General features: G+C 57.4%; 194 protein-coding genes and 3 tRNA genes (1 of these 197 cut by a window edge). 148 read left to right on the forward strand and 49 right to left on the reverse strand.

Features of this window, described 5'->3' with window-relative positions; all coding sequences use genetic code 11:
* Positions 1-272: metal-dependent hydrolase (locus A0251_RS07990; protein ID WP_197461883.1), on the reverse strand; the 272-nt coding region annotated here is incomplete at its 3' end.
* 130 nt (positions 273-402) lie between these two features.
* Here A0251_RS07990 and A0251_RS07995 point away from each other — a divergent pair.
* Positions 403-804, forward strand: a complete 402-nt coding sequence (locus tag A0251_RS07995) for a hypothetical protein (RefSeq protein ID WP_156478267.1) — start codon at positions 403-405, stop codon at positions 802-804.
* Here A0251_RS07995 and A0251_RS08000 read toward each other — a convergent pair.
* Together A0251_RS08000 and A0251_RS08005 are read right to left on the reverse strand one after the other, a co-directional pair.
* Positions 782-2,341, reverse strand: coding sequence for an MFS transporter (locus A0251_RS08000; RefSeq protein ID WP_062816344.1), 1,560 nt, complete (start codon positions 2,339-2,341; stop codon positions 782-784). The genes A0251_RS07995 and A0251_RS08000 overlap by 23 nt on opposite strands.
* Positions 2,342-2,746: 405 nt before the next feature.
* On the reverse strand, positions 2,747-3,715 hold the full coding sequence (locus A0251_RS08005; RefSeq protein WP_307188432.1) for a triacylglycerol lipase: 969 nt from the start codon (positions 3,713-3,715) through the stop codon (positions 2,747-2,749).
* Positions 3,716-3,989: 274 nt separating this feature from the next.
* Between A0251_RS08005 and A0251_RS08010 the strand changes: the two genes are divergently transcribed.
* Together A0251_RS08010 and A0251_RS08015 are read left to right on the forward strand one after the other, a co-directional pair.
* Positions 3,990-4,682 carry a TetR/AcrR family transcriptional regulator gene (locus A0251_RS08010; RefSeq protein ID WP_062816345.1) on the forward strand — a complete coding sequence of 231 codons (693 nt, stop codon included), beginning with the start codon at positions 3,990-3,992 and terminating at the stop codon, positions 4,680-4,682.
* 23 nt (positions 4,683-4,705) lie between these two features.
* Positions 4,706-5,731, forward strand: a complete 1,026-nt coding sequence (locus tag A0251_RS08015) for a lipase secretion chaperone (protein WP_062816346.1) — start codon at positions 4,706-4,708, stop codon at positions 5,729-5,731.
* Between the two features lie 62 nt (positions 5,732-5,793).
* Here A0251_RS08015 and A0251_RS08020 read toward each other — a convergent pair whose 3' ends face one another.
* Positions 5,794-6,309: an outer membrane beta-barrel protein gene (locus A0251_RS08020; RefSeq protein WP_062816347.1), complete on the reverse strand. Its 516-nt coding sequence runs from the start codon at positions 6,307-6,309 to the stop codon at positions 5,794-5,796.
* 106 nt (positions 6,310-6,415) lie between these two features.
* Between A0251_RS08020 and A0251_RS08025 the strand changes: the two genes are divergently transcribed.
* The gene (locus tag A0251_RS08025; protein ID WP_062816348.1) at positions 6,416-7,045 is read left to right on the forward strand and encodes an HAD family hydrolase; all 630 of its coding nucleotides are present in this window, start codon (positions 6,416-6,418) and stop codon (positions 7,043-7,045) included.
* Here A0251_RS08025 and A0251_RS08030 read toward each other — a convergent pair.
* The gene (locus A0251_RS08030; protein ID WP_062816349.1) at positions 6,996-8,372 is read right to left on the reverse strand and encodes a sodium:alanine symporter family protein; all 1,377 of its coding nucleotides are present in this window, start codon (positions 8,370-8,372) and stop codon (positions 6,996-6,998) included. The genes A0251_RS08025 and A0251_RS08030 overlap by 50 nt on opposite strands.
* Positions 8,373-8,479: 107 nt before the next feature.
* Between A0251_RS08030 and A0251_RS08035 the strand changes: the two genes are divergently transcribed.
* From A0251_RS08035 to A0251_RS08080, 10 genes are all read left to right on the forward strand, one after another.
* Positions 8,480-9,382, forward strand: coding sequence for a TraB/GumN family protein (locus tag A0251_RS08035; RefSeq protein WP_062816350.1), 903 nt, complete (start codon positions 8,480-8,482; stop codon positions 9,380-9,382).
* Positions 9,383-9,799: 417 nt separating this feature from the next.
* Positions 9,800-11,023, forward strand: coding sequence for a zinc metallochaperone GTPase ZigA (gene zigA, locus A0251_RS08040; protein WP_062816590.1), 1,224 nt, complete (start codon positions 9,800-9,802; stop codon positions 11,021-11,023).
* Positions 11,020-11,649 (forward strand): DUF1826 domain-containing protein, encoded by a 630-nt coding sequence (locus tag A0251_RS08045; protein WP_231874190.1) that lies wholly within the window; start codon positions 11,020-11,022, stop codon positions 11,647-11,649. Before zigA ends, A0251_RS08045 begins: the two co-directional genes overlap by 4 nt.
* Positions 11,650-11,656: 7 nt before the next feature.
* Positions 11,657-12,115 (forward strand): transcriptional repressor, encoded by a 459-nt coding sequence (locus A0251_RS08050; protein ID WP_062816351.1) that lies wholly within the window; start codon positions 11,657-11,659, stop codon positions 12,113-12,115.
* 84 nt (positions 12,116-12,199) lie between these two features.
* Positions 12,200-12,610 carry a MerC domain-containing protein gene (locus A0251_RS08055; protein WP_062816352.1) on the forward strand — a complete coding sequence of 137 codons (411 nt, stop codon included), beginning with the start codon at positions 12,200-12,202 and terminating at the stop codon, positions 12,608-12,610.
* Positions 12,588-13,157: a DUF2796 domain-containing protein gene (locus tag A0251_RS08060; protein ID WP_062816353.1), complete on the forward strand. Its 570-nt coding sequence runs from the start codon at positions 12,588-12,590 to the stop codon at positions 13,155-13,157. The genes A0251_RS08055 and A0251_RS08060 overlap by 23 nt, the downstream gene beginning before the upstream one ends.
* 2 nt (positions 13,158-13,159) lie before the next feature.
* A complete protein-coding gene (locus A0251_RS08065; RefSeq protein WP_231874191.1) occupies positions 13,160-13,861 on the forward strand; it encodes an ABC transporter ATP-binding protein in 702 nt (233 codons plus the stop codon).
* Complete coding sequence (locus A0251_RS08070; protein WP_062816355.1) at positions 13,851-15,089, forward strand: ABC transporter permease; 1,239 nt, start codon at positions 13,851-13,853, stop codon at positions 15,087-15,089. The genes A0251_RS08065 and A0251_RS08070 overlap by 11 nt, the downstream gene beginning before the upstream one ends.
* A 1-nt stretch (position 15,090) precedes the next feature.
* Complete coding sequence (locus A0251_RS08075) at positions 15,091-15,624, forward strand: DUF3299 domain-containing protein (protein ID WP_062816356.1); 534 nt, start codon at positions 15,091-15,093, stop codon at positions 15,622-15,624.
* A gap of 306 nt (positions 15,625-15,930) precedes the next feature.
* The gene (locus tag A0251_RS08080) at positions 15,931-17,520 is read left to right on the forward strand and encodes an ABC-F family ATPase (RefSeq protein ID WP_062816357.1); all 1,590 of its coding nucleotides are present in this window, start codon (positions 15,931-15,933) and stop codon (positions 17,518-17,520) included.
* A 110-nt stretch (positions 17,521-17,630) separates the two neighbouring features.
* On the opposite strand, the gene A0251_RS08085 is transcribed toward A0251_RS08080, so the two are convergent.
* Positions 17,631-18,227, reverse strand: coding sequence for an N-acetyltransferase (locus A0251_RS08085; RefSeq protein ID WP_062816358.1), 597 nt, complete (start codon positions 18,225-18,227; stop codon positions 17,631-17,633).
* A 194-nt stretch (positions 18,228-18,421) separates the two neighbouring features.
* Here A0251_RS08085 and A0251_RS08090 point away from each other — a divergent pair, with 194 nt between their 5' ends.
* The 7 genes from A0251_RS08090 to A0251_RS08120 all read left to right on the forward strand — a co-directional run bounded on the left by A0251_RS08090 (position 18,422) and on the right by A0251_RS08120 (position 25,988).
* Positions 18,422-19,300, forward strand: a complete 879-nt coding sequence (locus A0251_RS08090; protein ID WP_062816359.1) for a branched-chain amino acid ABC transporter permease — start codon at positions 18,422-18,424, stop codon at positions 19,298-19,300.
* Positions 19,301-19,303: 3 nt separating this feature from the next.
* Positions 19,304-20,401: a branched-chain amino acid ABC transporter permease gene (locus A0251_RS08095; RefSeq protein ID WP_062816360.1), complete on the forward strand. Its 1,098-nt coding sequence runs from the start codon at positions 19,304-19,306 to the stop codon at positions 20,399-20,401.
* Entirely contained in the window at positions 20,398-21,168 is a 771-nt protein-coding gene (locus A0251_RS08100; protein WP_062816361.1) for an ABC transporter ATP-binding protein, read from the forward strand. Before A0251_RS08095 ends, A0251_RS08100 begins: the two co-directional genes overlap by 4 nt.
* Positions 21,165-21,968, forward strand: a complete 804-nt coding sequence (locus A0251_RS08105; protein WP_231874192.1) for an ABC transporter ATP-binding protein — start codon at positions 21,165-21,167, stop codon at positions 21,966-21,968. Before A0251_RS08100 ends, A0251_RS08105 begins: the two co-directional genes overlap by 4 nt.
* Complete coding sequence (locus A0251_RS08110) at positions 21,968-23,782, forward strand: long-chain fatty acid--CoA ligase (RefSeq protein WP_062816362.1); 1,815 nt, start codon at positions 21,968-21,970, stop codon at positions 23,780-23,782. Before A0251_RS08105 ends, A0251_RS08110 begins: the two co-directional genes overlap by 1 nt.
* A 54-nt stretch (positions 23,783-23,836) precedes the next feature.
* Positions 23,837-25,030: an ABC transporter substrate-binding protein gene (locus tag A0251_RS08115; protein WP_062816363.1), complete on the forward strand. Its 1,194-nt coding sequence runs from the start codon at positions 23,837-23,839 to the stop codon at positions 25,028-25,030.
* Positions 25,031-25,139: 109 nt separating this feature from the next.
* The gene (locus A0251_RS08120; RefSeq protein ID WP_062816364.1) at positions 25,140-25,988 is read left to right on the forward strand and encodes an ion transporter; all 849 of its coding nucleotides are present in this window, start codon (positions 25,140-25,142) and stop codon (positions 25,986-25,988) included.
* 126 nt (positions 25,989-26,114) lie between these two features.
* On the opposite strand, the gene A0251_RS08125 is transcribed toward A0251_RS08120, so the two are convergent.
* The gene (locus tag A0251_RS08125; protein ID WP_062816365.1) at positions 26,115-26,813 is read right to left on the reverse strand and encodes a pirin family protein; all 699 of its coding nucleotides are present in this window, start codon (positions 26,811-26,813) and stop codon (positions 26,115-26,117) included.
* A gap of 247 nt (positions 26,814-27,060) precedes the next feature.
* Here A0251_RS08125 and A0251_RS08130 point away from each other — a divergent pair, with 247 nt between their 5' ends.
* Positions 27,061-27,513, forward strand: coding sequence for an SRPBCC family protein (locus tag A0251_RS08130; protein WP_062816366.1), 453 nt, complete (start codon positions 27,061-27,063; stop codon positions 27,511-27,513).
* A 51-nt stretch (positions 27,514-27,564) separates the two neighbouring features.
* Here A0251_RS08130 and A0251_RS08135 read toward each other — a convergent pair whose 3' ends face one another.
* Both A0251_RS08135 and A0251_RS08140 read right to left on the reverse strand, forming a co-directional pair.
* Positions 27,565-29,157, reverse strand: coding sequence for a DUF2306 domain-containing protein (locus tag A0251_RS08135; protein WP_082810800.1), 1,593 nt, complete (start codon positions 29,155-29,157; stop codon positions 27,565-27,567).
* Positions 29,158-29,196: 39 nt separating this feature from the next.
* The gene (locus A0251_RS08140) at positions 29,197-29,841 is read right to left on the reverse strand and encodes a DUF4336 domain-containing protein (RefSeq protein ID WP_231874193.1); all 645 of its coding nucleotides are present in this window, start codon (positions 29,839-29,841) and stop codon (positions 29,197-29,199) included.
* A 76-nt stretch (positions 29,842-29,917) separates the two neighbouring features.
* On the opposite strand from A0251_RS08140, the gene A0251_RS08145 reads away from it, so the two are divergent.
* Both A0251_RS08145 and A0251_RS08150 read left to right on the forward strand, forming a co-directional pair.
* Positions 29,918-30,556 carry a TetR/AcrR family transcriptional regulator gene (locus A0251_RS08145; protein ID WP_156478268.1) on the forward strand — a complete coding sequence of 213 codons (639 nt, stop codon included), beginning with the start codon at positions 29,918-29,920 and terminating at the stop codon, positions 30,554-30,556.
* Between the two features lie 89 nt (positions 30,557-30,645).
* Positions 30,646-31,068 carry a hypothetical protein gene (locus tag A0251_RS08150; RefSeq protein ID WP_062816370.1) on the forward strand — a complete coding sequence of 141 codons (423 nt, stop codon included), beginning with the start codon at positions 30,646-30,648 and terminating at the stop codon, positions 31,066-31,068.
* Between the two features lie 80 nt (positions 31,069-31,148).
* Here A0251_RS08150 and A0251_RS08155 read toward each other — a convergent pair whose 3' ends face one another.
* Together A0251_RS08155 and A0251_RS08160 are read right to left on the reverse strand one after the other, a co-directional pair.
* On the reverse strand, positions 31,149-32,195 hold the full coding sequence (locus A0251_RS08155) for a lipase secretion chaperone (protein ID WP_062816371.1): 1,047 nt from the start codon (positions 32,193-32,195) through the stop codon (positions 31,149-31,151).
* A gap of 3 nt (positions 32,196-32,198) precedes the next feature.
* A complete protein-coding gene (locus A0251_RS08160) occupies positions 32,199-33,143 on the reverse strand; it encodes a triacylglycerol lipase (RefSeq protein WP_231874194.1) in 945 nt (314 codons plus the stop codon).
* Between the two features lie 232 nt (positions 33,144-33,375).
* Here A0251_RS08160 and A0251_RS08165 point away from each other — a divergent pair, with 232 nt between their 5' ends.
* Entirely contained in the window at positions 33,376-34,410 is a 1,035-nt protein-coding gene (locus A0251_RS08165; protein ID WP_062816373.1) for an AraC family transcriptional regulator, read from the forward strand.
* 105 nt (positions 34,411-34,515) lie between these two features.
* Positions 34,516-35,565, forward strand: a complete 1,050-nt coding sequence (locus tag A0251_RS08170) for an NAD-dependent epimerase/dehydratase family protein (protein ID WP_062816374.1) — start codon at positions 34,516-34,518, stop codon at positions 35,563-35,565.
* Positions 35,566-35,762: 197 nt separating this feature from the next.
* Here the strand turns inward: A0251_RS08170 and A0251_RS08175 are convergent, their stop codons facing one another.
* Both A0251_RS08175 and A0251_RS08180 read right to left on the reverse strand, forming a co-directional pair.
* Positions 35,763-36,962, reverse strand: coding sequence for an acyl-CoA desaturase (locus A0251_RS08175; protein WP_062816375.1), 1,200 nt, complete (start codon positions 36,960-36,962; stop codon positions 35,763-35,765).
* Between the two features lie 10 nt (positions 36,963-36,972).
* Positions 36,973-38,091 carry a ferredoxin reductase gene (locus A0251_RS08180; RefSeq protein ID WP_062816376.1) on the reverse strand — a complete coding sequence of 373 codons (1,119 nt, stop codon included), beginning with the start codon at positions 38,089-38,091 and terminating at the stop codon, positions 36,973-36,975.
* Positions 38,092-38,550: 459 nt separating this feature from the next.
* Between A0251_RS08180 and dbpA the strand changes: the two genes are divergently transcribed.
* The 3 genes from dbpA (at position 38,551) to A0251_RS08195 (ending at position 40,657) form a co-directional block, all read left to right on the forward strand.
* Positions 38,551-39,930 (forward strand): ATP-dependent RNA helicase DbpA, encoded by a 1,380-nt coding sequence (gene dbpA / locus A0251_RS08185; RefSeq protein WP_062816377.1) that lies wholly within the window; start codon positions 38,551-38,553, stop codon positions 39,928-39,930.
* 169 nt (positions 39,931-40,099) lie between these two features.
* The gene (locus tag A0251_RS08190; RefSeq protein WP_062816378.1) at positions 40,100-40,351 is read left to right on the forward strand and encodes a DUF1778 domain-containing protein; all 252 of its coding nucleotides are present in this window, start codon (positions 40,100-40,102) and stop codon (positions 40,349-40,351) included.
* Positions 40,352-40,657, forward strand: a complete 306-nt coding sequence (locus A0251_RS08195) for a type II toxin-antitoxin system RelE/ParE family toxin (RefSeq protein WP_062816379.1) — start codon at positions 40,352-40,354, stop codon at positions 40,655-40,657. It begins immediately after the preceding gene.
* 182 nt (positions 40,658-40,839) lie between these two features.
* On the opposite strand, the gene A0251_RS08200 is transcribed toward A0251_RS08195, so the two are convergent.
* Positions 40,840-41,259: a CBS domain-containing protein gene (locus tag A0251_RS08200; protein ID WP_062816380.1), complete on the reverse strand. Its 420-nt coding sequence runs from the start codon at positions 41,257-41,259 to the stop codon at positions 40,840-40,842.
* A 373-nt stretch (positions 41,260-41,632) separates the two neighbouring features.
* Between A0251_RS08200 and A0251_RS08205 the strand changes: the two genes are divergently transcribed.
* The gene (locus A0251_RS08205; RefSeq protein ID WP_062816381.1) at positions 41,633-42,286 is read left to right on the forward strand and encodes a glutathione S-transferase; all 654 of its coding nucleotides are present in this window, start codon (positions 41,633-41,635) and stop codon (positions 42,284-42,286) included.
* Between the two features lie 89 nt (positions 42,287-42,375).
* Here A0251_RS08205 and A0251_RS08210 read toward each other — a convergent pair whose 3' ends face one another.
* The 5 genes from A0251_RS08210 to fadB all read right to left on the reverse strand — a co-directional run bounded on the left by A0251_RS08210 (position 42,376) and on the right by fadB (position 52,912).
* Positions 42,376-43,059, reverse strand: a complete 684-nt coding sequence (locus tag A0251_RS08210; RefSeq protein ID WP_062816382.1) for a gamma-glutamyl-gamma-aminobutyrate hydrolase family protein — start codon at positions 43,057-43,059, stop codon at positions 42,376-42,378.
* Complete coding sequence (locus tag A0251_RS08215; RefSeq protein WP_062816383.1) at positions 43,038-44,012, reverse strand: amidoligase family protein; 975 nt, start codon at positions 44,010-44,012, stop codon at positions 43,038-43,040. The genes A0251_RS08210 and A0251_RS08215 overlap by 22 nt, the downstream gene beginning before the upstream one ends.
* Before the next feature lie 396 nt (positions 44,013-44,408).
* Complete coding sequence (locus A0251_RS08220; protein ID WP_062816384.1) at positions 44,409-49,034, reverse strand: peptidoglycan recognition family protein; 4,626 nt, start codon at positions 49,032-49,034, stop codon at positions 44,409-44,411.
* A 528-nt stretch (positions 49,035-49,562) separates the two neighbouring features.
* Positions 49,563-50,738 carry an acetyl-CoA C-acyltransferase FadA gene (gene fadA, locus A0251_RS08225; RefSeq protein ID WP_062816385.1) on the reverse strand — a complete coding sequence of 392 codons (1,176 nt, stop codon included), beginning with the start codon at positions 50,736-50,738 and terminating at the stop codon, positions 49,563-49,565.
* A gap of 26 nt (positions 50,739-50,764) precedes the next feature.
* Positions 50,765-52,912 (reverse strand): fatty acid oxidation complex subunit alpha FadB, encoded by a 2,148-nt coding sequence (fadB, locus tag A0251_RS08230; RefSeq protein ID WP_062816386.1) that lies wholly within the window; start codon positions 52,910-52,912, stop codon positions 50,765-50,767.
* Between the two features lie 386 nt (positions 52,913-53,298).
* Between fadB and recJ the strand changes: the two genes are divergently transcribed.
* The 7 genes from recJ (at position 53,299) to A0251_RS08265 (ending at position 61,465) form a co-directional block, all read left to right on the forward strand.
* The gene (recJ, locus tag A0251_RS08235; protein ID WP_062816387.1) at positions 53,299-55,023 is read left to right on the forward strand and encodes a single-stranded-DNA-specific exonuclease RecJ; all 1,725 of its coding nucleotides are present in this window, start codon (positions 53,299-53,301) and stop codon (positions 55,021-55,023) included.
* A gap of 346 nt (positions 55,024-55,369) precedes the next feature.
* Positions 55,370-55,654: a hypothetical protein gene (locus A0251_RS08240; protein WP_062816388.1), complete on the forward strand. Its 285-nt coding sequence runs from the start codon at positions 55,370-55,372 to the stop codon at positions 55,652-55,654.
* Positions 55,655-56,003: 349 nt separating this feature from the next.
* A protein-coding gene (gene prfB / locus A0251_RS08245) for a peptide chain release factor 2 (RefSeq protein ID WP_103916449.1) occupies positions 56,004-57,120 on the forward strand; the annotation gives its coding sequence in 2 pieces (ribosomal slippage) (positions 56,004-56,075 and positions 56,077-57,120; 1,116 coding nt in all).
* A gap of 96 nt (positions 57,121-57,216) precedes the next feature.
* Positions 57,217-58,719 carry a lysine--tRNA ligase gene (gene lysS, locus A0251_RS08250; RefSeq protein ID WP_062816389.1) on the forward strand — a complete coding sequence of 501 codons (1,503 nt, stop codon included), beginning with the start codon at positions 57,217-57,219 and terminating at the stop codon, positions 58,717-58,719.
* 112 nt (positions 58,720-58,831) lie between these two features.
* Positions 58,832-59,500: a TetR/AcrR family transcriptional regulator gene (locus A0251_RS08255; RefSeq protein WP_062816390.1), complete on the forward strand. Its 669-nt coding sequence runs from the start codon at positions 58,832-58,834 to the stop codon at positions 59,498-59,500.
* A complete protein-coding gene (gene ung / locus A0251_RS08260) occupies positions 59,493-60,185 on the forward strand; it encodes a uracil-DNA glycosylase (protein ID WP_062816391.1) in 693 nt (230 codons plus the stop codon). The genes A0251_RS08255 and ung overlap by 8 nt, the downstream gene beginning before the upstream one ends.
* A 167-nt stretch (positions 60,186-60,352) precedes the next feature.
* A complete protein-coding gene (locus A0251_RS08265; protein WP_231874195.1) occupies positions 60,353-61,465 on the forward strand; it encodes an enoyl-CoA hydratase/isomerase family protein in 1,113 nt (370 codons plus the stop codon).
* A 155-nt stretch (positions 61,466-61,620) separates the two neighbouring features.
* Here A0251_RS08265 and A0251_RS08270 read toward each other — a convergent pair whose 3' ends face one another.
* Positions 61,621-62,559, reverse strand: coding sequence for a folate-binding protein YgfZ (locus tag A0251_RS08270; protein ID WP_062816392.1), 939 nt, complete (start codon positions 62,557-62,559; stop codon positions 61,621-61,623).
* 214 nt (positions 62,560-62,773) lie between these two features.
* Between A0251_RS08270 and A0251_RS08280 the strand changes: the two genes are divergently transcribed.
* Positions 62,774-63,031: a succinate dehydrogenase assembly factor 2 gene (locus A0251_RS08280; RefSeq protein WP_062816394.1), complete on the forward strand. Its 258-nt coding sequence runs from the start codon at positions 62,774-62,776 to the stop codon at positions 63,029-63,031.
* Positions 62,997-63,392 (forward strand): hypothetical protein, encoded by a 396-nt coding sequence (locus tag A0251_RS08285; protein ID WP_231874196.1) that lies wholly within the window; start codon positions 62,997-62,999, stop codon positions 63,390-63,392. Before A0251_RS08280 ends, A0251_RS08285 begins: the two co-directional genes overlap by 35 nt.
* 141 nt (positions 63,393-63,533) lie before the next feature.
* On the opposite strand, the gene nadB is transcribed toward A0251_RS08285, so the two are convergent.
* Positions 63,534-65,135 (reverse strand): L-aspartate oxidase, encoded by a 1,602-nt coding sequence (gene nadB, locus A0251_RS08290; protein WP_062816395.1) that lies wholly within the window; start codon positions 65,133-65,135, stop codon positions 63,534-63,536.
* Positions 65,136-65,343: 208 nt separating this feature from the next.
* On the opposite strand from nadB, the gene rpoE reads away from it, so the two are divergent.
* The 13 genes from rpoE to pdxJ all read left to right on the forward strand — a co-directional run bounded on the left by rpoE (position 65,344) and on the right by pdxJ (position 76,080).
* Positions 65,344-65,928, forward strand: a complete 585-nt coding sequence (gene rpoE / locus A0251_RS08295) for an RNA polymerase sigma factor RpoE (protein ID WP_062816396.1) — start codon at positions 65,344-65,346, stop codon at positions 65,926-65,928.
* Between the two features lie 4 nt (positions 65,929-65,932).
* On the forward strand, positions 65,933-66,499 hold the full coding sequence (locus tag A0251_RS08300; protein WP_062816397.1) for a sigma-E factor negative regulatory protein: 567 nt from the start codon (positions 65,933-65,935) through the stop codon (positions 66,497-66,499).
* 3 nt (positions 66,500-66,502) lie between these two features.
* Positions 66,503-67,468: a MucB/RseB C-terminal domain-containing protein gene (locus tag A0251_RS08305; RefSeq protein WP_082810802.1), complete on the forward strand. Its 966-nt coding sequence runs from the start codon at positions 66,503-66,505 to the stop codon at positions 67,466-67,468.
* Positions 67,468-67,944: a SoxR reducing system RseC family protein gene (locus A0251_RS08310; protein ID WP_062816398.1), complete on the forward strand. Its 477-nt coding sequence runs from the start codon at positions 67,468-67,470 to the stop codon at positions 67,942-67,944. Before A0251_RS08305 ends, A0251_RS08310 begins: the two co-directional genes overlap by 1 nt.
* A 12-nt stretch (positions 67,945-67,956) precedes the next feature.
* Complete coding sequence (locus A0251_RS08315; RefSeq protein WP_062816399.1) at positions 67,957-69,405, forward strand: DegQ family serine endoprotease; 1,449 nt, start codon at positions 67,957-67,959, stop codon at positions 69,403-69,405.
* 271 nt (positions 69,406-69,676) lie between these two features.
* Positions 69,677-71,476, forward strand: coding sequence for a translation elongation factor 4 (lepA, locus tag A0251_RS08320; RefSeq protein WP_062816400.1), 1,800 nt, complete (start codon positions 69,677-69,679; stop codon positions 71,474-71,476).
* A complete protein-coding gene (lepB, locus tag A0251_RS08325; RefSeq protein WP_062816401.1) occupies positions 71,476-72,267 on the forward strand; it encodes a signal peptidase I in 792 nt (263 codons plus the stop codon). Before lepA ends, lepB begins: the two co-directional genes overlap by 1 nt.
* A 2-nt stretch (positions 72,268-72,269) precedes the next feature.
* Positions 72,270-72,650 (forward strand): DUF4845 domain-containing protein, encoded by a 381-nt coding sequence (locus A0251_RS08330; RefSeq protein ID WP_231874197.1) that lies wholly within the window; start codon positions 72,270-72,272, stop codon positions 72,648-72,650.
* Entirely contained in the window at positions 72,647-73,333 is a 687-nt protein-coding gene (gene rnc / locus A0251_RS08335) for a ribonuclease III (protein WP_063508150.1), read from the forward strand. The genes A0251_RS08330 and rnc overlap by 4 nt, the downstream gene beginning before the upstream one ends.
* Positions 73,326-74,234: a GTPase Era gene (gene era / locus A0251_RS08340; protein ID WP_062816403.1), complete on the forward strand. Its 909-nt coding sequence runs from the start codon at positions 73,326-73,328 to the stop codon at positions 74,232-74,234. Before rnc ends, era begins: the two co-directional genes overlap by 8 nt.
* Complete coding sequence (locus A0251_RS08345) at positions 74,218-74,505, forward strand: hypothetical protein (protein ID WP_062816404.1); 288 nt, start codon at positions 74,218-74,220, stop codon at positions 74,503-74,505. Before era ends, A0251_RS08345 begins: the two co-directional genes overlap by 17 nt.
* Positions 74,505-75,167 carry a DNA repair protein RecO gene (gene recO, locus A0251_RS08350; protein ID WP_062816405.1) on the forward strand — a complete coding sequence of 221 codons (663 nt, stop codon included), beginning with the start codon at positions 74,505-74,507 and terminating at the stop codon, positions 75,165-75,167. Before A0251_RS08345 ends, recO begins: the two co-directional genes overlap by 1 nt.
* A 178-nt stretch (positions 75,168-75,345) precedes the next feature.
* On the forward strand, positions 75,346-76,080 hold the full coding sequence (gene pdxJ / locus A0251_RS08355; RefSeq protein ID WP_062816406.1) for a pyridoxine 5'-phosphate synthase: 735 nt from the start codon (positions 75,346-75,348) through the stop codon (positions 76,078-76,080).
* Positions 76,081-76,495: 415 nt separating this feature from the next.
* Here the strand turns inward: pdxJ and A0251_RS08360 are convergent, their stop codons facing one another.
* Positions 76,496-79,204, reverse strand: a complete 2,709-nt coding sequence (locus A0251_RS08360; protein ID WP_062816407.1) for an ATP-binding protein — start codon at positions 79,202-79,204, stop codon at positions 76,496-76,498.
* A gap of 334 nt (positions 79,205-79,538) precedes the next feature.
* On the opposite strand from A0251_RS08360, the gene cysM reads away from it, so the two are divergent.
* From cysM to A0251_RS08620, 52 genes are all read left to right on the forward strand, one after another.
* A complete protein-coding gene (gene cysM / locus A0251_RS08365; protein WP_062816598.1) occupies positions 79,539-80,435 on the forward strand; it encodes a cysteine synthase CysM in 897 nt (298 codons plus the stop codon).
* 50 nt (positions 80,436-80,485) lie between these two features.
* Positions 80,486-81,256: a 3'-5' exonuclease gene (locus A0251_RS08370; RefSeq protein WP_062816408.1), complete on the forward strand. Its 771-nt coding sequence runs from the start codon at positions 80,486-80,488 to the stop codon at positions 81,254-81,256.
* A gap of 110 nt (positions 81,257-81,366) precedes the next feature.
* A complete protein-coding gene (gene rlmD, locus A0251_RS08375; protein ID WP_062816409.1) occupies positions 81,367-82,707 on the forward strand; it encodes a 23S rRNA (uracil(1939)-C(5))-methyltransferase RlmD in 1,341 nt (446 codons plus the stop codon).
* 84 nt (positions 82,708-82,791) lie between these two features.
* Positions 82,792-85,029, forward strand: coding sequence for a GTP diphosphokinase (gene relA / locus A0251_RS08380; protein ID WP_062816410.1), 2,238 nt, complete (start codon positions 82,792-82,794; stop codon positions 85,027-85,029).
* A gap of 205 nt (positions 85,030-85,234) precedes the next feature.
* On the forward strand, positions 85,235-86,017 hold the full coding sequence (mazG, locus tag A0251_RS08385) for a nucleoside triphosphate pyrophosphohydrolase (protein WP_062816411.1): 783 nt from the start codon (positions 85,235-85,237) through the stop codon (positions 86,015-86,017).
* Positions 86,018-86,317: 300 nt separating this feature from the next.
* On the forward strand, positions 86,318-87,460 hold the full coding sequence (locus A0251_RS08390) for an OprO/OprP family phosphate-selective porin (RefSeq protein ID WP_062816412.1): 1,143 nt from the start codon (positions 86,318-86,320) through the stop codon (positions 87,458-87,460).
* Between the two features lie 270 nt (positions 87,461-87,730).
* Complete coding sequence (locus A0251_RS08395; RefSeq protein WP_062816413.1) at positions 87,731-89,287, forward strand: cell wall metabolism sensor histidine kinase WalK; 1,557 nt, start codon at positions 87,731-87,733, stop codon at positions 89,285-89,287.
* The gene (locus A0251_RS08400; protein WP_062816414.1) at positions 89,284-89,958 is read left to right on the forward strand and encodes a response regulator transcription factor; all 675 of its coding nucleotides are present in this window, start codon (positions 89,284-89,286) and stop codon (positions 89,956-89,958) included. Before A0251_RS08395 ends, A0251_RS08400 begins: the two co-directional genes overlap by 4 nt.
* Before the next feature lie 80 nt (positions 89,959-90,038).
* Positions 90,039-90,557, forward strand: coding sequence for a hypothetical protein (locus A0251_RS08405; protein ID WP_062816415.1), 519 nt, complete (start codon positions 90,039-90,041; stop codon positions 90,555-90,557).
* 209 nt (positions 90,558-90,766) lie between these two features.
* Complete coding sequence (locus A0251_RS08410) at positions 90,767-91,210, forward strand: REP-associated tyrosine transposase (protein WP_062816416.1); 444 nt, start codon at positions 90,767-90,769, stop codon at positions 91,208-91,210.
* Between the two features lie 212 nt (positions 91,211-91,422).
* Positions 91,423-93,672, forward strand: coding sequence for a molybdopterin-dependent oxidoreductase (locus A0251_RS08415; protein WP_062816417.1), 2,250 nt, complete (start codon positions 91,423-91,425; stop codon positions 93,670-93,672).
* 322 nt (positions 93,673-93,994) lie between these two features.
* Positions 93,995-94,438, forward strand: coding sequence for an REP-associated tyrosine transposase (locus tag A0251_RS08420; RefSeq protein WP_062816418.1), 444 nt, complete (start codon positions 93,995-93,997; stop codon positions 94,436-94,438).
* A gap of 282 nt (positions 94,439-94,720) precedes the next feature.
* Positions 94,721-95,245, forward strand: coding sequence for a lipocalin family protein (locus A0251_RS08425; protein WP_062816419.1), 525 nt, complete (start codon positions 94,721-94,723; stop codon positions 95,243-95,245).
* A 251-nt stretch (positions 95,246-95,496) separates the two neighbouring features.
* On the forward strand, positions 95,497-96,132 hold the full coding sequence (locus A0251_RS08430; protein ID WP_062816420.1) for an SDR family oxidoreductase: 636 nt from the start codon (positions 95,497-95,499) through the stop codon (positions 96,130-96,132).
* 568 nt (positions 96,133-96,700) lie between these two features.
* Complete coding sequence (locus A0251_RS08435; protein WP_231874198.1) at positions 96,701-98,218, forward strand: capsule assembly Wzi family protein; 1,518 nt, start codon at positions 96,701-96,703, stop codon at positions 98,216-98,218.
* 24 nt (positions 98,219-98,242) lie between these two features.
* On the forward strand, positions 98,243-99,370 hold the full coding sequence (locus A0251_RS08440) for a polysaccharide export protein (protein WP_062816421.1): 1,128 nt from the start codon (positions 98,243-98,245) through the stop codon (positions 99,368-99,370).
* Positions 99,370-99,804, forward strand: a complete 435-nt coding sequence (locus A0251_RS08445; protein WP_231874199.1) for a low molecular weight protein-tyrosine-phosphatase — start codon at positions 99,370-99,372, stop codon at positions 99,802-99,804. The genes A0251_RS08440 and A0251_RS08445 overlap by 1 nt, the downstream gene beginning before the upstream one ends.
* A gap of 242 nt (positions 99,805-100,046) precedes the next feature.
* Entirely contained in the window at positions 100,047-102,257 is a 2,211-nt protein-coding gene (locus A0251_RS08450; RefSeq protein WP_062816422.1) for a polysaccharide biosynthesis tyrosine autokinase, read from the forward strand.
* 772 nt (positions 102,258-103,029) lie between these two features.
* Positions 103,030-104,304 (forward strand): Vi polysaccharide biosynthesis UDP-N-acetylglucosamine C-6 dehydrogenase TviB, encoded by a 1,275-nt coding sequence (gene tviB / locus A0251_RS08455; protein WP_062816423.1) that lies wholly within the window; start codon positions 103,030-103,032, stop codon positions 104,302-104,304.
* A 420-nt stretch (positions 104,305-104,724) separates the two neighbouring features.
* Positions 104,725-105,759 (forward strand): NAD-dependent epimerase/dehydratase family protein, encoded by a 1,035-nt coding sequence (locus A0251_RS08460; RefSeq protein ID WP_062816424.1) that lies wholly within the window; start codon positions 104,725-104,727, stop codon positions 105,757-105,759.
* A gap of 122 nt (positions 105,760-105,881) precedes the next feature.
* Complete coding sequence (locus A0251_RS08465; RefSeq protein WP_062816425.1) at positions 105,882-107,720, forward strand: ABC transporter ATP-binding protein; 1,839 nt, start codon at positions 105,882-105,884, stop codon at positions 107,718-107,720.
* Positions 107,721-107,744: 24 nt separating this feature from the next.
* Positions 107,745-108,602, forward strand: coding sequence for a sulfotransferase (locus tag A0251_RS08470; protein WP_062816426.1), 858 nt, complete (start codon positions 107,745-107,747; stop codon positions 108,600-108,602).
* Positions 108,603-108,629: 27 nt separating this feature from the next.
* Positions 108,630-109,730, forward strand: a complete 1,101-nt coding sequence (locus tag A0251_RS08475; RefSeq protein ID WP_082810804.1) for a glycosyltransferase — start codon at positions 108,630-108,632, stop codon at positions 109,728-109,730.
* Positions 109,727-110,578: a polysaccharide pyruvyl transferase family protein gene (locus A0251_RS08480; protein WP_062816428.1), complete on the forward strand. Its 852-nt coding sequence runs from the start codon at positions 109,727-109,729 to the stop codon at positions 110,576-110,578. The genes A0251_RS08475 and A0251_RS08480 overlap by 4 nt, the downstream gene beginning before the upstream one ends.
* Positions 110,547-111,566: a glycosyltransferase family A protein gene (locus tag A0251_RS17160; protein WP_156478269.1), complete on the forward strand. Its 1,020-nt coding sequence runs from the start codon at positions 110,547-110,549 to the stop codon at positions 111,564-111,566. Before A0251_RS08480 ends, A0251_RS17160 begins: the two co-directional genes overlap by 32 nt.
* A 230-nt stretch (positions 111,567-111,796) precedes the next feature.
* A complete protein-coding gene (locus tag A0251_RS17165) occupies positions 111,797-112,654 on the forward strand; it encodes a polysaccharide pyruvyl transferase family protein (RefSeq protein ID WP_082810806.1) in 858 nt (285 codons plus the stop codon).
* Positions 112,655-112,671: 17 nt separating this feature from the next.
* On the forward strand, positions 112,672-113,772 hold the full coding sequence (locus A0251_RS08495; RefSeq protein WP_062816431.1) for a glycosyltransferase: 1,101 nt from the start codon (positions 112,672-112,674) through the stop codon (positions 113,770-113,772).
* A 13-nt stretch (positions 113,773-113,785) separates the two neighbouring features.
* Entirely contained in the window at positions 113,786-114,676 is an 891-nt protein-coding gene (locus tag A0251_RS08500; protein WP_062816432.1) for a sulfotransferase, read from the forward strand.
* Positions 114,676-115,797 carry a glycosyltransferase gene (locus tag A0251_RS08505; RefSeq protein ID WP_062816433.1) on the forward strand — a complete coding sequence of 374 codons (1,122 nt, stop codon included), beginning with the start codon at positions 114,676-114,678 and terminating at the stop codon, positions 115,795-115,797. The genes A0251_RS08500 and A0251_RS08505 overlap by 1 nt, the downstream gene beginning before the upstream one ends.
* A complete protein-coding gene (locus tag A0251_RS08510) occupies positions 115,784-116,599 on the forward strand; it encodes a sulfotransferase family 2 domain-containing protein (RefSeq protein WP_062816434.1) in 816 nt (271 codons plus the stop codon). Before A0251_RS08505 ends, A0251_RS08510 begins: the two co-directional genes overlap by 14 nt.
* On the forward strand, positions 116,596-117,678 hold the full coding sequence (locus A0251_RS08515; protein WP_082810810.1) for a glycosyltransferase family 4 protein: 1,083 nt from the start codon (positions 116,596-116,598) through the stop codon (positions 117,676-117,678). The genes A0251_RS08510 and A0251_RS08515 overlap by 4 nt, the downstream gene beginning before the upstream one ends.
* Positions 117,675-118,673: a glycosyltransferase family 4 protein gene (locus A0251_RS08520; RefSeq protein ID WP_062816436.1), complete on the forward strand. Its 999-nt coding sequence runs from the start codon at positions 117,675-117,677 to the stop codon at positions 118,671-118,673. The genes A0251_RS08515 and A0251_RS08520 overlap by 4 nt, the downstream gene beginning before the upstream one ends.
* Before the next feature lie 27 nt (positions 118,674-118,700).
* A complete protein-coding gene (asnB, locus tag A0251_RS08525; RefSeq protein ID WP_062816437.1) occupies positions 118,701-120,680 on the forward strand; it encodes an asparagine synthase (glutamine-hydrolyzing) in 1,980 nt (659 codons plus the stop codon).
* A 25-nt stretch (positions 120,681-120,705) separates the two neighbouring features.
* Positions 120,706-121,746 carry an EpsG family protein gene (locus tag A0251_RS08530; protein WP_062816438.1) on the forward strand — a complete coding sequence of 347 codons (1,041 nt, stop codon included), beginning with the start codon at positions 120,706-120,708 and terminating at the stop codon, positions 121,744-121,746.
* An 18-nt stretch (positions 121,747-121,764) separates the two neighbouring features.
* Positions 121,765-122,868, forward strand: a complete 1,104-nt coding sequence (locus A0251_RS08535; protein ID WP_062816439.1) for a glycosyltransferase family 4 protein — start codon at positions 121,765-121,767, stop codon at positions 122,866-122,868.
* Between the two features lie 19 nt (positions 122,869-122,887).
* Positions 122,888-123,637 (forward strand): YdcF family protein, encoded by a 750-nt coding sequence (locus tag A0251_RS08540; RefSeq protein ID WP_062816440.1) that lies wholly within the window; start codon positions 122,888-122,890, stop codon positions 123,635-123,637.
* 396 nt (positions 123,638-124,033) lie between these two features.
* Complete coding sequence (gene wecA, locus A0251_RS08545; protein ID WP_062816441.1) at positions 124,034-125,119, forward strand: UDP-N-acetylglucosamine--undecaprenyl-phosphate N-acetylglucosaminephosphotransferase; 1,086 nt, start codon at positions 124,034-124,036, stop codon at positions 125,117-125,119.
* A gap of 1,314 nt (positions 125,120-126,433) precedes the next feature.
* On the forward strand, positions 126,434-127,861 hold the full coding sequence (locus A0251_RS08550) for an MBL fold metallo-hydrolase (protein WP_062816601.1): 1,428 nt from the start codon (positions 126,434-126,436) through the stop codon (positions 127,859-127,861).
* 319 nt (positions 127,862-128,180) lie between these two features.
* Positions 128,181-129,953, forward strand: a complete 1,773-nt coding sequence (locus tag A0251_RS08555; protein WP_062816442.1) for an SLC13 family permease — start codon at positions 128,181-128,183, stop codon at positions 129,951-129,953.
* A gap of 182 nt (positions 129,954-130,135) precedes the next feature.
* Positions 130,136-130,474, forward strand: a complete 339-nt coding sequence (locus tag A0251_RS08560) for a four helix bundle protein (protein WP_062816443.1) — start codon at positions 130,136-130,138, stop codon at positions 130,472-130,474.
* 92 nt (positions 130,475-130,566) lie between these two features.
* A complete protein-coding gene (cysC, locus tag A0251_RS08565; protein WP_062816444.1) occupies positions 130,567-131,178 on the forward strand; it encodes an adenylyl-sulfate kinase in 612 nt (203 codons plus the stop codon).
* A gap of 177 nt (positions 131,179-131,355) precedes the next feature.
* Entirely contained in the window at positions 131,356-132,789 is a 1,434-nt protein-coding gene (locus tag A0251_RS08570; protein WP_082810811.1) for an MBL fold metallo-hydrolase, read from the forward strand.
* A 51-nt stretch (positions 132,790-132,840) separates the two neighbouring features.
* Positions 132,841-133,761, forward strand: a complete 921-nt coding sequence (galU, locus tag A0251_RS08575; protein WP_231874201.1) for a UTP--glucose-1-phosphate uridylyltransferase GalU — start codon at positions 132,841-132,843, stop codon at positions 133,759-133,761.
* Positions 133,762-135,048, forward strand: a complete 1,287-nt coding sequence (locus A0251_RS08580; RefSeq protein ID WP_062816446.1) for a nucleotide sugar dehydrogenase — start codon at positions 133,762-133,764, stop codon at positions 135,046-135,048.
* The gene (gene pgi, locus A0251_RS08585; protein ID WP_231874203.1) at positions 135,048-136,697 is read left to right on the forward strand and encodes a glucose-6-phosphate isomerase; all 1,650 of its coding nucleotides are present in this window, start codon (positions 135,048-135,050) and stop codon (positions 136,695-136,697) included. Before A0251_RS08580 ends, pgi begins: the two co-directional genes overlap by 1 nt.
* 215 nt (positions 136,698-136,912) lie before the next feature.
* Complete coding sequence (locus A0251_RS08590; RefSeq protein WP_062816447.1) at positions 136,913-138,283, forward strand: phosphomannomutase/phosphoglucomutase; 1,371 nt, start codon at positions 136,913-136,915, stop codon at positions 138,281-138,283.
* 152 nt (positions 138,284-138,435) lie between these two features.
* Positions 138,436-139,458 (forward strand): UDP-glucose 4-epimerase GalE, encoded by a 1,023-nt coding sequence (gene galE, locus A0251_RS08595; protein WP_062816448.1) that lies wholly within the window; start codon positions 138,436-138,438, stop codon positions 139,456-139,458.
* 78 nt (positions 139,459-139,536) lie between these two features.
* Positions 139,537-140,961: a mannose-1-phosphate guanylyltransferase/mannose-6-phosphate isomerase gene (locus A0251_RS08600; RefSeq protein WP_197461887.1), complete on the forward strand. Its 1,425-nt coding sequence runs from the start codon at positions 139,537-139,539 to the stop codon at positions 140,959-140,961.
* A gap of 116 nt (positions 140,962-141,077) precedes the next feature.
* On the forward strand, positions 141,078-142,112 hold the full coding sequence (gene gmd / locus A0251_RS08605) for a GDP-mannose 4,6-dehydratase (protein ID WP_062816449.1): 1,035 nt from the start codon (positions 141,078-141,080) through the stop codon (positions 142,110-142,112).
* Positions 142,112-142,999 carry an NAD-dependent epimerase/dehydratase family protein gene (locus A0251_RS08610; protein ID WP_062816450.1) on the forward strand — a complete coding sequence of 296 codons (888 nt, stop codon included), beginning with the start codon at positions 142,112-142,114 and terminating at the stop codon, positions 142,997-142,999. The genes gmd and A0251_RS08610 overlap by 1 nt, the downstream gene beginning before the upstream one ends.
* A gap of 332 nt (positions 143,000-143,331) precedes the next feature.
* Positions 143,332-144,453, forward strand: a complete 1,122-nt coding sequence (locus A0251_RS08615) for a glycosyltransferase family 1 protein (protein ID WP_197461889.1) — start codon at positions 143,332-143,334, stop codon at positions 144,451-144,453.
* Positions 144,454-144,465: 12 nt separating this feature from the next.
* A complete protein-coding gene (locus tag A0251_RS08620) occupies positions 144,466-145,587 on the forward strand; it encodes a glycosyltransferase (RefSeq protein WP_062816452.1) in 1,122 nt (373 codons plus the stop codon).
* Between the two features lie 286 nt (positions 145,588-145,873).
* Here the strand turns inward: A0251_RS08620 and A0251_RS08625 are convergent.
* From A0251_RS08625 to A0251_RS08665, 7 genes are all read right to left on the reverse strand, one after another.
* Positions 145,874-146,982, reverse strand: a protein-coding gene (locus tag A0251_RS08625; RefSeq protein WP_231874204.1) for an IS3 family transposase whose coding sequence is annotated in 2 segments (ribosomal slippage) — positions 145,874-146,781 and positions 146,781-146,982 — 1,110 coding nt in all. Because the reading frame shifts where the segments join, the coding sequence is not laid out codon by codon here.
* Between the two features lie 17 nt (positions 146,983-146,999).
* Positions 147,000-148,153, reverse strand: a protein-coding gene (locus tag A0251_RS08635) for an IS3 family transposase (protein WP_152521826.1) whose coding sequence is annotated in 2 segments (ribosomal slippage) — positions 147,000-147,913 and positions 147,913-148,153 — 1,155 coding nt in all. Because the reading frame shifts where the segments join, the coding sequence is not laid out codon by codon here.
* Positions 148,154-148,486: 333 nt separating this feature from the next.
* The gene (locus A0251_RS08645) at positions 148,487-149,953 is read right to left on the reverse strand and encodes a lipopolysaccharide biosynthesis protein (RefSeq protein WP_062816455.1); all 1,467 of its coding nucleotides are present in this window, start codon (positions 149,951-149,953) and stop codon (positions 148,487-148,489) included.
* A gap of 6 nt (positions 149,954-149,959) precedes the next feature.
* Complete coding sequence (locus A0251_RS08650; protein WP_062816456.1) at positions 149,960-150,661, reverse strand: bifunctional 2-polyprenyl-6-hydroxyphenol methylase/3-demethylubiquinol 3-O-methyltransferase UbiG; 702 nt, start codon at positions 150,659-150,661, stop codon at positions 149,960-149,962.
* Positions 150,662-150,704: 43 nt separating this feature from the next.
* Positions 150,705-151,985 carry a sugar transferase gene (locus A0251_RS08655; RefSeq protein ID WP_062816457.1) on the reverse strand — a complete coding sequence of 427 codons (1,281 nt, stop codon included), beginning with the start codon at positions 151,983-151,985 and terminating at the stop codon, positions 150,705-150,707.
* 474 nt (positions 151,986-152,459) lie between these two features.
* Positions 152,460-152,535: transfer RNA gene (locus A0251_RS08660), tRNA-Asn, on the reverse strand.
* A gap of 68 nt (positions 152,536-152,603) precedes the next feature.
* Complete coding sequence (locus A0251_RS08665) at positions 152,604-153,794, reverse strand: pyridoxal phosphate-dependent aminotransferase (protein ID WP_062816458.1); 1,191 nt, start codon at positions 153,792-153,794, stop codon at positions 152,604-152,606.
* 231 nt (positions 153,795-154,025) lie between these two features.
* Here A0251_RS08665 and uvrB point away from each other — a divergent pair, with 231 nt between their 5' ends.
* On the forward strand, positions 154,026-156,053 hold the full coding sequence (gene uvrB, locus A0251_RS08670) for an excinuclease ABC subunit UvrB (protein WP_062816459.1): 2,028 nt from the start codon (positions 154,026-154,028) through the stop codon (positions 156,051-156,053).
* Between the two features lie 175 nt (positions 156,054-156,228).
* Here the strand turns inward: uvrB and cysZ are convergent, their stop codons facing one another.
* Positions 156,229-157,014 carry a sulfate transporter CysZ gene (gene cysZ / locus A0251_RS08675; RefSeq protein ID WP_062816460.1) on the reverse strand — a complete coding sequence of 262 codons (786 nt, stop codon included), beginning with the start codon at positions 157,012-157,014 and terminating at the stop codon, positions 156,229-156,231.
* Between the two features lie 573 nt (positions 157,015-157,587).
* On the opposite strand from cysZ, the gene smc reads away from it, so the two are divergent.
* The 5 genes from smc to A0251_RS08700 all read left to right on the forward strand — a co-directional run bounded on the left by smc (position 157,588) and on the right by A0251_RS08700 (position 166,113).
* A complete protein-coding gene (gene smc, locus A0251_RS08680) occupies positions 157,588-161,085 on the forward strand; it encodes a chromosome segregation protein SMC (RefSeq protein ID WP_062816461.1) in 3,498 nt (1,165 codons plus the stop codon).
* 58 nt (positions 161,086-161,143) lie between these two features.
* Entirely contained in the window at positions 161,144-162,088 is a 945-nt protein-coding gene (zipA, locus tag A0251_RS08685) for a cell division protein ZipA (RefSeq protein WP_062816462.1), read from the forward strand.
* A 271-nt stretch (positions 162,089-162,359) separates the two neighbouring features.
* Entirely contained in the window at positions 162,360-164,903 is a 2,544-nt protein-coding gene (ligA, locus tag A0251_RS08690; RefSeq protein WP_082810824.1) for an NAD-dependent DNA ligase LigA, read from the forward strand.
* Positions 164,900-165,481, forward strand: a complete 582-nt coding sequence (locus tag A0251_RS08695; RefSeq protein ID WP_062816463.1) for a transglycosylase SLT domain-containing protein — start codon at positions 164,900-164,902, stop codon at positions 165,479-165,481. Before ligA ends, A0251_RS08695 begins: the two co-directional genes overlap by 4 nt.
* 203 nt (positions 165,482-165,684) lie before the next feature.
* Complete coding sequence (locus A0251_RS08700; RefSeq protein ID WP_062816464.1) at positions 165,685-166,113, forward strand: hypothetical protein; 429 nt, start codon at positions 165,685-165,687, stop codon at positions 166,111-166,113.
* 156 nt (positions 166,114-166,269) lie between these two features.
* Here the strand turns inward: A0251_RS08700 and A0251_RS08705 are convergent, their stop codons facing one another.
* The 4 genes from A0251_RS08705 to A0251_RS08720 all read right to left on the reverse strand — a co-directional run bounded on the left by A0251_RS08705 (position 166,270) and on the right by A0251_RS08720 (position 169,783).
* Positions 166,270-166,509: a YheU family protein gene (locus tag A0251_RS08705; protein ID WP_062816465.1), complete on the reverse strand. Its 240-nt coding sequence runs from the start codon at positions 166,507-166,509 to the stop codon at positions 166,270-166,272.
* Between the two features lie 174 nt (positions 166,510-166,683).
* Complete coding sequence (locus tag A0251_RS08710; protein WP_062816466.1) at positions 166,684-167,076, reverse strand: MAPEG family protein; 393 nt, start codon at positions 167,074-167,076, stop codon at positions 166,684-166,686.
* Complete coding sequence (gene mnmC / locus A0251_RS08715; RefSeq protein WP_062816467.1) at positions 167,073-168,935, reverse strand: bifunctional tRNA (5-methylaminomethyl-2-thiouridine)(34)-methyltransferase MnmD/FAD-dependent 5-carboxymethylaminomethyl-2-thiouridine(34) oxidoreductase MnmC; 1,863 nt, start codon at positions 168,933-168,935, stop codon at positions 167,073-167,075. The genes A0251_RS08710 and mnmC overlap by 4 nt, the downstream gene beginning before the upstream one ends.
* 185 nt (positions 168,936-169,120) lie before the next feature.
* Complete coding sequence (locus A0251_RS08720; RefSeq protein ID WP_062816468.1) at positions 169,121-169,783, reverse strand: hypothetical protein; 663 nt, start codon at positions 169,781-169,783, stop codon at positions 169,121-169,123.
* Positions 169,784-169,878: 95 nt separating this feature from the next.
* On the opposite strand from A0251_RS08720, the gene A0251_RS08725 reads away from it, so the two are divergent.
* Complete coding sequence (locus A0251_RS08725; protein WP_062816469.1) at positions 169,879-172,437, forward strand: ATP-binding protein; 2,559 nt, start codon at positions 169,879-169,881, stop codon at positions 172,435-172,437.
* Here A0251_RS08725 and A0251_RS08730 read toward each other — a convergent pair.
* Positions 172,427-172,720 (reverse strand): hypothetical protein, encoded by a 294-nt coding sequence (locus tag A0251_RS08730; RefSeq protein ID WP_062816470.1) that lies wholly within the window; start codon positions 172,718-172,720, stop codon positions 172,427-172,429. The two genes, A0251_RS08725 and A0251_RS08730, sit on opposite strands and share 11 nt — an antisense overlap.
* Before the next feature lie 235 nt (positions 172,721-172,955).
* Here A0251_RS08730 and A0251_RS08735 point away from each other — a divergent pair, with 235 nt between their 5' ends.
* The 3 genes from A0251_RS08735 (at position 172,956) to cmoB (ending at position 175,277) form a co-directional block, all read left to right on the forward strand.
* Complete coding sequence (locus A0251_RS08735) at positions 172,956-173,402, forward strand: hypothetical protein (RefSeq protein ID WP_062816471.1); 447 nt, start codon at positions 172,956-172,958, stop codon at positions 173,400-173,402.
* A 175-nt stretch (positions 173,403-173,577) separates the two neighbouring features.
* Positions 173,578-174,309, forward strand: a complete 732-nt coding sequence (gene cmoA / locus A0251_RS08740; RefSeq protein ID WP_062816472.1) for a carboxy-S-adenosyl-L-methionine synthase CmoA — start codon at positions 173,578-173,580, stop codon at positions 174,307-174,309.
* Positions 174,309-175,277, forward strand: a complete 969-nt coding sequence (gene cmoB / locus A0251_RS08745; RefSeq protein WP_062816473.1) for a tRNA 5-methoxyuridine(34)/uridine 5-oxyacetic acid(34) synthase CmoB — start codon at positions 174,309-174,311, stop codon at positions 175,275-175,277. Before cmoA ends, cmoB begins: the two co-directional genes overlap by 1 nt.
* Positions 175,278-175,348: 71 nt before the next feature.
* Here cmoB and A0251_RS08750 read toward each other — a convergent pair whose 3' ends face one another.
* A complete protein-coding gene (locus A0251_RS08750) occupies positions 175,349-176,044 on the reverse strand; it encodes a diguanylate cyclase domain-containing protein (RefSeq protein ID WP_062816474.1) in 696 nt (231 codons plus the stop codon).
* A 217-nt stretch (positions 176,045-176,261) separates the two neighbouring features.
* On the opposite strand from A0251_RS08750, the gene A0251_RS08755 reads away from it, so the two are divergent.
* Positions 176,262-176,585, forward strand: a complete 324-nt coding sequence (locus A0251_RS08755; RefSeq protein WP_062816475.1) for a hypothetical protein — start codon at positions 176,262-176,264, stop codon at positions 176,583-176,585.
* A gap of 43 nt (positions 176,586-176,628) precedes the next feature.
* Here the strand turns inward: A0251_RS08755 and A0251_RS08760 are convergent, their stop codons facing one another.
* On the reverse strand, positions 176,629-177,384 hold the full coding sequence (locus A0251_RS08760) for a hypothetical protein (protein WP_062816476.1): 756 nt from the start codon (positions 177,382-177,384) through the stop codon (positions 176,629-176,631).
* Positions 177,385-177,916: 532 nt separating this feature from the next.
* Between A0251_RS08760 and A0251_RS08765 the strand changes: the two genes are divergently transcribed.
* The 3 genes from A0251_RS08765 to A0251_RS08775 all read left to right on the forward strand — a co-directional run bounded on the left by A0251_RS08765 (position 177,917) and on the right by A0251_RS08775 (position 180,079).
* Positions 177,917-179,137 carry a DUF445 domain-containing protein gene (locus tag A0251_RS08765; protein ID WP_062816477.1) on the forward strand — a complete coding sequence of 407 codons (1,221 nt, stop codon included), beginning with the start codon at positions 177,917-177,919 and terminating at the stop codon, positions 179,135-179,137.
* Positions 179,137-179,448 (forward strand): hypothetical protein, encoded by a 312-nt coding sequence (locus A0251_RS08770; protein WP_062816478.1) that lies wholly within the window; start codon positions 179,137-179,139, stop codon positions 179,446-179,448. Before A0251_RS08765 ends, A0251_RS08770 begins: the two co-directional genes overlap by 1 nt.
* Positions 179,449-179,617: 169 nt before the next feature.
* Positions 179,618-180,079, forward strand: coding sequence for a phasin family protein (locus A0251_RS08775; protein WP_062816479.1), 462 nt, complete (start codon positions 179,618-179,620; stop codon positions 180,077-180,079).
* A gap of 1,405 nt (positions 180,080-181,484) precedes the next feature.
* On the opposite strand, the gene A0251_RS08780 is transcribed toward A0251_RS08775, so the two are convergent.
* The 7 genes from A0251_RS08780 to A0251_RS08810 all read right to left on the reverse strand — a co-directional run bounded on the left by A0251_RS08780 (position 181,485) and on the right by A0251_RS08810 (position 192,354).
* On the reverse strand, positions 181,485-183,314 hold the full coding sequence (locus A0251_RS08780; RefSeq protein WP_062816480.1) for a long-chain-acyl-CoA synthetase: 1,830 nt from the start codon (positions 183,312-183,314) through the stop codon (positions 181,485-181,487).
* A gap of 299 nt (positions 183,315-183,613) precedes the next feature.
* The gene (locus A0251_RS08785; protein ID WP_062816481.1) at positions 183,614-185,569 is read right to left on the reverse strand and encodes an acetyl/propionyl/methylcrotonyl-CoA carboxylase subunit alpha; all 1,956 of its coding nucleotides are present in this window, start codon (positions 185,567-185,569) and stop codon (positions 183,614-183,616) included.
* 169 nt (positions 185,570-185,738) lie between these two features.
* A complete protein-coding gene (locus A0251_RS08790; RefSeq protein ID WP_062816482.1) occupies positions 185,739-186,545 on the reverse strand; it encodes an enoyl-CoA hydratase/isomerase family protein in 807 nt (268 codons plus the stop codon).
* 105 nt (positions 186,546-186,650) lie between these two features.
* Positions 186,651-187,808, reverse strand: a complete 1,158-nt coding sequence (locus tag A0251_RS08795; protein WP_062816483.1) for an acyl-CoA dehydrogenase family protein — start codon at positions 187,806-187,808, stop codon at positions 186,651-186,653.
* Between the two features lie 176 nt (positions 187,809-187,984).
* Positions 187,985-189,595, reverse strand: a complete 1,611-nt coding sequence (locus tag A0251_RS08800; RefSeq protein WP_062816484.1) for an acyl-CoA carboxylase subunit beta — start codon at positions 189,593-189,595, stop codon at positions 187,985-187,987.
* Positions 189,595-190,464 (reverse strand): SDR family oxidoreductase, encoded by an 870-nt coding sequence (locus A0251_RS08805; protein WP_062816485.1) that lies wholly within the window; start codon positions 190,462-190,464, stop codon positions 189,595-189,597. The genes A0251_RS08800 and A0251_RS08805 overlap by 1 nt, the downstream gene beginning before the upstream one ends.
* Positions 190,465-190,566: 102 nt before the next feature.
* The gene (locus A0251_RS08810) at positions 190,567-192,354 is read right to left on the reverse strand and encodes an acyclic terpene utilization AtuA family protein (RefSeq protein WP_062816486.1); all 1,788 of its coding nucleotides are present in this window, start codon (positions 192,352-192,354) and stop codon (positions 190,567-190,569) included.
* A gap of 186 nt (positions 192,355-192,540) precedes the next feature.
* Between A0251_RS08810 and A0251_RS08815 the strand changes: the two genes are divergently transcribed.
* The 15 genes from A0251_RS08815 to A0251_RS08885 all read left to right on the forward strand — a co-directional run bounded on the left by A0251_RS08815 (position 192,541) and on the right by A0251_RS08885 (position 212,313).
* Positions 192,541-193,131, forward strand: a complete 591-nt coding sequence (locus A0251_RS08815) for a TetR/AcrR family transcriptional regulator (RefSeq protein ID WP_062816487.1) — start codon at positions 192,541-192,543, stop codon at positions 193,129-193,131.
* Complete coding sequence (locus tag A0251_RS08820) at positions 193,128-193,319, forward strand: hypothetical protein (protein ID WP_062816488.1); 192 nt, start codon at positions 193,128-193,130, stop codon at positions 193,317-193,319. The genes A0251_RS08815 and A0251_RS08820 overlap by 4 nt, the downstream gene beginning before the upstream one ends.
* 155 nt (positions 193,320-193,474) lie before the next feature.
* Positions 193,475-193,550, forward strand: a tRNA-Val gene (locus A0251_RS08825).
* A 35-nt stretch (positions 193,551-193,585) separates the two neighbouring features.
* Positions 193,586-193,662 (forward strand) — tRNA-Asp (locus A0251_RS08830).
* A gap of 603 nt (positions 193,663-194,265) precedes the next feature.
* A complete protein-coding gene (locus tag A0251_RS08835) occupies positions 194,266-195,642 on the forward strand; it encodes a hypothetical protein (protein WP_062816489.1) in 1,377 nt (458 codons plus the stop codon).
* A 109-nt stretch (positions 195,643-195,751) separates the two neighbouring features.
* A complete protein-coding gene (locus A0251_RS08840; protein WP_062816490.1) occupies positions 195,752-196,825 on the forward strand; it encodes a cyclic nucleotide-binding domain-containing protein in 1,074 nt (357 codons plus the stop codon).
* A gap of 34 nt (positions 196,826-196,859) precedes the next feature.
* A complete protein-coding gene (locus A0251_RS08845) occupies positions 196,860-197,789 on the forward strand; it encodes an NAD(+) kinase (RefSeq protein WP_062816491.1) in 930 nt (309 codons plus the stop codon).
* A gap of 107 nt (positions 197,790-197,896) precedes the next feature.
* Positions 197,897-198,169 carry a YeaC family protein gene (locus A0251_RS08850; protein ID WP_062816492.1) on the forward strand — a complete coding sequence of 91 codons (273 nt, stop codon included), beginning with the start codon at positions 197,897-197,899 and terminating at the stop codon, positions 198,167-198,169.
* Positions 198,170-198,427: 258 nt separating this feature from the next.
* Positions 198,428-200,875, forward strand: a complete 2,448-nt coding sequence (locus A0251_RS08855; protein WP_062816493.1) for an Ig-like domain-containing protein — start codon at positions 198,428-198,430, stop codon at positions 200,873-200,875.
* Positions 200,876-200,980: 105 nt separating this feature from the next.
* On the forward strand, positions 200,981-203,593 hold the full coding sequence (pepN, locus tag A0251_RS08860) for an aminopeptidase N (protein ID WP_062816494.1): 2,613 nt from the start codon (positions 200,981-200,983) through the stop codon (positions 203,591-203,593).
* A gap of 330 nt (positions 203,594-203,923) precedes the next feature.
* Complete coding sequence (locus tag A0251_RS08865; protein ID WP_062816495.1) at positions 203,924-205,927, forward strand: DUF1302 domain-containing protein; 2,004 nt, start codon at positions 203,924-203,926, stop codon at positions 205,925-205,927.
* A gap of 45 nt (positions 205,928-205,972) precedes the next feature.
* Positions 205,973-207,379 (forward strand): DUF1329 domain-containing protein, encoded by a 1,407-nt coding sequence (locus A0251_RS08870; RefSeq protein ID WP_062816496.1) that lies wholly within the window; start codon positions 205,973-205,975, stop codon positions 207,377-207,379.
* 116 nt (positions 207,380-207,495) lie between these two features.
* On the forward strand, positions 207,496-208,587 hold the full coding sequence (locus A0251_RS08875; RefSeq protein ID WP_062816497.1) for a YCF48-related protein: 1,092 nt from the start codon (positions 207,496-207,498) through the stop codon (positions 208,585-208,587).
* Positions 208,588-208,597: 10 nt separating this feature from the next.
* Entirely contained in the window at positions 208,598-210,979 is a 2,382-nt protein-coding gene (locus A0251_RS08880; protein ID WP_062816498.1) for an RND family transporter, read from the forward strand.
* Positions 210,980-211,302: 323 nt separating this feature from the next.
* Positions 211,303-212,313, forward strand: coding sequence for a quinone-dependent dihydroorotate dehydrogenase (locus A0251_RS08885; RefSeq protein WP_062816499.1), 1,011 nt, complete (start codon positions 211,303-211,305; stop codon positions 212,311-212,313).
* Positions 212,314-212,404: 91 nt separating this feature from the next.
* Here A0251_RS08885 and rmf read toward each other — a convergent pair whose 3' ends face one another.
* Positions 212,405-212,611, reverse strand: a complete 207-nt coding sequence (gene rmf / locus A0251_RS08890; RefSeq protein WP_062816500.1) for a ribosome modulation factor — start codon at positions 212,609-212,611, stop codon at positions 212,405-212,407.
* Between the two features lie 252 nt (positions 212,612-212,863).
* Here rmf and rlmKL point away from each other — a divergent pair, with 252 nt between their 5' ends.
* The 3 genes from rlmKL to A0251_RS08905 are packed head-to-tail and all read left to right on the forward strand — an operon-like array spanning position 212,864 to position 215,549.
* A complete protein-coding gene (rlmKL, locus tag A0251_RS08895; protein WP_062816501.1) occupies positions 212,864-214,975 on the forward strand; it encodes a bifunctional 23S rRNA (guanine(2069)-N(7))-methyltransferase RlmK/23S rRNA (guanine(2445)-N(2))-methyltransferase RlmL in 2,112 nt (703 codons plus the stop codon).
* Positions 214,975-215,199 carry a glutaredoxin family protein gene (locus A0251_RS08900; protein ID WP_062816502.1) on the forward strand — a complete coding sequence of 75 codons (225 nt, stop codon included), beginning with the start codon at positions 214,975-214,977 and terminating at the stop codon, positions 215,197-215,199. The genes rlmKL and A0251_RS08900 overlap by 1 nt, the downstream gene beginning before the upstream one ends.
* 44 nt (positions 215,200-215,243) lie before the next feature.
* Positions 215,244-215,549 carry a DUF6482 family protein gene (locus A0251_RS08905; RefSeq protein WP_062816503.1) on the forward strand — a complete coding sequence of 102 codons (306 nt, stop codon included), beginning with the start codon at positions 215,244-215,246 and terminating at the stop codon, positions 215,547-215,549.
* Between the two features lie 98 nt (positions 215,550-215,647).
* On the opposite strand, the gene A0251_RS08910 is transcribed toward A0251_RS08905, so the two are convergent.
* The 3 genes from A0251_RS08910 to lexA are packed head-to-tail and all read right to left on the reverse strand — an operon-like array spanning position 215,648 to position 217,479.
* Positions 215,648-216,469 (reverse strand): TatD family hydrolase, encoded by an 822-nt coding sequence (locus A0251_RS08910; protein WP_062816504.1) that lies wholly within the window; start codon positions 216,467-216,469, stop codon positions 215,648-215,650.
* A complete protein-coding gene (locus tag A0251_RS08915; RefSeq protein ID WP_062816505.1) occupies positions 216,417-216,833 on the reverse strand; it encodes a DUF1499 domain-containing protein in 417 nt (138 codons plus the stop codon). Before A0251_RS08915 ends, A0251_RS08910 begins: the two co-directional genes overlap by 53 nt.
* 31 nt (positions 216,834-216,864) lie before the next feature.
* Complete coding sequence (lexA, locus tag A0251_RS08920; protein ID WP_062816506.1) at positions 216,865-217,479, reverse strand: transcriptional repressor LexA; 615 nt, start codon at positions 217,477-217,479, stop codon at positions 216,865-216,867.
* Positions 217,480-217,795: 316 nt separating this feature from the next.
* Between lexA and A0251_RS08925 the strand changes: the two genes are divergently transcribed.
* On the forward strand, positions 217,796-218,446 hold the full coding sequence (locus A0251_RS08925) for a cyclic nucleotide-binding domain-containing protein (RefSeq protein WP_062816507.1): 651 nt from the start codon (positions 217,796-217,798) through the stop codon (positions 218,444-218,446).
* Positions 218,447-218,598: 152 nt separating this feature from the next.
* Here the strand turns inward: A0251_RS08925 and A0251_RS08930 are convergent, their stop codons facing one another.
* A complete protein-coding gene (locus tag A0251_RS08930) occupies positions 218,599-219,045 on the reverse strand; it encodes a universal stress protein (RefSeq protein WP_062816508.1) in 447 nt (148 codons plus the stop codon).
* A 468-nt stretch (positions 219,046-219,513) separates the two neighbouring features.
* Here A0251_RS08930 and topA point away from each other — a divergent pair, with 468 nt between their 5' ends.
* The 11 genes from topA to A0251_RS08985 form a co-directional block, all read left to right on the forward strand.
* Positions 219,514-222,231 carry a type I DNA topoisomerase gene (topA, locus tag A0251_RS08935; RefSeq protein ID WP_062816509.1) on the forward strand — a complete coding sequence of 906 codons (2,718 nt, stop codon included), beginning with the start codon at positions 219,514-219,516 and terminating at the stop codon, positions 222,229-222,231.
* Positions 222,232-222,357: 126 nt separating this feature from the next.
* Positions 222,358-222,888 (forward strand): hypothetical protein, encoded by a 531-nt coding sequence (locus A0251_RS08940; RefSeq protein ID WP_062816510.1) that lies wholly within the window; start codon positions 222,358-222,360, stop codon positions 222,886-222,888.
* Positions 222,889-223,162: 274 nt separating this feature from the next.
* Positions 223,163-223,951, forward strand: a complete 789-nt coding sequence (locus tag A0251_RS08945; RefSeq protein ID WP_062816511.1) for an outer membrane lipoprotein-sorting protein — start codon at positions 223,163-223,165, stop codon at positions 223,949-223,951.
* Between the two features lie 2 nt (positions 223,952-223,953).
* The gene (locus A0251_RS08950; protein WP_062816512.1) at positions 223,954-225,237 is read left to right on the forward strand and encodes a hypothetical protein; all 1,284 of its coding nucleotides are present in this window, start codon (positions 223,954-223,956) and stop codon (positions 225,235-225,237) included.
* Between the two features lie 263 nt (positions 225,238-225,500).
* Positions 225,501-226,136, forward strand: coding sequence for a TetR/AcrR family transcriptional regulator (locus A0251_RS08955; RefSeq protein WP_062816513.1), 636 nt, complete (start codon positions 225,501-225,503; stop codon positions 226,134-226,136).
* Between the two features lie 295 nt (positions 226,137-226,431).
* Positions 226,432-226,902 (forward strand): L,D-transpeptidase, encoded by a 471-nt coding sequence (locus A0251_RS08960; RefSeq protein WP_062816514.1) that lies wholly within the window; start codon positions 226,432-226,434, stop codon positions 226,900-226,902.
* A gap of 21 nt (positions 226,903-226,923) precedes the next feature.
* Entirely contained in the window at positions 226,924-227,937 is a 1,014-nt protein-coding gene (gene nagZ / locus A0251_RS08965; protein WP_231874205.1) for a beta-N-acetylhexosaminidase, read from the forward strand.
* A gap of 8 nt (positions 227,938-227,945) precedes the next feature.
* Positions 227,946-229,103 (forward strand): mechanosensitive ion channel family protein, encoded by a 1,158-nt coding sequence (locus tag A0251_RS08970; protein WP_062816515.1) that lies wholly within the window; start codon positions 227,946-227,948, stop codon positions 229,101-229,103.
* The gene (locus A0251_RS08975; RefSeq protein ID WP_062816516.1) at positions 229,090-229,656 is read left to right on the forward strand and encodes a hypoxanthine-guanine phosphoribosyltransferase; all 567 of its coding nucleotides are present in this window, start codon (positions 229,090-229,092) and stop codon (positions 229,654-229,656) included. The genes A0251_RS08970 and A0251_RS08975 overlap by 14 nt, the downstream gene beginning before the upstream one ends.
* A 2-nt stretch (positions 229,657-229,658) precedes the next feature.
* The gene (locus A0251_RS08980) at positions 229,659-230,399 is read left to right on the forward strand and encodes an S-methyl-5'-thioinosine phosphorylase (protein ID WP_156478271.1); all 741 of its coding nucleotides are present in this window, start codon (positions 229,659-229,661) and stop codon (positions 230,397-230,399) included.
* Positions 230,400-230,447: 48 nt separating this feature from the next.
* Positions 230,448-230,686 carry the start of a CNNM domain-containing protein gene (locus A0251_RS08985; protein WP_062816518.1) on the forward strand. It continues 787 nt past the right edge of the window, so the window shows 239 of its 1,026 coding nt (coding positions 1-239); it begins with the start codon at positions 230,448-230,450; its stop codon lies beyond the right edge, outside the window.

Raw genomic sequence — 230,686 nt, forward strand, 5'->3', positions numbered from 1 at the left:
ACCATCTTCTGGTTGTAGTCTTCATGCTCGCGCCCGTGCATGGCCTCCTGGCCAATAAAGGCTCGCACGGCTTCCTGCAGTTCCGGGTCGTCAATGCGGTCGCGATACTTGCGCACGCTATTGATGAAGAAGCGCTCGCCTTCCGGGAAAAACAGCGAAAGCGTGTTGAAGAACTGGGTGACCGTGGGGCCCCAACTGTGCCAATTGAGTACCTTCTCATCCGGAACATGAAATTTGAGATTCCGGCGAATTGGCATGATATGCATTTTCATTGTTATACCACCTTTTCTCCAATGATCCTGTCATCCACTTAACGCCTGTTGGCCGAAAATTACAATTCCACTGTGACAGTCGATCACGGAATTGAAACAATGGGTTTTAGTTAGCTGATAGAGGTCGGCAATGACGGGAAAGTGGCGTCTATTGTTAAGCGCTGTTGTGTGCCTGGTGGCGATTGGCAGTGTTTTCCACTTTCTGGTGATGGAGCGCCATGGGGTACCGGACAGTGGTATCCGCGTGGTGGAGCAGGGTAATGACGAGGGCGGCCGCGACTGGGTGATTCGTCTCTACCAGAGTGACCGTCGTCACCATTGGCAAGTCAGCGGCAAGGGCTATGCCGTGGCAATTGACCGCCTGGGCAAGGACAGCTTCTCTCTCGATATCGCCTACGGCAGCAGTAGTGACGGGCGCCACAGGATTCGCCAGCAGGTGCGCTTGCACGAAGGCCCCACCCTGGTGGCGGCCTTCGGTGCAGGCCCGAGCGAGGCCGGTGACACCCGGGTTATTGTTGATCGGGTGAAGTAGGCGGTGCCGGCTCGGCGTTTGCGGCATCGTCCGGAGTGCGGTTGTGCAGCATCACGGCTACCAATACGGCGGTCATCGCCAGAATCCCTGCACCAATGGCGGAGTTGGTATGCAGTGCCAGGCTGAAGCCCTCCCGGGCGGCGGCCATCACCGGCGCGCCCAGCTCCGGGCCCAACTGCGCGGCGGCACCGATGGCCCCGCCCAGGGTATCCCCGGCAGCCAGTGACAGCTCCTCAGGCAATCCCGCAGGGAGCTGCTCCAGCATATGTTGCCGGTAAACGGCCGCGCCAATACTGCCGATCACGGCGATACCCAGCGCCATACCCAGTTCCGTGGCGGTTTCCGAGGTGGCCGACGCCGCACCGGCTTTGCGTGCCGGTGCGGCGCTGACCACCATGTCGGTGCCCAGGATCATCATCGGCATCACGCCCACGCCCATCACGGTCATTCCCACGATCAGCAAGGGAATCTGGGCGGGACTGTGCACCAGCAGCAGAATCAGCAAGCCGGCGGTTGCCATAATCAGCCCGGCGCTGACCAGCTGCCAGTGGGGCAGATAACGGGTCAGTCGGGGGATCAGTAAGGACGCTGCGGTCTGCACCAGGGCCGGCGGCAGCATCACCAGTCCGGCCTCCAGTGGCGACAGGTCAAGGACTCCCTGCAGGTACTGGAATACCATCAGCCAGGCGCCGGACAAGGCCAGGATGGTGAGCATCATGGCCGCCACCGAGGTGCTGAAGGTGCGGATGGCAAACAGCGACAGATCAAACATGGGCTCGGCCAGCCGCCGCTGACGACGGACAAAAAGCACGCCGATCGCGAGGCCCAGCGCAATGGACAGCAGCGGTATCAGTGATACTCCGTTGCGGGCCATATCTTTCAGACCGTAGATCACCGCCAGTACCATGGCCACCGACAGCAGGGCGCTGGTCCAGTCCTGGGCGCCGGCTTCCTCATCACGAAACTCCGGCAATAGCAGCGGTCCGCACACCAGCAGCAACAGCATCACCGGTACCCCCAGCAGGAACACCGAGCCCCACCAAAAGAACTCCAGCAGCGCACCACCCACCAGCGGGCCAATGGCGCTACCGACGATGAAACCGGTCATCCACACGGTAATTGCCACGGTGCGTTCCTGCTCCAGCTGAAACATGTTTCGCAGCAGCGACAGAGTCGAAGGCATCAGGGTGGCCCCGGCAATGCCGAGTAGCGCGCGGGTGGCAATCAGCATTTCCGCACTGGTGGCAAAGGCCGCCAGGGCTGACGCAACGCCAAAAGCGGTGGCGCCGGTCAGCAGCAGCCGACGACGACCAATGCGATCACCCAGTGTGCCCATGGTTACCAGAAAGCCGGCGATCATGAAGCCATAGATATCCAGGATCCACAGCAGCTCGGCGCTGGTGGGTTTCAGGTCGGCACTGAGGTGGGGGGCCGCCAGATGCAGCACGGTCATATCCAGTGCCAGTAATACGGTGGGTAGCATCAGCACCGTCAGTCCCAGCCACTCGCGACGGGTGGCGGCTTGGGGGGTGGGCATGGTGTCTTCCTCGCAACAGCGTGTATCAGGTTGTCGTTTCCGGTGCCTGCTTTTCGACAGGGGAGCGGTTGAAGAACCCTAAAGTCTCAACCTGACTTGAGGTCAAGCTGGCTGCGCAAAAAAACAGCCGACCAGTATCCTTCCTGGTTTTCGCAAAAGCCAGTGGCGGTTGCATGACAGTGTGATGCCTGCCCGGGAATAGCGGTGAGGATGACAGAACCTTGAATCTGAATGACCACCGATGCAGATCGCGTAGTGTGCACTGAGCCTACGTACTTGATATCGCATATGTCTGCAGACCCATCGCAGTATTTCTTCACTCTATCCGCGAAAAACCCAAGAAAAAGGGCGCCATAAAGGCGCCCCCAGAGAACAGCTCTCCCGCTGTGTTCTTGTTTGCCGGATTCAGAGCCCGCGGTTTTTCAGGCGGTTGGCATGTTGACGGAATACCGCGGTGGGATTGGTTTCGAAAGGACTGACCAGGCCGGCAATCTGATTCACCTCATCAAGGTGGTTCATGCGATAGTCATCCCGGATCACCAGGCCCAGATGGCTGGAGCAGCTGGAAACCAGACCGTCGTTCTTCTCGCCAAGGTAAAGCAGAGCAAGCAGGCCCATACCGGCATCGCTGATGTCCAGCACATTGGTCAGCGGCTTGGCGCCAGACCAGGAGTAGTAGCGTACGCCATTGTCAGCCATTTCCGGCGCATGGCCGCAGGCATCTTCCGGTAATCCTTCCGGGTAATGGCTGTTGAATTCCGTGCTGCCGGGTGTGGACAGGGAATAGAGAGCGGCCAGGGAATCCTGGTCGTAGCCCCCGCCGGAAATCAGATCCAGAAAACCGGTTGCTGCATTGACGATATTGCCAATCACATTCCCGGTCAGTGGCAGCGCTTCCTGCAAGCCGAGCAATACATCGGCCATGCGGGCCCCGGTGTGGGGGCCGGCAACGGCGGTGGCGGATGCCACATAGTCCGGATATACCGATGCCACATAACGCACCGTCGGGCCGCCATGGCTGTGACCGATCAGATTCACCTTGTCTGCGCCCGTGGCAGCCAGAATGGCTTCCACCTGACGGGCCAGCTGTTCGCCGCGCACTTCCGTACTGTTGGCGGCAGCGACCTGGGTGACATAGACCTTGGCGCCACTGCGGCGTAGTTCTTCGGGAATCCGGTACCAGTAGTTGTAGCCGGCGATGTCATCAAAGCCGAACAGCCCGTGGCTGAGCACGATGGGGTAACGGGTTTCGGTATAGGTGTCCTTGAACAGCCAATCGAACCAGCCGGCATGGGCAGGCAGACTGAGGGCGGACAACAGCAGACATAGGGGGAGGGTAAGTGCGCCCAGGGGCGCTCTTGAGGATCTCATCATTGGCATCACCTTGTTGTTTATTATTATCGGCGGTACTGCCAGGTCTTCGCCGAGCGCTCCCTGATCAGGAGTGAGACCACCATAAAGGAATCCCAATCATTAATTAACACCAATGTTAATACCTATTTGTTATAAAGGTGCAAAAATAATGGTTTAATTGTGCATAGGTTAGCAACAAGGTCCTGATTCCAGGCGTTTTAGCCACGGTCATGGTCGATGTCTGGCTAACCGGGCAAGCTGTAGTAAAGTAACACCGATATTAAGGGTGAGTTGTATGGAGCCTGCTGCAGGGCAGAAGAAACGGCGGGGAAGGCCTGCCGGAAAAACCGCGGATACCCGTGAGCGTATCATTGATGCGGCCCGCGAAGTCTACGGTGAGCACGGCACCTATGGGACAACGGTGGCATTGATACTCAAGCAGGCGCAGGTGTCACGGCCCACCTTTTATAAATACTTTTCTTCCGCCGTGGATGTGATTGATGAGGTTGTTCGCCAATGCAACCAGGAAGTGGAGCAGTTATTTGTCAGGATTTTCGAGCAACCCCAGAAAGAGTTTTATGACTACCTGCCCATGGCCCTGAGCGGGTATCTGAACTGGGGCCGCTCACAGGGATTGCTCATGGAAGCGCGATTTCGGGAATTGCATGATCGTTCCTCCCCGGTTTCGCGATATCGTGACGAGCACAATCGACGCATTGCTTCCACCCTGCACAGCAGCATGGTCAGGCACGGCCGAACCCCGCCGGATGATCTGGCGTTAACCTCCCTGGTGCAGGGCATCGAACACCTGGGGTATCAGTTTTGTATGCAGGCTGAGCATACCGAGATGCCCCGTTACATTGAGGTCATGGGGCGATTATGTATTGCCATGCTGGGTAATAGACACGACTGGCAAGAGATGATGGCATCACCTTTCTTCAGTCGCCTGCTGGGTCTGGAAGAGAATGAATCAGAGACAGGCTCCTAAAAACAACAATAAAGGAAGTGACCATGGAAAAACGCTACCTCTTTGGCGCACTGCTGCTGTTCTTGATGGCCGTATTATTGATCTGGGGTTTGCCGGGAGACCCTGAGAGCCACCGCACAGCGGAGCCGGCACGGGATACCGCCAGTACCTCCCTTTCTGAGCCTGAAATCGCCGGCCTGACTGACACGGAAGGCTATGATCATTTCCGTCAGCGGGCGCAGAGCGTGGGGCCGACACCGGCGTCGCTCCAGGGGACCCGTGTGGATGGCCAACTGTTGGTTAACGCCAATGGAGACCTGGTGATCAATCCTGCTGTCCGTCAGGTGTTTGACTATTTCCTGACGGCTGTGGGTGAAGAGCCCCTGGAAGATATTCAGGCACGTCTTGCCGGGTATTTGTCAGAACAACTTCCTCCCCAGGCTGCACGCCAGGCCTGGACGATTTACCAGCAGTACATGGCCTTGCGGGAAGCTATGGAGCAATTGCCGGAGCACGATGGCAGTGTCGCAGCCATGCGTCAGGCCATCACGCAGCGACACGATATGCAGCAGGCGTATCTGGGGCCGGAAGTGGCCGACGCTTTTTACGGGCTGGATATGACCTATGATCGCTACATGATTGAACAGCAGGCTGTGCGAGAGAATGACAATTTGACGCCGGTGGAACGGGACCAGCAACTGGCTGCCCTTGAACAGAATCTGCCCGCGGGCCTGCAACAGATGCTGAATGAAACCCGCGCTCCGATAAGGCTGCAACAGCGCACCCGGGAAATGCGCGAGCAGGGCGCCAGCGAAGCGGAGATTCGCGCATTACGGGAGCAGACTTTCGGTCCCCAGGCGGCAGAACGTTTCGAAGCCCTGGAGCAACAGCGTCAGGATTGGGAGCAGCGTTACCAGGCATATCGACAGGAGCGCCTGCAGCTGATCAACAGTGGGTTGTCACACACGGACCAACAGGTGGCGCTGGCCCGGTTGCAGCAACGACTTTTCGAAGAGAAAGAACTCGCCCGGGTACAGGCTCTGGACCGGATCAACAGCGAAGACCGTTAATCCGGCGACGGTTCGGGGCTGACCTAAAGACGAGCCCGGTGGGCTCGTCTGTAGCGGCCTGGTCAGAAATGATAGCGCAAACCTGCGCCGATCATATCGACGCCGATATCATTGTCGAAATGCACGAACTCGCCATACAGGTACAGTTTGTCGAGCAGGTCAACGGTGGCACCAACCCCGCCAAAAGCGTCTGTGGATGAGTCGTCATCGTCTCCGCCCGCATTGCGGATATCGAAATCAGTGTCTGCCACCCCGGCCTTGCCATACAGACCGACCGGGCCCAGCTCAAGACTCAACAACCCAGCCAAGGTAAAGGCGCCGCCTTCGATGCGGGTACCGTTGTCAGCCTCCTGTTCCCCGAAATCGTAGTAGCCGATTTCTGCACCAATCAACTCGATGGGGCGCCAACCAAGAAACAGGGCGCCGGTGGTGTCATCGTCATCGAACTTCACATCGTCGACGTTTTCGTCCACCGAGGCGTTATAGAGGCCGCCCCCGATATAAATCCCGCCGGCATTGGCGAGAGGTACCAATGTCAGCAGGGCCAGGCCGGTGAGTGCTTGTCCAAAGCGTTTCATAAGCATCACTCCTTAATCAATGTGACTGACAGTATTACCCAGATCTGGTGTGGGGGGTAGCGCCCCTTGTTGCCGGCTTCACAGCCTGGCGGGGTACACTGGTTGAATGAAAACACCTGACACTGACACCCTGACATCGATACAGGGACTGATCTTCGATCTGGATGGCACCCTGGTGGATTCCAGGCTGGACTTTACCGCCATCCGCCACGAACTGGCCTGTCCGGAAGGGGTGGGGGTGCTGGAATTTATTGCATCGCTTCCGAAAGAGGACCGGTCCCCGGCGGAAAAAATCGTTCTCCAGCATGAGCGCCGGGGCGCCGAACGGGCCCAATGGATGCCCGGTGCCCGGGAATGCCTTGAGTATTGCGAGCGGGCCAATCTGCCCACGGCGATCCTGACCCGGAACGCCCGGGAGGTGGCAGATCTGACCCTGACGCGTCTTGGCATCCGGGTGGATATGATGCTGGCCCGCGAGGATTGCGCCCCCAAGCCAGCGCCCGACGGCTTGTTGCAGATTGCGGATGCCTGGGGGCTGCCGCCTGCCAACCTGGTCTACGTGGGGGATTTCATTTATGACCTGCAGGCCGCCCGGCGGGCGGAGATGATCAGCTGTTTTTACGACCCTCAGGAAACTGGCAACTACCAGGCCGAGACGGACTGGCATCTTGCCAGCTTTGAACAGCTTACGGCGATGCTTGAGACGATTTCAGGTATTGCAGCGCCGCCCGATTGACTTTGGGAGCCAATAGCAGCGCAGAGGTCATGGTGGGGATGGCCATCAGGGCATACATGGAGTCCACCAGGCTCACCACCAGTTTCAGCGATGCCACTGAGCCCAGCACAACCAGTACCAGATACCACCAGATGTAATAGTGCTGGTATTTTGCACCGATCAGAAAGCCCAGACATTTGCTGCCGTAATACCAGAAAGTGAAAACGGTACTCAGACTGAGCAGGGAGACCAGTACCGCGAGAATCACGGCGCCGCCATGGGGGAACAGGTCCCCGAACGCGTTGGCAGTGAGGGTGACACCGTTACTTTCACCGCTTTGCCAGACGCCGCTGATGAGAATGACCAGAGCGGTGCAGGTACAGACAATCAGCGTATCAATCACCGGCCCTAACATGGCCACCATGCCCTCGCGGACGGGCTCCCTGGTCTGGGCGGCGCCGTGGGCCATGGCTTCGGTACCGATACCGGCTTCATTGGAAAAGGCCGCCCGGCGGATGCCGGTAATAATGACGCTGCCCACCACGCCACCGGCCACGGCATTGCCACTGAACGCATCCTGGAAAATCATGGCAAAGGCCGCCGGGATGTCACTGGCATGGCTGATCAGCACCACAGCGGTAAGCAGCAGATAACCGACCACCATGGTCGGCACCAGCAAGCCGGTGACCCGCCCCAGCCGTGGCAGTTTCCCCAGCGCCACCATCATTACCAGCAGTGCCAGCACCAGGCCCAGCAACAGATCGAAAGTGAAATGCGCATTGTCACTGGCCAGGCCCGCTGGAATCGCCAGGGTGTCGCGCAGCACCTGGACCAGTTGATTGATCTGGAAAATCGGCATGGTACCCAGCAGCCCGGCCACGGCGAAGAAGTACGCCATCGGCAGCCATTTTTTTCCCAGCCCCTCGCGCACCACATACATGGGGCCGCCTTGCCACTGGCCTTCACTGTCCTGGCCACGGAACATCACGGCCAGGGTGCAGGTATAGAACTTGGTGGCAATCCCGACCAGCGCACTGACCCACATCCAGAAGATGGCACCGGGGCCACCCATGGCGATGGCAATGGCCACGCCGGATACATTGCCCATGCCCAGCGTGCCGGAGAGGGCGGTGCTGAGAGCCTGGAAATGGGACAGCTGCCCGGGGTCATCGCGGTCCGGTTTGCGCCAGAGCAAACGTACGCTCTGTGGCAGGTAGCGGTAGGGCAGCAAGCGGGAATAGAGCAGAAAAAAGAGGCCGCCACCCACCAGCAGGATCACCAGCGGTGGTCCCCAGAGAAAGCCGACCAGCTGGCCCATGATCGTTTCGAGTTGTTTGATCGTATCCATGGTCCGTAACCCTAGCATGGCGTTTATGGCACGGTCAGGTCTGCAAAGGAGGCCGTCATCTTTCTTTTTCTCCGCAAGCTGACACACTGAAAGAAAAACAACGGGGCATGATGATGGGGTTATGGATTATTCGGCGGGTTGCTGTACTGGCGGTGTTGGTGTCTCTGGCACCCGGCCTCCAGGCGGATCCGGTCTGGGAAGTCAGCAAAGAGGGCAAGCGTATCTGGCTGGGGGCCACTGTGCATTTTCTGCGCCCGGCGGACCTGCCGCCACCAACGGCCATGCAGCAGGCATACAAGGACGCGGACCAGCTGTATCTGGAATCGAATCTGGCTGAGTCCGCCACGCCGGCCTTTTCCCGGCGACTGACGCAGATGATGATGCAGCCGGCTGGCCGCACCCTGAAAAAGGATCTGTCCGATCCCGTCTGGGGGCAATTGCAGGACTATGCCGCCCAGGCCAACTTTCCACTGGCCACTTACCAGAGCTTCAAGCCGGCCATGGTCGCCATGGCCATGACGGTCCATGAGTTGGGGCGTCAGGGCTTTGGCCGGGGTGTTGATGAATACTATTTCACCCGGGCGAGCGAGCAGGGCAAGTCAATGGGTTTTCTGGAATCCAGCGATACCCTGCTGTCATTCATGGCGCAATTGAATGAGGAGAGTGGCGACGCCCTGATCGAGTCTTCCCTGGAAGGTATCGAGCACATGGATGGCATGATGGAACAGGCGGTTAATGCCTGGCGGGAAGGCGATCTGGACGGCCTCTATCTTCTGCTGGGTGCGGATGAAATGGAGAGCGAATATCCCGGTATCTACCGGAATCTGATCATCGATCGTAATCGCCAGTGGTATCCGAAAATCCAGCAGGCCATGACGGAAGGCACGCCGAGCCTGGTGCTGGTAGGCGCACTGCATCTAGGCGGGCCGGACAGCCTGCTGGTGATGTTCGAGGATGCGGGCTACAAGGTGGAGCCTTTCAACGCCGGTCCAGAGCAGGGGAACCAGTAAGCTCGTTCAGAGCCCGGGCGAACCAGGTCCGGGTCTGTCGCCTGTGGGGCTTCTCCGTACAGAGCGATAAATTTCCGGGTCATGTAGTCATCGGGATTTTCCAGCGCCGCCAGGCGCTGGTGTATGAAGGCTTCTGTCAGAGCTAGTCCGCAAACCTCAGTAATGCAAAGTCGTCATTCGCCATAGCTGGCAGGAATCGGGAGTGCCATGGGCGTGATTTCCGTTGCTGTGATTGTGTATGCCAATTGTTATGTTATAACATAACTTAAAAGGGAGGCCATCATGTTGGACGTGCTCAGTGAAAAGGCCCTGCTGGCCATGCCCGAGGCGGATTACATGAATGCCACCCAGCAGCCTGCTTAACCCGGCTGGAGGCCAACGAAAGACATTATGCCCATTCACGAACCGGATGATTTCATGACTACCCAGCCAGCTGCCCCCGCGCGCCAGCTACCCGTCACTGTACTGTCGGGTTTTCTCGGCGCCGGCAAAACCACCGTTCTTAACCATATTCTCAATAACCGTGCCGGGCTCCGTGTGGCCGTGATTGTCAATGACATGAGCGAGATCAATATCGACGCGGCGCTGGTCAGCAATGAGGTGTCCCTGAATCGTGCCGAAGAAAAGCTGGTGGAAATGAGCAACGGCTGCATCTGCTGCACGCTTCGCGAAGACCTGTTGCTGGAAGTGACCCGGCTGTCCCGGGAGGGGCGTTTTGATTACCTGGTGATTGAATCCACCGGTATTTCCGAACCGCTACCGGTGGCGGAAACCTTTACCTTCGAAGACGAAAACGGCGACAGCCTGTCTACGGTGGCTCGGCTGGATACCATGGTCACCGTGGTAGATGCGGTGAATTTTCTGCGTGATTACCGCAGTGCCCGCACCCTTCAGGAAGAGGGCGAAAGCCTGGGCGAGGACGACCAGCGCAATGTGGTGGATCTGCTGGTGGAGCAGGTGGAATTCTGCGATGTGCTGCTGATCAGCAAAACCGACCTGGTCAGTGAGGCCGATCTGGAAACGCTCACCGCCACCCTGCGGTTGCTCAATCCGGAGGCTCGTATCATACCCATCAGGCACGGCATGGTGCCGCTGGATGCGGTGCTGGACACCGGCCTGTTCGATTTCGAAAAAGCCCAGCAGGCGCCGGGCTGGCTCAAGGAAATGCGCGGTGAGCACCTGCCGGAAACCGAGGAATACGGTATCAGCAGCTTCAGTTATGAGGCCCGCCGTCCTTTCCATCCGCAGCGGTTCTGGGACTTTCTGCAACAGCCCTGGCCCTACGGAACGCTGTTGCGCTCCAAGGGGTTTTTCTGGTTGGCCAGCCGCCCGCAATTTGCCGGCAACTGGAGCCAGGCCGGTGAGATCGCCCACCACGGACCTGCCGGCCTGTTCTGGAAAACCGTGCCGGACAAGCACTGGCCCACAGACCCGGACTATCGCGCCATGATCATGGAGAAATGGCAGGAGCCCTTTGGCGACATGCGCCAGGAGCTGGTTTTCATCGGCCACAACCTGCAGCCGGAGGCCACCCGGAAGGCCCTGGATGCCTGCCTGCTTACAGAAGAAGAAATGCTCGCGGGCAAGGAACTCTGGCAGCAACTGGAGGACCCGTTCCCGCAGTGGGAGATGGCAGGATGATCGAGGCAAGGACATTGCCTGCGGCCTATGCGGCCCCGGGTTTGAGCATGCGTGATGATGCCGCCGTTCTGGCCGATGTGATGATGGACCCGGTACAGGTGGCCGTCTGGGATCGGCGCAGCCCGATTGACCCGCAGCGGGTAACGCTGGCCTGCAGCAGGAAAATGGCCATAAAAAGCTGGCTGGATGCCAGCGACCTGACCGGTTCCATTGCCCGGTCGTTGCCCGGCGATGATTTCGCCCCATTGCGTGAGGACCTGGCGTTGCTGGCGGAGATGATGGCCTGTTTGTTCGGTACCACCGGCGTGGGCCTGCGCGTCACGGCCCTGGAGAAACCCATGTGCCCTCGCTTCCATGTGGACCGTATCCCGGTGCGCATGTTGTGCACCTATGGCGGCCCGGGTAGCCAGTGGTTGCCGGCACCTTCTGTGCCGGCCGGGCTGCTGGTGCCGGGCGTGGACCAGGAAGGGCGCTACGCCGCGGACAGCGTGCAGCAATTACAGGCCGGGCAGGTCGCCCTGTTCAAAGGCGACACCTGGCGGGATAATCCGGGCTCGGGTGTGGTCCACCGGTCCCCGCCCGTGTCTCCCGGTCAGCAACGCTTGCTGGTCACCCTGGACATATAGGATTCCCATGAGCCGCATTGACCGTATTCTTGCCAGCGCCGAACAGCATTGCCGCGATCAGGGTGTCCGTTGGACGCCCCAGCGTCGTCAGGTGCTGACGTTGTTGCTGGCTCAGTCCGGTCCGCAGAGTGCCTACCAGTTGCTGGACCAGTTCAAGGGCCAATATCAGAGCAACGCCCAGCCGCCGACCATCTACCGGGCGCTGGATTTTCTGGTGCAACAGGGGCTCGCTCATCGGCTCAGTTCCACCAACCAGTACCTGGCCTGTGATCACATCACCTGTCACCACGGACACCAGGGCACCGTGTTCCTGCTCTGTGACGAGTGTGGTGCCGTTCAGGAAACCCCCATGGCGGGGGCAGCCATCAGTGAGTTGCAGCAGAGTATCAACAGCCTGGGATTTGTGACTCAGCAGAATCCCCTGCTGGAAGTGCATGGCCGCTGCGCCAGCTGTATTGCGCATTAACCCTCGCGGATCGCGGGGATGGTTGGCGCCTTGCCTGCAAGGTGCCAACGATTCAAAAACCCGTTGAAGATTCTGGAGACAACCATGTCCCGCTTACGTCTGGACCAGGCGGCCATCGCCCTGTCCGGTTTGTGTATGATCCATTGTGTGGCCAGCGTAGCCGGGCTGTTTGCAATCGGTTTACTGTCCCTGTTTGGCGGCATGGGGGAGCTGTTTCATCAGGCACTGCTGGTCATTATTGTGCCGGTCAGTGTAGTGGCCATGGTGGTGGGCTATCGTCACCACCGCCGGCGTTGGGTGTTGCTGCCAGGTCTGATGGCCCTGATCGGGTTGTGTCTGATTGCGGTGTTCGAATCGGCGTTCCATGGCACCCTGTGGGAACCCCTGCTCACCACTCTGGTCGGAATCTGTCTGGTGACTGCGCATATTGGCAATATTCGCGCCTGCAAGAAATGTGACTGCGAGGGGCATCATGAAGAGATTCGCACTGCGTGAAACGGTGGTTGGGCTGTCACTGCTGGCCAGCCTTCCGGCGCTTGCCGCGGGAGTGCACCAGCATGGCCTGGCGGAAGCGGCCGTGGTGGTGGAAGGCGAGAGTCTGACGGTTAGTTTCCGCGCACCCTTGATGGATATTCTCGGCACTGAGCAGCCCCCCGCGGATGCCGCTGCCCGGGTCCGTTATGAGGACCGTCTGAAACAGGTGAGTGAACCGTTACCGTCCGAGGCGGCGGAGTGTCGGCTCAACCATGCCACCCGCAGCACTGTTGCGTCGCTGTTTCCTGACGTGGATGCTCACGACCACGACCACGACCACGACCACGACCACGACCACGACCACGACCACGACCACGACCACGACCATCATGTGGATGTGGAAGCGGAGTGGACCTTCCAGTGTCGGTCCCCGGGTGAGCTGACCCGGATTACCTTGCCGTTTCTGGACACCTTTTCCGGGCTGACCACGGAAGTGGTCCTGTTGTTGCCGCAAGGGCAGGGGGCCCTCCGCCTGGCGCCCGGCGACACCCGCATTCCCCTGGAGTAATCGTGGTACTGGAACTGGATAACCTGCGTTATCAGCACCCGGGGCAAGCCCGGCCTTTTATTCATATCGACCACTTTGCCCTGCAGCCCGGTGAGCGGGTACTGCTTCATGGTCCCAGTGGTTGTGGCAAAAGTACCCTGTTGTCGCTGGTCACCGGGATTCGCCCGGCCCGGCAGGGCCATATCCGGGTGGCCGGCAAACCGTTTTCCTCACTGTCACAGCGACGGCGGGATGCTTTCCGGGCGGACCATATTGGTGTCATCTTCCAGGCCTTCAACCTGTTGCCGTATCTGAGCGGGGTGGAGAACGTCTGCCTCAGTGCCGGCTTTTCCCGACGCCGTTGTGAGCGTGCAGGGGCGAGCAATCACCGCCAGCGCAGGGACGCCGCCCAGGACCTGCTCAACCGGCTGGGGCTGGATGCCGCCACCTCGGTACTACCGGCCTGGCAATTGTCGTTCGGGCAGCAACAACGGGTGGCCGCGGCCCGGGCCCTGTTCGGCAAGCCGGGTCTGATCATCGCGGACGAGCCCACGTCCGCGTTGGATACCGATAGCCGCGATACCCTGTTGACCCTGCTTTGCGAGCAATGCGAAGACGCGGGCAGTGCCTTGCTGATGGTCAGCCATGACAGTCAGGTGGCAGACCGTTTCCATCGCAGCGTGGCGTTTTCCGCACTGAACGGGGGAGGGCACCATGCTGCCTAGGATCATTCTTGCTTCGTTGCGTACCCGGAAAACCTCGGCAACACTGATTGTTGTGGCCATCGCGTTGAGTCTGGTGATGATCGTGGGCATCGAGCGTCTGCGTCACCAGGTGCGCGCCAACTTTGCCAGCACCGTGTCCGGTATCGATCTGATCGTCAGTGCCCGCGGCGGTCCCATGAATATCCTGCTGTACAGCGTGTTCCGGCTCAGCGATCCCACCGCCGGGATTCGCTGGCAAACCGTGCAGCATCTGGCGGATCATCCGGATGTGAAATGGTGGATTCCCATCGCCCTGGGGGATTCCCATCGTGGCTTTCCGGTGGTGGCCACCAACGACAGTTATCTGGCCCACTACCGCTATGGGCGGGACCGGGCCCTGTCGCTGGGAAGCGGCGAGTGGTTTGCCGGGGCGGATCAGGTGGTACTGGGCAGTGCCGTGGCCCAGCGTCTCGGTTACCGGCTCGGTGACGATATCGTGCTGGCCCATGGCGCCAGCGGCCCGGCCATTATCGAACACGACAACCACCCCTTTACCGTGGTGGGGGTGCTGGCAGCCACCGGCACGCCGGTGGATCAGAGTGTGCATATTTCCCTGGCCGGCATGGCCGCCATTCACAGCGGTGGCCAGTTTCGTTCCGGGTTGCCGCCGCTGCCGGGTCAGCAGGCCGATACCCCGGATTCCGTGAATGCGGTTATGCTGGGTCTGCAACGACGTACCGCCGTGCTCAGCCTGCAGCGGGAACTGTCCCGTTATAAAGCCGAGCCGCTCAGCGCCATCATTCCCGGTGTCCAGCTGCAGCGCCTGTGGCGCATGACAGCGGTGGGGGAAAATGCCCTGCGTGCCACGTCCCTGGCGGTTCTGTTGGTGGCGCTACTGGTGCTGGTGTCCACCATTCTGGCCGCCCTGGAAGGCCGCCGACACGAACTGGCGGTACTGCGTGCCGCCGGTGCCGGCCGGCTTGCTGTCTATGGCGTGATCGTAGGGGAAAGCCTGTTCCTCACTCTGATCGGCAGCCTGCTGGGTCTGACGCTGTTGTTTGTGGCACAGTGGGCGCTGGCTCCGCTGGCCCTGGCCGAATGGTCCCTGCGTCTGCCGGACAGCTTCCTGTCCCTGCGCGAATTGCCGACCCTGGCGGCCATCCTGCTGGCCGGTTCCCTGGCCGGCATGATTCCGGCGGAAAAGGCCTTCCGCAACAGTCTGGCCGATGGCCTGACCCCGAGGAACTGACATGCGTAGTCTGATTATCTGTCTCTGCCTGCTGGTCAGTCTGCCCGGCTGGGCAGCCCGAGAGCTGGAATGGGATGACCTGGTGCCCGCCGATTACGACGTCAATCAGGTCTACGAACAGCTCTTCAACAAGATCTATGGAGATAAGCCACCGGAAGACGTGGACGATGGCGATGCCCGTGGCGAGCAGATGATGGAAGCCATCGACAAGGCCTGGCGCGAAGCGCCCCTGAAGTCGGAATTGGACAATACGGTTGTGCGTCTGCCGGGCTATGGCGTGCCGCTGGATGGTGATGAGGAATACGTACGTGAATTTCTGCTGGTGCCGTACTTCGGCGCCTGTATCCACACCCCGCCGCCGCCCCGCAACCAGATCGTTCTGGTGAAGATGAAAGGGCAGGGCGTGCCCCTGGATCTGGTCTTTGAAGCCCTGTGGCTGGAAGGTACCCTCAAGGTGTCCAGCCAGGATACCGAATACGGCACCGCCGGCTACGTGCTGGAAGGCGAATCCGCCGAAATGTTCAGCGGCTACTAGCACCGTTCCTCCTTCTTCATCTCCCCGTAGGGTGCACTGAGCCTAAGGCGAACTGCACCATCATAGGATCCGACGTCCGGGGTGGTGGCTTTGGTGGATTACGCCTTCGGTTAATCCACCCTACGGTGTCTGATCCAATCCAGCTCTGGGTGGTGCAGTTCGCCTCAGGCTCAGTGCACCCTACACTCGCTTCTGGCTCTGTCCCGGAGGCGACCGCTGTGCGACAATGCGCGCGCCTCGCGCGCACTCTCGCCGTTGATATCTCTGATCAGCCGCGCTTTTCGCTTTTCCAACCGGATCAAAACATTGCTCACAACCGCCAACCTCACCATGCAGTTCGGTGCCAAGCCGCTGTTTGAAAACGTGTCCGTGAAATTCGGCAACGGCAACCGCTACGGCCTGATCGGCGCCAACGGCTGCGGTAAATCCACCCTGATGAAGATTCTCGGGGGAGATCTGGAGCCGTCCTCGGGCAATGTGTCCAAGGACCCGGACGAGCGCATCGGCAAGCTGCGCCAGGATCAGTTCGCCTACGAGAAATACTCGGTGGTGGACACCGTGATCATGGGCAACGAAGAGTTGTGGAAGATCAAGGAAGAGCGCGACGGCATCTACGCCAAGGCGGAAATGAGCGAGGAAGATGGCATTCGCGTCGGCGAGCTGGAGGCGGAATTCGCCGAGCTGGACGGCTACACCGCCGAATCCCGCGCCGGTGAGCTGCTGTTGGGCCTGGATATTCCGGTGGAGCAGCACTTTGGGCCCATGAGTGAGATTGCCCCCGGCTGGAAACTGCGCGTGCTGCTGGCCCAGGCCCTGTTCGCCGATCCGGACATCATGTTGCTGGACGAGCCCACCAACAACCTGGACATCAACACCATTCGCTGGCTGGAAGACGTGCTCAACCAGCGTCAGTGCACCATGATCATCATTTCCCACGATCGCCACTTCCTGAACAGTGTCTGCACCCATATGGCAGACCTGGATTACGGCGAAGTGCGCCTGTACCCGGGCAACTATGATGAATACATGACCGCGGCTACCCAGGCCCGCGAGCGTCTGCATGCGGACAATGCAAAAAAGAAACAGCAAATCGCCGAGTTGAAAACCTTTGTCAGCCGCTTCAGCGCCAACGCCTCCAAGTCCAAGCAGGCCACCAGCCGCGCCAAGCAGATCGACAAGATCAAGCTGGATGAGGTGAAACCCTCCAGTCGCCAGAACCCCTACATTATTTTCGAGCAGGACAAGAAGCTGTTCCGCAACGCGCTGGAAGTGAAGGGGCTGGCCAAATCCTTTGACGAAGCGCTGTTCTCCGGTCTCGACCTGCGCGTGGAAGTGGGCGAGCGCATCGCCATCATCGGTCCCAACGGCATTGGCAAATCCACCTTGCTGCGCTGCCTGGTGGGGGATCTGGCACCCACCGCCGGGGAAGTGAAATGGTCCGAGAACAGTGAACTGGGTTACTACGCCCAGGACCATGCCCACGACTTTGCCGACGATATGGACCTGTTCGCCTGGATGAACCAGTGGGGGCAGGAGAAGGACGACGAGCAGGTGATCCGTGGCACCCTGGGCCGCTTGCTGTTTTCCCAGAAAGATATCGGCAAATCCGTGAAAGTGATCTCCGGGGGAGAGCAGGGGCGCATGCTGTTCGGCAAGATCATGCTGCAACGGCCCAACATCCTGCTGCTGGATGAGCCCACCAACCACATGGACATGGAATCCATCGAGTCCCTGAACCTGGCCCTGGAAAACTACCCGGGAACGCTGCTGTTCGTCAGCCACGACCGGGAATTCGTGTCCTCCCTGGCCACCCGGATTATCGAAATCACTCCCACCGGTATCGTCGACTTCCACGGCAGCTATGACGATTACCTGAAAAGTCAGGGCGTGGGCTGAATCGACGTTTGTCTCTGTTGGAGCCTTGCTTGCAAGGCGAAGGCCCGTAATTCAGCAATGAGCCTGCTGATGTTTCTTCGCTTTGCGAGCAAAGCTCCAACAATGCTTTGCTAGCGGTTTCCCCGCACCATCGCCCAATGCCGCACCTGCGTTCCCGGCATCGGCGCCTCATGCACCACCTCGAACCCGAAACGCCGGTACAGCGATACATTGTCCGGGTTATGGGTGTCCAGATAGGCAGGGAACCCCTCCCGGTCCAACCGCTCCAGCGTTGGCTCCAGCAGCCTTGTGGCCAAGCCCCGGCCCTGATGCTGCGGATCAATCCCCAGTAATAACAGGTAGGCATGGGGCTTGCTCATCAGACCGTCGTGGACTTTCTGCATGGCGTCTCCAGCATCCAGTTGCCGTTTCACTGCCGCCGGCCCTTGACGCAACATGGGCAGAGCCCCAAAGCGCAGCATATCCATCACACTCCGATGCAGTGCGTCGGAGGGCAGCCACAGCGCAGCGCCGTCCAAGGAACCCGGTGGGGTACAGATTTCTCCCCGGTGCTGAGCATGGCGAGCCAGAAACAGGAAGGTATGGCGGGACTGGGCCAGCCGGCGCGAGTCATCCGGAAAGAAATAGCAAAACAGGGGGTCCCGGTAAAAAGCCAGACTGAGGACTCGGGCGATGGCATCAATGCGAAGGGGATCATTTACATTCATGAGCGGGTGGGGTTTGCTAAACGGCAGCCAAGCATACCGGAAGCGGCGAAAAATACAGGCATAACGGATAGCCCTCCGGCCTGTTCGGATCCTGTTACATTTTACATACTGGTGAGAATGTCGGACTTCCGCTAGGCTCGGGAACACTTGAATAAAAAAGCAACAGAATAATAACCCCCCGGGAGAGAGGGACCATGGATATACTCCAGCTGCTGGTCGGCGGGATTGCCAATGGCTGTATTTACGGGCTGTTGGCGCTGGGTTTTGTACTGATTTACAAGGCATCCGAAGCGGTCAACTTCGCCCAGGGCGACATGATGATGCTGGGAGCCTTTCTCGGCGTTACCTTCATCAATGCCAGCTACGCGGACCTGCCTTTTCTGGTAGGCATCACCCTGGCCGCCCTGATCCTCGGCCTGTTCGGCTACCTCCTTGATCGTTTCGTGCTGCGAGCCATCTTTGGCCAACCGCAATTTGCCATGGTGATTCTGACCATCGCCCTCGGATTTCTGATCCGCTTCGTGGCCGGGGTGATCTGGGGGCATGATCCCACCTCCCTGGAAACGCCCTTTATTGGCCGGGTCTGGACACTGGGGGAACTGATGATCCCGGTGGTGGACGCGGTGATCATCATTACCACGGTGGCGCTTACCTCCATTCTCTACTTCTTCTTTGCCCGTACCCGTCTTGGCGTGGCCATGCAGGCCAGCAGCCAGAACCAGATGGCGGCTTACTACATGGGCATTCCGGTGAAACGCATCAATGCCATTGTCTGGGCCCTGTCCGGGGTGGTGGCGGCCATTGCCGGGGTCATGTTTGCCGCCAAGGGGGCGGTGGAGCCTTCCGTGGGACTGCTGTTCGGTATCAAGGCGTTTGCGGCGGCGGTGATCGGCGGCCTGGGCTCTTTGCCCGGGGCGCTGCTGGGCGGCCTGCTGGTGGGCATCGTGGAACCCTTCGCCGGTCGCTATCTGCCGTCCGGCGTCGGCCAGATTGCCCCCTATGTGTTGATGTTGCTGGTGCTGATCCTGCGCCCCGGCGGCCTGTTCGCGCAGATCAGCCAGAAGAAGGTGTAGGCCATGAGCAACCGATTCAAAAGCCGTTACGACGACGATATCAATCTGTTTGAAGGGCGCTGGCACCTGGCCCAGTACGCTATCCTGATGGCGCTATTGTTGGCCGCGCCCTGGCTGCTGGGCACCTACTATCTGGGTGAGCTCACTGCCGTGCTGGTGTGGTCCCTGGCGGGGCTGGGCCTGATGCTGATCAGTGGCCATACCGGCCAGGTCAGCCTGGGGCATGCGGCCTTTATGGCCATTGGGGCCTTTACCAATCTGGCGTTGATGCTGCGCGGCTGGCACTTCCTGCCTGCCTTGCTGGCCAGTGCAGTCACCTCCGGAGTGATCGGTGCGATCATCTCCCGGCCGATCCTGCGTATGAGCGGCATCTATCTGGCCATCGCCACTCTCGCACTGAGCATCATTATCGAGGACGTGGCGATTATGGCCGAGCCGATTACCGGTGGGGTGGCCGGGGTGTTTGCCCCGCCGATTGCCATGTTCGGCATGGAGATCGACCGGTATGCCACCCCGGAAGCCTTCTACTATCTCTGCCTGGCGGTACTGGTGCTGGTCACCCTGGGGTATCTGAACCTGCTGCGCAGTGCCTCGGGCCGCTCTTTCCTGGCCGTGCGTGACAGTGAAGTGTCCGCCCGGGCCCTGGGGGTCAATGTGGCCCGTGCCAAGACCCTGTCTTTCAGCCTGTCCTGCGCTATCACCGGCCTGGCCGGGGCGCTCTATGCCCACCTGGCCCAGGCGGTGAACTATGAAAGCTTCCTGGTACTGATCTCCATCACCTTGCTGTTGCAGATCGTGATCGGCGGACTGGGCTCGGTGCACGGGGCCTTCTTCGGCGCCATTGTGGTGGTGTTGCTGCCACAATTGATCGCCATCGCCAGTGATTACCTGGATAACACCGCCGGCATCCAGATTGCGGCCTACCCGGGCCTGGATACGGCCCTGTTCGCCCTGCTGATTCTGCTTATGGTGATTTACGAACCGCGTGGCCTCTACGGCGTCTGGTTCAAGGTGCGCACCTGGTTGCAGCTGTTCCCGCTGTACCGCAAGGGCATGTTCCGTCGTACCCGTACCTACCTGAAAACGGAGCGCCAACGATGAGTCTGTTACAGGTAAAGGATCTCTCCATTTCCTTCGGCGGGGTGAAAGCGGTGGACGGTGTCAGTTTCACCGTGGAGCCCGGCGAAGTGTTCACCCTGGTTGGCCCCAACGGGGCAGGGAAATCCACCATCTTCAATCTGATCAGCCGTCTCTATGAACCGGGCGGCGGGCAGATCCTCTTTGACGGGCAGGACATTACTTCCCTGCCGGCGCATAAGGTGGCCGGGCTGGGTATCGCCCGCACTTTCCAGAATATTGAATTGTTCGATCACTCCTCGGTACTGCAGAACCTGTTGATCGGCCGTCATTGCCGGCGCAATACCCGCTGGTTCGAGGAGCTGTTGTTCCTGCCCAAGGTGCGGCGCAGTGAACGGGAGCATCGGCTGCTGGTGGAAGAGGTGATTGATTTCCTCGACCTGGCTCCCTACCGGGACAAGCTGATCGCCGGCCTGCCCTATGGGGTGCGCAAGGTGGTGGAAATTGCCCGGGCCCTGTCCAGCCAGCCGAAACTGATCCTGCTGGATGAACCGGCTTCCGGCCTCAGCGTGGAAGAAACCCAGAACATGGCCTGGTGGATCGAGGACATGCAGAAAGATCTGGGCCTGACCGTACTGATGGTAGAGCACGACATGAGCCTGGTATCGCGGGTATCCAACCGGGTGCTGGCGGTGTCGGAAGGCCGGCCGCTGGCCATGGGCTCGGCCGCCGACGTACAGGCAGACCCCAAGGTGATCGAAGCCTATCTGGGCACGGAGGCAACCTCATGAGTGCAGTACAGAAAGACGCCATGAATGATGCCCAGCCGCTGCTGCAGGTCAAAAATCTGGAAGCCTTCTACGGCCCGGTGATGGCCCTGCGCGGGGTATCCATCGATGTGTTCGAAGGCAAGGTGGTTGCCATCCTTGGCGCCAACGGCGCCGGCAAGACCACCCTGATGAAAACCATTTCCGGCGCCCTGGCGCCGCGCAAGGGCAGCATCAGCCTGGCTGGCGAAGCCATCGAGGGGCGCGAACCGGATGCCCTGGTCCGTCAGGGTATCGCCCACGTGCCGGAAGGCCGGGAAGTGTTTCCGTTTCTCACCGTGGAAGAGAATCTGGCCATGGGGGCTTACATCCGCCGCGACAAGGCGGGTATCCGCCAGGACATGGAGATGGTGTATGACTATTTCCCGATCCTGCTGGAGCGCCGCAACCAGCCCGCCGGCACCCTGTCTGGCGGTCAGCAGCAGATGCTGGCCATCGGTCGTGGGCTGATGTCGCGGCCGTCGCTGATGTTGCTGGATGAACCGTCCCTGGGGCTGTCGCCGCTGCTGGTGCAGGAAATCTTCGCCATCGTCCGTCGGCTGAATAAAGAGCAGGGCGTGACCCTGTTGCTGGTGGAGCAGAATGCCCAGGTGGCACTGAACACGGCGGACCATGGCTATGTGCTGGAAACCGGCCGCATCGTCATGGACGGCAGCGCCGAGGCGTTGCTCGCCAGCGACGACATTCGCGAGTTCTATCTGGGCCAGTCGGCGGGGGATGACCGACCGGAAAAACGCTGGAAACGAAAGAAGACCTGGCGCTGATGATGACAACAACCAACAACGCATCGACCCTTCTCCACGGTTGCGACACCGTGGTCAAACTGTGGCGCCAGCAATGCCTGGAGCGGGGAGCGCAAATTGCGCACCGGGAAAAGGACCTGGGCATCTGGCAGAGCTACAGCTGGCAGGACTATTACGAAAAGGCCCGTGCCATCGGCGTGGCGCTGCTGTCTCTCGGCCTGGAGCGGGGCCAGCCGGTTTCCATTCTCAGTGAAGACAACAAGGAATGGCTCTACTGCGATCTGGGTATCGCCGGGGCCGGTGGCATCAGCAATGGCGTCTATACCACCGACAGCGCCGAGCAGCTGGCCTACCTGGTCAATGACAGTGGCTCCGCCTTCCTGTTCGTGGAAAACGATGAACAGCTGGACAAATACCTGACCGTACGCGACCAGGTGCCCACCCTGAAAAAAGTGATCGTGTTCGATCGCAAGGGGCTGCGGGATTTCAGTGATCCCATGGTCATGTTCCTGGATGAACTCTACGCCCTGGGCGAGGGCATCGCCGATGCCGAAGCCCGGTTCAGCGCCAGCATCGCCGAGAGTCAGCCGGATGACATCCGCATGCTGATCTACACCTCCGGCACCACCGGTGCCCCCAAGGGCGCCATGATCAGCCACCGCAATGTGCTGTTCCAGCTGGCCGCCGGGGAGCAGGTACTGGAAGCCCATGAAGACGATGACCAGCTCTGCTTCCTCCCTCTGTGCCATATTCTGGAGCGGCTGGTATCGGTGGAAGTACCGATCTACAAAGGGTGTACCGTGAACTTTGCGGAGAGCCCGGAGACCGTGTTCGAGAACCTGCGCGAAGTGTCGCCCCATACCTTTGCCGCGGTGCCGCGTCTGTGGGAAAAGATCTACAGCTCCATGATGACCCTGCGAGACGAAGCCACCGGTTTTGGCCGCTGGTGTTTTGACCAGGCCCTGGCCGCCGGGGACAGCTGGCACTGTGAGCGTAAACGGTCACCACTTTCCTGGCTGCATTACCAGTTCTGGAACCTGTTGGTGTTGCGCAATGTTCGGGACCTGATCGGCATGGCTCGTCTGCGTCGGGGCACCACCGGCGCGGCACCCATTTCCCCGGACCTGATTCGCTGGTTCCAGTCCCTGGGCGTGCCGCTTTATGAAGGCTATGGCATGACCGAAACCACCGGCGTGGTATCGCTCAACAGCAAGGACCGGGCCCGGGTGGGTTCCGTGGGCGAGCCGCTGCCCGAGACCGAGGTGCGCATTGCCGACAACGGTGAAGTGCTGGTACGCGGTGACCATGTGTTCGCCGGTTACTGGCGCAAGCCGGAAAAAACTGCGGAAGATATCCGCGATGGCTGGCTGCACACCGGCGATGTGGGGCGTCTGGAAGACGGCATGCTCACCATTACCGGTCGCTTGAAAGACATCATCATCACCGCCGGCGGCAAGAATATTACCCCGGCGGAAATTGAAAGCCGCATAAAGTTTTCTCCGTATATTTCCGATGCCGTGGTCATTGGCGACCAGCGCAAGTACCTCACCTGCCTGATCATGATTGATCAGGAAAACGTGGAGAAATATGCCCAGGATCGTCAGGTCCCGTTTTCCAACTTCGCCTCCCTGTGTCGTGCCAAGGAGGTGATCGACCTGATCGACAGCATCATTACGGATGTGAATAAACAGTTCGCCCAGGTGGAACAGATCAAGTATTTCCGCCTGATCGACGTGCTGCTCACCGCCGAGGATGAGGAGCTGACTGCCACCATGAAGCTGAAGCGTTCCTTCGTGGAGAAAAAACATAAGCACCTGATTGATTCCATGTACTGATTGCAATTACCTGAAGTCACGGCTTCAGGTATGAATTCGAGAGGAGAATGCATCATGAAGAAGCTTTGTCTGGCGGCTCTCGCCGCAGCCACCCTGATCGGGTGCAGTGATAACAAGGAAGAAGAGAGCGCCGCCGCCGAGTCGGTGCGTGGTGTCAGTGATACCGAAATCAAACTGGGCGGCATGCACGATCTGTCCGGGGTGTTTGCCGCGTTTTCCTCCCCGGCGGTGCAGGTGGCCAACGACATGTTTGCCGACGTGAATGCCGAGGGCGGGATTCATGGCCGTGAGATCCGTTATATCGTCGAGGATCATGCCTACCAGGTACCCAAGGCCACCCAGGCCACCAACAAGCTGATCAGCCGGGATGAAGTATTTGCCATGGTGATGAGTCTGGGCACGCCCCATAACCTGGCCGCGTTCCCGGTGATGGATCGCAATAATGTGCCCAGCATTCTTCCTCTGGCGCTTTCACGACAGATGGAAGAGGAGGGGGACTTCTCCCACCGTTTCGTCTTTGGCCCCAGTTACTATGAAGGGGTACTGAAAGGCGTCAACTGGATGACGGACGAGTACGGCATCGAGAAAATCTGTGTGATGTACATTCCCTCGGATTTCGGCGAGGAGGTGAACCAGGCCATTAACGACGCCGCGGCGGGCAAGGATTCCCTGACCCTGGCGGAAAGCACCTCCCACCGACCGGACGAGAGTGATTTCACCGGCACCCTGGCGCGCCTGAAGGATGCCGGTTGCCAGCTGGTCGCCGTGGCCCTGCCGGTGCGGCCGATCATTTCCGTGGTGGCCACCGCCAAGGAAATGGGCTGGGATGACGTGAAGTTTGTGGTCTCCCAGGCCGGCTTCCATTCCGCCGTTGCCGCGGCACCCGGGGGTGTCACCGAAGGGCTTTACGGTGTGTCTCCCTGGCAGGATATTGTCAGCCGCATGAAGGATGTACCGGAAGCTAAACAATGGGCGGAAGAGTACCAGGCGCAATACGGCTCTGTGCCCAGCGGCGGTGCCGTGCTCGGGCGCGTGGGTGCCATGGTGACCATCGAGGCACTGCGCAAGGCGGGCCCGGATCTGACCACCGATTCCTTCCTGGCGGCCATGGAGTCTCTGGATTTCAATGATCCGGTCACCGGGGTGGATATCAAGATGAGCGCCACCAATCATCGTGCCGGCAACGACATGATTCTCTCCAAAGTCATCGACGGTGTCTGGGAGCCGGTGGTGACCCTGGAAGACTGACCACCCGCTTTGCCGTTGGCGCTTTGCTCGCAAAGCGCCTGCGGCCCCTATCAATCCCCCCTCCCGTATCAGGTATACTCGCGCCTCCTGGATTATTTGGTGACTCTCCATGCAGGCCACTTCAACGTCCGTATCCCCCGGCTGGCGGCAACGCCTGGCTGCTCTGCTGAATACCCCGCTTTTCGGACACACCATTACAGCTTTGATCCTTCTCAATGCGATTATTCTGGGCGTGGAAACCTCCGCGGTAGCCCAGGAGCGGGCAGGGCAGTGGCTAAACCTGCTTAACCAGGTGGTGCTGGCCGCGTTCGTGCTGGAAATCGTGCTCAAGCTGGTTGCCTTCGGGCCACGCTTCTTCCGCTCCGGCTGGAATGTGTTCGATTTTCTGATCGTTGCCATTTCTCTGGCTCCAACGTCCGGGCCCCTGGCGATTCTGCGCAGCCTGCGGATTTTGCGGGTATTGCGCCTGCTGTCATCGGTGAGGCGGTTGCGCATGCTGGTGGAGTCATTGATGCAGGCCCTGCCGGGGATCGGCTGGACGGCGGCATTATTGTTGATGATGTTCTACATCTTTGCGGTGATGGGTACCGAGCTGTTCGGTGAGGCGTTCCCGCAGTGGTTCGGCACGCTCGGCGCCAGCATCTACAGCCTGTTCCAGATCATGACTCTGGAAAGCTGGTCCATGGGCATTGCCCGTCCGGTGATGGAGGTCTACCCCTTTGCCTGGATCTTCTTCGTGCCCTTTATCCTGATCTCCAGCTTTATGGTGCTGAACCTGTTTATTGCCATCATCGTCAGCGCCACCCAGGAAGTGCACGAAAGCGAACAGCGCGCCGAACGGGATGCCAACAACCAGATCGCCCATGACGAGCGTCAGGAAATGCTCGACCTGATGCGTGCCATGCATGAAAAGATTGCCGCGCTGGAAATCGCTTTGCAGAAAAAAACCGGCCAATAATGCCGGCATGAAATGGCTGTAGGCGCCTGCAGGCAAGTTCCTACAGGAAAAGTGGAAGGCCCGGAAACGCTCCGGGCCTTTTTTGTGGAGGTAGTGTGTTGGAAGGTAGGCTGGATTGCCTCCTGGCTAGACAGTTTCCACCAGCACGATCTCGCTGTCCGCTTCTGCCACCACGGTCAGATGTGTCTCGTCACTGATGGCCAGGCCATCGCCGGTATCGGCCAACACCTCATTCACCCTGACCCGTCCCTTGGCGGGCACCAGATAGACCTTGCGACCCGCCTCCACCGGGTAGGTCACCGTCTGGCCCTCGCTCAGGTTGGCGGCCACGACACGGGCATCCGCCTGAATCGGCAGGGCATCGCCGTCATCCGGGTAGCCACTGGCGAGTATCTCGAAATGTCCCTCGCGGGATGCCTTCGGGAAGGGCTTGCTGCCCCAGGTGGGTGGCAAACCGGTGGCATTCGGAATGATCCAGATCTGAAAGATCCGGGTCTCCGTATCCTCCAGGTTTTGCTCGCTATGAGTAATCCCGGTACCGGCGGACATCACCTGCACATCGCCGGCTTCCGTGCGCCCACTGTTACCCAGGCTGTCCTGGTGGGTAATGGCACCCTTGCGCACATAGGTGATGATCTCCATCTCCCGGTGAGAGTGCGCCGGGAAGCCCGTGTGTGGTGCGATGGTGTCATCGTTCCATACCCGCAGGTCACCCCAGTGGACCCGTTTGGGATCGTGATAATTGGCGAAGGAAAAGTGGTGCCGGGTATCCAGCCAGCCGTGTCGGGCATGGCCCAGTTCATTGCGTGTGCGCAGCTCGATCATGACGTCCTCCTGTAACAGGCTCCATTGCCTGTCTGTCGATGGCGTCACTATATGATTAGAATGCCTGATTAAAAACGGGTTATTTTTGGGGAATACAATCAGCTTGGTTGATGTTTCGGACGCTTACCGGACGGCATTCCCGGCAAACGATGAACCGGCATCTTCCTGTCGAATGATGGCCGCCACATCCGATAAGAGGATGCCCCCTCCAAGAACGGAGGCATCACACCCAACAAGGAGAGCCATCATGTCCGCTAATACCGTCCGCTTGCACCGCGTCCTGCGCGCCACCCCGGATCGCGTCTACCGCGCCTTTCTGGATGCCGATGCCATGGTCAAATGGCTGCCGCCCCATGGCTTCACCGGCAAGGTCCATGAAATGGACGCCCGTGAAGGGGGCGGCTATCGCATGTCGTTCACCAACTTCTCCACCGGCAAAAGCCACTGCTTCAGCGTCCGCTACCTGGAACTCAAGCCCAACGAACGGATACGCCACACCGACCAGTTCGACGACCCCAACTTACCCGGTGAAATGCAGGTCACCATTTCGCTGAAAGAGGTGCTGTGCGGGACCGAGCTGACCATTACCCAGGAGGGCATGCCCGAGGTGATACCGGTGGAGTGCTGCTATCAGGGCTGGCAGGAATCTCTGCAAATGCTGGCGCAACTGGTGACCCCGGAAATCCCGGACGAAGAGTGATATCGAAGTGGTGCAGCCCCGGGAAAATGCCGGGGCTGCAGTCAATGCTGTTTAGCGTGCATAGCGTCGCTGGGTGGCTTCTCCGTAAGCGGAATACACCACACCCGCAGTCAGCAGAAACAGACCGAAGTACATGCTTAACCGATAGACATGGCCGCCATCGATATACACCGTAGGGATGGGGAACAGGTTTAGGCCGACCAGCATCCAGTAGAACGCGGGGAATGCCAGTACAGCCAGGAATGTAAACACGCCATGTTCCTTGACCAGTGCGCTATCCTTGCGGATCAGAGCCTTCATTAGCAGCAGTGCGAAACCGATAGCGCATACCCCATTAAACATAAAGGAGATGCCGCCGGCCAGGGTGTCCTTGCTGGGCCCGCCTAACTGCCAGCCCCACACCAGCATGATTGCACCACTGATGGCGGCCATGACTGCAAGGCTGATGGCCCAGCGGTCCAGTCCCGGCTTAGGAGCTGCGTTTTTCATAAAAGCCTGGCGCAGAAAAGGCATGGCGCAAAGCAAGGCAGCGATAGCGGTGACAGCATAGATAGCTCGGGACAACGTTAGTCCCTGGCCTAGAACCTGGCTGTCATGATTGATCACACTGGCAGGCATGAGCTGATGTGCCAGGCTGGAATTTTCCAGCCCCGGGTATAGCATGCCGGTCCATATCAGGGTGACGATGCCTAACGCAGCCAGTACCAGAGCGGCTCTGGTAAAAAGTGCCTGCAGTCGTGGCCGCAGATCCGGTGCGATGCCTGGTTTTGGGTTGGGTACAGTGCGCCCCTTTTGCAGCCATCGGTTCATACACAACAAAGCGTAGCCGACCAGAATACAGCCCGGGATGAGCACGGCAGTGGCCAGATAGTTGCTGGTGTTTTGCGACAAATCGGGGAACAGACCCGCCGCCCAGGCCCAGTTAATACGGGTAAAGGGCGCGGTAAGCAGGAAGCCGTAATTGAGTGCCATATAGGCCTGATGCTGGGCATATTCCCGGCGCCACAGATGCCAGATAGACATCCACAGCGTCAGCGTGACGCCGATAGCGAGAAACCAGAGCCCTACCGTGAAAGTGAGGGTGTCATACATCTTTTCCAGCGGCGTCATCAGCATATAGGCCATGGCAGCAATCATGCCGGCCTGGGCCGCGATCATATATACCATGCCAAATCCGCGGTGCCAGCGGGGGTAGCGTTGACGGAAGGCTGGCCAGAACTGGAAGGCCCCGAAAAGCATACATAGACCACCGAGCAGGTTATGCAGTGACAGAGTGGCAATGTGGGATTTGGGCATCTCAGCATAGTAGATCAGGGTGTCGTATAATCCGTCATGGCCATAGAAAACAGGCTGTGTGTCCGTCAACGTGCTGATGATTGGCAGTAGCATCCCTGTCTCGCGAGCATACTCCATGGCAACATCTTCGCGGTTACCGGATACAATGCTCTGCTGTGCGGCTACACGACCTTCGTGAACACCGGGGTCATAGGTCGCGGCAAAATTGGTGTGCGCTGCCTCGATTGCGGTTAGCCCATAAAAGCCCATTAGCAGGGCAAATAGTACAAACAACGACATCGCTGCGCGCCGACGCCACAGGGTCGGCGCGACAAGTGTTGTCTCGGAAGAAAAAGATTGGTCCGGCATGACAATTTTCCTCGTGATGCAATCAGAAAGGTGCTCGGGTCAGAAAAGCCAGGCCAAGCCTTTGCTTACGGCGGTATGGGCGTTTTCGGTAATGATGTCACCATGGGCGACAATGGCTCGCTGGAATGGCCACTCCAGAAGCTTGGCGACACTCTCGCGGGCGCGGCGGCGGTTGAGATACACCAGCCTGAGGACCGGGTGCCAGCCCACCTTGCCGAAAATCCCGCCCAACTTCAGATACCAGCGGGTGAACCAGTGCTCGCACCGGTTAAAGTTTTCCACCAGGTCGCAGCTAATTAGCGTACGGCTGGCTGGGTGATAGAGCAGGGTTTCGTGAAGCAGGCTGCCTTGCATCGTTAGGGGGAGCAGTTCGTCCTTCCAGTCCGGGTGAGGGGTTTCTGAGAATTCCGTATCAAAGTCCAGATCTTTGCGCTTGCGATGAAGTTTGGCCGGGCCATGCAGAAGTGCCTCGGGGAATGCGGCAACCGCTTCAGCCGCATAAACGTGATGAAACAGGTTCGGGCAGATAATATGGCCTACTGAGCCCAGTGCGGTGATTTCTTCACGCAGCGCGGTCGACAGGGCAATAGGGGAATGCAGCACCAACATGCCGGACTTAAGTCGAACGATCGTCATGCGGCTACCGATGTGTAAACCGATAAAGCGGTGAGGGGTGTCTGCCACCCATATATCAGGGGCAACGCTGTGCAAGAGAGTCATGGTGTTGCATGCCTAAAGTAAACAGTGTTCACATGATAAGGTGACACTCGCTGATGTCAATATGGTTAAAGTGACGAGTACCGCTAAAGAGAATGGCAGCTACCACCACGGAGATCTGCGCCGAGCCTTGATAGATAACGGTCTGCAGCTGCTGGAAGAGAACATGGAGGCAAACCTGGGCTTGCGTCAGTTGGCGCGGCTTGCCGGAGTCTCGCCAGGTGCTGTCTATCGCCATTTCGTCAACAAGGAAGAGCTGTTGGTTGCCTTGGCGGTGGAGGGGTTTGGCCGCCTGACCCAGAAACAGTCAAGGGCTTATCTAGAGAAGAAGACCGTCTCCAATGCAATGGATGCGTTTCGTGCCGGCGGCGCAGCGTATATCCAATTTGCTCGCGAGAATCCCGCCCTGTTCCGGCTCATGTTTGGCCGGTTCAGCGCCACTCACCGCAATGAGGAACTGGCCAAAGCCAGCAAGCTGAACCGGGACATGATGATGCTCAGTATCAGCAAGGTGCTCGGTGGCGAGCGTCCAGCGAGAGAATTGCATGCTTTCTGTGTCGGAACCTGGGCAATGATTCACGGGCTCAGTGCCTTGATTCTGGATCAACAATTGCAGGAAGAGGGTGACGATCTCGATGGACTGGTTGAAGATATTATTCGAGGGGCCAGTGAATGGGAGTAGGGTAAATTGATGGCCTGTCACCCCATTCACAGGGGGTAATGCAAATTAAACCAATGCATCGCCGTATCCGATATTAACAAGGAGAGCCCATGTCCAACTCGCCACAACAATGGTTGCAGGCTTTCACCGGGGGCTTTATCGCCACTCTGCTGTTTCACCAAGGGGTGCTGGCGCTGTTCTGGCTGGGCGGTCTGGTCCCGGCGGCGCCCTGGAACATGACACCGGTGCCGCCCTTCGGTATTCCCCAGGTATTGTCGCTGGCATTCTGGGGCGGTGTCTGGGGTGTGCCAGTCTGGTGGTTGATCCGTCGCTGGCAGGGCATCCGGCACTGGCTCGGCGCGCTGATCATCGGCGCCATCGGCCCGACGCTGGTTGCCATGCTGCTGGTGTTTCCCCTGAAAGGGCTGGACGTGAACGCCGCCAAGGTAGTTGGCGGCCTGATTGTTAACGGTGCCTGGGGAGTGGGGCTCGCCGCCTGGATGTGGTTTGATCGGTCACGCGGCAACGCCTGACAATCCGCCGGCAGCATGCAAGTGAGTCTGATGCCGGTATTGGCCGAGCGCCAAGCGTTGCGGGCCCTGCCGGGAGCCTGTTATGACCGGTCGGCGATGCGCTCCCTGGCTTTTACCCGGACCTCCTCCCGGGAAGAGAAATGCGCTTCCCGCAGTTGTTCTACCTGCTGCTGCCGATCAGAACGCGACAGGTTGGTATTACCCAGCAGCGATTCGCGCTCCCTTAGCCACTGCGACATCCGTCGATCGAAGTCTTCCCGCCGGCTATCCAGTTGCTCCAGGCGAGCGGCTGCGTCTGCGCCCACCCATTGCTCGCGAATCTGTCTGAGGGTTGCCTCGTCGCCACCGTCTTGGCGAAGCTGCGCGCTCCTGCGCTGCAGTTCCTGGTAACGGCTTATCCGGGCTATGTTGTTCTGCATGTCATGCGGGAGTGATGCGGTGAGCGCCTCAAGCTGTTCTGCCTTCTGCTGGCTTGTCAGGGTATCGTCGCTGACCACGGCAAGCCGGGCCAGCGCATGGTCCTCACTGACTTGCTGACGGGCAAAGAAAGCCGTGCATACCTGGCGATCCAGATAGCGATGACAACTGTCTCGTACCCACTGTTGTTGCTCCCGGAGGGCACCCAGGTCCAGCGTGTCGGTGCTGACGCCACCTGCCTCGGAGCGCGAGGCCAGGTTCCTTTTCCACGCCATGTAGCCTCCCAGAATCTGGCCGGCCTGCCGTGCGGCGGTGTCGGGCAGTTGACTGGCAAAATACGCTCGCAATCGTTGCTCAATGGTATCCAGGCTCTCTTCGCCCAGGGTGGAGAGGAAATAGTCCAAGACGTCTCGAAGTTGCGGTGTCACCGCCAGGCTGCCGTCGGGCGTCACCGCCAGCCCATCAGGAACCGTCGTTCCTTCCAGTGAGGCGGGAAGCGCTTCCAGGCCATTGCGGACAGTGACCGAGCGGCTGGCGGCGGGGGTAAGCAAGGGCGCCGTCAGTGGCAAGGGGGTGGGAGGCGTCACTTCGGCCTGCCGATGCATTGGCGATTCTGATTGTCTGCCTGCCCCGGAAAAAATAATCACCAGGGTGAACAAGACAAAAGTAACATGCACCGTAACCACGGACAGTTTCTCTGAGCGTTCCATGACTTAAAGACCTGCGTTTTTCAACCGGTTGGCATGGTGACGAAATACCACCACGGGATCGGTCTCAAACAGGTCGGTCAGGCCGAACAGCTGATTGACCTCGTCCAGATGGTTCATCCGGTAATTATCGCGAATGACCTTGCCCAGGTGACTGCTGCAGCGGCCCACCAGACCGTCACTTTGTGGATCGTTGGTGCCGATAAAGGCGGAAGAGGCAATTTTTAATGGCAGATCCAGTGGATCCAGGGGATTGGTGAGCAGTCGCGTGCCGCTCCAGGAGTAATAGCGTACCCCGTCTACACTATAGCTGCCCTCGCCGCAGAAGGCGGTGGGCACCCCGGCCGGGTAGCGGGTATTGAAGTCTGCGGCACCCTCGGTGGAAATAGATTGAAACCCGGCCAGCGAATCCTGCGGGAGTGATTCGCCGGCGGCCAGGCCAATAATGGTGCCAACAGCATTCACGATCTCACCGGCCCCATTGCTGATTAAGGGGCCGGTCCCTTCCAGCGTGGAAACAAGCAGGTCAAATACCGGGGACCCCATTGTGGCCCCGCCGACCGAGGTGGCGGAAGCGATACGGTCCGGCATGGCGGCTGCCACATAACGGATCGACTGATTGCCGTGGCTGTGGCCGATCAGGTTCACTTTGTCTGCACCGGAGATAGCAAGAATCTCCTCTACCTGTTGCAGCAACTGTTCGCCACGGACTTCGGAGGAGGCAAAGGACGAAACCTGTGTCAGGTAGACTTCCGCGCCCCGTTCAGTGAGATCCCTGGTGATACCGTTCCAGTAGTCCAGCGGCCCAATGCTATCGAAACCGGACATGCCATGGGCCAGTACGATGGGGTATCGGGTTTGGGCATAGCTGGAATTCACCGAAAACCCACTCAGCCAACCCGCCAGAGCCGGGGAGCCCAGTCCCACCAGCAAGCCAGTAAAAAGAACCATTTTAAATATGCTGTTCATGCTTCACCCAATGCAAATCCGTTTATATTGCCGGTTTTTTTATGACCAACCTTATGGAAGGCTTATGATGGTGGCATTGCCGAAGTGGAGACATAGCGGAAAGGGACGTTGTTATAATCTTATTAAGACAGCGATTGTCAGACTGGGGATTTTTTTTAAAAATTGCGCTCCCAAGGCCCATAACACTTAAAAAATAAGCGAGCTTCAAAGCATCATGGCGGTATCAGCGGGTTTTAAGGTTTCCATTGAAATTGTAAAAAAGTTGCTCGATCTTGGGCGGCAATATGGCGTGGACGTTGATGGACTACTGAAGGAATACGATTTTCGTATTCAGCCGATAAAGGGAGATCCGGCTTACATGCCTGCTGAGGATGTGGAGTTTATGTTGTCTGTGGGGCTACGACAGATGTCAGACCCCTTGCCCGGTTTGACACTGGGGCTGGCCTCCCAACAGCAGTTGTTTGGTCTGGTTGCCTTTCTGGCACAAACGTCCAGTACGGTTGGTGCTTGTCTGGAAAAAATCATGCAGTTGGAGCCGCTGATCAGCAATACGGGCAAGACCCGCCTGGAATATTCACCGGGTGAGGCCCAGCTGATATGGCATTGTCATCTCCAGGACCCATTTGTTCGCACCCATGTCGGCAGTTTTATCCTGTTTACCTATACGCAGTTGATTAACACGGGAACGCAAGCCGGGCATCTGGTGCATGAAGTGCATATGGCCCACCCTGCGCCCAAGGACAGGGCGACCCTGGATGTCTATCGCAACGCCTTTAATTGCCCGGTGATTTTCAATGCCCGGCATTATCGGGTCCTGTTTCCTGCGACGGCCGTCGATCTTTCAGTCAACACGGCCGACCCCATGCTCAATACGGTGCTGACTGAGCATGCGCAAAAGCTGCTTGAAGAGAGGGCCAAGCCCGCTTCATTTACCGATGAGGTTCGCCTGCATATTCAGAAACTGCTTCAGGACGGCAATGTGTCACGTGAAAACGTGGCTGCCATGCTGAATATCACCAGCCGAACCCTGCACCGGAAATTGCGTCAAGAGGGGACCAGCTATGGTGATCTGCTTTCCCGGTTACGGCTGGAGCGGTCCTGCGATTTGTTGCGACAAAGCGCTCAGTCTGTGCAGGCAATAGCCAGGGATGCGGGGTTTGATGAGGCACACTCTTTCACGCGCTGGTTCAGACAGATGACCGGCCTCTCCCCCAGCGAATATCGTCAGAAGGGCCCCGACCCCGAATAAGGACGCCGGGAGGAACCGCGTGGCGAAATGGCACGAACAGCCCTAGTTGTCCGGTTGCCACATCGTGCTAGCGTAGGCGCTTCCTTTTATCGGCGGGAGCCAAGCATGCCCAGTAACACCCATACCGTGATGGTCACCGGCGCTTCCGGCTATATTGCCGGCTGGATTGTGAAATACCTGCTGGAGGCAGGCCATACGGTCCACGCCACCGTGCGTGATCCCAACAAGGCGAAAAGCGTGGATCACCTCAAGCGCATTGCCGATGCGGCACCCGGTACCTTGAAACTGTTCAAGGCCGACCTGCTGGATGCAGAAAGCTTCGATGCACCCATGCAGGGCTGCGACATCCTCATGCATACCGCCTCGCCGTTCGTGCTGGATGGCTTCACCGATGCCTACGAGGCCCTGGTTCGCCCGGCGGTGGAAGGGACCCGCAATGTGCTCAACGCCGCCAACCGCTGCGAAACCCTCAAGCGAGTGGTGCTGACCAGCAGCGTGGCCTCCGTGTACGGGGATGCCACGGACATGAAAGGCAAAAGCGCCTTCACCGAAGCCGACTGGAACACCACCAGCAGTGTTGACCATAACCCGTACCAGTACTCCAAGGTGGCCGCCGAACGGGAGGCCTGGAAAATCCACGACGGTCAGTCTCAGTGGGACCTGGTAACCATCAACCCGGGCATGGTCTACGGCCCGTCCCTGACCAACGCCAGTAACTCGGCCAGCATTGGCACCCTGCTGGATATGGGGCGCGGCAAACTGAAAACCGGTGTGCCGGCTTTGGAATACGGCATGGTAGACGTGCGCGAAGTGGCCCAGGCGCATTTGCTGGGGGCATTCAAACCGGAAGCGGAGGGGCGCTACATTCTGGTCAGCCAGTCCGTGTCCATGCTCGACATCGCCGGCATGCTGCGCAAACAATTCGGCAAGCAGTATCCCTTCCCGATGATGAAGGTGCCCAAGCCGGTGGTATGGGCTGTCGGCCCGTTCATGGGCCCGGTCACCCGCAAGTTCATCAGCCGCAACGTGGGCTACCCCCTGCGCTTCGACAACAGCCGCAGCAAGGCACTGGGCGTTAGCTACCGCCCGGCCGCTGACACCCTGACAGACCACTTCGAGCAGGTCCTGGAAGACGGGCTGGTACGGCGTCGATAACGCGGTGGCTTACTGAAAGAACCTTCGCCTTGCGGGCAAGGCTCCAACGACTCGCCTTGACCGTTGGAGCTTTGCTTGCAAAGCGAAGGGGCAAAGTCGGGAAAGCCTTTCCAGATTCTCCCCAACCTTGATCCTGCCTCATCACCAAAACGCAGGGTGGATTAGCCGGAAGGCGTCAATCCACCCTGCGGTCGACATCAGGACTGACTGGCCTGCTCGCGGCGTGGCTCGTAGGGCTCACCGCCACCGGGGAAGGCCAGACGCAGGTTGTTCAGCCAGGTGGTGCCGAACTGGCGGAACAGGGAGGCGCTGTTGTAGGGGATGCCATAGCGATCCGCCAGTGCGCGAACCCGTGGCGCCACTTCCTGATAGCGGTTGCTGCACATGTCCGGGAACAGGTGGTGTTCGATCTGGTGCGACAGGTTACCGGACAGGATATGAAACAGCTTGCCGCCCTCGATGTTGCAGGAACCCAGCATCTGGCGCAGATACCAGCGCCCACGGGTTTCGCCTTCCACCTGTTCCAGGGTGAAGTTGTGCGCTCCGGCCGGGAAGTGCCCGCAGAAGATAATGGTGAAGGCCCAGATATTGCGGATCAGGTTGGCCACCGCATTGGCGCCAGCCACTATCCCGAACACCAGCAGCGGCGAGAAGGGCACGTAGAAGGAAATCGGGATCGCCACCAGCGCCGCCGCCAGCGGCCAGGCGATGTAATCCTTGGCCACCTGCCGCCATACCTTGTAGCCAATCCGTTTTAACAACGGCGTGAAATCCTTGAGCTTGTTCTTGCCTTTCAGGTGGTCATCGATGGCTTGCTCATGGACGGCCACGCCTTCTTCGAACAACAGCATCAGCAGAATGAAATAGATCGGCTGCAACAGAAACGCCGGTTTCCACTTCTGCATGGGCGTCACCCGCATGATGCCGTAGCCCACATCCAGATCCTTCTCCAGCACATTGGTCCAGGTGTGATGCACCACATTGTGGGAATGCATCCAGCGGTCCGAGGGGCTCATGGTGTCCCACTCCCAGGTGTTGGATTGAATCTCCGGGTCCTTCATCCAGTCCCATTGGGCGTGAAGCACGTTGTGGGCGATTTCCATGTTTTCCAGAATCTTGGCGATACCGAGCATGAACACGCCCAGCCCCAGGATAGTGAGCATCACCGGCCAGGCGGCCAGCGCGTGGCCCCAGGCGGGGATGAAAAACAGTGACAGGTAAATGATGAAGCGGGCGCTGACCGCCATGGTGCGCTGGGTCTTGATAACCTTGAGGATATAGGCACGGTCCCGGTCGCCGCGGGAATCAAACACCTCGTTGCGAATGGCTTCCAGCTCGTTGCCGAATTCTTCGATCTGCTCGTCGGTCAGGTCGACCGGGTATTGATGGGTTTTCATTATTGTTCCCTCACAAATCCAGTTCGCAATCGCCGGCGGCGGCGCAGATGCAGGTCTGTACAATGCTGCCTGCCTCGTTCAGTACCTCGCCGGTCCGCAGGTCACGCACACAGCCGGACACCAGGGTGGTGTTGCAGGTATGGCAGATGCCCATGCGGCAGCCGTGGGGCGGGTTCATGCCGGCTTCCTCGGCCACTTTCAGCAGCGGCGTGTTGCTGTCGCCGTCAGTTTCCACGTTGCTCTGGGCGAAGCGCACCCGGCCACCCACCGCATCGGCGGGCACCTCGGTAAAGGGGGCGCGGAACCGCTCCACATGCAACCGGCGGATACAACCCGCGTCTTCCATGCATTGCTCGATGGCTTCCAGCAGGGAAGGGGGGCCGCAGGCGTACACATCCCGTTCTTTCCAGTCCGGGCAGAGTGCATCCAGTTGGGCGGCGGAAAACCGGTTGCGGCTCGGGTCGTCGCCCTCGCGGCTATAAATCAGGTGCAGGTGATAGCGATCGTTGTAGCGATCCATCGCCTTCAGTTCCTTGCCCAGCACCACATCAAATTCATGGGGCGCATAGTGGATATGGTGGGTATCCGGCAGGCGTCCCTGGGCAATCAGGCTGTTGACCATGCTGAAAGCTGGCGTGATACCGCTGCCGGCGGTGATAAACAGCGGCTGGATCGGCTGGGCGTCAGGCAGGTAAAAGTCCCCCTGGGGCAAGCCGATGGGCAGGTAATCGCCCACTTTGATATTGCGCACGATGTGGTGGGAAATGGTGCCCTTGTCGATGGCCTTCACGGTGATGGTGAAGCAGTCGTCCTCCCGCTCCGGCGGGGAGGAAATGGTGTAGGTGCGGGTGTAATGCTTGCCGTTGGCGGGAATCCCTACCCGCACATGCTGACCGGCACGGTGGCCCCGCCAGTTCAGGCCGGGGCGCAGGGTCAGGGTGCGTGCATCCTTGGTTTCATCCCATACCTTGACCACCCTGGCCTGCAGCTTGTGGGTGGTCCACAGCGGATTCACCAACTCCAGATAATGGGAGGTGCGCAGGGGCCAGGCAAAGTAATCGGTGATGGTACTCAGACGAGACCAGATAGAGGGTGACGCACCTGGCTCGGGCTGGGCGGGTTGACGCATAACGGTTCCTCGTTCGTTGTCATTTTATGAGGTGTTGCTCGCCTGGCGGACCAGGCTGGCGACGGGCAGCAAGGGCGGCCCGCCATCGTCCGTTTTGTCTGTTCTGTTGTGGTAGCGCGTATCAGGGTCAATGTCAGTATCCGCCTGTGCAGGGCGAGCTGACCAACCTGTTTTACGCAATCCCAACGGAATGCCCGTCAAGGCATACAATCGGGGCAGCATAAATGTGCACACCTGTGCGCGCACAAGTGTTTACAAGACTAAAATGACAACACCCGGCTTGTCCACCCTGTTTTTTTGATACGGAGACTACCCCGCCCCAAACGCGTTGGCGCCTGGCTCGCAAAGCGAGACGCCGAGCCTTCTGCCGCTAAAAACCAAACCCGCCATGAAATCCATCGCCCCCCGCCCAACAGTTGGTACACTGCACCCCTGATTTTCTGCCACTCGGGCCCTGACGTGACTGATTCCCTGTTTTCCTCCCTGCCACTGACCAGCGACATGCTCGCCAACCTGGACACTCTGGGCTATACGGCCATGACACCGGTACAGGCGGCCAGCCTGCCGCCCCTGCTGAAAGGCCGGGATGTGATTGCCCAGGCCAGCACCGGCAGCGGCAAAACGGCTGCCTTCGGCATCGCTCTGCTACACCCGCTCAACTTGCGCTATTACGGCTGCCAGGCCTTGGTGCTTTGCCCCACGCGGGAGCTGGCAGACCAGGTGGCTGCTGAGATTCGTCGTCTGGCCCGGGGTGCCGGCAACATCAAGGTGCTGACCCTCTGTGGCGGCCAGCCCATCGGCCCGCAAATCGGCTCCCTGGAGCATGGTGCCCAGGTGGTGGTGGGCACACCCGGGCGCATCCTCAAGCACCTGAGCAAAGGCACACTCAGCCTCGACGGGCTCAACACCCTGGTGCTGGACGAAGCGGACCGCATGCTCGACATGGGCTTTTTCGATGATATTGCGGAAGTGATTCGCCAGACCCCGTCCCGTCGCCAGACACTGCTGTTCTCCGCCACTTACCCGGCGGGCATCAAGCAGCTGGCAGAAACCTTCATGCGTGACCCGGAGCATGTGGAAGTGGCGGCGCTGCACGACAACAGTCGCATCGAGCAGCGGTTCTACGAAGTGGAGCCCATGCAACGCTACGAAGCCGTTGCCGACGCCATTGCCTGCTTCCGGCCCACCAGCTGCGTGGTGTTCTGTGTCACCAAGCAGCAGTGCCAGGATGTGGTCAGCCAGCTCTGCCGGCAGGGTCTGGCCGCCCGGGCCCTGAACAGCGACCTGGAGCAGCGCGAACGGGATGAAGTGCTCACCCTGTTTGCCAACCGAAGTCTGTCCGTACTGGTCGCCACGGATGTGGCCGCAAGAGGGCTGGATATCGACAGCCTGGACATGGTCATCAACGCGGAACTGTCCCACGACCCGCAGACCCACATTCACCGGGTCGGCCGCACAGGCCGGGCGGGGGAGAAGGGCCTGGCCATCAACCTGGTGGCGCCCCGTGAAAGCCGCCGGGCCATGGCCATCGAGGAACTGCAGGGCGAAACACTCAACTGGCACCCGGTCTCCAGCCTCAAGCCCCGCGCCGGCGATCCCATGTTGCCGCCCACGGTAACCCTGTGCATCGGCGCCGGCCGCAAGGACAAACTGCGCCCCGGCGACATCCTCGGCGCTCTCACCGGCGACGCGGGCATCCCCGGCTACCAGGTGGGCAAGATCACCGTCACCGACTACCAAGCCTACGTGGCCATCGAGCGCGATAGCGCCGACCTGGCACTGCAGCGGTTAATGAGTGGCAAGATCAAGGGCAAGAACCGGCGGGTGAAGAAGCTGTAGTCCGCTGGCTACCTCTCTTTTCGTTGGAGCTATGCTTGCATGGCGAATACCTAACAAGCTGGCCAATCCTTGAGGGTGCCAATCGCGTTTGTGCAAAAACAATTTTTGCACAAATGCACAAAATGTTGTTCCCTGTGCCATATATACCCGATAGCCCCATGGAGCCCGTATGCGTCTGTCTATCGAACTGACACCGGAGCAGCATCAGTTGCTGAAGGTATCCGCGACCCTGGAAGGCAAGTCGCTCAAGGCCTATGTGCTGGAGCGAGTGCTGGGCAATGCCAGTGAACAGGAACAGTCCCTGGCCGCGTTGGAAGCCTTTCTGAAGACCCGGCTACAGTCTGGTCGCGCTGGGTCCCGCGCCAGCAGCAACGTGGATGAGCTGGTCAACCAGGTACTCAAGGAAGAGGAAACCCGCTAAATGGATTACGACCTCACGGAAGAGGCCGCCGACGACATCAGCAACATAATCCGTTACACGCTACGTACTTGGGGGAGGGCGCAGGTAGAACGTTATCGCCAGGCTCTCAATGCTTGCCTGGAACGACTGGTCAGTGGGGAGGTAGTTCCCGCACTCGCTCTGGCCAGCTTGCCTGAGGTCTATCGGTTTCGCTGCCAACACCATTTCATCTTCTACACACTGCAAGGCACACAGCGGCCATTGATTATTGCCGTGCTCCACGAGCGGCAGGATTTGCTGGCGCAGCTTTCCTGGCGAGGTAAGTAGTATCAGCACAGTGCCTATTTTGCTGTGGGAGCTATGCTTGCATGGCGGATACGGCGGTGACCAACGGGCAAATCCTGCCAATTACCGAAACCGCCCAAGGAGGTAGCCCCAAGATAAACTGCACGAATCTGGTGCAAAACAGGGTCATCAAGGTGCCCTGAAAGAGAGCAGCAACAGCTAAATTACCCAGCCTTCCTGCTCAACTCCGCCAACTTCTGATCCAGCATAGTCAGAATATGCCGGCGGCTGATCACGCCGACCACCGTGTTGGCGCTGTCCACCACCGGGTAGATCTTGGGCTTGGCGGCCAGCATCTGCTGGGCCAGCCCCAGCACCTCATCGTCCACCGATACGGTCAGCACTTCGGTCTGCATCAGGTCTCTCACTGTGGCCACGCGCTGGTTGTGGTAGACCACCTGTAGCGCGGCCTGCAGGCATTCACGCTCGCTGATCCAGCCCACCAGGGTGTCGGCCTTGTCGGTGACCGGGCTGCCAAGCATATCCAGTTTGATCAGCTTGCTGGACGCCTCCACCACCGGCATCTCCGGGTGGATCGTCGCAAAACGGGTACACATCAGGTCTTTGATCGAGACAGAATTCATGGGTTACCTCTCTTTGCTTGCCGGGAAACGACAACATTTCTGCCAGCGTTTTTGCTGACTGCTGCATTGGATTACTGCGGGAACCATGCCAACAATGGGGAGTGGGTTTTTCGGCTTCAGGGAAAGGGAGCTGCCGCTTACCCCTCCTGTTTATCAACAATAAGGATTTCTCCCGGAACATTGCGGCCAAAGAAGAGAACACCCAAAACATCGTGATCGATCCAGACTATCGGGACGGGGCGCCCCTTAAATAGTATTCTGCCCCAGTGCGCACCTGATGAGTTGCGTCCATCGACAACCATTTCGCGATGTGCAGAAATAGCGGTCGCCCCGTTGCGGAATTACACCCCCGGTTCAGTTGTGAAGTATTCCTATGACGACCTCATTGGATTGTCTGTATTCCTTTCGTCGCTGCCCCTATGCCATGCGGGCCCGCCTGGCGGTGTTGTTCGCGGGTCTGCAGGTTGAGCTGCGGGAAGTAACCCTGAAAAACAAGCCTGCGCAAATGCTGGCAATTAGCCCTAAAGGCACCGTGCCCGTTTTGCGGCTTGCCGATGGTGCTGTGATTGAAGAAAGTTGGGACATCATGGTGTGGGCGCTTGAGCGGCAGGATCCACAAGGGCTGTTAGACGCAACGATCCTGGGTCAGGCGAATGCGCTGATTGAGCAAAACGATAGCGAGTTCAAATATTGGCTGGACCGCTATAAATACGCCGACCGCCATGTTGAGATGACGCAGACCGAGTATCGGCAACGAGGAGAGGCCTTTCTTCAGGTTCTGGAGGCGTTGTTGGAGAGAAATGCTTACCTGCTCGGGGATGACCCAACCATCGCGGATATTGGTGTTATGCCGTTTGTCCGCCAATTCGCCCATGTCGATCGCGATGTGTTTGGCCAGCTGCCTTACCCGAATCTGCAGCGGTGGTTACAGCGCTGGTTGGAGCACCCACTTTTTATGCAAACCATGATCAAGCTACCGGTATGGCAGGAGGGCGATGATGTGGTGGTGTTTCCTTCCCGCACCTGAGCGATGTCTCTCTTGGGGAGCTGCCCCATGCGTCAATCCACTACCAGCGCGAGTGAAACCTCGCCCATTATTCACTCTGTATTTCCCTATCAAGGCTGGGTTAATCGATTGCGTGCATTGTCCACCAACCAGTGGAAGATCCTGAATTGTGACCGCAGGTAGATCATGTATTCAGGGTGCCACTGGACGCCGATGATGGGGGCATTGTCGGTGGGCTCAATGGCCTGGGTGATCTTGTCCAGATCCCAGCCGGTGCGGTGCAGGGCGTCGGCGGGCCGTTCCACGGCCTGATGGTGCAGGCTGTTGACGCGGAGCTTGGTCTTGCCGGTGATGTGGGCGAGTCTGGAGCCGGGTTCGAGCCAGACCTGTTTTGTCGGCAGCAGCCCGGGGCGGTTGTAGGTCAGACGGCGAATATGGCGGATATCATTGTGAAGGGTGCCGCCGAGGACGGTGTTGATCAGTTGCGCACCGCGGCATATGCCAATCATGGGGATGCCGTGTTTCAGCGCGTACCGAATCCATTCGATTTCCAGTGTGTCTCGTTCAGGATTGAGCTTGACCCTGGCATCGACTTCACCACCGTAATGCTCCGGACTGATGTCGTTGCCGCCACCGATCACCAGTGCATCCGGCGGCGCCCCCTGCCAGGGATGATCAATCGAAAGGCGTTGGGGGACCGCACCGCACAGGCGCAGGGCCAGGGCCGTGCACCACCAGGCCGGCGCCCAGCGACGGTGGTTGCCGGTCACTCCTATGCGTGGTTTTCCATCCATCGGGCTATCCTTTTCACCCAGGCGCCGCGATCCACACCCAGCAGCGGTCTGTCTGCGGCCAGGAATTCGTCGCCCAGCTGATGGAGCGAGGCGTTGTCGTTGGCGAGTTGTTCAACCCGACACCAGCGTATCCAGGAGGACGCGAGGCTCCATTGCGGGTCGTCAATCTGGCAATTGGGCAATCGGTAATGAAAGGTCGGCCGTGATTTGATCTTCGCGTCATCGACTGTGTCGCGAACACGGTCGGAATCGATTTCGGCAAACAGGGGCAGCATGTCCAGTGCGCGGTTACGGCTGGGGTTATGCTCAAGATAATCGTCGATCAGGGTATTGATATCCGGGGCCTCTCGCGTCAGCAGGACCTTGATATAGGACTCTTCGAACAAGTCGATGTAAGGGCTGATCCGTCTTGCCATGTTGACATCGTTGGCCTCGACCTGCCACCACTGGAGCAACACGAACGCGCGCAGGTAACGGTGAATGGTGGGCGCATCCAGTGCCGGAATTTCCGTATTGATATGCACGCCGTAGGCCGCAATCAATGATTCTTCGGTACCGTTTGCACCGGCCTTGCGCAGCGCCTCGACCAGATCGTCAAGTATATGCAGTGATGTGACGGGCAGTGGCGGGCACACCACTTCGACGGGTACCAGGAGCTCTGCCGCCTTTGACAGCGGATGCAGCAGCTCATCCACGGCCTTGCCCGCGTTGGCCGCCATAGTCTTGAGAAAATCCCAGTCGAGCTCGATATTGAAATCACCGTGATCGGTTTTTACACATACTTCCGCGGCGGTTTCGTCTGTCACTTTTCCATTGAGCGTATCGCACACCACGCGGGCGGTATCGCGGAATGCAATGCCGGAGAACTCAAGCTCGAAGCCCACAGTGCGGACTTTTCCTGCGGTATTTTTCAGTGCATTCAGTGATTCCAACCGGGAACTGTAAGCATCCATTAATGAGCGACCTCGCTGCTTGTCCAGGGTGACCTACCCTCGAGCTGGACTCACTGACTCGATGAGTTTTGATAACACTACGCTGCCTGCCGAGCGTACTCAACGGGCTGTACACTGAGCACGTTGAACATGGAACATGAGGGGCTGGCCTGGTCTCATGCGTTTTGCCTCTTGAGAAAGATCGACAATAAAGCGTCAGAAGCTACAACGATTCACAAATAAAAAACCCCGGCGGATAGCCGGGGTTCCTGTTTTCCAATCCCTCCCTCGTGAGGCAGGGCCGAAAACTGGTGTTCGGAGAGTGGTTCAGGTTCGAACGCTCATGAACAGCACCTCCCTTATTCGCTCCGCTAACCCAAAGTCAGAGAGGGCGCTACTGGCGCCCTCGAAGTGATGTTACTCACTCCCTGACAGATCGGATGCGGGCTGGCTCAGGTCGTTGTTGTAGTTCGCTGAGGTACTGATTGTCTGGGCTTCTGCCCATGCGTCTTCATGGTTCATCCCGCTACCGCCGTTCGCCTTCAGGCGAAGCCAGAGGTACAGGGTAGAGAAATGGCCATCCACATGATTGCCGTCGCCGCCGATGTGGCCATGGGCATAAACGCCAGGTTCATCGGTGGTGGTACCGTTTTTGTATTCTTCCAGGTAATAGAAGAAATAGTGGCTGTCGCGAATCCCTGCCCAGTCATCGGGGATAGCCAGGCCGTGGGTATTGTAATTGTTGAAGAGCCAGTGGAGCAGGGTATAGGCCGCCTTGCACTGGGCCGGGGTTGGCAGGTTGTAGTTGGCGTTACCGTCGGCCCAGATAACATCCAGCCCGTCGTCGCCTTCTGCCTGGTGGCGTTTGACCATATCAATGCCTATGGAATGCGCATTGAGCGGTCCTGCATGTACTGCTCGCTGGACCAGGTCCATATGCTGGTAGACCGTGCCATCCGGAAGAATGGCGAGGTGGGTGGAAAGGCCTCTGTTATTGTTGAAATTGCGTTGGCGATCCCCGGACCAGTCATCGGTCAGGGTTTCATGGATGATGGCCTGTGTGACATCAGCATGATCTCTGCAGGTGACTGAACTGTGGGTGAATTTCTCGACTCCTGAGGCGGTCCAGTTTTTCATTGTAAGGCCGGGGATCTCTATTTCCCGGGCGCCGGCGATCAGGGTGTCTTCATTGTCCGGCTCATATTTCGCGCAGTAGTCTGCCGGCACCGCATCACTGGCCACAGGGTGCAGGTTGCCGTCCCCGTCTACCTCGTACAGTTGTGCATAGAGTTTTTTTCCTTTCAGGGACCCGGTGTAGCCGTCAGCTTCGGCTTCTTCGCGAACGGAGGCTTCCAGGGTTTCCCAAGGGGTTTGCTGCTTGATGCTGAAATCGCGGCCTTTGGCGTGTTTCTTCAGCAGCTCCATGCCCTTGTCGGATACGCCACGATCACTCTTCTGGTTAATCTCCCTGGCGGCATCTTCCATGGCTTTTTCGCCGGCTTCCTGGGACAGAACACGGGCTTTCATGGCCCGTTCAATCGCTGCCCGCTTCTTGTCAAAGTTCTTGCCGGCGTTTTTGTCGGCTTCCAGCTCCGCCAGATGTGACGTCAGCGCATAGCCGCCGAATTTGCTGGCCAGTTGGCCGGCTGCATTCAGTGCAGAGAGGGCATTTTTCTGGGTGCCGGCCAGCCCGGATTTATCGTCGAAGGCGTTGCTGCTACCCAGTACATTGAGCATGTCTGCGAAGCCCTGGGGATTGGGGGCTGCCGGGGCGTTTTGCAGGTTGATTATGGAATCGGGCATGTTACTGGGTGTGGTGCCCTGCGGTTCTGCCCGGCGTGAATCCATCCAGCCGGCGGGGAAGTCGGCCAGCGCCGGGGCTTCGTCGTTGAGAACCCAGTCCGTGGAGCCTTCGTGCTCTTCACAGGCATTGCAATCGTCCATAATGGCCTGCGCATAGAGGCCTCCCGTGGGAAGGCTGACCCGCATGGGCATGCTGGGCCCTACTTTGTTGGTGTAGCGGTCCATAGCCTGTGCGGGGGACTCATAACCATTGATGCCCAGGAAGGCGCCGGAAGAGACTCGGAAGACCAGCGAGTTGCCAGCAATCGCAATAGGATCACGTTCAACCACCGAGGCGATGGAACGGCGGTCACTGTCCGACAGGGCGAAGCCGTCCAGCATCATGAACAGCTCATCACGGTCCATGGTCCACCAGATCAGTTTGTGGTAATGATGCAGGTTCTCGTTGATGTGATCGACAATGCGATTGAGCGCCATTTTGGCTTCGTCCCGCATGTTTGCCTTTTCCCAGGCGCTGCTAGGAAAGTCGAGAACGGCTTTCTCTGGGTTGACCACGGTGACCAGGCCATCAGGTGTTACCATGGGCGCGCTGATCAGGTCTCGTTGGTAACGGGGGCTGCGAACCTTGCGCCCATAGTGAATGGTCCTGAAGTCGATTGTCCCGTAAGTGACATTGGCAAATGAGCCTACGGGAAGCCCGGTTACGGCTTTTACAGACAGCTGTTCAATATCCTTTCTTGTCAGGCCTTCCTGCTGGGTGGGGGCGTCTTCGGATTTGTCGATCTCCCTGACGGGCACTTGAAAATCCACTCTGACCACGCCGTTGAAATCGTAGTCACCAGCGAGGGTAAAGTCGGCGCCTTCAAGTTCCGTGCCGTCCTTGTCAGTCAGTTTCAGGGTGTCGACCCAGCGGCGAGCCATGGCCGGGGCAATGGACTTCTGGAAATATGCATCCCGCTGAGAGGGAGTAAATTCCCTGAACATGGATACCACCTTGCCCACCGAAAATGGCAGCAGAGGAGCCCACTGATCCCATAGCCGGTAGGTGATCCTTTCCCCGGTCACGCCCTCATCGCGCATGTCCTCATCAAGCTCATCGGCACCATATTCGTCCTTGGGTCTTTCAATGCCGAGTTTGATATAGAGGGAGCCGGACAGATACTCCAGTGGTTGCTCCCTGCGTTCGCCTTCTGGCAATGGTGAGTTTTCCCAGTTATCCAGAAGGTCATCAAGATACTTCAGGGCCCAGCGCAGCTCTGGAATGGCGAGTGATTTCTCCAGAGTGTTTTTCCAGCGTGCCAGCCTGGGGAGAGTGAAGGGCCTGACAGAGAAAGGAACGAACAGACATTCTCGTACCCCGGCAAGCACGGTATCCACCCGGATGTGCCGCAGGATTTCATGGTAGATCACAGTGAGGGAGTGGCAGTAGTTGGGATTTCTTACAACTTCAGAGACCCCTTCTACTTGCTCTGACTGGTCAACCTCATTGACGATGGTGCTCTCAAATTGTCGAAGGGAGTCGCCATATTGTCGTATGGCATCACGCAGATGTTGCTCTTCGGTGGCAGAAATCGATCTTTCTCCTTCCTGCCAGGCATTGGAAGACGCGCTGCCATGGGCGGCACCGCCACCGATGACAAAGCCTTTCATGGCAAAGCCCAGCCCGCCAGCGGCACTGGTGGTCTTGGATGAGCTGCCGCCCTGGCTCCACTCGTTCAGGTTGGAGCGCACCGCATTGCTGTAGTCTCTTTCCCTGTCCGTTGCCTGAGAGACTTCTTCGGCGAAGGTGGTTCTTTCAGTGCGGGCGCTTGTTTCACGCCTCTGCCAGTCCAGCTTGACGATACGGCGCGTTTGTCGCGGCGCAAGTGTTAACGTATGAGCTACGTTACCCAGTGAGTAGCCGTTCGAGCGCCACTGAACCCGCCACTCGAATATATGCCCCCCGGCAACCGAGAGAGATTGGTACTGTGACGGGTTGCCATCCCAGTCAATGGGGTTGCCTGGCCCAACCGGTTCTCGGCGATTCCTCCAGGGAATCCTGGGAAGCGGTAGATAGTCGATGGCTGAAATAGGGGGAAGCTTTTTCCTGATAGCATCGTTGATGAAGCGGGCGCCATTGGCGAGGCTATCAAACACTGTAAGATTCTGGCCGCTAATGGAATTCGCCGATGTGCTTCGAATCCGGGTTTCTTCATTCTCGCTGCTGTCATGGCTGTCAATTGTATCCAGATCCAGCATGGCAGTGCTTTTCTGCATCAGAATATTGTAGTCGGGCTGCACCGAACTGGTGGATTCAATTTCTGGTTGCTCAACCCGGAAAATGGTATGAAAGCGCCTTTCACCCAGGATTCTTGCGGGGTTGCTGAATGGTCGACAGTAAGTGCCCGGGTCGTCACCGAATCGCTCCGGGTTGTTGAGCAGGTTCTGCTCCTCTACATCCAGAGGGGTGTCCCTGGGGGAGCAGTCTTTGCATTCTTCATCTGTTCGTTCGGTGTCGGAGTCCTCAAGCGGAAGAAAAATGCGCAGATCTTCCCGTTGGTGTTCATAGGGTGGATCAATGCGCAAGCCGATGATCAGTTTGGGACCCTTCAGTACCCAGGCCCAGCAGATGATGTCGCCGTTAATAGGACGTTGAACAGAAAATCCGCCATCGAACTTGAGCTCTGCACCACTCAGATCCAGCGCGCCAAGGCTCTCCAGTGTTTCCGCATCCTTGGGGACAATCGCAGCGCCATTGGCCAAGGGGCTGTCTTCAGGCTTGCCAAGCAGCTTGAGTAAAGCTGCCTTCTTGTTGTCATCGTTGATGACATCGACGCTCAAGGTCCATTTCCGAAAGTCGATGGGCTGATCCGCCAGGCTGTCAAAATAACCGGAACGGTGCAGATAAGGCTGTTGGGGAGTAGGGCTTTTCTTGCTGAGTTTCTTGAGGAGAGCGGCATCCACTTCGACGATAACCGGCATGCGATCGTGGGCATTGGCAAGCCCTATCTCTTCAATTCGATGGAGTTCCTGGCCTTGCAGGTTCTCGATAATGGCTTCCGCGGTTTTAGTATGATCCACAGGGTCAAGGGTGGCCTTGCCATGGCCGGAATCATCCAGGTGAATGACTGATGAGGCGGATGCTGGCGTTTCTCCTTCCTCTGCTGGTAGTGGATAGATAACGCGTACCTGCAGGGCGCTGGCACCTCGTACGCTCTCGTCATCGGCGGGTTTTATCCGCAGGGTGGCTGCTACTGACATGGTGCAATCCTTTGCGCTGTTTTCCTTCTTTTAAGTCAAAGTGTCAGGGCCAAGGGTTGGGGGATTGTCGGCTTGAGAGGCCGGGCCTTTCCGCCACCACTCTTCTTCGGTTTGGCGGTGGCGCCATGCACATGCATGAGTCCCTTCCCTCAGGGCATAGGGGACACCTTTACCAGAGTCGTGCAGAGCCTTTCAAGGAAGAGGGGGGAGGGTGGCAATTAACACGCTCACGAACGGATTTAATGAGCCAAAAGATTACAGCTGTTGTGAGATATAACTTACAAGAAGATTGGGATATGGATGATGCAGACATTCTGCTCGAGTAAATGGATCAATTTTTCAAGAGCGTTGTTGGGCGAGAAGTTTCTGTGATGGATAGATGCTCTCTCATTTTAGTAGACAAAGAAAAACCCCGGCGGGTAGCCGGGGTTTTTTGTTTCCAATCCCGCCCTTGTGAGGCGAGCCCGGAAATTGGCTCCGGGCCTGAACACCGGAGCGCGTCCGGCGTCAGGCTTCGGGTATCAAGCGTTATACTCGCTCAATCACGGTCGCAATACCCTGACCCAGGCCGATGCACATGGTGGCCAGGCCGAGTTTGCCGCCTTTCCATTCCAGTACGTTCAGCAGGGTGCCGGTGATACGCGCACCGGAGCAGCCCAGCGGGTGACCCAGGGCGATGGCGCCGCCGTTCAGGTTCACTTTCTGGTCAGCCACGTCCAGCAGCTTCAGGTCCTTCATGACGGGCAGGGACTGGGCGGCGAACGCTTCGTTCAGCTCCACGTAGTCGATGTCGTCGATGGTCAGACCCGCACGAGCCAGGGCCTTCTGGGTAGCCGGTACAGGACCGTAACCCATGATGGCGGCGTCGCAACCTGCCACGGCCATGGAGACGATCTTGGCGCGGGGCTTCAGGCCCATGGCTTCCGCCTTGGCGGCGCTCATGACCAGCATGGCGGAGGCACCGTCGGACAGGGCAGAGGAGGTACCGGCAGTGACAGTACCGTTGGCCGGGTCGAAGACCGGACGCAGTTTCTGCATGTCTTCGATGCTGGCGCCGGGACGGATCACTTCGTCGATCTCGCACAGGACCTTGTTACCGTCCTGGTCGTGACCTTCGATGGGAACGATCTCGTTCTTCCAGCGACCTTCCTGGGTGGCTTCCCAGGCCAGGCGGTGGGAACGCACACCGAACTCGTCCTGCTGCTCACGGCTGATGCCGTGCATCTTGCCCAGCATTTCCGCGGTCAGGCCCATCATGTTGGAGGCCTTGGCGGTGACCTTGGAGATCTCCGGGTTGATGTCCACACCGTGATCCATGGCCACGTGACCCATGTGCTCCACACCACCGATGACGAACACGTCACCGTTGCCGGTCTGGATGGCCTGGGCGGCGGAGTGCAGGGCCTGCATGGAAGAGCCACACAGACGGTTCACGGTTTGCGCGGCGCTGGTGCGCGGCAGGCCGGCCAGCATGGCGATGTTACGGGCGATGTTCATGCCCTGTTCTTTGGTCTGGTTTACACAGCCCCAGATCACGTCTTCGGTCTGCTGGATGTCCCAGTTGGGGTTACGCTCCATGAGCGCTTCCACCAGCAGGGAAGACAGTTTTTCGGCACGCACGTGACGGAACTGGCCATTACGGCTCTTGCCCATGGGAGTACGGACCGCATCGACGATAACTACGTCATTGGGATTCAAGCTCATTTCTATAACTCCTGTCAGTCCGTGGCTTAGGCGAAGAAAGACTCGCCCTTGGCGGCCATGTCTTTGAGCATCTGCGGGGCTTCGTAGATGCCACCCAGGTGCGCGTACTTGTCACACAGCGCGACGAATTCTTTCACGCCGAGGCTGTCGATGTAGCGCAGCGGACCACCACGGAAGGGAGGGAAGCCGATGCCGTAGATCATGGCCATATCGGCCTCGGCAGCGGAACCTACAATGTTGTCTTCCAGGCAGCGAACGGTTTCGGTGCACATGGGAATCATCATGCGGGCGATGATTTCGTCCGCATCGAATTCCTGGGTGTCGGCGACGTGGGGCTTGATCAGTTCGTAGGTCTTTTCGTCGACCACTTTCTGCGTCTTGCCTTTCTTGTCCTGCTCGTACTTGTAGAAACCCACACCGTTCTTCTGGCCATAACGCTCGTTTTCGAACATTACGGTGGAGACGTCTTTGAAGTCGTACTGCATACGCTCGGGGAAGCCGTCTGCCATGACCTGGGCGGCGTGAACACCGGTGTCGATGCCGACCACGTCCATCAGGTAGGCGGGGCCCATGGGCCAGCCGAACTTCTGCATCACTTTATCCACGGCCTGGAAATCGGCACCGTCGCGCATCAGCATGCCGAAGCCGCCGAAGTAGGGGAACAGTACGCGGTTAACCAGGAAGCCGGGGCAGTCGTTGACCACGATGGGGGTTTTGCCCATTTTCTGGGCGTAGGCCACCAGGGTGCCGACGGTTTCGTCGGAGGTCTTCTCGCCACGGATCACTTCCACCAGCGGCATCATGTGTACCGGGTTGAAGAAGTGCATGCCGGCAAAGTTTTCCGGCTTCTTCAGGGCTTCGGCCAGCTTGGTGATGGAGATGGTGGAGGTGTTGGACGCCAGGATGGTGCCGTCTTCCACTTTCTCTTCGGTTTCGGCCAGAACGGACTGCTTGATCTTCTGGTTCTCGACCACCGCTTCCACGATCACGCCAACGTTACCGAAGTCGCCATAGTTCAGGGTGGGGCGGATGTTGGACAGCACTTTGCCCATGCCGGCCGCATCCAGTTTGCCTTTGCTGACGCGCTTGGCGAGCAGCTTGGAGGCTTCGTTCATGCCCAGGTCCAGCGCCTTGTCGGCGATGTCCTTCATGATGATGGGGGTGCCTTTCAAGGCGGACTGGAAGGCGATACCGCCACCCATGATGCCAGCGCCCAGTACGGCGGCCTGCTCAAAGCCCTTGGCGGACTTGGCGGTTTTGCCGTTGACCTTCTTCACCTGCTGGTCTGCCAGGAACAGGCCGACCATGGCGGTGGCTTGCGGAGTCTTGGCGACTTTGGCGAAGCCTTTGGCTTCCACCTCCAGTGCTTTGTCGCGGGTCATGCCGGCGTGGGCCTGCATGGCTTTGACGGCCGCCACGGGAGCGGGGTAGTTCTTGCCAGCCTGACCCTGGACCATGGCCATACAGGTCTGGAAGGCCATCATGTTTTCCATGGGCGGCAGCTTCAGGGGCTCGAGCTTTTCCTGACGCTTGGCGCGGAAGTCGATCTTGCCGGCCAGGCACTGCTTGACCAGGTCGATGGCGGCGTCGTTGACCTTGTCGTGGGCAACCACGGCATCGGCAACGCCCACTTTCAGGGCCTTGTCAGCCTTGTGCTGGCCGCCGGCGGCGATCCACTCAACGGCGTTGTCCACGCCGATCACACGGGGCAGACGCACGGTGCCGCCGAAGCCCGGGAACAGGCCCAGCTTCACTTCCGGCAGTCCCACCTGGGCTTTTTCGCTCAGTACGCGGAAGTCTGCGGCCAGGCACATTTCCAGGCCGCCACCCAGGGCGATGCCGTTAACGGCAACCACTTTGGGGATATCCAGATCTTCAAAGGCGTTGAAGACCTGGTTGGATTTCAGACACCAGCCGGCGATTTCGTCTTCCGGCAGTTTGAACATGTCAGTGAATTCGGTGATGTCGGCGCCAACGATGAAAACCGACTTGCCGGAGGTCACGACCAGGCCTTTGATGTCGTTGTTGCCTTTAATGGCATCGACAGCCTTGCCGAGGTCTTCCACGGTTTCCTTATTGAACTTGTTAACGGACTCGCCCTGAAGGTCAAACTTCAGTTCGGCGATGCCGTCGTCAAGCAGTTGTACGCTTACGGCGTTGCCTTGATAGATCATAGCTTCTGCTCTCCAGTCCCAAAGTACGCGGCGAATCAGGCCGCTTTGGTATTGCCCGGCCCCCGAAAATGGGGGAGGCGGCGTCCTTCATATAAGCATTCATGTGAGTGTTTGCTTACATAAACAACGAAACTTGTAGGCCCGCAAGTATAGGGAAGGTGAATGACTTTTTTAGCCCCAATTTGTGACTAATTGGTCGTGGGCCCTCCGGGGCTGCTGCGGTTGGTGAAAATTTCATCATTTGCTCCCTGTGATAGTGCTGATGGGCGTGGCGGTTAGTGCCGTATTGCGGCAACCATGGCAGACTGCCCCTCCCAACATTTCCGTTGGAGCCTTGCTTGCAAGCAAGGCTCCAACGGTGGCGTGATTCTTTACCGAGCCCATTAATGCCCGTAGACAAACTCAGCCTGCCCAAAATCACCCGCCGACCGCAGCACACGCCGGACTGGCCGGATGTGCCGCCCTTGTTGGCGCGGATTCTGGCCGGGCGAGGCGTGGACGACCCGGCGCAGCTGGAGTTGGCGCTCAAGCGTTTGCCCCATCCGTCTGCCTTCACAGGACTGCGTGGGGCCGTGGAGCTGCTGTTACAAGGGCGATCCGACCACTGGCGTATCTGTATTGTCGGCGACTACGACGCCGATGGCGCCACCGCCACCACCCTGATGGTGCGGGGCCTTGAGCTGCTGGGCTTCCCGCGCCCGGATTTCCTGGTGCCGGACCGCTTCGAATATGGGTACGGACTGTCGCCGGCCATTGTCGAGCTGGCCCAGCAGCAGTACCGGCCGGACCTGATCATCACCGTGGATAACGGTATCGCCAGCGTGGACGGTGTCGCGGCCGCCCGGGCCCGGGGCATCAAGGTGCTGATCACCGATCACCACCTGCCCGGCGATACCCTGCCGGACGCGGATGCCCTGGTGAACCCGCGCCTGCCGGGCTGCGAGGATTTCCCCGCCGCCAACCTGGCCGGGGTGGGCGTGGCCTTCTATTTATTGATGGACCTGCAGCGGGCCCTGCGCGATCAGGGTTTCACCCCCACGCAACCGATCACCGATTTACTGGATCTGGTGGCCTTGGGGACCGTGGCGGATGTGGTGTCCCTTGACGACGCCAACCGGGTGCTGGTGGAGCAGGGCCTGCGCCGTATCCGCGCCGGCAAGGGCTGCCCGGGTATCCGGGCCCTGTTGCAGGTGGCCGGGCGCGATCCGAGCCGGGCGCTGGCGGCGGACATGGGGTTTGCGGTGGGCCCGCGGCTGAATGCGGCGGGGCGCCTGTCGGATATGACCCATGGCATTGCCTGTCTGCTGGCAGAGACCGAGGCGGAGGCGCTGGATATGGCCCAGGAGCTGGACACCATCAACCGCGAGCGCCGCTCCATCGAGCACGGCATGCGCGACGCGGCCATGGTCGAGGTGTCGCGGTTGAACCCGGAGAACCTGCCGGCAGGGCTGTGTCTGTACGGCAAGGAGTGGCACGAAGGGGTGGTGGGGATTCTTGCCTCACGGGTGAAGGAAATCATTCACCGCCCGGTGATCGCCTTTGCGCCGGCCCAGCAGCCGGGCACCCTGAAAGGCTCCGGCCGTTCCATACCCGGCTTGCACCTGCGCGATGCCCTGGATGCGGTGGCCACTGCTAACCCGGGACTGCTGAGCAAGTTCGGTGGCCACGCCATGGCGGCGGGGTTGTCCCTGGAGCGGGACAAACTGGATCAGTTCAAAGTGGCCTTCGAGAAGGCGGTCAGTGAGCTGCTGTCCCCCAGGGCCCTGGAAAAAGTGGTGGAGACCGACGGCGAGCTGGATGACCACGAGCTGTCCCTGATCAACGCGGAACTGCTCAGCCACCGCTTTCCCTGGGGGCAGGGCTTTCCGGCGCCGTGCTTCGATGGCGAGTTCGAGGTGCTCAAGCACCGCATCGTTGGTGAGCGCCACCTGAAACTGACCCTGGGCCTGCCCGGCGTCAACGGCATCATCGATGCCATCCACTTCAATGTGCCGGTGGAGGCCTTGCCCAGCCGCATCGCCCGGGTGCGCGGCGTCTACCGTCTGGAAGTCAACGAATTCCGCGGCCAGCGCAACCCGCAGCTGCTGTTCGAGCATCTGATTCCGCTGTAACGCTGCCAACCTCCCCGGAGCTATCCGGGCTACCCAAACTACCCAAACTACCCGATTCACCGTTGGAGCCTTGCTCGCAAGGCGAACAGCGAGCCCAGGCGAGCCTTCGACCCTTTCGCCTTGCGAGCAAGGCTCCAACGGGTGGGGATTGATCTGGCACACCCTGCCGCCCCGCAAAATTGTCGACAATGCTGTCGGCGGTGCCGGTTTTTGCTAGCATTGCGCTTCGCGCTCACCATCGGGCGCCTTTTTTACTGGGGTACGGCCCAAAAGGCCGTGCCGGCATTGACTGCGCGGGGTGGCTATCGTCCACCGCTGTGTTGTGTCCTTAACGGAGGGGACGAAGATGAAGACCATACACAAGCACCGCCTGAAGGTGGTGAACGAGGTGCAGGAGCTGCGCCTGCCCGAAGAAGGCAAGGTTCTGCGGGTGGATTATATTCCCCAGGAAGCCATTATTTTCATGTGGGTGGAAGTGGACGCGGACACCGTGATCGACACCCCCAAAGAAGTGCGTACCTTCAAGGTGTTCAACACCGGGTCCGGTATTCCCAATAATGCCCGTTATATCGGCACCACCATCAATCAGATGAAGCCGGATGCCTACCACGTCTACGAACTGAGAGACTGACATAGCGCGCCCGGGACATCGACAAAGCCGCTGTAGGAGTTCCTCTTGAGGGACGAATCCGAGCCCTGGCGAGGAAAGAGGCGATGCGGGTGTCACCTGATCATTCTGGAGACCCCGGTTGCTCTGCTGCTCCGAACCGAATCCGGGGCAGGCTCTGCGGATGATTTTCACGCTGACGCGTGGTTCGTCCCTCAAGAGGAACTCCTACAGCGGCTTCGTTATAAACGTGCGGGCCGCGCTCTTGCGGTGAAGCGGGCGGTGCCGCCCCTCGTCAGCCAACCCGCAAACCGTTAGACTGCGCTGTTTTCCACGTATCCATTCTGCCAAGCACTAATTCTAGAGAGACGTAATGGAAGTCAATCCGCTGCGAACCCATCTTTCCGACCTGTCTGAGCGTGTCGAAGCGCTTAGGGGGTATCTTTGACTATGATCAGAAGAGCGAACGTCTGACCGAAGTCGAGCGCGAGCTCGAAAGCCCGGATGTCTGGAGCGATCCGGACTATGCCCGGGGGCTGGGCAAGGAACGGGCCCAGCTGGAGCTGGTCGTCAACACCATCAATGAGGCCTCCCAGGGGGTGGAAGACACCTCCGGGCTGCTGGAGCTGGTGGTGGAAGAGGGCGACGAAGACAGCCTGCCGGAAGTGGAAAGCGAGCTGGACCGGCTGGAGAAGATGGTGGCGGATCTGGAGTTCCGTCGCATGTTCTCCGGCCAGATGGATGCCTGCAACGCCTACCTGGATATCCAGGCCGGGTCCGGTGGTACCGAAGCCCAGGACTGGGGCGAGATGCTGCTGCGCATGTACCTGCGCTGGGGCGAGGCCCACGGTTTCAAGACCGAGCTGGTGGAAGCGTCCGCCGGCGATGTGGCCGGAATCAAGTCGGCCACCATCCGTTTCGAGGGCGAGTATGCCTACGGCTGGCTGCGTACCGAAACCGGCGTACACCGGCTGGTGCGCAAGAGCCCGTTCGATTCCGGCGGTCGCCGCCATACCTCATTCAGCTCGGTGTTCGTGTCCCCGGAAGTGGACGACGATATCGACGTGAATATCGATGTGGGCAGCATGCGGGTGGACACCTACCGGGCCTCCGGTGCCGGTGGTCAGCACGTTAACCGGACCGATTCCGCGGTGCGCTTGACCTATGAATACACCGACGAGGGTGGCGAGAAGCACACCCTGGTAACCCAGTGTCAGAGCGGGCGCAGCCAGCACCAGAACAAGGACCAGGCCCTGAAAATGATGCAGGCCAAGGTCTATGAAGTGGAAATGCAGCGCCGCAATGCGGAAAAGCAGGCCCAGGAAAGCAACAAGTCGGATATCGGCTGGGGCAGCCAGATCCGTTCCTACGTGCTGGATGACGGTCGCATCAAGGACCTGCGTACGGGCGTGGAAAGCCACAATACCCAGCAGGTACTGGACGGCGCGCTGGACCCGTTTATTGAAGCGTCGCTGAAGGCTGGATTGTAAAAACTGACTGGTGAGGGTAGGCAGTTACCTGACTCTCAGTGGTTTAATGAGCAAAAAATGCCAGTGCAATGGCATTAAAGAAATCAAGGTACCCCAATGTCCAACGACGAGCAGCAGACACAGATCGATTCTCAGGAAGGGGCGCATGAAGAGAATCGCCTGATCGCCGAGCGCCGGGCCAAACTGGCCGAACTCCGTGAGGCGGGCAATGCGTTCCCCAATCACTTCCGCCGCGACTTCCTGGCTGCCGACCTGCAGGCGCAGTATGGCGAGTTCAGCAAGGAAGAGCTGGCAGAGAAGAATATTCAGGTCGCTGTTGCTGGCCGCATGATGCTTGATCGTAAGGCGTTCAAGGTGCTGCAGGACATGTCCGGGCGCATCCAGATTTATGCCTCCAAGGACGTGCAGAAAGACACCAAACATTGGGACCTGGGCGATATCGTTGGTGTGAAAGGCACCCTGTGCAAATCGGGCAAGGGTGACCTGTATGTGATGATGGATGAGTACCTGCTGCTGACCAAGGCGTTGCGTCCGCTGCCGGAAAAGCACAAGGGCCTCACTGATACGGAAGCCCGTTACCGCCAGCGTTACGTGGACCTGATCGTCAACGAAGAGACCCGCAAGGCCTTCCAGATCCGCTCGAAAATGGTGGCGGGGATCCGCAACTTCCTGGTGGAAAAGGGCTTCGTGGAAGCGGAAACTCCCATGTTGCAGGTGATCCCCGGTGGCGCCACCGCGCGGCCCTTCATCACTCACCACAACAGCCTGGATATGGACATGTACCTGCGCATCGCGCCGGAACTGTACCTGAAGCGCCTGGTGGTGGGTGGTTTCGAGAAGGTGTTCGAAATCAACCGCAACTTCCGTAACGAAGGGCTTTCCACCCGGCACAACCCGGAATTCACCATGCTGGAGTTCTACCAGGCCTTTGGTGATTACCACGACCTGATGAACCTGACCGAAGAGATGCTGCGCAAGCTGGCCCAGGATGTACTGGGCACCACGGAGGTGAGTTATCAGGGGGATGTGTACGATTTTGGTAAACCTTTTACCCGGATAACGGTTTTCGATTCGATTTTGCATTTTAATCCTGAAATAGACCCGGCGAAGCTGGCGGACCTGGATGGGGCCCGCGCCATTGCCGAGTCACTGGGGATTCCACTGAAAGACAGCTACGGCCTGGGCAAGGTGCAGATCGAGATCTTCGAGAAGACGGTGGAGCACCGCCTGAAGGACCCGACCTTTATCACCGAATACCCCACCGAAGTGTCGCCGCTGGCCCGTCGCATGGATGACAATCCGTTTGTGACCGAGCGTTTCGAATTCTTTGTGGGTGGCCGTGAAATCGCCAACGGTTTCTCGGAGCTCAATGACGCGGAAGATCAGGCCGAGCGTTTCCGCCAGCAGGTGGCGGAAAAGGATGCCGGTGATGACGAAGCCATGTTCTACGACGAGGATTACGTGACCGCTCTGGAGCATGGCCTGCCGCCGACAGCCGGTGAGGGTATTGGTATCGACCGACTGGTAATGTTGTTTACGGATTCACCGTCCATTCGGGACGTGATCTTGTTCCCGCATATGCGTCCCCAGGGGCGCTGAGGCTTGATTGGGGCACATTTTGTGCCCCGGCTTGCGGGTAGCGAGTGGGAGAGCGACACAACACATCCCCCCGGGGGGTAACGGGCTGAAACAACAAAGGCTGACTGTGTCCATGAGTAGTGCAATTCAATACCAAGGAAGAAAAGCGCGCCGTGCCGGCAGTGAACAACGTCGTCAGGCGATTCTTGAGGCCGCGCTGAACATTATTGTCAAAGAGGGCATTCGCGCAGTGCGACACCGGGCGGTCGCCCGTGAGGCGGATGTGCCCCTGTCGGCAACCACTTACTACTTCAAAGATATCTCCGACCTGATTGCCGATACCTTTACCCTGTTTGCCGAGCGGGCATTAAAGGAAGTGATTGAACCGTTCAAGCAGCAGGCCTTTGCGCTGTTATCCCAATTTTCCCGTGACAGTCTTGCCGATGCCGATGAGCGCCAGCGTCTGATCGACATGATGGGCAAGATGATGGCGGCCTTCATTGTGGACGAACTGAACACGCGGCGTGGCCATCTGGTGGCCGAGCAGGCGTTCATGCAGGAAGCCATCATGGACAGCCGCCTGCGTGAGCTGGCGGACCTGTACCTGCAGCAGCAGCTGGAGAGCCTGATCATCGCCACGGAACTGTTCGGCAGTGAGCACCCCCGCCTGGATGCGGAGTTGATTCTCATGGCCATGATCTCCATCGAGCAGCGCCTGCTGGTGCACCCGGAGAAGATCGAACAGAGCTTCGTTGAGGTGCGCATGTGTAACTTGCTGGACAAGTTGTTGCCCCATGGCTGAGAGCAGTGCCCAGAACGTGCAGCTGGAGCCCGGCTGGAAGCAGCATCTGGCCGGAGAGTTCGAACAGGATTACATGGCCCGGCTGCGGGCTTTCCTGGCGAGCGAAAAGCGGGCCGGAAAAACCGTGTTCCCGCCCGGCCCGGATATCTTCAACGCCTTCAACCTGACCCCCTTCGACAAGGTGAAGGTGGTGATCCTGGGGCAGGATCCCTACCACGGCCCGAACCAGGCCCATGGCCTGTGTTTTTCCGTCCAGCGTGGGGTCAAAACCCCGCCGTCGCTGGTCAATATCTACAAGGAAATCCATCGGGATCTGGGAATCGAGATACCGTCCCATGGCAATCTGACCCATTGGGCAGAGCAGGGCGTGCTGCTGCTCAATGCGGTGCTTACCGTGGAAGCCGGCCAGGCTGCCTCCCACCAGAAGCAGGGTTGGGAGCAGTTTACCGACCAGGCCATCGAACATCTGAATCGTGAGCGTGAGGGGCTGGTGTTTCTGCTCTGGGGCAGCCATGCCCAGAAGAAGGGCAAACTGATCGACCGCAATAAACACTGCGTGCTCACGGCCCCGCACCCGTCGCCGCTATCCGCCCACCGGGGCTTCCTCGGCTGCGGCCATTTTTCCCGTGCCAATCAGTACTTGTTGCAGCAGGGCAAGACGGCCATCGACTGGACGATCAGTTAATAGTGAACAGTTAACAGTGAATAGCTCGCGAGAGATTCTGTTGTTTCTCAGCCCAAGAGGCCGCGCCCAGAATGTTGGCGCGGCCTCTTGGCTGTGAACATCAGCGACGCTAGCCCGCGCGCTGTTAACTGTTCACTATTAACTATTCACTGCTTTATGGAGTTTTCGTGTCTGACTGCGTGTTGTTTTCCGAAATCGAAACCCGCTGCGGCCGAGTGATCGCCCGCGCTACCCTGAATGCCCCCAAGGCGCTCAATGCCCTGAGCCTGGAAATGATCCAGGCCCTGAGCCAGCAGATGGATCAGTGGGAGCAGCGTGATGATGTGGTAGCGATCTGGCTGGATGGGGCTGGGGGCAAGGCCTTCTGTGCCGGCGGAGACATCGTCCAGATGCACAAGTCCATGGTGAAACATGCCGGGGAAGGCAGAAACCCCTTTACCGAGCAGTATTTCGCCGAGGAATACGCCCTGGATTACCGCATCCACACCAGCCGGATTCCGGTGGTGGTGTTCGGTGATGGCATCGTCATGGGGGGCGGCATGGGGCTGCTGCAGGGCGCGGATTTCCGCCTGGTGACATCGCGCTCGCGCATGGCCATGCCGGAAATCACCATCGGTCTGTTCCCGGATGTGGGCGGCAGCTGGTTCCTGAACCGGCTGCCGGGCCGGGCCGGGTTGTTCCTGGGCTTGACCGGCGTGCACATCAACGGTCGTGAAGCGGTGGAAATCGGCATGGCCGACCGCATGGTGGATGGCGATGCAGAGTCCCTGCTGGCGGCGTTGGCAGAGCAGGCGTTTGCCGATGATGTCACCGACAACCGGGCCGTGCTGTATCGTCTGTTCAAGCAGCAGGCCGCTGACATGAGTGAGCTGAATCATCCACTGATTGATCACCTGCCGCAGATCAATCGCCTGTGCGATGGCGAGACCTTGCCAGTGGTGGTGGAGCAGTTGCTCGCCGCGAAGGATCGCGACAGCTGGCTGGACAAGGCGCTGGGTAACCTGGAGCGGGGCTGCCCGCAAACCGCACACCTGGTCTGGGAGCAGCTGGCCCGGTCCACCTATCTGTCCCTGGCCGATATTTTCCGCATGGAATGGTGTCTGGCAGTGCAGTGTTCCCTGCACGGCGACTTCCGCGAAGGGGTGCGCGCCCTGTTGATCGACAAGGACGGCAAACCGGCCTTCCGCCACCGCAGCGTCAACGATGTACCCCGGTCGTATATTGAGGGCTTCTTCCGGTGCCCGGCGCCGAAGCACCCGTTAGAAGCAATTAATAGTTAATAATGAATAATTAATAACGCCGCGAACAGTTTTTGTAGTTCCCAAGCGCAAGAGGCCGCGCCCAGATTCTGGACGCGGCCTCTTGCGTTTACAGTCATAGAAAACCCGGCCCGCGCCAGCTATTAATTATTCATTATTAACTATTAATTGAAGTTTCACTCTTTCCACGGCAATGAGTAGGGCAGTGCTCCCAACTGGCTGTCCAGGGCCTGTTCATCCCGGAACAGCACGCCATCCGTATCCCGACGCAGAACCACCAACGCAGCACGGCCCTGTGGGGTGCGGGCAGCGCTGACCACTTCGCCGGCGGCTCTGCCGTTGCTGTCGCGCAGGGTTTCGCCCGGTAACAGGTCCACGTCCGCGGTGTAGTCGATCCGCTGCATACGCTGTTTGAGCTTGCCCTTGAAGTGCATGCGGGCGACGACTTCCTGGCCGGTGTAGCAGCCCTTCTTGAAGTTCACCCCGGCGGTGACGTCGTAATTGAGCATCTGGGGCAGAAACAGATCTTCCGCGCCCGGGTAAACCATGCCCTCACCGGCGTCGATGTCGGCCAGCTGCCAGCCATTGGCGCGGGTTAGCGCCCGGTCGCTGGCCAGGGTCTGCCAGACCGGCTCGGCCCTGTCCTGCGGCACGATCAGCAGGGCGTGGTCGGTGAAGGGGTAACGCAGCCACAGGCCCTGATCGGTCTCGGCGCTGTTGCCGTGATCAGGGGCCGAGGCGGGGAGATGACCGGCCAGACCCAACACCACGAGATTCGGGTCCACGGTGAATTCCACCTTGGCGCGAAGCCGGTATTTCATCAGTGCCTTGATTACCGCCTCGCTCAGGCCGGCAGGACAGAGCAGCAGATAGTCGTCGCCGTCACGGACAATGCGTACGCTGACCAGGCCGCGTCCTTTCAGAGTCAGGTGCATGCCGGTGCGATGGCACTGTTGGTCCACTTCACGCAGGTCGCAGGACACCTGGCCCTGCAAATAGTGGCCCGCTTCCTCGCCGTGGGCGCGTATGACGGCAAGGTGGTCGCAATGGCTCAGATAGGGGGCTTGGGCGCTGTCGGCCAGGTCTTGGGTGGCGATAAAATCGGACCAGCTCATGGGGCTCCTGTGAAACGGACTGTCGCGAAGGGGCGAATAATGGTGCATATAGTCGCAATGTTGAAGATCGTAGGAGCCTTGCCAGCAAAGCCCCAACAACCCGTTAACAGCACACCATTCGAAATGAGGCTCGCACTTCACCACATCGGGAATGAGAAATCATCGGACATGATAGATAATGCAGGCTCAGTCTGGAAGATACGGCAAGTAATGCATGAGTGAAGACCTGAAACGCAAGTATCGTTGGCAGTGCCGCCGCGGCGCCTCGGAAGTGGAGGTGGTGCTGTACGGTTACCTGGATGATCATTTCGATAACGACTCGGCGGAGCATCAGGACTGGTTCGCCAAGCTGCTCGCCTGCGAAGATGCCGACATGTTCGAGTGGTTTACCTATCGCAGTGAGCCGCAAGACCCGGCGCTGCGCGAGTATGTACGCCATGTCCTTGCCCTGGTCTCCGCGAAAAAAGCTTGAGCTGACCCCCTCCCGCTATCCCGCCCGGCTGAAGTGGCTGGCGGTGATGGGGGTGGTGCCGGCAATCCTGCTGACGCAAATGCCCTGGTGGGCGCTGGTGCTGCTATTGCTGGCGTTACCGCTGCTTGTGCGAGGCTGGCAGCCGCCGCAGCTGTCCCAGATGGAACTCCACGAACAGGGTCTCACCCTCATCGGCCGTCACTGGCAGGAACTGGAACAACCTCGCCGGGTATTGCGCGTCGGCCCCTGGATGGCCATCCAGACCCCGAAAGGCTGGTTGCACCTGTTCGACGACCAGGCCCCCCGGGCGCGGCTGCAGCCGTTTTATCAGTGGCTGTGGACCAACAGGAAAAGCAGTTAATAGTGAACAGTGAATAGTTAACAGTGGCGCGAGCAACATATGTCGACCTCAACGCATAGAGGCCGCGCCCAGCCTCTGGGCGCGGCCTCTTGCCTTTCAGAACAGAAAGGGCCGGTTCGCGACGTTATTAATTATTAACTATTAATTATTCATTGTGTCCGGTGTCAGCACCGTATCCACCACCTCGTCATTCGTGCCGGGATAATCGCGCATGAAATGCAGCCCCCGGCTTTCCTTGCGTTGCATGGCGGAGCGGATGATGAGTTCGGCGATCACCACCAGGTTGCGCAGCTCCAGCAGGTCGTTGCTGATGTGATAGTTGCTGTAGTACTCGGCGATTTCGTTTCTCAGCAGCTCGGCCCGGTGCAGGGCCCGCTCCAGGCGTTTTTCCGTGCGCACGATACCCACGTAATCCCACATGAAGCGGCGCAGTTCATCCCAGTTATGGCTGATCACCACGTCCTCGTCGGAATCGGTGACCTGGGATTCATCCCATTCCTTGTGCTCGCGGGGTTCCGGCACGTCGGCCAGGGTGGCGCCGATGTGTTCGGCTGAGGCCTTGCCATAGACCAGACACTCCAGCAGGGAGTTGCTGGCCATGCGGTTGGCGCCGTGCAGGCCGGTGAAGCTGGTTTCGCCGATGGCGTAAAGACCGGGCACATCGGTCTGGCCGTTTTCGTTGATCATCACGCCGCCGCAGGTGTAGTGGGCGGCGGGCACCACCGGCATGGGATCACGGGTGATATCCAGGCCCAGTTGCAGACACTTGGCATAGACGGTGGGGAAGTGCTCAATAATGAAATCCGCCGGCTTGTGGCTGATATCCAGATACAGACAGTCCGCCCCGAGGCGCTTCATTTCATGGTCGATGGCGCGGGCTACCACGTCCCGGGGGGCCAGTTCTCCGCGTTCATCAAAGCGATGCATGAAGCGCTCACCGCTGGGCAACAGCAGGTGCCCACCTTCGCCGCGAATGGCCTCGGTGACCAGAAAACTTTTGGCCTTGGGGTGGTACAGGCAGGTGGGGTGGAACTGCATGAATTCCATGTTGGCCACCCGGCAGCCGGCCCGCCAGGCCATGGCGATGCCGTCGCCGGTGGCCACATCCGGATTGGACGTATACAGGTAGACCTTGGAGGCGCCGCCGGTGGCCAGCACCACGGCTTTGGCCAGAATGACGTCGGTTTCGCCGGTCTCGATATTGTGCACATAGGCGCCGCAGCAGCGCTTTTCGCCGTGGTGCTCCTGCAGGATCAGGTCCACGGCCACCCGATATTCGAAGCGGGTCACGTTGTCTTTTTTACGCACCTGGCCGATCAGGGTGCCGGAGATAGCCTTGCCGGTGGCGTCGGCGGCATGAATGATGCGGCGGTGGCTGTGCCCGCCCTCACGGGTCAGGTGGTAGGGCAGGGCGCTGTCGTTATCGCCGGTCAGTCGGGTGAAATCCACCCCCAGATCAATCAGCCAGCGGATCGCATCCGGGCCGTTTTCCACCGTGTAACGGACCGCGTCATCATGGCACAGGCCACCCCCGGCCACGTGCGTATCGGCCACGTGACTTTCCAGGGAATCTTCCTGGTCCAGCACCGCGGCGACGCCCCCCTGGGCGTAATAGGTGCTGGCGCTGGTCAGCTCGCCTTTGGACAACAGGGCGATCCGGCAATCATCGGGCAGGCGCAGGGCGGTGGTTAATCCTGCCGCTCCGGAACCAATGATGAGTACATCGTGTCGGAAGGTGGCCATGAACAATCCTTAGAACGCCCGAACAAATGTTCAAGCAATGTGAAATGGGTAGGCAAAACAGCCCCATAGTATAGCCGGGACCCTCACACCTGCTACAATGGCACGCTTTAATTGGTCATAGACCCGATTTGCCCATTCACCTCGGCAACCCGGGTTCCGATGCGACCACAGCCATGTATCCGCGTTTCGCGAAAGATCCGGGGGATCGGTGTCAGACGAAGAGTTGGTCAAGAAAGCCAAAACCGGCGATCAGCGTGCCTTTGAAGTGCTGGTACGCAAATATCAGCAGCGTATTTTCGCCCTGATCAGCCGTTACGTGCGTGACTCGGATGAAGTGCAGGACGTGGCCCAGGAAGCCTTTCTCAAAGCCTGGCGTGCGTTGCCCCGTTTCCGGGGTGACAGTGCCTTTTACACCTGGCTTTATCGTATTGCCGTGAATACCGCCAAGAACCATTTGGTGGCCGCTGGTCGGCGTCCGCCGGGTTCCGACCTGGATGCGGCCGAGGCCGAGCAATATGCCGGAGCAGAAATGCTGCACGAGATTGGAACCCCGGAGTCCCTCGTGTTGTCACAGGAGTTAGAGGCAGTTATCCATGAAGCCATTGATGAGCTGCCCCATGAACTGAAAACTGCCGTTACCCTGCGGGAATTCGAGGGCCTCAGCTATGAGGACATTGCGGCGGTAATGGAGTGTCCGGTGGGTACGGTTCGCTCCCGTATCTTCCGGGCTCGGGAAGCAATTGATAATGCTGTGCGCCCACTGCTGGGCTCCCAGCGTGGCGACAAAGGGTGAGTGTATGAACAGGGACCTGGAAACACTGTCCGCTTTCCTTGACGGGGAAACCAGCGAGCTGGAAACCCGTCGGGTCATGCGTGATATCGACAATGCGGATCTGGATGCATTGTCCCGCTGGCAGCTGGCCCGGGATGTGATGCATAAGCAGTCCACCATGAGTGTGCCGGAGGGCTTCAATGCCAGCCTGTCTGCGGCGCTGGCGGCTGAACAGGCGCCGTCCCGTCGTCCGGCCTGGTTGGGCAGTGTGAGCCGGCTGGCTGTTGCCGCCTCTGTGGCTGCTGCCACGGTGGTGGGCTGGCAGAGCTGGGATGCGACCCAGTCTTCCGGTGCTGCGCCGGTGATGGCGTCGGCCCAGGACAGCCGCATGAGCCGCCCGTTTGCCGAGGCGTCGCTGGTATCCCGGTCTTTCACCGCCAACAATGCGGTGGTCACGCCGGCGGCCCAGGTTCAGCCCCGCGGTAACGACATGCTCCTGCGGCACAGCGAGTTTGCTGCCCGCAACAGCGGTCAGGGGATGATGCCTTTTGCCCGTCTGGTGAGTATGGATGCCCGCAGTGGAGCCCGCTAACGGATGATGCTGCGCGCACTCGCCCTTTCCCTGTCTCTTTGTTCGCCTCTGGTTGCGCTGGCGGAAGCATCGCCGGCGCACGACCAGCTCCAGGCCATGGCCGAGGCCAATCGCTCCCTCAATTATACCGGCCGTTTCCTCTATCAGTTCGGTGCGGAAATCAGCACCATGGAAGTCAGCCACGCGCTGATCGAAGGCCGCCAGTACCAGCGTCTGACCCATCTGGATGGTCGCCTGGTGGAGGTAATCCGACGTGGTGACGAGGTGCTCTGTCTGCACCCGGACCGCAGTCTTACCCGTCTGAGCAGCAAACAGATGGGCCCACTGGCTCTGGGCGACCGCCTGGCCAGTGATTTGCCGGAACAATACAACATCCTCATTGATGGCGATGGCCGGGTAGCCGGGCGCACGACAACGCGTATGCGTGTGGCTCCCCTGGATACCCACCGTTATGGTTATCGCCTGTGGCTGGATCAGGAATCCCGACTGCTGCTGAAATCCGAAGTGGTGGATGGCAGCGGTGTGGCTCTGGAGCGGGTGGAGTTTGTCACCCTCAACCTGTCGCCGCAGCTGGGCCTGGACCACTTCGCAGTCCCGGAAGCCCGCCATGAAAAAGCCCTGGCGCCGGTGCCGGATTCCCATCCCTCCCTCACATTGACGGTGACCCCGGAGTGGTTGCCCGCCGGTTTCCGTGCCATGGAGCAGGACTGGCGACAGGCGACCACAGACCGTGCGCCGGTGGCTGCCCGGGGCTTCAGCGATGGTCTGGCCGCCTTCACGGTGTTCGTGGAAGCCATTGGCGAGAACAGCGTGGAAGAAGGCGTCAGCCGGGTCGGGCCCACGGTGGCCGTCAGCCGCCGGCTGGCCGCCCCCAGCGGTGTCTATCTGGTGACTCTGGTGGGAGAAGTGCCGCAGAGTACGGCGCTGCGCGTCATCGAGGGCATCAGCGTCAGGGAAAATCAGCCGTAATGCTGCTTGAGCACGGCACAGTAGTGGCGGTGGAAGCTGACGCTATCTGGGTGGAGACCGTGCGTGCCTCCACCTGCGGTGCTTGCAAGGCCAAGGCCGGATGCGGCCACCATCTTGTGAATCAACAGCAGAGTGGGCAGCGTGCCCATCTGCGCGTTCCTGTTTCTTCTCGTGAGAGTCACCAGGTTGGCGATACCGTGCAACTGGCACTGCCGGAAGGGGCCCTCATGCGTGGCGCCTTGTGGGTCTACGGCCTGCCTCTGGCACTGTTGGTGGCCGGAGCCGTGCTGGGGACCCTGCTGCCAGTGACGGCCTTTGACGCCTCGGCCCTGTTTGGCATGGGCGGTCTGGTGCTGGGTTTTGTGATCAACCGTGTACTGAGTCGACGGGCCAGTCATAATCGGGCCTATCAGCCGTATCTGGTGGCATCCGGGGACGACGGTTGCCAGGCGGTGGTCGTACAGCCTGCAAAATAAAAGGAGAGCCCAATGAGCGGATTTCAGCGAGTGGCAACACTGTGTCTGGTGATTTTCACCGGTCTGCTGGTGGCCTGCACCGAGCCGGAGAGCCAAGCGCCCCGGGAGCGGGCTGAACCCCTGGTGACCGGACTGCCGGATTTTACCCGCCTGGTGGAAAAAGAGGGCCCGGCGGTGGTGAACATCAGCACCATCACCCGCCAGGATGAAGACTCGGTCCGTGACCAGCTGGAGCAGCTGCCGGAATTCTTTCGCCGTTTTTTTGAGCAGTTTGGCGGTGAAGACGGCGTGCCCTCAATGCCGCAGGAACGGGAGGCCCGTTCGCTGGGTTCCGGGTTCATCATCTCCGCGGATGGCTATGTATTGACCAACAATCATGTGGTGGCCGAGGCGGACGAAATCATTGTGCGCCTGCAGGACCGTCGCGAACTGAAAGCGGAACTGATCGGCGCCGACGAGCAGAGTGACCTGGCTCTTCTGAAACTGGATGGCGAAGATCTGCCGGTGGCCAACATCGGCTCCTCCGAGGATCTCAAGGTGGGTGAATGGGTGCTGGCCATCGGGGCACCTTTCGGTTTCGACAGTAGCGTCACCGCCGGAATTGTCAGTGCCAAGGGCCGCAGCCTTCCCAACGACAGCTATGTGCCCTTTATCCAGACAGATGTGGCCATCAACCCGGGCAACAGCGGTGGCCCGCTGTTCAACCTGAGCGGGGAAGTGGTGGGCATCAATTCCCAGATCTTCAGCCGTTCCGGTGGCTACATGGGCGTGAGCTTTGCCATTCCCATCGATATGGCCATGGACGTGGTCAGCCAGATCAAGGAGCACGGCAAGGTCAGCCGCGGCTGGCTGGGTGTGCTGATTCAGGAAGTGGATCGGGACCTGGCCGAGTCCTTCGGGCTGGATCAGCCGAAAGGGGCGCTGGTCTCCCAGGTGCTGGAGGGCTCTCCCGCCGAGGCGGCCGGTGTACAGGCCGGCGATATCATCGTCTCGTTCAATGGCGAAGCGATCTATCGGTCCTCCGAATTGCCCCGCTGGGTGGGCCGGGTTACCCCGGAAACGGAAGCGTCCATGGTGGTGATTCGTGATGGCAAGGAAAAGGAACTGGAGGTGACCATCGGCCTGTTGCCAGACGACCCGGAGATGGCCCTGCGTGGTGGTGGTGGCCAGGCCGCACCGGACGGCGCCAATGCCCTGGGGCTGAAAGTCCGCGCTGCCAGTGCCACGGAACTGAGCCGCCTGGATCTGAAAGCCGGGGTGATCGTCACCGAAGTGGGTGATGGCCCGGCAGCGAAGGCCGGTATTGCCAGCGGCGACATTCTGGTCACCCTGAACAACAAGCCCGTGAATGACCCGGAGTCCTTCAGTGAGGTGGTGGCGGGGCTGCCCGAGAGCGGCACAGTTGCCGCCCTGATCAACCGGGACGGCAACCCCCGCTTCCTGCCCATCAAGCTGCCCTGAGGGGCGGTTTGGGATGGAGCGGGGGGCTTGCTGGCGCTGAATCCGTCGCGAGTCACGAGGAGCGAGTAACGAACAGCAGAACCGGCCGTGTGCCTTTCGCTTCTCGTGACTCGCGCCTCGCAACTCAAGCCTGACAGCATCCCGGGGCGCCTGGAACTTGTCTCTGCCACCCGTCTGGACCAACGCCCGTGCAACCCCCTCCCGTTCAGGCTAGAATCGCGCCCCACTGCGTGCCGTTTTCCCGGCAACACCCTTTTGTGCAACAGGCCCTATGACTGACATCAAGAATATTCGTAACTTTTCCATCATCGCCCATATCGACCATGGCAAATCCACCCTGGCGGACCGTTTTATCCAGGTCTGCGGTGGCCTGACCCAGCGCGAGCTGAAGGAGCAGGTGCTGGACTCCATGGAGCTGGAACGGGAGCGGGGGATCACCATCAAGGCCCAGAGCGTGACGCTCTACTACAAGGCCCGGGATGGGGAAACCTACCAGCTGAATTTCATTGATACTCCGGGGCATGTGGATTTCTCCTACGAGGTCTCCCGCTCCCTGTCGGCCTGTGAAGGGGCCCTGCTGGTCGTGGATGCGGCCCAGGGCGTGGAAGCCCAGTCCGTGGCCAACTGCTATACCGCCATCGAACAGGATCTGGAAGTGCTGCCGGTCTTGAACAAGATCGATCTGCCCCAGGCCGAGCCGGAGATGGTGATCAACGAGATCGAAGAGATCATCGGCCTGGATGCCCATGATGCCTGCCGGGTGTCCGCCAAGACCGGCGTTGGTGTGGATGATCTGCTGGAACAGCTGGTGGAGCGTATTCCGGCCCCGGAAGGGGAGCGTGATGGCGATATGCAGGCACTGATCATCGACTCCTGGTTCGATAACTACCTGGGCGTGATTTCCCTGGTACGGATGAAGCATGGCCGCCTGAAGAAGGGCGACAAGATTCTGGTGAAATCCACCGGCCAGACCCACGTGGTGGACCAGCTGGGCATCTTCACCCCGAAACGCACCGAGACCAAGCACCTGGAAGCCGGGGAAGTGGGCTGGGTGAGTGGCAGCATCAAGGACATTCATGGGGCGCCGGTGGGCGATACCCTGACCCTGGCCAAGACCCCGGATGTGCCGGCACTGCCGGGCTTCAAGAAAGTGAAGCCGCAGGTGTATGCGGGCATGTTCCCGGTGAGTGCGGATGATTACGAAGATTTCCGCGATGCCCTGGCCAAGCTGACCCTGAATGACGCCTCGTTGTTCTACGAGCCGGAAACCTCCGATGCCCTGGGCTTCGGCTTCCGGGTGGGCTTCCTGGGCATGCTGCACATGGAAATCATCCAGGAGCGCCTGGAGCGTGAGTATGATCTGGACCTGATCACTACCGCGCCCACCGTGGTCTATGAAATTGTCCTGTCCGATGAAAGCGTGCTGTACGTGGACAACCCCTCAAAGCTGCCGGAAGGCAACAAAATCGAGGAATTCCGCGAGCCCATCGCCCGGGTGAATATCCTGGTGCCCCAGGAGTTTGTGGGGAATGTGATCACCCTGTGTGTGGAGCGCCGGGGCTCGCAGATCAACATGCAGTACCTGGGTAAGCAGGTAGCGCTGACCTACGACATTCCCATGGCGGAAGTGGTGCTGGATTTCTTCGATCGCATCAAGTCCGTGAGCCGGGGCTTTGCCTCCATGGATTATGCCTTCGAGCGCTTCGAAGCCACCAAGCTGGTGCGGGTGGATGTCCTGATCAATGGTGACAAGGTGGACGCCCTGGCCATGATTTGTCATCTGGACCAGTCCGCCTACCGGGGCCGCGCCCTGTGCGAAAAGATGAAGGAACTGGTGCCGCGCCAGATGTTCGATGTGGCCATCCAGGCCGCCATCGGCAGCAAGATCATTGCCCGTCAGACCGTCAAGGCATTGCGCAAGAATGTGACCGCCAAGTGTTATGGGGGTGACGTATCACGCAAGAAAAAACTGTTGCAGAAACAGAAAGAAGGCAAGAAGCGCATGAAGCAGGTGGGCAATGTGGAAATCCCCCAGGAAGCGTTCCTTGCAGTACTCAAGGTGGATGATTGATGGATATTGATATCGGTTTTTGGCTGTCCCTTGCGCTGCTGGTCACCGTTGCGATCTGGGTTATCGACAAGGTCTTCAAGCTCAAGCAGAAGGGCGGGCGCGTGGAAGGCGCCGTGGAGACCTCCAATTCCCTTATCTCCGTTTTCTTTGTGGTACTGGTCATTCGCTCCTTTATCGTCGAGCCGTTTACGATCCCCTCCGGTTCCATGCTGCCCACCCTGCAGGTTCACGACTTCATCCTGGTGAATAAATTCGCCTATGGCCTGCGGTTGCCGGTGACCAATACCAAAATTGTCGAGACCGGTGAGCCCCAGCGGGGCGATGTCCTGGTGTTCAAGTTTCCGGAAAACCGCAGCCAGAACTTTATCAAGCGGGTGGTCGGGTTGCCCGGCGATACCGTTCAGGTGAAAGACAATGTGGTCACAGTGAACGGCGAGCCGATTCAGCGCGAGTTGGTGCGCGAGTGGGAAGGCTCCGGGGCCTGGCGGCGTGAGTATGTGGAACAGCTGGGGGACAGCCGTCACCTCATCTGGCAAGAAGGCAAGATCAACCCCTTTACCGGCCGCAAACTGCCGCAAAGCCGCACCCAGGGCGAATGGCAGGTGCCGGAAGACGCCTACTTTGTGATGGGCGACAACCGGGATAACAGTAACGACAGCCGATTCTGGGGTATAGTCCCGGAAGAGCTGGTGGTCGGCGAAGCGTTCCTGATCTGGATGCATTGGGAGCCGATCTTCTCCATACCCAGTTTTTCCCGTAATGGCGCCATAGACAAGGTGGAGGCGAATTAATAATGATGACAATGCCATCACAGCAACGCGGAATTTCGTTAATCGGTTGGGCGGTGATCCTGCTTGTGGCCGTGGTCTTCGGTACGGCAGCCCTGCGAATGGTGCCCGCGTACATGGAGCACAACACGATTTCATCGTCGATCAAGTCGTTGATGCAGGACAGCAAGACTGCGCTGATGTCCCCCCGTGAAGTGCAGGATGCCCTGAACAAGCGCTTTACCATCAACCAGGTCAACGTGATCACCGCCAACGACCTGGCGATCAGCAAGGAAGGCGGCATTCTCAAAATCAGTACTGATTATGAGGTTCGCGAGCCCATGTTCTACAACGTCAGCATCGTGATGACCTTTCAGGACGAGTTCAGCAAAGACGTTCGCCAGTGAATAATGATCTTGATCGTTTGATGGCCCGGTTGGGCTATCGGTTCAATGATATTGAACTACTGGCGCTGGCACTGACTCACCGCAGTGTCAGTCGCCATCGCAACTACGAGCGCCTGGAATTCCTCGGCGATGCCCAGCTCGGGCAGATTATTTCCGTCGCGCTTTTCGAGCGCTTTCCGGACGCGGCGGAAGGGCAGCTCACCCGGATGCGAGCGTCGCTGGTGCGCGGCCAGACTCTGGCGCTGGTGGCCCGAGAGCTGGGGCTGGGGGACTACCTGGTGCTGGGCGGAGGGGAGCTGAAGAGCGGCGGATTTCGTCGCGATTCCATTCTGGCAGACGCCCTGGAAGCGATTATCGGGGCTATCCTGCTGGATGGTGGTGAATCGCCGTGCCGCAAGGTGGTGCTGGACTGGTTCGATGAGCGGCTGCGCATCATTACTCCGCAGAGTGCCCAGAAAGACGCCAAAACCCGCTTGCAGGAATGGCTGCAGGCCCGCAAATTCGAATTGCCTACCTATCAGGTCACCCAGGTGGAAGGGCTTGCCCCCAAGCAGACCTTTGAAGTGACCTGTGAGCTGGAACAGATGCAACAAACTTTCAAGGCTCAGGGAGCCAGCCGTCGCAAGGCCGAACAGCAGGTGGCGGCCAATGTCCTGAGCTGGCTGGAGCAGCAGTATGACTGACGTAAAACCGACCCGCTGTGGCATGGTGTCCATCGTTGGCCGGCCCAATGTGGGCAAGTCCACCCTGATGAATCACCTGATCGGGCAAAAGGTCAGCATTACTTCGCGTAAGCCGCAAACCACCCGGCACCGCATCCACGGTATTCATACCCGGGATCACTACCAGATCATTTTTGCCGACACCCCCGGTATCCATACCGGCCAGGACCGGGCTCTCAACCGGGCCATGAACGACGCTGCGGTTTCCACGCTCAGCGGGGTGGATGTGGTCTGCATGATGGTGGACGGCCTCAAGTGGACTCCGGCGGACGAGCATGTGCTGTCACTGTTGCCACAGCACCCGGAGATGCCGGTGCTGCTGATCATCAACAAGGTGGACAGCCTGGACGACAAGGCCCAGCTGCTGCCACATATCGAGACTCTCAGCGAGCGTTATCCCTTTGATGCGGTCGTGCCGGTATCTGCGCTGCGGGAGCAGAACCTGGAAGCGCTGGAAAAAGCGCTGGTAGAGCGTTTGCCGGAAGGCGAATTCTGGTACGACGAAGATCAGCTCACCGACCGCAGTCTGCGTTTTATGGCGGCAGAAATCATTCGTGAGAAAGTGGTGCGCCAGCTGGGCCAGGAGCTTCCCCACCAGGTCAGCGTGGAAGTGGAAATGTGGGAAGACGGCCCCCGTATCACCGAAATCTCCGCTGCCATCCTGGTGGAGCGCCGTGGCCAGAAAAAGATTCTTATTGGTGACGGCGGTGATCGCATCAAGCAGATTGGCACCCAGGCCCGGGAAGATATCGAGCGTCTTATCGAGCGCAAGGTAATGCTGAACCTGTGGGTGAAGATCAAGGCCGGCTGGTCCGATGATGCCCGGGCCCTGCGTTCCCTTGGCTATGACGAACGGAATTAAGCAGCAAGCTTCAAGCTACAAGCTGCAACACGAAGTTGGCACTGTGCTAACCGACAGCGTTCGCCGCTTCGTGCTGCAAGGCTTATCTTCTGAGCGCCGTTTGGGTGTTACTCCACTGCGCTTCGTCACAGTAAATAAGTATATTTTCCCCATGTGGGAAGCGATGCTTGCATCGCGAATCCCCAGCGTGAATCGCGGCTATGGCCTGCACTGTGTAGCACAGACCTTTGTCGCGTTGCAGCTTGAAGCTTTTAGCTTGGAGCCGTTCTAGTGAACCCCACCCTGCAACCCGCCTGGCTGTTGCACCGCCGGCCCTTCCGCAATACCAGCCTGATCGTGGAGTTGTTTGTGCCCGCATTGGGTCGCGTAGGAGCAGTGGTGCGGGGCGGGCGCAAGGATCCGTTGCTGGCACCGTTTACCCCCCTGTGGATTGAACTGAAAAGCGCAGGCGAGCTATACAGTTTTCGCGGTTGTGAACCCCGAGGGCAGCGCCTGGCCTTGCAGGGAAAGCCCCTTTACTGCGGGTTTTACCTGAACGAACTGCTCACCCGGTTACTGCATCGAGACGACCCTCATCCGGAACTCTGGCCGCTTTACGAGCAAGCCCTCAATGCGCTCATGGAGGGACAGTGTCTGGATGTGGCCCTGCGTCAGTTCGAGCTGGGCCTGCTGGAGGAAATGGGCTACGGCATCGCCCTGGGGTACGATATTCACGGCGAGGCTGTGCGTCCTGACGGATACTATCTGCTGGACCCGCAGCAGGGGCTGTTGCCCGCTGGTGAGGGGTACCATGGCAATGATTTACTGGCCATCGTCAATGGCGACTGGCAGCCGGCAGCCCGCAAAACCGCTCTCCACCTGTGCCGGGCATTGCTGGCCCCGCACCTGGGAGACAAACCCCTGAAAAGCCGTGAGCTGTTTCGGGAGAAATGAATCCGTAGTAGGAGCCATGCTTGCAGGGTAAAGATCAGAAGCGAGTTACGAGGAGCGAGTTGCGAAGGGCAAAAGAGGGTTTATGCCTTTCGCTTCTCGTGACTCGTTCCTCGCGACTGTAATTTCCGCCATGCGAGCATGGCTCCTACGGTAACCGACGAAATGAAGGCAAAGCACCATGTCCAGAGTATTGCTCGGCGTTAACATCGACCATATCGCCACTCTCCGCCAGGCCCGGGGCACCCGTTACCCGGAACCGGTTCAGGCCGCCCTGGTGGCGGAGCAGGCCGGGGCGGATGGGATTACCGTGCATTTGCGCGAAGACCGTCGCCACATCAATGACCGGGATGTGGAGCTACTGGCACAGACGCTGCAAACCCGCATGAACCTGGAAATGGCGGCCACCGAGGAAATGGTTGGGATAGCCTGCCGCATCCGGCCGGCCCATTGCTGTCTGGTGCCGGAAAAACGGGAAGAGCTGACCACAGAAGGCGGGCTCGACGTGGTGGGTAACCAGGCATGGGTCGCCCAGTGCTGCCAGCGGTTGGCCGAAGCGGGTATCGATGTCTCCCTGTTTATCGACGCGGACCCGGCGCAGATCCGTGCCGCTCGCGAATGCGGGGCGCCCACCATCGAAATCCACACCGGCCACTATGCCGATGCCACGGACCCGGCCAGCGAACAGCGGGAACTGGCAAAAATCCGCGAGGGCGTGGCCTATGCCCTGGAGCAGGGCCTGGTGGTCAACGCCGGCCACGGCCTGCACTATCACAACACCTTGCCCATTGCGGCGATCCCCGGCATCAACGAACTGAACATCGGCCACAGCATCATTGCCCGCGCGGTGATCTCAGGGCTGGATGAAGCGGTCCGCAGCATGCGGGAGCTGATCGATGGGGTGACAGCCGGCTAGCAGCTAGCTACGAGCTACGCTCGTTGAATAGGAAAAGGGTGGAAAGTTTTTCGGACCTTGGCATTTCTACGAAGCCGCTGTAGGAACGGAGCGCAGCGGAGTAACGCACGTAGTTCCGTGCGGCCCGAAGGGTGAGCGAAGCGAATAACCATGCTTGCCTCCATGGGGGATCTGCAACATGGCGAACCGCGCTTGCGCGGAAATCGACCGCAGGGCGATCAGGAATCTCAGGGCTCGACAGTTCATCCAGGTAATACCGGGTTCGTGCCACCCCAACCCTATTCGCCATGCGAGCATGGCTCCAACGGGTGAGGGGTACTGGTGGCCCCAATCGCGCTGCGAGTGCCGCTCGCTCCTACAAACGCGGGCAACGAACCTCGAGCCTGCACGGCCGAGCCCGCGTCGCAACTCGAAACTAGTAGTTAGCAGCCTCCTCCCCCTGATCCTGCCACAACTGTTCCAGCGCACAGATCTCATCGCACAGGGCGGACACCATCGACGCCAATGCCTCCCGTTCGGTACCGGTTTTCAGGGCTTCTTCCAGAGTCTTGGCAGCATGCTCCAGGCGGGGGGTACCGCAATAGCGGGTCGCCCCGTGGAGTTTGTGGACACGCTCCAGCAAGGCGTCCTGATCCGCACTGTCAAAAGCGGACGAAATGGCAGGCCGGTCTTCCGCCAGACTGTCCAGCAGCATCTTCAGCATTTCATCGGCCAGCGCTTGTCGGCCGCCGGCCCGTCGGCGGGCCAGGTCCGCATCGAACACCCTGTCGCTGACCGGCTCGCTTTCCTCTCCCGGCTCAGCAAGGGGGCCGCCAGGTTGGTCCATCACCCACTGTTCCAGGGTATGGCGAAGCTGCCCTTCGGTAATCGGTTTGCTCAGGTAATCATCCAGGCCGCTGTCGAGCAGATCCCGGCGTTCACTTTCCAGGGCATGGGCGGTCAGGGCAACAATCGGCGTATGGCAGCCGGGGGCTTCCAGTTCGCGCATTCTGGCGGCCGTGGTCTTGCCATCCATGCCGGGCATCTGGATATCCATGAACACCATATCGAATGTCTGATCGCGGAACGCATCCAGTGCCTGTTGACCACTGTCGCAAGCGGTAACCGTAGCGCCCAGCTCTTCCAGAAATACCCGGGCCAGTTTCAGGTTACCCGGGTGGTCGTCCACCACCATCACTGATACCGGGTAGGCCAGCGGATCTTCCCTCTTCGCATCCAGTTCTTTGCCCTCCAATTCACCGCTCAGGGCCATCAGGGCGTTGAATAAGCGCTGACGTGTGGCGGGCTTGCCTTGCACCTGACAATGGGGGTAATGCTCAAGCCAGCGGCAGACGCTTTCCGGGTTGTTGCTGAGGGCGAGCAGGGGTTGGCCCAGAGCCGCCAGATTATCCAGCACCGGCTGCATGGCCTGCTTTTCCGGGTGGGCGGGCAGGCCGACGATCAGGAAATCGCTGCTGATCAACTCCCCCCGGTCCAGCGCGGCCATCAAGGCATCCAGACTATGGTATTCGTTGATACGCATTTGCCAGTGGCTGAGCATGTGATACAGGCCCAGGCGGCCATACTCGTCGGTTTCCACCAGGGTCACGGTGCGGCCCCGGAAGTGTTCCAGATGGGCAGAAGGGCGTTGTTTGGGATCCCGCTCGGCACGCAGCGTGAACCAGAAGGTCGAGCCCTGGCCTTCGCTGCTGTCGATACCGATTTCGCCGCCCATGCCTTCCACCAGACGTTTGCTGATGGCCAGTCCCAGGCCGGTGCCGCCTTCCTGGCGGCGGGCGCTCTGGTCGGCCTGGGTAAAGGCTCTGAACAGATTCTTCTGGGCTTCCGGGCTCAGGCCGTTACCGGTGTCCGTCACCGTCAGCTTGATGATGGCCTCCGCGCCACGGTCTTCCTCCAGCATGGCGCGCACCACCACCGAGCCCTGTTCGGTGAACTTGATGGCATTGCTGAGCAGATTGGTCAGTACCTGGCGAATGCGCAGCGGATCCCCGAGCAGATTCACCGGCACATCCGAATAGATGATGGCCGCCTGCTCCAGGCCCCGTTCCTGGGCCATGGGTGCCAGCAGGGTCTGCACGTCCTCAATCAGGTCGTGCAGGTTCAACGGGGTGTGCTCCAGGGACAGCTTGCCCGCCTCGATCTTGGAGAAATCGAGAATGTCATTGATGATCGCCAGCAGTGAATCGGCACTCTTGTGGATTGTGCCGAGATAGTCCTGCTGCCGAGCGCTCAGGGCCGATTTCTCCAGCAACTTGGTGAAACCGATAATGCCATTGAGCGGCGTGCGGATTTCATGGCTCATGTTGGCCAGAAATTCCGATTTGATCTGGCTGGCCTTGAGTGCTTCCTTGCGGGCCATATCCAGCTCGATATTCTGGATCTCGATGGTTTCCAGGGTTTCGCGCAGATCCTGAGTGGCCTGGTCCACGTTCTGTTGCAGCTCGGTCTGGGCATCCGCCAGCGCCGACACCATCTGGCGCAGGGCCGTTTCCAGCTCTGCCAGCTCGCCTTTTGCCTGGGTGTGAATGGCCATGCTCAGGTCGCCATCGCGAATCCGCTGCACCGCGTCCACCATTTCCCCGATCGGGCTGGTCAGCTGCCGGGAAAAACGCAGTGCCGGCACCAGGGTCAGCAACATCAGCGCCACCATCACCATAATCAGGGTAATCAGCCCCTCCAGCGTCGACACATATTGTCCCTGGCGGGTGAACTCTACGGTCAGTCTGGCCGGTTCCCCCGGGTTGATATCCCGGGTCAGTTGCCAACTGGTGTCGGTCACCCGTCGCTGGCCGGCATGGTCCTGATTGATAGCGGTCACCGGCCGCAGTCTTGGCCCGGCATGCAGGGCAGGGCGATCATCCTCGAATTCCAGCGTGGCGGCGCGCACGTCCCTGGCTTCCAGTAACTGGCGAAGCAGCTGTTGCTGGCGGGCGGTATCGGAGGCGGGGGTGCTCTCCAGGCGGGCGGCAAAGCTGTCGGTCACCAGCTGTTGGCGCTGGGCATTGGTATCGCGCACGTCCACCAGCCGGCTCACCAGGGAATAACCGCCGACCACCAGTGCCGCCATCAGAGCGGGCAGAATGGTCATGAACATCAGGCGTGAGCGAAGGCTTTGGTTGACCATGAATCCCCGTCGTTGCTGTTGTTTTCGCCCATTATGCCCGAGATGCGGGTCACTGCCACGAACCCGGCCATTTCGCCGAACCCTGTTTCACCACTGAGGCCACAGAGGACACGGAGAAAACGCCTGTTGTTGTTGGACTCATCGGTATCAGAGCCGCTTTTTCGCTGGCATCAAACGTGTATGACTATGGAATGGAGTGGCGAGGTACGAGTTACGGAGAGCGAAAGGCATAAAACCGGTTTTGCTTCTCGTAACTCGCTCCTCGTACCTAGCTCCAGTAGTGATCAACTTTGGGGAGTCTCCCCCGTGCCAGCTTTTAGGTACAATGCGCGCCATGAACCATAAAACCATCGAACAGACCGTGGGCAATACGCCCCTGGTTCGCCTGCAGCGGATGCCGGGCGACACCACCAATACCATTCTGGTGAAGCTGGAAGGCAACAATCCGGCAGGCTCGGTGAAAGATCGCCCGGCCCTGAATATGATCATGAAGGCCGAGGCTCGCGGCGAGATCAAGCCCGGCGATACCCTGATCGAAGCCACCAGTGGTAACACCGGCATTGCCCTGGCCATGGCCGCTGCCATGCGCGGCTACCGCATGAAACTGATCATGCCCGCCAACCAGAGCCAGGAACGCCGCGACGCCATGGCTGCCTACGGCGCCGAGCTGATTTCCGTGAGCAAGGAAGAAGGCATGGAAGGCGCCCGAGATCTGGCCCAGGCCATGCAGGCCCGGGGTGAGGGCAGGGTGCTGGACCAGTTCGCCAACCCGGACAATCCCATGGCCCATTACGAAAGCACCGGCCCGGAAATCTGGGGCGATACCCAGGGTGGCGTTACCCATTTTGTCAGTTCCATGGGCACCACCGGCACCATCATGGGCTGCAGCATGTTCCTGAAGGAAAAGAACCCGGATATCCAGATCATCGGTCTGCAACCCACCGAAGGCTCTTCCATTCCCGGCATCCGTCGCTGGCCGAAGGAGTACTTGCCGTCCATCTACGATGATTCCCGGGTGGACCGGGTCATCGACATGGATCAGGCCCTGGCCGAGCACACCATGCGCCGGCTGGCCCGGGAAGAGGGTATCAGCTGTGGTGTCTCCTCCGGCGGTGCCGTGGCCGGGGCCTTGCGCCTGAGCGAAGAACTGGAGAACGCCGTCATCGTGGCCATCATCTGCGACCGTGGCGACCGTTACCTGTCCACCGGGGTGTTCCAGCAACAAGCCTGACGCTGGATGCCCGCCACCTGAAGCGGGCCCTTGCCATTTTGGAGAGCTGAATGAACGTACTGGTATTCGACATCGAAACCATCCCCGATCTGGACGGCGGACGCCGCATTTACGATCTGGATGGCCTCAGTGACAAGGACACCGCCAGTGCCCTGTTGAATCTGCGCCGTCAGGAAAACGGCACCGAATTCCTGCGCCTGCATCTGCATCGTATCGTTGCCATCTCTGTGGTGCTGCGCTCAACCCAGGGCATCAAGGTCTGGTCCCTGGGGGACGAGGACAGCAGTGAAAAAGAGCTGATTGAACGGTTCTACGATGGCATCGACCGCTTCACCCCCAATCTGGTGAGCTGGAACGGCGGGGGCTTTGATTTGCCGGTGTTGCATTATCGGGCCCTCAAGCATGGTGTGCAGGCCCGCCGTTACTGGGAAACCGGTAACGAAGACTCCAGCTTCAAATGGAACAATTACCTGAGCCGTTACCACCAGCGCCATCTGGACCTGATGGACCAGCTGGCCCTGTTCAACGCCCGGGCCAATGCCCCGCTGGACCAGATCGCCACCTTGCTGGGCTTCCCCGGCAAGATGGGCATGAGCGGTGGCAAGGTGTTCGACGCCTTCCAGGAAGGCAACCTCAAGGGTATTCGTGATTACTGCGAGACCGATGTGCTCAACACCTGGCTGGTCTACCTGCGCTTCCAGCTGATGCGCGGCGAGCTGGACCCCACCGGCTACGAACAGGAATTGACCCTGTTGCAGGACTACCTGAAAGCCGAAGGCCATCCGCACTTCCTGAGCTTCCTGGAAGCCTGGCAGGGTTAACAAGCCCTCCCACAAATTCGTTGGAGCCTTGCTTGCAAGGCGAAGGTCCCAGTTTACCCCTTCGCCTTGCAAGCAAGGCTCCAACAACATAATCGATGACAAGAGATCTCATGGCCCGAAAACGCAAGCAGTTACCGGAAACCCCGGAGCCCGCCAGCATTGAATCGCTCAGCCACGACGGCCGCGGCATTGCCCGTCGTGATGGCAAGACCACCTTTATCGACAACGCCCTGCCCGGCGAAGAGGTGATGTTCAAGTTCACCTACATGCGCCGCAAGTTCGACGAGGGCAAGGCGGTGGAGATCGTGCGTGCCTCCCCGGATCGGGTGGAGCCCCCTTGCCAGCACAGCACCCTGTGCGGCGGCTGCAGCCTGCAACACATGAACCCGGACGTGCAGATCGCCCGCAAGGAAGCGGTACTGCGTGAGCAGCTCCAGCACTTTGGGGGTCTGGCGCCGAAGGAATGGCTGCCGCCACTCAGCGGCCCGGTCACCGGCTATCGCAGCAAGGCCCGCATGGGCGTGAAATATGTGGAAGCCAAGGACGAAACCCTGGTGGGCTTCCGGGAAAAGCGCAACAGCTTCATCGCCCAGCTGCAGCAGTGCGAAGTGCTGATTCCGTCCGTGGGCCATCGCCTCTCCGATCTGCGTACCCTGATGCACGGCCTCAAGAGCCGCAGCCGCATCCCGCAGATCGAACTGGCCGCCGGCGATGAGGATGTGGCGCTGATTATCCGTCATCTGGACCCGCTGCCCGATGAAGACCAGCAGGCCTTCCTGGATTTCTGTCAGCCGCTGGGCTGGCACCTGTACCTGCAACCGGGCAACGAAAGCACCGTGCATCGCATCTGGCCGGCCCTCACCGGGGCGGAGAACGAGGAGCGCCTGTACTACCGCCACCCCTCCGCCGATGTGGAGCTGGCCTTTCACCCCACGGATTTCACCCAGGTGAATGCGGAGATCAACCGCAAGATGGTGCCCTTGGCACTGGATTTGCTGGACATCTCCCCCGATGACACCGTGCTCGACCTGTTTTGTGGTCTGGGCAATTTCACCATTCCGGCCGCAAAGCGGGCCGGCAAGGTGGTGGGGGTGGAAGTCAGCAAGGCCATGGTGGAGCGCGGCTACGAGAATGCCCGCCGCAATGGCCTGGAAAACCTGGAATTCCACGCCTGGGATCTGAGTCAGGATGTGGCCGGGCAGAGCTGGGCCAATCGCAAATATGATCGTATCCTGATTGACCCACCGCGCACCGGCGCGCTGGAGATGGTGAAATTGATGCCCCGGTTTGGTGCAAAGCGGATCGTCTATGTGTCCTGCAACCCGGCCACCCTGGCCCGCGATGCCGGGGAACTCACCGCCCTGGGATACCGTCTTAAAGCGGCGGGCGTGATGGACATGTTCCCCCACACCACCCACGTGGAATCCATCGCGGTGTTCGAAAAGAAATGATGTGAGCCGTTGGCGCCAGACTCTTCAGGCGCCAACGAGGGTGGCTTCAGCCTTGGCTCGCCACCTAAACCAGAAGGAAAGCACATGGTAACGGTACGCCGTCCCACAGAAGGCAGCACCGGTCACTGGCGTGACTGGCTGGGGAACCTGGACACCCGGGCCCCGGTACGCAACGGCGAGGCACTGGAGCAGGCCTGTGAGCGGGCGGAACAGTGCCAGATGGCCGGGGAAGCCGCCGGTCGCCACTGGCCCTATGGCAAGGGCTGCCTGGATATCGGCCTGGAAATGGCCGAGGTGTTGGTGGACCTGGGCGCCGATACCGATGTGTTGCCCGCAGCCATTCTTTACCGCTCCGTGCGCGAAGGGCAGATGTCCCTGCCGGAAGTGGAAAAGGAATTCGGCCCGGACGTGGCCCGCCTGATCGAAGGCGTGCTGCGCATGGCGGCCATCAGCACCAACCTGAACCCCACCCGCAAGGCCGTGCTTGGCCAACAGGATGGCCAGCTCGATAACATGCGCAAGATGCTGGTGGCCATGGTTGACGACGTGCGCGTGGCCCTGGTGAAGCTGGCCGAGCGGACCGTGATCATCCGGGCCGTGAAGGAATCCGAGCCCGAGCGCCAGCGCAAGGTGGCCCAGGAAATCTTCGACATCTACGCGCCCCTGGCCCACCGGCTGGGGGTAGGGCAGCTCAAGTGGGAGCTGGAGGACCTGTCCTTCCGCTATCTGCAGCCCGGCGCCTACAAGAAGATCGCCAAGCTGCTGGATGAAAAACGCCTGGACCGGGAACAGTACATCGACAATGTGCTGGAGCAACTGCGTGGCTACCTGGAGAAAAACGGCATCCACGGCGCCGAAGTCCACGGCCGGGCCAAGCATATCTACAGCATCTGGCGGAAGATGCAGAAAAAGCATCTGGAATTCGGCGAAGTCTATGACGTGCGCGCCGTGCGGGTACTGGTGCCGGAGCTGCGCGACTGCTACGCCACCCTGGGCATCGTCCATTCCCTGTGGCAACACGTGCCCAAGGAATTCGACGACTATATCGCCAGCCCCAAGGCCAACGGCTACCAGAGCCTGCACACGGCGGTGGTGGGCCCGGAACGCAAGATGCTGGAAGTTCAGATCCGTACCTTCACCATGCACGAAGAGGCGGAGTTGGGCGTCTGTGCCCACTGGCGTTACAAGGAAGGCGCCAAGAAGGGCAAGAGCGGTGTCAGCGACTACGAACAGCGGATTGCCTGGCTACGCCAGGTACTCGAATGGCATGAGGAGCTGGGCGAGGACAGCCCGGACACCATGGTGGACGAGCTGCGCCATGGCCTGGTCAGCGACCGGGTCTATGTGTTCACCCCGGATGGCCACGTGGTGGACCTGGAGGCCGGCGCCACCCCGGTGGACTTTGCCTACCATATCCATACCGAAGTGGGACACCGCTGCCGGGGGGCCAAGATCAACGGTCACATCGTGCCGCTGAACTACACCCTCAACACCGGCGAGCAGGTCACCATCCTCACTGCCAAGGAGGGCGGCCCCAGCCGCGACTGGTTGACGCCGTCACTGGGCTATGTGGCCACTTCCTCGGCGCGGGCGCGCATTCACCAGTGGTTCAAACGCCAGGATCGCGATGTGCACATCACCCAGGGCAAGGCCATGCTCGAAAAGGAGATGTCCCGCCTGGCCCTGGAAAAGGTGGATCTGGATACCCTGGCGCCGCACCTGAATCTGAAGACCGGCGACGATGTGCTGGCGGCCCTGGGGGCCGGTGACCTGCGCCCGGGGCATGTGGTCAACCAGGTCCAGTCCCTGCAGCCGGACGACAGCCAGCGGGAGCTGGACCTGGTGCTCTCCAAGCCCAAGGCCTCGAAATCCGGCGATGTGACCATTCAGGGCGTGGGCAACCTGCTGACCCACATGGCCGGTTGCTGCCAGCCGGTTCCCGGCGACCCGGTGATGGGGTTCATTACCCACGGCCGCGGTGTCACGGTGCACCGGGCCGACTGTGAAAAACTGCTGGCCATGCAGGGCGATGACCCCAACCGGGTCATCGAAGTTACCTGGGGGGAAGCCGACCGCATCACCTACCCGGTGGATATCTTCCTGCGCGCCTGGGACCGTCAGGGATTGCTCAAGGACGTGATCGCGGTACTGGCCAACGAGAAGGTCAACGTCACCGCCGTTCACACCCAGTCCCACCAGGACGACAACACCGCCACCATGCTCCTCACCCTGGAAATCGCCACCCTCGGCAACCTGGGCAAGGTGCTGGCCAAGATGGACCAGCTCAAGGGTGTGCTTGAGGTGCGGCGCTATAAAAAATAGTGAATAGTTAACAGTGAATAGTTAATAGTTCGCGGGACAGGGTTTCCTGTTTTGCCATACCGAGGCCGCGCCCAGTATTTGAGCGCGGCCTCATCGCTTGAAAACACAATAGCGAGAACCCGCGCGCTGTTAACTGTTCACTATTCACTGTTAACTACTCTACGCTGCAATTTCACAAGCACGGCCGCTACCAACAGAGGAAAGCATGCCTAACATCGACACCCTGCTCTCCATCATGGCCCAACTCCGCGACCCGGAGTCCGGCTGCCCCTGGGATGTGAAGCAGGATTTCGACTCCATTGCCCCCTATACCATCGAGGAAGCCTTCGAGGTGGCGGAGGCCATTGCCCAGCGGGATTACCCGGAGTTGAAGGAAGAGCTGGGGGATTTGTTGTTGCAGGTGGTGTTTCATTCCCAGATAGCTCGGGAAAAGGGCCTGTTCGATTTCAATCAGGTGGTTCAGGTGCTGTGCGACAAGATGGTGCGCCGTCACCCCCATGTGTTCGGCGAGTCGGACGCCGCCGACGAAGCCGCCGTGAAGGTCAACTGGGAGGCCATCAAGCAACAGGAGAGGGCGGCCAAGGGGCGCGCCCATGACAGCGCCCTGGATGGCGTCCCCGCCGGCCTGCCGGCCCTGCAGCGGGCAGCCAAAGTCCAGAAGAAAGCTGCCAAGGTGGGCTTCGACTGGCCGGAGACACCCCCGGTACGCCGCCAGGTGGACCATGAACTGGCGGAACTGGATGAGGCCATGGCCAGTGGCGAGCGGGCCGCCATCGAGGATGAATTCGGCGATGTGCTGTTCACCCTCGTCAACCTGTCCCGCCACCTGAAGCTGGATCCGGAACAGGCCCTGCGCAAGGCCACCGCCAAATTCGAACGCCGCTTCCGGCAAATGGAGCAGGACCAGCCAGAACCGCTCGACACCCTCGACGACGACGTCCTGGAAGCTGCCTGGCAGCAGGCGAAATCAGTGAACAGTGAACAGTGAACAGTTACGCGGGCGGGGTTTATCTGTTCTGAATGGCCGAGGCCGCGTCAAGAGGTTGAGCGCGGCCTCGGCTTCGTAAAGCCCAACAGCGCAGGGCCGCGCGGCTGTTAACTGTTAACTATTCACTATTAACTGTTCACTGCCCAAAAGTTCCCGCTGAAATAAAAACTTCACATTAGAGCAACTTTTCCGTCACGCTAACTCCCCATACTGCGCCACCAAGCAGTAACAAAGCCTGTTTGCGCAGGGATAAGCAGTACTGTTTAAAACGTCTGAATTGCCTGATTGAGGGAGAACCAAATGAAGAAGCAAATGTTAGCAGTTTTGGTCGGGGCGGCTGTTGCCAGCCCGGCAATGGTTATTGCAGACGAAGCGTCTACGCGCGGCAATCTGAAAATTGTATCCTCTGACGGCTCCTTCGAGGGTTCTGTTGGTGGTCGTATTCATTTCGATGCTTATGCTTTTGATAACGACCTGACTGATTCAACAAGTACTTCTGAGTTTCGTCGTGCCCGTATCACCCTGAAGGGCAAGCTGTATAACTGGGGCTATGTCTTTGAAAACGACTTTGCCGGTCAAAGTGGCACCACGGGTACCGGTTTCCGTGACATGAACATCTACACCAAAGTGGGTCCCGGTAAACTGACCATTGGTCAGTTCAAGCCTTACCGAAGCATGGAAGAAATTACCAGCTCCAACGATATCCTGATGATGGAGCGCCCCTACGCGTCTGCGACCGGTATCTACAATGGCCGTCAGTTCCAGCAAGGTGTTGGCTACTTGATTTCTGACGACCAGTACACCTTTGGTGTGGCAGGTTTCAATACCAAGTCAGCGGGTGATAAGCGTAATGAGGGTCTGGGCGGTTCTGCCCGGGCGACATTTGCACCGATCATGCAAGACAACATGGTAGTGCACATGGGTGCTTCCTACTCTGTGGAAAATGCCAACAGCATGACCACCGCTTTCGAAGCCGAGGCTGACTATGTGGGCCGCCGTGGTCCCAGCGAGACGATCGCTCTGACCACAGAAGGCGAAAGTGTCAACACTGTTGGTCTTGAAGCCGCCATTTCAGCGGGCCCTGTGTTTGCGCAGGCTGAATATGCCATTGCAGATTTTGGCAATGCCACCGGTGATGATGAAGAGGTTCAAACCTACTACATCCAGGGTGCGTATACGCTGACTGGTCAAATGAAGCCGTACAAGTCCAGCAAAGGTGTCTTCACCACTGCTAAAGGCAACAACATTGTCCAGCTGACCGCACGTTATGACTACATTGAAAACAAGGATGTAACAGACCTGGAAGCAGAAACGACCAGTGTTGGCGTGAATTACTACCTCAACCCTGCCATGCGCTTCATGCTTAACTACGTGATGGGTGAGAATACCCTCACTGGTGATGAGTCCAATCAGGTGGCCCTGCGTGCCCAGATGGCATTCTAAAGCATGTCTTAACAAGTCTATTGACGCAGTCTTGCCCTGATTCAGGGTATTTTCTAGAATCGAGCCTCCTTTGGGGCTCGATTTTTTTGTTTGGAAGCGTATGGGTTCCCTGTACAGGCAGCTGTTCGGATTATTCTTGCCTGCCGGTAAGGATTATTGGTTTCTGTCAGAAGGCGTCTCTCCTTGATGCCTGAGAGTCGTGCCTGCGGGTTTACTGGCCTCCACCCTGAGCCCAAACTGGGGTCGTGAGAGTGATATTGGGGAACAAATGTGTACAAAAGAAAAATTGTTGCCTTTTCCTTCCTGAGTATTGTTCTCGTTGTGCTGGCGGTGATTACTATCGTTTGGTCATCCTTTGTGACCGCGAAGCAGATCCAGCAGATCAATATGGCAAACTCTCTGCTTTCTGAACACCTCAAGCTATCCAGTACCTCTTATCGTCTTTTCAAACAGCTTACCGACGAGATTCTCTTCGGGGACCAGGCAAATCAGGCAAAAGTGAGAAACAAAAGGGCGCTGGTTTCTGAATCCCTGGGGAAAATCAAGGTTCTGGAGCGCCAGCAAAGAGAAACAGCAGGAGAGGAATATACTCAGGGCACTATAGAGGATACAGATGACCTTGAGAAAATCATCGATTCAATTATCTATTCACTTGAAGGTATCTCCAAGCTACCACTGAGTAAAATTGAAAATGAGATGAAGTTTATTCTCGAAGAAAAGATCGATGTTGAATTCAGAGACTCCATTAATTCCGCGGTTGTTCGACAAACTAATGTAGTCAAAGCATTCAATGCGCGCATTGATGCCATGAATGTAACCATATTCTGGGTTTCGATTGGGCTGGGTTTTCTCGCGGTTGTTTTGATGGGAGTGGGAGTATGGGTTCTGGTCAATTCCGTAACCCGGCCGCTTTCAGCAATCAGTGATGCGGCAGATGCAATTGGTAAAGGGGACTTTTCATACAGGGTTCCTCGCGGCTTCGACAGAGAATTTGACCAGATAGCGGTTCTATTTAACGTCATGACCGAGAAATTACAGATCCAGCACTTGTCTGAAGATCAGGCGCGTCTGGAACTGGAGTATAAAGTTTCACAAAGAACAACAGAATTGATGGCGGTGAATGCAGAGCTGGCCAAGAGTGACTCAGTCAGACGGAGCTTTCTTGCGGACATCAGTCATGAGCTCAGGACACCGCTCACTATTATCCGGGGTGAAGCGCAGGTGGCATTACGTCATTCAGACAGGGATGTGAGGGATTATCAGGATGCACTTACCTGTATCCATGAACAGGCAATATCATTGTCGCACCTGGTTGATGATCTATTGTTTGTGGCGCGCACAGACTCTGGCACCATGCGTATTGACAAGCGTAATGTTGAAATCACGGCTTTGGCAGATGAAGTTATCCGTGATATGCGATCCCTGGCAGACAAGAATGATGTCTCTCTTGAGGCAAGTTATCCGGTGCCGGTTTTCGCGGTCATTGACCCAGACAGGATAAAGCAGCTTTTTATCATACTGGTAGAGAATGCCCTTTCTTACGCTGGTGAAGGGTCATCAGTGAAGGTTTCTGTTATGAAGCAACAGGACAAGGCGGTTGTTCGTGTTACTGATGATGGCGTTGGTATCGATCCCCGGGACATTCCTTTTGTCTTTGAGCGTTTCTACCGAGGAGGAAGATCCTCATCCCGAAGTAAGGGGGTTGGGCTGGGCCTGGCTGTTGCCAAATCGATCATTGATGCCCATGAAGGGAAAATTAATCTTGAGAGCGATTTGGGCAAAGGGACCTCCATTGAGATTGAGCTGCCTTGTGAAGAGAGTGTATGAAGATTCTTATCGTAGAAGATGAAGAAAGGCTTGCTTCTTTTTTATTCCGGGGGCTCAAGGCTGAGGGGTATTTTTGCGATGTGGCTTCGGATGGAGAGAAAGCCCTGCAGGCTTGCCTTTCTGGCGATTATGAGTTGGTTATCCTGGACCGTATGCTACCCAAAAAAGATGGCATGTATGTTCTGACTAAAATCAAGGAAAAAAAGCCGGAAACCAAAGTCTTGATGCTCACAGCCCTGGATGATACTGAAGACAGAATTCTGGGGTTAAGGTCCGGAGCGGATGATTACCTGGGCAAACCCTTTGATTTTGAGGAGCTTCTTGCGCGGATAGAGGCGCTCTCCCGACGGTTTTCCCAGCATGCTGAAGACTTGCTGAAGTCGGGTGATGTTGTCATGGATGTCGACCAGCGTCTGGTGTGGAAAAACAACATTGTGGTCAAGATGACACAAATGGAGTTTGATCTTCTAAGATACTTTTTGACTAACCAGGGCAAGGTTCTTTCGAGAGAGAAGATATTGTCGCGAGTTTGGTCAAACAGCGAAGACCCCATGACAAATATTGTCGATGTGTATATTCGCCGAATACGCGTCAAATTGAATGACGATGGCTCTTTTATCGAAACCGTCCGTGGCGTTGGGTACCGAGTCTCGAATTCTGATCAACGTTAATCTTCTGTTAATGTTGCCTAAAGTACCTGTTCATGGCTGTGTCGATAGAGTAACTCCTGAAACTTAACAGGAGTCAATTCATGAAAATTCAGTCTCTATTCACTTTCTCGGCTTTGTCTCTTTTTTCCGCTTCTGTCTACGCTTCCGGCATTTCGGAGGCAGACATCATCGAGGCCCAGAAAAAATGGGGCGAAGGCATTGTTGAAATCGGTAAAGTCAAAACTGATGGTGGTGATTACACCGAAGCGGCAAAAGAACTGATTGATGACCTGTACGCGTATGACCATGGCTCGGTAGCCTTCAAGCCTACCTTGGCAGCCGACGACCAGTTCCGTGGTGACGTTGATGAAGCACTGAGCTACTTCGTCGGTGGCATGATCGAAGAAGACAAGGGCTTCGCCATCAAGCCCTGGACCAATGTCCGCTTTGAAAATGAAGAAGTGATCATTAACGGCAATCAGGCCATTGCCATGGGAAATTACTTCTTCACCACCGTCGAGGGTGAAGAAGTCAAAGTAGAATACAGCTTCGGTTATACGCATGTGGATGATGAGCTGCTGATCAACCTGCATCACTCATCCCTGCCGTACGCGAAGTAACTTCTCCCCCTCAATCTTGAAGCATTGCCGCCCACGCAAATGGGCGGCTTTTTTTATGCCCCAGCCTGCTGTTTGTACGAGCTATGCTTGCGGAGCGAAAGTTCAGCATGGCCCCTATCCCCCGGATTACATCGATTTCCTCAACCGGCTGACAGAGTTTGGTTTCATTGACTGTCGTTAACGCTTTTATCGAAAGCGATGATTTCGGTATGACATATGAATATCAAACACAACGGTTGCGAAAAGGGCGGGTATCCCTCGCTGGTCAGGTCTACCTGGTGACATGTACCACCTGTCAGCGGTATCCCCACTTTATCGATCATCGCTCAGCCCGTGAGGTTTGCCGTACCATCCGCAGCCTTGACCACCTGGGCGCCTGCCATACCTGGTGTTACATGGTCATGCCGGACCACTGCCACTGGCTGTTCTCTCTGCGTGAAAAATACTCCCTTGAGCAGACGGTGCGGATGTTCAAGGGAAAATGTTCGCGCCAGGTGGGTGTCAATCTCTGGCAAAAAGGGTTTCACGACCGCGCCTTGCGTTCAGATGAGGATCTACTGCCCATGGCACGCTATGTCATCGCCAATCCGCTCAGGGCGGGCCTGGTCGAGAGGATCGGAGAATACTCCTATTGGGACGCGGCCTGGCTATAGACCGCCGGCCACCAGACCCTGCCCCGTTGGAGCTTTGCTCGCAAAGCGAATCCCCGGCCGGTGACCAGTAGCGGCCCCTTCGCCTTGCGAGCAAGGCTCCAACGGGGTTGGGTGGGGAAGTCTGCCCGCCGTTTCCGATTAAGTCATGGCATCCTCTTTGCACGTCTGTTATCAAGAACCTTCCAAGCCAACGCGCCAGGACGAGGTCACGGATGAAACAGACGCATTACCACACCTGCAATCTCTGCGAAGCCATGTGTGGCATCGAGATCGAGCATCGCGGCGATGAGATTCTGGCCATCCGGGGAGACAAGGACGACCCGTTCAGCAGGGGCCATATCTGCCCCAAGGCCGTGGCCCTGCAGGACCTGCACCACGATCCGGACCGCCTGCGCCATCCGGTGAAACGCACCGCCGACGGCTGGGTGCCGATCAGCTGGGATGAAGCCCTGGACGAGACAGCCCGGCGCCTGCACAACATCCAGGAAGTGCATGGCAAGGATTCGGTGGCGCTGTACTTCGGCAACCCCACCGCCCATAACCATGGCGCGCTCTTTACCCTGTTGCCCTTCGTCAAGGCCCTGCGCAGCCGCCAGCGCTACAGCGCCACGTCCGCTGACCAGCTACCTCACCAACTGGCCACCTGGCAGCTATTCGGCCACCAGGCCCTGTTTCCCATCCCGGATGTGGACCGCACCGATTACTTCCTGATTATCGGCGGTAACCCGTTGGCCTCCAATGGTTCCATCATGACCGTGCCGGACGTGAAAGGGCGTCTAAAGGCCCTGCAGAAACGGGGCGGCAAGGTGGTGGTCATCGACCCGCGTCGCACCGAAACCGCCAAGGTGGCTGACGAACACCACTTCGTGCGTCCGGGTACCGACGTCTACCTGCTGCTGGCCATTGCCCAGGTGTTGTTCGAGGAGCTGCTGGTGGCGCCCGGCAAGCTGGACCCCATACTCGATGGCAAAAAGGACTTGGCCCGCCTGGTGGTGAACTGGACACCGGAAAAAGTGGCAGACACCGTGGGCCTGCCCGCCGATGCCATCCGCAAACTGGCCCGCGACATCGCCGCCGCTCCCCGTGCTGCCATCTACTCCCGCGTGGGCGTCACCACCAGTGCCCACAGCACCCTCAGCGCCTGGCTGGTCTATGTGATCAATATCCTCACCGGCAACCTGGACCGGGAAGGCGGTGTCATGTTCACCAAACCCGCCTTCGACATTGTCGCCCTCGGCGCCCTCAGTGGCGACACCGGCAGCTTCGACCGCTACCGCAGCCGGGTGCACGGCTACCCGGAATTCGGTGGCGAATTCCCGGTGACCACCCTGGCCGACGAAATGCTCACCCCGGGCAAGGGGCAGGTGAAAGCCTTCGTTTCCCACGCCGGCAACCCGGTGCTGTCCTGTCCCGATGGCCAGAAGCTGGATCAGGCCCTGAGCAACCTGGATTTCATGGTCAGCATCGACTTCTACATCAACGAAACCACTCGCCACGCGGACATCATCCTGCCACCCACCGGGCAGCTGGAACACGCCCAGTTCGATCCCATCTTCCAGGCGGTGGCGGTGCGCAACGTGGTCAAATTCACCCCGCCGTTGGTGCCCAAGCCTGAAGGTACCCTGCACGACTGGGAAATCCTCAACGGCCTCACCACCAGGCTGAATCGCCTGCGCGCCCGGGACCGCAAAACCCGCCTGCAAATTGCCGCCACTGACCGTTTCGTTCGCAAGCTGGGTGATCGCGGGCTGGTGGATCTGGGCCTGCGCCTGGGGCCCTACGGCACTGGCGGCAAGGTGCTGGATGACCTGCGCCGCGATGGATTGCACTCGCTACCCAAAGTGGCCTGGAAGGTGCTCAGAGGTGAACGTAAGGGGCTGACCCTGAAAAAGCTGCTGGCGGAACCCCATGGCATGGACCTTGGGCCACTGGAGCCCATGCTTCCTGAGCGCCTGTTTACCCGGGATCAGCGCATCAACTTGGTGCCGGCCCTTTATTTCCGTGCCCTGCAAGGGTTGCCGGCGCCCAAACCGGTGGCGCCTGAGCAGATGCTGATGATTGGCCGCCGGCATATTCGCAGCAACAACTCCTGGATGCATAACAGCCAGCGGCTGGTAAAAGGGAAGGGCCGCTGCAACGCCATGATCCACCCGGACGATGGCAAACGGCTGGCCGTGGCCGACGGTGACGACGTGATGGTCAGCACCCCGGCTGGCACCATCACCCTGCCGGCCTGGCTCTGCGATGACATCATGCCCGGCGTGATCAGCGTGCCCCATGGTTGGGGCCACGATCGGGAAGGCGTACAACTGGGCGTCGCCCGCCGGGTGGCAGGGCAGAGCGTCAACGACATCATCGGCAGCAACCGCGTCGAAGCCGTCACCGCCATGGCCCAGCTCAACGGCATCCCGGTAAAAGTGGAACCCGCCACCGCCGCCAAGAGCCAGAAGAAGGCGGGGTAGTTCTGTAATAGCGCCGTGCCAACTTCTTCGCGATGCAAGCATCGCTTCCCACAAACTCCGTTGCCGCCTGGGATGGTTTTTGTGGGAACGGAGCGCAGCGAAGTAACGCCAGGATGGCGGCCCGAAGGGTGAGCACAGCGAATAACTTATGCTTGCATAACGAAGAAAGTGGCACCCACCTATCCAAGCACCTCTACAATTTGCACCACTCCAGCCCCACGAAAAACTCCCCCAAACTCAGCCAACTGCCCCACCTGGATGACACCCATCAACTCCAATCACTGACAGCCAGCTCAGGCTCTACCCGATAGCCTCTCCATTCATGACTCACCGATACCACAGCCACTCCCTGAGAAAAGGGCGGTTCTCAGAGGTAGGCAGACCCTATCTGGTCACATTCACCACAGCAGGCAGGCACCCATGGTTTTCCCATTTTCCCACGGCCTGCCAGGCCTGCAGAGCCATCACCCGCTCTGATACCCAGGGTGCCAGCAAGACCTGGTGCTATGTGGTCATGCCGGATCATATTCACTGGCTGCTGGCCACCACGGATAAGCACGACCTGTCTCAAATAATCAGAATGGTAAAGGCAAGGGTTTCCCGGCATCAGGATCAGACCATCTGGCAACCGGGCTTCCATGATCATGCCTTGAGAAGTGAGCAGGCCCTCAAGTCGACAGCCCGCTACATCATTGCCAACCCGGTCAGGGCAGGGCTAGTGGCGTCAGTGAGAGACTACCCATTCTGGAATGCCGCCTGGCTTTGAGAGTCCCACAGCACCAGTCAAAGCAGGCAGTAACCAGAAACACAGCGCCTTTTGTGGGAACCGATGCTTGCATCGCGAAGACGTTGGCACAGCCGTCCCGGCACCCCTTCGCGATGCAAGCATCGGTTATTCGCTTCGCTCACCCTTCGGGCCGCCCTGCGGGCGTTACTCCGCAACGCTCCGTTCCCACAACTCTTTGCATTTTCCCTTCGAAACCTGTCTTCCAACATTCACCTCGCCTTGTCCCACCTTGCGGCAATCTACGCTTAAAGGAGAATCCCAATGCGCCGCATCCTTATCATTGTGAGTCTGATCATGCTGCAAGCCTGCCAAACCCACCCGCAAGACCCCATCCAGATCGCAGACAATCTGAACCTGGATCGTTTCATGGGCGACTGGTATGTGATCGCCAACATCCCCACCTTGCCGGAAAAGGGCGCCTACAATGCCATGGAGAACTACAAACGCATCGGGCCCAACAAGATCGCCACCACTTTCACCTTCCGCAAAGGCGGTTTCGATGGGGAGTTCAAGCGGATGACCCCCACCGGTTTCGTCAGCGACGTGGACCCGGCCATCTGGGGCATGCGTTTTATCTGGCCCTTCAAGGCGGATTTTCGGGTGCTGTATGTGGACGAGGATTACCAGACCACCATCATCGGCCGTGAAAAACGCGATTACCTCTGGATCATGGCCCGCCAGCCACATATCAGCGACGCCACCTACAGCAAACTCAAGAACATTGCTCGCAACCGGGGTTACAACCTGGATGAGCTGCAGGAGGTGCCCCAGCAGTGGGATGAATAGCCGGCCGAGGTGATTTGCCCCCTTCGCCTTGCGAGCAAGGCTCCAACGCCAGTCCTGAAGCCCCTCACTCGTTGGAGCTTTGCTCGCAAAGCGAATTGGCGGGCAACGGAGCGCACCGCTTGCCCTTCGGGCTGCTTTTCATGCGTTGCTGGGATCCGGTTGTTCCAACGGCTCCGTTATCCCCACCCCCTTGAAATCCACCGCCAACCCTCCATCACTGAACTACCAGCCATGACAAGCAAGGAGCCCCCATGAAAGTCCTGATCGCCGGCGCCAACGGCAAAATCGGTCGTCGCCTGATCCCTCATCTGGTGGCGGATAACATTCAGGTGCGCGCCATGGTCCGCGATCTGCGCCAGAAAGCCGATCTGGAGATACTGGGCGCCCATGAAGTGGTAGAAGCGGATCTGGAAGGGGATTGCCGCCAGGCCCTGGAAGGCCAGGATGTAGTCATCTTCACCGCCGGCTCCGGCCCCCACACCGGCCCCGAGAAAACCATCGACGTGGATCAGAACGGTGCCATCAGGCTGATCAACCAGGCCAAAGCGCAAGGAGTAGGGCGCTTTATCATGGTCAGCTCCATGCGCGCCGACGACCCGGAGTCCGGCCCGGAAAGAATGCGTCATTACTTCTCCGCCAAGGGCAAGGCCGACGACCACCTGCGCGCCAGCGGGCTCAACTACACCATCGTACGCCCCGGCCGGCTCACCGAGGAGCCGCCCCTGGAAAAAGTGGAGATTGCAGAGAAATTGAAAGACTTTGGTGATATATCTCGCGAAGATGTGGCGAACGTGCTTTCTGAAACTGCTCGATCCGAGCTGGAAAACCGGGAGTTCGACGTCATCGCCGGCCCAACCCCAATCCGGGAAGCCCTAAGCAAGCTTTAAACCTCCCAAGCATCGGTTATTCGCTGCACTCACCCTTCGGGCCGCCCTGCGGGCGTTACTCCGCTACGCTCCTTTCCCACAAAAGGCGCCATATTGGTTATTGTCTGGATTGACGGTCGAAGTCCGCAGCGATGCTCTTGTGGGAAGCGATGCTTGCATCGCGAAGACACTGGCAGAGTCTCATCGGCAATCCAGCACCTGCCAGGCCAGGCAGCGGCCAACAAGGTGCCCTATGTGGGAACGGAGCACAGCGGAGTAACGCCAGTAAGGGTGAGTGCAGCGAATAACTGATGCTTGGACTCCAAAAGTCCCAGGCAAGCCCCAGCCGTAAGCACTCCTCCCCCCCGCTTTGTCAGACAAGACACTTACCCCCGAAAGCCCCCTACGCTACTATTCACGGGTTCGGCTAAGTCGTCCAACTGAATTCCTGTTAATTGGCGTCGTAAACCGTTCGCATTCCCGTAAACAAACTGTAAAATGCGGCTTCTTGTCATATAGATGACAAGATCGAACCTTCATAATGCGCCCCTTAAGTCGCAACCGTCAGGATAGGATGTCCTTTGTGAGAGTGTCTCGCCGTGCAAGTTACTGGATTGCCAGCCTGTTAGTGCTTGGCCTGTCCAACGCCCATGGCGCCACCCCCTGGGTACCCACTGGCGACCTGACCGCACGCCACCACATTGAAGTGTTGCAGACGCAAGGCTGTCTGAAAGGCCTGACAGTGAGCTGGCCAATTAGCTGGGCCGCCGTTGACCGCGCCCTGCGCCTGAGCCAGCAACAGCTACCGGATGCCCAGGCCCGGGCCTGCCAGACCAGCGATCATTACCAGTACCTGCAAACCGCAGAACGTCTGGCCCGCAACAACACCCGTGGCGCCACCGTTACCCTGGGCGGCGCCAATCAGGAGCCGTTGTACACCGCCTTTGATACCCAGCCTGAAGACACCTTCACCGGGCAGGTTGCGCTCTATACCACTGGCCAGCACTGGTCCGGCCGGCTGGCCGTGAGCTACGCCGACGGCGACCGGGACGACCAGCACCTGCGCTTCGATGATTCCTACATCGCCGGTATCATGGGGAACTGGCAGCTGGGCGTTGGCGCCATTGACCGTTGGTGGGGGCCGGGCTGGCAAAGCTCCCTGGCGCTGTCCAACAATGCCCGTCCGGTGCCGGGCCTGTGGCTGTCCCGGCACATGCTTACCGCCCCGGAAAGCCCCTGGTTGCGCTGGATCGGCCCCTGGGACATGCAGCTCATCGCCGGGCAACTGGAGCATGACCGAACCATCCCCGATGCCAAGGTACTGGGGGCGCGATTTGTGTTCCAGCCCCTGGATTTCCTGCAGATCGGTCTGTCACGGCTGGCCCAATGGGGCGGGGAAGGCCGCCCCCAGGATCTGGAGGCCTTCTGGGATGCGTTTATCGGTAAGGATAATGGGGAAAGTAGCGGTTTTGACGACGATGACGACCCCAGTAACCAGATTGCGGGGGTAGACTTCCGGGTTTCACTCACCCCCTGGGATGTGCCACTGGGCGTGTATGGGCAATTCATGGGGGAAGATGAGGCAGGGGGATTACCCTCCAAACTGTCCTCACTGGCAGGCTTTGATCTTGTCTCTACCCTGGGCAATGGCTCCCAGCGCTGGTTCGTGGAGGCGACTGAAACCGTGGCCGGCAGCTGGATCAGTGAGCGCCGCTATAACACCATGTACGAGCACGGCACTTACAAAAGTGGCTTCCGTCACCATGGCCGAAACATCGCCAGTACCTGGGAAGGGGATGCCCGTGCGGTTACTTTTGGCATACAACAATATTTTCGTAGCAATGTTACAGTCGCCCTGCATCTGACCCAGGCCACGCTCAACCAGGACGGCGTGACGCGTGCCGAGGTGCCAGAGGACGGCAATCAAATCCTGCAATCCATCGAAGAGCAGGATGTGACAATGGCAGAATTCCGTATTGGCCACCCCCTGCTGGGCGGTACCTTCCACTGGTTGGTGTCTGCCAGCGACGAGCCCATCGTCACGCCCTTTGAAGAACGTGAGCGTTGGACGGCAGGGGCTGAATGGACCCGGGATTTCGCCTGGTAATAGATGAACACAATGAAGGCTTCAATGAACGCATTGGTTAAATGTTTTGTGGCAGTGGGGATTGCCCTCATGGCGGGGTGTACTGTGGTGCCCGGTTCCTACCATTCGCCGACACCCGGCTGGTTCCTCGACGAGGACGAAATATCCGAAGGCGAACCGCTGCCTGATGTGGTGGAAGTGCACGCCATTGGCACGGCCATTCTGAATCAGAGCCGAAGAGAGGCCTTGAGTACGCCCGTACCAGAAGAGTTGAAAATAGAACCGGATGTTTATGAGTATCTTGTGGGCCCAGGGGATGTACTTCAGATCACGGTTTGGGGGCACCCAGAATTGACCATTCCGGCGGGTTCGCTACGCAGTTCGGCAGAATCCGGTAACTGGATCCACAGTGATGGCACCATCTTTTACCCCTACGTTGGGACCGTAAATGTGGAAGGGATGAGGGTCACAGAAATTCGGGATTTGGTGACCCAGCGGCTCTCAAAATACATTGAGAATCCACAAGTCGATGTGTCCGTCGCCGCTTTCAGAAACAAGAAGGTCTATATTACAGGGGAAGTGGAATCCCCCGGACTTTATCCCATTACCAATGTGCCCACTCGACTGATTGATGCCATTGCAGAGGCCGGGGGCATATCCACCAGTGCAGACTGGACCAACGTCGTTCTCACCCGGGAAGGCAAGGACTATCGCCTTTCGCTCCGCGAGATTTACCAGAATGGCAGCAAGGAGCAGAATATCCTGCTTCGGGCGGATGATGTACTGAATATCAACCCGGTCACAGATTCCAAAGTCTTTGTCCTCGGCGAGGTGGGGAGCGCCGCAAGCCTGGATATGACGCGCAACGGCCTCACCCTTGCCGAGGCATTGGCACAAAATGGCGGATTCAATCAGCAGGAATCGGATGCATCGGGGGTGTTTGTGTTCCGTAAGGCGCCGGAAGAAGCGGATCACGGCATCGATATTTACCAGCTTAACGCCAAGGATGCAGCAGCCTTGGTACTGGCAGACAGCTTTCATTTGCGCGAGAGAGATATCGTCTACGTGACCGCGGCACCGCTGGTGAAATGGAACAGAGTCTTGCGCCTGCTGGTGCCTTCCATGACCACGTTGTTGCTCGGCGTCAGAACCGAAGAAATTCTGAGCGAGTAATGGCCATGTTTGAGCGGATATTGGTGATTTGCGACGGCAATATCTGCCGCAGCCCTACCGTGGCGGCCATGCTGAGCGAGCTAAAGCCGGGCCTGTCCATTGCATCCGCAGGACTGATCGGCTTGGAAGGGCAGGACATGGAGCCCACCGCAAGGGACGTGGCGCAGCGGCACGGCCTGGAATGTGGCCCCCATATTGCACGTAAGCTCACCAGCGAAATGTGCAGGGACAGCGACCTGATTCTGGTGATGGAAAGCCGTCAGAAAGACCGGCTCAGCAAGACTTTCCCGGAAGCCAGCGGCAAGACATTCCTGCTCACCAACTGGAACGGCAAGCACGACATCCCCGATCCCTACAAGCGCGGCAGAGACGCCTTCGAACGGATCTACCCAATGATGGAAGCCGCCACCAGGGCCTGGGCGGAAAAACTGTAACGCAGCTGTGAGCTGCGATGAACAAGTTGCAAGTTACAAGTTACAAGGAAAAGAAAGAACCGTAGGAGCTTGCCTGCAAGCGAAGATTTTAATGTAGGAGCGCCACTTGAGGCGCGAACCGCCGAAGGCGGGGCCCAAAGGGCCAGGACAAACAGAGCGAAGCCCAGGACGGTAGGCCCGCCTTTGACTTCCCTTGCAGCTTGAAACTTGTAGCTTGCAGCTCAAAAACGGATATCGATTGAATGGCAGACAACAGCACCATGACACAACGGCAGCAAGCCGGCACCGGTGACAACGGCATCGATTTCGGCTACCTGTTCGGCATCCTGCTGGACAACAAATGGCTGATAATCATCACTGCTTTTGTGGCCCTTATGCTGGGGTGGGGCTATGGGAAATGGGCAACCCCAATCTATCAAGGGGATGTACTGCTTCAATTGGAAAAGAAGAGCGGAGGCGTCCCCGGGCTGTCTGAATTGAACAGCATGTACAGTGATGAAGCCTCTGCCGCTGCTGAAATTGAAATACTGCGCTCCAGAATGGTGCTGGGCGAAGTGGCACAGCAACTCAAAATGGACATTGCGGTATTTCCTGACCGAGATAGTCTGCTCAGCCGCTTTACCGCCCCAGAGCCTACGGCCTTGCCCGCTCCGCCATTTGCCGCTTTCCGTGACAGTGAAACCTTTATAGCGGTTAACGAATTCGTAGTGCCTGACTCGCTGAGAGGGGTCCGGTTCACCCTCAAGCAAGAGCAGGGCCTACCCGCCCTGTATCTTGGCCAGCAACGCATCGCCAGTGGCTCAGCCAATGCACCTCTGGTCAGCGAAGATGATGGAATCCGCCTGGTGCTCAGCCAGTGGAATTACGGCAATGAGCCCATTTATATCGTTAAGCGAAGCGAACTCTCAGTTGTCAATCAGCTGCGTGCTAGCCTGAAAGTGCAGGACATGAAAAGAGCCAGCATGCTGAGACTGCGGGTGGTAGGTCCAGATAAACAGCGCATCAAGGAAACTCTGGATGTGCTTGGGGATACCTACCTATTGCAAAACATTCAACGCCGCTCCGCTCAGGCAGAAAACAGCCTGGCATTCCTCGATCAGCAATTGCCTAAAGTGAAAGAGAAGCTGACCGAGGCAGAGGATGCGTTAAACAACTATCGTCTGGAAACTGAAACCATCGACATGAACATGGAGACGCAGACCGTTCTCCAAAAGGTCATTGAAATTGAAAACAAGCTGAATGAATTAAAAGTACAAGAGATTGACGTCGCCACGCGCTATACCAAGGAGCACCCAGTTTATAAAAATCTGATGCAGCAGCGGGCATCTCTTTCCAGAGAAAAAAATGAGCTGAACGAGCAGATTAAAGAATTGCCGGAAACCCAGCAGGCAATTTTGCGCTTAATGCGGGATGTGGAAGTCACTCAACAAATTTATGTCGGCCTTCTCAATAAAGTTCAGGAGCTTCGCATTCTCAAAGCGGGTACCGTCGGCAGCGTACGAATTATCGATAAGGCCATCGTCTATCCAGGGCCTATAAAGCCGAAAAAAACATTGCTGATGCTGGTTGCTGGCTTTGTTGGGGGGCTGGGCGCAACGCTGTGGGTAGTGGTAAGTGCATTACTCAAGAAAGGGGTGGAGTCACCGGAGGCGCTTGAAGAGCAGGGAGTCGCTGTCTATGCCTCTATCCCCCTGTCTGAAAAGCAGGTTAAGGCAAACCGGACAACAGAGCACAAACAACGCCGCAGCCGCAGGCTCAAGGAATCAGCCTCTCCAATTCCGTTGTTAGCCCAGGATGATCCTACTGATCTGGCCATCGAAGCCCTGCGTAGCCTGCGTACCAGCCTGCATTTCGCCATGATGGATGCGGACAACAAGATCCTGATGATTACAGGCCCCAGCCCCGGTGTTGGTAAATCTTTTGTGTCTGCCAACTTGGGCGCGGTACTCGCACAAACCGGCCAGAAAGTGCTGGTGATCGATGCGGACATGCGCAAGGGGCGCCTGCACCGCTACTTTCAGTCTGAAAACAAGATAGGTCTCTCAGGCTATCTGTCTGGTCATAGTGCGAAGGAAGACATCATTCAGTCATCCAGTATTGATAATCTGGATTTTATTGCCCGCGGCAAGGCACCGCCGAATCCATCGGAACTGCTGATGCACGAGCGCTTTAAAATGCTCATGGACTCGCTGGGTGAGGAATACGACCTGATCCTGGTGGACACCCCGCCGATCCTGGCGGTCACCGATGCCGCCATCGTTGGTCAGGTAGCAGGCAGCAGCCTGCTGGTCACCCGCTTCGGGGTCAACTCGGTAAAAGAAGTGGATGCAGCACTTACCCGCTTCGCGCAGAACAAGGTAGAAATCAAAGGCGCCATCCTCAACTGCATGGAACGCCGCGCCTCAAACGAATATGGCTACTACGCCTACGAATACGGCAAAAGCAACGATTAAGGGGAGGGTAGCTACGAGCAGTGAGCTGCAAGGTGCAAGCTACAAGCTACAAGCTACAAGGAAAGGCAAAACCCTGGACGGAGTGCAGTCTCTACCGTGGGAGCGGTCGTCCGACCGCGAAAAGGGCAACAGCCGCGATAATCGCGGTGGAACCACCGCTCCCACAGAAAATGTAGGACTAGAGCGCAGCGAAGATATTGTTGTAGGAGCGTCGCTTGAGACGCGAACCGCCGAAGGCGGGGCCCGAGGGGGCCAGGACAAAGAGGGCGAAGCCCAGGGCGGGAGCCCGCCTTTGACTTCCCTTGCAGCTTGTAGCTTGCAACTAGGCTCCCTTCGTCCCTTAAACGGAACACCTACAAAAAGAGACAAGGAAGCAGTTGCACAGGCTAATGGATACCCCAAATGGGGGACGTACCCAAATGGGTAAAGCAGTAAAATATGGACCTGGTCCTAAAGAATTAATCCCACCCTGTGGGAGCTTGCTTGCAAGCGAAGATTTACCGTAGGAGCGTCGCTCGCGGCGCGATCAACCGCGGTAGGAGCCTGCCTGCAGGCGATCCCACGCCGGGCTCGTCCCGCAGACGGATCGCCTAAGGGAAAACCTCCCCCATAGCGTCTTCGTGGGAGCTTGCTTGCAAGCGAAGAATGTAATGTAGGAGCGGTCGTTCGACCGCGAAATGACAGAAAGCCAAAGGGAAATCGCGGTGGAACCACCGCTCCTACATAAACCGGCACCCAAACCCGGTTAAGAGATTCGGAAAAGAGAGACCAAATGGAACTGGAACAAATCAAACTGGCCGTCATTGGCCTGGGCTACGTCGGCCTCCCGCTGGCCGTCGAATTCGGCAAACACCGCCCGGTGGTAGGCTTCGACATCAACCAGCCGCGTATCGATGCCCTCAACAACGGCCACGATGCCACCCTGGAAGTGGACGACGCCGAGCTGGCCAGCGCCACCCAGCTGTCTTTCAGTGCCGATCCCGCCGCCCTGAACGACTGCAATGTCTATATCGTCACCGTGCCCACCCCCATCGATGAGCACAAGCGCCCGGACCTGACGCCATTGATCAAGGCTTCCGAAACCATCGGCAAGACCCTGAAGCAGGGCGACATCGTTATCTACGAATCCACCGTCTACCCCGGTGCCACCGAGGAAGACTGCGTTCCGGTGTTGGAGCAGGTCTCAGGCCTTACCTTCAATAAAGACTTCTTCGCCGGCTACAGCCCGGAGCGGATCAACCCGGGCGACAAGGAACACCGCGTCACCACCATTACCAAGGTGACCTCCGGTTCCACGCCGGAAATTGCCGAGCTGGTTGACCAGCTGTACGGTTCCATCATCACCGCCGGCACCCACAAGGCTTCCAGCATCCGCGTAGCGGAAGCCGCCAAGGTAATCGAAAACACCCAGCGCGATCTCAACATCGCCCTGATCAACGAACTGTCCATGATCTTCAGCCGCATGGGCATCGACACCGAAGAAGTGCTGCAAGCCGCCGGCACCAAATGGAACTTCCTGCCGTTCCGTCCCGGCCTGGTAGGTGGGCACTGTATCGGGGTCGACCCGTACTACCTCACTCACAAGGCTCAGGCCATCGGCTACCACCCGGAAATCATCCTCTCCGGCCGCCGCATCAACGATGGTATGGGCCGCCATGTGGCCAGCGAACTGGTCAAGGCCATGCTGACCCGCAGCATCCAGGTGAATGGCGCCCGGGTACTGGTCATGGGCCTCACCTTCAAGGAAAACTGCCCGGACCTGCGCAACACCCGGGTGGTGGATGTGGTGAAAGAACTGCAGGACTACAACATCCAGGTAGACGTACACGACCCCTGGATCAACCCGGCAGAATCCGAACACGAATACGGCATCACCCCGGTGGCACAACCAGAGCAGGGTGCCTACGACGCTATCCTCCTGGCCGTCGGTCACAACCAGTTCAAAGCCATGGGCGCCCAGGACATCCGAGGTTACGGCAAACCCGAACACATCCTCTACGACCTGAAATACACCCTCCCGAAGGAGGAAGTAGACCTGCGGCTATAACTGTAGGAGCGTCGCTCGCGGCGCGATCAACCACCGTAGGAGCCTGCCTGCAGGCGAAGCTTCACCGTAGGAGCGGTCGTTCGACCGCGAAAGGGCTGCTACCGCAACACATCGCGGTGGAACCACCGCTCCTACAAAAGGCAAGCAGCACAGCCCCTGTAGGAGCTCAACTCGTTGAGCGAACCAAAGGCAGAGACCCAAAGGGCACATAAATATGCAGGCGCCATGTTCACATGGCGATCCCGGAAGGGAATGTAGGAGCACCACTTGAGGTGCGAACCGCCGCAGGCGGGGCCCGAAGGGCCAGGAAAAACAGGGCGAAGCCCAGGGCGGTAGCCCGGCTTTTGACTTCCCTTGCAACTTGAAACTTGTAACTTGCAACTGTTCCACCAAACGAACAAACGAACAAACGGAACCACCATGACAACCCGCTATGAACAAGTTAAAGAAACCCTAAAAGCCAACCCCAAAACCTGGCTAATCACCGGCGTAGCAGGCTTCATCGGCTCCAACCTGTTGGAAACCCTCCTGCAGCTGGACCAAACCGTCATCGGCCTGGACAACTTCGCCACCGGCCACCAACACAACCTAGACGAAGTCCAGCAAACCGTCTCCTCCGCCCAATGGGAAAAATTCACCTTTATCGAAGGCGACATCCGCAACCTGGAAGACTGCAAAAAAGCCGTCACCGGTGCCGACTACGTCCTCCACCAGGCCGCCTTGGGCTCCGTCCCCCGTTCCATCAACGATCCCATCACCACCAACCAGGCCAACATCGACGGCTTCCTGAATATGCTGGTGGCAGCCAAAGACGAAGGCGTGGAAAGCTTCACCTACGCCGCCTCCAGCTCTACCTACGGCGACCACCCGGGCCTGCCCAAAATCGAAGACCGCATCGGCAAGCCCCTGTCACCCTACGCCGTGACCAAATACGTCAACGAACTCTACGCCGACGTGTTCGCCCGCACCTACGACTTCAACACCATCGGCCTGCGCTACTTCAATGTATTCGGCAAACGCCAGGACCCCAATGGCGCCTATGCTGCCGTGATCCCCAAATGGACCGCCGCCATGATCAAAGGGGATGACGTCTTCATTAACGGCGACGGCGAAACCAGCCGGGACTTCTGCTTCATCGAAAACGTCGTGCAGATCAACATCCTGGCCGCGACCGCAGAAGCCGACGCCAAAAACCAGGTGTACAACGTGGCACTGGGCGACAGAACGACCCTCAACATCCTGTTCGATGCCCTGAAAACCGCCCTGAAAGACAGCAACGTCACCTACGATGCGTCGCCGACCTACCGGGACTTCCGCGCCGGTGACGTTCGCCACTCCCAGGCCGACATCAGCAAGGCACAAAACCTGCTCGGTTATGAGCCGCAATTCCGTATCTACGATGGCATTGGAAAGGCAATGCCTTGGTATGTGAAACACCTGAGTGCTACGCAGTAGTGATGTCTAGCAATACCTAGAAATAGGCTGCACAGGTGCACAAGAATGAATGACAGTTGAATGATGATTCGAGATCAACGGTTAGGCGTAAGGGATGAAACAGTGATTTTGAGAGCAACCCAATGCTGAAACAGCTTAAAGAGCTATACCTGCTACTAGATGCAGACCAGAGGAAAAAACTGCTGCAGCTTCAGGTGCTGGTTATTCTTATGGCTTTTGCTGAGATGGCCAGTGTCGTCGCCGTTGGGCCGTTCATGTCTCTGGTGGCCGACCCTGCCGTTCTGGAAAGTGATGGCGTACTGGCAAAAGCGTATGCACTGTCAGGCTTAACAGAACCCAGCGACTTTATGTTTTGGCTGGGCATCGGCGTACTGCTAATGCTTGCGCTAGCTGCAGGCGTTTCGATTCTGACCATATGGCGCCTATCGGTTTATGGTGTGCAGGTTGGCGCACAGATCAGCACTCGTCTGTATCGACACTACATGTATCAGAGTTGGCTTTTTCATGCCGGGGGGAGCAGTAGCCAACTTGTCAACAAGATTGCACAGGAAGCGACACGCCTGAACAATGGTGTAATCAACCCCTTCATGCAGCTGAACTCACGCCTTAACTTGGTGTTGCTAATGTCCTTGGCGTTGGTGATTTATAACCCGTTGGTCGCTGTTATCGGAGTGAGTGTTTTTAGCTGCTCTTACCTGCTTATCTTCAAACTCATCCGGTCACGCATCGTCAGAAATGGCAGAACGGTAACAAAGGCGCAAAAACAGCGCTTCAAAATGATGGGAGAAGGCTTGGGTGGAATCAAGGACGTGATTTTGCTGGGGCGACAACAGACCTTTGTTTCTCGTTTTGCAAATGCGAGCAAGCAGATGGCCGATGCGCAGGGGAAAAACCGGGTGATGGCACAAACACCCAGATACATCATGGAGCTAGTGGCGTTCAGCACCATTATCTTCTTGATCCTTTATCTTTTATCCAGTAATGACGGCAATATTGCTGCTGTTCTTCCGATCCTTTCCGTCTATGCATTGGCTGGGATGAAGCTTTTGCCGGCCTTTCAGCAAGTGTATGCCAGCTTTTCACAGATCAGGGGTAGCCTGGCGGCGTTTGACGAGATCAGGGAAGATTTGATTAACAGTAAAAATGACACTGGCATGAGGTGTCGAGGGACAAGTGGAAAGCAACGACTTGATCCAACAGGGGAGCAGCAGTCTAAAACTTTAAAAGCAAAGAAGACAATTGAATTCAATAATGTGACGTTCACGTACCCAGGTAAACCCTCACCTGCGTTGAATGGTATGAATCTGACCATACCGGTGAATAAAGTGATTGGTTTGGTTGGGGCATCAGGTTCAGGGAAATCCACAGCAATCGATATGCTTCTTGGCTTAATTTTGCCAGATAGTGGTGAGGTGCTAATAGATGGGAAGCCATTAGCGAATGATGACAAAAGAGCATGGCAAAACAGTATTGGGTTTGTCCCTCAATCCATTTTTCTTTCAGATAGTTCTATTGCCGAGAACATAGCCTTTGGCATACCCAAAGAGAATATTAACAAAGAAAAAGTCAAAAAAGCGGCGTCGATGGCTCACCTTGATGAGCTGCTTGACGAGTTGCCAGAAGGGCTGCAAACCCGAGTAGGTGAACGGGGCGTACAATTGTCTGGAGGCCAGCGCCAGCGTATTGGCATAGCCCGGGCGCTTTATGATGATGCGGATATTCTTGTTATGGATGAAGCCACCAGTGCCCTGGATGGCATTACGGAAAAATATATCATGGATGCGATACATGATTTATCTGGAAAGAAAACCATTGTGATGATTGCGCACAGATTAAGCACTGTAAAATCATGTGAGAGTATTTATATTATAGGAGAGGGTAAAGTTGTAGATGAGGGTGGCTATGAAGATTTGATTGAAAGGAATGCTGAATTTAAAAAAATGGCAGGTCTGAATTTTTGAGTAACATTAACGGGAGGAATTGTTATGGTTAATAGAGGCCAGTTGAGAAGCCTGTATTCTTTATGCAAGTTGGAATTTCAGGCTCTGGCGGGGATGAAGAGCAGGGGTGCAGAAAGTAAAATGATTTTTGTTGTGGGTACCGGTCGGTCAGGGACTCACTTTATGGATTCGATAATAAATAGCCATCCTCGGGCAACTGACCTTAATGATGGAAAAGAAAACCCTCAAGTGTTTGGGAAGGTGACTTTAGCGGCAATTAATAATGGCCCGCTAAGTCCAAGAACGATTAGAAACTATCGCCTGCTAAAAAGGGTGGCGGGTGGGTTGGACTTGGTAGATCAGAGCCACCCAAACCTTTGGCATGTAGAGCAATTATTGGACAATTTTCCCAATGCAAAATTTGTTGCGATGATCCGGTGTCCATATTCTGTTGCATATTCTACGTTAAAGCATAAGGCCGTACCTGGCTGGTTGAAAAATTATAAAGATTACCCTGTTCCAAACCAATTTCTGGGTATAAATCATGAGAATATTAATGAGTATGCCCATTATGGCCTGGCGGGTAAGAGCACTATTCGTTGGCTGGCCCACGTAAAACGAATTTGTGAAATAAAGAAGCGGTATAATGACTCTGTTTTTGTTATGAATTACGAAGATCTATGTGTGAATCCAAAGAATAAACTTGAAGAGCTTCGTGTTTTTTTGGGTTACGAAGAGAATTTTGAAGCCCCAAAAGTAAACTTGGAGTCTTTGGAAAAAAAGAATCATTTGTTAGATGAAGACAAGAATGAAATAGGGCGAATTCTTGAAATGCACAGCGATGAATGTTTTGACCTTCTCAGTGATGGTGTTGTTAAAGCTTTAAATTTTAAGACTATGTAAGCATGGTTGTCCTTTATAGAGGCTGTAATGCATATCTCAGTATTGCTAAATGATTTTTCAGGGACTGGTGTCCCCCGTGTAACCCTGAGATTGGTCGAAGGGTTGATTGCAAGAGGGCATGAGGTAGAAGTTTTAGTTCTTAATCCGAAAGGGCCAATGCGGAATCAGGTCCCTACGAGTGCAAAAGTTGAAGAGCTGAATGTAAGCCGAGCTATCACGGCGGTCCCAAAGATCATTAAGTATCTCAAAAATAGTAAGCCGGACGCCATTATTGCAGCTGAAGATCAATTGGGGATTGTTGCAGCATTCTCATGCCTGGTAAGCAGATCGAATGCGAAAATTTTAGTGACATCTCATGTTCCATATTCAAAAACAAGTTTGTCCAAAGGGGTGAAAGGCAAGATTTTTGTTTCGGCCCTTAAGTTGCTTTGGCGACGCATTGATATCTTTACTACGGTTTCTGCTGGTTTGGCTGATGATATGGCTGCGGAGACAGGGATACCACGTGAAGAAATCAAGGTGCTTCACAATGCGGTGATACAGGAAGAAAATATAGCCAGAAATCCGAACAGAGATCTTCACCCTTTTTTCAGTTCAGGCGACAAGGTGCTGTTGGCTATGGGGTCTCTGCATAGGAGAAAAGGTTTCCATGATCTCGTTGAGGCCATGCGGTTATTAAAAGACAAGGCTTCACTGCGACTGATTATTTTAGGAGAGGGAAGAGAACGAGCTAGCCTACAGCAGCAAATTGATGATGCGGGCCTTAAAGATAGAGTAGACCTTGCCGGTTACTCGGATGACCCCTTTGGCTATCTTCAAACGGCGGATCTATTTGTGTTGCCTTCCTATTTTGAAGGTTTGCCTACCGTATTGATTGAGGCGCTTTGTTGCGGGTGCCCTATTGTCGCGAGTGATTGTGTTGCTGGGCCGAGAGAAATTCTTTCTGATGGACATTTCGGTCTGTTGACTCCTGTTGGCGCACCCCAAGCTCTTTCGGATGGAATTTCAGAGATGCTATCCAAAGAGCATAATGAAGCTTCACTGTTCTCCAGAGCTAGGTCATTTACTGCTGATGCGATTGTAGTAAGAGTTGAATCTCTGCTGGAAGAAAAGGCAATGAAACGATGATTCTGCCAAGATCGATATATGATTTCGTTTTGCATTTAGCCAAAGTTTTTTTGGATGGCTTTAATGTGATTGTCCTTCGAAAGGTTCCTCTCGTGTATTTCGATGGGATGCTGAACGCTGGCGACCAGCTCAATGTTGATGTTTTTGAGTGGCTTACAGGCCGAAAGACCTATAATGCCAAGTCACGAGTTTTTAAGCATTATCTAGGAGTTGGTAGTATATTGTTTTATTCAAATGAGAAAAGTGTGATTTGGGGGAGTGGTTTTATTGATGAAAATACCCCAAAAGGAATGTTGAAGTTTGACAAGGTTCTTGCATTAAGGGGGGAGCTTTCCAGACAGGTACTTGATAAGAAAAACAAGTATAGCTTTGATGGCCCGCTCGGTGATCCTGCGTTGTTGATGCCTCGTATATTTAATCCTCAAGTAGAAAAAAAATATAGAGTTGGAATCGTGCCACACTATGCGCAACAAGAGTTTGTTGGGAATATTTCTTGTTCCGGCGATGATGTTAAAATAATTGACATTAAAGTTTCGGGTCAAGAATTTATAAAGAGTCTTCTAGAGTGTGAGGCGATAATCTCGTCCTCATTGCATGGGCTAATATTATCGGATGCCTACGGTATTCAGAATTGCTGGGTTCAGTTTCAGAATGGAATCAACGGCGGGCAATTCAAGTTCAGAGACTATTATTCAACAACAAGTTTCGAATGTCCTGAGCCTGTATTGATCAACAATCAAAAAGAGCTCGCTAACCTGCTTGAAAATATTAATGATGTAGTGTCGGTAAAAAAATACAAAGGAGACCTGTCATCTCTTGTTTCTGAAATTCAGAGAGAGCTTAAATGATATGGTTGCTAAAGTTGTTCATAATAATAATTTTTATAACCAAACTAGATTTTCTGTTGTGATTCCTCTCTATAATCGCGAGAGGTATATTGTTAGAACGTTAAATAGTGTTTTGAAACAAACACGCTCTCCTGAGGAAATTGTTGTAGTTGATGATGGTTCAACAGATGCGGGCGGTCAGCTGGTAAAATCAACCTTCGGGAACAAGGTTAAGCTAATTGAACAGCAAAACAGGGGGGTGTCTGCGGCAAGAAATGCAGGCATTAAGGCTTCTGGCGGCGATTGGGTCGCTTTCCTGGATGCTGACGATATGTGGTTACCAAATCATTTGGAGGAGTTGTCCAGGCAAATAATAAGTTTCCCCCATGCTGGGATGGTGGCCAGCAATTCCATTCAGCTAAATGTTAATGCCCCCCCGCCAGAAAGAAGCCCGCCAGGACGAGTTAAACAGATAGATTATTTGGTTGAGGCAAGTAAGTGTTTGACTATTGTGAACTCTTCTTCTGTTGCAATTCGGAGAGACGTATTCAATTCGATTGGCGACTTTAAATCATATAAGTATGGTGAAGATCTGGAAATGTGGGCTCGCGTTTCTTTGCACTATCCGGTGGCTTTTTCTGACTCCGTAACGTCCATTTATTATAGGGGTACAGGTGGGGCAATGGAAAAACTAAATAATAAAAGTGATGATAAGAAAAAGAGAAAAATTAAAGCATTGCCTGAGGTTACACCTACGATTAAAATGCTTTGTGAAAGTGGTGTAAGTGATAATGAGAGTTCTAAAATATATATCTCTTCGATAATCAAAATGATGGTTAAACAAGATATTCTTTCAAAGGATATCGCTAGAGCAAGGATGCTGAGAAAGTTGATGCCAAAAAAAAGAGGATTGGGTTTTTCATTAACGTTACTGCTATTTTTGCCTGCTGGTCTAACAGTCAAGATAGTAAGCTTGAGGTCTTTTTTAAGGGAGGGTCAATTGTTGTAAGTTGTCCTTTTATGTCAGATCTTCGGGGTTGGCCAGTAAGTGTGATTGTTGCTTATGACTATTCCGGTTTTGTTATTTCTTTTAATCGTTATGAGAGGGTTGTGCCGCTTTCTTGTCGGGGCACTATTGCGACTCCGGATGTTTTATACAGTGATTTCTTGTTGGGGCGTGATTTATCTCATTGGTAATAGGCCTTAAATATGACGGTGAATTAGAATTATTTATATTTTATGGCTGAGATTCTGCAGGATTGGTTTATGGGTTTTGTGAATTCTGTTAAAAATTTTGTTGCTTACCCTGCGGGTAGAGCGATGTTTTGGGGAAACTACGAACCAAAAAATTTTGGCGATTGGGTTGGTCCATATTTATATAATAAGGTCACTGGCTCTGACCCATATCACTCATGGACGAACTGGTATATCAAGCAAGATGTGCTTTTTACTGCCGGTAGCATTTTGCGAAATATTGGATACTCAAATCGAGCTATTGTTTGGGGTAGCGGCATTATTTCTGAAAAAGATTCATTTGCAAAACCCAAAAGAACGCTTTTGGTGCGAGGTCCCAGGACGCAAAAGCGATATGAAGAGCTTGGGTTTGAGTGCCCGCATTGTTTTGGCGATCCTGCTCTCATACTGCCATTTTTTTATCAGCCAGTCGTTGATGTTAAATACCAGCTAGGGATCGTGCCGCACTACACCAGTTACCATCTCGCTATTGAAAAATTCTCTGGACTTGATGGTGTGAAGGTAATAGATGTTACTCTTCCTATTGAAAATGTGATGGATGAAATTGCTTCATGTGAAGCAGTTCTATCCAGCTCTCTGCATGGTGTTATTGTTGCTCATGCTTTAGGAAAAAAAGCTGCTTGGGTGAGGTTTGGTAAGGAATTAATGGGGGATGATGTCAAGTTTTATGATTACTCTGAAAGTGTAGGTCATGATTTCTTTGACCCAGGGGTGTCTTTAAATGGGGCCGATGATTTTAAACAGCTAAAAAATATTGCATTCAGGGAGTCTGTTCCTCCCGTTTTAACTGCACAGCAAACGATTTCACGAACTTGTCCTTTCGGTGAAATCAATATCCCGTAATTTTTTGGTTTGATTTTATGTCTGCTGTGAAAGCGAAAATATTGTTCTTCTATTTCGGTGATGAAAATTTCCGTTATGGTGTGGCCCAAGTTTATTTGCATGTTCTTAATGGTCTGGATAAGAGCAGGTTTGAGCCCTATCTTGTGGTAACCGGGCGTTTGGCTTCTCCGATTCATGGCTTGAGTGAGGATGTGCATGTTGTTGAGCTAAATAAGCCAGGCCTGAAAAAATCATTCTTCTCCTATGTCGCTACGATCAGAAAAATCAAACCAGATGTGATCGTATCCGCAATGGAGCACCCCAATGCAATCTCTGTGCTTGCTAGATGGCTTTCCGGTGTGAAAGCCAAGTTAATCTTGACCTCACATGGTGTTCTTTCTGCGCGAATTGCACATATGTGGAGAAAAAAAGAAGGGCTGATCATTTCGACGGCTGTAAAGGTATTCTACCCATTCGCTGATCATTTGGTCGGCGTTTCCAGGTATGTACGTGACGATCTTTTGAAATTTACAAATAAGCTTCCCCCCTCTTCTGTAATTTACAATCCTGTTTTTCCCGAGAGGGTGGGGCGGGAAATATTGCCAGCGGAGAAAGAAAAAGGGCTAATAGTCACTTCATCCAGGTTGGCTGCCTTGAAATGTATTGATGAAGCTGTCAGGGCACTTCAATACCTTGATGAGGGTTACCGTCTGGTTATTTTAGGTGATGGCCCTGAACAGGCACGTCTGCAGACCCTTGTCGGACAGCTTGGGCTCAAACCGCGTGTAGAGTTTGCAGGCTATGTAGACGATCCATTTTACTGGTACCGTTTAGCAGAGATCCTTGTGCTTCCATCAATGTGGGAAGGTTTTGGTAATGTGTTAATTGAGGCCATGTCCTGCGGTTGTCAGATTGTTGCAAATTCTCAGGCTGGTGCGCCATCGGAGGTACTATGTAATGGGGAGTATGGCTTCTTGTATGAAGGTGGAAATGCTGAGTCGCTTGCAAACAATGTTTTGAAGGCGAGATCTGAGCCAAAGGATCGTCAATCTTTGATTAACTATGCGTCTGAGTTTACTGATGTGCGTGTGGCGCGCCAGTATGAGCAGTTATTTGATTCTCTTCTAATGGATGCCTGATTCCGGAAAAAAAATGGATTTCTTTATAGTTGGCTACCCTAAGGCTGGCACTACTTCTTTATATGAATATATGAAAAGCAACCCGATGTTGTTTTTTCCTGAAGTCAAGGAGCCGCATTATTTTACCCGGGATTATCCAGGCTGCCGAGTTGTTGACACCTTTGATCAATACATGAGTCTTTATCAAGCGGCGTCTGAACAGCAATTAAAAGGTGACGCTTCTGCATCTGTTATTCATTCTGACTTTGCACTTGATGAGATCATTAATAAGTTTCCCGATGCAAAATTCATTGTCATTCTGCGTGATCCGGTAGCTGCATTTGTCTCCTTTCATGGTGAATTGCTTCATAACCTTAATGAGGCTGAGCAAGATATCGAACGGGCTTGGTACCTGCAAGAAGAGCGAGCTAAGGGGGAATGTATTCCGTCTACTTGCTTAGAGCCTGGTTTTCTACAGTATAAAAGTGTTTTCAACTATCGGTCTCAGCTGCCTGCGTTTTTTGATAAGGTTCCTGAATCACAGCGGCTTGTTCTTATTTTTGAAGAGTTCTTTGCCGATCCTCGGTCAGGATATCTTCAGGTGCTCGACTTTCTCAAAATTAAGGATGATGGACAACTTAATTTTGCTGCAAAGAACACGGCACGAAAGCACCGATTCCGAACACTGGCTGAAATCCACAAAAAACTGGTTAACGGCAACAGCATTTTTTATCGCTGGGCTAAGGCAGTACTTTCCTTCCTTGGTGTCCACCCTTCGTCACTGATCGCCCGTTTTAATCAAGTTCCAGGAGGAAAGCCTGAATTAAGTACCAAGTTTAAAGGTGAGCTTGAGCAATATTTTCAAGCGGATATTGATGCTGTCGAAAAGTTGCTTGGTCGACCCGTTGATAGTTGGAGGAAGTAGTGGCTCGCATTGGTATCATCATCTATTCCCTTGCCGGGGCTGGCGCAGAAAGGGTTTCCATCAACCTTGCTCATGAGTTTGCTGCAGCTGGGCATCAAGTTGACTTTGTTTTGGCACAGGCCGGGGGGGAACTTTTTGATGAGGTGCCAGTGGGGGCGTCTTGCATTGTGGCATCCCAGCCTCGCGCTGGAGGATGGCGATCCGCCATTCGCGGTTACATTGATCAGCAATCGCCGGATGTTCTGTTGGCAATGATGGAAGGGGCTGGCGTTCTGGCTATACAAGCAACAAAGGGTAGATCTGTCCCTGTCTATGTCGTTTCTCATGTGCACTTTTCTCGTCACTGTCGCCAGTCGCCAAGAATAAAGGAGCGATGGTTAATGCCTATGGCAGCTCGCTGGTATCTGCCGCGTGCAGCCGGCGTTATCGGCGTTTCCCGTGGGGTGGCAAGTGACATTCAGCGTTCAGCCAAACTGGATCCTGGCCGTGTCCACTCGGTTTATAACCCGATTCTTTCAAACGATTTCTTCCTGAAGGTTTCTGAGCCCGTAGAGCATCCTTGGTTCGCGCCTGACCGTAACTGGTTAAATGTTATTACTGTTGGCAGGCTTACTGCTCAGAAAGATCATGATACTTTGCTTGCCGCGATTGCGATGGTGAATCAAAAAAAGCCTGTTCGCCTTATGGTTTTCGGGCAGGGTGAGCGGTTGGAGGAGTTGCAAGCCCTTTGCGACCACCTGGATATTCAAGCCATTGTTGAATTTTCTGGTTATGACGCTAATCCCTATAAATATATTGCACGCGCAGATGTCTTTGTATTGTCATCCCGCTGGGAGGGATTTGGCAACGTTCTTGTGGAGGCCTTGGCATGCAGGACGCATGTTATTTCCACAGATTGCCCTAGTGGGCCCAGTGAGGTTCTTGATAATGGGGTTTATGGGGTCTTGGTGCCGGTTAATGATCCTGTCAGGTTATCTAACGCAATTATTGAGTCTGGCCGGAATTTGATTTGCCATGCCAATCTTGATGCTCATCTTGAAAAGTTTATGTCTTCATCTGTGGCCCGTCAGTACCTTGAATTTATGGACCTGGATGGTGGAGGTGAACATGCCCGTGATTAAAAGAGACAGACCTATAACTGCCCTTCTGAGGAGGGGAAAGGTGATGACGGGCCATTCATTTTACTTGCCAACCGAGGCTCCTCATTTTCAGGTGAAAATTGATGATGAGTGGTTTGTATTCTGTACAATTCACAAGAATGCATCTTCTTCGATTCGTCGCTTGATTGAAAATGCGTCGAAGGTTAAAAGGGACGATGAAGAATCAATATTTCACTTTCTTTTTGTTAATCATCTTGCTCGATCCGTTGGCGATATTAATAAATCACGCAATGTAATGGCATTTGTTCGTGACCCTGTTGAGAGGGTGGTTTCGTGCTACCAAAACAAGTTTATTCAGCGACAGGGCAATAGAACTATTTTCAAGGATTACGGGGATGTGATGGGGAAGGGGGCTGAATTCGCCACTTTTGAGCAGTTTGTTGAAGGTTATATTGATCGCTGTTTTAATGGTAAATCGACGGTAAACAAGAAGCATGACCGTCATATTTACACCCAGCATCAGCAGTTGCTCCCCTTGAATTACGATATTGTGGCACGTGTTGAGCAGTTTGATAGTGTCTTGAAGAGTGTGGGGGTATCTCATTATCTCCCCCAAGGGCGTGAAAACTCAACTTCAGGAAAGGAATCCTTTCCTGGAGCTGCCTCTATCTCTGCTGATATTCTACATCAGCGTTATTTGTCAACTGGAAGGACTCCTGATCGGGATTCACTTTTGACCCCCAGGCTGGTCGATAAAATTAAAGATCTGTATCACGATGATTTTCTGTCGTTTGGGCATCTTTTTGAGGTTGGGGCGCCGTGAATCTGCTTTTTGTGATCGGAGACATTTCTTCCTCTGGCGGCACAGAGCGCGTCACAACGGAAGTTGCTGCGGCACTGTCTGATGCTGGCCATCAGGTGTCTGTTCTTAGTCTTTTTGGTCCTGCAAACCCCTGGTTTGACCTCCCTGAAACTATTTCTGTCAAGGCTGCAGGTCTAAAGCCTGCAGGTAGCAATTTGTTTCGTGCTGCTGCGATATCACGTTGCTTGTATCAGGCTGCTGTTCGTACTGAAGTCGATGCAGTGATTCTGGTTGACTCTATTCTTTTTGCTTTTTGTGTTCCTTGGTCCCTATTTTCTACGGCAAAAATTGTGTGCTGGGAACATTTTAATTTGTCTACCAGTCATGGCACCTCCATGCGAAGTCTGGCCCGCTTAGCCGCTTCGCGCATGTGTGACAAGGTCGTGGTCCTTACGGAGCGCGATGCAGCGGCCTGGCGTGCCAAGTACCACATTTTCGACCGTGTGCAATCAATATGGAATCCCATACCTCGCTTTTCTGCATACCAATCATCACCTGGCGATCAGGAACCACGCATTGCCTTGGCAGTGGGTCGACTGGCTCCAGAAAAAGGTGTTGATGTTCTATTGAAGGCCTGGAAGAAATTGGGCGATGCCAGAGAGGGGTGGGTATTACGTATTGTGGGGGGAGGCGTGGAAGAAGCCTCTCTCAAGGCTCTTGCTGATGATCTTGAAGTTACTGAATCTGTTGTTTTTGTTGGCCAGGTTCGCGATGTGGCCGCAGAGTATCGCGCTGCCTCCTTGTATGTGATGAGCTCTCGCTGGGAGGGGCTACCCATGACTTTGCTTGAGGCGCAACATTTTGGCTTGCCCAGTGTTTCAACCGACTGTATGACAGGACCTAGAGAGGTTCTTTCCTGCAATAACGGGATTCTTGTCAAGGAGGAAGATCCTGTGGATCTTGCCCGTGGAATGGCCAGATTGATGGCTTCCCCTGCGCTGCGTCAGGAGCAGGGAGCGGCGGCGCGAGAGAATGCCAGCCGTTATGCGACTTCCAGCATCTCCAGGCAGTGGGAAGAAATGCTGGAGCGCTTGCTATGAGGGCTGTCCATCTGGTTCCCTATGATGCGGTTGGTGGTGTTGAGGTTGCTGCGAGAAGCATTGCTGATGGTACTTATGATGACCTCACATTTTCCCGATTGTATCTTGCGGATAAACAGAGAAATGAAAGTGAGAACCAGCCTGGTGTTTATTTTCGCGCGCTCGGGCGGCTCCTCAGATTGAAGCCGGACCTTGTTATCGCCTCATTATGGCGCTGTTGCGCGGTTCTTGTTTTTTACAAGCTGTTCCGGCCCCGCGTCAGAGCTGTGACCTTTCTTCATTCAGCCTGCACAGTCCACTGGCTTGATTTTATCTTGAACTACTTTTCTATGTGCCTTTCCAGCGAGATTTGGGCTGATAGCTTGTCTACTCTCAATGCTCGTGTGCCTGGCCGCTGGCACCGGAAGGCGAGAGTTATCTCATTTCTGGTTGATCGCGTTTCTCCCGTTCAACGGATGACCCCGAAACCGCGCTTTGTATTTTGGGGAAGATTGCACTCCATGAAAGGTCTTCACAGGGCCCTAGCCTTTTTTCATGAGGTTCAGGAAGCTTTTCCCGCTGCGTCTTTTTCCATAATAGGCCCTGATGATGGTGAATTAGCCTTTCTCCGACAGCTGATTGTTGAAAGGGGCATACAGAATGTTGATTTTCCCGGTAGCATGGATCGTGAGGGTATCTTCCATTTCACTAACAATTGTTCTTTTTATCTACAAACCAGCCTTGATGAAGGCATGGCCATGTCCGTGGTGGAAGCCATGCAATTGGGACTAGTGCCTGTGGTGACCCCGGTGGGGGAGATTCCGCGTTATTGTCAGGATGGCCACAATGCGGTGCTGGTCCATGATGATGAGAGCGCGGTTAGATCTGTCTTGCGGTTGCTTGATGATCCTGAGGAATATCAGCGGCTTTCTCGCAATGCGGTTCAAACCTGGCAGGACAAACCCTTATACCGTGATGATGTGCTGGAGGCTTGCAGGCATGTTCTTGCGGTCTAATCGCCCAGTTTCCTCGAGAGTTACCCCATGTGCGGCATAGTAGGCTTGATAAACCCGCCTGCTGCGGTTGGAGGACGGGAGTTGGCTTCCACGGTGCAGTCCATGGCGGAGACGATCATTTCCCGTGGGCCGGATAGCCAGGGTGTGTGGGTTGATGACGAAGCAGGCCTGGCGCTTGGGCATCGGCGATTATCTATTGTTGACCTGACTGAAGCCGGGCATCAGCCCATGGTGTCTCCCTGTGGCCGCTATGTACTGGTCTTTAATGGTGAGATCTACAATCACCTTGCGCTTAGATCAGTGATTGAAGCGCGAGTGGAATCGCCGGCTTCCTGGCGAGGGCATTCGGATACTGAAACGCTCCTTGTCTCTTTTGCAGTACAAGGCGTTGAGGCAACGTTAAGCGCGGCCAGTGGGATGTTTGCACTGGCTTTGTGGGATCGCCATGAACAATGTTTGACCCTTGCACGGGATCGTTTCGGCGAGAAGCCGCTCTATTATGGCTGGGTGGCCGGCGGGTTTGTGTTTGCCTCAGAGTTGAAGGCGCTGCATGCAGTGCCCGGCTGGCAGGGCGAACTGGATAATTCGGTTGTTGAAAACTACCTACGCTATGGTTGTGTAGGCGGTTGTCGCAGCATCTTCCGGGATGTATTCACGCTTTCTCCGGGGGCAAGACTCACGTTATCACGGTCCGAGCTTGCTTCGGGGGTACGCCCTGTCCCCTCTATTTGGTGGTCGTCCACTGACGTGGCCAGCGAGATGCTCGACGCGCGAGAGACGCAACCAGCCACATCAGAAGAGGTGGAATCCGTCCTGCAGGGTGCGGTGGGTCGCATGATGGAGGCGGACGTGCCGCTTGGGGCTTTCTTGTCTGGTGGCGTGGACAGTTCTTTGATTGTTGCCCTAATGCAGAAACAGGCCGCTCGCCCGGTGAAGACATTCTCTGTTGGCTTTGATGACCCGCGTTATGATGAATCCAGCCATGCGGCGGCCGTGGCTGCTCATCTGGGTACTGAACATACCACTTTACGCGCTACTGCCGGGATGGCGCTGGATTTTGTGCCCCGATTGCCGAAGCTGTACGACGAGCCGTTTGCGGATTCCTCACAGCTCCCCACCTGTCTGATAGCCTCTCTGACCCGTGAGCATGTCACCGTAGCGCTGAGTGGTGACGGCGGGGATGAGATGTTTGGTGGTTATAACCGTCATCTATGGGGGCCACGTGTTTGGTCGAAAGTCTCCGGTTTACCATTTGTCGTTAGACATGCGTTGGGTGGCCTGATCAGGACGGTTTCATCAGGTGGCTACGACAAGCTGATGCAGGCTGCATCCCGGGTGATGCCTTCCCGGTTTCAGGTGCGAACGTTTGGCGAAAAGCTCTACAAGCTGGCTGACGTGTTGTCCTGTGATTCATTCTCTGCCCTCTATACCGACCTTGCTTCCATGAATCGGCATCCTGGTGAGTTTTTGAATGTGAATTCCACGCAGACAAGGCCTGAGGCTATTGATCTAACGGCGTTTGCGGGTTTCAGCCAGGCTGAGTGGATGATGCTGATGGACACCCTGACCTATATGGTGGACGACGTGCTGGTCAAGGTGGATCGAGCCAGTATGGCGTCCAGTCTGGAAGTCAGGGCACCGTTTCTCGATCCGGAGGTATTCAAGACTGCATGGCGATTGCCTGTTACCCAGCGAGTGGCAGAGGGAGAGGGCAAACGGGTATTGCGTGATATTTTGTATCGGCATGTGCCCCGTGCCTTGATTGAGCGACCGAAAATGGGCTTTGCGGTACCGTTGGATGAGTGGTTGCGTGGCCCTCTGCGGGAGTGGGCCGAGTCATTGCTGTCTCCGCAGGCGTTGTCTCAGCTTCCCATGCTGGATAGTAAGGCTGTGCAACGCTGTTGGCAGGCCCATCTGCAAGGTAAGGGGCACCATGCTCAACAGCTGTGGGCAGTCTTGCAGCTTGTTGCGTGGGCCGGACATTGGCGGCCAAGGGTGAGCGCATGAGACTTGTCCATTTCAGGAGCCATTAATGTTGCCCTATTGGTTTTTCTTTCTGATGCCGGCGAGTGTGCTTTTGCTGAATCAGCCTGCGAATGCTCGCTCAAGGCAACTCGCCTGGGGGGCAATCTGGCTTTTCTTTACTTTGGCCATTGGCCTTCGCCATCAGGTGGGGGGGGACTGGTTTGCCTATAGCCGAATACTGGATCAGCAATCACTGAAGTCATTGTGGGAGGTCCTTCAGGGCGAAGACCCGGGTTATCACTTGCTTTGCTGGGTGGTTGCCCAGTCCGGTGGGGCTATTTATTGGGTTAACACCGTTTGTGGCATGCTGGTGATGGCTGGCCTGGTGCGGTTTTGTCGCACGCTGCCGTTACCCTGGTTGGCGCTTGTAGTGGCGGTGCCGTATCTGATTATTGTTGTTGGCATGGGATATTCCCGCCAGGGCGCCGCTTTAGGGCTGTTGATGCTGGGGCTGGTGTCGCTCCGGAACGGAAAGATGGCCGGTTTCATATTCTGGGTTGTGCTGGGGGCTACTTTCCACAAGTCGGCGGTTCTGATGCTGCCGGTTGCCGCCCTGGCGTCCACCTCCAATCGAATATGGAGCTTTGTATGGGGGGGCGTGATTTCTCTGGCGGCTGCCTATTTGTTTGTCTTTGACTCTGCGGATCGCCTCTGGGCCAATTATGTAGAAGCGGATATGCAATCCCAGGGGGGGATGATCCGTGTTTTGATGAACGCGGTGCCCGCTGCAATATTCCTTTTGCTTCACCGGTCTTTCGAGTTGAAGCCCAATGAGCGAAAGCTCTGGTGGTGGATGTCGGTTTTGTCGATGGTATGTGTTCCGTTGGTGGCTATTTCTTCTACCGCCACTGATCGTGTGGCGCTATACCTGATTCCGGTGCAGCTGTTTGTCTTCTCGCATCTGCCGTTTATTTCCCGAGATCCACGGTTTCGAGGGTTAATTACGATAGGGATTATCGGGTATTACGCGCTGGTGCAGTTTGTCTGGCTGGTTTTTGCTACGCATTCCTTCTTCTGGTTGCCTTATCAGACCCTGTTTTCTGCTTAAGCTGCCTTGGTGAGTTGTATGGATACGGTTTTTCTCACGTCGAACACCTCCTGGTACCTGTATAACTTCCGCAAAGCCACTATCCGTGCCTTGCAGGACAAAGGATATTCAGTTGTATGTCTTTCCCCGCTGGACGAGTTCAGTGCGCGACTTGAGGATGAACTGGGTGCCAAGCATGTGGCTCTGCCTATGGTGGGTAAGAGCACTGGGCTTGTGCAGGAAATGCGGAGCTTGCTGTTTATCTGGCAGACTTTTCGGCATTATCGGCCTGTATTCGTATTCAATTTCACCATCAAGCTGAATCTGTATGGTGGCTTGGTCTGCAACATGCTGCGCATTCCGTTTGTCAACAATATCTCTGGCTTAGGTACAGCCTTTATTCATGATTCCTGGCTATTCCGTCGGGTGCGGCAGGTTTATGGCTTGGTGAATCGCCGGGCACGCCATTTGTTCTTCCAGAATGAGGAAGATTTGGCGGTATTTCGGGATGCAGGGTTGTTGGGAAAGACCCCAATGACATTGTTGCCCGGTTCCGGGGTAGATCTGGACCACTTTGCTTTTCAGTCATTGCCAAAAGAGACAAGCATCACCTTTGTAATGATTGCCCGGCTGCTGGGAGATAAGGGCGTACGCGAATATGCCGGAGCCTGTCGTTTGCTCAAGGAAAGGGGCGTTGCTGTCCGCTGTCTGCTGGTGGGGCCGTTGGGTGTGAGTAACCACAGTGCGGTCAGTGAAGAGGAAGTGGCGGGTTGGCAGGGTGACGGTATTCTCGAGTATCGCGGTGCAACCGACGATGTGCGCCCGGTGATTGCGGAATCCCATGTGCTGGTGTTGCCGTCCTACCGTGAAGGGATGCCAAGAACGGTGCTGGAGGCGGCGGCCATGGGGCGGCCTTCTATCGTGACGGATGTGCCGGGTTGTCGGCAGGCCATTGAAGCTGGCAAAACTGGCTGGCTTTGTGAGGCGCGTAGTGCTGAATCTCTTGCAGAGCAGATGTTGAAATTCATCGCAATGAGAGAAGAAGACCGGCAGCAGGCGGGAGTGGCGGCTCGTGCGCGGATGGAAGCCTCTTTCAGTGAGGCGCGGGTGGTCCAAGCTTATCTCGATTGCCTTGCCGGTTAATACAGCATAGGCATTATTCATGTACATCCTTTCCAAATTTGTCATTGCCCTTATTTCTCCGCTGGGTGCTTCGTTGTTTCTCGGTGCCGTCGCGGTGCTTCTTGCGTTAAGCAAGTGGCGTCGTTTCTCTTTGCTGCTGGGTTTGCTGGCTTTGGGGTGGTTGTGGGTGTGGTCGCTGCCGGTTGCCAGTGACCGGTTGCGTGCCACCCTGGAGGGACAGTTTCCTCCCGTGACGATCTCGGCCCTGCCAGTGGTGGACGCGATTGTGGTTCTGGGGGGCGGTGTGACCCCGCCTTCGATGGGTAGTGACATGCCTAATCTTGAAGGCGGTGCTGACCGCGTGTGGTTTGGCGCCAGGTTGTTTCATGCGGGTAAGGCGCCGTTGGTGGTGCTGAGTGGCGGCAGTGATCCTGAATACAGTGCATTTTCTGAGGCTGAGTCCATGGCTCTGTTTATGGTGGCCTTGGGGGTGGAGCGCGATGTGTTGCTCCTTGAGTCTGCCAGCCGTAATACCACCCAGAATGCGGTGTTTACTTCGGCTCTCCTTGCTGAGCGTGGCGTTAATCAGATTCTGCTGGTGACGTCGGCCCTGCATATGCCCAGGGCGCTGGCACGGTTCGAGGAGGTGGGGATGACGGTGATCCCAGCGTCGACAGATCATGAGGTGTTACACCGGCCGGGATGGCAGCGCTGGCTGCCGGGCACCAGGGCGTTGGATGGCAGCGCACGGGCCATGAAGGAGTGGGTGGGGGTTTGGGTTGGGCGGTGATAAAACAGCTGCGGGCTGGCAGCTTTGAGCTTTGAGGTAGGGGCTACAAGTTACAAGCTTCAAGCTGCAAGGAAGGGCAAGGTCAAAAGATCGCCTGCAGGCAGGCTCCTACGGGGTAGGCTTTGGGGCGGGATGGTCTTTTGGGGTTAGTGTTGGTTACTACTATTTTCTGGTTTTTCAGATTTTGTGCTTCTTTACCTCATTTAGGGGATACGTTTCTAGCCTTGTGGCTATACAATTGCTGTAATTTTTTCGTCATTGAGTAGTGGTTCACTGTTCTGGCGATTAGAATCGCGTTGGTTTTTTTGGAATTTGGGTCTGGGCTGTTGTCTTCAAGAAGAGGGACCTTCTCTTGAGCCCGGTCTTTTTTGCCACCTAATTGATTAGGTTTTGTACATGGAAGCTGCCGGCACATCTCTTCTTTCGGGCGTTTTTGCCTTGATTTCTTTGCGGATGCTGATGCCCTTTGCAGTGAAATTCCGCCTTGTGGATAAACCCGATCAGCGTAAATTGCACAAAGGTGCGGTGCCCCTGGTGGGTGGTTTGAGTGCCTTCGTTGGGGTGTTTCTGGGCTTTCTGCTCGGCATGCCGCTGACCTCCGGTTACCTGATTTTCCTGCTGTGCGCCTCGGTGCTGGTGGTGCTCGGCGCCGTGGATGACGCCCGGGATATCTCTGCCAAGTTCCGTCTGTTTGCCCAGGTCGTGCTGGGCGCGGTGCTGGTGTATGGCTCCGGGGACTCTCTGGAGTCGTTTGGCAATCTGGTGGGGCTGGGGGTTATCGAGCTGGGCGTTTTCGGGCCGTTGGTGTCCATTGCCGCCGTGATTGGCGCCACCAATGCCTTCAATATGATCGATGGAATTGATGGCCTGGCTGGCAGCCTCTCGCTAATTGCCTTGTTGTCGTTGGCACTGTTGTTTTCGGTATCCGAGGGGCACGAGGCGGGTTTGGCGTTGTCCCTGGGCCTATCCTGTGCCCTGATTCCTTATTTGATGGCCAACCTTCGAATTCCACCGTTCAAACGCCGTATTTTCATGGGCGATGCGGGCTCCATGTTCATCGGTTTTGCCATTGTGTGGCTGATGATTCAGGGGGCGCCACTGGAAGGGGCGGCTTTCCGTCCGGTGACTGCGCTGTGGTTGATTGCGCTGCCGCTGATTGACATGGTGGCCATCATGGTACGACGTGCGCGCAAGGGGCAATCGGTAATGAACCCGGATCGTGAGCATTTGCACCATATCTTCATGCGCGCTGGTTTCTCCGATCGCCAGGCCTTGGTGCTGATTTCCTTTGTGGCCATGCTGTTTGCTGGCTTTGGTCTTCTGGGTGAATTCTTCCAGATCCCTGAGTGGGTGATGTTTGCGGCTTTCGCAATGGTGTTTGCCCTGTATGACTATGCCTTGGGCAGGGTATGGCGCTTGCTGGCTCTGTTCCGGCGTGGCTGGTCTACGAAGATCACTTCCAGATTGAAGGTACAAAGATGACCTGAAGAAGGCTGGCTCTTCAGGGATGGTTCTCTTTGGGAGATTCAGCTTGTTGAACGAATGTGGTGCCAGATTTTCGGTCAGCAAGCTGAATCTCCCACAAGTAATGTCCATGATGATCGTGGGGTTTCGGTAGAGGTTTGGTCTTGAGGTGTGAAACCCCGTTTCATGGCTAAGCGCCCATCTCCAGTTCCGGCCTTGGTGTCATGGGTTTCATTCGGTTATGGCGGCTTTTTCGTCTTCCCCTTTTAGCCATCAAGTTGGCTTTCCTGCAAGCCAATATTCCTCCAGAGGCCCTGCCTTCCAGGTGGGTCCCGCTGTCTTTTTTCCCCGGTTTGCTGTCTTTTGCGGTCGCACCCGGCGGGCATAGCAAGCGGTGGCTCCTACAACAGGCTGCCATCTGACACACCTGTGGGAGCGTGCCTGCACGCGATGGGGCATTTCCAACCGTACCATCGTTTGCTGGCAAACTCCCACAGGGTAAGCCTCGATCCCGTGGGAGTGGTGGCTCCACCGCGTGGGGTTTGATACAGCCTTTGGGATCGCGATGTTGGGTGCAGCTCATTCCCGTAAGAGCAGCTCCACCATTCAGGGGCTGATCTTCTGCTGGAAATAAGCTCCTCCCTTTGGGGAATGGGCGGGCAGGGGAGTAACCCTTAAGCTGTTGTCGTTGTGCCAGGAGCCGGGGCGGGGCATGGAGTCAGGGATCATTGTCTGGCCTGTTCGTTCAGCAAGCTGAATCTCCCACAGAGAATGCGTGCTGGCGGGAACGGCACAGGGTGCTACAAGGCGATGCAAAAGCTGTGGAGGCCTTGCTGTAGGAGCGTCGCTGGCGGCGCGATGATTGAGGTCGTTTCGTGCCGCAGGTTACCTGTGGAACACCGTCCTCACTCTCCAGCGGTGAGAGCTTGGTTGCACGTGGTGGGGCCAAATGGGTCATGTAGATTCGCTTGCAAGCAAGCTCCCACAAAGGCAAGGGTTTCCTTTTTTAGGAGCGGCAGCTCCGCTGGAAAAAAATGCGTGGATTGCGGCCGGGCGCGGGGCGCATAGTTAGCGCCGCTCCTTCGGGTGAGGCTGTTCACTTTGGTAGTGGTTTTGGCTTTTGTGGGAGCTTGCTTGCAAGCGAAGCCCTTGTTTATGGCGCCGTTTTGCGTGCAAGCATGCTCCAGCAGAAACCAGGATCGGCGGAGATGGGCATGCGCCCATTTCCGCCCTACGAAATACAGCATGAACATGGATGTGAGTAGCAGCGGTCACGTTTGCGCGTGTTTTGCGTGAGGTGTGTGGTTGCTGAATGAAACGGGGTTTAAAGACATGGATCGTCGTGATGCTGCCCTGGAGGGGGCGTTTCCGTATGTGGTGCACCACGGTGCGGTGCAGGGGGTGACGGGTTCTGCCCATGAGTGGGTGGTGAGTGAGTCGGCCTCGGTGCTGATTGACTGTGGGTTGTTTCAGGGCCGTGATGTGGGCCCGGATGGCGCGTCCGCGTCGGATCTGTCCATCGATTTTGATATTTCCCGCATTCAGGCAGTGGTGTTGACCCATGTGCATATTGATCACGTGGGGAGGCTGCCGTGGCTGTTTGCGGCGGGCTATGACGGGCCTGTGTTCTGCAGTGAGCCCTCCGCGCGGCTACTGCCCATTGTGCTGGAAGATGCGTTCAAGCTGGGCATCAGTCGCCAGCCGGACCGGGTTGAGGCTTTTTTGACCCTGCTGGAACAGCGGCTGGTGGAGGTGCCCTATGAGAAGTGGCAGCCGTTGCCGCTGGCGGAGGAGTCCGCCTTCATTCAGTTGCTGCCAGCGGGCCATATTCTGGGCTCGGCGTCGGTGTCATGCCGGGATTCGCAGGGGCATGTGACGGTGTTTTCCGGTGATCTGGGGGCGCGGCTGGCACCGATTCTGCGCTCTGCCCAATCGCCTTACCGGGCAGATTGCCTGGTGCTTGAGAGCACCTATGGGGATCGGCTGCATGAGGGCCGTGCGGCCCGTTCTGCTCGCCTGGAACGGGCCCTGGTGCGGGCCATGGAAGACAGAGGCACATTGCTGATTCCGGCCTTCAGCATTGGCCGTACCCAGGAGTTGCTCTACGAGCTTGAGGGGTTGATCCACAAGCACCGTGACAAGGCCATCAACCCGGATCTCGACTGGGATGAACTGCCCATTGTGCTGGATTCGCCGCTGGCCAGCCGGTTTACCCGGGTGTACCGGGAACTGGATGCCTTTTGGGATGAGGAAGCCCGGGAGCGGCTGGATGAAGGGCGCAGGCCGCTGGGGTTTGAGCAGCTGCTGACGGTGGATGATCACGATGCCCATATGCGCATGGTGCGGCATCTGGCGGACAGTGCCCGGCCGGCGGTGGTGATTGCCGCCAGTGGCATGTGTGCCGGTGGCCGCATCATGAACTATCTCAAGGCCATGCTGGGGGATGCCCGCCATAACCTGCTGTTTGTGGGGTATCAGGCCTGGGGGACGCCGGGGCGGGCGATTCAGCAGGAAGGCCAGGGCGGGGAGGTGGAGCTGGATGGCGAGCGTTATTCGATTTCGGTGCCGGTGACGTCGATCAGTGGCTATTCCGCCCACGGGGATCAGCAGGATTTGCTGGATTTTGTGGGCGGGATGCAGGAATTTCCCACTGAAGTGAGGGTGGTGCATGGCGATGGTCATGCCAAGGCCGGGCTCAAGGCGGCGCTGGAGGCGTGGTATGGGCGTTGGGGGCTGGAGGTGAGGGTGTGGTGTCCTTGAAGAGCAGCTGCGAGCTTCTGGCGGCTAGCTTCGAGGTGAAGGCGTAAGAGAGCTTCAAGCTACAAGCTTCAAGCCGCAAGGAAAATCAAAGGCCAAAGCGGGAGGGGCCGTCTAAGGGTGGGCTTATTGTGGGAGTCTGCTTGCAGACGAAGATTTTGGCTATTCGCGTGCAAGCACGCTCCCACAATGGCCCGGTGGATGGGATGGTCGCGCTCTTTCCTTATGCCAATATCGAATCAATAACCCCTTCTTATATCTCTTTTTCGCTGTAAAATGCGGCAATTATTCTTTTATGTGTTTCGCCGGAAGGATTCGCTGAGTGAGCCTGGATATTCTGATAACCCTGCTGATTGTGGCCTCTGTGTTGGGCGCGTTGGCGACCAATCGTGTGCCGGCGGATCTGACCATGATGGCCGCGCTAGTGGCAGTGCTGGTGGCGGGGATCGTTACCCCCGGCGAAGCGCTGTCCGGCTTTGCCAACCCGGGTTTGATGACCATTGCCGCCCTGTATGTGGTGGCCGCCGCGCTGCGGGATACCGGGGCGATTTACTGGGTGGCCCATCGTTTGCTCGGGCAGCCCAAATCTGTGTTTTCCAGCCAGCTGCGGCTGATTGCGCCTGCTTCTCTGCTCAGTGCCTTCCTCAATAACACTACCGTGGTAGCGATGATGATTCCGGCGGTGCAGGAGTGGGCCCAGCGATTGAAGCTGTCGGCGTCCAAGTTGCTGTTGCCGTTGAGCTATGCGGCGATTCTGGGCGGTACCTGTACCCTGATTGGCACCAGTACCAACCTGGTGGTGGATGGGTTGGTGCAGGAGAAAGGCCTGCCGGCATTCGGCATTTTCGATGTGGCCTGGGTGGGCATTCCGGTGCTGCTGGGTGGCGGGCTGTTCATGCTGTTGGTGGGCCGTTATCTGCTGCCGGAGCGTGAGGGCATGGTGGCCCAATGGGAACATGGCCGCGAATACCATGTGGAAATGCTGGTAAGTAAGGGCAGCCCGCTTGCGGGCCGTTCCATTCAGGACGCAGGGTTGCGTAATCTGACTTATGGGTATCTCACCGAGATCCAGCGAGGCGAGCGCCTGTTCCCGGCGGTGGGGCCGGAGATGACCCTGCAGGAAGGGGACCTGCTGGCTTTTGTCGGGGTGCCGGAATGTGCCCGTGAGTTGCAGCGAATCAATGGTCTGCAGGCGGCCCATGGCGGTGCGCACAAGCTGGCTTTGAATAATCACCAGCGGCATCTGGTGGAAGTGGTGTTGAGCCCGGAGTTTCCGGGTATCGGTAAGACGGTAAAAGAAACGGGCTTCCGTACCCGTTACCAGGCCGCCATTCTCAGTATCAGCCGCAGCGGCCAGCGGCTGCCCGGCAAGGTAGGGGAGCTGGTGCTGAAGGTGGGCGATACCCTGCTGCTGGAAACCGGTGAGCAGTTTGTGGAGCAGTATCGCTACCGCCGGGATTTCATGCTGGTCAGTCCGCTGAAGGATTCCACGCCACCGGATTTCCGCCGCGCACCGGTTGCTGTCGGGGTGCTGGTGGCCATGGTGATGGCCAATGTGCTGGGGCTGGCATCGACCCTGGAAGCCGCCATGCTGGCCGCTGGCCTGTTGCTGGTAACCCGCTGTGTAACAGTAAACCGCTCACGCATGAACGTGAGTGTGAATCTGCCAGTGCTGGTGGTGATCGGTGCCTCTTTCGCACTGGGACGCGCCATGGAAAGCAGCGGTGCTGCCGCCTGGATTGTGCAGCAGGTGATCCCGGACAGTGGGCTTTCGCCTTGGCTGGCGCTGGTGATTGTCTACCTGCTGACCGCCATGTTCACCGAAATGATCACCAATAACGCTGCCGCCGTTCTGGTCTTCCCCATCGCCCTGGGGGTAGCAGAGCAGTTGGGCGTCAGCCCCATGCCTTTCATCGTTGCGGTCATGTTCGCCGCCTCAGCAAGTTTCATGACCCCACTGGGCTACCAGACCAACCTGATGGTCATGGGCCCGGGCGGCTATACCTTCCGCGATTACCTGAAAATCGGGTTTCCGATGAGTGTGGTGGTGGCGGTGATTACGTTGGCGGTGATACCCCTTGTCTGGGGGTTCTAGCTACGAGCTACGAGCTACGAGCTACGAGCTACGAGCTACGAGCTACGAGCTACGAGCTACGAGCTACGAGCTACGAGCTACGAGCTACGAGCTACGAGCTACGAGCTACGAGCTACGCTCGTTGGATAGAGAGATTGGGAAAAGTTCCTAAGGATGGGGGCTTGAGTGGAATAGGTGCAAGGATGCGTTTGGAAAACTTGGAGATATGGCGGCGCTCGGTGGATCTTAGTGTGGAGATTTACCGGCATTTCGCAGGGCATCGTGATTTCGGTTTCAGGGATCAGATCACTCGCTCTTCGTTGTCTCTGCCTTCTAATATTGCCGAGGGCTTTGAGAGAGCGTCGGAGAAAGAGAAGGCTTTGTTTTTGAACTACGCGAAAGGCTCGGCTGGTGAGTTGAAAACCCAGCTAATCATTGGCAGCAGGATTGGGTATATACCTGATGCGATGAGCAAGAGGTGGGGAGATGAGGTCGATCAGCTATCAAGAATGCTCTTTGCGATAATGCGAAAACTGAAGTGAATTTGAGGCTCCGGGCCGAAGGTCCGGTTGTGTTTTTCTAGCAGCTAGAAGCTCGTAGCTCGCAGCTACTCTTCGAAAACAGAGAGGTATATATGTCTTCCCCGTACCAAGAAAAAGCGAACGAATCCAAAGCCCACGTGGTGTGGCATGAGTCCAATGTGACCAAGGCTGACCGTGCCAGGGTGAAGGACCAGAAACCGAAGTGTATCTGGCTGACGGGGCTGTCTGGTTCTGGCAAGTCTACGCTGGCGAATGCGCTGGAAGTGGCGCTGACTGAGCAGGGTAAGCATACCTATCTGCTGGATGGCGATAATGTGCGTCATGGCCTGAACAAGAATCTGGGCATGAGCGATGAAGACCGTACCGAGAATATCCGTCGTGTGTCCGAAGTGGCCAAGCTGATGGTGGATGCGGGCCTGATCGTGGTGACGGCGTTTATCAGCCCGTTCCGTGCGGACCGGGATTCTGCCCGTGCGCTGTTCGAAGACGGCGAGTTTGTCGAGGTGTTCGTGGACGCGCCCCTGGAAGAGTGCGAGAAACGCGACCCCAAGGGCCTGTACCAGAAGGCACGCCAGGGCATCATCAAGGAATTTACCGGTATCGACAGCCCCTACGAGGCGCCCGAGAAGCCGGAAGTGGTGATCAACACCGCCGAGAACGATATCGAAGCCTGCGTGAAGCAGCTGATCGCGGCGATTGCTTAACACCCTGTTGAGGGTGGTTTCTGCTGGGTCTGTTTATCGCGGTCGAACGACCGCTCCCACGGTAGCTATTCCTTCCCCTGTGGGAGCGGTCGTTCGACCGCGAAAATCTCTCAGACCCTAAGGCGCCTGAAATCCTGCATGGCGCTGTGAATCGTCCCCGGTTTTGGAACACAAGACATGGATAGTCTCCGGAGCCAGGATGGCTCTTTCCCCCACATCCTTCACCACGGTGCTGTCAGCGGCGTCACCGGCTCTGCCCATGAGTGGGTGGTGAGCGACAGCGCGTCGGTGCTGATCGATTGCGGCCTCTTTCAGGGGCGGGATACCGGGCCTGGTGGCGCCAGCGCCGGGGAGCTGGCCATCGATTTCGATATCTCCCGGCTCCAGGCGCTGGTGCTGACTCATGTGCATATCGACCATGTGGGCCGGGTGCCATGGCTGCTGGCCGCCGGGTTCCAGGGGCCGATTTATTGCAGCCTGCCTTCGGCAAAACTGCTGCCCATTGTGCTTGAAGATGCGTTTCGGCTGGGTATCAGCCGTCAGCCAGTTCAGGTGGAGCGCTTTCTGAAAGTGCTGGAGCAGCGGCTGGTGCCGCTTCCCTACGACCATTGGCAGGCCATTGAGTGTGCGGATGGTAGTGAGGCCGAGATCTGCCTGCAGCGGGCGGGCCATATTCTTGGCTCCGCCTATGTGTCCTGCCGATACCGTGGTGATCATGTCACGGTGTTCTCCGGTGATCTGGGGGCTTCCCATGCGCCGATCCTGCCGCCGCCGGCGTCTCCCGAGGGAGCGGATGTGCTGGTGATTGAAAGCACCTACGGGGACCGCCGACATGAGGGCAGGGAAAGCCGGCGCCAGCGGCTGGAAGCCATGCTGGTGCGTGCCCTGGCAGACAAGGGAACCTTGCTGATCCCGGCTTTCAGTATCGGGCGCACCCAGGAGTTGCTGTACGAGCTCGAGGAGATCATCCATGAGAACCGGCAGCACGCCATGCACCCCTTCCTGGATTGGGATGAACTGCCCATTGTGCTGGATTCGCCCCTTGCCAGCCGTTTCACCCAGGTCTATCGAGAGCTGTCACCTTACTGGGAAGACGAAGCCCGTGATCGGTTGGCTGAGGGGCGTCGCCCATTGGAGTTCGATCAGCTGTTGACGGTAGACGACCATGAGGCCCATATGCGCATGGTGCGCCATCTGGCTGACAGTGCCCGGCCGGCGGTAGTGATTGCTGCCAGCGGCATGTGCGCCGGTGGCCGTATCGTCAATTATCTGAAGGCGATGCTGGGCGACCAGCGCCACAATGTGCTGTTTGTGGGGTATCAGGCTGCGGGGACTCTGGGGCGTGAGATTCAGCGGGCCGGGCAGGGTGGTCGGGTGCGCTTTGACGAGGGCGAAGTCGACATTCAGGCCGGTGTGGACTCCATTAGTGGCTATTCTGCCCATGCAGACCAGCAGGATTTGCTGGATTTTGTCTCTGGTATGGCTCGGTGGCCGTCAGAGATTCGGGTGGTGCATGGGGATGGTGGGGCGAAGCGGGTGCTGCGCCAGCGGCTCAGGGATTTATATGAGGTGCACGATTTTTCTGTCAGCATTGAGTGCCCGGTTGAATAGGTGACTTGCCGGGGGTCTGGTGGGCTGGTTCTTGTTTGCTTGTTCCCTATAATGAGCGCAATTCGTAAGGATGCCGAAGGCTGTTTGTTTATGCCCGTTACTAAAGCTGTTTTACCTGTCGCCGGCTTCGGCTCTCGTATGTTGCCGGCTTCCAAGTCTATCCCCAAGGAAATGTTGCCGATCGTGGATCGTCCGGCAATTGAATATGTGGTGAAGGAGGCGGTACGGGCAGGTATCAAGGAAATCATTCTGGTTACGCATTCCTCCAAGAGTGCGATAGAGAACTATTTTGACAGCCAGTTTGAGCTGGAACATCAGCTGGAAGCCAAGGGTAAGGACAAGCTGTTGGCTGAAGTGCGGGCTATTCTCCCGTCTGATGTCAATGTCATTGCGGTGCGTCAGCACCAGGCGTTGGGCTTGGGGCATGCGGTAGCCTGCGCCGCGCCGGTGGTGGGCCGGGAGCCGTTTGCGGTTTTATTGCCTGACGTGTTGGTGGATTGTGACGGTGGTGCAGAGGATCTCCGTGCTATGGTGGATCGCTTTGATGAATCCGCCGCTGCCCAGATTATGGTAGAAGAGATACCCCGCGAACGGGTGGATCAATATGGGATTGTCGCGCTGGAAGGGGAGGCTCCGGCCTGTGGTGAATCCGCCCCTGTGACTGGAATTGTGGAAAAGCCCCCGATCAGTGAGGCCCCGTCACGTTTGTCTGTGGTAGGGCGCTATGTGCTGCCAGCGGAAATCATGACCATTTTGAAAGAGACGCCGCCGGGGGCGGGGGGTGAGATACAACTGACTGATGCGATTGATACTCTTTTACAGAGAGCCACCGTTGAGGCCTATACCATGCAGGGCAAGACCTTCGATTGTGGTAGTAAGGCGGGTTATTTGCAGGCGATTTTTCATTATGCGGCTAAGCATCCTGAGCTAGGCGAGCAAGCTCGGGCAATGATGTCAGAGGCGGCAAAATAAATGCAAATATGTGTGTATGGCGAAACCCTCTGTGCGCAGGTGACGGCGATAGCCATGGCGCAGACCGGGCACCAGGTGCACTGGTGCGTCACAGAGCCCAGTGCCTGGGCGTCCCTGGAGCAGGGGGGCGCGTTATATACGGAACAGGGGTTGCACTTTTTACTTGAGGAAGAGCGCCGCTCCGGGCGTTTGGCGTATCGTTTTATTGAGGATGAGGCAGAGTTGCTGCCCGATGCCCCTGTGGTGTTTTTGTCGTTGTTGCCGGGACAAGAGGATGTAGCGGACCGCATTATTCGCGAGCATGCTCAAAAACCGGCTTGTCAGTTGGTTGTGAATCAGACCATGGGGCCGGTGGGGGCGTCAGAGCGACTACGAGATCTGCTTAAGGAACTGAATAGCCTGGCCTGGCTGGTGGCCTTGCCGGATCTGATCCAGGAAGGTAATGCTCATGATACCTTTATCAGACCAGACAACATCTTGTTGGGCTGCGAGGAGCGGGAAGCGGAAGTTCTGATGCAGGAGCTGCTGCGGCCCTTCAATCGTCGCAAGAATGTCATTCAGGTGATGACATTGCGGGAGGCGGAATTCGCCAAATTGGCAATCAGCGGTATGTTGGCCACGCGTATCAGTTATATGAACGATATGGCGTATCTTTCGGAGTCCATGGGCGTTGATATTGATGTGGTGCGCACGGCGTTGGGGGCGGATCCGCGTATTGGCAATGCCTATTTGTACCCCGGTTGCGGATTTGGTGGGCCAGGTTTGAGCAGTAACGTACTGACTCTCGCCAGTGCGCTGCATCAGAAGGATCCGGAGCCTGGGTTACTGGACCAGGTGCTGCGCATCAATGAGCGGCAGAAAGAGATCCTTTTTCGTAAATTTTGGCAGTATTACCAAGGTAATGTGAGTGGGTGTCGGGTGGCGATTTGGGGTGTTGCCTTCAAACCGGGTACCCACCGCGTGGATAATGCCCCTATTCTCAAGGTGATTGAGGCACTATGGGCTCAGGGTGTGGAAGTTGCTGTACATGACCCCCAGGCCTTGCCGGAGTTGGTCCGCTGGGCTGAGGGTAAAGGCAGGCTTGAGGTGTTCCAGGATCCATATCAGGCGGTTGAGGGTTCGGATGCCTTGATGTTGGTGACGGAGTGGAAATGCTATTGGAGCCCGGATTGGGCACTTTTGAAGTCAGCGATGCGTCAGCCCCTGATTTTGGATGGTCGAAATATCTACAGCCCGGACTTTGTTAAGGATCAAGGGCTCGTTTACAGAGGGATTGGGCGGGTTTGATGATGGTTTCGAAGCAGGTCTCTCCTGCGACCGGTGCGATCTGGTCAAAGCTTGAACAGCAAGCTGCAGAAGAAAAGCAGCAGCATCTGGCAGATTGGTTTACGACGGACCGGCAGCGTTTTAAGCGCTTAAGCTTGGCGGATTGCGGCTTGCTGGCGGATTTTAGCAAGCAGCGCCTTTCCCCTGATACCCGTGATTTACTGCTTGCGCTGGCCGACGAGCGCCAATTGCGGCTTTGGGTGGATTCCCTGTTTGCTGGCCATGAAGTTAACTGTACTGAGGGGCGCTCGGCCCTCCATTGGCGGTTGCGAGAACCGGTGGGGCAGGGCGACGCTGAGGTGCATGCCCAGTTGGATGCCATGGAAGGCATGGTCGAGCGAATTCTCACCGGGCAATGGCGTGGTGCGTTGGGCGACCCTATAACCGATGTGGTGAATGTTGGGGTCGGTGGTTCTGAGTTGGGGCCACTAATGGCGGCCTTTGCCTTGCAGAGCCAGGTGCCACCGGAAGGGCAGAGGCGTCCACGGTTACACTTTGCCTCCTCCATGGATGGCAGCCAGATTTCCCAGGTGCTGCAGGATCTTAACCCGCGTACCACCCTGGTTTTGGTGTCGTCCAAATCTTTTACCACTGTGGATACCCTGCATAATGCCAACACTGCCCGCCGTTGGCTGGCTCGTGGGCTGGGGGTGGCAAGGGATGATAAAGCCATGATGCGTTGTCACTTCATTGGTATCTCCTCCAGTGTGGAAAGGATGGCCGAATGGGGCATCGATGGGAAAAACCAACTGCTGTTCTGGGAATGGGTGGGTGGCCGCTATTCCATGTGGTCGGCTATTGGTATGCCCATAGCCTTGACTGTGGGTATGGCGGCCTTCCGGGATATGCTGGGCGGCGCTTATTGTATGGATGAGCACTTCCGTACCCGACCCTGGGCAGAGAATATTCCGGTGGTGCTTGGCCTGATTGATGTATGGAATATCAATTTTCTGGGGATTACTGCCCGGGCCGTGTTGCCCTACGATGGCCGACTGAAGCATTTGCCGGCCTATCTTGAGCAGCTGGAGATGGAATCCAATGGCAAGAGTGTGTCGCGCTCTGGCGAGCCTGTGGAATACCACACCTGCCCGGTGATCTGGGGCGAGGTGGGACCAAATGCCCAGCATGCTTTTTTCCAGCTGTTGCATCAGGGGACCCAGCCAGTGGCTTGCGAGTTCTTGATGACGGCGCGTCGTTATACCGAATCTATCCATTCCGATGCTGCTGAGGAGCTGGAAGGCCAGCACCACCTTTCCAATGCCAACTGTCTTGCTCAGTCCCGTCTGCTGGCTCTGGGTGAACAGGCCCTGGACCAGAGAGTCGCTTTGCCCTCATACAAGCGCTACCGCGGCAATCAACCGAGCACCACTCTGGTTCTGGATGATCTTTCACCTCGTACTCTTGGCGCCCTGTTGGCCATGTATGAACACAAGGTGTTCGTACAGGCAGTGATCTGGGGGATTAATCCCTTTGATCAATGGGGAGTCGAGATGGGGAAAGTGATCGCTACGGATATGCTGGGTGTGTTGGCAAACCCTGCTGGCGCGACGGGGCTGGATGCCTCATCACTGGCGCTGGCCGCGCATATCGCAGGATTACAGAAAAACTGAACCTCGTGTATGGAGCGGTTGATGATCGTGCATGAGTCATTATCGACTAGACGGGCCGGAGCAATTAGAAATTTGGTAGGTTTTTGTGGGGGCAAGCTGGAGCGCCCGCTTTTGCAGCCTCTGCCTGCCTTGCCTTCGCTAGTTGATGCTGATTTGCGTACCATTGTCTCCCCCGCACGTCAGGATGTGTGCCACCACTTCAATACGGGAACACCATGAATCTCTCTATCCCCACTTCGATTTTCCGTGCCTATGATATCCGAGGTATCTATAACGACACGCTGACGGATGGAGTGGCGTATCTGATTGGCCGTAGCATCGGCTCAGAGGTGTTGGCACAAGGGCAGGACAGCATTGCCTTGGCCCGTGATGGTCGCCTGTCGGGCCCGGTGTTGCTGCAAGCCTTGAGCGATGGCATCCGTTCTACCGGATGCCATGTGGTGAATGTGGGGATGGTGCCGACCCCCGCACTGTACTTCGCCACTTATAATATCGAGAGGTTGAACTCCGGGGTGATGCTGACGGGTAGCCACAACCCGGGTAACTACAACGGGTTCAAGATCGTGATCAATGGCACCACGCTTTCTGGAGATGCGATTCAGGCCCTGCGTGAGCGTATTGAGGCGGGTAATTTCGCCGAGGGCGAAGGCACTTATCGGGAGCAGGAGATTCTCGAGCTGTACGAGCAGACCTTCCTGAGCAGGCATTCGCTGGCCAAACCGATGAAGGTGGTAGTGGATTGCGGTAATGGTATTGCCGGGGTGCAGGCGCCGCAGGCGCTGGCGGCGCTGGGCTGTGAGGTGGTGCCACTGTTTGCCGAGGTGGATGGTACCTTCCCCAATCATCACCCGGATCCGGGTGACCTGAAAAACCTGCAGGATTTGATTGCCACGGTGAAGGAGGAGAAGGCAGATCTTGGCCTGGCATTCGACGGGGATGGCGACAGGGTAGGGGTGGTGACGCCCGCTGGCGAAGTCATTTATCCGGATATTCTGCTGATGGCGCTCGCGGAAGACCTGGTCAGCCGCCATCCTGGGGCAAAAGTCATTTTCGATGTGAAGTGTACCGGTGCCTTGTTTGATGTAATTCGCGACGCCGGCGGTGAGCCGGAGATGTGGCAAACCGGTCATTCATTGATCAAGGCCCGCATGAAGGAAACCGGAGCGCTACTTGCCGGGGAGATGAGTGGTCATATTTTCCTGGGCGAGGACTGGTTCGGGTTTGATGACGCCCTGGTGGCCGCTGCCAGGATACTGGGTATCATCAGCCGGACAGAGGGGGGCGCGGAGGCCCTTTTCGGGCGTTACCCGGTGCTGTGCACGACCCCGGAAATCAATATCAATGTGACGGACGAGAACAAATTCCGTATCGTGGAATATCTGCAGACGAATGCGGAGTTCGGCGAAGGCGAGCGCCGCGTCATTGATGGTATCCGTATGGATTATGCGGATGGCTGGGGCCTGTGCCGGGCGTCCAATACCTCGCCCAAGCTGGTCTTGCGCTACGAGGCCGTGAATGAAGATGCCCTGGCGCGAATTCGTGACTTGTTCGAGAAGAATGTGAAAGAGGCGATGGCGTCTGCATAGCAATGCGCATGCATTTTCTCAAACAGAGGGCCCCACTGGGGCTCTCTGTGGTTTGGTTACCCTTGAATCTGTTGCTTTGTCAGGTCGGCAGATTTGAAGAACTTCGAAGAATCGGAAGTGATTTCGGTAAGCGATAACTTCCTGGAGGCATTATGTCATCTGTATTGGTCACCGGCGGTGCAGGCTATATCGGTTCACACACAGTGCTTCTTTTACTGGAAGCCGGTTACTCTGTGGTGGTGCTGGATAACCTGAGTAATAGCAGCAGGGAAAGCCTTAACAGGGTGGAGCGGCTGACAGGCAAGTCTCTGGCATTTATTGAAGGCGATATCCGCGATAGTGGTTGTTTGAAGCAGCTGTTCAACGAGCATGATATTGCGTCGGTGATTCACTTTGCTGGCCTCAAGGCGGTGGGGGAGTCTGTGGCGCAGCCCCTGCGGTATTACGATTGCAATGTCACCGGTACCCTCCGATTGCTGGAAGCCATGGACAATGCGGGTGTGCAGACCATGGTGTTTAGCTCATCGGCAACGGTTTATGGTGATCCGGCCAGTGTGCCTATCCGTGAGGATTTCCCTCTGAGTGCCACCAATCCCTACGGTGCGACCAAGCTGCATATTGAAGATATGCTTCGTGATTTACAGCGCTCCGATGCACGCTGGCGTTTGGCTCTGCTGAGGTACTTCAATCCGGTTGGCGCCCATGAAAGCGGCCGGATAGGAGAGGCTCCCTCTGGAACACCTAATAATCTGATGCCTTATATTGCCCAGGTTGCTGTTGGTAAGCGCAAGAAGTTAAGCGTTTATGGGGCGGACTATCCGACGCCGGATGGCACCGGAGTGCGAGACTATATCCATGTAATGGATCTAGCCGAGGGGCACTTGGCTGCATTGAAGAAACTGGAGTCTTCTCCAGAAATGATAACGGTGAATCTTGGTACCGGTAAGGGGTACTCGGTTCTGGAAATGATTAAGGCTTTTGAAAAAGCGTCAGCGAGGTCGATTCCTTACGAGATTGTTGCTCGGCGAGCAGGTGATGTTGCCACCTGTTATTCGGATACAGATTATGCTCACGCTATATTGGGCTGGAAAGCAGTTAGGGGTCTTGAGGAAATGTGTACGGATCACTGGCGCTGGCAAGAAAAAAACCCTGATGGTTATGACTCTGTCAGATAGATCAGGCTGGCAGGTGTCGTTCTGACGCACCGCTCAATCACTCGTAAATGAAAGCAAGACAGATAAAAGGATTGAAGAATGGCAGCTTCTAACATTATGCCCGTGCTTTTGGCTGGGGGTAATGGTTCACGACTTTGGCCGTTATCCCGTACGTTGTTTCCCAAGCAGTTTATTCGCTTGACGGGTGACAGCACGATGCTGCAGCAGACCCTGGGTAGAACGGTTGGGCTGTCCAGTTTGCCTCCTGCAGTCGTTTGTAATGAAGAGCACCGTTTCATCGTGGCGGAACAGGCCCGGCAGTCTGATATCGACCTGGAGATGGTTATGTTGGAACCATTCGGTCGTAATACTGCGCCGGCTGTTGCCATGGTTGCCATGCAGCAAAGAGAAAAGGGCTGTGACCCGGTGTTGCTGGTGTTGCCTTCAGATCACCTGATTGGGGATAGCGAGCGATTTACTGAGTTGGTCAAGATCGGTGAAGGTGTGGCAGAGCAAGGAAAGCTGGTTACCTTTGGCGTAGTGCCTACAGGGCCGGAGACCGGTTTCGGGTATATCGAAGCAGGCCAGAACCTGAGCGAAAACGCGTCGGCATTCAATGTGGCACGCTTCGTCGAGAAGCCGGATACAGAGAGGGCCCAGCAGTTTGTCGACTCCGGTAATTTTTACTGGAATAGCGGGATGTTCATGTTTCGGGCTTCGACCTATCTGAACGAACTGGAAAAAGCCCGACCCGATATATATGAAGCATGTGAGCAGGCAGTCAGCAATCTGACCCAGGATAATGATTTTGTAAGGGTGCCTGCCGATATTTTCGAGCGCTGTCCGGATGAATCCATAGATTATGCAGTGATGGAAAAGACAACGCATGCAGCGGTGGTGCCGTTTGATGCTGGTTGGAACGATCTAGGCTCCTGGTCTGCTATGTGGGATGTTGAAGAAAAAGATGATAATGGCAATGTTGCTATCGGCGATGTTGTGGTGCGCGACTGTAATAATTCATATGTAAGAGCTGACAGCCGGCTTGTTGCGACAATAGGTATGGACGATGTGGTTGTCGTGGAAACCAAGGATGCGGTGTTGGTTGTGAATAAAAAACTTGTTCAGAACGTGAAACAAGTTGTTGCTGATATCAAGAATAAGCAACGCACTGAGCACCATGCGCATGTGAAAGTTTATCGTCCCTGGGGGGACTATGAATGCATTGATGAGGGGCACCGTTTCCAGGTTAAGCGCATTACGGTCAAGCCGGGAGAGAAGCTCTCGCTGCAGATGCATTATCACCGTGCGGAGCACTGGATCGTGGTGAAAGGAACAGCCATTGTAGAATGCAATGGCAAAGAGCAACTTCTGACTGAAAATCAGTCCACCTTCATCCCAATTGGTGCAACGCATCGCCTTACGAATCCTGGACGGTTGCCGCTGGAGCTTGTCGAAGTACAGTCAGGCGGATATGTCGGCGAAGATGATATTGTGCGTTTTGAAGATACCTATGGGCGCTCTTGATAGCTCGCTGTCGCTGTACAGGTTCTGAATAGAAGTGGCGTGGATCTTGATCCAGACTTGTTGATTAACTAATTAGACCAACTGGCTGCCGGATGAGGGCGGCATAGGAGTTTTGATTGAAAACTGCAATTATCACCGGGATTACAGGGCAAGATGGGGCCTATCTGGCTCAACTTCTGCTTGATAAAGGCTACGCTGTTTATGGTGCATATCGGCGCACCGCGTCTTTGAATTTCTGGCGCATTGAGGAGCTGGGGATCGCAGACCACCCTAATCTGAACCTGGTAGAGTATGACCTGACCGATCTTTCAGCCAGTATCCGGTTATTGCAGCGAACTGAAGCTACAGAAGTCTATAATCTTGCAGCACAGAGTTTTGTTGGTGTGTCGTTTGATCAGCCGTTGACTACAGCTGAAATTACCGGAATTGGTCCCGTTAATCTTCTGGAAGCGATTCGGATCGTGAATCCGGCGATTCGGTTCTATCAGGCCTCCACGTCTGAAATGTTCGGAAAGGTGCAGGCTGTTCCTCAAAAAGAAGATACTCCATTCTACCCGAGAAGCCCGTATGGGGTGGCTAAGCTTTATGCCCACTGGATGACAATCAATTACCGTGAGTCATACGGAATTTTTGGCACCAGCGGAATCCTCTTTAACCATGAGTCACCGCTGCGGGGGCAGGAATTCGTCACACGTAAGATTACCGACTCAATTGCGAAGATCAAGCTGGGCAAACAGGATGTGGTAGAGCTGGGCAATATGGATGCCAAAAGAGACTGGGGTTTTGCAAAGGACTACGTCGACGGTATGTGGCGAATGCTCCAGGCCGATGAACCAGACAGTTTTGTATTGGCAACGAATCGTACGGAAACGGTCCGTGATTTTGTCTCTCTGGCATGTAAGGCTGCTGATATCGCTATCGAATGGAAGGGTAGTGGTGAAGATGAGCATGCTATCGATCTCAATAACGGTAAAGTCATTGTTCGGGTTAACCCGAAATTTTACCGTCCTGCGGAAGTCGAGCTGCTCATCGGTGACCCTTCCAAGGCTAAAGAAAAGTTGGGTTGGGAGCCGAAGACATCTCTGGAAGAGCTCTGCCAGATGATGGTAGATGCTGATTTGCGTCGTAACGAAACAGGGTTTTCATTCTGATGAAGAAGTGCGCGCTTGTGACTGGCGCATCGGGTTTTACAGGCAGGTATATGGTCGAGGAGCTCTCCGCTGCTGGCTATGATGTGGTGGGCCTGGCTTCTGATGCGCTCGATGATTCTGCCAACTACATCTCGGCAGACCTGACCGACCATGCTCAATTGATCGAAGCGGTTACTTCATTACAGCCTGATGTGGTGGTGCATTTGGCAGCGCTTGCTTTTGTCGGGCATGGCGATGCCAGTGCTTTTTATAATGTAAACCTGATTGGTACACGAAACCTGCTTGAGGCGCTCTGTGCTTGCGACAAGAAGCCTGAGGCAGTGTTATTAGCAAGCAGTGCTAATGTCTATGGCAATCAGAGTTCTGGCTTTCTCTCAGAAACAGCGTTGCCCAATCCGGCAAATGATTATGCGGTCAGTAAGATTGCCATGGAATATATGGCCCGCTTATGGATGGATAAACTACCTATTGTGATTGCCCGGCCTTTTAATTACACCGGCGTCGGTCAGGATGAAAAATTCCTGCTCCCTAAAATAGTATCTCATTTCCGGCGCAAGGCGCCCGTGATCGAACTGGGCAATCTGGATGTCTCGAGGGATTTTAGTGACGTTCGTTCTGTGGTCAATGCTTACTTGAAGTTGGTTGAAAGTTGCCCGCAGGGTGAAACGTTTAATGTCGCATCGGGCTCTATTTATTCGCTTATGGATATTATCCAGCTATGCACTGAGTTGACAGGACATGCCATTGAAGTAACAGTAAATCCTGATTTTGTCAGGCCTAATGAAATCAAGAAGTTGGGTGGTGATGCTTCCAAGTTGACCGGAAGGATTGGCGATTGGAAGAAGGCTGAGTTACGGGAAACGTTGTCCTGGATGCTGTTTGAGTGATGCTAAGGAGCCTCTGAATAACTCCTTGCGTACCCTTCAGGCCGCGCCCCTGTGCTCTGGAGTATTTATGCTCTGCGAGTGCTCCCGGGTCTTCCAGGCTGGCCCGACTCGTTGTTGCGTGTTGAAGGTGAAGAGCCGATGGATGGACATATCTCGATCCCCCTTGAGGCGGGCACCTTCAAAATCGCGCCCTCTGTGCTCTGCGAGTATAGATTGCGAGCCAGCCTGAAAGACTGAGCATGCAAGGAGTTATTCAGAGGCTCTCTTGGGGCTTCAGTGTGGTTGAGACTGTGGGTTCCCGGAAAATTTTTAGTGCAGTATCGGAGTGTTTTTTGAAGAAGACTATTGTGATTGATGCTGTCTATGCGGAGCCCGGTGGCACAGGTTTGGCTCGATATGCGCGTGAAGTGACAGCCCGTCTGATTGCCGGTTTAAGTCCCCGGTTTCGTGTCGTTGTTGTGGGTACTCCTGCTTATGCTGGTTCTCGAGGTGATGTTTTTATCCAGGCGCCTGCATATGTGTCTCCCAATAATGGTGGAAAAGCTCATATCTACCGGTTGCTCTGGCGCTGGTTCATTCTTCCGCGAAGATTGTCTGGCCAAACTGTGAGTGGCTATTATGCGCCTATACCTGAAGCGGCTGGATTAAAAGCTAAGCAGGTTCTTACTGTTCACGATTTAATTCCTCTTCAGTTTCCCAAATTGCACATTAAATTGGCCTGGCTTTTCTGGATCCAGCTTTTTCTGGTTTCGAAAAAGGCATCAACCGTTATCGGTGGTTCGGAATGTGCGCGGCTTGATTGGGTGAATTGGGGGAATCATCGCTTTAAAGGGCGGTCGCGATTGGTTCATGATGGTATTGATGTGCCAGAAAATCTCGACTACAAAGAAGAAAAGCTAAAGGCGGATGAGCCCCCTTTCATCATGTACGTGGGAGATACGCGAGTTTATAAGCGCGTTGATGTTTTGATTCAGGCCCTCGCTAAGACTAATCAGCTTATTAACCTTAAGGTGGTCGGAAAGGTTAATGAGATACAGAAAAAAAACCTGGAAGCCATTGCATCTTCATGCGGCGTTCTGGATCGCGTGATTTTTTGCGGCTTCGTCGATGACAATGAGCTGCATTCTCTTTACCGAAGTGCTGCTGCTGTTGGCCTCGCAACTGAGGCTGAAGGGTTTGGTCTGGTTCCGCTTGAGGGGATGGTTTGGGGGGCGCCTGCGGTTGTTAGTGACATCCCGGTTTTAAGAGAAGTATTGGGCTGCTATGCGCATTTCGTTCCTGTTAATGATATTGCGGCATGGGGGGCGGCCTTCGATCGCGCCGTCGATGAGAAAAAACAAGAGATCTACGAGGATAGAGTGGAGCGTATTAACTTCGCTGCTTCTTATTCCTGGGAGAAAACAGCAGGGAGTATTCAAAGCATTTTGGTTGAAGAGTTTTGCCCCGATGAATGATGTGGCTGAAGCATGAAAATTCTTTTGGTGAACAAGTTTTATAGCCCTACAATCGGTGGTGTCGAGAGCGTGGTTCGACAGCATGCACAGTTTCTTGGCGATGAAGGGCATCAGATTACTGTTCTGTGCTGTAGCGACCGCCGTTCTATGCGAACCCGTTTTGAGGAGCGGGACGGTGTAAGGGTGATTCGTTGCGCCTCCTTCGGCACTTATTTCTCAATGCCTATATCTCCCGTATTCATTGTTTGGCTCTGGATCCTGTCGTTTAAAAGTAAACTGGTTTTTTTCCACCTTCCTTTTCCTATTGCTACGCTGTCTGCGCTTACCTTGCCGTTTAGGCGTCCATTTATTGTTTTCTGGCATAGCGATATTGTGCAGCAAAAGCGACTTAAGCCTATCGTTCAATTTTTTCAACATTGCCTTTGTCAAAGAGCAGAAAGCATTCTGACAACGTCGCCGCAGCTTGTTGAGTTTTCGGATGTTATTTCATCGTATAAAGAAAAGCTGAAGGTCGTTCCCTTGTCTGTGCCGGATTCTGCACCTCTGGCGCCTGAAAAAAAGCCATCGACCTTGCCCCCCATGCCTGAAAGCTACGGCTTGTTCCTTGGTCGGCTTTGTTATTATAAAGGCGTTGATGTGATTCTTGAGGCTTTGGACCTGTTGGAAAATAAAGCAGTTTCCTTGCCGGTTGTGCTGGTTGGTGATGGGCCGTTAAAAGGAACGATTGCTCAAGCGCTGAAGGAAAAAAGGCTCAATCATGTGGTTTATATTGATCGCCATGTGGATGAGGATGAGAAGAATTGGCTTCTGATGAATGCTTCATATCTGTTATTTCCGTCCACCGAACCTAGTGAAGCTTTTGGTATTATCCAGTTAGAGGCCATGTCTTACGGGGTTCCGGTCATCAATACTGATTTGCCGACGGGTGTGCCATGGGTGAGTGAGCACGAGAATACCGGGCTAACTGTGCCGATTCGAGATCCTGATAGCCTGGCTAAAGCGATGGAAAGGCTGGCAGGAGATGAAACAGAACGAAAAGTAATGGGGCAGCGTGCATTGCAGCGGGTCTCAGATATGTTCTCTGATCGCACGGTTAGCAGGCTACTGATCGATCAGGTCTCTCGCTTTCGTTAAAGCTGGTCTTCTCTTCAGGATTTGCATTTCCAGAAGTCTCTAGGGAGCCTCTGAATAACTCCTTGCGTACTCAGCGTGGCCTGAAGGGTGCAACTGTTGTGTTTTGTCGCGACGGACAGGGTGGTGACAAAGCGCAGCAGATGGGCCCTTCAGGTCGCGCCCTACGGGTCTCCCAGGCCGGCCCGCACTCGTTGTTGCGCTTTTTCGATGGATCGACATATCTCGATCCCCCTTGAGGGGACACCTTCAAAATCACGCCCTCTGTGCTCTGCGAGTATTGTAGTGGTCAACTAATACCGGACAGTGATTTAGGTTTTTCTTCGGCCACGGCAGGGGCGATTCCGCCGTTGTAACTGTGAGGCCTGTGGTGATTGTAGTAACCCATCAGATAGTCACCGATATCTTTCTTTGCTTCGGGCAAGTTGCGGTAGCCCATCGTAGGCACCCACTCTGATTTTAGGCTGCGGAACAGCCTTTCCATTGGCGCATTGTCCCAACAGTTGCCCCGTCGGCTCATACTTTGTTGCATCCGATAGCGCCATAACCGCTGCCGGAACACTCGGCTGGCATATTGACTGCCCTGATCCGAGTGGAACATGAGTTTCTCAGGTTGACCTCGTTGCTCCCAGGCATGTTCCAGCGCCTTCACCACCAGATCTGCATCCGGGCTGCTGGAGATCGCCCAGCCAACAACCCGTCGTGCGTAGAGATCCAGAACAACAGCCAGATAACTCCAGCACTGCCCCGTCCAGATATAGGTGATATCTCCGCACCACACCTGATTCGGGGTTGCCACCGTAAACTCTCGATCCAGATGGTTCGGTATATCTGGCCGCTCTACTGTCGCCTGCTTGTAAGCATGAGGCCCGGGCTGCTTACAGATCAGCCCGAGTTCACGCATAAGGCTGCGTACCTTGAAGCGACCAATTTCCTCCCCTTGCTCATTGAGGAGCACTTGTATCGTACGGCTTCCCGCCGAGCTGCGACTCTGATTGAACAAGCGGTTCACTTTGGCTTTCAAGGCCACACGCTCCGCATCAATACGACGGCACCGCTTACGGTGTTCGTAGTAACAGGAACGATGCACATTAAACGCTGAACAGACCAATTCCACAGGCTCTTGCTCACTTAATTGGTCAATCAGCGCGTACGATTCCAGTCGTCCGACATCAAGAGAGCAGTAGCCTTTTTTAGAATGTTCTTCTCCCGTTCCAGGCGCTCACATCGAGCCTCAAGCTCCTGTATCCGGCGCTGTTCCGGGGTAAGAGCCTTGCCTTTGGGGGTAACACCTTGGCGTTCAGCCTCAAGCTGCTTAACCCAGCGCCGCAGCGCGCTCTCGACTACACCAAGCGATGTGCTCGCTTGGGGAATGGTGTAGCCTTGGTCCAGCACCAAGCTGGCGGCTTCGGGTTCTACCCCGTTTCCACGGACGGTTTTAAGAAGGCGGTAAACTTGTGATCTTGAGCTGCGACCTTACGTCGCCTTCTTGGGTTGTGGAACCGCTCGATGTAATTAAATACGTCAGCCCTTGCCTCATTCAGGGTTCGATAATCACGGTGATTTGTCCGTTCCCGCTTCATCATGCCGAAGAACCCTTCACAGGCTGCATTATCGGCACAGTGGCCGACCGCACTCATGCTGCATACCAATCCTTGCTGTTTCAAATAACGCTGGTAATCACCACTCGTAAACTGGCTACCTCGATCCGAGTGGAGAATGATCTTCCCATCTCCCTCTCGTTGCCACACCGCCATCTCAACTGCCCGAAGCACCATGTACCGATCCTGGCGATGATGCATCGACCAGCCCGCAATGATGTTGCTGTACAGATCCATCACTACACACAGGAATAGCTTGCCTTCCTTGGTCTTGATCTCCGTGATGTCGGTCACCCACTTGGTGTCTGGCTCCAGTGCAGAGAAGTCTCGTTTCAGATGGTTCTTCACTCCATCCGGACGAACTGAAGGGGCCTTGCGACCCCGGCCTCTGCGGCGAGGCCAGCCCTGCAAGCCAGATTTCGCCATTAGACGCGCCACACGATTGAGGCTGGCTGTTTCTCCTTCCTCCACCAGGTCATCATGCATGCGAGGGGCGCCGATGGCGCCACCGCTGTCAGCATGTATCTCGTGGATTCGTTTGAGAAGCCGCTCATTATCCTGTGCCCGGCTCGAAGGCGCCCGGCCAGACCAAGAGTAGTAGCCGCTCGGAGAGACCTTCAAGCAGCGACACATTAGCAGAACAGGGAAGTCTTGGCGGCAACGCTCAATCGCCTGATATCTCAGGACGACTCCTTTGCGAAGAACGTTGCCGCTTCGCGCAAAAAATCCCTTTCCTTCTTCACTCGTGCCAGCTCCCGTTTCAGCCGGGCCATCTCCGCGTCACGAGGGGAGCCTGAACCCTGGAAGCTTGGGGTGGAGGCATCATCCGCCTCTCTGCGCCAACGAGAGAGAAGATTGGGATTGATGCCCAGTTCAAGGGCCACTTGGCGGCAGCTCACGTCGGGGTGGCGAGTCTGCTCTACCGCTTCACGCTTGAACTCGGGGCTGTACTTCTTTCGCTTGCTCATAAACACTCCTTGGGCACAGTGTGCCTCTTTTTAGAAGTGTCCGCAGTAACGGGGTAGAACCCCTTCCTGCTTGAATTCAGGTGTAAAGGATCGTCGTTTTCTGGTCATCTGACACCTCGCTTAAGGTGGTAACTTTACCACCTACGTTGGTGTCCGGATTCATTAGACCACTACATATAGATTGCGAGCCAGCCTGAAAGACTGAGCATGCAAGGAGTTATTCAGAGGCTCCCTAGGCAAGCCTGCCGCCTTGTATCTCTTTAACTTGTCATGTTATTTCTTAAATCTTTTTTTGGGGTAGAGTTGCGCCAATTGGAGGGTGCCAAGAGGCTTTTATGCTGTTGCGGTAGCTTTTCTGAGTTGATATACGGCACAACCTAATCCGATTGCAGCCGGGATAGCATAGAGTGCTACGATGATGCTTCCCTGCAGGATGCGGTTGTCATTCGCGGGGATGAGGTAAGAGCCTGCGGCAACTGGTAGCGATAATAGCCAAAAGGCGGATACGCGGAAATTAAAAAATGGAGTGCGCTGGAAGTGCCGGGTATTTACATAGAGCATGGATATCACGAGGTGACTGGTGTGCGCACCAGCAATAGAGAGAGCTGCACCAACAAGGCCATACTTTCCTAACGCTATGACCATGAATATAGGCGTGAAAATAACCAGTAAAACATGAATGAAGATTTCTGCATTTAGTTTGCCTAAACCAAGTTGTATTAACCACGAGGAGTTGCTGAGGCCCTGAGATAAGATGCCTATTGCCAGCAACTGCATCAGTGGTGTGCAGATGGCCGACAGCTCAGGGTCCCCTGTCCAGACCCACAGACTTTCAGTGCCCATGAATACTAGTACACTGACCGCCGGAATAAGAAGGGCTTGCATGATTATGTAAGTTCGTCGGTAGACGTCCCAGAGCCGTTGTTGGTTGTTTCCGTAAGCTAACCGGGAATATACGGGTAGCAAGATGCTGAATATTGGTGAAATCATTACGTTAACGGCATTCACTACCGAAAATGCTAGCGAGTAGTAACCAAACTCATCCAGAGGGACGCTTCCGGAGAGCGTGATTCTGTCAATCTGTGAGAAGAAAAAACCGAGTATGGTAATTACTGCAATTCCCATCGTGGTCTGGTGGCCAAGGGTGGCGGTTTCTTCAACACTTGCGTCTCCGGCTGGGAGGTTTCGAAAGCGGACCAGTACGATTGTCATGGTTGATAAAGCCAGAGCTGATAGCCCTATAACCTGAACGATGAAGTAGTTGGTTACTCCTGGGGCGAGCATGATGATTCCGGCACTAACCAGTTGCAGCAAGCCACTCTGGACAAAGCGTATGACACTGACGTCAGTATGTTTTTCTAAACCGATCAGGAGGTTGATTAGGTAATTGATGATAAGGTGGCTGCTGACTGCAATGCCCATCAATGTAATGGCGGTGCTTATGGTGGCCGTGGTCAATTCTTTTGCTTCAATATGTGCAACCAGCCAAGGCTGAGCCGGCCCGAATAGAATGAGTGCTAAAGTGATGACTACGGTGAAATAACGAATGCCGATATTGAGTGAAAGCTTTCGAATTACTGAAGCTGAAGCGTTTTTCTCCCGCAACTGTGAAATGCGGCGGGCAATCGAGGTTCCTATGCCCATCTCAGCCAGTTGCGCCGAGCTAGTTAGAAGCAGATAAAAACCAATAAGGCCAAAAGCTTCGATGCCCAGGTATTTTATCAATACGGGGATGGCAAGCAGAGTGATGATGCGGCCACCCACGCCTGACAGTAAATAATAGATCAGACTTCGTGCCATAGGGATTTAGTGGCCGTCATGTGTTTTTTTGGGTGCCAGTATTGCGACAATGTTAGAGCCTAGCGGAATGTTTCCGAACCCGTAAATTCGGCGTATCAGAAAATCAACAGTGCGGCGAGCAAAATGAAATACGATATCCAACATTCTCTTTCGTAGCCGTTTCCTGGTTACTTGAGCTTGATCGCGGCAGGATTTGAGTGTGTAGCCTGCATTCAAGGCAAGCTGCTGAAGTCGAAGGTCTGACAATACAGTGCAGTGCGTCAGGTCGCCATATTGATTAACGAGTCCCCATGGACTTCGACCGTTTGGCACACGAATAAATAGACACCCATTGGCTGAGAGATTGGCTTTGGCCTGCCCAAGTAGGCTGTTTATTTCTTCAACTTGAAGATGCTCAAGTACGTCGAATGCAACAATTAAGTCGAAGGGCTTGGTTTTTTCCTTGAATGCGCTTTCCAGATCTGAGAACGCGGAAATTCCTTGTTTGGTGGCTTCTTCCAGGCTGCGTTCATTAAGTTCTACGCCTACAACATGGGCCCCTCGGTCACGCATCCAGGCAAGTAATGACCCTTCGCCATATCCAATTTCCAGTATGCGCTTGCCTGTTAGGGAAAAGCCTTGGAATTCTTTTGTGAAATACCGATTTTGTTCTTCGGAGTATTGGAAGTAATTATGCCAGCCCTTGAATGTGTCGTATTGATCGTACACTTATTTCTCCTTGCATTAGCGCTTAGGATCACAAAACAAAGCGCTACATCGCACCAAAGCCGGTCGCTACGGTTTTCAGGGTTCGCATAATGACCAGAAAATCCAGGCCTGGTGACAGGTTCTTGATGTAGTAGAAGTCGTGCTCGACCTTCTCCCGAGTTTCATCCGTATCTGTTGCATAGCCCTGATTTACTTGGGCCCACCCTGTGATTCCGGGTCTCACGATGTGTCTGTAGCTGTAGTAGGGCACTTCAGATTCGAACTTTTCCACAAAGCCGGGCTGCTCTGGGCGCGGGCCGATCAGGCTCATGTCACCCAGCAAAACGTTCAGGAATTGGGGTAATTCATCAATCCGGAATTTGCGTATAAATGCTCCCAGGCGGGTGATCCGGTGTGCATCCTGATCAGCGAATTGCGGGGTGTCTCCTGGGTTTTCTGAGGGTTTCATGGACCGAAACTTGTACATCTTAAAAACTTTGTTCCCTTTGCCAATGCGTTGCTGAACAAAGATTGCACTGCCGGGGGAGTCAATACGAATGAGTATGGCCATTATCAGGCATAGTGGGAGTAGTAGGGGGGCAGCAGCTACTGTCAGAAGAATGTCTGTTGCCCGTTTTGCCGCCAGGTAGACCGGTGACGGCTGGAGGCTGGCCAAGTCCGTGCTCTGTAGCGTGGCTAAATTGACTTTGCCTCTGATAGCTTCTTCTATCTGCCGGGCAGGAAGGACCGGAATACCAGCGATGTTGCAATGGCTGACAAAACGTATCCATTCATCTTCGAGGTCCTGATCCATGTCAACGACGATTCCGTCATAACGAGTTCCTGCGAGATCAGGAGACGGCAAGAGGCGGAATTCGACATTGCGGGTATCGGGTATTGCTTGCTGATCTTCAGAAGGGATGACTGCCAGCTTGAGCCTTCGGAAGCGCCGGCTGATTGCGATCGAAGCGCATTGCAGTGCGACAAGCAGCGATAGCCCAACCAATAATGAAGTGCGAGCATAGCCTAGGCGCAGTAGTAACACTGCGGTGACCATGATGGCGCCCGATATTGCGGTGGTTGCCAGGGTGTACGAGTAAGCTTTCCCGCCAGTAAATTTCCCAATGTTCTGGCTGAGGATAACGGATAGAAGGTAAGTGAGCAGCAGCCATAACAGTGTATAAGCTTGGTTTTCATCTTCTACCCATCTTTGGTAGCTCAGAAATTGCGCTCCAGCAGTCAGACTGAGTATTGCAATCATATGCCCCAGAAAGGGGTTAAGGAGGACCCTTTCGTACCAGCGATTGTGTCTGGAGGGTGAGGGGTTGACTGAGTCCTGTTGCATTACAGCACCGATCCTTGCTGGGTAGTTATCCGCTTAGGTTTGCACCGGAAAAGAGGGGGATTCTACCATGGTTATAGGTAACCACAATTTGGAGGCAGTTCCTGACGACGCTTTTGTGGGGGGGTGTTCGTAGAGTGGTGCGGTCTCAGGCGCCCAATCATTGGGACAAAGAAAAAGGGCCTATCCGATGGATAAGCCCTTTTCTTATTTGGCTCCGCCTGCTGGGCTCGAACCAGGTGAATTCGCTGAATTCACCAATGATTAACCGTCGACCGCAGGGCGACCAATCATTGGGACAAAGGAAAAGGGAAAAGGGCCTACCCGATGGGTAGGCCCTTTCTATTTGGCTCCGCCTGCTGGGCTCGAACTAGGTGAATTCGCTGAATTCACCAATGATTAACCGGCGGCCGCAGGGCGCCCAATCATTGGGGCAAAGAAAAAGGGCTTACCCGGTGGATAAGCCCTTCTCTTATTTGGCTCCGCCTGCTGGGCTCGAACCAGCGACCCAATGATTAACAGTCATTTGCTCTACCAACTGAGCTAAGGCGGAATGTCTTGAGGCGCGTATATTAGTGACGCCTTCCGGGGTCGTCAACACCCCGGAGGCGCGTTTGTTGCTTATTTAGCCAATGCTTGCTCGATACGGCGAATGGCTTCTTTCAGGGTGTCCATACCGACGGCGAAGGACAGGCGCATGCAGCCGGGTGCGCCGAAGGCGGAACCGGGTACCAGCGCCACTTCGGCGGTTTCCAGCAGCAGGGCGGCCAGGTCGGTGTCGGATTCCACGCCGTCCAGGTTGGCAATGGCTTCGGAGAAGTCCGGGAAGGCATAGAAGGTGCCGTCACCCTGGGCGCATTTCACGCCGGGCAGGGCATCCAGTGCTGCGGTCAGGTAGTCGTGGCGCTCCTTGAACGCTTTGACCATCTCGTCCACGCAACCCTGTTCGCCGGCCAGCGCGGCTTCTGCCGCTGCCTGGCTGATGGAGGCCGGGTTGGAGGTGGACTGGGACTGGACCTTCTTCATGGCCGCGATCAGCTTCTGCGGACCGCCGGCATAGCCGATGCGCCAGCCGGTCATGGAGTAGGCCTTGGAAACGCCATTCATGACCACGGTGCGGTCGTACAGCTCCGGGCAGGCGTTGACGATGTTCACGAACGGCTTGCCGGTCCACAGGATGTGCTCGTACATGTCATCGGTGGCGATGATGATGTCCGGGTGATTCTTCAGCACTTCACCCAGGGCGGCCAGCTCTTCGATGGAGTAGGCCATGCCGGAGGGGTTGGACGGGCTGTTGATCACGAACAGACGGGTTTTCGGCGTGATCGCCGCTTCCAGCTGTTCCGGGGTGATCTTGAACCGGCTGTTCACGTCGGTTTCGAGTACCTTGGGTACGCCGCCGGCAACCAGCACCATATCCGGGTAGCTCACCCAGTAGGGGGCGGGAATGATGGCTTCGTCGCCGTCGTTCAGCAGGGCCAGGGCCATGTTGAAGAAAGACTGTTTGCCGCCGCTGGACACCAGGATCTGGTTGGGCTCGTAGTCCAGGCTGTTGTCGCGCTTAAACTTGTCGATGATGGCCTTTTTCAGGCCGGGAGTGCCGTCTACCGGGGTATACTTGGTCTTGCCGGCGTTGATCGCTTCAATGGCGGCTTGTTTGATATGATCCGGGGTATCGAAATCCGGCTCACCAGCACCCAGCCCAATAATGTCTTTTCCCTGTGCACGAAGTTCACCGGCTTTGGCGGTGATGGCCAGGGTAGGGGACGGCTTGATGCGTTGTACGCGGTCGGAAAGGCTGATATCGGACATGCACTCCTCATTCGTCTAAAGAGTCGTATTGGCTGCGCTTTTGGCGCAGAAAGGGGAGTGGATTATACCGGAGGTTGTGGTGGATGTCCCGTATTCCCCGGCCTCATGAGAAAGGCCGATTCGCGATGCAAGCATCGCTTCCCACAGGGAAAACAACAGGTATTTTGTGGGAAGCGATGCTTGCATCGCGAATGCCCGCGGTAAGCTATTGCAGCAAGAGACTCGACACCCATGTCCGAAAGCCTTTTCAAGCTCCATTCCGATTACCAACCCGCCGGTGATCAGCCGAAAGCTATTGCCCAGTTGATCGAAGGGATCAATGACGGCCTGGGCCACCAGACTCTGTTGGGGGTCACCGGGTCCGGCAAGACCTTCACCATGGCCAATGTGATCCAGGAGACCGGACGGCCCACCCTCATCATGGCGCCCAACAAGACGCTGGCGGCCCAGTTGTACGGGGAGTTCAAGGAGTTCTTTCCGGAAAACGCGGTGGAGTACTTCGTTTCCTACTACGACTACTACCAGCCGGAAGCCTATGTGCCGAGCTCAGACACCTTCATCGAGAAGGATGCCTCGGTGAACGAGCAGATCGAGCAGATGCGGCTGTCCGCCACCAAGGCCATTCTGGAGCGGCCGGACACCATCATCGTGGCCACCGTGTCCGCCATCTACGGTCTGGGCGACCCGGCCAGTTACCACGCCATGGTGCTGCACCTGGTGCGCGGTGACCGTATTGACCAGCGCGAACTGCTGCGCCGGCTGGCGGAGCTGCAGTACACCCGCAACGAGATGGATTTCCGCCGCGCCACCTATCGGGTGCGCGGTGATGTGATCGATATTTTTCCGGCGGAAGAGGAAAAAGAGGCGGTTCGCATCGAATTGTTCGATGACGAGGTGGAAACCATCAGCATCTTCGACCCGCTCACCGGTGAGGTGATCAGGCGGGTAGGGCGCATTACCGTTTACCCCAAGAGCCATTACGTGACGCCCCGGGAGACCGTGCTCAAGGCCATCGAGATAATCAAGGAAGAGCTCACTGAGCGGTTGGCCGAGCTCAAGGAGCAGAACAAGCTGGTGGAAGCCCAGCGGCTGGAGCAGCGCACCCGTTTCGACATCGAGATGCTGCAGGAACTGGGCTACTGCAACGGGGTGGAAAACTATTCCCGGCTGTTCTCTGGCCGTGCCCCGGGTGAGGCGCCGCCGACCCTGTTCGACTATCTGCCGGAGGATGCCCTGCTGATCGCGGATGAGTCCCACGTGACCATTCCCCAGCTGGGCGCCATGTACAAGGGCGACCGTTCGCGCAAGGAAACCCTGGTGAGCTTCGGCTTCCGGTTGCCTTCGGCCATGGATAACCGCCCCCTCAAATTCGAGGAGTGGGAGCGGCTGGCGCCGCAGATGGTGTTCGTATCCGCCACCCCGGGCCCCTACGAGCAAAAATATGCCGGCCAGGTAGTGGAACAGGTGGTGCGGCCCACCGGCCTGGTGGACCCGAGGATCGAGATCCGCCCGGCAACCACCCAGGTGGACGACCTGCTGGGTGAGGCCAAGGAATGCATCGCCAAGGGGGAGCGGGTGTTGGTGACTACGCTCACCAAGCGCATGGCCGAGGATCTGACCGAGTACCTGAACGAGCACGGCATCAAGGTGCGTTATCTGCACTCGGACATCGACACCGTGGAGCGGGTGGAGATCATCCGCGACCTCCGGCTGGGCAAATTCGACGTGCTGGTGGGTATCAACCTGCTGCGTGAGGGCCTGGATATGCCCGAGGTGGCGCTGGTGGCCATTCTGGATGCGGACAAGGAGGGCTTCCTGCGCTCGGACCGCTCGCTGATCCAGACCATTGGCCGGGCAGCGCGGAACGTGGAAGGCCGCGCCATTCTCTATGCGGACAAGATGACCGGTTCCATGGAGCGGGCCATCGGCGAGACCGACCGCCGCCGGGAGAAACAGGAAGCCTTCAACAAGGAGCACGGCATCACGCCGCAGAAGCTCAACAAGAAGATTCGCGACATCATGGACGATAGCGGCGGCAGCCGTTTCGACCGCAAATACAAGGGCGACAAGGGCGACAAGGGCAAGAAGGTGGCCGAGTCAGCCTCGAAATACGAAGCCATGTCCCCGGCGGAAGTGGCCCGCGAGATCAAGGCCCTGGAAAACAAGATGATGGAGCACGCCAAGAACCTGGAATTCGAGGACGCGGCGGCGACAAGGGACAGGATTCATCAGCTGCGCGAGCTTGGATTCATGCGGTAACGTTTCTACAAGGTCGCTGTAGGAGCGCCTCTTGAGGCGCGAACCTTGCGCAGCAAGGAAATCGCCCGCAGGGCGATCAGGAATATCACCGCGTGACAGGTCTATCTAGAGAGATCAGGTTTTTCGTCGCGTCGTTTCCTCGCCAGGGCTCGGATTCGCGCCTCGAGAGGCGCTCCTACAGCGGCTTCGTGGAGGGTTCCGGGGTTTGCGGTGCCAATTCCTCCACCCAGATCAACGTCCCGGCAATCACCGCCACCGGCATGATGAACAGGTTCACCAGCGGCAGCATGGTCAGGCCCATGACCACGGCGCCGAAGGTGAGCACCAGCCAGCGTTTGGTTTTCAGGCGCTCCAGCATCACCTCGAAGGGCACCTGGCGGTTATCGGCACCGAAATCGATGTACTGCATGGCCAGCAGCCAGCCGGACCACAGGAACCAGATCACCGAAGCGAACACGTTTATCACCGGGATGAAGTAGACCACCATCACCACAAACAGAATCAGCACTGCCCGCCACAGCCAGTACCAGGTCTTGCGTATTTCCCGTTTGAAAGTACGCACGATCATGGCCGGAATGGATTCGTCGGGCATGGGGTGGCCGGTGGTCTGGATATCCACCTGCTCCGCCAGGAAGCCCATGAAGGGCGCCGCAATCAGCTGTACGCCGATGGAAAAGACGCTGGCGAACAGGGCCAACAGCAGGATCCAGACCAGGATAATGGCCGCGTCGATGAGGAAGTGCAGGGCCTCGTTGAGGAAGCTCAGCGAGCCGGTCAGTGCCCAGTCTGCCGTGGCCGAGGCGATCCAGCCGGCGATCCAGCTGCCGCTGAGCCAGTAGAGGCCACCGAAGACAACGATGTTGAAGATCAGTGGGACTACCACATAGACCCGCAGCTCCCGGCTTTTCGCCATGGTGACACTGCGTTTGAGATAGCTGATGGCATCGGCAACTTGAGACACGGCAAATCCTTGGCTGTGAGAAAGCAGCTACAAGCTACAAGCTACAAGCAGAAAGTGAAAAGGGAAAGCCCCTGCTGGGAAGTCCCATCCTCCCGTACCGTTGGAGCCTTGCTCGCAAGGCGAAGGGCTATCAGGGTCAGGTAGCCCCCGTTTCCGAGCCACTGGTCCACTGTTGGAGCCTTGCTTGCAAGGCGAACGCCTTGGCCGGGAGCTCTTCGCCTTGCGAGCAAGGCTCCAACGGGGGGCGGTGGAGGGAAGGGGTGGGCAGAGCGTGTGAACGGGGCCCGGCTTTTGCACTTGTTTTCAATTCGCCCCGAGCCCTTGTAGGAGCCCATGCTCGCATGGCGAATCGCCCGCCGACGGCAATATCGCCATGCAGCCATGGCGCCCGGAGGGGCCCGGTATTCTTGGCCTTATTGTAAACAGGGCGTTGCGGCTGATGAATTCAGTCCGGGTTGTCGCTAGACTTACCCCCTTTAATGCCCACGGTGCGCCGTAATCGCTTCAGGGGGCGGCGAAAATCCCTGTTTTCGCCCAATTTTTGGCCTGTTGGCCCGAGTTTAAGCAGACACTATGCGACTGAAATCCATAAAACTGGCCGGGTTCAAATCCTTTGTGGACCCTACCACCACCAATTTCCCGGAGAATCTCACCGCTGTGGTGGGGCCCAACGGGTGTGGGAAGTCCAATATCATTGATGCGGTCCGCTGGGTGATGGGGGAGTCCTCCGCCAAGCACCTGCGTGGCGAGTCCATGGCAGACGTGATCTTCAATGGCTCCAATGCCCGCAAGCCCGTGGCCCAGGCCTCCATCGAGCTGATCTTCGACAACTCCGACGCCACCGTTACCGGCGAATACGGCAAGTTCAACGAAATCTCGGTGAAGCGGCAGGTGACCCGCGACGGCCAGTCCAACTATTTCCTCAACGGCACCAAATGCCGCCGCAAGGACATTTCCGACATCTTCCTGGGCACCGGCCTGGGCCCGCGCAGCTACGCCATCATCGAGCAGGGGATGATTTCCCGGCTGATCGAGGCCAAGCCGGAAGAGCTGCGGGTCTACATTGAGGAAGCGGCGGGGATCTCCAAATACAAGGCTCGCCGCCGCGAGACCGAGAACCGCATCCGCCGCACCCGGGAAAACCTGGAGCGCCTCACCGATATCCGTGACGAGCTGGAGCGCCAGTTGGAGCGCCTCAGCCGCCAGGCCAGCGCGGCGGAAAAGTACAAGCAGTACAAGGAAGAGGAGCGCCTCAAGGGCGCCCAGCTCAAGGCCCTGCGCTGGAAAGGCCTGGATGGCCAGGTCAAGCAGCTCGACCACGTGATCGGCGAGCTGGATGTGTCCATGGAAGCCAAGGTGGCCGAGCAGCGCCATGTGGACGCAGAAGTGGAGCGCCTGCGTGAGAAGCACCACGAGGTGCAGGAACACTTCAACCAGGTGCAGCAGCATTTCTATGCCCTGGGCGCGGAAGTGGCCCGGCTGGAACAGAGCATCCAGCACCAGCGTGAACGCAAGCAGCAGCTCTATGAAGAGCTGGATCAGATCAAGGCCAGCTGGCAGGAATCCGATGAGCACCTGCGGGTGGACAGCGAGAAGGTGGCGGAACTGGACGCCATTCTGGCCGAGCGTGAGCCGGAGCTGGAGCTGATCAGCGAGCAGCAGGAAGCCTCCGCCGAGGCCCTGGCCCTGGCCGAAGAAACCATGCAGAACTGGCAGCAGGAGTGGGAGGAATTCAACGGCAAGTCCGGCGAATCCCGCCGCCAGGCCGAGGTGGAGCAGTCCCGTATCCAGCACCTGGAAAAATCCCAGGATCGCCTGAAGGACCGCATCGAGCGCCTCAGAAAAGAGCAGGAATCCCTGGATTCCGGCCCGCTGGCCCAGGAAATGCGCCAGCTGGAAGAGCAGGTAGAGCAGTATCGCGGCCAGTCGGAAGAAAACGAACTGCGCAGTGAATCCCTGCAGGAAGACATCAACCGCATGCGCCGGGAAAACGGCGACCGTGGCCGGCAGCTGGACGAAGCCCGCGAGAAACTGCAGACCCTGAAGGGCCGCCGCACCTCCCTGGAAGCCCTGCAAAAGGCTGCCATGGGCGACGACGGCGCGGTGAGCGACTGGCTTAACCGCCACGAACTGGACGCAGAGCCCCGCCTGGCCGATCAGGTGCAGGTGGACGAGGGCTGGGAAAAGGCCCTGGAAGCGGTGCTGGGCGACAGCATTCAGGCGGTGGCGATCAGCGGCCTGGATCAGGTCAGCGACTGGCTGGGCGATCTGTCCCATGGCCGCCTGGCCCTGGTCAGCCCGGCCTCGGTGAAGGGCTCAGGCAGCAAGGGCAAACTGCTCCGTGATCACGTTCAGGGACAGGTGCCGGAAGGCCTGCTGGCCGGGGTCTACGTGGCCGATGATCTCAACGCTGCTCTGGCCCTGCGCGGTCAACTGGACGCCTACGAATCCGTGGTCACCCGCGACGGTATCTGGCTGGGCCCGGACTGGCTGAAAGTGGCCAAAGAAGAAGACCAGGAAGCCGGTGTGCTCGAGCGCCGCCGCGAGCTGGATCAGCTGGAGGGCGAGATCGACACCCTGCAGGCCACCGTGGACGACCTGAAGGAACAACTGGAAAGCACCCGCGAGCAGATCGGCGAGCTGGAGGAAGAGCGCGAAGAGGTACAGCGCCAGGCCAGCCGTATCAACCGGGAGCTGGGCGAGATCAATGCCCAGGTCAGCGCCCGTCAGGTGCGCCTGGAACAGATCACCATGCGCCGCGAGCGCCTGGGCCGTGAGCTGGAAGAAGCCAACGAGCAGCACGCCCAGGAACAGGAACAGATGAAAGAGGCCCGGGCGGTGCTGGCGGAAGCGCTGGACGCCATGGAGGCGGACAGCGGCCAGCGCGAGGCATTGCTGTCCCGCCGCGATGAGCTGCGTCTGCGCCTGGACGAGGCACGCCAGAAGGCCCGCCATGCCCGTGACCAGTCCCACCATCTGGCCATGGAAGTGCAGGGTGCCCGCACCCAGGCGGATTCCCTGCGCCAGAACCTGAGTCGGCTGGAATCCCAGGTACAGGCCCTGGCCGAGCGCAAGGCGCTGCTGGAAGAGCAGACCAACGAGGGCGACGAGCCAGGCACCGAGCTGCAGATGCAGCTGGAAGAAAAACTGGAAGTGCGCCTGGAAGCGGAGCACAAGCTCACCGAGGCCCGCCGGGAACTGGAAGCGGTGGACCACGAGATGCGCAACCTGGAAGGCCAGCGCGGCCAGTTCGAGCGCCAGGCCCAGGAAATCCGCAGCACCATGGATCAAAAGCGGATGCAGTGGCAGGACCTGACCACCCGCCGCCAGACCGTGGCCGAGCAGCTGGGCGAGCACAACTTCGACCTGGATACGGTGCTGGAAAACCTGCCCGAGGACGCCAACGAGCAGGAATGGGCCCGGGAAATGGACATGATCGGCCAGCGCATTTCACGGCTGGGCCAGATCAACCTGGCGGCCATCGACGAATACCAGCAGCAGTCCGAGCGCAAAAACTACCTGGACAGCCAGAACGCGGACCTGGAAGACGCGCTCAACACCCTGGAAAACGCCATTCGCAAGATCGACCGGGAAACCCGGGCGCGCTTCAAGGAATACTTCGACCGCATCAACCGGGGCCTGCAGGAACTGTTTCCCAAGGTGTTCGGCGGCGGTCACGCCTACCTGGAGCTCACCGGCGACGATCTGCTGGATACCGGTGTGACGATCATGGCGCGGCCCCCGGGCAAGCGGAACAGCACCATTCATCTGTTGTCAGGGGGGGAGAAGGCACTGACCGCCCTGTCCCTGGTATTCAGTATCTTCCAGCTCAACCCGGCGCCTTTCTGTCTGCTCGATGAGGTGGACGCGCCGCTGGACGATGCGAACGTGGGTCGTTTCTGTAACCTGGTGTCGGAAATGTCCGCAAAAGTACAATTCATCTACATTACTCATAACAAGATTGCGATGGAGATGGCTGCTACCCTGATGGGGGTCACCATGCATGAGCCTGGTGTGTCCCGTCTGGTGTCGGTCGATGTGGAAGAAGCTGCCGAAATGGCGGCTATGTAAGGCAATCCGGTGCTGTCCGTAATGGTGGCACTTCAGCGCAAGCAAGGAAGATGAGGCAATGGGCCTGAATCTGGAAACACTGATTGGCATTCTGGTTATTCTGATCCTGCTGATCCTGGCGGATGGTGTCCGTCGTATGATCCGGGAGCGGCAGGGCAGACTGCGTATGCGTATCGACCCGCGTTACCGGGATGCCCAGGAAGAAGAAGCCGAGAAAAGCGACTATAACCCGGAGCTGATCGGCACCGCCCGCGTGGTGCGCCGGGCCATGGAAATGGACTCGCAGCAGCGGGCCGAAGCGCCGCCCACCATGATGGAGCCGGACGAAGAGGTGAATCCGCCCGCCACCGCTGAGCAGCAAAGTCTGTTTGACGGCGACCGGGAGCCTGAGCCGGCACCGGCGGATCAGGCCCCGGCCCCGCAATACCGCGAACCGGAGCGACAGCCAGAGCCTCCCCGTGAACCGGCCAAACCGGCGGTGGAGTCGCGACCGGTGGAAACGAAAGTGGTGGAACAGAAACCGGAAAGAAAGCCGGAGAGAAAACCGGAACGTCACCGCGAACCCCAGCCGGTGCTGGAAGTGATCGTGGTTCACCTGATTGCCCAGCGTGGTGCGCCGTTTGCCGGTAACGACCTGCTGCGACTGTTGCTGGAATCCGGTTTGCGCTATGGGCAGATGAACATCTTCCATCGCCATGTGAGCCTGGACGGCCGTGACGAGTTGCAGTTCTCCATGGCCAATGCGGTGGAGCCGGGCACCTTCGACCTGGACACCATGGAAGAGAAGACCTTTGCCGGTGTGACCTTCTTCCTGAAACTGCCCGGGCCGACGGATGCCCTGGGGGCGCTGGACAAGATGTTGTCCATCTGCCGCCGTCTGGCCAGCGAGTTGGAGGGCGACCTGAAGGACGAACAACACAGCGTACTGACGCCGCAGACCATGGAACACCTGCGTCAGCGGGTGCAGGAATTCGAGCGCCGTCAGCGGGTGCCGAGCGCGTAAGAACAGTAGCGAGTGACGAGTTTCGAGACGCGAAATACAACAGGTTTTCGCGATTTGTTACTCGTACCTCGAGACTCCATTGCCCATTGCGGGCTGCACCCTACGTATGATATGGCACCGTAGGAGCGCCGCTCTCTGTGCCCTGCGGGTATGAGGCGCGAAGCGGTGAAAGACGGCAACACCGATACAGCGCCGGTTCTCGTCTCAAGCAACCTCCTATAAAAGACAAGACACAGGAATACTCCGTCCCGTGAGCCAGCCTTCCCAAGACATCCTCCAGAAAGCCCAATCCCTGCGCGACCAGCTCAACGACTGGTCCTATCGCTATTACGTGCTGGATGATCCGGCGGTGCCGGATGCGGAGTACGACCGCATTTATCGTGAATTGCAGGCGCTGGAAGAAGAGCATCCATCGCTGGTTTCCCCGGATTCGCCCACCCAGCGGGTGGGGGATGTGCCGCTGGAGGTCTCACTTCAAGTTAAAAAGCTCCATGAAAGGCTGCACAAATGGTCTTTTCACTACTACAGCCTTGACGATCCTCTTGTACCAGATTCGGAATATGATCGGGCATTTAGGGAGCTTCAAGATCTAGAAGAACGCTTTCCATCAATTCGAACACCAAACTCGCCCACTGCTCGGGTAGGGAGCCCTCCGCTAGAAGCGTTCGAGACCGTCCAGCATCGGTTGCCTATGCTCAGCTTGCAAACTTTGACTGAGCGAGAACAACTTATCGCTTTTGATAATAGGCTGCGATCACTGTTTGATAAAAAATCAAAGAATATTGACCTCTTTGGTAGTGATCATGAGGAAGTTGAGTATTGTTGTGAGCTGAAGTTTGATGGATTGGCTGTAAGTTTGCTTTATGAAAAAGGTGAACTGGTTCAGGCAGCTACACGAGGTGATGGTCAAGAGGGTGAAAATATTACCCTAAATGCACGGACGGTAAGATCAATCCCTCTTAGGTTGCAGGGGCAAGGCTGGCCGAAAACCCTTGAGGTTAGGGGTGAGGTTTGCGTAACAAAGCACAAGTTTAATCTCTTGAATGAAAGACTAGAAAAAGAAGGCCAAAAAACTTTTGCGAACCCAAGAAACTTGGCAGCAGGCAGTATTCGTTTGCTTTCTTCCCAAACTGCAGCAACTCGGCCATTAGAGTTTAATACCTATGGAATTGGCTTCTATGAAGGTGGGACGGTTCCAGATAAGCAGAGAACGCGACTTACTTATCTTGAAAAGTTAGGTTTCAAGGTCGCGAAGGAAATTAGAAGAGCTAAAGGCGTAGACGAGTGCTTAAAGTATTTTGACGAGATAGGTAGTAAAAGAAAGGAGTTACCTTATGACATTGATGGTGTTGTTTTTAAGGTAAATGATGTTGAGTTGCAGGAAATAGCAGGATTTCGCGCACGTGAGCCAGCTTGGGCCGCAGCCCTCAAATATCCACCTTCAGAAGAGCTCACCGTGCTGAATGGCGTGGACTGGCAGGTGGGGCGCACCGGGGCCCTGACACCCGTGGCGCGGCTGGAGCCGGTGCAAGTGGGCGGCGTTACCGTGAGCAATGCCACCCTGCACAATATTGATGAAATTCGGCGCCTGGATATCCGCATCGGCGACACCGTGGTGGTGTACCGGGCCGGGGATGTGATTCCCAAGGTAGTGCGGGCCATCCCGGAGCGGCGACCGGCGGATGCCCGGGATATTACCCTGCCTCCCAGCTGCCCAGTGTGCGGCAGTGAGATTCTGCGTGGCGATGACCAGGTGGTGGCCCGCTGCACCGGGGGGCTGATTTGTGGCGCCCAGCAGCGTGAGGCCATCAAGCACTTTGCTTCACGCCGGGCCATGGATATTGATGGCCTGGGCGACAAGCTGGTGGATGCGCTGGTGGATCAGGAGCTGATTGCCACTGTGGCGGATCTGTACCGGCTCAAAGCAGAACAGGTAGCCGGCCTGGAACGCATGGGTGAGAAATCGGCGGATAACCTGATCGCCGCGCTGGAAGACTCCAAGACCGTGGGTCTGGGGCGTTTTCTGTTTGCCCTGGGGATCCTGCAGATCGGTGAAGAGACCGCCAAGAATCTGGCGGACTGTTTCGGCGATCTGGACGGTATCCGTCGGGCGCCATTGCTGTTGCTGCTGGCGGTCCCGGATGTGGGGCTGGAAGTGGCCAAGGCGATCGGCGCCTTCTTTGCCGAGGCAGATAATGAAGCCGTGATTGACGGTTTGCTGGCTGCCGGGGTGAATCCCCACTCCAGTGGCGAACCCTCTGCGGCCTTTGTGCACAGCCTGACCCTGGCGCATCTGCTGAAATCCGCCAAGCGGTTGGGCATGAATCTTGACGGTATCGGTGACAAGTCCCTGGAAACCCTGGGCAATCACTATCGCACCGTGGCCGAGCTGAGTGCCGGGGCCGCAGAAGGGGCTGGCGCAGAACCGAAGGGCGTGCGTTCCGGGGTGATGACGCAATTGCGCAAGGCGTTGGCGGACAACGGCTGGCAAGCTCGCTTGCAGGAAGCCGAAGCCATGGCGGTCGAGCTGGCCGCGCGGGCTCCGGCCCAGGCGGAAAGCCGTCCCCTGGAAGGGCAGACCTGGGTGCTCACCGGCACCCTGGAGCAATTCACCCGCGACCAGGCCAAACAGGGTCTGCAGCAGTTGGGCGCCAAAGTGGCGGGCTCGGTGTCGAAGAATACGTCCATGGTGGTTGCCGGTGCTGCTGCCGGTTCCAAGCTGGCCAAGGCCGAATCCCTGGGGGTTGAGGTCTGCGATGAGGCCGCGCTACTGTCCGTATTCGAACAACACGGTATTGATCCGGGAGCCTTATGAAAATCGGCCTTACCTTGCTGCTGGCGACACTGCTTCTGGGCGGCTGCGCAGGCACGCCTACCCAGACAGACAATGTCTGTGCGGTGTTTGATCAGCGAGGAGGCTGGTTCAACAACTGGTACAAGTACGCCAAGAACACGGAAAAGGAATACGGTGTACCGGTGCCGGTGCTGATGGCGACCATCTACAAGGAGTCCGGCTTTAATGCCCGGGCCAAGCCTCCCCGCACCAAGCTGCTGGGTTTTATCCCCTGGAAGCGACCTTCCTCCGCCTACGGCTATCCCCAGGCGCTGGATTCCACCTGGCAATGGTACCAGGACGCCACCGGCCGCCATGGTGTGGACCGGGATAATTTCAAGGACGCGGTGCGCTTTGTGGGTTGGTATCACTACCAGAGTCATCGAAAAAACGGTGTTGCCCGCAACGATACCTATAACCTGTACCTCAACTATTATGCCGGCCATGGCGGTTATGCCCGGGGCACCTGGAAGAACAACAAATGGATGAAAGGTGCCGCTCGCCGCACCGCCGACATGGCGAACCGCTACGCCGCCCAGATGCGCGGATGCGGGCGCTAACTGCGCCCGGTTAAATCGGAACAAGCGTTTTTGCTGTGGAAGCGTTGCTTGCTTCTCAAGTGGGGCTTCCTCTTCCTGCGCAAGGGACAGGGGGTGATGGGCCATTTGTCCGCGCAAACTTGGAAGCCTGTCCCTGTATTTTGGGGTGCTTGTCCTTGTAAGCTAGACGCCTGTGGCTGTTAGCTGATTCTCGGGGTGTTTTCTTGGATAACGAATCCATTGTCTACGGGTGTATCAAACATCTGCCGTTTGGCTCTATCCAGGAGCGCAAGGCGCACTGTTTTCACAACCGCCGGGCGGTCCGGCAACTTCCCCAGGCGGATGAATGGCCCTTCTTGTGCCGGGAAATGTTCTCTGTACCCGGCGACGATTTGATGGGGGGCACCTTCCAGACCCAGGTGATCCATTTTGGAATGTCCTACCTGGCGGTGGAGTATGAGTGGGAACACTGGATCGCCAAGTTCGAATCCCTGCTCAAGAACATGTACTGGGTCAATGCCGTGGTACACCTGGAAACCGAGCTGTCCGGCTTTCATACCTTCGTCTGGGACAGCGCTGAGGTCTGCCATGAGCCTTCCGAGGCGCCGTTGAGAGTGCGCTGTGAGTGGGCCCGGGAAGGGGCGATCGCTTGAAAGGCAGTTAATAGTTAACAGTTAACAGTTAACAGTGAATAGCTACGCGAAGCCATGTTTGTTGTTCAGAAACGCAAGAGGCCGCGCCCAGACTTTGGGCGCGGCCTCTTGCGTTGAAAAGCCAGAAAGTCGGCCTCGCGAGTTGTTCACTATTAACTATTCACTGTTAACTGCTTCTTCCGCCTGTTCCTTGCCCATTACCGACACACTCTCCGTCACCTCATCAAATACGATAAAGGCCTCCTGCTGTTTTAGCTGAGTGCGGACCTGTTCCACCTTGGTGGAAGTGGCAACCTCCTGGTCACCGTAGTCGGTGCCGTCACGGGTAACGAATTCCTCGATCAGGTTGGTGAGGGTGTCCGGGGGCAGGTCTTTCCAGGGGACGATGATGGGCATAGTGAATAGTTAATAGTGAACAGTGAAAAAACTCGTATGGCGGATATTAACGTTAGTGCATCTCCGCCCGTTTGGTAGCGAGTTGCGAGAAGCGAGTTTCGAAAGTCAAAACCCACGCTTTCGGGGCGCGCCGGATTTGCCTTTCGCAACTCGAAACTCGTACCTCGCAGTCTATTAAATCACCAGCAGCTGAATACCGGCGCCGAGTATCACCAGCCAGGAGGTGACGACACCCAGCTGGCGGGCCAGGTTGGCGCTGCTGCGCGGGATCAGCATGCCGTAGCTGTAGATGATCCGGCCGCCCACCAGCAGGATGCCGTAACTATGCAGGGCCGTGCTGCCGCCACCGTTGATTTCCAGCAGGGCCATAAGAATCAGTGCCAGTGGAAGGTATTCAATGGTGTTGCCGTGGGCGCGAATGGCCCGGCTTACGTCCTTGTGGCCACCGTCGCCCAGGGAGACTTTCTTGCCCAGGCGAAGGCGTACCACATTGGCGGCCAGGGCGATGATCAGGAAACCGCTCAGGGCGGCGTAGAGGGCGGTAATCGGCAAGCTGACTAGGGTCATGGCATCCACTCGGGTTGTTTTTTGCGTTTGCGGACAATAAACCGGGCCGGGGCCAGGGCGTCAATCATTTCCTGGTCCATGGGCAGCGGTTGAGCACAGATCATGTCGGCGATGAGCTCTGCACACAAGGGGGTACCGGTAATCCCGCGGCTGCCGTGGGCCACATTGAGATAAAGTCCCTGTGCCGGGCGATGGGGGTTGTCCGTGGCCACGGGCAAGGGACCGCAGAGGGGAAGAAAGTCGATGCTCTGGCAACGGAACGCCACGCGTCGGTCGACGATATCGATGCGGTCGCCCCCCAGCTCCTGCCAGAAGCCGGGGAGGTAGTGCTTCAGTTGGGCCAGGTTGTCCTGGTCGTCACCGTCGGTGGCATGGTGATGATCTTCATGGAGTTTGAAAGTGGCACCGACGCAGTGCAGATCGTCCAGGGCCGGTGTCAGGTAGCCGCCATGGCACTGGGCCTGCTGCCAGCGACGGGAGGCGTCGGTGGCTCGGCAATAGCTCACCTGGCCACGGATGTGTTTGAGCGGTAACCAGCCCAGGCCGGGCAGGGACTGGCTCTGGCCGGCGGTACACAGGACCACGGCGTCGGCGCTCAGGATTTCCCCGTTGCTCAGCGTCACCTTGGCGGGGGCTCCTTCCTCCAGCGCCGTTACCCGGGCCGCCAACAGGGTGATGTCCGGGTGTTTCAGCAGATGCTGGCACCAGCGGTCCGGGCGCAGGTAACCGCCCCCCTTCAGTTCCACCGCCTTGTCGCCGTAGGCCTGGAGCAGTTCCGTGGGCCAGGCACCGGTGGCCATGGCCTGTTCCAGCTTGTCTTGCTGACGCGCATCCACATAGTGCTGGATCACGCCGTTCAGGTTGCCGTCCGCTTCCTGGCCGGGAAACCCTGAGCGATGCAGCCAGCGCAGTGCATGACCATAGCTTTGCTGGTAGAAACGGTTCTGTGGGGTGAGGTGGGCACTGGGCGTGCTGTAGACCACCCCGGCCAGGTTGCCGGACGCGTGACCGGCAATGCCGTCCGGATCCAAGACCGTCACCTGGCAGCCCCGCTCAGCCAGGGCCCGGGCGGTGGTGGCGCCAGCGAGCCCGGCACCGACTACCAGAACCTGTCGGGCAGGCCTCTCTGGCCGGGCCTGGTCGCCTTCAATCCGGCCAACCAGCATATGTCGTTTGTGGCCGAAGCCGTCGCGTTTTTCCATGACAAAGCCCGCCTCCGCCAACCCGCGGCGGACAAAGCCGGCGGCAGTAAAGGTTGCCAGGGTGGTACCGGGGCGGCTCAGTCTGGCCAATTGGGCAAACAGCGCCGGGTGCCACATGTCCGGGTTGCGGGCCGGGGCAAAGCCGTCCAGAAACCAGGCATCCACCGGATGGGAGAACTGTGGCCACAGAGACAGGGCATCGCCGTAAAGCAAGGTCAGCTGTACACGGGGGTGCAGCTGCACACGGTGAAAGCCCGGGGTCGGCGCGGGATACTCTGCCAGCAATCGTTGTGCCAGGGCGTCCAGGGGTGGCCAGTGGCTCAGGGCCCGGCTCAGGTCCGCTTTGCGTAACGGGTGCTTTTCCACGGAGACCAGGTGCAAACGGGCGCTGTGCGGGGCGTTTTCCAGAAACTGCCGGGCGGCCAGCAGGCAATTCAGACCGGTGCCGAAGCCGGTTTCACCGATCACAAAGGTGCCGGCGGCAGGCAGCTCACGGAAGCGCTCTGTCAGGCGGTTGCCCTGCAAAAAGACGTAATCACTTTCCGACGCGCCGTCCTGCCGGGAGAAATAGGGATCGTCAAAGTCCACCGCTACCGGGGTGGTGTCCTGCCAGTCAATGCTGGCCGGTTGAATGGGGGAAAAGGGGGAACTTGTCATCACGACCTGGGGCGGATCTGCGCTTGGCACCTGAGGGTAGGGCAGGATACCTCGCGGGAATCACCATTAACAGGCTGCAGCATCTCCTGCGATGGTGCGGCGAGAAGCGAGTTGCGAGATACGAGTTTCGAAATGCATAGAGGGGTTGCCTTTCGCGACTCGTAACTCGCTTCTCGTCCCTGGGATTATTCGCTCTTATCCTGTGCCGCCTTGAACTCGGCCAGGGCCCGCTTGCCATGTTGCAGTAGCCAGCGGGGATTCTGTTGATAGCTGGCGTTGTTGATGCGGATAAAGGCCCCATCGACCAGGGTGACCAGCAGTGACTGGTTCTGGATCGGGCGGCCTTTTTCCACCCATCGCATTTGTGCCTGGGCGGAGGGTTGGCCCTCCAGGTCCAGCAAGGTCTCGCTGACGATGGTCAGCGCGTTGGCGCTGTCCTGCAGGGCCTGGTTTACTCGCCGTTGGCGCACTTCACTGTAATAGCTGGCGACAGCGCGTTCCGCCGGCATGCTGTCCCAGCCCGCCGGCAGCCCGCTGAGTGTGAGAGACAATTGTTCTTTCTTATCCTCGCTGCGGTAGTGCAGGGTGCGGCCCCGTTGGGAGCTGATTTCCCCGTCCAGCTTCAGGCCCGCCAGGGTCTGGGGTATCCGGAAATGCGACAGATCCACGGCCTTGGTGGTGGGGGCCACCGGCAGGCTCCCGGTCTGGCTGCTGTCCGTGCTGAGCCTGGGCAGCTTCTGGGCATCGATGGACGGCTCGCTGCTGGGTGGGGTCTGGCAGGCCATTAGGGCGAAAAGCGCGCTAAGCGGTAAGAAACGGGCAACTTTTACAATCAATGTGGGCATCATCAGGCAAGGTGTTCCGGGTTCCATGATGTGATGGTGGCGTTCTGGTGGCACAATACAAGATACCCCGTGAGAATACCCTTTATAGGGGAAGGCGGATGGAAAGACCATCACATAACGGCATGCGCACCGGCGTTGCAATGGCTCTGTTGCTGGCCATCATTACCGTCCCCTTTGCCATCGCCTCTTTTCTGATTGTTCAGCATCGCCTGGATCTGCTGGTGGGTTACAAGACCCTTGAAGGCGACCTCCGACTCTTTGAAAGCGGCCTGGCGGCCTTTTCTCCCCTGGATGATATGCGTGATCTGGCTCCGGTGATGATTCATGCCCAGACCCCGGAGATCGTGTCCCGCTTTGAACTCAGCGAGGCGAGGGCAGATGGCCGGCTGCAGGCTTTCCTGGAGCAAGCCCGCCAACGGGATATTCCGGGCCTCAATGATCAGGCGGGACTGCTCAGTGAAACCTGGTCCGGCCTGACCGTGAAAACCGGCATCCCCCTGGAAGACGTGGCGGGCCCCTACGATAACGTCAATCGCATCGCTCAGCGTCTGGCCAATGCCCTGGCGTCGGTGCTGATTGCGTCGGATATGGCCGTCGGTGAGGGGCTGGAGCCCAATGAGGTGTTATCGCTGACCCTGGGATCGTTCCGCCAGGCGCAGAACGATATTGGTCTGATTCGTGCCCTGGCGCTTTATGTCAGCCAGCGTGGGGGGTATCTGGGCGACAATGATGCCCGTCGTCTGGAAAATGCCTGGCAACGACTGTTGCAGCAGCTGTCGATCATCGACAGCGAGATCAAGGCCCTGTCCGCCCGGACCGGGGTCATTGAATTACAGCAGCAGTGGCGTCTGGTGAAAGATGAACTGCAACGCTTCCTGCTGTGGTCCGAGCAGGAGCTGATTCTGGCTCCCCGGGTCCAGGTCAGCTGGGAACAGGCTTATGATCGCAGCCGCCATGCCATGCAATCTCTGGAAGGTCTGTCTGAAAGTCTGGTGCAACTATCGGTGAAGCTGGTGGACCAGGCGCGCCAGGAAAAACTGAGGGACACCATTTTCCTGATGCTGGCGGTGTTGTTGCTGTACGCCCTGGTGTTGGGGCTGGCGCTGCTGGTATATCGTTCCAACTCCCGTGCCATCAGTGCCAGGGCGGAAAGCCAGGCGAAAGGCCAGTTTCTGGCTCGCATGAGCCACGAGATCCGTACCCCCCTTAATGGTGTGATTGGCCTGGCAGAGTTGTTGCGTGAGACCGACCCTACACCCCGCCAGCAGGAATATATCAGCCTGATCGACAGTGCCGGGCGGACCCTGAACGCCCTGATTAATGATGTGCTGGATTTCGCCAAGATTGAGGCAGGCAAACTGCAACTGGCGGAAGAGGAGTTTGATCTGCCGTTGCTGATGGCCGAATGTGCCCAGATGTTCAATCTGCCTGCCAGCGATAACGGCACGCTGGTGCTCCTTGATATGGACAGTCAGACGCCTTCACGGGTGGTCGGCGATCCCACCCGGTTGCGTCAGGTACTGATCAATCTGTTGGGCAATGCGGTTAAATTTACCCGCAATGGCAGGGTAGTGCTGTCATTGGCCTATCGTCAGGTCAGTGATGAGATGCCCCTGTTCAGCTTTGCGGTGAGCGATACCGGTATCGGATTGAGCCAGGAAGAGCAGGCGCGACTGTTCCAGCATTTTGCCCAGGCATCGGCGGATACCGCCAAACGTTTCGGGGGGACGGGGCTGGGCTTGTCCATCAGCCGGGAGCTGGTGGGCTTGATGGGGGGCGATATCCATGTGGAAAGCGCTCCCGGTAAAGGCGCCCGTTTCAGCTTCAGTATCCAGATGCTGGCGGTCAAGGAGGATGTGCCCACGGTGGAGCAGGAAGCACCTCCTGCCTGGTTATGGGACGTGCAGGGCAACCTGGCGGACTGGTTGCAAGCAGACCCGCGATTCAAATCAGTGCGACGGGTCAGTAATCACTCTCAACTGGCGGCGCTGGGTTCGCTGGAGGGTGCCAGGGTGTTACTGATCAATGGCATGCCGGATCAGGATTTGCTGGAGGAAACCCTGCAGTTGGTGCGCATCAGCCAGGTACCTCTTCAGATTCTGCTGCTGACCGGGATGCGCAGTGAGGCGCCGAACTGGCTGCCCCCGCAGGTTCAGCTATTGCGACGTTCGGTGCTGACAGTCAACGAACTCAAGCAGCTGCTGGGGTGGCAGATGCCGAGAAGTATTCCGGTGCTGTCACAGGTCCACGGGGAGGAAGCCGTTGCCTCTCTCCAGGTGCTGGTGGTGGAGGATAACCCGGTGAACCAGATGGTAACCAAGGGCTACCTGGAGAGACTGGGTATCAGCCGGATTGATATTGCCGAGGATGGCGCCCGGGCGCTGGAAAGGTTCCGGGACGCTGCCGGTGAATACGACCTGGTATTGATGGACCTGGATATGCCGGTGATGGACGGGTTCACCAGTGCCGGGCGAATGCGCGATTGTGAAGCCCGGGAATCCTGGCCCCCTTGCCAGATTCTGGCGTTAAGCGCTCACGCGGTGTCCGAACTGGGCGGCCGGGTAGCGCGGTCCGGGATGAACGGGCAGCTGATCAAGCCTCTGTCCCTGAGCGCCCTGCGGGAGGCCATTCATCAGTACCTGGGCATCAAGGCGTAAGGTATTCGAAGAAGTCCTGGAAGGGCGGCGGCAGCAAGGGCGCCAGCGTCAGCAGTACGCCCAGCATGACCAGCACCAGCAATTCCAGCCGCCAGGCCCGATGGCGCCGGCAGAGATGAATACACAATGCCACCGCAGTCAGACTGACACCGGCATGGAAGCTGGCCATGCTGACCAGTTGCCATTGCACATCCTGCAAGGCCAGCACCACGCCAAAGAACATCAGAAGCAGGGCTCCCGGGGTCAGGGCGTTGGTTGGGCGGTGTTCGCGGAACGGCTGCATATCGGTTTCCCCCGTTACTTTATCTCTGTCCCCAAGCAATTGTTGTGCCTGTTTCGTAGGGCGCCTCAGGCATCCTAGGAATTATTCGTGACTGATAGATGAACGACGAAATACTACCATTTGTCATTTTTTATCCATCTTTATGTGTGATAACGGTTAACTTATGTAGTGTTTAATTCGTATAATCCGCCACCGACGGTTGTATCTTTCGGGTTTTGGGATAGAGGGTTTCTCCATGCGTTATTTGTCTTTTGTCCTGTGTGCTGTCATTGCGCTGCCGGCCCAGGCACAAATCAGTGCCGGTATGAATGAACGGTTATGCCTAGCCGCAAGCCAGGAGAGCGCGTTTGGCGCCCTGGTGGATGACATGATCGAGAGCGATGAGTTGGCGCTGACCTCCGGCGAGCAGGTGCTCTCGTTGTCCTGTCAGGATGGCAGCAGCGTGCTGGAAAAAATGGTGCTGGCACGGCAGGCAGAGAATCTGGAGTATGCCGTGATTGACCTGGGCCTGAACCTGACGGCATCCCAGGTGGCACTCCGCGGGCAAACGATGCCCCTGAAAGAGGCGCTGCAGCGCCTGGGCGAGCAGGGTGACAGCCAGGTTCAGGATTTTGTCCAAGATTATTTGAGCGACCTGGCCGATGAGGACTTCAATCCCAACCTGCGTGTCAGCCTGAAGTAAGCAGGCCGCGGGGGTAGGGCGAAGCCGCCCGGACCCCTGCAAGCAACGGCCTGGGGCCTGATCCCTGAAAAAGGGGCTCTCATCTACACGGGCCCCTGCGCTGTCCGGCGCGGCCATTTCTACCCACCGGTATCACCCGCTATAATCCGCCCCGCATTGTGATATCGGAACCCCTATGTCTGATCAGCAGGACCGCATTTACGCCACGGCCCACCAGCAGGTGACCCGTTTCTCCTTCGATGACACTGTGGTACGTGTCTTTCCTGACATGATCCGTCGCTCGGTGCCGGGTTATGCCACCATTATCGACATGATCGGGGTGCTGGCGGCCCGATATGCCCAGCCGGATACCTGCCTCTATGATCTTGGTTGCTCCCTGGGGGCGGCAACCACCGCCATGGCGACCCTTACCGCCGACCGAGGCAACCGGCTGATTGCTGTGGACAATTCTGAGGCCATGATCCGTCAGGCCCGCACCCTGATAGCAGAAACCGGACAAAGTGAGCGGGTGTCTCTGCGGGAAGGGGACGTGGCGAGCATGGCGTTTGAACCGTGCTCTATGGCGGTGCTGAATTTCACCCTGCAGTTCATCGCTCCGGACAAGCGTGACGGGCTGATCCAGCGCCTTGCTGACGCCACGGTACCCGGCGGTATTCTGGTGCTCTCGGAGAAGATCCGGTTTGCGGATGATGGGGAGAATGCCCTGCAGACCGAACTGCACCATGCCTTCAAACGCAACAACGGTTATTCGGATCTGGAAATCAGCCAGAAGCGCACGGCACTGGAAAACGTTCTGATTCCGGAAACCCTGGCCGACCATGAGGCGCGCCTGCGCCAGGCCGGTTACCGGGAAATCCACGTCTGGTTCCGCTGTTTCAATTTCATCTCCCTGCTGGCGGTGCGCTGATGCTTAGGGATTATCTACAGCAGTGCGAAGCGGCGCTGCGCGAGCTTTATGCCCAGCCAGAACGAGACGTGCTGATGGCCCTGTGCCGCGAGCGCCTTCTGGACAAACCCCACGGCGATCTGCCCCGCTGGCTGGCGGCGCTGAATGCGTTACCCGAGGGGCCGGCGGAGTGTGATCTTTCGGCGGATACCCTGCGCATCGGCCAGCCGGGAGAGGTTGACCCGGCGGAAGTCAAAGCGGCTTTGCAGGGCCTGATTCCCTGGCGCAAGGGGCCGTTTGATTTCTTCGGTGTGCATATCGATACCGAGTGGCACTCTGACTGGAAGTGGCAGCGGGTGGCGCCGCACTTGTCGCCCCTGGCCGGACGGAGGGTACTGGATGTGGGCTGTGGCAGTGGCTACCACTGCTGGCGAATGGCGGCGGCTGGTGCCAAACAAGTGGTGGGCATCGATCCAACAATTTTGTTTCTGGTGCAGTATCTGGCGGTGCGTCGTTTTGCGCCGTCGGTGCCGGTGTGGTTTCTGCCGTTGCGGATGGAAGAGTTACCGGCACAGACAGAGAACTTCGATACGGTATTTTCCATGGGCGTGCTCTATCACCGGCGCTCTCCGCTGGACCACCTGCTGGAACTCAAAGCGGTGCTGGGTGAAGGCGGGGAGCTGGTGCTGGAAACCCTGGTGGTGGAAGGGGATGAACAGACCGTGCTGATGCCCGAAGACCGCTATGCGGCCATGCGTAATGTGTTCTTTCTGCCTTCGGTGGCCATGCTGGAACGCTGGCTGCATCGCTGTGGTTTTGTGGATATTCGCTGTGTCGATGAGAGTGACACCACCGTGGAAGAACAGCGGGCGACCGAGTGGATGCGGTTCCAGTCGCTACCGGACTTTCTCGACGCCAGCAATCCCGCGCGGACCCGGGAGGGGTATCCGGCGCCGCGCCGGGCGGTGCTTATGGCCCGCAAACCCTGAGTCCGGGATGGAACGGATTGCAGGCCAGGAGGCATTGGTCCGCGGTGACACCCCGCTGGCCCAACAGCCCACTAACCATTAACAACTGTCTGTGTGGAAGCTTCCAGCAGCCGATCCACCAGTTTTAATCGCAGCCGCTCATCCAGCATGCAAAGTGCGGGGGACAGCACTTCAAGCAGTGATTCCTCGTTGCCGTCATTTGCCAGTTTGCGCAGTTCCCGGGAGAGTGGATCCGCGGTTTCGGGGGCGGATTTCAACGCGGCAAGCTGTTGTTGTGCCGGTTGGCTCAATGCAATCCTATCCGTGTCGGTGGCGTCTTCCAGGCTATTGAGCGCCTGATTGAATAACTGCATGACGCTCTCTTTTTCCTGGTGATTGGCGCAGTGCACGCCAATTCGGGTGGTCAGAAAAACCCGGAACTCATCCAGTTCAAACTCCTGGCTGATGAACCACTGTTGCAAGCGTGTTGCCATTGCCATGGCGCCATCCACGGCGGTGGCCGGCAATACCAGGAACAGCGCTTGTCCCGACTGCCAGCTCATCAGGCCGTCTTCGCACCGTTTTCTGGCATGTAACAGATGCCGCACCCGGGCAAGCAGTCGCTCAATGCGTTCGACACCGATATCCGCCTGGATGGATTCCAGTTCCTGGAAGCGAATGGCGAGGATGCTCAGTGGCTGATTATGTCGCCGGCTGAGAGACATCGCCTGCTGAATCATCTGCTGACTATGGCTATTCGCACTGCTGCTGGTTGTCACGGCAGTCATTGGGTACCTCGGGGCCACACATTAAGATGACGTTCCTTCTCTGGGAGCGTGTATCGGCTCTTGAATGTGGGTATCCCTTCCCGTGGATTCACTGTAATGATTTCCCACGAGGCAGGCATCGGGCGCATACTTTATTTAACAACAATGTCTGGCTCTGTTACCAAAACTGGTTTTTTATCAGCCAATTAGAGCGGATAAGTGATGAGGAAGTGACGACATGTCCATGATCTGGGTAATTGCGACGGCTGTGCTGAGCTCCGCCATGACGCTGGCAGTGGTCGCCCTGTGGGGGCGGTTCTACTTCCAGCCGCGTCTGCGAGACAGCATGCAGCAAGAGCTGGATGAACAGGTGGAGAAAGCCGCCCAGGTGCTTTCCGCGCGAGTCGAAGAGGGCGTGCGTCGCGGGCTGGTGGATGGCGTTCGCAATCTGCCCTCCCGGGAAGTGTTGGAGGGAGCCAGCCGTAGCCTGGCACGGACCAGTGCTGAGATGGTCGGTGAGCGCCTCGGCCAGATCTTTGGCGCGCCGAAAAAGAATCGATAGCACGACCCTTTCTCCAACGGGAAAAGCGGGGGTGGCGCCTGGCCTATAGCCTGCCCCTGGCCGGCAGCAGTCGCGCCAGCAGGAAGGCGATACCCAGACTCAGCATGGCCAGGGACAATACGTCCTGCTGCAGGGCCTGCCAGGTGGTCTCCCAGAGAGACGATGCCTTCAACAGGGACAACAGGATCAGCAGGGTGCCTGTGAGGGTGAAGAACTGGTCCAGCTTGCGGGCCCGGCGAAGTTCGCCGCGCAGGTGGCGGAGTTCCTCGAGAATGTCCTCCTGGATCAATTGTTGACGTGCAACCTGTTCCGCCAGGTCGCCCACCTGTTGGGGCAGGGTGGCCAGCTTTTCCAGCCACACGGGATCTTCCCGACGCAGCAGGTCAAGCAGCTCCTTGAGCCGGACATGATCGTCCAGCCAGTTGCGCACCAGTGGCCACAGGCTGAAATTCTCGATCAGCTCATTGAGTTGGGCGATCTGTCGATCGCTGCCGGTAACCCGCAGGGATTCATGTTCGGTGAGGGGTTCGCTGGCAAACAGCCAGTGGACCATGGCGCCCAGAGGGCCGCGTACACGGATATCGACATTGCCTTCGTAGTCGGTAAGCAGTTCCACCCCGTCTTCATAGATCAGCACGTAAAGCACCCACAGTGGACGCTCCGCACGGATCCGCACGACGGTGCCGTGCAGTGCGGCTAACCTGTCGCGGCCGGGCTGGCTACCTGTGAGCGCCTGGTTCAATGCGCTCTCCAAACCACCGAGCACAATCAGCTGGGGAAAACTACCGGTCTGAGGCATAAATGACGGAAAATCCTGTCCTGAAATGAGACCGCGTTGTCGCTTGGGGTCCCGATTTGTTGCCAAAAATTACGTTATCTTGCTTATATTTAGCGGCCCGTCTACCTATACTAGGGACTTTTATAATAAAGGGCACCTCCGTTAGCCGGTTACTGCCTCTGGCTTTCAGGCTGGTTCGCAATCTAGGCGCAATTTTGAAGGCATGCTGGTTGCCTGTCGAGAAATTGCAACAACGAGTGCGGGCCAGCCTGGAAGCCCCGAAGGGCGGCTCCTGAAGCGCACATCTGCTGCGCTTCGCCACTAGGAAAGGGAACCACCCTGTCCGTCGTGACGAAGCACAACAGCTGCACGCTTCAGGAGCCGCAGAGGTAGCAACCGGCTAGCGGAGGTGCCCTCAAGGGCACCTCCCATGATAGGTTGCTGCCTTCAAACGACATTGGCTTTTTAGACCGGGATTGGTGAAAGCGGGATATGTTTGTCTTGGCGCTGTCGCGTTACAGTGCATAAGCCCTTGGAGGGGAGTTGTTTTTCAATGCTGGAATCATTGCTTTCGTACCCGGATTTCTGGAAGTACGTCAGTATACCTTTCATCGCCGGTGCCGTAGGGTGGATCACCAACTGGATGGCCGTCAAAATGACGTTCTATCCGCTGGAATTCATTGGTATTCGGCCCATCTTCGGCTGGCAGGGAATCATTCCCTCCAAGGTCGAAAAGATGGCAGGTATCGTGGTCGACAAGGCCCTTTCCAAACTGGGCAGTCTGGACGAGTTCTTTCGCGAGATGGAACCGGAGAAGATTTCTGCCCACCTTACCCGCACCATCCAGTCCCGAATCGAAGAATACACCGATGAGGTGATGACCGAGCGCAATGCGGTGCTCTGGGAAAACCTGCCTTTGCTGGTGCGCAAGCGTGTCTACGCCCGCGCCCGCCGTGCGATTCCCGCGGTCATGGACAATGTGGTTGATGACATCAGCCGCAACCTGGACAGCCTGGTGGACATGAAGCACATGGTCACCACCCAGATGAGCGAAGACAAGGCGCTCATGGTGCAGATGTTCCAGGAAGTGGGTGACCCGGAATTCCGTTTTATCACCAACTCCGGGTTTTACTTCGGGTTTCTGTTCGGTCTGATCCAGGTGCCGGTGTTTATCTTTGTGCCGGAAAACTGGGTGCTGCCATTCTTCGGCTTTATCGTCGGTATCGCCACCAACTGGCTGGCGCTGAACCTGATTTTCCGGCCGCTCAACCCTGTGAAGATTGGGCCGTTCCGGATACAGGGGCTTTTCCTGAAGCGCCAGAAGGATGTGGCCGAATCCTTTGCCCGTCTTTCCACCGATGAAGTGATTACTCTGCGCAATATCATGTATCAGGTGGTCAATGGCCCCCGTGGAGACCGCACGAAAGCCCTTATCAAGCGCCACCTCAAGCCCCTGCTGAATGGCGGGGTGGTGCGAACCGCTGCCCAGTTGACGGTGGGCCCGGAAGGATATGCCGATCTCAAGAAGGCTGTGGAAGACAAGGCTGTGGATCTGGCGGTAGAGCCGTTCGAGGACCAGGGCTTTAACAAGGAGCGTGGCCTGATCGTCGAGAAGCTCATGGCAGAGCGTATGCAGGCACTCAGCTCTGAAGAGTTCCAGGACCTGTTGCGCCCGGCTTTCCAGGAAGATGAATGGATCCTGATTGTGGTGGGTGGCTTCCTCGGCGCCATGGCCGGGGTCGGGCAACTGCTGTTCATGTTCGGAGCGGCTTGATGGATACGCTGCAGATAGACATTGCCACCCTGGGGTGGTTGCTGTTTGCGGCGGCGGGAGCCTCTTCCCTGTTGACCCTGGTGGTGCTGGGGCTGATCGGTCACTTCTATCTGGGGCCGAAAATCGAGCGCAAGGTGGATCGCCGTCTCGAAGACGGTGCCAACCAGCTCGAAGAGCGCCTGAGAAAACGGTTTGTGGATTTGTTGACCGGTCGTTCCCGGGATGTGATCCGCAACAGTGCCCGGGATCTTGCCCGCGGCATGGGGCTGATTGGGAATCGGCGGCCGGATGAGGATGATCTGGGTGAATAATTGCCCGTACTGATGAGAAATTGATCACATAATTATTGATTGAATAATTGTCAGACAACCCTGTGCAAACCTGTATCACTACCCCCCTATAATTTACCCCACGTGCTTACGGTGTTGCGTGTTTTTCCCGCTGCATTCGCTCGTGGAATTGCCTTCGGGAGTTTGGATTATGTCCGATAACGAGAATGAGAAAGAAGGGCGGAATACTAGCCCGTTGAAGGCCCTGAGTGGTGCCTCAAGAGATATTCGCAAGTATACCCACCAGATTTGGCTGGCGGGTCTGGGTGCCTTCGCAAGGGCCGAGGAAGAGGGCAGTGGTTTTTTTGATGCCCTGGTTGAAGCCGGCCGCGAAGTGGAGCGCCACACCAAGGACAAGACCGAGTCCCGGGTGGAAGAGATCAAGGAACGGGTTCGTCACCATACCGGCGAAACCATGGAAAAGATGGAGAAAGCCTTCGATGATCGCCTGAACAAGGCGCTGTCCCGTCTGGGCCTGCCCAACAAGCGGGAAGTCGAAGAGCTGGAGAAACGGGTTCAGGAGCTGACCAGCGCTCTGAACAAGGCGGAGGACGATGTGTCTGCCTCCTCTGACCCCGGAGCTCCAAAACGCCGCAGCCGCAAGAAGAGCTGAGGCGCCAAACAGTGTTGTAGCGCACACCGCTAACCCCTTAGTGGTGTCTTTTAACGGGTACCCCCTTGGTACCCGTTTTTTTTGTCTCCGGTTTACACGACGCCCCCAGGATCACCACGACAGTCTCTTTGTGCGCGTTACCGTCTTACCGGGTGGTTTGTTCCATCTGTGAGTCATTCTCTGGGGGGGATCGCCCAGCAATTGTCCGGAACGGGTGTGCCACGCTGTCACCCTTGGTAACGTCTTCATGCCCCAATTTTGTTCACAGGTTTCTGTCAATGGGCTTTTTCTACAATAAAATATGACAAACCCGTGAATAGGCCATAAAAAACAGCGTAACCAATTGAATATTAATGATTTTATTTATTGGTTAAAAAATAGCCATGTCGTCAGTAGCCGTGAAAAACCGGTGAGATAGGGCGGTTGTGTACTGGCTATACACAGGTTTATCCACAGCTTCTGTGGAAAAGAATCGATCCCTGCTGATCAGTGGGAGTATCAATCAGCAGGCGTCCCCTCCTGCCGGGTTCAATTCAAGCAATTAATGGCGCTTTTACACAAGCTTGTGACAGGGCCAGGGGGAGGGCCTGTCATCCCTTTGTCATTTTTAATTTCGCGAAGAGTAGCGCTAAGTTGCTGAGAATTATCAGTTTTGCTGATTGTGTAAATATCAGGCATTCAGAGACGATGGCCTTTTTCCGTGGCCTTGCGGCGATTCTTCTCAGCTTCTCCACAATTTTATCCACAGATTATGTGGGTAACATCAAGAAGGGGCGATGACCGGCCCGGAGTCTGTCCCGATCTGTCAATCCCTGTCCTGGTGGAAAATCATGCAAACAGCCGAAAGCCTTGCCATTAAAGGGGTTCAGCGTGTTTTCCTGAGGTCCTGCACAGAGTTGTCCACAGCGCATGGGGATAGTTGTTGGGGTGTGGAAGAATCCGCGCTGTCGTGCATTGATGGAGGGAAGGGGTCAAGCGGTTGGCGAAGCAGGGGCACTGGTGCTGCGAGATGTCTGGTTTTGCGTTGCCGAAGGCATGAGGCCAATCACTCTCCGGGAGCAGGTTGAGCCAGCAGAATAAGGTGTTGGCCCGCGCTTGAGCTGCCCAATGTTGCGGGGGACCTGTTTATGGTCGCAAGCACCCAGGGTTCGCTGAGCCTGAGGCGAGCTTTACCGACCCGGCGTTTGATGGTGCAGTTCGCCTTAGGCTCAGTGCACCCTACGGGATCTGTGGTGGCAGTGAGGGGCTGATCCAGGGTTGTTCTGTCATCCGGAAGGAGATCCCGGCGCCAGCCGTCTGACGTCTTGGCTGCGAGCCGCGCTCTCGTTTCCGCTAATCCCTGATCCTGATGAAGGAAAAAAGGGTGCCCGAAGGCACCCTTTTTTCAGGACAAACCGGAAAAGGATCAGAAACGGTGTTCGCCGTTGTCGATGCTTTCCTGGGTTGCCTTGTCCAGCTGCTGGTAGCAGTCGGCCTTGGGAAGCAATACGTACACCGCATTGTCCTGCTGGCTCAGATCATACTTCTGCTCTTTGAGCTTGTTTTTCTGGTGCTTGAAGGTGCCCGTGGTTTCCATGGCCTGTTCGTTGATGCGCAGGAAGACGGGAATGGCGTAGGGGGGCAGCTCACGCTTCAGGTAGGCACACAGGCCCTGGAAGTCGAATTCGCTGTGGTGGCTGGTCAGGCGAACCTGTGCCATGCCGGCCCGGCCGTTGGTATTGGGAATTTCCACCCCGTAAACCACGGATTCCTGAATGCCATCGAACCCGTCCAGGATCTGCTCTACCTCGGTGGTAGATACGTTCTCGCCTTTCCAGCGGAAGGTGTCACCCAGGCGATCCACGAACTGTGCATGGCGGAAGCCGATATCACGCATCATGTCGCCGGTGTTGAACCAGGCATCGCCTTTCTTGAAGACGTTACGGAAAATGGATTTTTCGGTCTTTTCCGGGTCCGTGTAACCATCGAACGGGGTCTTGTCAGTGATCTCGCCGAGCATCAGGCCGGATTCGCCCTTGCCTACCTTGATCATGTTGCCGTTGCTGTCCCGTACCGGTTCGTCCTTTTCCTTGTCGTACTTGACGATGGCATAGCTGACCGGTGAGAAGCCCACGGTGTTGTCGAAGTTGAACACATTGGTGAAGGCCACGTTGCCCTCGGAGGAGGCATACAGCTCAACCACACGCTCAATGCCGAAACGCTCCTTGAAATCCTTCCAGATGCTCGGGCGCAGGCCGTTGCCAACAATGGTGTGAACCTTGTTGTCCTGGTCATTGGGTTTTTCCGGCTGCTCGTGCAGGTAGCGACACAGCTCCCCCACATAGCCGAATGCGGTACAACCGTGGCGGCGAACGTCATCCCAGAAACCACTGGCGGAGAACTTGCGCGCCAGTACCAGGGTGCCGGCGGGTGCCAGTACCGATGTCCAGCAGATGACCATGCCGGTGGCGTGGTAGAAGGGCAAGGTGGTGTAGAGACGGTCTTCCTTGTTCAGGCGCACCGCAGAGTAGCCAAAGCCACCGTAGGCTTTTTCCCAACGACCATGATTGAACACCACCGCCTTGGGTAGCCCGGTCGTCCCGGAGGTATAGATATAAAAGAGCGGGTCACGCAAGAAGGTCTGCTTGGTGGAGGCAGGATTCTCGCTGGAGCAGTCCTTGATTTCGCTGGCCAGGTTCTTGTAACCGGAGGGGGCTTCACCCGGATTTTCCAGGGTGTCCTGATCGGCAAAGAAGAAGAAGTTGTCTTTCAGGTCCAGGTCGCCACGGACTTCTTCCACGGCTTGCACCAGCTCCTCACCGACGATTGCCGCCTTGGGGTTCACCAGATTGAAAGAATGAATCAGTACCTTGCCGCGCTGGGAGGTATTGATCAGGGCCGCGCAGACCCCCAGCTTGGCGCAGGCCGCTACGGTGACGAGCAGTTCCGGGCGATTTTCGATGTTGACGGCGATGGTGTCGCCTTTCTTCAGGCCGATGGAGGCCAGATAATCTGCCAACCGGTTGGTCCAGGCATTGAACTGCTTGTAGGTAAGCTCGGTGTCCTCGTAAATCAGTGCGGCACCGTTGGGGTTCATGCCAGTGGCTCGCTCGATGGCCACGCCCAGGCCCAGAGGCTTGGTGGTGTCAGTGATCTTGGCCATCCGCGAGCCCTTGATCAGGCCTGGCAGATTGCTGACCACTTCGGGAACCTTGGACAGAAGCTTGGGCAACGTGATGATGTCGGCGTTGCTCATAGGATCTCCATTAGTCTGTGTTCTTGGAAGGCCCTGGCGCAACACACCGCAGAATCCGTCGATACAGGCCTGTGATTCGATCATGGCATGCAAACGATTATCCGAAGGCGGTTCAGCCGGGAACCCAGTATTGGCAAGCGGGCGCTTACCTTAACCGTAGCACCAGGGCAGGGCAAGAGCCCCGCCCCGTCGCTGTACCGGTGCAGATTGCGGCGTTCCGAATTGGCCTGGTCTGCCCGATGCAAATTATTGAAGCACGATGGAGTGTCCTTCTCCGTTAGTGATTTGTCACTGACGAATTATGTCTCCGGACTGTCCGGTTTGATGCTGACCAGCAACTGTTGACGCTTGACTTGGCTGCCAACCGCCAGATCTGCGGATTCCACGGTACCATCGCAATCCGCCTTGAGGCTGTGCTCCATCTTCATGGCCTCCATGATGACCAGCACCTGACCACGTTTCACCGCGTCACCGGCTTTGGCGCATACCTCGATCACGGCCCCATCCATGGGCGCGCGAATCTGACCGGAGCCGGCCTGATCGCTGGTGCCCGCTGCGCTGTGGGTAGCATCCTCGAAACAGACACTATGGCCTTGCCATTGCAGCCAGCTTTGTTTGCCATCCTGGCACATGCGGTAGCGCTGCTGGACGCCGTCAATGGTGGCAAGACCGGGAGCCAGAGTCGCGATGCGATGGCTGTTCTCGCCCACGATTAGCTCCGCGTGGTTGTCCTGATAGCGGATATAGACCGTCTGCTCATGGTCGCCGCAGCGAAGCTGGACCGGTTGCGCTCCCAGAGTGCTGGAGTGCCAGCCGCGCAGATCCGCTGACGGCGTTTCTGCCTCACAGCGGAGCAGGGCCGCCAGGCCCCAGAGCTGGCTGGATGGCGATTCGCCGGCCATGCTGGCGTCGTCGGCAAAATCTTCGCCGATGAAGGCGGTGGTGGCTTCACCGCAGGCAAATACCGGATGGCGCAGGATGGCCGCCAGGAAGGGACGGTTATCCCGGACCCCCATTAGCACCGTGTCCTCCACGGCACGTATCAGACGTCGCCGGGCGTCTTCACGGCTGTCACCCACGGCAATGATCTTGGCCAACATGGGATCGTAGTGGCTGCCCACCTCGTAGCCTTCCACAAGGCCATGATCGATACGCACACCATCGCCACTGGCCGGTTGCCAGCGCAGCACTGGCCCGGTTTGCGGCATGTAGTTTTGCGCCGGGTCCTCGGCGTACAGGCGCACCTCCATGGCGTGGCCGGTGAGCCTGACCTGTTCCTGGGTCAGGGGGAGAGGCTCGCCCCGGGCCACTTTGATCTGCCAGGCCACCAGATCCAGGCCGGTGACCAGCTCCGTGACCGGATGCTCCACCTGCAGGCGGGTGTTCATTTCCAGGAAGAAGAAATCGCCCTCCGGCGCCAGCAGGAATTCCACCGTCCCGGCCCCAACATAGTTGCAGGCCTTGGCCGCATTCACCGCCGCTTCGCCCATCTCTTGGCGCAGGGCCTCGTCCACGGCCGGGGAGGGTGCTTCTTCCACTACCTTCTGGTGGCGGCGCTGTACCGAACAGTCGCGCTCACCCAGATGGATCACATTGCCATGGCGGTCGCCGAATACCTGGATTTCCACATGCCGTGGCTGCATCACGGCGCGCTCCAGGATCAGCTCGTCGCTGCCGAAGGCACTTTTGGCTTCCTGGCGGGCGCTTTTCAGCTGGGCGGGAATCTCGCTGGCATCGGTGATCACGCGCATGCCGCGGCCGCCACCCCCGGCGCTGGCCTTGATCATCAGCGGCAGGCCGATGCGTTCGGCTTCCTTCAGCAGAGTGGCGTCGCTCTGGTCTTCGCCTTCGTAGCCGGGAATGCAGGGGACACCCGCTTCAATCATGGCCAGCTTGGACAGGCGCTTGGAGCCCATCAGGTGAATGGCATCTTCGTCCGGGCCGATAAAGGTAATGCCGGCGTCCTTGCACGCCCGGGAAAAGCCGGCATTTTCGGAAAGAAAGCCATAGCCCGGATGCACCGCATCGGCACCGGTCTTGCGGCAGGCATCGAGCAGGGCATCCACGTTCAGATAGGACGCGCTGGCCAGGGCCGGCCCAACACACACCGCTTCTTCCGCCAGTTGTACATGACGGGCACCGGCATCCGGTTCGGAATAGACCGCCACGGTCCGGTAGCCCAGGGACTGGGCGGTGGCGATGACCCGGCAAGCAATCTCGCCACGGTTGGCAATCAGGATTTTTTCAAAGCTCATTGTGGTTCCTTACCGGTGTTCCGGTTGAAAATTCTTTCCCGCAGGAGTGGCGCTTCAGGGCGCGAACAGCTCAGGAGCGAGGTACGAGAGACGAGTTGCGAAATACAAAAACAAAGCCGCTGTTTATAGGTTTTCGCTACTCGTCACTCGCGCCTCGCAACGTTTGTTCTCATTGGTTCCACTTCGCCGGGCGTTTCTGTACGAACGCCATGGTGCCTTCCTGGCCTTCCTCGCTGTTCACGGCGGCGGCGAAATCCTTCGCGGCCTGATCCAGTAATGCCTCCATGGGTTGGTGACCCACGTCCAGCACCAGTTGTTTGGTTACCCGATTGGCATGGGGGGCGCATTTGCGCACCGCTTTCAGGGTATCTTCCAGCAAGGCCTCCAGAGCATCGGCATCGGTGGCCACCTCGTGGACGATCCCCAGCCGTCGGGCCTCTTCACCCTGGAAGCGGATGCCGGTGAGGGCCAGCCGCCGGGCCTGGGTCAGGCCGATGCGCTCGACCACAAAGGGGGCGATCTGGGCGGGAATCACGCCCAGGCCGGTTTCCGGCAGGCCGAACGTGGCGCCGGTGTGGGCGAGCGCCACATCGGAAATGCAGGCCAGACCAAAGCCGCCGCCCAAGACCGCACCCTCCAGCACTGTAATCAGCACCTGGGGCTGATGATTGGCGGCGGTGATCATTTCCCCGAAACGGCGATTGAGTTTCTGGAAGGCGTCACCGTCGCCGCTGGCGGCCTGCTGGCGGGCACCTGCCATATCCTTGATGTCGCCGCCGGCACAGAAGTGGCCTCCGGCACCGCGCAGTACGATGGCGCGGACATCAGCATCATTTTCCACGGCAGCAAACACGGCCATCAGCTCGTTGACCATGGTCAGGCTCATGGCGTTACGGCTGTCGGGCCGGTTCAGGGTGATGTGCAGAACCGGGCCGTCCTGGTTGATTTGCAAGGTGTCGGTGCTGGGTAAAGTCATGCATCGCCTCGTTGTTTTCTGTAGGAGCGTCGCTGGCGGCGCGATTCTCCGACCGTTTGTGATCGCGCCGCGAGCGACGCTCCTACGGATGGGTTTTCCCTGTGGTTATTTTTTCTTGCCCGGCAGGATATCCATGGTCTTGCAGATAATGCCCAGCATGATTTCGTCGGCGCCGCCACCGATGGAGCCGAGGCGACCATCCCGGTAAAGCTGACCGGCCGGGTTGTCCCACATGAAACCGTTGCCGCCCCAGTACTGCAGGCAGCTGTCAGCCACTTCCCGGCTGAGGCGGCCCACTTTCAGCTTGGCCATGGAGGCCAGTTGCAGCACATCCTTGCCGTTGATGTACATCTCGCAGGCCCGATAGGTGAGGGCGCGCAGGGACTCCACTTCGGTCTGCAGTTCAGCCAGGCGGAAGTGCACGGTCTGATTGTCGATCAACGGCATGCCGAATACCTGACGATCCTTGGCATAGGCAATGGTCTCGTCGATCACATGCTGCATGCCCATCAGGCTGTTGGCGGCGGCAAAAAGACGTTCCTCCTGGAACTGGATCATCTGCATCATGAAGCCCATGCCTTCCTGGCCGATCAGGTTGCGCTGGGGAACACGTACGTTGTCGAAGAACACCTGGGCGGTTTCCGAGGAGCGCATGCCCAGCTTGTGCAGGGGCTTGTCCACGGTGATGCCGCCGGCATCCTTGGGCACGATGATCAGCGACTTGTTCATGTGCGGTTTGCCCTCGGACGTCTGGGCAAGCAGGCAGAACCAGTCGGCGCTGGGCGAGTTGGTGATCCACATCTTGGTGCCGTTGATCACGTAGTCGTCGCCGTCCTTGGTGGCGGTGGTCTTGATGGCAGCCACATCGGAACCGGCATGGGGCTCGGACACAGCAATGGAGGCCACCATGTCACCGGCAATGGCCGGGGCCAGGTAATTCTGGCGCAGCTCGTCGGAGCCGAAACGGGCCAGGGCCGGGGTGGCCATATCGGTCTGTACCCCGGTGGAGAGGGGGACGCCGCCGCAGTGGGTGCGGCCCATTTCCTCGGCCATGACCATGCCGTAGGAATAGTCCAGACCCATGCCGCCGAACTCTGCCGGCTTGGTGACCCCAAGCAGGCCAAGATCGCCCATCTTCTTGAACACCTCATGAATGGGGAAGCGACCGGCTTCTTCCCATTCCTTGACGTGGGGGTTCAGTTCTTTCTCGACAAAGTTGCGGACTGTGCGGCGCAGTTCTTCGTGTTCCTGAGTAAATTGCATGGGAAGCGTCCTGTGTTTGTTTGGCTCGGTTTGTCGAGCGCAGCTATGTCTGTACTTGTTGGTTATTTTGGTGGTTGAGTTAACAGTTAAGAGTTAACAGTGAACAGCGAAAGCAGGCTGAGACCGCTGGTAATTCTTTTAGCTGTTAACTGTTCACTATTCACTGTTCACTGCCTCTAAAGTCTCGCCACCCCGAACGCATTCGGGTGCAGCTCGCGATGTTGGGCATCGGCGCAGATGTCCAGGGCATAGGCGACCACGCGGCGGGTGTCGCGGGGGTCGATGATGCCGTCGTCCCACAGCCGGGCCGTGCCGTAGAGGGCGGTGGACTGGCTGTCGAGTTTCTGGGCGGTGGTCTGCTGAAGCATGTCGAGTACCTTCTCGTCAGGCTCAATGCCGTTGGCGCGCTGCTTGGCCTCGGCCACGATGCGCAGCACCATGCCGGCCTGCTGGCCACCCATCACGGCAACTTTGGAGTTGGGCCAGGCAAAGATGAAGCGCGGGTCCAGGCCGCGGCCGCACATGGCATAGTTGCCGGCACCGTAGGAGCCACCGACCACGATGGAAATCTTCGGCACTCGAGCGTTGGCCACGGCCTGCAGCATTTTCGAGCCGTGCTTGATAACACCGTTCTGTTCCGCATCGGTCCCCACCATGAAGCCGGTGGTGTTGTGAAGGAACAGTAGAGGGCGGCGTGTCTGGTCACAGAGCTGGATGAACTGGGCGGCTTTGGCGGCGCCACGGGGGGTGATCGGACCATTGTTGCCGATGATGCCCACGGGCTTGCCTTCGATGGTGCTCCAGCCGCACACGGTGGCGCTGTCCCAGTCGTTCTTGAAATCGAGAAAGTCGGAGCCGTCGGCGATGCGGGCGATGATCTCGCGCACATCGTAGGGCTTCTTGGCATCAGCGGGCACCACGCCGAGCAACTCTTCGGCGTCATAGCGGGGTGGCTCGAAAGCGTTGCTGTCCGGTGCCGCCCGGCGCCAGCCCAGCAGCTTGACCAGGTCCCGGGCCTGACGGATGCCGTCGGCGTCGTTTTCTGCCAGGTATTCGGCGGTGCCTGCGGTACCACTGTGCATTTCCGCTCCGCCCAGTTCCTCATCCGTGGCGATTTCGCCGGTGGCGGCTTTCAGCAAGGGCGGGCCGGCCAGGAACATCTTGGCGCGCTCGCGTACCACTACCACATAGTCGGACAGACCCGGCTGATAGGCGCCACCGGCAGTGGCATTACCGTGTACCACGGTGATCTGCGGGATGCCGGCGGCGGACAACCGTGCCTGATTGGCAAAGGTGCGGGCGCCATCCACGAACACTTCTGCCGCGTAGTTCAGGTTGGCACCGCCGGACTCCACCAGGCTGACCACGGGCAGCTTGTTCTCCATGGCGATGCGTTGCAGGCGCAGGGTCTTGTGCAGGCCGGAGGGGGAGATGGTGCCGCCCTTGATGGCGGAATTGGAGGCGGTCACCAGGCAACGGACACCGGACACATAGCCGATGCCGGCAATGGTGCTGCCGCCGGCTTCGGTGCCGTCCTTGTCGTCGTGCATCTTGTAACCGGCCAGGTTCATCAGGCTCAGGAACGGCGAGCCGGTGTCCAGCAGCCGGGAGATACGCTCGTGGGGCAGCAGCTGGCCGCGTTTTTCGAACTTGGCACGCTTGCTCTCGGCGGTATCCACCACGGCCTGCTCAATGGCGCGGAATTCTTCCACTGCCGCCAGCAGGGCATCGCGGTTCTGCCGGTATTCCTCGCTGTTCGGGTCCAGTGCGGATTCAATGACTGACATTACAGGTCCTTGAAGACATCGGGGGTGGTGGCTCGGTGGAAGCCGTCAAACGGTTGGCTCTTGTCATGATCGGGCAGCGGGAAGATGGCCACGTTGCCCTGGCTGGCGGCGCCGTCGATGCGCAGGGTGTCACCGCTGATAAAGGCGGCAGCATCGCTGAGCAAAAAGCAGATGGCGCCGGACACTTCGGATTCGTTGCCCATGCGCTTGAGCGGTACGGCGGCGCGCAGGGTTTTCAGGGTCTGCTTGAAGCCTTCCGGGTAGGTGTCCATGCCGCTGGACATGATCCAGCCCGGTGCCACGGCGTTGACGCGCACCCCGCAGCTGCCCCATTCGTAGGCGGCGGTCTGGGTGAAGTTGACCATGCCGGCCCGGGCGGCGCCGGAGTGACCCATGCCGGGCATGCCGCCCCACATGTCGGCGACAATGTTGACGATGGCGCCGCCATTAAGGTTCATGCCCTGGGTGAACACTTCCCGGGCCATCAGGAACCCGCCGGTGAGGTTGGTGCGCACCACGGTTTCCCAGCCTTTCTGGCTGATCAGCGCCAGAGGGGAAGGGAATTGGCCGCCAGCGTTATTGACCAGGCCGTGGACCACCTCGACGGCCTTGTAGATCTCGGCAACGGTGGCCTTGACCACTTCTTCGTCACGAATGTCGCAGGCGAAGCCGATGGCCTGGCCGCCGTCTTCTTCGATCTCTGCCGCCACGTTATCCAGTTTTTCCTGCTTGCGGCCAACCAGCACCACGCGGGCACCCAGGGAAGCCAGTTCATGGGCGGTACAGCGACCGATGCCGGAGCCGCCGCCGGTGACGATGATGTTCTGGCCGGCAAACAGATCGGGTTTGAATACGGAACGGTATGACATTGTCGTTAATCCTTGTGTTGTCTCTTGCTGTGGGAGCGCTCGTTCGACCGCGAATTGGCCTTCGGGATGCCGTCATGGTCGAACGACCACTCCCACAATGTCTTAGTTATTTTCGAGTGTTCTGGCGATCTCTTCACTCACCATCACCGGCATATCCAGCAACTGCTGGGCGAACGCCTTGCCCTGCGGATCAATGCGCAGTGAGGCGATGCCGCCGCCGCCCAATGCATTTTTCAGCAGGAAGTTGAAAGCATTCATGCCGGGCAAGGACCAGCGGCTGACGCTGCCGGTGTCCGGGTCGAGGACGTGTTGCATGTAATCCGCCACTGCCTCTTCGCCCAGAGCGGCATTCATAAAGGGCAGATACTCGGGGCGGCGGGCGATTACGCCGATATTGGCATGGTTGCCCTTGTCGCCGCTGCGGGCCCAGGCCAGTTTGACCAGGGGGACCGCCACGTCTCCGCTGGCGGTGTCGCCGCGTGGATCTGCGGGCAGGTTGGCGGGGTCAAAGGGCGCACCGGCAGGAATGCTGACGGGTATCGTGTCGCCGTCCAGGTTCACGGTAACCGGGATGCTGTTCTTGCTGACCAGAGTGGAAAACAGGCGGATGCGCGGGAACGGTTTGGGACGTCCGCCGACCAGGCCGGACAGCCCCGGGGCCATGCCGGTGGCAGCCTGGGCAATCTCCCGGGCAAACAATCCCAGGGCTTTTTTGTCGTCGTGCAGGGCGCCGATTTTGACGACCACCTCGCGGGTGTCACCGCGACGGGCATGGGCGCCGTAGGTGGTTTCGCTGCCGAGAATTTCCACGCTGGTTTCGCGCATGGGCGCCATGCCCAATTGCGTGAACAGACCGGCCACCTTTTTCAGAATGGCATCGGCCACCACCTGGCCTTTCTGCGGGGCGTCGATGCCCCCCATCAGAAATGAAGCGGTGATGCGGTTACCGTCCGGGTAAGTGGCGGAGACTTTATAGGTGTCGCTGGGCGGCAGGCCTTTGGCGCCACTGACGCGGACCCGATTGTCACCCGCCTGTTCCAGTGTCACGTTGGTGAAGTCACAGATCACATCGGGCAGCATGTAGGCGCGGGGGTCGCCGATCTCGTAGACGATCTGCTCGCCCACTGTCGCCGGGGTGACCAGGCCGCCGGTATTGTCCGGTTTGCTGATAATGAAGTGGCCGTCTGCAAAGCATTCGGCAATGGGGAAGCCCATGTTGTGGAAATCGGGCACATCGCGCCAATCGGTGAAATTGCCGCCGGTGCACTGGGCGCCGCACTCAATCACATGGCCGGCCAGGGAGCCCTGGGCCAGTTTGTCATAGTCGTCCTCGGCCCAGCCGAATTCGTGCATCAGCGGCCCCAGTACCACGGCGGAATCAGCAATACGGCCGGTGAGTACGATGTCGGCACCGGCATCCAGGGCCGCCTTGATCGGCAGGGCGCCCAGGTAGGCATTCATGGTAACGGTCATGGGGGGCAGGGGAGCGCCGCTATCCATTTCCGTCACATCGGCAAAATCATTGCGGCGCGGATTCAGGTCGTCGCCTTCCACCAGGGCAATTTTCATCTCAATGCCGGCAGCCTCGAAGACTTTCTCCAGGGCCTCTCGGCAGGCCCGCGGGTTCACCCCGCCAGCATTGCTGATGACTTTTATGTTTTTTGCTTTGATGTCCTTGGCCAGCGGCGCCATGACATTGTTGACGAAGTCGTGGGCGTAGCCGGCGCTGGGGTCCTTCATGCGTGCCCCGGCCATGATGGACAGGGTGACCTCGGCCAGGTAATCGAACACCAGATAATCGATCTCGGCCTGCTTGACCAGCTGGAAAGCGGCGCTGTTGGTATCACCCCAGAATCCGGCGGCGCAGCCGATACGAACGGGCTCGGTCATGATGGCTCCATTTGCGTGTGAAAGCGTGGTCTCGTAAGCTACCAAGCAAGCGCTTGGTTTAGCAAGAGTCAGTTTCAAGCTGCAGGCAAAAAGCCTGTACAGGCTAATGGAAGGCTGCGCACTCCCTAGCTTGCAGCTTGCAGCCCGGAATCGGGATAATGCGGGGATACAAAAAAGAGGATACCAATGGCTGAGTCACTGGCAATTAATGGAATCGATGATTCTCCCCGCGGGCGTTTGCTCAGCGCGGCTGCCCACCTGTTTCGGGATAAGGGCTTTGATCGCACCACGGTGCGGGATATCGCTGCTTCCGTGGGTATCCAGAGCGGCTCTATCTTCCATCATTTCAAGAGCAAGGAAGATATTCTCTACGCGGTGATGGAAGAGGTGATCCAGTTCAATACGGATCGCCTGCGTCGGGCCGTGGCGGCAGAAAGCTCGCCGAAAGGGCAGTTGCGGGCCTTGGTGCGGGCGGAGTTGCAATCCATTGTTGGCGATACCGCCGAGGCCATGACCGTGCTGGTGACAGAATGGCGATGCCTGAGTGAAGACAAACAGCGCAAGGCGCTGGAGTTGCGGGCCATTTATGAGCAACTCTGGCTGGATGCACTCAATGCCCTGCATGAGCAAGGGGTTTTTCGGGATGACCCTTTCATTATCCGCCGTCTGCTTACCGGCATGACGGGTTGGGCGCCCAACTGGTTCGACCGGGCTGGTTCCCTGACGCTGGATGATCTGGCTGACATTATCGTGCGTCGTGTGGTGGGTGAGGCATGATCGGCAATGCCATCAGCTGGGGTCAGAGTGGCTACTCCATCATCGAGGAAGGTGAGCTGAACCGGCAGACCTGGGCGCTGGATGTGCACCATTATCTGATTGCCAAACCTAACGGACAGCCGGTGCCGGGGAAATTTACTCTGGAGGAGGCCAAGGCGCATATTGAGGCGCTGGAGGCGGAAGGCTAGCCTCAAGCTACGAGCGGGTCGCTGCGTTTTCTCGCTGTTCTGCCCAAGATTTAGCCGTTCCGACCATTTTCTAGGCAAACGGACTTTTTTCTGCAAAAAGCCGTTGACACCCCGGGCCCAATCCCTAAAATGGCGCCCACTTCGCAACGCGATGCGGGTGGTTAGCTCAGCTGGGAGAGCATCTGCCTTACAAGCAGAGGGTCGGCGGTTCGATCCCGTCACCACCCACCAAGTTTCAAGAGTAAAGAGTTCCGAAAGGAATAGCTGGAGCGGTAGTTCAGTTGGTTAGAATACCGGCCTGTCACGCCGGGGGTCGCGGGTTCGAGTCCCGTCCGCTCCGCCACTATTCAAGCATTAAAGGCTCCCATAGATGGGGGCCTTTTTTGTTTCTGCCTTCTCGTCCACGCCGCCACCGACGCCTGACAAAGCGTAAGCGCTGACCCGGTATATCCGGTATCCGTCCATTTTTCATGAACTTGTCACTGAATCCCTGTCTAATTTCAGGTCCACAACACTGAAAAGACGAAAGGAGGACAAGCCAATGGAAGACTATCTGGAAGAGCGCCTTGAAGAGAAGCAGCTCATGGAATGCCTGGAGGAGTGGCTGGAAGAAGACAGCTGGGTCGATGACGGAGAGGAGCTCTGATTCCTTTCCGTTCAGCCCTTCTCCGGTTCCCCTCGCATTCCTCCCCGCCGAACACCTGATACCGACTTTTTTCCTGGCAACGTGACGCCGTTAGTGGCGCTGGCTCAATGCTTTCCTGCAAGCTGGCAGCGGCTTTGCCTATGCTTTTTTTTTACTGCCATTCAGGTCACACTCTTTTGTGAGGGGCTGACTATAATTGGCAGCACCCTGATTTTTGCCAGTGTTTTCCGGGACTGCAGGCAGTGACGCCGTGGCAGGTCAGTGGCCAACTACAATAATTCTCAAGGTAAGGAAGGACACATGCCTCTATCCTCCGTGACGTCCGAAGCGATTTTGTTTTTTGATCACCGGGGCATTACGAAAAGTATGCTGTACGCGGATTTTGAGGCGATCCTGGATGGCATGGTGGGTGTGCCCGAATTTGCCGACAAGGAAGTCCGCGGAGCGTATTGTCTGGTCAATGGCCAGCTACGCGTGCGCTCTCTGGTGCTTTTCACCATCGATTTTGATGAAGATGGCATGGCGGATGCGACCTGGAATGTGCCATTGCGTCACCTTGCTGAGCACGCCGGGCAAGGGCCGGATATGGGCGCCGGGCCGATCCGTTTGGCCTGTCGTAGTCAGTGCCCAGTGGCCTGGCACCAGGATCAGATGTGGGACCCGGGCATGAAGCCGGGGGCCAATGATTTTATTGCTATTCGTGACACCATTCGGGAGCGTGGTCCGAAGCTGGGTCTTGAGATCGATGACGAGCTGGATTCCATGCCGGCCACGCCGCCGCCGGTGATTGGTGCCGAGACGAAGGCGCCCACCATTGCCCCGGATCAAAGTGAAAGCCGGAAAGAGGCCGACGAAGAACGGGTTCGCTTGGCCCGAATTATCAAGGAGCTGCGCCTGCGGGTGCAGACGCTGGAGAATTCCCACTCCGAAGAGGTGGGGAAATTGCGTTATGCCGCCCAGCAGAAGGAAGAGATCCTGAATGCCCAGCTGGAAAAAGTCATGGGCCAGTTCAAAACCCTCAAATCCCAGAATGTGGCCCTTCGCGAGCAAAACGATTCACTGAAAGCCCAGGTGATTTCCCTGACCCAGAGCCTTGAGGAGCAGAGCCAGCAAAGCCAGTCCCAGGGGAGTGAGCTGGAGGTGCTGACTGAGCAGTACAAGCTGGCTTTGGAGCAGCGCATCGAGGAAGAGCGTGCCAAGCTTTCCGAGCAGATCCACGCCAAGGAAATGGATGTGCTGACCCGGGATGATCTGATCAGTCAGCTCAAGCAGGAGCTTGGTGAGCTCAAGCGGAACCGGGTCAAAGAGGCCAGTACCGGGGCCCAGAAGGTGCTGGAGAAACTGGAGAGCCTGGGGTTGAGCTTTATTGCCTTTCACCCTGGGGCGGGACATATCTCGATTTCCGCCGACCAGATCGGCAGTTATATGGAAAATCCGGTGGCCTTTGCGGCGCGTAAGTGCCTGGTTACCGAAGACCACTATCGGGCCTGGCTGGCTCACTACGAAAACCCGGTCTGCCAGGTCCCGGTGGGTGCCGATCAGCAAGCCTGTGGCAAGCGTGTGATCCGGGTGGAAGTGCCCAATCAGTTCAAGCCCGGGGTTTCTGACTGCAATGCCAATCGTTGCCCCAATTGCCGGAATGATTCCGCCATCGACAATGTGTTGCGCTTTCGCTGATACCGGAATGTGAACCAGTGCCATTTCCATGAAAAATGGTAGGTTTTTTGCATTCTCTACGCTGAAAGTATGGTGTTGTCTTCAGAACAAGAATCCGGGAGCGGCTGTTATGGCACAGGAATCCATTGATAAAAGCCTTTTGCAGACCTTTGTGCCAGTGAATGCGCTGTCCGGGGACCAGCTGGACTGGTTGCTGGACCAGCAGGAAGTGTGTCGCTTTGCGTCAGGAGATGCCCTTTTTTCGCAGGGCGACAAGGACAACACCACGATTTACTTGCTAAGCGGCAAGGTCGAGCTGACCGATGAAGCGGGGCAGACACGGATTGTCAGTGCCGGGGATACGGCATCCTGGCACCCGTTGGAGCATGCGCAGCCTCGTCGCAGTACGGCCCGGGCATTGACTGAGGTCAGTGTGGTTCGCTTTGACAGCTTTCGGCTGGATACCATTCTTTCCTGGGACCAGTCGGCGGGGTATGTGATTCTCGATATCAATGCCAACTCTGCGTATCAGAATGATCGCGAGTGGATGATCCGGCTGCTCAAGTCCAAGCTGTTTCACCGGGTTCCCCCCAGCAACATCCTGGAAATCTTCCGTCGCCTTAAAGCCCATCGTCACAAGCAGGGTGAGGTCATCATCCGCCAGGGGGAGGCCGCAGACTGCTGTTATATCCTCAAAGAGGGGGTTTGCGAGGTGGCCATCAGCATGGGTGACGGTGCTCCGACACCGGTTGCCATGCTGGAGGAGGGGCAGTGGTTCGGCGAAGAGGCGCTGCTTTCCGGCAAGCCCCGCAATGCTACGGTGACCATGGCCACCGACGGGGTGCTGATGAAGCTGGAACGCCAGGACTTTGATGCCCTGCTGCGCGAGCCGATTATCAACACCATGCCGGCGGAAAATGTGCTGGGTGCTGCGGAAAAAGGTGCCTGGTGGCTTGATGTGCGCACCAGCGATGAATTTGACCAGGAGCACCTGGTCGGCGCCACCAATATGCCGCTGAATGTGCTGCGGCTGAAATCCCGCCTGCTGGATCCCAGCAAGACCTATATTGCCTACTGCGATACCGGTCGACGTAGCGCCACGGCGGCTTTTCTGTTAAAAAACGCCGGCTTGGACGTAATCGTTCTGGATGGCGGCTTGAATGCCAATGCTGCTAACCTGAGCGAGTACCTGACACAGGGGTAATTGCTCACCGGATGGCGGGCGAGCCCTCCACCGGATGCAGCTTCGGCTGCCCAGGATTAGTGTGGCGCAAGAGACTTTTAGCAACAAATTCCGCAATATCGGCCTGATAGCCCGTTCAGAAAGCGAACAGGCGCTGTATTCCCTGCGCCAGTTGATCCATTTCCTCAATGGGCGGGACTGTACCGTTATCCTCGACAAGAACATCGCCGGCAGCCTGCCAGAAATGGGGCTGCAGGCGGCATCTGCCACGCAGATGGGGGAAGCCTGTGATCTGGTGATTGTGGTCGGGGGCGATGGCAGCCTGCTGGGCGCCGCCCGTACTCTGGCCCGTTTTGATGTGCCGGTGCTGGGCGTTAACCGTGGTCACCTGGGGTTTCTCACTGACATCCTTCCCTCTGAAATCGAAAGCCGGGTAGGGCAGGTGCTGGATGGTGAGTACACCACCGAAAAGCGGTTCCTGCTGGATCTGGAAGTTCGCCGCGGCAAGACCGTGGTGGGTGAGGGCTGCGCCCTGAATGATATCGTGCTGCTGTCCGGTGACAGTGTGCATATGATCGACTTCGAGCTGATGATCGACGGCCATTTTGTCTATGGCCAGCGGTCTGATGGTCTGATCATCTCCACACCCACCGGTTCCACGGCCTATGCGCTGTCCGGCGGGGGGCCCATCATGCATCCAAAGCTGGATGCCATGGTAATGGTGCCGCTCAATCCCCATACCCTTACCAGCCGGCCGCTGGTGGTGGCCGGAGACAGCGAGATCAAGATCCATATCACCACCGAAAAGGTCCGCCCGCTGGTCAGCTGTGATGGCACCGCCGGGATTCGTCTGCAGGTGGACGATGTGATTGCGATCCGCAAGAAGCCTCACCGTCTGCACCTGATTCACCCGCCGGGACACGATTTCTACCAGGCCTGTCGTTCCAAGCTGGGCTGGAGTACCCGCCCCGGTGACAGCAGTTGAAAATCAGGGAAGCGTTAGACTGATAAGGCTGCACCGTACCCAGTTGGAGTCATGCTTGCATGGCGACTCTGTCCGAGATGCAGCTGCAGCGTAAATGAGTGATCGATATGACCTACCAGAGCTTTGATGAACTGATTGCCGCCATGACCCCGGAGGTCTGCGACAACATGCGGCGCGCCATCGAAACCGGCAAATGGGCAGATGGGCGGCCGCTGACTCGTGAGCAGCGTGAAACCTGTCTGCAGGCGGTCATCGCCTGGGAAGCCCGCAACCTGCCAGAGGAGCAGCGCACTGGCTACATGGAGCAGCAGTGCAAGAGTGAAGGAGAGGCGCAGGAGGAGCAGCCGGTGATCCTGCGAGCCCCGGATCGACTGCAATAGCCCTGCTAGCGCCCCCCTCAAAGGCGATGACTGGCTGGTCGTCGCCTGGATACCGCCTGTCGGACTACCGTCCTTCTTTTCCCGTCAAAGACCGTTGGTGCTCTCCTTAACATACTGTATTCTTCCTAGGTGACAACTCCGTTGTGTAGCGTAGCCGACGCAGACTCGGCACACGCGGAAGATGTCTTTCTGGGTGCGTTATGGGAGATAGCGGCGCAATCAGAAATAAAAAAGATAACAAATGGTTTGGGAGAACCCATGCATATCTACAAGAAAGTACTGCCTGCGGCAGTGGCCCTGGCACTGGCGGCCTGTGGTGGCGGCAGTGATACCGTTCCTGATCAGAGTGAGGGTGCCGTTTCCCTTGATGACCTCGGCACCTATGCACGTTTTAATCCGGCGGTCTCTGATTTGCCCCTCAATACCGACTTACTGTTTGCGGCGGCGGCTACCAGCGACGGTACTGCTAACACTGGCGGCAGCAACCCGGTATCGACTGCTATCAGATCGCTGGATGGGTTCTCTACGAACGCTTCCTTTGATGTTGGCTTTGCTGGTGGAAGCTTGGATGCAGGGAGTCTTTGTACGCTTCTTGATCAAGCTATGATGCAGTGCGCACAGCCAAATGTTTTCTTGGTTCCTCTGGTAACTAATGGAGATGCGCTGGATCTGAAGAATGTGGTTGCGCCTGATGCTGATGCTCTAGCTGAAACAGCGATTAGCGCTAGTGTCGTCTCGCTAGCCAATGGTGATGGCAATACGCTGCGTATTACTCCTCTAAACCCGCTTTTGCCTGCAACCAAGTACCTTGTATTTATTACAAACGGCGTGAAGGATGTTGATGGTAATCCTGTTAGTCCCTCCTTCCAATACAATTTGCTGAGAACGGCAGATGATGCTACTGCGGCGACTTTCGCTGCGAGCTTGCAATCTATCCGTACGGCAATAGGCGGCTGGGAATCACTGGCGGCAGCAGTGTTAACGGGAGATCCGACATCGCAGGCAGCGAAAGACAGTATTGCCATTTCTTTTACCTTTACCACGACTGATCCAGTAGCACCGTTGTTGGCAAATGCCGCATCTAATGCGGCCATTGTGCAGGCTCAGAGGCAGACTTTTGGTGTAGATGCGGTTTCAGCTGTACAGAATCTCGGAGCCATTCTCATGGAGGGCGTGACTTTGAATTCGCCTCAGCCAAGGAATGTTTCGGTATCGCCGGCTGGTGTGGATGCCAATGTTCTGACAGAAGGCGCTCTTGCTGAGGGTGTGGTTTCGTTGTACTTCGGCTCAATGGATCTTCCGTATTACCTTCGGACGCCGGAGACAACGGTTTCAGGGAATTACAAACTAGATAGCTGGCAGGCAGATCAAGAGCTTGGGGCGGCACTACTTCCCAAAGTAAAAGCGAGTCTTCCTGAGGAGGTGGCTGAGACTCTTCCTGAGCAGTTGCCTTTGCCTGATGTGGATAAGTCCACGTTCAATGTTACGTATCGCTATCCCTTTGCAAAACAAGCAAGTGTGGAGTCTGTTCCTTTGCAGGTTACTCTCCCTGACCCTGCCTACGAGGTCGCGCCGGGTGTGACTTGTGCTGCCGCGAAGCCTGATGGTTTGCCTGTGGCAATGTATGTGCATGGCATCGGCAGTGACCGCACTTCTGTAGTGGCGCTTGCACATAGCTTGGCAAAAGCCTGTGTGGCAACAGTGGCGATTGATTTGCCTTTGCACGGTGGACGTGCTTTTGAAGAAGGTAACGCGGCACTCAATTTCATAAACCTGGGCGTGTTGACGAATACTCGTGACAACCTCCGGCAGAGTGTAATGGATTTGCTAAATCTTAATGCCAGTCTTGCTAACATTGATGCGGAACTTGAAGCGGGAGAGTTGGTTGGACTTGATACCAGCGATGTGAAAGTGGTCGGTGTGTCTCTAGGCGGTATTGTGGGAACGACCTATGCCACAGTGAACCAGTTGGCGATTGCTGCGGATGGGAAGTTGGCAAAAGATGCAGCTAACCCGGCATTGGCAAGCAAGCTAAATCCTTTGAGTGGTCTTGTGGTATCTGCTGCCGGCGGGCAATTGACTCAGGTGTTGATCAATTCCGAAGCATTGGGGCCCAGCATCCAGGCTGGACTTGCGGCAGGCGGCATCGAGGCAGGCAGTTCTGATTTCGAGAAATTTCTGTATGTTGCACAAAGTACAGTGGATTCTGGAGACCCTGTCAATTTTGCAGAAACTCTTGCTGGTGCTGAAGAATGCGATCTCGAAAAGGCCGGAGCAGGCCACTATCCAAGTATTCTGAAGTGTGCTGAATTGACGGTGCCTGTGCTGGTGCAGCAGATCGTTGGTGGCGGAGTCGCGGGTGACGGCAAGGACTATACTGCGGATAAGGTGGTGCCCAATGGCGTTGCAACGGCACCTCTGGCAGGCACTACTCCGTTAGCCCGCCTACTAGCTGCTGTTCAGGTGGGCCCAGGCCCAGGGGCTGAAGACCTGACGACCATGAACGCGCTGGTGAACCTGACAATCGGCCACCATGCCTCCCTGCTGCGCCCCAATGAGGCGGATGGGGTCGACCCTGTTAGCGGTGAGCTTTTGGCGACAGGTGAACTGCAAACTGAAGTGGTTAGTTTTGTAGCAGATCCCTCTGCAACGGCTGTTGGTACGGCTGGTGAAGGGGCTGCGTCGAATTTTATCCAAGCCCCATAACATTCAACTATCTCTGAAAACGACAACACCCCGCTTCTGCGGGGTGTTGTCGTTTAGGGCAAGTGTCTAATATGGGCAGCATCAGAAACGCAGCAGGAGTCATGCATGGAAACCGCGCATAGTGCAGTTAAGACCACCCGGTTGGAGGAATATCAGCCTCCCGTCTATCTTGTGGAAGAGGTGGTTCTGGATGTGGATATCCATGATGGCGTGACAACAGTCACCAGCCGTTTGTCTCTGAAGCATAATCCGGCGTCTACTGTTCCGGCAGGTGAAATGCGCTTCAATGGCGAGGGGCTTGCCCTGCGCGCTTTGAGCCTGGATGGGGTTGCGCTGGATGATGGTCAGTACGAGTACAGCGACAATGAATTGATTGTCAGGGGGTTGCCTGAACATTGCCAACTGACGTCGATCGTAGAGATCCAGCCTGAAAAGAATACCGCCCTCGACGGTCTCTACCGCTCCAACGGCATGTACTGCACCCAGTGTGAAGCGGAAGGCTTTCGCCGCATCACCTTTTTTCCGGATCGCCCGGATGTGCTGGCCCGCTTTACGACCACGGTTCGCGCCGACAAGAAGCGCTACCCGCTGCTGCTATCCAACGGCAACCCGGTCGCGCAAGGAGAAGAGGGGGATCGCCACTGGGTGATCTGGGAGGATCCCTTCCCGAAACCCTGCTATTTATTTGCCCTGGTAGCCGGCGACCTGGCCTGCCTGGAAGACAGCTATACCACCGGTTCCGGTCGCCGGGTATCGCTACGCCTTTATGCGGAGCACCGTGATCTGGACAAGCTGGACCACGCCATGCTGTCCCTGAAAAATGCCATGCGCTGGGATGAAGAGACCTACGGGCGTGAGTACGACCTGGATATCTATATGATCGTGGCAGTCAGCCACTTCAATATGGGGGCCATGGAAAACAAGGGCCTCAATATTTTCAATACGTCCTGTGTGTTGGCGCACCCGTCCACGACCACCGATGCGGGGTTCCAGCGAGTGGAATCCGTGGTGGCCCACGAGTACTTCCATAACTGGTCCGGCAACCGGGTTACCTGCAGAGACTGGTTTCAGCTCAGCCTCAAGGAGGGGTTCACCGTCTTCCGCGACCAGCAGTTCTCTGCGGACATGAACTCCGCCGCCGTGCAACGGGTGGAGAATGTGGATTTTCTCGTTAACCATCAGTTCCCGGAAGATCAGGGGCCCATGGCCCATCCCGTACGCCCGGCGGAATACCAGAAAATTGATAACTTCTACACGCTGACGATCTATGAAAAGGGTGCCGAAATTGTCCGTATGCAGTACCACCTGTTAGGGCCCGAAGACTTTCGTCGTGCGACAGATCGTTATTTCGATCGTTTCGATGGTCAAGCCGTCACCTGTGATGACTTCGTTGCCTGCATGGAGGAGATCTCCGGCCGGGATCTGACCCAGTTCAAGCGCTGGTACAGTCAGGCCGGCACCCCGATTCTGACAGTGACGGACAAGCTGGAAAATGGGCGCTACCAGCTGACCTTCCGTCAGCATACGCCCCCGACACCGGGACAGGCGGAGAAGCAGCCGTTGATGATTCCAGTCCGTCTGGCCTTGCTGGACGAAGCCGGTGAGCCCTTGCCACTGGATGAGGCCGGCAATCGGGAGAAGGTCATTATCATCGACGGGGAAGAGCAGACCTTCAGCGTTGATGCCACAGGGCCGGTCACACCGTCCTTGCTGCGGGGTTTTTCAGCGCCGGTGGTGCTGGACTACGCCTTCGATCATGGCCAGTTGTCTCGCTTGCTGGCCCACGACAGTGATGGCTACTGCCGCTGGAGCGCCGCCCAGCGGCTCTATTTCTCTGCCCTGGATCGTCTGGTCACGGGGGAGGGGACCGCCGGGGCCGAAGCGCAATTGCTGGTGCCGGTATTGGAACAGGTGATTGCCCGGGCCGATGAGGATCCGGCCCAGGCGGCCCTGCTGTTGTCACTGCCTGGTGAAGTGGCCCTGGGGGACCGTCATACCCCCCTGGATCCGGGCAGCGTGCATGTGGCTCACCATGCCATGAAGCAGGCACTGGGCAAGGCATTGCAGGATCACTGGCTGTCCCTGGCGGAAAACCTGATTGCGACCGAGCTGGAAATGGATGGCCGTGCCATGGGGCGGCGTCAGTTGCGCAACCTGGCGCTGGATTACCTGGCGGCGTCCGGCCACCCGGAAGCGCAACGCCTGGCGGTCGAATTGTTCGAGCTGCCCTTGTGCATGACTGAAGAGCTGGCGGCATTGCGTGTGCTGGTGCATTACAACCTGGCTGGTGCAGATCAAGCGCTGGCCCAGTTTGCAGAACGCTGGGCCGATGAGGCTCTGGTGATGGACCAGTGGTTTGCGGTTCAGGCCTCCATCCCGGGGCCTGCCAGTCTGTCCACAATAGAGGCGCTAATGGCGCACCCTGCTTTTGACTGGACCGTCCCGAATCGCGTACGCGCCCTGGTGGGCACCCTGGCGAATGGTAATCCGTCGGCTTTCCATTCTGCTGACGGGGAGGGGTACCGATTGTTTGCGGCGGTTCTGACCCGACTCGACGGGATTAACCCCCAGATCGCAGCCCGCCTGGCCAACGCTGCCGCGCGTCTGCCAAAGCTCGAACCCGGGCGTCGTGGCCAGCTGGCATCTGCCCTGGAGGCGGTGAAAAAGCAGGCCTCAGACAATCTGAGCGAGGTCCTTGGGCGGATACTCACGGCCTGATTGACGTGGTACTTGTACAAGGCGGAATCGTGAGACGTTGCCGCGGCACTTTGCAAGCCACCCGCCAACGTGGGGTATCAGGCCGTGGCCCTGGTTACGTTGATGCCTCAGGCTGATTAGGGCTTGGCTGGGGGCGCACAAAAGTAGTGACTGGCTGGTCGTTAAATGTACACTGAAGGGGGATTTCTTTTTGGTCCCGATATGTAAGAATTAAGACTTAGTCTGGGTAGGGGTGTGCATCGGAGAGAATGATGGGACCGATGACACAACGGGAGAAGCCGTTACCCGGGCAAGAACAATAAAGCCATGCATGGCAATTCGGAGAGCTACATGAATAATAATCCCCTGCGCAAAACCAGGTTAGCGATGGCTGTTGCTGGTGCTGCAGCCCTTACCAGCTTGTCAATTCCTGCCTCAGCGGTTCAGCTGCAATTCGATAACCCGGATTGGTCCGGTCGACTGGATACCGCCTTGTCTGTCGGTGCGCTGTTCCGTACAGAAGGGCAGGACCGGATGTTGGCGGCTAACGGTGAAGTGGTGGACATGACCCTCAATGGCTATGGTTCACAGATCAACAAAAACGATGCCAATAACAATTATGACACCGGGTTGGCATCCCTAGTTTATAAGATTACCCCAGAGTTGGACCTGAGCTGGCAGGGCCGTTACGGCATGTTTCTGAGGGCCACGGCGTTCTATGATCAGCAGATCATGGGCGGCGGTCATGATGGCGGGGCGCTGGTAGAATCAGGGCCCAATTTTCCGAGTGGGTTTACTCGCTACGCGACATACTCGGATTATGCCAATAACGGCATTGGTGATGATTTTACCCGTGATGCCGAGCGTTACGCCGGCCAGCGGGCTCGCATGCTGGACGCCTACGTTTGGGGCAGTTTCGATCTGTTCGATAAGCCCTTGAATGTACGTCTGGGTCAGCAGGTGATCAACTGGGGTGAGGCCCTGTTCATGCAGGGTGGCGTGAATACCGCTAACTATTTCGATCTCAACGCGTTGCGGTTGCCGGGTTCCGAAATCAAGGAAGCCTTGTTGCCGCTGGACAGCTTGTACTTTTCTTACGGGCTTACGTTTAATGCCACCTTGGAAGCGTTCTACCAGTTCGAGTGGAAAAACTCTGAAGATGCACCGGTCGGTACCTATTTCTCCACCCACGATGCCTTTCCGGGGAAAGGTGCAGACAATGTGATCATTGATGGTCGGGTTGTTGCGCTCGGGGCTGGCGCTCCGGGGCTGGAAAATGCCTTCAAAGCCTATACTGATGGGGCCTATGGTGCCAATTATGGTTATGAAGACACTCAGGTAACTGTAAACCGGATTCGGGATAAGGAAGCGAAGGATAATGGGCAGTTTGGTTTGGCCTATCGCTATTTTGCTGAAGGCCTGAATGGTACTGAATTCGCGCTTTATTACACCCGTACCCATGCCCGTACCCCTGTTGTTGGCTCTCGAATTAACAATATCAATACTGCAGGATCTGCCGACCCTGTAGCGGTTGCCAGAACTATCGATACCACCGAATACCAGATGGCCTATGTGGAAGAGCAGGACATGTTCGGTGCTAGCTTCAACACCAGCCTTGGTACCATGTCCCTGGCGGGTGAAGTGGCTTATCGACCCAAGCGAGCGATCATCAATGAGGTCGGTGATAACCTGATCCAGAACTTGGCGCGGGTAGCGGCAAACGGTACGCCTAAAATCGAAAACTTCACCCAGCATTGTGTTAGAGCGGAGTTAGGTGGAAGTTGTTTGGCTGGTGATACAGATGTTGTTCCTGGCTCTCTATATTACTTTTATGATGAAGTAGAAAGTTATAATGGTTCTCTGGTCAGCATTTTCAATTTCGGCCCAACCTGGGGCACTGACGGACTGGTAGCGCTCGTGGAGTTGGGTGTGGAGCACGTTGAAGGACTAGAAAGTTCGGGCCTTTACTACAACTCAACAGCGGCCATTCTTGGTACAGAGGCTGATATCCTGAATGGAAACGGTGACGGGGTCGTCGAAGATAGCGAAACTGATGATTATGGATTAGATAAAACATCCTGGGGTTACCGCGCAGTTCTGAGAGCGAACTACAACAATATTTTTGCCGGTATTTCCATGGCGCCGAGCATTCGCGTCGCCCACGACGTGAGTGGCAATTCGCCCATTGGCGGCAACTTCATGGAAGACCGTAAGGCCGCCACTCTGGGGCTGGATTTTGTGTACCTGAACAACCTGGAAGTGGGCATGTCTGCCACCAGCTTCTGGGGCGCCAAATATTCCAACAAACTGGCCGACCGGAACAACGCTTCGGTTTCTGTTAAGTACTCGTTTTAATTTTTTCCGGGCCGGGATTCCGGCCCGTTTATTCGGAGAGCAATCATGTTGAAGAAATTGACCGCCATGGGCAGCGCGCTGGCGCTGTCACTGAGCGTCGCGGCCAATGTGCAGGCTGCCGTGTCCGCGCAAGAAGCGGCAAAGCTGGGTAAATCCCTGACTCCGTTCGGGGCTGACGTCAAAGGCAACGGTAAAGCCGTTTCCACTGGCCTTGGCATTCCCGACTGGACCGGTGGTATCCAGAAAAAGGATATCCCCAAGGAATACACCCGTCCCGGCCAGCACCACCCGGACCCTTTCAAGAATGACAAGGTAGTATTCACCATCACCGCCCAGAACCTGTCGCAGTATGCAGACAAGGTGCCTGAGGGTGTGCAGGGTATGCTGAAAACCTACCCGGATACTTTCAAACTCAATGTTTATCCAAGCCGCCGCTCCACCTCCGCGCCGCAATGGGTTTATGACAATACCAAAAGCAACGCGACCAAGGCTTCACTGGCAGAGACCGGCGTTAACAATGCCTTTGGCGGGATCCCGTTCCCGATCCTGAGTGGCAGCAACGAAGACAAGGCGCTGCAGGCGATCTGGAACCATATCCTGCGCTGGCGCGGGCTGTACGTGGTCCGTCGTGCTTCGGAAGTGGCGGTACAGCGTAATGGTGCCTACTCCCTGATTACTTCCCAGCAGGAAGTCTACTTCCGTTACTACGATCCCAAGTACAACTTCGACAGCCTGGACAACATCATTTTCTACTACCTGTCCTTCACCAAGGCGCCGGCACGTCTGGCCGGTGGTGCGGTACTGGTTCACGAAATGCTTGACCAGAAGAAAATGCCTCGTCAGGCCTGGGGTTATAACGCCGGCCAGCGTCGTGTCCGTCGTGCGCCCAACCTGGCCTATGATACGCCCATTGCGGCGGCTGACGGCCTGCGGACTGCCGATGACACCGACATGTATAACGGTGCGCCGGACAAGTACAACTGGAAGCTGGTTCACGAAAAGCCGGTAGAAATGTTCATCCCCTACAACAACTACAAGATGGACAGCCCGGACGTGAAATACGAAACCCTGCTGCAACAGGGCCACGTGAATTCAGACTACCAGCGTTGGGAGCTGCACCGTGTATGGGTCGTGGAAGCGAACCTGAAGGAAGGTGAGCGCCATATCTACGAGAAGCGTCGCTTCTACATTGATGCGGATTCCTGGCAGATCGCCGCCATCGACCAGTATGACCGTCGTGATGAGCTGTGGCGTGTCAGCCTTGCCTACATCAAGAACTACTACGAAGTGCCGACCCAGTGGACCGCTCTGGATACCTTCCACGATCTGCGGGCCCAGCGCTACCACGTTCAGTTCCTGGATAACGAAGAGCCGTCCATCCTGGATTACAGCCAGCCGGTACCGGATGATCGCTACTTCCATCCGGCCGCTCTGCGCCGCCGTGGACGTTAATGACAAGAAAAGGCTGACCGTTTAGCGGCAGCACTGGCAACGCGACCGGGACGCCCATGGCCCCCGGTCGTTTTGCACTCGGCTCGACCAACGAGCCTTCGGGAAGAGATGGGACAATGAGAAAAACACTTTTGCTGGCTACCGCAGCCATGCTGTCTGCCCCTTTGCAGGCACAGTTTATCGACAACAAATCGCCGTTGGTGACTGCCAATAACTATCTGGACCTGGCTGATGCCGGTGGCCGGATTGTGGCGGTGGGTGACCGTGGCAAGATTCTTTACTCCGATGATCAGGGGGGGCACTGGCAGGCGGCCAGGACGCCTGAAGAAGTCCTCCTGACAGCGGTCTGTTTCGCTGACGCCCGCAACGGCTGGGCTGTCGGCCACGATGCCGTGGTGCTTGGCACCCGCGATGGCGGGGAAAGCTGGACACTGCAATACAGCGATCCGCTGGGCGGCAGTGTCGACAGTGACACCGTGGATGAAGAGCTGGACGATCTGTCCATGGACGATATCTATGGTGACCCCTACGAAGACGACGCCTACGGCGACGACCTTTACAGTGACGATCCCTACGAGGAGACCGCAGCGGCCCCGGTTGATACTTCCGGTGCGCCGCTGCTGGATGTGCACTGCGAAAGCCGGGACAAGGCTGTGGCGGTCGGGGGGTATGGGTATTACCTGGAGACCTCAAATGGAGGGGATACCTGGAACAAGCGCAGCAATGCGCTGAGCAACAATGATGGCTGGCACCTTTACGGCTATGCGGCAGCGCCGGCGAGCAGCGACCGTTATCTGGTTGGTGAAAAAGGCGTCATCTTTCGTTCCGCGGACAAGGGCGAGAATTGGGAAGCGTTGAGCAGTCCCTATGACGGAACCCTGTTCGGAGCGACCCCGATTTCCGACTATCAGGTGCTGGTTTACGGCCTGCAAGGCAATGTGTGGTTAACCGCCAATCGTGGCAGCAGCTGGGTCAAGGTGCCCAGCAAACTGACCCGTGGTGTGAATGATGGCACGGTGCTGGAGGACGGCACGGTGGTGCTGGTCACCAATGCCGGCGGCATTCTCACCAGCCATGATGGTGGTCAAACCTTCTCCCTGCGGTTCCTTCCGGACCGTGAATCCATCTCCGCAGTCTTGCCCAGGAAAAAGGGCGGCGTTGTGATCGCCGGCCAGGGTGGGGTGCGTGTGATTGAAGACGTGAAATAAGGGGCACAGCATGTCAGGTCGTATTTCCAAAACCATTGCCAACGGGCTGTTCTCCATCCGTCCCGTCGTCCTGCTGCTGTTCGTGGCAGCGACTGTCTTTCTGGGCCTGCAGGCCAGCAAGATTCAGCTTAATACCGATATCCGGAAAATGGTCCCGTTGGGCCACCCCTATATTCAGAACTTCCTGGAACACAAGGATGATATGAGTCTGGGCAACGATATCCGTGTGATCGTTGCCGAAACGCAAAGCGACGATATCTTCAATGCCCAGTACATGACCGCCCTGAAGGAAATCACCGACGAGGTGTTTGCCCTTGATGGCGTGGACCCGAGCAAGATCAGTTCGCTCTGGACCAGCAATGTGCGCTGGAACGAGGTAACGGAGCAGGGCTTTCAGGGCGGTGAAGTGATTCCCGCTGGCTACGATGGCAGCGAGGCCAGCCTGGAAGATCTGCGCACCAATGTTCTGCGTTCGGGCCAGGTGGGCCGATTGGTCGCGGATAATTTCCAGTCCAGCGTAGTGCATGCGCATTTGCTGGATGCCCTGGGCGAGAACGGTGTGGATATTCCTGCCTTGTCCGCCCGTCTGGAAGAGATCCGCCAGACCTATCAGGACAAGTATCCCAATGTACGCATTCATATTGTCGGTCTGGCCAAGAAAGCCGGCGATGTGATGGCTGCGGCTGAAGAAGTGGCCATGTTCTTCTTCTTCACCCTCGCGCTGATCGCAGTATTGCTGCTGATTGATACCCGCTGTTTGCGCAGTGCGGTAACGGTGACAGTGTGCTCTTTCGTGGCGGTGATCTGGCAGCTCGGTATTGTCAGCACCCTGGGGTTCACCATTGATCCCTACTCGATGCTGGTGCCGTTCCTGGTGTTTGCCATTGCGGTGTCCCATGGGGTGCAGATCGTCAACACCCTGGCCAACTATGCGGCCGAAGGGCAGACCCCGCTGGACGCTGCGCGGAATACCTTCCAGTCACTGTATGTGCCCGGCATGGTGGCGCTGGTGTCCGATGCCATCGGGTTCCTGACGCTCTATATCATTGATGTGGGTGTGATCCGCGAACTGGCCATGGCCGCCAGTATCGGTGTGGCGGTGATCATTATCACCAATCTGCTGGTGGTGCCGACGGTATTGTCCTACCTGGGAGTGAGCGGTGCGGCTGTTCGCAAGATCCAGGCAGGCGAGAAGAAAGAGCATCCGCTGGCCGGATTGTTTGCCCGGTTTACCCGCAAACCACTGGCGGCGATTTCTATTGTGATTGCGGTGGCCGGTTACGGTGTCGGCATCTACATGAGCCAGGACCTGAAAATCGGTGACCTGGACAAGGGTGCGCCGGAACTCTGGCCGGACCCGTGCGAAGACATGGACTGCCCGCGTGGCTATGAGCCCAAGCCCCGGTACCGGTATAACCATGACGTGAACTTCCTGGTATCCAACTATTCCGTCAGTGCCGATGTGTTGGTGGTGATGGGGAAAACGCCGGTGGAGTCCTGTAACACTTACCCGGCCATGGAGACCGTGGACGATCTGTCCTGGACATTGCGGAGCGTGGAGGGTGTGCAGGATGTGGTCAGCATTGCCTCAGCCACCAAGCTGATCGCCACCAACATGAATGAGGGCTCCTTGAAATGGGCCACCATTTCCCGGGATCAGTATGCCCTGAACAACGTGATGAGCTTCATGCCGGACAGCCTCTACAATCTGGACTGTTCTCTGGCGCCGGTCTATGTGTTCCTGGATGATCACAAGGCGGAAACCCTGGATCGCGTTACCGCTGCGGTGGCGGATTTTGCCGAAAAACGCAATAACGAAGAGGTCATCGAGTTCAAGCTGGCTTCCGGCAACGCCGGTGTGGAAGCTGCCACTAACCAGACCATCGAGGCCAACCAGTATCCCATGCTGGCGCTGGTGTATGCGGTGGTATCCATTCTGGTGCTGATTGCTTTCCGTTCCATCCGTGCGGTGATCTGTATCATTGTGCCGTTGGGTCTCACGTCCATTCTTTGTCAGGCGCTCATGGCGCATCTGGGCATCGGGGTGAAAGTGGCCACGCTGCCGGTGATCGCCCTGGGTGTGGGTATCGGTGTGGATTACGGCATCTATATCTACAGCAAGCTGGCCCACTACCTGAAACAGGGTATGGACCTGGAATCGGCTTACCGAGAAACCCTCAAGACCACCGGCAAGGCAGTGGCCTTCACCGGGATTACCCTGGCAGTGGGCGTGATCTTCTGGGCTTTCAGTTCCATCAAGTTCCAGGCGGATATGGGCATTCTGCTCACCTTCATGTTCCTGTGGAATATGATCGGGGCCCTCTGGCTGTTACCTGCATTGGGCGCCTTCCTACTCAAGCCTGATGCGGCCCGCGCTCGTCAGAAAAGCTAACTGACGCGCTGGTTTCGTTGGTTATTTTCAAGCCCGGCTTCGCCGGGCTTTTTTTGTTTTTTTTGGGGACTGCCCGCAGGGTGGCCGGGATTATCCGGGGCCGACAGGGCTTTTTGAAAAGCTCTGGAGCAAGCTGCGCCACGGTATCCTCGCCGGGTCCCGGTTCGCATGTCGCAGATCCTCCTTAGGGGGGAGCATGACTCCTATGGGTAGACGATTCCATGACGCCTGACCCTGGGCAGAGCCGCTGTCCGACACAAAGCATCGAAGTGCCTGGGTAGCTTGGCTATAATGCCCGCCATTATCACAATCCGGGTTATCCCATGCTGTACTCCCTTGCTCGCCCCTTGCTGTTTTCCCTGTCTGAAGAACATGCCCACGAGTTGACTCTGGCCATGCTGCGCAAGCGGACTGGCAAGTTGTGGCCGGGCAGTGTGTCTGCCTCTCCCAGGGAGGTGATGGGCATTGAATTCCCCAATCCGGTGGGGCTGGCGGCGGGCCTGGACAAGAATGGTGACTGCATCGATGGCCTGGCCGATCTGGGTTTTGGCTTTATCGAGGTGGGTACGGTGACACCACGTCCGCAGTCGGGTAACCCCCAGCCTCGTTTATTTCGCCTGCCCAAGGCACAGGCGCTGATCAACAGAATGGGTTTCAACAACCTTGGTGTGGATTATCTGGTGGGTGCGGTGAAACAGAGCCGCTACAAGGGCGTGCTGGGTATCAATATCGGCAAGAACAAGGACACGCCGGTGGAAGACGCGGTCCAGGATTACCTGATCTGTCAGCAGAAGGTGCATGCCTACGCGTCCTATCTGGTGGTGAACGTCTCTTCTCCCAACACTCCGGGCCTGCGCAGCCTGCAGCACGGGGATGCCCTCAATGAGCTGCTCGGCACGCTGCGCGAGGCCCAGAGCCGTCTGGATCAGCAGCATCGCCGCCGTGTCCCGCTGGTGATCAAGATCGCACCGGACAACACTGACGAAGAGCTGCAGGCCATGGCGGAAGCCTTTGTTCAGCACGGTATCGATGGTGTCTGTGTAGGCAACACCACTCTGTCCCGTGAAGGGGTCGAAGGGCTGCCCAAAGGGAATGAGCAGGGAGGCCTCAGTGGTGCCCCCTTGACGCCTGTTGCCAACCGGGCGCTTGCCTCCATGAGCCAGGCGCTGAAAGGCCGAATTCCGATTATCGGCGTGGGCGGCATCAATAGTGCCGCCGATGCACTGGAGAAGCAGCGTCTGGGAGCCGATCTGGTTCAGATCTACAGTGGTCTGATTTATCAGGGGCCGGGCTTGATTGGTGATATCGCCCGCGCTTGGCCCAGGGCTGTCTGAGATAGAGGCCAGCAATTAAAAAGGGCCCGGGAGGGGCCCTGTGAGTCGGCGCGTGACACGCCGGCGCGGTGTTGAACTGTTAAGTCAGGTGTTAGCCGATATTTTTCAGATTCTGGATACTGGAGACCCCCAGCATTCCTTGTGCGAAATCGGTGCGACCTTCGCGCCAGCCGCCCATCCAGTTAGTACGTGCACTGAGGGTGCCAAACGGGCATTCCTCACGAGATTTTCCATCCAGGCCGGCGTTGTATCCCCGGCTGTAGGCGCGGTCGTCTTTGTTTCGTTTTTGTCGCTTCATAGACGCTTTCCCTTTCACAGATAGCGGTATTGACAATGACCCCTGGCAGAGAACAAGGCCAGTTATCGGGGTCGACCAATTCAGTATGGGAAACCGTTGGGGTGGTGTCGAATATCATGTAGCAATATGGTTCGTGCTTGTTAAGCATATGACGTATAAAGGGCAGCTTGATGACAGTTTGTGTAACGCATTGAAAGATATAACGTTAATTTTTTCGTTGCGCATAAAACAGTCACTTACGAGGTATCAGTAATGGAATTTGTGGCCACCAGCATGCCCGGCATTGCCGAGTTGCTGGCCGATGAACTGTCGTCACTGGGGATATCGGTAACAGAAACCGGTCGCGCCCATGTGGCGTTTAGCGGCGGGACTGCGGATGCCCTGCGGGTCTGCCTGTGGTCACGGCTTGCCGAGCGGGTGTTGTTGTCCCTGGGAACCCTGGGGGTCTCTCCCGATATTGCCCCGGAAAAGCTGGCTGCCAGCCAGGACTGGCTGGCGCTGGTGGGCAATGATGCGCCACTGCATATCCACCTGGAACACGGGGTGGGAGTGCGTGGGGATAACCGAATCAGTACCAAGCGCTTTATTCAGGCGTTACCGCCACAGTTCACCATTTCCCGGGATGCCCGGGGCAGTTGCTGTATCCGTGCCCGGCTGGACCCTTACCAGGCACATCTGTGGCTGGATCTGGCTGGCGATCCCTTGCACCGCCGCGGTTACCGGCTGGCCGGGGGACGGGCGCCGCTACGGGAAACCCTGGCCGCGGCCATGCTGTGGGCGTCAGGCTGGCGTCATGGCAGTCATCCGGCGGCCCTGATGGATCCTTTCTGTGGTTCCGGCACCCTGCTCATCGAAGCGGCGCAAATCGCCGCTGGCTGGGCTGCCGGCGCCCAGCGCAAACAGTACGGTTTTCAGCAGTGGCGGGGTTGCCGTCGTCAGCTCTGGCAGGAGGCAATGGCGGAGGCGGCCGATAGCGTCCGTCAGCCGCTTCCCGAAATGTCCCTGAAGGGTTTCGATGTGGATGGCCGCGCTATCCAGCTGGCCCAGCAGAATGCGGAGCGGGCAGGGGTGCGTCAGGCGATTCACTTCGAGCGCCGTGAACTGGGGGCCCTGCGTCCCCGGGATTTTGCCGATCAAGGGCTGCTGGTGGCCAACCCGCCCTGGGGCGAACGCCTGGATGAACAGCAGCAGGCCGGCTGGCTGCATTTCGCGCTGGGACGATTGCTGGCCAGGCTGGCGCCGAACTGGCAGGCGGTGTTGCTGGGAGCCGATGCGGAAGTCATGGACCGCTCCGGCATGGATCTGCAGGGCCAGTGGCGACTGAAGAACGGACCGTTCAATAATTTCATCCGTCTGTATCACTCTCGCCAGCCGGCGCCGGTGGAGGTGGTGACCATTGCTGAGTCATCCGCCTTTGACGTACCGGAAGGGGCGCAGCCCCTGGTAAACCGTCTTCGCAAGAATGGCAAACATCTGCGCCGCTGGCTGGAGCGCGAGGATATCCAGTGTTATCGCCTCTACGACCGGGACTTACCGGAGTTCAATGTGGCGGTGGATATCTATGGTGACCAGGTACTGGTTCAGGAATTCAAAGCGCCGAAAACCGTGGACCCGGAAAAGGCCAAGCAACGCCGGGATCTGGCGGTAACCGCAGTCCGCGCCGCCCTGGGTGTGCACCGTGAGCAGGTGCATCTGCGCACCCGGGAGCGCCAGAAAGGCAACCAGCAATATCAGAAACTGGATGGCCAGGGCCGTTACCGGCTGGTGCGCGAAGGGCAGGCACAACTGTTGATCAACCTGCAGGACTATCTGGATACGGGTCTTTTCCTTGACCATCGACCGACACGACTGAAGATTGCCGAGGAAGCCAGCGGTAAGCGCTTTCTCAATCTGTTTGCCTACACCGGCTCGGCGACCGTGCACGCCGCGGTGGGAGGCGCCAAACGCACCGTCACGGTGGATGCCTCAAAACGTTATCTGGAGTGGGCAGCCTGCAATCTGGCGGCCAACGGTTTCTCCACTGACCAGCATGAGCTGGTGCGAGCCGACACCATGCGGTGGCTGGACGAATGTCAGGAACAGTTTGATCTGGTGTTCTGTGATCCGCCGACCTTTTCCAACAACAAGTCACGCAGCGACTTCGTGGTGGAAGAGCATCACGGTGAGCTGATCCGCAAGATCATGCGCCGGCTGGAGCCGGGCGGGGTGTTGTATTTTTCCTGCAACTATCGGCGGTTTGAACTCGACCCGAGTATCAGCAAGTGGTATCAGGTAGACGATATTACCCGCTGGAGCATCCCGGAGGACTTCCGCCGGAATGACAGGATTCATGTCTGCTATGCCATTCGGCATGTGGAGGACTGATGAGTGTAGTGCTTTACACCACGGTGGGCTGCCATCTCTGTGAACAGGCCCGGGAGCTGGTGTCCACGGTGGCACCGGATATCACGCTGACGCTGGTTGATGTGGCTGAGGATGATGAGTTGCTGGCGCGATACGGTGAACGCATTCCCGTGTTGATGAAGGAGGGACGGGAGCTGGGTTGGCCTTTTGGTCTGCTGGATGTGCAGCAATTTCTGGCAGGTTGAGTGATTGATGCGGGCTTCACAGCCGTGGAGCCATTATTGCTCATATGGAAACCATCAGCCCGAAGAAACTGCACAAGCGCAAAGCCGATGAGGTTGAGATCTTCTCAGCCTGCCTGTCCGTCTGTACCGTCAAGGTGCGTTTCGGTGAAACCTGGTACTGGGTGGCCGACGACAGTGGCAAGATCATGCGCTTTAATGGCCCTGAGCACGCCAACAACCAGCTCCAGACCCTGGTCACCAGCACGGCGCATTTGCTCCATCATTCCGCCCATGCGGAAATGGTCGGGCAGCCGGAAGGCGAGGTGATACCGCCCCTGCGGGTGCGTTTTCACTGGCGAAGCCAGACCTGATCGGTTGGTGCCTTGCTTGCAAGGCGAGGGCTTGGTGCAGTTCCCTCCCTCGGGAAGCTTCGGTTTGCGAGCAAAGCTCCAACGGGGTCTGGTTTCGCTTATCTGAACAGCGCTCGCGCGTTTTCACTCGTCATGCCCGCCACCCGGGCCACATCTTGCCCCCGCAAACTCGCCACCCGTTTACCGATCCAGGGCAGCAATGAAGGCTCATTGCGTCGCTTCTTCGGGGGCGGCTCCGGTAGATCCCGCGGCAGCAGATAGGGGGCATCGGTTTCCAGCAACAGTCGGTTATCCGGAATATTGTGCACCAGCTCTGCCAGTGGTTTCCCGCGGCGTTCATCACAAATCCAGCCGGTAATGCCGATATGGCAATCCAGGTCCAGATAATCGAAAAGTGCCTCGCGGGAACCGGTAAAGCAATGCACTACGGCACCCACAAGGTGATCCCGATAGGCTTTCAGGATGGGCGCAAAGCGTTCATGGGCATCACGTTCATGGAGAAACACCGGTAGCTTATGCTCCACTGCCAGTGCCAGCTGGGCCTCAAAGGCGTGCTCCTGGTCGGAACGCGGGGAAAAGTCTCGATTGAAGTCCAGCCCCATCTCGCCGGCGGCTTTTACGCTCTGCTGTCCCAGTAGTTCACGCAGTTCCTTTTCCAGCGCCGGCGAGTAGAAGCGGGCGCTATGGGGGTGCAGGCCGGCAGTGGCAAACAAATCGTCGTGTTGGCTTGCCAGCGCTATGGCCTGGCGGGATTCTTCCACATTGGTACCGGTGAGCAATTGCCAGGTCACCCCGGCGGAGCGGGCGCGTGCCAGTACCTGGTCCCGATCGTCCTGGAATTGCTTGTCGGTCAGGTTGACGCCGATATCAGCCCAATGAACGGGAGCCGTGTTGAGGGTAGAGTTGTGAGGTGCTGTCATCAGGGGCCTGCTCCGCCAGTTGTTCGCGCAGGGATTCTACCCGACGACGGTTGGCACCTAAATCCCAGTAACCCACCCGGGATGCGGACCGTACTTCTACCATGCCATCTTCACGGACATAAAAAGTCACATCATCCACGAAGCGAAGCAGGCGACTGGAGAAGCGGGCCTGAATGCGGGACTGACCGACCACGTCGAATTCAACCCGGGGTAACTGGCGTAACAGTGCCTGCAGGCGGGCCATGCTTGCCTGGCGGGTTTGTGCGACCTTCAGCGGAGCGACCCGGCGGTCCTCATCGGTTGCCAGGCTGGACACGCAGTTGGGCGAATCCGGGCAAGGGGCGAGAAGATTCGTATCGGACATGGCGACGGCACTCATCAATAGCAGAACGGCACTAGTAAGAATTCGGATCACGGATTAGCCCCACAAAAATACCCTCGATGATCAACTGATCCGCCGGCACCTTGATGGGCTCATACGCCTCATTGGCCGGTAGCAGGGTAGCGCTGGATTTATTCAACTTTAGGGTCTTCACTGTGACTTCTTCGTCAATGCGGGCTACCACGATTTCGCCGGAGCGGGCCACGTTGGATTTACGTACGGCAATCAGGTCGCCATCGAAAATGCCGGCCTCGATCATGCTGTCGCCCTGTACCTTCAACAGGTAGGTTGGCCGTTGTTTGAACAGCCCCTGGGGGACGGGAACCGTGCGCTCCACGTTCTCGATTGCCTCGATGGGAACGCCGGCAGCGACCTTGCCCACCACCGGCAGTTCTTCTTCCGACCAGAACGCATTATCGAGTAGCTGAATCCCGCGGGAGCGGTCGCTGTGGAGTTTGATAAAGCCCTTGCGTTCCAGTGCTCTCAGGTGGTCAGAGGCGGCATTTTTGGACTGAAAGCCCATGATGTCGGCAATTTCCGCACGCGTCGGAGCCATACCGGTATCGGCGATACATTCGCGGATACAATCCAGTACCTGTTGCTGGCGATCGGTGAGTTTGCTGCTCATAACCTTCTCCATGTTTCCCGCAGGATTTCGGTTCCATGCCGGGGCGCCAATGGCGCTTCTGGCTGACCAGGCTGTCAGTCGAGGCTGACAGCCGGTGCTACAAAACCGATGCTAGCACAGGTACTGATAATATGAACAGTGCTATTTGAACAGTTGTCCGGGTCGGTTTTTCGACCGTTGAGGGAGGATATCGTTGTCCTATGGGAGCGCTGGCACTAGCATATTGAAGGGAGCTTCTGAGCGGTTGCGTGTCCTTCCGGATTCGCCCTGCAGCCGGAGTCTCCGATAATAATTCCATCAGACCTGGGGATAGTAGATGGAGCAGGCCAATAATAATGATTTCGGCCAACAACGGACTCGGCAACTGTTATCCGGTGTCCCGTTTTTCAATGAAATTGCCCGTGACGACCAGCATGAATTCGCGCATCTGGAGCGCAATACGCGCCTGTGGGTGGCAGGTTCCGGTGACACGGTGATTCGTGCCGGGGATGTGGATTCCACCTTGTATTTCCTGTTGCGGGGGCAACTGGAAGTGCTCTCGGAGCATGCCGGCGACACGCCACTTTATTACGTTTCTCCCGGTGAAGTCTTCGGCACCCTTTCCATGCTGCTGGGCACGCCGCGCAGCGCCACTATCAAGGTGGCGGAGAATGCCCGCGAAGCCGTGCTGGCAAGCCTGGACTTCAATCAGTTCAACGAGGATGACGGTCCTTATTCACTGGCGACGCGGCTGGCCTTTTTCCACATGATCGTTCATCACATCCGTTGGACGCTGGAAGTCAAAAGAATGCAGTCTCCGGATCACGAGCTGGTCCAGTCCATGCGCAAACTCCCGGTGTTTCACGGCGAGAAAGGCAGCCGGGAAGAACTGGCGGCTCTCAAGGTTCAGGCCCAGGGGCTGGCAGAATTGCTGTGTCGCTGGAATGAAGAAGGCCCGGAAGGGACGGGGGCGTTGCAGCTCACTTGAGGGCAATTAATAGTTAATAATGAATAATTAATAACGTCGCGGAATGAGTTATCTGTGCTGCAACGCAAGAGGCCGCGCCTATACTATGGGCGCGGCCTCTTTGCTTTCGTATTCCTCAAGCATCCAACCGCGAAACTATTCATTATTAACTATTAATTGCCTTTCTGATCCACCTTCACCGCCAGCACATCACAATGCGCCCCCGGCACCAGTCCCCGGGCGGTGGAGCCCAGTAGCAGGGCCAGGCCGCTGCGGGTGTGGCTGCCGACCACGATCAGGTCGGCGTGCAGCTTGTCAGCCTGGTCGAGAATGGTCTTCTCAATGGAGCCCAGCTCCACATGAACATTGTCGGCGGGAATCTGATAGCGGCTGGCATAGGTGTCAGCGGTCTCGCGGGCCTGTTGCATCAGGCCGCTCTGCAGGTCGGTCACATCCATGGGCACATCGGCACCGTAGGCCAGGGCCAGGGGCTCGATCACATGGATCAGATGCAGTTCACCGTCGTTGCCGGAGAGGACCCCGGCGGCACGGGATAGCACCTGTGCAGACTCATCACTGCAATCAATGGCGACCAGAATTCGGCGGTAGGGGCTCGGCACGGTTCTCTCCCTGAGACGGTGACTTTTCTGCAGTATAACGCGCTTTCAATGGCTTTCCAGGGGGGGGAGAGCGCCGCTTTGAGGGTTGCTCCACAACCGCCTCTGGTCTACTACTAAAAAGACGGTGCCTCTGACGAACTCACTGCGAGCCCGTGGTGCCTTGCGGGCGCGCTCTGCGGGTCCTGCTGGCTGACGTTCCCCGGTTTTTTTGCATGTCCAGGGGGATGCGTGGAGGGAGAGACAGACGCTGTGAAACTCGCGCCGGGATTGCGATCCAGCCCGGGAGATCGGGCACGTGGAGGGTTATTCAGAGGCTCCCCGGAAGACAGCAGAGCTTGACCCGGCCATACCGGCGCTGTCTAAATAGCGCCCGAAGAGGACCTGCGTCGCCCCAGCCACTGTCATAGTGGGGTAAGGGCAGCCGGTCTGTGCTCTGTTCAACAAACCGCCGCCATTGAGAACCTGAGAATGGGAAAAACTCTTGTTATTGTGGAGTCGCCTGCCAAGGCCAAGACCATCAACCGCTACCTGGGCGACGACTTCGTAGTGAAGTCCAGCGTCGGCCACGTACGCGATCTGCCGGTCAGTGGCGGTTCCAAGAAGAGCACCCCTCAGGAACGTGCCAAGGAGGCCGCCTATACGCGCTCACTGCCCAAGGAGGAGCGCGAAGCCTATAAAAAGAAGAAGGCCAAGGCCCAGTTGATCAACCGCATGGGGGTCGACCCGGAGCACGGCTGGAAGGCCCATTACGAGATCCTTCCCGGCAAGGAAAAGGTGATCGACGAACTCAAGCGTCTTGCCGCCAAGGCCGACCGCATCTATCTGGCCACGGATTTGGACCGCGAAGGGGAGGCCATTGCCTGGCACCTGCGGGAAGTGATCGGCGGTGATGACAGTCGCTTTGACCGGGTGGTGTTCAACGAAATTACCAAAAAAGCCATTCAGGCCGCCTTTGAGCAGCCGGGCAAACTGGATCTGAGTCGGGTGGAAGCCCAGCAGGCCCGCCGCTTCCTGGACCGGGTGGTGGGTTTCATGATCTCGCCATTGCTGTGGGAAAAGATTGCCCGTGGCCTGTCCGCAGGACGGGTGCAGTCCGTGGCGGTGGAACTGGTGGTGGAGCGAGAGCGGGAAATCCGCGCCTTTACTCCGGAAGAGTTCTGGGAAATGCGCAGCGACACCCACAGTGATCAGGGCGAAGCCCTGCGCCTGGAAGTGGCCAAGCACAAGGGGGAGAACTTCCGCCCCAACAATGGCGATGACGCGGAAGCACATCGTCAGGCATTGCTGCAGGCCGGTACGCTGACCATCAGCCAGCGTGAGCAACGTCCTACCCGGTCCAAGCCTTCGGCTCCCTTTATTACTTCCACGCTGCAGCAGGCGGCCAGTACCCGCCTGGGATTCGGGGTGAAGAAGACCATGATGATGGCCCAGCGCCTCTACGAAGCTGGCCACATTACCTACATGCGTACGGACTCCACCAACCTGAGTGCAGATGCCGTGGCAGCCTGCCGGGAATGGATCGGCGAGAAACTGGGCGACAAGTACCTGCCCGAGAAGCCGTTGTCCTACAGCAGCAAGGAGGGCGCCCAGGAAGCGCACGAAGCGATCCGCCCCTCCGACGTGCGCCGCACCTCCGACTCCCTCAAGGACATGGAGCGTGATGCCCAGCGTCTCTACGAACTGATCCGTCGCCAGTTTATTGCCTGCCAGATGCCCCCGGCGGAATACCTGAGCACCACGCTCACCGCCACCGGCAATGACTACGAGCTGAAGGCCAAGGGGCGCATCATGAAGTTCGACGGCTGGACCCGTATCCAGCCCCCCGCTTCGCGCAAGGGTCAGGAAGATACCTTGCTGCCGGATGTGAAAGAGGGCGACCGCCTGACCATCGACCAGGTGGACATCGATCAGCATTTCACCAAGCCGCCGGCCCGTTTCACTGAAGCCAGCCTGGTGAAGGAGCTGGAAAAACGTGGCATTGGTCGTCCGTCCACCTATGCGGCGATTATTTCCACCATTCAAGATCGTGGCTATGTGCGCCAGGACAACCGCCGTTTCTACGCGGAAAAAATGGGCGATATCGTCACTGATCGTCTGGCGGAAAACTTCCCCAACCTGATGGATTACAGCTTTACCGCCCGCATGGAGGAAACCCTGGATGAAATCGCCGAGGGCCGCCGTAACTGGCAGGATGTGCTCGATGAGTTCTACCGGGATTTTGTTGCCAAACTGGAAGCGGCCCAGGGTGAGGGCAGTGGCAAGCAGGCCATTGGCGGTATGCGTGCCAACCTGCCCACGGATACCGACATCGAGTGTCCCAAGTGTGGCCGGCCCATGCAGATCCGTACCGGTTCCACCGGGGTCTTTCTGGGCTGTTCAGGGTATAGCCTGCCACCGAAGGAACGCTGCACGGCGACCCTGAACCTGTTGCCCGGTGAAGAAGCCGAGTCGGTGAATGCTGACGATGAAGAAGCGGAAGCCAAGGAACTGCGCAACAAGAAGCGTTGCCCGAAGTGCGGCACCGCCATGGAAAACTACCTGATCGACGAAAAGCGCAAGCTGCACATCTGCGGTAATAACCCGGATTGTGACGGCTATGTGGTCGAGAAGGGCGAGTTCCGCATCAAGGGCTACGATGGGCCGGTGCTGGAATGCGAAAAGTGCGGCAACGACATGCAGCTGCGAACCGGTCGGTTCGGGAAATTCTTCAAGTGCACCAACGAGGCATGTGGTAATACCCGCAAACTCCTCAAGAGCGGCGAGCCGGCACCGCCACGGGCCGATCCGATTCCCATGCCGCACCTGAAGTGCGAGAAATACGATGACGATCACTATCTGTTGCGCGATGGTGCCTCCGGCCTGTTCCTGGCCGCCAGCAAGTTTCCCAAAAACCGGGAAACCCGGCCGCCGCTGATCCTGGAAATCCAGAGCGTCGCTGAGCAGCTTGATCCCAAACACAAGTACCTGGCCGAGGCGCCGGCGAAAGACCCGGACGGCAATCCCGGGGTCCTGCGTTACAGCCGAAAGGCCAAAGAGCAGTACGTGATGAGCGAGATCGACGGCAAGGCCACCGGCTGGATGGCCTTCTACCGGGACGGCAAATGGGTCGAGGAACAGACCAAGAAAAAGGCGCCCGCCAAAAAGAAGGCCCCGGCAAAGAAAAAGGCCGCCGCCAAGAAATCCTGACCGCCTTTATTTGTAGGAGCTATGCTTGCATGGCGAAAACCAGGGTCATCGCGAGCAGGTTCGCCATGCAAGCATAGCTCCTACGGTCAGGTTAACCCGTTATATCCATAGTTTCTGTGAGTCCCCATGTCCCGAATGGTCCGAGAAAATGCCGTCAGTGGTCTGCGCGAGCGGATCTATTTTGCCCAGGCCCTGCTACGTCAGCTCACCCGTGAACAGGCTGGTGCGGTGCCTGCGGTGCGCCTGGCCCTGCGTGGTGCCGTGGTCTTTCATCTCTATTCCGCCCTGGTTGGTCTGGCGCGCCAGTCTGCCAATACCTATCAGGTAGCCGGTGCCGACCACTTGTTCAGCCTGGCTGCCCTGGTTCAGGCATTCCGCGATTCTGAAGTGGAAGCCCCGGAAATGGCCATCCTCGGCCAGGCCCTGGCCGACCGCGCGGACCTGATCGCCTGGCTGGACGGGGAAATGCAGGGTGCCATGGGGGCCGCTGGCCTGGCCCGTCGGCCAGCCCCGCCCAGCGATGCCAACGCTCTCAACCTGATGGCAGAAGACCGCTATGCCCCCCTGGCAGAAGGCGACCTGGAGCGCCTGAGCAATGCCATCCAGCGGGTCAGCGAGCTGGTGGAGCATTGTGTGGGGTATCTGGAGGAGTGGTGAAGGCAGTTAACAGTTAATAGTGAACAGTTAACAGCTACGCGAATCGCGATTGTCTTTGCTTTTAACGCATGAGGCCGCGCTCATCCCTTTGGGCGCGGCCTCATGCATTTGAAATGAAACTTTGCTCAGCACGCGAGCTGTTAACTGTTCACTATTAACTGTTAACTGCTTTTTGGCCCCTTCAGCATCTCGCTTTCCGCTATCCTCCCTATCATGGTAAACACACTGTTACCCATAACGGTGTGATCAACAACCAACCAAACCGAGGTTTATCATGAAAGTACGCCTGTTGCTGGCCGGTCTGGCTCTGGCCTGTGCCGTTCCTGTTCTCCATGCCCAGACGCCGGAAGAGAAAGGTCTGGAAATCGCCCGCGAAGCGGATCGCCGCGGGGCGGGTTTTGGTGACTTTCAGGCGGACATGCGCATGGTGCTGATCACCGGGCGTGGCGATACCTCTGAGCGCGAGTTGCGGGTCAGTACCCTGGAAGGCACCGGCGAGGAGGGGGACAAGAGCCTGACCATTTTCGATACGCCCCGGGATGTGCGTGGCACCGCCTTGCTGACCTACAGCTACAAGACCCGCGATGATGACCAGTGGCTCTATCTGCCGGCCCTGCGTCGGGTGAAGACCATTGCCTCGCGGAACAAGTCTGGCCCCTTTATGGGCAGTGAATTCAGTTTCGAGGACATGCGTGGCCAGGAAGTGGAGAAATACACTTACAAATACCTGCGCGACGAAGCCTGCGGTGAGCTCACCTGCTTTGTGATGGAACGCTACCCCACCGACGAGAACTCCGGCTACACCAAGCAGGTGGCCTGGATTGATCAGCAGGAATACCGCACCTGGAAGGTGGATTACTACGACCGCAAGAAATCCCTGCTGAAAACCCTCACCATGAGCGACTTCGCCCAGTACCAGGACCGGTTCTGGCAGCCCGGCAAGATGGCCATGGTCAATCATCAGACCGGCAAGGCCACCGACCTGTTCTGGAGCAACTATCGCTATGACACCGGCCTGACGGAAGCGGACTTCAACCAGAACAGTCTGAAACGGGCCCGTTGATCATGGTATGGCGACACAGTCTGGCTGCGCTGCTGGTGCTGCCATCCCTGGCGGTTGCCTGGGAGTTTCGTGGCGAGGCGGGCCTGGAAGGGCGTTACTTTACCCAGTCATCGCCCTATGAGGCGGCGGATTATTCCACCAATGGCTCCCTGTACCTGAAGGGCGAGGTCTTCCACGAGTGGAATAACCGGGATGATCTGTTCACCTTCATTCCCTATTTGCGGGTGGACGAGAACGATAGCGAGCGCACCCACGCCGATATTCGTGAGCTGTCATGGATTCATGTGGGCCGCGGCTGGGAATCCCGGGTGGGGATTCGCAAGGTGTTCTGGGGCGTGACGGAAGGACGGCACCTGGTGGATATCATCAACCAGACCGATCTGGTGGATCAGGTGGATGGCGAGGAAAAGCTTGGTCAGCCCATGCTCAATCTTTCCACGGTGCGGGACTGGGGCATTGTGGACCTGTTCCTGTTGCCCGGATTCCGTGAGCGCACTTATGCCGGAGAAGAGGGGCGACCGCGCACGCCGTTGCCGGTGTCTGACCAGGCCCGTTACGAATCCGGTGCCGAAGACAAACGGGTGGATGTGGCGTTGCGCTACCAGCAGTATTTCAATAATGGCCTGGAACTGGCGCTGTCCCATTTCTCCGGGACCAGCCGTGAACCCTTGCTGCTCCCGGAGGCCCTCAGCCCGCAACAACTGCAGGCCCTGCTGCTCACCGGCAGCCTGCCGGCCGGCAGCGATCCGCAGCTGGTGCCATTGTATAACGTGATTGACCAGACCGGCCTGGAGCTCCAGTACCTGAACAACGGCTGGCTATGGAAGATGGAGGCCATTACCCGTTCCGGCCAGGGCGACCGTTTTACCGCCCTGGATGGTGGCTTCGAATATACCCAGGTGGGAGTGTTCGACGGCCCGGCGGATCTGGGCTGGCTGCTGGAGTACCTGTGGGAGGATCGGGATGAGGCGCTGGCATCCCCTTTCCAGGATGACGTTCTGCTGGCTACCCGGTTTACGTTCAACGATGTGGCGTCCACAGAGATACTTGCCGGCGTGATTTACGACCTGGAAAACGACGAGAAAGCCATCAATCTGGAATCCAGTCGTCGTTTCGGCAACAACCTCAAGGCCTCCCTGGAAGCCCGTTTCTATACCGACACCGGCAAACCGATCACTGCCTCGGAGTTGTATCTGTCGGCCCTGCAGGGCCGGGCAGAGAACCCGGGTCTGAGTCCGGTCAGCCGCTCCGACTTCATTCAGGCGGAAGTGGTGTATTACTTCTAAGTTTTCCGTAGGAGCGTCGCTGACGGCGCGATTTGCCAGGCTGGGTTAAAAGCACATTTTCACCACAGAGGACACAGAACCCACTGAGTAAAAATAGGATTGCTCCGTGGGCTTTGTGTCCTCTGTGGGAAACCGATCTTTTCAGAGCTTGGGCTATCGCGCCGCCAGCGACGCTCCTACAACGGGTTTTTGAATCCCCCCTTGACCCCCTACACACCCAAACGTATGTTTGAAACGTATGTTTTGAACACAGGGCGGGGCGCATGGCACAGGCGGGCACGGTTGACCGGATTCTGGATACCGCAGAGGTACTGTTTGCCCAGAAGGGCTTTGCGGAAACCAGTCTGCGTGCCATCACCAGCAAGGCCGGGGTCAACCTGGCGGCGGTGAACTATCATTTCGGTTCCAAGGAAGCGCTGATACAGGCGGTATTCGAACGCTTTCTGACGCCGTTCAGTGCGGCGCTCGGTGCCAAGCTGGATGAAATGGAAGCGACCGGCACGCCGGATACGCCGGAAAATGTGCTCGGCATCGTGTTTCGACTGGCCCTGGGGACCCACCCGGAAGACCCCCAGCGCGCGGCCATTTTCTTTCGTCTCTCCGGGCAGGCCTACAGCCAGCCTCAGGGGCACTTGCGTGACTACCTGCACAAACACTACGGCGCTGTCTTTAAACGCCTGCAGGAGCACTTGCAGCGGGCGGTGCCGAGCGTACCGCCCATGGAGCTGTTCTGGCGGGTTCAGTTCAGTCTGGGCGCCGTGATCTTTACCCTGTCCGGCATGCAGTCCCTGCAGGCTATCAGCAAGGCCGACTTCAACCTGGATGTGAGCGCTGCAGATATCACCCGGCGCTTGTTGCCGTTCCTGGTCGGTGGCATCCAGGCCGACGTACCTGAGTGACCTGCCTTGCTGCTGGAGCGTAGCGAATAACGTTGCTGGCGGCGGGATAACCTCAACAATGGCGAGTCACGAGAAGCGAGTATCGAAAATCAAAATCTGAAATAAGGGAAAATCAGGTTTTCGCTTGTCGTAACTCGTCATTCGTGCCTCGTTTATCGCGCCGCCAGCGGCGCTCCTGCGGATTGGTCGGTGGCCGTGGGCGCTTACGCAATTGCTTGGTCAGTGCGGTTCGCGGCTGCAAGCGGCCCCGTAGGGTGGTTCAATATGCAGGCTTTCATTGCCTGAAAAGGATGCTATGGAACTGATCATTAACCTTTCGGAACAATGGCTGGAACTGCGCGGCGAGCGTACGGAACGGTTCCCCGTATCCACCGCCCGCAACGGGGCCGGCCAGGCCATGGGGAGTGAAGCCACGCCCCTGGGCCGGCATCTGGTGCGGGCCCGCTTCGGTGAGGGTCTGCCGGAAGGCGCGGTGCTGGCCGGGCGTAAATTCTCCGGGGAAATCTGTGATGCGACCAAGGCTCAGGAGCATCCCCAGCGCGATTGGGTTCTTACCCGCATTCTCTGGCTGGGAGGCATGGAACCCGGCCATAATCTGGGCGGTGACGTGGATAGTTTCCGTCGCTTTATTTATATTCACGGCACACCGGACAGCGAACCCATGGGGGCGCCCGCGTCCCACGGCTGCATACGGATGCGTAACGCGGACATAATTCGCGTTTTCGATCAGGTGCCGGTGGGTGCCGCTGTCACCATCACGGAATAACGATCACCAATCAGGATTGCCATGCCATCCGTTTCCCCCCTGCTGATGCTCGATCTGGAAGGACTCCAGGTCAGTGACGTGGAAAAAGACCTGCTGACCCACCCGGGGACGGGCGGGTTGATTCTCTTTACCCGTAATTATCAGGATCGGCAGCAGCTGGCGGAGCTGGTTCGCCAGATTCGTGCCGTGCGCCCGGAAATACTGATCGCCGTGGACCAGGAGGGAGGGCGCGTGCAGCGTTTCCGGGACGGCTTCGTGCGTCTACCGCCCATGGCCGCACTGGGACGTCGTTATGATCAGGCCCCGCAAGCTGCGGTGGCGGATGCCGCCTTGCTGGGTGAGCTGATGGCTTCGGAGCTGACCGAGCTGGATATCGATCTGAGCTTTGCCCCGGTACTGGATCTGGATTACGGCACCAGCACGGTGATCGGCGATCGCAGCTTTCATGGTGATGCGGATGCCATGATCGCCCTGGCCAGCGCGTTTATCGACGGCATGAGCGCCGCCGGCATGGCTGCCACCGGCAAGCATTTTCCCGGCCACGGCCATGTGGTGGCGGACTCCCATCTGGAGTTGCCGGTGGACCCGCGGCCGCTGGCCGAGATTGAAGCGGCGGACCTGCGTCCTTTTGTGGCGCTGGCACAAAAGCTGGACGGCATCATGCCCGCCCACGTGATTTACAGTGCAGTGGAAAACCAGACCGCCGGTTTTTCCCGTTACTGGCTGCAGACCCGATTGCGCGAGCAGATGGGCTTTCGCGGCGTGATCTTCTCCGATGACCTGTCCATGGCCGGGGCCCACGGTGTCGGCGGTTATCCGGAGCGGGCGAGGGCAGCCCTGGAGGCAGGCTGTGACATGGTGCTCGCCTGCAACAACCGCGCCGGGGCGGAACAGGTGCTGGACTTCCTCGCCGCTACCCGTTTCAGCGGTCAGGTGCCGGCCAGCGGCCTGCGTGCCCGCCCGCGTCGCCCGATGGAAAATACCAAACGCCGTGCTGCCACGGAGCTGGCGGCGGCATTGACTGAACTTCGCTAAGGACTCTCATGAACTGGGACTGGAACCAACTGTTGCAATGGCCGAACGTGGAGACCCCCACGGATATCTGGCTGACTCAACTGTTCATCATCGTGCTGTGCACGGTGTCGGTGAACTTTATCATGATGCGCGTCATCGACGTGCTCGACCGGCTGATCAACAAGACGGAAACCCTGTGGGACGACGCCCTGCTGGAAGCGGCGCGGATCCCGCTGCGGCTGGTGTTCTGGGTCGTGGGGCTGTCCGTATCGGTGGAACTGCTGCAAGCGGTAACCGAACAAGCCAATGAGTTGTTCGATCTTGCCCCCAAGGTGCGTCAGATCGCCTTTATCGTGATCATCGCCATGTTTCTCAATCGGTTTATCTCCTACACGGAGAAAAACCTGATCGACCCGTCGCGCATGCGCAAACCCATGGACCAGTCCACGGCGGCGGCCATTGCCAAGCTGTTGCGGGTGTCAGTCATCATTACCGCGCTGCTGATCGTGTTGCAGACCCTGGGCTACAGCATTTCCGGGGTGTTGGCCTTTGGCGGTATTGGTGGCATGGCGGTGGCCTTTGCCGCCAAGGATCTGCTGGCCAACTTCTTCGGTGGCATGATGGTCTACTTGGACAAGCCGTTCCGGGTAGGGGACTGGGTGCGCTCACCGGATCGTTCTATCGAGGGCACGGTGGAGAACATCGGCTGGCGACTGACCTGTATCCGCACCTTCGACCAGCGCCCGCTGTATATCCCCAATGCCATGTTCACGACCGTGGTACTGGAAAATCCATCGCGCATGCTCAACCGCCGCATCAACGAGAAAATCGGTATCCGCTACGAGGACTGGCAGAAAATGCCGGCTATCGTGGCGGAGGTGAAACAGATGCTGATTGATCACGAGGAGTTGGAAACCGACAGCCGTACCCTGATCGTGAATTTCGACAGTTACGGTGCCTCGCATCTGGAATTCTTTATCTATACCTTCACCAAGACCACCCAGTGGGTGCGTTACCATGAGATCAAGCAGGATGTGCTCATGAAGATCATGGCCATCGTCAACGAGCACGGGGCAGAGTTTGCCTTCCCCACCCGTACCCTGCATCTTGTCAGCCACAACGACGATCATCCCGCCACGGGCCTGGAAGACGACAACACCGAGGAAGCACAGCATGTCCATCGCTGAGGAGCTGCAACAGGAACTGATGCGGGTGCGCCGTGACGCTATCGAGCTGCATTCCGCCGATCAGGTTCAGGAAGCCATTGCCAAGCTGGCCTTCGAGGTGACCGAGGCCTACTCCGGCAAGGTGCCGGTGATGCTGACCATCATGAATGGCGGCATGATCTTTGCTGCCGAGCTGGTCAAGCGCCTGGATATTCCTCTGGAAATGGATTACCTGCATGCCAGTCGTTATCTCGGCGAAACCACTGGCGGTGCGGTGGAGTGGATCGTGACTCCCAATGCCAGCCTGGCCGGCAGGGACGTGCTGATCGTCGATGACATTCTCGACGTGGGCTCCACCCTGTTGTCCATTATCGATGCCTGCAAGGCCCAGGGGGCGGCGTCGGTAAAGACCTGTGTGCTGGTGGACAAGCAGCATGACCGCAAGGCACAACCCGGCCTCAAGGCTGATTTCACTGCGCTCGAAGCCGCGGATTATTACCTGTTCGGCATGGGCATGGACTACAAGGGTTTCTGGCGCAATGCGCCCGGCATTTACGCGGTAAAGGAAAGCTGAGCATGTTGGCGTTTATCGGAGGCACCGGCCTCACACGCATGGAAAACCTGCGCATTATCGACAGCCACACCCTTTCTACCCGTTTCGGGGCGCCTTCGGCCCCGATTGTGGAAGGCGAGCTGAACGGCAACAAGGTACTGTTCCTGGCCCGCCACGGGGACCCTCATGTGCTGCTGCCTCATCAGGTGAACTACCGGGCCAATCTGTCGGCCCTGAAAGAGGTTGGCGCGACGGCCATTGTGGCGGTGAATGCGGTGGGCGGCATTACCGCCCAGGCGCCCACCGGTGGTCTGGTGCTGCCCGACCAGATTATCGACTACACCTGGGGGCGCGAGATGACCCTGTTCGATGATCCGGCGGAGCCACTGGTGCACGTGGATTTCAGCTGGCCGTTTGATAGCGCCTTGCGGAACGGACTCAAGGAAACACTGGCGGCGTCCGGACTCAAGTGGAATGACGGGGGCTGCTATGCCGCTACCCAGGGGCCTCGACTGGAAACCGCTGCAGAAATTGCCCGCCTGGAACGAGATGGCTGCGATATTGTCGGCATGACCGGCATGCCCGAAGCGGTACTGGCCCGGGAGCTCGAGCTGCCCTATGCCATGCTGTCACTGGTGGTAAACCCGGCAGCGGGCAAATCCAGCCACGAGATCACCATGGCGGAAATCGAAGCGGTCATTCACGATGGCATGGCCAATGTGTGCCGGGTGCTGGCAGATTTTGCCGGTAGCTACACTGCCTGATTATTTTGACCGCTGCCTGACAGCGGCTTTCGGAAGGAGCTTCACACAGTGACCCTGCTGATTATCTTCGCGGCCGTTTCCATCGGCTTCTCCTTTCTCTGCTCGATTCTTGAGGCAGCATTATTGTCGATCACGCCGAGCTTCATCGCCGGCCTGCGAGAAACACGGCCCAAGCTCTACGAGACGCTGCGTACCTATAAAGATGATATCGACAAGCCCCTGTCCGCTATTCTTACTCTTAATACGGTGGCTCATACCGTAGGCGCCACCGGAGTCGGCGCCCAGGT

Origin of the sequence: Alcanivorax sp. NBRC 102024, assembly GCF_001602235.1 — a bacterium.
In the GTDB taxonomy this organism is placed as follows: domain Bacteria; phylum Pseudomonadota; class Gammaproteobacteria; order Pseudomonadales; family Alcanivoracaceae; genus Alcanivorax.

What these genes read in the sequence shown, in the direction of transcription:
- A0251_RS08120 (WP_062816364.1), top strand. Translation starts at nt 25,140, where the DNA reads ATGCAGGCCACTTCAACGTCCGTATCCCCCGGCTGGCGGCAACGCCTG.
- lexA (WP_062816506.1), bottom strand. Translation starts at nt 217,479, where the DNA reads ATGAGCAGCAAACTCACCGATCGCCAGCAACAGGTACTGGATTGTATC.
- A0251_RS08530 (WP_062816438.1), top strand. Translation starts at nt 120,706, where the DNA reads ATGTTGCCCTATTGGTTTTTCTTTCTGATGCCGGCGAGTGTGCTTTTG.
- A0251_RS08310 (WP_062816398.1), top strand. Translation starts at nt 67,468, where the DNA reads ATGCTGCTTGAGCACGGCACAGTAGTGGCGGTGGAAGCTGACGCTATC.
- era (WP_062816403.1), top strand. Translation starts at nt 73,326, where the DNA reads ATGACTGACGTAAAACCGACCCGCTGTGGCATGGTGTCCATCGTTGGC.
- A0251_RS08875 (WP_062816497.1), top strand. Translation starts at nt 207,496, where the DNA reads ATGAGAAAAACACTTTTGCTGGCTACCGCAGCCATGCTGTCTGCCCCT.
- A0251_RS08730 (WP_062816470.1), bottom strand. Translation starts at nt 172,720, where the DNA reads ATGCAGCCGTTCCGCGAACACCGCCCAACCAACGCCCTGACCCCGGGA.
- A0251_RS08370 (WP_062816408.1), top strand. Translation starts at nt 80,486, where the DNA reads ATGAACGTACTGGTATTCGACATCGAAACCATCCCCGATCTGGACGGC.
- zipA (WP_062816462.1), top strand. Translation starts at nt 161,144, where the DNA reads ATGGGCCTGAATCTGGAAACACTGATTGGCATTCTGGTTATTCTGATC.
- A0251_RS08110 (WP_062816362.1), top strand. Translation starts at nt 21,968, where the DNA reads ATGATGACAACAACCAACAACGCATCGACCCTTCTCCACGGTTGCGAC.
- A0251_RS08900 (WP_062816502.1), top strand. Translation starts at nt 214,975, where the DNA reads ATGAGTGTAGTGCTTTACACCACGGTGGGCTGCCATCTCTGTGAACAG.
- A0251_RS08520 (WP_062816436.1), top strand. Translation starts at nt 117,675, where the DNA reads ATGAGGGCTGTCCATCTGGTTCCCTATGATGCGGTTGGTGGTGTTGAG.
- A0251_RS08620 (WP_062816452.1), top strand. Translation starts at nt 144,466, where the DNA reads ATGAAAATTCTTTTGGTGAACAAGTTTTATAGCCCTACAATCGGTGGT.
- A0251_RS08010 (WP_062816345.1), top strand. Translation starts at nt 3,990, where the DNA reads ATGGAGCCTGCTGCAGGGCAGAAGAAACGGCGGGGAAGGCCTGCCGGA.
- A0251_RS08970 (WP_062816515.1), top strand. Translation starts at nt 227,946, where the DNA reads ATGAACTGGGACTGGAACCAACTGTTGCAATGGCCGAACGTGGAGACC.
- A0251_RS08440 (WP_062816421.1), top strand. Translation starts at nt 98,243, where the DNA reads ATGAACGCATTGGTTAAATGTTTTGTGGCAGTGGGGATTGCCCTCATG.
- A0251_RS08840 (WP_062816490.1), top strand. Translation starts at nt 195,752, where the DNA reads ATGGCACAGGAATCCATTGATAAAAGCCTTTTGCAGACCTTTGTGCCA.
- rlmKL (WP_062816501.1), top strand. Translation starts at nt 212,864, where the DNA reads ATGGAATTTGTGGCCACCAGCATGCCCGGCATTGCCGAGTTGCTGGCC.
- A0251_RS08705 (WP_062816465.1), bottom strand. Translation starts at nt 166,509, where the DNA reads ATGCCCATCATCGTCCCCTGGAAAGACCTGCCCCCGGACACCCTCACC.
- lepA (WP_062816400.1), top strand. Translation starts at nt 69,677, where the DNA reads ATGACTGACATCAAGAATATTCGTAACTTTTCCATCATCGCCCATATC.
- A0251_RS08410 (WP_062816416.1), top strand. Translation starts at nt 90,767, where the DNA reads ATGACATATGAATATCAAACACAACGGTTGCGAAAAGGGCGGGTATCC.
- A0251_RS08910 (WP_062816504.1), bottom strand. Translation starts at nt 216,469, where the DNA reads ATGACAGCACCTCACAACTCTACCCTCAACACGGCTCCCGTTCATTGG.
- A0251_RS08865 (WP_062816495.1), top strand. Translation starts at nt 203,924, where the DNA reads ATGAATAATAATCCCCTGCGCAAAACCAGGTTAGCGATGGCTGTTGCT.
- A0251_RS08360 (WP_062816407.1), bottom strand. Translation starts at nt 79,204, where the DNA reads ATGGTCAACCAAAGCCTTCGCTCACGCCTGATGTTCATGACCATTCTG.
- rmf (WP_062816500.1), bottom strand. Translation starts at nt 212,611, where the DNA reads ATGAAGCGACAAAAACGAAACAAAGACGACCGCGCCTACAGCCGGGGA.
- A0251_RS08420 (WP_062816418.1), top strand. Translation starts at nt 93,995, where the DNA reads ATGACTCACCGATACCACAGCCACTCCCTGAGAAAAGGGCGGTTCTCA.
- A0251_RS08540 (WP_062816440.1), top strand. Translation starts at nt 122,888, where the DNA reads ATGTACATCCTTTCCAAATTTGTCATTGCCCTTATTTCTCCGCTGGGT.
- A0251_RS08095 (WP_062816360.1), top strand. Translation starts at nt 19,304, where the DNA reads ATGAGCAACCGATTCAAAAGCCGTTACGACGACGATATCAATCTGTTT.
- A0251_RS08160 (WP_231874194.1), bottom strand. Translation starts at nt 33,143, where the DNA reads ATGGTTCTTTTTACTGGCTTGCTGGTGGGACTGGGCTCCCCGGCTCTG.
- A0251_RS08210 (WP_062816382.1), bottom strand. Translation starts at nt 43,059, where the DNA reads ATGGATGGAAAACCACGCATAGGAGTGACCGGCAACCACCGTCGCTGG.
- A0251_RS08045 (WP_231874190.1), top strand. Translation starts at nt 11,020, where the DNA reads ATGATCGAGGCAAGGACATTGCCTGCGGCCTATGCGGCCCCGGGTTTG.
- cmoB (WP_062816473.1), top strand. Translation starts at nt 174,309, where the DNA reads ATGCTTAGGGATTATCTACAGCAGTGCGAAGCGGCGCTGCGCGAGCTT.
- mnmC (WP_062816467.1), bottom strand. Translation starts at nt 168,935, where the DNA reads ATGACAAGTTCCCCCTTTTCCCCCATTCAACCGGCCAGCATTGACTGG.
- A0251_RS08425 (WP_062816419.1), top strand. Translation starts at nt 94,721, where the DNA reads ATGCGCCGCATCCTTATCATTGTGAGTCTGATCATGCTGCAAGCCTGC.
- lysS (WP_062816389.1), top strand. Translation starts at nt 57,217, where the DNA reads ATGTCCAACGACGAGCAGCAGACACAGATCGATTCTCAGGAAGGGGCG.
- A0251_RS08600 (WP_197461887.1), top strand. Translation starts at nt 139,537, where the DNA reads ATGGCAGCTTCTAACATTATGCCCGTGCTTTTGGCTGGGGGTAATGGT.
- A0251_RS08155 (WP_062816371.1), bottom strand. Translation starts at nt 32,195, where the DNA reads ATGGAACGCTCAGAGAAACTGTCCGTGGTTACGGTGCATGTTACTTTT.
- A0251_RS08175 (WP_062816375.1), bottom strand. Translation starts at nt 36,962, where the DNA reads ATGAAAACCCATCAATACCCGGTCGACCTGACCGACGAGCAGATCGAA.
- A0251_RS08430 (WP_062816420.1), top strand. Translation starts at nt 95,497, where the DNA reads ATGAAAGTCCTGATCGCCGGCGCCAACGGCAAAATCGGTCGTCGCCTG.
- A0251_RS08470 (WP_062816426.1), top strand. Translation starts at nt 107,745, where the DNA reads ATGGTTAATAGAGGCCAGTTGAGAAGCCTGTATTCTTTATGCAAGTTG.
- A0251_RS08220 (WP_062816384.1), bottom strand. Translation starts at nt 49,034, where the DNA reads ATGTCAGTAGCAGCCACCCTGCGGATAAAACCCGCCGATGACGAGAGC.
- A0251_RS08030 (WP_062816349.1), bottom strand. Translation starts at nt 8,372, where the DNA reads ATGGATACGATCAAACAACTCGAAACGATCATGGGCCAGCTGGTCGGC.
- A0251_RS08750 (WP_062816474.1), bottom strand. Translation starts at nt 176,044, where the DNA reads ATGACTGCCGTGACAACCAGCAGCAGTGCGAATAGCCATAGTCAGCAG.
- A0251_RS08195 (WP_062816379.1), top strand. Translation starts at nt 40,352, where the DNA reads ATGGATTACGACCTCACGGAAGAGGCCGCCGACGACATCAGCAACATA.
- A0251_RS08200 (WP_062816380.1), bottom strand. Translation starts at nt 41,259, where the DNA reads ATGAATTCTGTCTCGATCAAAGACCTGATGTGTACCCGTTTTGCGACG.
- uvrB (WP_062816459.1), top strand. Translation starts at nt 154,026, where the DNA reads ATGTCCGAAAGCCTTTTCAAGCTCCATTCCGATTACCAACCCGCCGGT.
- A0251_RS08805 (WP_062816485.1), bottom strand. Translation starts at nt 190,464, where the DNA reads ATGTCATACCGTTCCGTATTCAAACCCGATCTGTTTGCCGGCCAGAAC.
- fadA (WP_062816385.1), bottom strand. Translation starts at nt 50,738, where the DNA reads ATGAGCTTGAATCCCAATGACGTAGTTATCGTCGATGCGGTCCGTACT.
- A0251_RS08305 (WP_082810802.1), top strand. Translation starts at nt 66,503, where the DNA reads ATGATGCTGCGCGCACTCGCCCTTTCCCTGTCTCTTTGTTCGCCTCTG.
- asnB (WP_062816437.1), top strand. Translation starts at nt 118,701, where the DNA reads ATGTGCGGCATAGTAGGCTTGATAAACCCGCCTGCTGCGGTTGGAGGA.
- A0251_RS08580 (WP_062816446.1), top strand. Translation starts at nt 133,762, where the DNA reads ATGCAAATATGTGTGTATGGCGAAACCCTCTGTGCGCAGGTGACGGCG.
- A0251_RS08560 (WP_062816443.1), top strand. Translation starts at nt 130,136, where the DNA reads ATGCGTTTGGAAAACTTGGAGATATGGCGGCGCTCGGTGGATCTTAGT.
- A0251_RS08035 (WP_062816350.1), top strand. Translation starts at nt 8,480, where the DNA reads ATGATGATGGGGTTATGGATTATTCGGCGGGTTGCTGTACTGGCGGTG.
- A0251_RS17165 (WP_082810806.1), top strand. Translation starts at nt 111,797, where the DNA reads ATGGCTGAGATTCTGCAGGATTGGTTTATGGGTTTTGTGAATTCTGTT.
- A0251_RS08535 (WP_062816439.1), top strand. Translation starts at nt 121,765, where the DNA reads ATGGATACGGTTTTTCTCACGTCGAACACCTCCTGGTACCTGTATAAC.
- A0251_RS08720 (WP_062816468.1), bottom strand. Translation starts at nt 169,783, where the DNA reads ATGATGCCCACATTGATTGTAAAAGTTGCCCGTTTCTTACCGCTTAGC.
- A0251_RS08475 (WP_082810804.1), top strand. Translation starts at nt 108,630, where the DNA reads ATGCATATCTCAGTATTGCTAAATGATTTTTCAGGGACTGGTGTCCCC.
- A0251_RS08500 (WP_062816432.1), top strand. Translation starts at nt 113,786, where the DNA reads ATGGATTTCTTTATAGTTGGCTACCCTAAGGCTGGCACTACTTCTTTA.
- A0251_RS08850 (WP_062816492.1), top strand. Translation starts at nt 197,897, where the DNA reads ATGACCTACCAGAGCTTTGATGAACTGATTGCCGCCATGACCCCGGAG.
- A0251_RS08655 (WP_062816457.1), bottom strand. Translation starts at nt 151,985, where the DNA reads ATGCAACAGGACTCAGTCAACCCCTCACCCTCCAGACACAATCGCTGG.
- A0251_RS08960 (WP_062816514.1), top strand. Translation starts at nt 226,432, where the DNA reads ATGGAACTGATCATTAACCTTTCGGAACAATGGCTGGAACTGCGCGGC.
- A0251_RS08945 (WP_062816511.1), top strand. Translation starts at nt 223,163, where the DNA reads ATGAAAGTACGCCTGTTGCTGGCCGGTCTGGCTCTGGCCTGTGCCGTT.
- cysM (WP_062816598.1), top strand. Translation starts at nt 79,539, where the DNA reads ATGAACCATAAAACCATCGAACAGACCGTGGGCAATACGCCCCTGGTT.
- A0251_RS08055 (WP_062816352.1), top strand. Translation starts at nt 12,200, where the DNA reads ATGTCCCGCTTACGTCTGGACCAGGCGGCCATCGCCCTGTCCGGTTTG.
- A0251_RS08915 (WP_062816505.1), bottom strand. Translation starts at nt 216,833, where the DNA reads ATGTCCGATACGAATCTTCTCGCCCCTTGCCCGGATTCGCCCAACTGC.
- A0251_RS08800 (WP_062816484.1), bottom strand. Translation starts at nt 189,595, where the DNA reads ATGTCAGTCATTGAATCCGCACTGGACCCGAACAGCGAGGAATACCGG.
- rlmD (WP_062816409.1), top strand. Translation starts at nt 81,367, where the DNA reads ATGGCCCGAAAACGCAAGCAGTTACCGGAAACCCCGGAGCCCGCCAGC.
- A0251_RS08345 (WP_062816404.1), top strand. Translation starts at nt 74,218, where the DNA reads ATGACGAACGGAATTAAGCAGCAAGCTTCAAGCTACAAGCTGCAACAC.
- A0251_RS08815 (WP_062816487.1), top strand. Translation starts at nt 192,541, where the DNA reads ATGGCTGAGTCACTGGCAATTAATGGAATCGATGATTCTCCCCGCGGG.
- A0251_RS08255 (WP_062816390.1), top strand. Translation starts at nt 58,832, where the DNA reads ATGAGTAGTGCAATTCAATACCAAGGAAGAAAAGCGCGCCGTGCCGGC.
- A0251_RS08550 (WP_062816601.1), top strand. Translation starts at nt 126,434, where the DNA reads ATGGATCGTCGTGATGCTGCCCTGGAGGGGGCGTTTCCGTATGTGGTG.
- A0251_RS08085 (WP_062816358.1), bottom strand. Translation starts at nt 18,227, where the DNA reads ATGAATGTAAATGATCCCCTTCGCATTGATGCCATCGCCCGAGTCCTC.
- A0251_RS08000 (WP_062816344.1), bottom strand. Translation starts at nt 2,341, where the DNA reads ATGCCCACCCCCCAAGCCGCCACCCGTCGCGAGTGGCTGGGACTGACG.
- mazG (WP_062816411.1), top strand. Translation starts at nt 85,235, where the DNA reads ATGCCTAACATCGACACCCTGCTCTCCATCATGGCCCAACTCCGCGAC.
- A0251_RS08170 (WP_062816374.1), top strand. Translation starts at nt 34,516, where the DNA reads ATGCCCAGTAACACCCATACCGTGATGGTCACCGGCGCTTCCGGCTAT.
- A0251_RS08795 (WP_062816483.1), bottom strand. Translation starts at nt 187,808, where the DNA reads ATGCAATTTACTCAGGAACACGAAGAACTGCGCCGCACAGTCCGCAAC.
- A0251_RS08020 (WP_062816347.1), bottom strand. Translation starts at nt 6,309, where the DNA reads ATGAAACGCTTTGGACAAGCACTCACCGGCCTGGCCCTGCTGACATTG.
- cysC (WP_062816444.1), top strand. Translation starts at nt 130,567, where the DNA reads ATGTCTTCCCCGTACCAAGAAAAAGCGAACGAATCCAAAGCCCACGTG.
- tviB (WP_062816423.1), top strand. Translation starts at nt 103,030, where the DNA reads ATGGAACTGGAACAAATCAAACTGGCCGTCATTGGCCTGGGCTACGTC.
- A0251_RS08465 (WP_062816425.1), top strand. Translation starts at nt 105,882, where the DNA reads ATGCTGAAACAGCTTAAAGAGCTATACCTGCTACTAGATGCAGACCAG.
- A0251_RS08165 (WP_062816373.1), top strand. Translation starts at nt 33,376, where the DNA reads ATGGCGGTATCAGCGGGTTTTAAGGTTTCCATTGAAATTGTAAAAAAG.
- A0251_RS08100 (WP_062816361.1), top strand. Translation starts at nt 20,398, where the DNA reads ATGAGTCTGTTACAGGTAAAGGATCTCTCCATTTCCTTCGGCGGGGTG.
- A0251_RS08315 (WP_062816399.1), top strand. Translation starts at nt 67,957, where the DNA reads ATGAGCGGATTTCAGCGAGTGGCAACACTGTGTCTGGTGATTTTCACC.
- A0251_RS08280 (WP_062816394.1), top strand. Translation starts at nt 62,774, where the DNA reads ATGAGTGAAGACCTGAAACGCAAGTATCGTTGGCAGTGCCGCCGCGGC.
- A0251_RS08510 (WP_062816434.1), top strand. Translation starts at nt 115,784, where the DNA reads ATGCCCGTGATTAAAAGAGACAGACCTATAACTGCCCTTCTGAGGAGG.
- A0251_RS08460 (WP_062816424.1), top strand. Translation starts at nt 104,725, where the DNA reads ATGACAACCCGCTATGAACAAGTTAAAGAAACCCTAAAAGCCAACCCC.
- A0251_RS08785 (WP_062816481.1), bottom strand. Translation starts at nt 185,569, where the DNA reads ATGAGCTTTGAAAAAATCCTGATTGCCAACCGTGGCGAGATTGCTTGC.
- A0251_RS08415 (WP_062816417.1), top strand. Translation starts at nt 91,423, where the DNA reads ATGAAACAGACGCATTACCACACCTGCAATCTCTGCGAAGCCATGTGT.
- A0251_RS08070 (WP_062816355.1), top strand. Translation starts at nt 13,851, where the DNA reads ATGCTGCCTAGGATCATTCTTGCTTCGTTGCGTACCCGGAAAACCTCG.
- A0251_RS08980 (WP_156478271.1), top strand. Translation starts at nt 229,659, where the DNA reads ATGTTGGCGTTTATCGGAGGCACCGGCCTCACACGCATGGAAAACCTG.
- A0251_RS08725 (WP_062816469.1), top strand. Translation starts at nt 169,879, where the DNA reads ATGGAAAGACCATCACATAACGGCATGCGCACCGGCGTTGCAATGGCT.
- A0251_RS08130 (WP_062816366.1), top strand. Translation starts at nt 27,061, where the DNA reads ATGTCCGCTAATACCGTCCGCTTGCACCGCGTCCTGCGCGCCACCCCG.
- pepN (WP_062816494.1), top strand. Translation starts at nt 200,981, where the DNA reads ATGGAAACCGCGCATAGTGCAGTTAAGACCACCCGGTTGGAGGAATAT.
- A0251_RS08780 (WP_062816480.1), bottom strand. Translation starts at nt 183,314, where the DNA reads ATGAGCAACGCCGACATCATCACGTTGCCCAAGCTTCTGTCCAAGGTT.
- A0251_RS08955 (WP_062816513.1), top strand. Translation starts at nt 225,501, where the DNA reads ATGGCACAGGCGGGCACGGTTGACCGGATTCTGGATACCGCAGAGGTA.
- lepB (WP_062816401.1), top strand. Translation starts at nt 71,476, where the DNA reads ATGGATATTGATATCGGTTTTTGGCTGTCCCTTGCGCTGCTGGTCACC.
- A0251_RS07995 (WP_156478267.1), top strand. Translation starts at nt 403, where the DNA reads ATGACGGGAAAGTGGCGTCTATTGTTAAGCGCTGTTGTGTGCCTGGTG.
- A0251_RS08810 (WP_062816486.1), bottom strand. Translation starts at nt 192,354, where the DNA reads ATGACCGAGCCCGTTCGTATCGGCTGCGCCGCCGGATTCTGGGGTGAT.
- A0251_RS08835 (WP_062816489.1), top strand. Translation starts at nt 194,266, where the DNA reads ATGCCTCTATCCTCCGTGACGTCCGAAGCGATTTTGTTTTTTGATCAC.
- A0251_RS08775 (WP_062816479.1), top strand. Translation starts at nt 179,618, where the DNA reads ATGTCCGATAACGAGAATGAGAAAGAAGGGCGGAATACTAGCCCGTTG.
- A0251_RS08570 (WP_082810811.1), top strand. Translation starts at nt 131,356, where the DNA reads ATGGATAGTCTCCGGAGCCAGGATGGCTCTTTCCCCCACATCCTTCAC.
- A0251_RS08885 (WP_062816499.1), top strand. Translation starts at nt 211,303, where the DNA reads ATGCTGTACTCCCTTGCTCGCCCCTTGCTGTTTTCCCTGTCTGAAGAA.
- A0251_RS08180 (WP_062816376.1), bottom strand. Translation starts at nt 38,091, where the DNA reads ATGCGTCAACCCGCCCAGCCCGAGCCAGGTGCGTCACCCTCTATCTGG.
- A0251_RS08770 (WP_062816478.1), top strand. Translation starts at nt 179,137, where the DNA reads ATGGATACGCTGCAGATAGACATTGCCACCCTGGGGTGGTTGCTGTTT.
- A0251_RS08480 (WP_062816428.1), top strand. Translation starts at nt 109,727, where the DNA reads ATGATTCTGCCAAGATCGATATATGATTTCGTTTTGCATTTAGCCAAA.
- A0251_RS08105 (WP_231874192.1), top strand. Translation starts at nt 21,165, where the DNA reads ATGAGTGCAGTACAGAAAGACGCCATGAATGATGCCCAGCCGCTGCTG.
- A0251_RS08820 (WP_062816488.1), top strand. Translation starts at nt 193,128, where the DNA reads ATGATCGGCAATGCCATCAGCTGGGGTCAGAGTGGCTACTCCATCATC.
- A0251_RS08880 (WP_062816498.1), top strand. Translation starts at nt 208,598, where the DNA reads ATGTCAGGTCGTATTTCCAAAACCATTGCCAACGGGCTGTTCTCCATC.
- A0251_RS08925 (WP_062816507.1), top strand. Translation starts at nt 217,796, where the DNA reads ATGGAGCAGGCCAATAATAATGATTTCGGCCAACAACGGACTCGGCAA.
- A0251_RS08940 (WP_062816510.1), top strand. Translation starts at nt 222,358, where the DNA reads ATGTCCCGAATGGTCCGAGAAAATGCCGTCAGTGGTCTGCGCGAGCGG.
- A0251_RS08025 (WP_062816348.1), top strand. Translation starts at nt 6,416, where the DNA reads ATGAAAACACCTGACACTGACACCCTGACATCGATACAGGGACTGATC.
- A0251_RS08150 (WP_062816370.1), top strand. Translation starts at nt 30,646, where the DNA reads ATGTCCAACTCGCCACAACAATGGTTGCAGGCTTTCACCGGGGGCTTT.
- pgi (WP_231874203.1), top strand. Translation starts at nt 135,048, where the DNA reads ATGATGGTTTCGAAGCAGGTCTCTCCTGCGACCGGTGCGATCTGGTCA.
- smc (WP_062816461.1), top strand. Translation starts at nt 157,588, where the DNA reads ATGCGACTGAAATCCATAAAACTGGCCGGGTTCAAATCCTTTGTGGAC.
- topA (WP_062816509.1), top strand. Translation starts at nt 219,514, where the DNA reads ATGGGAAAAACTCTTGTTATTGTGGAGTCGCCTGCCAAGGCCAAGACC.
- A0251_RS08005 (WP_307188432.1), bottom strand. Translation starts at nt 3,715, where the DNA reads ATGATGAGATCCTCAAGAGCGCCCCTGGGCGCACTTACCCTCCCCCTA.
- A0251_RS08645 (WP_062816455.1), bottom strand. Translation starts at nt 149,953, where the DNA reads ATGGCACGAAGTCTGATCTATTATTTACTGTCAGGCGTGGGTGGCCGC.
- A0251_RS08950 (WP_062816512.1), top strand. Translation starts at nt 223,954, where the DNA reads ATGGTATGGCGACACAGTCTGGCTGCGCTGCTGGTGCTGCCATCCCTG.
- A0251_RS08735 (WP_062816471.1), top strand. Translation starts at nt 172,956, where the DNA reads ATGCGTTATTTGTCTTTTGTCCTGTGTGCTGTCATTGCGCTGCCGGCC.
- A0251_RS08390 (WP_062816412.1), top strand. Translation starts at nt 86,318, where the DNA reads ATGAAGAAGCAAATGTTAGCAGTTTTGGTCGGGGCGGCTGTTGCCAGC.
- A0251_RS08300 (WP_062816397.1), top strand. Translation starts at nt 65,933, where the DNA reads ATGAACAGGGACCTGGAAACACTGTCCGCTTTCCTTGACGGGGAAACC.
- zigA (WP_062816590.1), top strand. Translation starts at nt 9,800, where the DNA reads ATGACTACCCAGCCAGCTGCCCCCGCGCGCCAGCTACCCGTCACTGTA.
- A0251_RS08790 (WP_062816482.1), bottom strand. Translation starts at nt 186,545, where the DNA reads ATGACTTTACCCAGCACCGACACCTTGCAAATCAACCAGGACGGCCCG.
- A0251_RS08975 (WP_062816516.1), top strand. Translation starts at nt 229,090, where the DNA reads ATGTCCATCGCTGAGGAGCTGCAACAGGAACTGATGCGGGTGCGCCGT.
- A0251_RS08115 (WP_062816363.1), top strand. Translation starts at nt 23,837, where the DNA reads ATGAAGAAGCTTTGTCTGGCGGCTCTCGCCGCAGCCACCCTGATCGGG.
- A0251_RS08590 (WP_062816447.1), top strand. Translation starts at nt 136,913, where the DNA reads ATGAATCTCTCTATCCCCACTTCGATTTTCCGTGCCTATGATATCCGA.
- A0251_RS08285 (WP_231874196.1), top strand. Translation starts at nt 62,997, where the DNA reads ATGTCCTTGCCCTGGTCTCCGCGAAAAAAGCTTGAGCTGACCCCCTCC.
- relA (WP_062816410.1), top strand. Translation starts at nt 82,792, where the DNA reads ATGGTAACGGTACGCCGTCCCACAGAAGGCAGCACCGGTCACTGGCGT.
- A0251_RS08125 (WP_062816365.1), bottom strand. Translation starts at nt 26,813, where the DNA reads ATGATCGAGCTGCGCACACGCAATGAACTGGGCCATGCCCGACACGGC.
- nadB (WP_062816395.1), bottom strand. Translation starts at nt 65,135, where the DNA reads ATGGCCACCTTCCGACACGATGTACTCATCATTGGTTCCGGAGCGGCA.
- galU (WP_231874201.1), top strand. Translation starts at nt 132,841, where the DNA reads ATGAGCGCAATTCGTAAGGATGCCGAAGGCTGTTTGTTTATGCCCGTT.
- A0251_RS08015 (WP_062816346.1), top strand. Translation starts at nt 4,706, where the DNA reads ATGGAAAAACGCTACCTCTTTGGCGCACTGCTGCTGTTCTTGATGGCC.
- wecA (WP_062816441.1), top strand. Translation starts at nt 124,034, where the DNA reads ATGGAAGCTGCCGGCACATCTCTTCTTTCGGGCGTTTTTGCCTTGATT.
- ung (WP_062816391.1), top strand. Translation starts at nt 59,493, where the DNA reads ATGGCTGAGAGCAGTGCCCAGAACGTGCAGCTGGAGCCCGGCTGGAAG.
- A0251_RS08710 (WP_062816466.1), bottom strand. Translation starts at nt 167,076, where the DNA reads ATGACCCTAGTCAGCTTGCCGATTACCGCCCTCTACGCCGCCCTGAGC.
- A0251_RS08090 (WP_062816359.1), top strand. Translation starts at nt 18,422, where the DNA reads ATGGATATACTCCAGCTGCTGGTCGGCGGGATTGCCAATGGCTGTATT.
- A0251_RS08845 (WP_062816491.1), top strand. Translation starts at nt 196,860, where the DNA reads ATGCAGCTTCGGCTGCCCAGGATTAGTGTGGCGCAAGAGACTTTTAGC.
- A0251_RS08765 (WP_062816477.1), top strand. Translation starts at nt 177,917, where the DNA reads ATGCTGGAATCATTGCTTTCGTACCCGGATTTCTGGAAGTACGTCAGT.
- A0251_RS08240 (WP_062816388.1), top strand. Translation starts at nt 55,370, where the DNA reads ATGAAGACCATACACAAGCACCGCCTGAAGGTGGTGAACGAGGTGCAG.
- nagZ (WP_231874205.1), top strand. Translation starts at nt 226,924, where the DNA reads ATGCCATCCGTTTCCCCCCTGCTGATGCTCGATCTGGAAGGACTCCAG.
- A0251_RS08755 (WP_062816475.1), top strand. Translation starts at nt 176,262, where the DNA reads ATGTCCATGATCTGGGTAATTGCGACGGCTGTGCTGAGCTCCGCCATG.
- A0251_RS08400 (WP_062816414.1), top strand. Translation starts at nt 89,284, where the DNA reads ATGAAGATTCTTATCGTAGAAGATGAAGAAAGGCTTGCTTCTTTTTTA.
- A0251_RS08270 (WP_062816392.1), bottom strand. Translation starts at nt 62,559, where the DNA reads ATGAGCTGGTCCGATTTTATCGCCACCCAAGACCTGGCCGACAGCGCC.
- A0251_RS08190 (WP_062816378.1), top strand. Translation starts at nt 40,100, where the DNA reads ATGCGTCTGTCTATCGAACTGACACCGGAGCAGCATCAGTTGCTGAAG.
- A0251_RS08135 (WP_082810800.1), bottom strand. Translation starts at nt 29,157, where the DNA reads ATGCCGGACCAATCTTTTTCTTCCGAGACAACACTTGTCGCGCCGACC.
- A0251_RS08445 (WP_231874199.1), top strand. Translation starts at nt 99,370, where the DNA reads ATGGCCATGTTTGAGCGGATATTGGTGATTTGCGACGGCAATATCTGC.
- A0251_RS08205 (WP_062816381.1), top strand. Translation starts at nt 41,633, where the DNA reads ATGACGACCTCATTGGATTGTCTGTATTCCTTTCGTCGCTGCCCCTAT.
- A0251_RS08870 (WP_062816496.1), top strand. Translation starts at nt 205,973, where the DNA reads ATGTTGAAGAAATTGACCGCCATGGGCAGCGCGCTGGCGCTGTCACTG.
- A0251_RS08050 (WP_062816351.1), top strand. Translation starts at nt 11,657, where the DNA reads ATGAGCCGCATTGACCGTATTCTTGCCAGCGCCGAACAGCATTGCCGC.
- A0251_RS08215 (WP_062816383.1), bottom strand. Translation starts at nt 44,012, where the DNA reads ATGGATGCTTACAGTTCCCGGTTGGAATCACTGAATGCACTGAAAAAT.
- recJ (WP_062816387.1), top strand. Translation starts at nt 53,299, where the DNA reads ATGCCCGTAGACAAACTCAGCCTGCCCAAAATCACCCGCCGACCGCAG.
- A0251_RS08405 (WP_062816415.1), top strand. Translation starts at nt 90,039, where the DNA reads ATGAAAATTCAGTCTCTATTCACTTTCTCGGCTTTGTCTCTTTTTTCC.
- cmoA (WP_062816472.1), top strand. Translation starts at nt 173,578, where the DNA reads ATGTCTGATCAGCAGGACCGCATTTACGCCACGGCCCACCAGCAGGTG.
- A0251_RS08760 (WP_062816476.1), bottom strand. Translation starts at nt 177,384, where the DNA reads ATGCCTCAGACCGGTAGTTTTCCCCAGCTGATTGTGCTCGGTGGTTTG.
- fadB (WP_062816386.1), bottom strand. Translation starts at nt 52,912, where the DNA reads ATGATCTATCAAGGCAACGCCGTAAGCGTACAACTGCTTGACGACGGC.
- A0251_RS08905 (WP_062816503.1), top strand. Translation starts at nt 215,244, where the DNA reads ATGGAAACCATCAGCCCGAAGAAACTGCACAAGCGCAAAGCCGATGAG.
- A0251_RS08855 (WP_062816493.1), top strand. Translation starts at nt 198,428, where the DNA reads ATGCATATCTACAAGAAAGTACTGCCTGCGGCAGTGGCCCTGGCACTG.
- A0251_RS08450 (WP_062816422.1), top strand. Translation starts at nt 100,047, where the DNA reads ATGGCAGACAACAGCACCATGACACAACGGCAGCAAGCCGGCACCGGT.
- A0251_RS08330 (WP_231874197.1), top strand. Translation starts at nt 72,270, where the DNA reads ATGATGACAATGCCATCACAGCAACGCGGAATTTCGTTAATCGGTTGG.
- pdxJ (WP_062816406.1), top strand. Translation starts at nt 75,346, where the DNA reads ATGTCCAGAGTATTGCTCGGCGTTAACATCGACCATATCGCCACTCTC.
- A0251_RS08495 (WP_062816431.1), top strand. Translation starts at nt 112,672, where the DNA reads ATGTCTGCTGTGAAAGCGAAAATATTGTTCTTCTATTTCGGTGATGAA.
- A0251_RS08610 (WP_062816450.1), top strand. Translation starts at nt 142,112, where the DNA reads ATGAAGAAGTGCGCGCTTGTGACTGGCGCATCGGGTTTTACAGGCAGG.
- A0251_RS08060 (WP_062816353.1), top strand. Translation starts at nt 12,588, where the DNA reads ATGAAGAGATTCGCACTGCGTGAAACGGTGGTTGGGCTGTCACTGCTG.
- A0251_RS08695 (WP_062816463.1), top strand. Translation starts at nt 164,900, where the DNA reads ATGAAAATCGGCCTTACCTTGCTGCTGGCGACACTGCTTCTGGGCGGC.
- galE (WP_062816448.1), top strand. Translation starts at nt 138,436, where the DNA reads ATGTCATCTGTATTGGTCACCGGCGGTGCAGGCTATATCGGTTCACAC.
- A0251_RS08075 (WP_062816356.1), top strand. Translation starts at nt 15,091, where the DNA reads ATGCGTAGTCTGATTATCTGTCTCTGCCTGCTGGTCAGTCTGCCCGGC.
- A0251_RS08665 (WP_062816458.1), bottom strand. Translation starts at nt 153,794, where the DNA reads ATGTCCGATATCAGCCTTTCCGACCGCGTACAACGCATCAAGCCGTCC.